Origin of the sequence: Plantactinospora sp. WMMB334 (assembly GCF_049179095.1) — a bacterium.
Taxonomy (GTDB): Bacteria; Actinomycetota; Actinomycetes; order Mycobacteriales; family Micromonosporaceae; genus Plantactinospora.
Window position 1 is genome coordinate 3,852,557 of record NZ_JBMHME010000002.1, and the last position, 230,095, is coordinate 4,082,651.

Consider the following 230,095-nt stretch of genomic DNA (forward strand, 5'->3'; position numbering starts at 1 on the left):
TCCAGCGTGGTCAGCAGCAGCGGCCCGGTTCCCATGCTCCCAGCACAGCAGCGCGCACCCCGGCCGGGTCAGGGTCCGTCGGCCCACCGCCACGGGCCGATGGCCCTGGCTGAGCCGGCCGGCGCAGGGGCAGGGTCGTAGTGCGGGAAGGGAGACCAGATCATGGCTGGTGGGGTCAGAAGAATTCCTCGGCTCTCCGCCGAGGTCGTCGCCGAATGCCTGCGCACGGCGACGGCGGCGCCCTCCATCCACAACACCCAGCCATGGCTCTTCCGGGTACGCGGACGGGAAATCGAGGTATGGGCGGACCGGAGGCGTCAGCTTTCCGTGCTGGACCCGGACGGCCGGCAGATGTTCATCAGCCTGGGAGCCGCGATCTTCAATCTCCGGGTCGCGATGCTCACGCACGGCCGGATTCCGGTCCTGCATCTGCTGCCCGAGCCCGGCTCCCCGGAACTGGCCGCCCGGATCCAGGCCGGCCCCACGACCGCCCCGAGCGCCACGGCCGCAGTGCTGGCGGCGGCGATCCCCCGCCGCCACACCAACCGCCGTCCCTTCCAGGCCGCCGCCGTGCCCTGGCCGGTGCTGGACGACCTGATCAGCGCGGCGGCCGCGGAGGGCAGCCGGCTCACCGTCGCCGACCCGATCGTCCGGGACGCGATCCTCTCGCTCACCTCGGTCGGGGACGAACTGCTCAACCGGAGCCCGGCCTACCACGCCGAGCTGGCCGCGTGGGCCGGTGGCGGTCCGCGGCGCGACGGGATTCCGGCGTACGCGTTCCCGCCGCAGGACACGACCGGGCGGCTGCCGTTGCGCCGCTTCGGCCCGTCGTCCGGCTCGGACGCCTTCGAACGCCCTCCCACGCTCGTCCGGCTGACGACCAGCGGGGACATGCCCTACGACTGGATCCGCGCCGGACAGGCGATACAGCGGGTGCTGCTCACCGCGACCGCCCGGCGGCTGGACGCCTCCCCGATCAACCAGGCGCTGGAGGTGGCGGAGCTGCGACGCCTCGTCGGCGGCCAGGGTCACGCCCAGATGGTGCTCCGGATCGGGTACGGCGAACCGTCTCGCGGCACGCTACGCCGGGCACTCGTCGACGTTCTGGACGACGGCGAGTGGAGCCGGCGAGCCGGTGGTGGCCCCCGACCGCGCGACGAAGGCGGCCGGCGCGGTCGGCGTGGCCGCCCGCGTTCATCCCTGGCCGTGCTGTCGGCCGACGCCGTCGACAACGCTGTCGACTCCGAGTCGCTCCAGACGGGACTCGATCATGGGTCGGTGTCGCGGTGCCACGACGGCGGCCGGATCGCGTAGGACGGCGGCGCGGCGCCGGTTGCCCGGCCAGCCGGCGCAGCAGATCGTGTGTTTGCCGCCGGCGGCAGGGGGTAGTCGCGGGCGGCGCACCGGACGGGCCACCGGACCGGTCGGCCGGCACGACGCGCCCGGTCCCATCCGGGCCGCGTACGGTCCGGCGCCTCGGTCCTCCGGAGCCGCCCGGATCTCGGACCCACGGAGGTGACACGTGTCGGCAGCACGGACGGGGGTGCTGGCCCGAGCCGTCTGGGGCGGGGGCATGCTCCTGGCGCCCCGGCTGATGCTACGGATCCTGCACGGCGGCGTCGACGACCGGTCCGTGGCGATACTGCGTCTCCTCGGCACACGTCACCTGCTCCAGGCGGCCGTGACCGCGTGGTGTCCGACCCGACCGGTGTACGTGGCGGGCGCGGCGGTGGACGCCCTGCACGCGCTGAGCGCGGTGGCGCTGGCCGTGACGGACCGGCGGCAGCGCCCGCCCGCGCTCGCCGAAACCGCCCTGGCCGCCGCATGGATCGTCGTCGCGGTCCGGCCGGGCCGGGTCGCGGGCCCCCGGTGAGGGCGCCCGGCCGTCCCGGACCCTTCTGGCGGCTGGTGGCCGGAGGTTGGGCTTCGCCCGTGTCGGGGTGGCGACGGCAGCTTCGGCGCAGGTGGGGGTGGCGACGCGGGACCGCCTCCGAGCTGCTTCCGGCTCGGGTCGCCGCTTGGAGCAGCGCCGGGCGCAACTGATCGGCGGAGCCGAGGCGGGTCGCCGCGTGCGCCCGCGGCTACGTTCTGCGGCGTATCCGGCGGTACGGCGCCGGCCGGATGTCCGGCGGGTCCGGGCCGGGGATGGTGGCCGGATGAGACTTCCATCGCCCATTCTGCCCGGCACGCTCGCCACGATCTCCATGCTGCTGTCCGGCTCGTTGCTGCTCTCCGGCTCCGTGCCGCCGTCCGGCCCGGCCGCCGCAGGCACCGCCCCGGACGGCGACGCCGTCGTCGCGACGGCGGACGGTCCGGTCCGGGGTACGGTCACCGCCGACCACCGCATGTTCCAGGGCGTTCCCTACGCCGCACCGCCAATCGGTGAGCTGCGGCTGCGGTCACCGGAACCGACCGAACCGTGGACCGGGGTCCGGGACGCCACCCGCCCCGGGCCCATCTGCACCCAGTCGTACTCGTACCCGCCGGGCAGCCCGCCCGTGGTCGCCGGTGCCGAGGACTGCCTGTACCTGAACGTGCACGTCCCGCGTGGCGTCGCCGGGCCGATGCCCGTGCTGGTCTTCCTGCACGGCGGCAACTCCGGGGCCGGCAGCCGCTACGATCCCCGGCCGGTGACCGGGGCCGGCGGGGTCGTCGTCGTGACGGTCAACTACCGGCTGGGCGCCCTGGGCTTCCTCCGGCACGGGTCGCTGGACGACCCGTACGCCGGGAACTTCGCCCTCGCCGACCAGCAGGCGGCACTGCGCTGGGTGCGTACCAACATCGGGGCGTTCGGTGGCGACCCGCGCAACGTGACGCTCTGGGGTGAGTCGTACGGCGGCTTCGGTGTCTGTGCCCAGTTGGCCTCCCCGGCGGCGCGGGGACTCTTCGACAGGGCGATCGTGCAGAGCGCGCCGTGCGGCAACGACCTCGTCACCCGGGCGGAGGCCGACCGGCGCGGAGACCGGGCGGTCGGGGCCCTCGGCTGTGCCGACGCCGCCGACGTGGCGGCCTGCCTGCGACAGGTCCCCGCCGAGCGGGTCGCCACGCTGCCCAACACCCCCACCCACCAGCGGGAGATCGCGGCTTCCATGCCCTGGTTCTACACCGTCGGCACGCCGCCGCTGCCCCGGCAGCCCCTCGACGCCGCCCGCACCGGACGGGTGCACGCCGTGCCGCTGATCCACGGCGGCACCAGGGACGAGATGCGCGGAGTCGTCGCCACCCTGCTGGACATCGCCGAGACGCCGCTGACCGGGCAGCGGTACCGCCGGGTCGTCCACGACCTCTACGGCCGGGAGGCCGGCCGGATCCTCGCCCGGTACCCGGAGCACCGGTACGCCACACCCAGCCTCGCCCTGGCGACCCTGCAGACCGACGAGGGCCGGATGGTCGGCACCTGCGCCCAGCTCTCCTACAGCGAGGCGCACCGCCGGCTCGCTCCGGTCTACGCCTACGAGTTCGCCGAGGACTCCGGGAGGTCCGTCGGCGATCTGCCGCTCGGCGCCTCCCACGGCGACGACATCCCCTACTTCTTCGACAGTTTCCCGCAGCCGCAGTCGGTGCCACAGTCGGCGGCGCAGCCGCGGTCGACGTCGGGAACGGAGTCGCGGCCCGCGCCGGGCCCGGCAGGTCGGGAGGAACTCGCCACGGCCCTGGTCGAGCGGTGGACGGGCTTCGCCCGGACCGGCCGCCCCGCGTCGGACTGGCCGCCGTACCGGGCCGGCACCGCCCTCTCGCTCTCCGGCGGGCGGATCACGCCGGTGGACGTCGACCGCGCACACCGGTGCGGATTCTGGCACACCGTCCCGGCGCGCTGAACCGTGTGCTCCGTGCCAGGTGGGCTCCGCCGCTGGTCGCGGTGGCAGAAACCCGGCGCCGTCGGGCCGCCCGCCGTCAGGGGCGGGCGGCCCGGGTGCGGCAACCGGCCGGCTCAGGTGCGGAACGGTCCGGTGACGCAGTAGGTGATGCCGCCGGAGGAGGAGCCCGAGGTGCCGCGCTGGGACGAGAAGTACAGCCGGTTACCGGCGGGGGTGAAGGCGGGCCCGCAGATCTCCGACGAGCCCTGGCCGGTGATCCGCAGGAACACCGAGATCTTGTCGTCCGGCGTGATCATGCAGATCTCCATGTTTCCGCCGTCCTCGGCGACGTAGAGATCCCCGAAGCTGGAACCGGTGATGTTGTCGACGCCGGTCAGCGGCGCCGAGCCGGTGCTGACCAGGTTGTCGTCGTAGGCCAGCTCGTAGGTGCTGTTGCCGAGGTTGAGCTGCCAGACCCGGTTGTCGCCCTTGGTGGTGAACCACACGGTGTTGTCGGAGTAGTGGCATCCCTCGCCGCCGTTGAACGACTTGGCGCCGGAGACCTGCGACCGGGTCGCGGTCGGCGAGCCGTCCGGGTCGGGCACGGCGGCCCAACTGAACGAGCCGGAGGTACCGCTGCCGGCGACCAGCACCTCCAACCTGCCGCCGGAGAGGTTGCCCCAGGTGTCCGGGATGAACCGGTAGAACTTCCCGTTGCTCTCGTCCTCGGTCAGGTAGATGACCCGGCGGTCCGGGTCGGCGGCGGCGGCCTCGTGCTTGAACCGGCCCATCGCCGGGCGGACCACGGCGGTGCCGCCGAGCGGGTACGTCTCCCACACCCGCCCGCGGCTGACCTCCTCGCAGGAGAGCCAGGTGTTCCACGGCGTCTTGCCGCCCGCACAGTTGTTGTTGGTGCCGGAGAGGATCCGGGACGCGCCGACGACGGCTCCGCTGGAGTTGAAGAGGATCCGGGACGCACCGCCGCCGGAGCCGGCGCTGGTCTCGGAGTTCGACACGTAGATCCAGCCGCTGCCGTTGGCGAACACCGCCCCGCCGTCGGGCGCGTTGTGCCAGGTGTAGGAGGTGCCGGGCACGACCTGACCGGAACGGGCGATGATCTGGCTGGTGAAACCGGCGGGGAGCTGGATGCCGTGGCTGTTGGCCGACTGCAGCGGACCGTACGGGCCGGGCGCCGTCTGCGCCGGCGCGGCGTACGCCGCCGACCAGGTGGTGAACGGCAGCGCCACCGCACCGGCTCCGAGCACCGTGGCGCGGAGCATGTTGCGTCGATCCATTGTGGACCTCTCCTTCTGGGCAGGTCCGACGAACGTAACGACGTGTGCTGTCGCACAACCGGTAGGTAAGTGAACGGCCGCCGTCAAGGGATCGACGTTCTTTGCCGCGAAAAAATCCTCGGCGGGCGTGCATCGTTCGGGCGGGCCCCGACCGTTCCATCCTCGTGGGGAGGAGCGGCCGGTTGAGACCAGATGATGAGGAAGCGTTCCGCGAGTTCGTGGCGTCCCGGATGCCCGCGCTGCGGAAGCTGGCGTTCGTGACCTGCGGCGACTGGCATGCCGCGGAGGATGCCGTGGCGAACGCCCTGGCGAAGCTGTATCCACGCTGGGGACGCCTGGAACGGCCGGAGCTGTACGCCCAGACCATGGTGTTCCGGGCGGCGATCGACGAGACCCGCCGGCCCTGGTGGCGCCGCGAACGGTCCGCCGGCGACCGGATCCCGGAGGTCGCCCAGGCCGATCCCGCCGCCGCCACCGACGAACGCCTGAGGGTGCGGTCGGCGCTACTCGCCGTGCCAAAAGGGCAACGGGCAGTACTGGTGCTGCGGTTCTACCTCGGCATGACCGCCGAGGATGCCGCCGACGTGCTCGGCGTGCGGGCCGCGACGGTCAGGAGCCAGACGGCCAGAGGTCTGGCGAATCTACGGGCGGCGCTGGCCGCCGGAGGTGTGGTTGTCGATGACACGGCAGAACATGGAGGGCGTGCCGATGCGGGTGCGGGAGATGGTGGATCTGGTGGCGTCCGAGTCGCCACCACCGCGCTACACCGTTGACGAGATCGTCGAGTCGGGGCGGCGGGTCCAGCGCCGCCGACGGCAGCGCTGGGCCGCGTCCGGCGCGGCCGCCCTGGCGGTGCTCGGCGTCACGGCCGCGGTCGCCGTACCGTCGCTCGTTGGCGGAGCAGCGTCGCCGACGGTCGCCGCCGGCCAGGAGGACGCCACCGCGCTGACCGGCCAGCAGGCCGGCGCGGCCGGCGCCGCGTACACCTTCCCGGCCGGAGCCCGGCCCTTCACCTTCACCTTCGACGGTTACCAGGTCGGCCGGCTGCGGGTCGGGCAGCCGATCGACGTGTCGACCGCCTACGAACTCGCCCCGGTCTACGCGGACGGCTTCACCACCAACGACCGGGCGGTCGACCCGGATCAGCCGCCCGCCGCCGGGGGACCGACCCTCTACGCCTACCTCGCCGTCTACCGGCCCGGCGCCTACGACCCGGCGAAGCTCGCCGGAGCGCGGCAGGTCACCGTCGCCGGCCGGCCCGGGCTGGAGGCCAGCGGCCCGGGGCTCGGCAACATCGCGGTGACCCGGACCCTCGCCTGGCAGTACGACACCGACGGCTGGGCGGTGATCACCGCCCACTCCGGCGACGCCGACGCCCCGTCGGCGGACGAGTTGCGGCAACTCGCCGCCGGCCTGCGGGCCGGTACGCCGGAGGCGGCGAGGGTTCCGGTCACCCTGGGCTACGTGCCGTCCGGATACCACCTCACCGAGGTCGCGATGCACGCCATGACCGGCCTGAACGGGATCGCGAGCGCCAGGGACGGTGACCACGCCGGCCTGCTCCTCAGCCGGCCCGCCCTGCCGACGACCGGCCTCACCGAGCCGTACGGCGGTGTCGACGGCGCCGAGCCTCCGGGCAGCTTCCTCGTCTTCGTGCTGCCCGCCGCCAACTCCAACCAACCACCACAGTCGGCCGGAATCAGCTGCCGTGACGACTTCTGCAACCGGTGGGTCGAGGACGGCGCCGTGAAGGTGCAGGTGGTGAGCCGTGGCCCCGACGGCCTGCCGCAAGAGGAGATGACGAAGATCCTCGACGGGATCACCCTCGCGAACGTGCGCGACGACAGCACCTGGACCGAGGCGGGCGCCGCGATCTCCTGACGCGTCGCTCCGAGCGGGGGAACCGGCGTGGGACCGGTTCCCCCGCGACCGCCCGCCGCCGTCAGGGCTGCCCCGGGACGGGACACCCGTCAGGCGGTCAGCGCGATGTACTTCTCCTCCAGGAATTCGAGAATCCCCTCGGAACCACCCTCCCGGCCGAGGCCGCTCTGCTTGACCCCGCCGAACGGGGCGGCCGGGTCGCTGACCGCGCCCCGGTTGACCGCGACCATCCCCACCTCCAGGCGGCGGGCGACGGCGACCGCCTCCCGCTCCTCGCCGAAGACGTACGCCATCAGGCCGTAGATGGTGTCGTTCGCCATCCGCACCGCGTCGTCGACGTCGTCGAAGCGGACCACCGCGGTGACCGGCCCGAAGATCTCGGTGGTGGTGATCGTGGCACCGTGCTCGACGCCGGTGAGCAGGGTCGCGTCGTAGAAGGCGCCGTCGGTCGAGGCGTGCCCGCCGCGCCGCAGCGTCGCCCCCTCCGCCAGGGCGGTCCCGACCAGGGCCGCCACCTTGTCGCGCTCCGGCACCGAGACGAGGGCGCCGAGGTCGTTCGCACGGTCCCGCCCGGGGCCGACCGCCAGCGCGGCGAGGGCGGCATCCATCCGCGCGACGAACTCGTCGTGCAGTGAGCTGTGCACGTAGAAGCGGTTGGCGGCGGTGCAGGCCGAGCCGCCGTTACGCATCTTGGCCAGCAGCGCGCCGGCCACCGTGGCGTCCAGGTCCGCGCCGGGCAGCACGATGAGCGGGGCGTTGCCGCCGAGCTCCATGGACGTGCTGACCACGCTCTCGGCGCAGGCGTGCAGGAGTTGCCGGCCGACCTCGGTGGAGCCGGTGAAGGAGAGCTTCCGGACCTCCGGACGGTCGATCATTCGCTGCACCGGCGGGCCGGTCGGCACCGGAGTCACCAGGTTCACCACGCCCCGGGGTACGCCGGCCCGACGCAGCACCTCGACGATGTAGGCGGCGGTGAGCGGGGTCTCCCGGGCGGGCTTGAGGATCGCCGTGCAGCCGGCGGCCAGTGCCGGGGCGAGCTTGCGGGTCGCCATCGCGGCGGGGAAGTTCCAGGGCGTGATGAGCAGCGACACCCCGATCGGCTGCCGGTCGACCAGGATCCGCTTGTCCCCGGCCGGCGAGAGCCGGTACTCCCCCGGCACCCGCACCGCCTCCTCGGCGAACCAGCGGAAGAACTCCTTCGCGTAGTCCGCCTCGGCCACCGCGTCCGGCCAGGCCTTGCCGTTCTCCCGCACCATCAGGTCGGCAAGGGTCTCGACCTCGGCCGTGAGGATCTCGTAGGCGGCGCGGAGCAGTTCGCCGCGTTCGCGCGGGGCGGTGGCCGCCCACCGCGGCTGCGCGGCCGCCGCCGCGTCGACGGCGGCCATGCAGTCGCGCTCCTCCGCGACGGCGAAGCGGGCGATGGTGGAGAGGTCGGCGGGGTCGACGACGTCGAAGCGCCGGTCGTCCGCACCCGGCCGCCACGCGCCGTCGATGAACAGGTCGGTGTGCAGGGTCACGTCAGGCTCCGTTCCGTCAGCATGTGGTCATGGATGCACCGGCGATCCGGGCATGGAGCTCCCTTCCCGGGCACATGCCGCGTTCACCCAGGTGGGCAGGGGTGCGACAGGACCGCGAAGCCGACCAGACGTTTGAGCTGATAGTCATACCATCATACAATCAGTCGAACTCCTAGCCGGACGAGGTGTCGATGACCGATCCGCAACACGAGCTGGCGGCCGCCCAGCCGGACGCGTTCGACCGCCTGCTGCGCGGCGCCGTCGACGTACACGTGCACGGCCAGCCGGACCTGTCGGCGGGGCTGCGGAACCGCGGCGACGACCTCGCGGTGGCCCGGCTGGCGCACGCGTACGGCATGTCGGGGTGGGTCCTCAAGTCCCACCTCTGGGCCACCACCGATCGCGCCCGCTCCCTGCGACAGGCGATGGCCGGGACCGGGTTCACGGTGCACGGCAGCATCACCCTGAACCCGCCGGTCGGTGGCCTGGAGCCCAGCGTCGTCGAACTCGCCGCCGCGCACGGTGCCCGGGTGGTCTTCCTGCCGACCTGGGGCGGTGCCGCCGACCTCGGTCGCGGCGGATACATCAGCACGCTGCTCGGGCGCGTCTCGCCCTCCTTCGCCGAATACCAGGCCCGGACGGCGATCACCCTCCGCGACCCGGGCGGCGCCCTCTCCGGCCGGACGCGGACCGTCGTCGACGCCTGTCACGCGCTCGGCCTCGCCCTGGCCACCGGACACGCCTCGGTCGAGGAGAGCCTCGCGGTCGCCGCGTACTGCGCCGGGGTCGGGCAGCGGCTGCTCGTCACCCACCCGCTGCACTACACGACGGATCCGGCGCTGCTGCGCGAGTTCGCCGCGACCGGCGCGTACCTCGAATTCTGCAACGCCCCGCTGGTGCACCCGGACGGGCACCTGAGCATCCGGGACGTGGACCGGGCGCTGCACGCCGTCGGGCCGGAGCGGGCGATCCTCACCACGGACGTCTTCTCCCGCTGGGTGCCGCCCGAGCCGGAGTGCCTGCGCATGTTCGTCGAACAGTTGGCCTATCTCGGCTGGACCGCCGAGCAGATCGGCACGATGGTGACCACCAATCCCCGCGCGTTCCTGGGAGACGAGGCATGAGAGTCGACGACGTCGATCCGGCGGAGATGGACCCCGCCCAGCTGGCCCTCTACGAGCACTACACCACCGGGCAGCGGGTCGCGCCGGAGAGCCCGTTCTCGCTCGTCGACCCGGACGGTCGGCTCCAGGGCCCACCGGCGGTCTGGATCCTCAGCCCGACCTTCGGGCACGCGCTGCAACAGATCGGCGCCGCCGTCCGGTTCGGTTCCCAGCTGCCCGCCCGGGCCCGGGAGATCGCGATCCTGCTCGTCGGCCACCACCACCGCAGCGCCTTCGAGCTCTACGCGCACAGCCGCGCCGGGCGGGCCGCCGGCCTCACCGAGGCCGACCTCGCGGCCCTGGCCGACGGCCGGGAACCGGCCGGGCTCTCCGAGGTGGAGACCTGCGTCCTCCGGACGACCCGGGCGGTGCTCGACCGGGGCACCCTGGACGAGGAGGAGTTCCGCGACGCGGTCGGCCCGCTCGGCGAGCCGGGGCTGCTCGAACTGGTCACCATCGTCGGCTACTACAACATGGTGGCCTGGCAGCTCGCCGTCTTCGACGTCCGGCCGCCGGGTGCCGGCTCGTGAACTGGTCCATCTGGATCCTCGAGTACGGCTACGTCGCGCGCTTCCCCGCCAGCAACCTCTTCGCCGCCCAGCCGAACGAGGGTCACCGGCGGATGCCGTACTGCTTCGGCCTGCTGCGCTCGGCGGACCGGTGCGTACTGGTGGACACCGGCTTCGCCGACCCGGCGATCCACGACCGGCTCACCGCCAAGTACGGCGAGACCCGCTGGCGCGACCCGGTCGACGTGCTCGCCCGGGTCGGGGGACGGGCCGAGGAGGTCGACACCGTCCTGCTGACCCACAACCACTTCGACCACGCCGGCCGCGTCGACGCGTTCGACGCGGCGCACGTGCACATCCAGCGGCGGGAGATCGAGAGCTACCTCGCCGCCACCGCCCGGCCCGCCCGGTTCGAGTTCCTGACCCGCTCCTGCCAGGCGGACCTGCCGCAGCAACTCGCCACCCGCCCGGCGACGCTCGTCGACGGGGTGGCCGAGGTCGCCGACGGCGTCGAGCTGCGGCCGGCGCACGACACCCACACCGCCGGCTCGCAGCTGGTCGCGGTGACGAACGACGCGGACGGCACCTGGGTCTTCGCCGGGGACAACGTCTACAGCTACGAGAACCTGGAGGGCATCGGAGGCGACGGCGTGCTCGCCCCGATCGCGATGACCACCGGCAGCGCCGCCGCCTGGCTCGACTTCGCCGACGACCTGCTGGCCGGCGTCGGCGGGGAGACCCGGCGGATCCTGCCGTTCCACGAGGCGGCCGTCTGGGACCGCTTCCCGTCGACGGTCTTCGACGACGGCCTGCACGTCGCGGAGGTGTCGCTGGCCGGTGGGCACCCCAGCGTGGTGTCCGCCGGCCGGTGGGCACCCTGACGCGGTGCCCACCGGGCGGGCACTCTAGCGTGGTGTCCGCAGGCCCAGCCGGGCGATGAGCCGGGTGGCGATGGCGTAACTGAGGTGGCCGCCCGGCCACTGCGTCACGTTGTGCCCCGCCGGGTCGTGGTAGTAGTTGTGGCAGCCGGAGTTCATCGCCGAGGCGTGGCTGGACATCCGCCGGTCGATCCAGGCGAGGAAGCGGCGCATCACGTCCGGCGAGGTGTCGACACGGCGCCGCCGGCTGCGCTCCAGCCGCCGCACGGTCCGCACCAGGACCTCGGCCTGCCGTTCGAGCTGGGCGATGATCGAGACCCCGCCGTTGGTGTTCGGGCCGTAGAGGATGAAGAAGTTGGGAAAGCCCGGCACCGTGATGCCCAGGAAGGCGGAGGCGCGCTCCCGCCAGGCGTCGTGGATGCTGCGCCCCTCGCGGCCCTTGACGTCGAGGCTGGCCAGGAACCTCGTCGGCTGGAAGCCGGTGCTGAGGACCAGTACGTCGACGTCCCGGGCGGTGCCGGTGGCGTCGACCACCCCGGTCGGGGTCACCCGGCGCACCGCGTGCGGCACCAGTTCCACGTTGTCGCGGTTGAGCGAGGGATAGAAGGTGGAGGAGATGACCGGCCGCTTGCAGCCCCAGGGATAGTCCGGGGTGACCGCCGCCCGGGTCGCCGGGTCGGCGACGGTGTCGGCGATGAACCGCTCGCAGACCGCCCGCATCCGCCGCTGCCGGCGGGAGCCGACGTCGTAGCCCTTGAACCGCTGGTTTCCCTGGTGGAAGAGCCAGGCCCGGTGCAGCCGCTGGGCCAGCGGCAGGTGGCGATAGACCCACCGCTCGCGCGGGCTGTACTCCCGCTCGTTCTTCGGTTCGATCCAGCCGGGCTCGCGCTGGAAGACGTGGACCTGCCCGGCGGTGGGCGCGATCGCCGGGACGATCTGCACGGCGGTCGAGCCGGTGCCGACCACCGCGACGGACTTGCCGGTGAGGTCGTGCTCCTCCCAGCGCGAGGTGTGGAAGCAGGGGCCGGTGAAGGTCTCCAGCCCCGGCCAGTCGGGATAGCGGGGCACGTTGAGCAGGCCCAGCGCGGAGACGACGACGTCGAACTCCTCGCTCTCGCCATGCTCGGTCCGTAGCCGGTAGGAGTTGGTGGACTCCTCCCAGACCAGGTCGGTGACCCGGGTGTTCAGCCGCAGGTGCGGGGCGAGCCCGAAGCGCTGCACCACGTGCTCGGCGTAGGCGAGCAGTTCCGGCTGGGTGGCGTGGCTGCGCGGCCAGTCGTACTTGAGGAACGAGAAGGAGTACGCGTGCGACGGCACGTCGACCTCGCACCCGGGGTACCGGTTGTCGTACCAGGTGCCGCCGACCCCGGCGGACTGTTCGAAGATGACGACGGTGGCCGAGGTGCGCCTGCGGAGCTTGACCGCGGCGGCGATGCCGCCCAGCCCGGCGCCGATGATGGCCACCCGGATCGGCCCGCGCCCGTCCTTCCTCGGCTCCCCGCCGCTCACCGGCTCTCCGCCCGTCACCGGCTCTCCGGCGCCGGGTAGTCGTCGGCGTTGAAGACCCAGCCCTCCATCGCCGAGAAGTCGGCGCGCGGCGGGCAGAAGACGTCGATCAGATGGTTGGTCTCCGGGTCGACCGCCTCGCTGGTGTGCAGCGAGGGCGGCGGGATCACGGTGACCGCCGGGGCGAGCACCCGCTCGTGTTCGTCCTCGCGCCAGTTGGCCCTGTTGGTGGTCCACGGCCACCTGATGTGGTGCACGTACTCCCCCGCCAGCACGATCGAGCACTGCTCGAAGTCGTCGTGCTTGTGCGGCGAGAGCTTCGACGGGTCGCGCGGCCCCTGCTTCGGGTCGATGAAGTTGACCATGAACGTGGTGCAGCGGTAGAGCCGGAACGGCGGGTTCGCCAGCGGCGGCACGGTCAGGTCGTAGCTGCGGACGCGGTAGCCGCCGACCGGATCGGGCCACGGCCGGAACGGGGGGATGTTCTCGTGCGGCTCGGCGTAGGAGTCGGCGTTGGCGGCGAGCGCGGCGACGTCGTCCGACCGGGTGGTCAGCAGCCGCAGCACCCGGCCCTGCCCGGTGACCGTCACCGAACTGTCACCCGGCGGCACCACCAGCATGGTGCGGCCGGTCACCGAGACCTCCTCGCCGGGTGCCCGGACGGTCGCGCCGAGGCCGTCGTCGGCGAGCAGCACCACGTACTCGTCCGGCTGGGCGGTGCGGGTGAAGGTGGCGGTGCCGTCGAGTTCGGAGTACCCGACGACGAAGTTCTGGCCGCGCGCGTACCAGGTGGAGATCTCGTCGGTCTTCTCCACCGGGGGCAGGTCGCGGAACCTCACGTGCTCGGAGCCGGAGAACCGCTCGGGCGCGGTGGCCGTCGCGGTGCTCGACGGCAGGGTGGAGCGCAGATCGCTGTTGTCGTAGGCCATGGGGCCTCCCTCAGGCGAATCGGCTGCGGAGGTCGGCGACGGCGGACGCCGCGGCACTCCTCAGCAGGCTGGTGTCGTTGCTGACCATCACGTACCGGAAGCCGCGCTCGGCGGCCGCGTGCGCCTGGGCGGCGGTCTGCACGGCGGTGCCGGCCGGCACCCCGCGCTGCCGCGCGGCGGCGAGCAGCCGGTCGACCAGTTTCTGGATCCCGGTGTCCGACTGCGGCAGGCCGGAGGAGAGTTGCAGGTCACCCATGCCGAGGAAGACGCCGTTGAGCCCGACCACGTCGAGAATCTCGTCGACCGCCTCGATCGCGGCCCGCTCCTCGAGCTGGACCGCGCGCATCACCTCCTCGTCGCCGAAGCGCAGGTACTCCTCCCGGGGGGTGCCGCCCCACCGGCCGGCCCGGGAGGTGGTGCCGAGGCCCCGGTCGCCGCCGGGGGCGAAGAGCATCTGCCGGACCGCGGCCCCGGCCTCCGCCACGGAGGTGACCCGGGGCACCAGGATCCCGTCCACCCCGACGTCGAGCAGCCGCTGCAGGTGGCTGCCGCTACGGTCGGGGACGCGGACCAGGACCGACATGCCGGCCCCCTGCGCCACCACCGTCGCCTGGTAGGCGAACTCGAAGGTGAGCGGCGCGTGTTCCTGGTCGATCACGATGAAGTCGAACCCGGCGTCGGCCAGGATCTCCACCGGCTCGAGCGCCGGAATCTTGACCCAGGTGCCGACCAGGCACCGGTCGGCACTGGCCAACCTACGGGCGAAGCCCAACCGCGCCATAACGCTCCTCACAAGGGTTTTTGGGTTTCGAGAATGTAGCATCGTCATACGATCTGAGACAACGGTACGCCGTCGCGGACGCCTCTGCCCCACGGGCCTGCCCCGTGGGTACGATGTCAGGCACGACGTGCCGGACGAGCGTGGCCAGGGAGGGCGACGGTGACCCGAGCCAATACCTTGCGCGTGGAACGCACCCCGGCGCTCATCCGCTCGCAGGTCCTGGAAAACCTGCGCCAGGCGATCCTCGACCGCCGGCTCGCACCGGGCCAGCGCCTGATCGAGCGTGAGCTGGTGGAACTCACCGGCGTCTCCCGCACCAGCGTCCGCGAGGCGCTCCGCGAGCTGGCCGCCGAGGGGCTGGTCACCGCGATCCCCAACAAGGGCACGATCGTCACCAGCGTCAGCGCCGAGGAGGCGCGCCAGCTCTATCAGGTGCGCTCGGTGCTGGAGGCACTGGCCGGCCGGCTCTTCGTCGCGCACGCCAGCGCCGCCCAGCGCCGGGCGCTGGTCCGCGCACTGGACCGGGTCGACCGGCTGGCGGCGTCGGGAGCGCCGATCCTGACCGCGAAGGACGCCTTCTACGACGTGCTCTTCGAGGGCGGCGGCAACCTCGCGCTGCGGTCGGTGGTCGGCAGCCTGCATGCGCGGGTGAGCGTGCTGCGGTCGCTGTCGCTGTCGGTGCCGGGCCGGCTCGAACACAGCGTCGCCGAGCTGCACGCGATCGTCGACGCCGTGGTGGCCGGCGACGCCGACGCCGCCGCGGCGGCCTGCGCCCGGCACGTCGAGGAGGCCGGTCGCGCCGGGCTGGCCGCTCTCTCCGAGCAGGACGGCGGCTGACCGCCACCCCCGGTTTCCCTGGTCGTCGACTTCCACCGCTTCCGCCGACTCCGCAAAATTGTATGATGGTCGTACGCTTCGCCTCCTCATCGACCTCAGACAGGAGCGGTACATGACCTCTGACCAGAGCCGGCTCGAACGCGGCAACCAGGTCCGGCGTGAGGTGCTCGGCGACGCCCACGTGGACCGGTCGCTGAAGCAGGCCACCGACTTCACCCGGCTGGTGCAGGAGTACGTGACGGCGAGCTGCTGGGGCGACGTCTGGTCCCGCCCCGGGCTCGACCGGCGCACCCGCAGCCTGCTCAACCTCGCGATGCTGACCGCGCTGAACCGCCCGCACGAGTTCTCGGTGCACGTCCGGGGCGCGCTCCGCAACGGTTGCACCGAGACGGAGATCCAGGAGGTGCTGCTGCAGACCGCCGCGTACTGCGGCGCACCCGCCGCGCTCGAGTCGTTCCGGCTGGCCGCGCGGGTCCTCGACGAGGTGCGGCAGGAGTCGGCCACCGCCGACGGCGCGCCGGTCGGGATCACGGCCGGGTGACCCGGCGGACCGCCGCCCGGGTCGTCGCCGACATGCTCGACGGCTACGGGGTGACACACGTCTTCTCGGTACCCGCGATCCTCCGCCGCACCATGGCCGAGCTGGAGCTGCACCATCCGCACATCGCCCGGGTGGTGACGCACGGCGAGAAGTCCGCCGCCTACATGGCCGACGGCTACGCCCGGGTCTCGCACCGGCCCGGGATCGTCGCGGCGCAGGTGGTCGGGGCGTTGAACCTCGCCGCCGGCCTGCGCGAGCCCTTCCTGGCCGGCTCCCCGGTGGTCGCCCTGACCGGCGGCCGGTCGCCGGCGACCAAGTTCCGCCGGGTCTACCAGGAGATCGACGACCTGCCCGCGTTCGAGCCGGTCACGAAGTTCAACGGCACGATCGACGACGCCGACCGCTTCCCCGACATGCTCCGGCACGCGTTCCGGGTGGCCACCACCGGCGCGCCCGGCCCGGTCCACCTCCAGGTGCAGGGCAACGAGGGGCAGCTCGACACGGCGGAGACCGACGCCGAGCCGATCGTGGAGCGCCGGTTCGCCCAAGTGCCGCCGGTACGCCCGGCCCCCGACGACGACGCCGTGGCGGCGGTGCTGCGGCTGCTCGCCGAGGCGCGCCGCCCGGTCCTGGTCGCCGGTGGCGGGGTGCGCTCCTCCCGGGCCGGCGCCGAACTGGTGGCGCTGGCCGAGGCGCTGCGCATCCCGGTCGCCACCTCGGCGAACGGCAAGGACACCGTCCCCGGCACCCACCCGCTCTGCGCCGGGGTGGTCGGGACGTACTCGCGGGAGTGCGCCAACCGGGTGGTCGCCCGCGCCGACCTGGTCTGTTTCGTCGGCACCGGGACCGGGAGCATGACCACGCACTTCTGGGCCGTACCCCCGGTCGGCACCGCGGCGGTCCAGATCGACCTGGAGCCGGCGCAGCTCGGGCGCAACTACCCGCTGCGCGCCTGGATCGCCGCCGACGCCCGGGCCGCGCTCGGCCGGATGCTGGCCCTGGCCGCCGGGCAGCCCCAGCCGGACCGCACGGCGTGGCTGACCGAGGTGGACCGGCTGAAGGCGGAGTGGCGGGACCGCTACCGCGAGGTGCTGACCAGCGACGCCGTGCCGGTCCGGCCGGAACGCATCTGCGCCGAGCTGACCGCCGGGCTGCCCGGCGACGCCGTCCTGGTGGTCGACACCGGTCACGCCGGGATGTGGATGGCCCAGTTCCACGACACCACCTCGGCGGAGCAGGGCTACCTGCGCAGCGCCGGCCATCTGGGCTGGGCGTTCTCCGCGGGGGTGGGCGCGAAGTGCGCCGCACCCGACCGGCCGGTGGTGGTCTTCACCGGCGACGCTGGCCTCTACTACCACCTCGGGGAGATCGAGACCGCCGTCCGGCGGGGGGTCAACCTGGTCACCGTGGTCAACAACAACCATGGCGGCAACCAGAGCAGGCGCGGCTTCGACCGGGCCTACGGCGGTCGGGCGACCGAGCAGGCCCGGGAGCTGTGGACCTACCACGACGTCGACTTCGCCCGGATCGCCGAGGAGATGGGTGCGCTCGGCATCCGGGTGGACCGGCCGGGCGACCTGGCGGGCGCCCTCGACCGGGCGCTGCACGCCGGGCGTCCGGTGGTGGTCGATGTGCACACCGACATCGGGGTGGCCGCTCCGCTGCCGGTCGGCTGAGCGGCAGCCGCACCGCCCGGTTGCCCCGAGCCGCGCCGCCGGGCCGAGGAGCGGCCCCGCCGCCCGGTTGAAGAGCGGTCGCGCCGGTCGGCGAGCGTCAGGCGTCGCCGTAGAGCGAGCGGTCGTAGGCGGCGAAGTCCCAGGCGCCCGCGCCGCCGGAGGGCCGGACGGTGCTCACGATGCTCGCGCCGCCGTCGACCGAGACCACTTCGCCGGTCAGGTAGCCGGCGTCGTCGCTGAACAGGAAGGCCACCACCCCGGCGATCTCGTCGCCGGTGCCGGCCCGGCGCAGCGGCGTGCTGCCGGCCCGCCGGGACATGTCGTCCCGGCCGCCGGCCACCTCCGGCGTCGCGGCGAAGAGGTCGGTGGGCACGATGCCCGGCGCGACCGCGTTCACCCGTATCCCGAGCGGGCCGCCGTACATGGCCGCGCCGCGCAGGATGCCGAGCACGGCGTGCTTGGACGTCTGGTACGCCAGCAGGTCCGCGCTGCCCCGCAGGCTGCCGATGGAGCCGGTGAGCACGACGCTCCCGCCCCCGCCCTGCTCGGCGAAGCGGCGGAAGGCCGCCCGGACACCGAGGAAGACGCCGCGGACGTTCACCGCCATGACCCGGTCGAACTCGGCCACGGTCAGCTCGGGCAGCGTGGCGAACGAGCCGGGTATGCCGGCGTTGAGGTGGTGCAGGTCGAGCCGGCCGAACCGGTCGACGGCGGCCCGCACGTACGCCGCCACGCCCTCCTCGGTCGAGACGTCGGCGACCACCCAGCTCCCCTCGGTGGCGAGCGACTCCACGACCTTGCGCGCGCCGGCCTCGTCGGTGTCGACCGCGACGACGTGAGCGCCCTCCTCGGCGAGGCGCCGCGCGGTGGCCGCGCCGATGCCGCCGGCCGCACCGGTGACCACCGCGACCTTCCCGGCAAGTCCGCGCATGTCGACCTCCGATCCATCCCCATGGATTGTCTGGCAATCATACAATCATGCCACGCCGGGGCGCCGTCGCGCATCCCCCCGGATTTAACTTCCGGGAAGTAGGGCGGAAATCTCTCTGGGCCCTTGACATGCGTCGGGAGGGGTCACCAAGATTCGTCGGTACCGGATAGCCGGATGGATGCCCCGCAATGCGGGACAGGCCCGGGCGAGCGAAGGAGGTACGGCATGGAGATTGCCAGCGGAGACCTCCAGGTCGTCGCGCGGGTCGCCCAACTGCTCCGGCTGCTCACGGCCAACGACACCATCGACCTGGTGTCCGCCGCCGAGGAGCTGGGCGTCGGCAAGTCCACCGCCCACCGTTACCTGGCGTCGATGGAGAACCACGGTCTCCTGCAACGCCGCGACCGCAACCGCTACGAGTTCGGCGTCCTCCTCGCCGAGTTGGGCACGATGGCCCTGTCCCGGCTCGGCGTGGTCGACCTGGCCGGTCCGGTGATGGAGGACATCAGCGCGCACGTCCGGCACACGGTCGTGCTCAGCGTCTGGAACGGCACCTGCCCCGTGGTGGCGAAGGTGCGGGAGGACAGCAGCCGTACGGCACACGTCTCGATCGCGGTCGGCAGCCAGCTCGGGCCGAACGCGGCCCAGACCGTGGTCTTCTGGGCCTTCCGGGAGCAGTCGTACTACCGGTTCCGCCGGGGGACACCACCGGTGAACGCGACCGAGGCGGAACTGGCGGAGGTCCGGCGGACCGGCATCGCGGTCCGGAAGAGTCCCCGGGACGGCGTCAGCGCGGTGGCGACCCCGGTCCGTGGTCCGGGCGGCCAGGTCGTGGCGACGCTGGCCGTCGTCGACATCGCGCAGTTCGTGCCCGAGGAGACCGACAGTCCGGTGGCGCGCGCCCTGTTGGCGGGCGCCGTGACGATCAGCCGGCGGATGGTCAATCCGCTCGACGGCGGGGCCGACTGACGCCGGAGCGCACCGGCGGGGGCCGGGGCAGGTAGGCGGGACGGAGCGACCGGGGTCGACGTCCCCGATGGACATCGTTGGGTGGATACAGGACGACGCTTTTAACTAGAAAAGGCGATAAATATGAAGAAATCCCTATTCTTCACTACGATAGCGGTCGGTGCCCTGCTGGTCTCGGGTTGCGGGGTGGGCGGTGGCTCCGGCGACTCGGGCACGAAGAGCCTGACCTGGGCCAGCACCGGCGGCCAGTTCCAGGAGGACGAGAAGAAGGCCCTGCAGGAGCCCTTCACCGCCAAGACCGGCACGACGTTCACCAACGTCAGCCCGGCCGAGCAGGCACAGGTGCGCGCGATGGTGAGCTCCGGCAAGACCATCTGGGATCTGGCGAACATGAGCTGGATCTACGCCGGAGCCTACTGCGGCGAGCTGTTCGAGAAGCTGGACGACCCGGCCCTCGACCGCGGCAAGTTCCCCGAGGGGACCACCGGCGACTGCTTCGTCCCCACCTACCGGTACGCCAACATCTTCAGCTACAACGCCGACATGTACCCAGGTGAGAAGCCGACGAAGATCGAGGACTTCTTCGACGTACAGCGTTTCCCGGGCAAGCGGGTCGTCTACGACTACCCCAAGGCCGGCCTGATGGAGGCCGCGCTGGTCGCCGACGGCGTGCCGGCCGAGCAGGTCTACCCGATCGACGTCGACCGGGCCCTGAAGAAGATCGACACGATCAAGAGCTCGCTGGTCTTCGCCCCCAGCTACGGCGCCATCCAGCAGATGCTGGTGGACAAGCAGGCCAGCATGGTCCTCACGGTGACGGCGCGGACGATCGTCTCGGCGCAGAGCGGCGCCAACCTCGTGCCGGTCTGGGACTTCAACACCACCGACATCGGCGCGCTGGTGATCCCGAAGGGCACCCCGAACAAGCAGCTCGCCCAGGAGATGCTCGCCTTCGTCACCGAGCCCGAGCAGGCCGTCGCGTACGCCAAGCTGACCGGCACCGCGCCCGCCCGGCCCGACGTCGACCTCGACTCGGTCGGCTACACCGAGCAGCAGAAGACGTTCAACGCCTTCCTGCCGGACCGGGGCACCACCGTCGAGCAGGACAAGCAGTGGTGGATCGACAACACCGACGCGCTGGTCAAGCGGTGGACCAGCTGGAAGGTCGGCTGAGCATGTCGGCTCCGACAGCCACGGCCGGGGCGCCCGTCGCGCGCCCCGGCCCGGCGGCCTGGCTCGGCCGGGCGCACGCCACCGGATGGCTGCTGCTCCTGCCGTCGCTGGTCGCGCTGGCGCTCCTCTTCGTGCTGCCCCTGGCGAACGTCGTCCTGGACAGCTTCACCGAGCCGAGCCTCGGGCTGGGCAACTACGCCTCGCTCTTCACCGACGGCTACACCCTGCGGGTGCTCGGCAGGACCCTGCTCGTCGCGCTGGTGGTCGCCGTCGTCGGGGTGCTGCTGGCCTACCCGTACGCGTACGCGATGACCCTGGTCGGACCGACCATGCGGGCCGTACTGGTGACCGTGGTGCTCGTCCCGTTCTGGACGAGCATGCTGGCCCGCAACTTCGCCTGGCTGGTCCTGATGCAGGACGGCGGCGCGATCGCGCAGCTGCTGCGCCCGTTCGGGCTCGGCGACGTTGCCCTGCTCGGCACCTCGCTGGCGGTCGGCATCTCGATGACCCAGGTGCTGCTCCCCTTCCTCGTGCTGCCGATGTACAGCGCGATGGAGCAGATCGACGGGCGGCTGGTGGCGGCCGGGCAGAGCCTCGGCGCGCCCCGGGCCCGCGCCTTCCGCCGGGTCTACCTGCCGCTCTCCACCCCGGGCGTCGTCGCCGGGATGTCCCTGGTCTTCGTGCTGGCGCTGGGCTTCTACGTCACGCCGGCCCTGCTCGGCTCCACCCGCAGCGCGATGATCGCCCAGGTGATCAACGTGCGTACCAAGGAACTGCTCGACTTCGGCGGGGCCGGCGCGATGGGCATCTTCCTGCTCGCCGTCGTGCTCGTCGTGCTCGGGCTCAGTCGCCGGCTGGCCGGGCAGAACGTCGCGACGGTCGCGGGCGTCGGCCACTCGACCCGGCACAGTGCCGGCGGGGAGCGCTCCTCCGAGGTACGCCCCTGGCTCCGGGTGCACACCACGATCGTCGCGATCATCCTGGTGGCGCCGACGCTCGTGGTCATCCCGATGAGCTTCTCCTCGGCGGAGACCTTCCGGTTCCCGCCCGACGGCTGGTCGTGGCGGTGGTACCAGCAGCTCTTCACCTCGCCGGAGTGGAGCGCCGCGATCCTCAACAGCCTCCAGGTCGGCATCTACACCGCGATCTTCGCCACCGTGCTCGGCACCACGGCGGCGTTCGGCCTGACCCGGCTCGGCCCGCGCTGGCGGGGCGTGCTCAACGGCTTCCTGCTCTCGCCGATCATCGTCCCGCACATCCTCGTCGCCCTGGTGGTCTTCTCCGCGTTCCTGCGGCTGGGCCTGAACGGCACGCTCATCGGGATCATCCTGGCGCACACCGCGATGGCGCTGCCCTTCGTGGTGATCGCGGTGACCGCCCGGTTGCAGGGGATGGACCACCGGCTCAGCGGGGTGGCGGCGAGCCTCGGCGCGAACCCGGTCTCGGCGTTCCGGCGGGTGACCTTCCCGCTCGTGCTGCCCGGCATCCTCTCCGGAGCCGTCCTCGCCTTCGTGACGTCGCTGGACGAGGTGGTCATCGCCCTGTTCCTGCAGGCACCCGGGGCGGTCACGCTCCCGGTCCAGATGTTCAACAGCGTCACCGTCCAGATCGACCCGACGATCTCCGCCGCGTCGAGCCTGATGGTCGTCCTGGTCAGTGTCCCCATCCTGCTCGCCCAGATCGTCGGCGTGCGGCGCGGAAGGAAAGGTAACCGGTGAGATCTCCGATCAGGCAGCAGACGTCGGGCCCGCCGACGACCACGACCGCCCCGCCCGCATCGGCGGCACCGTCGAGTGCGGCGACGCCGCCGATCGGCGCCAGCGGCGGCCGGGTCGAACTGGTGGACCTCTGCAAGAGGTACGGGGCCGGGGAGCGGCCCGCCGTGGACCACGTCGACCTCGACATCGAGCCGGGCGAGTTCATCACCCTGCTCGGGCCGAGCGGCTCGGGCAAGACCACCACGCTCAACATGATCGTCGGCTTCACCGAGCCGACCTCGGGTCGCATCCTGCTCAACGGCCGCGACATCACCCGGATGCCGGCGCACCGGCGCAACTTCGGCATGGTCTTCCAGAACTACGCCCTCTTCCCCCACCTCACGGTGGCGCAGAACGTGGCCTTCCCGCTGCGGGAGCGCAAGGTCCCGGCGGCCGAGACGGCCCGGCTGGTCGGCGGGGCGCTGGACCTGGTCGACCTGGCCGGCATGGAGAACCGGCGCCCGCACGAGCTCTCCGGCGGGCAGCAGCAGCGGGTCGCGCTGGCCCGGGCCGTGGTCTTCTCCCCCAGCGTGCTGCTGCTCGACGAGCCGCTCAGCGCGCTGGACCGCAAGCTCCGGCAGTCGCTCCAGCGCGAGATCAAGCGGCTGCACGACGAGTTGGGGCTCACCTTCGTCTTCGTCACCCACGACCAGGACGAGGCGATGACGCTCTCGGACCGGATCGCCATCTTCGACCACGGCCGGATCGTCGCGCTCGGCACGCCGGCCGACCTCTACCACCGGCCCACCACGCAGTTCGTCGCGCGGTTCCTCGGCGAGTCCACCGTCTTCGCCGGCCGCCACCGCTCGGCCGACGTCTACGAGTGGCACGACCGCAAGTGGGCCGTCGAGGAGCAGGTGCCGGGCGGCGAGGAGCGGGCGCTGGTCGTACGCCCGGAACGCATGCGGCTCGCCCCCGACGAGGAGTCGGTGCCGTCCGGCAGCAACGCCGCACCGGCGACCGTCACCGACGTCTCCTTCTACGGCACCTACTACCGGATCGAGCTCGCCTTCGGGGACGGCTCGATCGGCTGTGCGGCGCTTCCCGTCGGCGCGCCGGCGACGGTCGAGCCGGGCGCCGGGGTGGTCGCCCACTGGCGCCCCGAGGACCAGGTGCTGGTCGCCGAGTGAAGCCCGACCGTTCCCCGAGTGAAGTGCGACCGTTCCCCGAGCGAAGTGCGACCGTCGAGTGCACTCCGACCATCGAGTGCGCGCCGACCGTCGATCAGAGTCCGACCGTAAGGAAGCACAGATGATCTCAGTCGACTACCCGTTCGACCCCGACGCCGACGCCGACCGGAAGGTGCCGGACGAGGAGGCGGACGCCCTCCTCGTCGGTGCGGTCGACCTGCACCAGCACCCCGGCCCGAGCCCGTTCCCCCGGCGGATGAGCATCCTCGACGCGGCGCGCGACGCCGCCGGTGCGGGGTTCCGGGCGATCGTCGCCAAGTCGCACCACCACAGCATGGTCACCGACATCCTGGCGCTACGCACGGCGGGGCTCGCGGAGCTGTCGACCGAGGTGTACGGCGGCATCGCGCTCAACCGGACCGTCGGCGGGCTCAACCCGTACGCCGTCGAGCTGGCGCTGCGGATGGGTGGCCGGATGGTGTGGTTCCCCACCCTCTCCTCCGCCGCGCACGTCCGGCACCACGAACACCACGACACCGGATTTCCCACGCCAGAGGTGGAGCTGCGCCCCAACGAGATCATCTCGATCCTCGACGAACGCGGGGCGGTGCTGCCGGAGGTCCGGGACATCCTGTCGGTGATCGCGGCCGAGGACGCCGTGCTGACCTGCGGTCACCTGGGCGTCGAGGAGTCGCAGCGGCTGATCGACGCCGCGCTGGAGGCGGGTGTCCGGCGGATCGTGGTCAACCACCCGTGCTTCGTCGTCGGCGCCTCGGTGGACCAGGCGGTGGCCTGGGCGCGGCAGGGCGTACACATCGAGCACTGCATCGTCATGTACTTCGGCCGGCCGGAACGCCGGCGGGACCTCGACGAACTCCTGACCTTCATCAAGGAGGTGGGTGTCGGGCAGACGGTCCTCTCCTCCGACTCGGGGCAGAAGAACAACCCGCTGCCGGTGACGCTCTACCGCCGGGCCGTCCGTGGCCTGGTGGACGCCGGGGTCGCCGAGTCGGACATCCGGCAGCTGGTCGGCACCAACGCGGGACGGCTGCTGCTGGGCTGAGCCCGGCGGCGCGCACCGTCGGGTGCGCGCCGCCGGAGGTCACTCCCCGGTCGTCCCGATCCGCTCCATCTCCTCGAGCAGGATCGGGGCGGCCGCGGTCACGCCGTGGATGCCGAGCACCGAGGCGATCTCCATGACCTCCAGGATCTCCTGCGGGGTGGCGCCGTAGCCGATCGCGTTCTCGATGTGCAGCTTGAGGCCCTTGACGTAGAGGTGTGTGGCCGCCGTGTCGAAGGCGATGTAGATGAACTCCTTGACCTTCGGCTCCAGGGTGCCGGAGCGCCAGGGCACCGAGGAGAACTCCGTGTACGCGGCGAACATCTCCGGGTCCAGCTCCAGCATCTCGTCCCAGAAGGCGTGCCAGTAGCCGCGCGTCCTGATGAACTCGGCCTTGAGCCGCTCCTGTTCCCCGGTCAGCGGGGCCGGCCCGGTGCGCAGCCCCTTCTCCTGGAGCACCTCCACCAGGATCGGCACCCCGATGTTCATCGCGTGGATGCCGAGCGTCGCGGAGAGTTCGAGCACCTCCATGATCTCCTGCGGGGTGGCGCCGAGCTTGAGGGCGGCCCGGATGTGCTGGCGTACTCCCGGCAGGTACATGTGGGTGGCGTTGGCGTCGATCGCGATGTAGACGAACTCCTTGACCTTGTCGTCGAGGTGGTTCCTGCGCCACGGCACGGCCGAGAAGTCCAGGTACGCCTGAAGGAACTCGGGATCGAGCCGGAGTACGCCCTCCCAGGTGTCGCTCCACGCGCCACGGACCCGGATGAACTCCTGCTTGATCTCTTCCTGCCGTGGGGTCAGGCTCATCGTGCGGGGTCCTTTCGCAACCAGTTGACGATCTCGGTGTGGTCCGCGGTGGCGTCGAGGGCCTCCGCCGCCCGCGCCCAGAGTTCGGCCGCCGCGTGCCCGAGCGGATCGGGGGTGCCCACCTGGTCGGCGAGCCCGGTGGCGATGCGCATGTCCTTGAGCATCAGGCGCAGCCCGAAGCCCGAGTCGTAGCTGCCGGGCAGGATGAAGGTGGGCCACTTGTTCTCGGTCGACCCGCTCCGGCCGCTGGACCGGTTGAAGATCGACAGCATCGTCTCCGGGTCGAGGCCGAACCTCTCCCCCGCGAGGATCGCCTCGCAGGTGACCAGCAGGTGGGTGGCGGAGAGCAGGTTGTTCAGCGCCTTGACCGCGTGCCCGCTGCCGACCGCGCCGGCCCGGGTGGCCGTGCCGAGGTGGGCCAGGATCGGCGCGACCCGATCGAGGTCGGCGGGCTCACCGCCGGTCATGATGGTCAGCTCGCCGCTCCGGGCCCGGGAGACGCCGCCGGAGACCGGGGCGTCCACCAGGGTGACCCCCCGCTCCGCCAGCTCGGCGGCGAGCGCCCGGGTGCGCATCGGTTCCGAGGAGCTCATGTCGACGACGGTCGCCCCGGGCTCCGCCACGAAGCCACCGTCGTGCACGGTGGCTTCGACGACGTCGGAGTTGGGCAGCATCAGCACGATCACGGAGGCTCCCCGGACCGCGCCGGCCAGATCCGGGGCGGCCGTGCCGCCGGCTCCGGCCAGCGCCTGCCGGGCCGGCTCCGCCGGGTCGAAGCCCCGCACCTGGTAGCCGGCCCGGACCAGCCGGGCCGACATCGGGCCGCCCATGTTGCCGAGCCCGACGAACGCGACCGTCTCGGTCATCTCTCCCGTCCTTCCACTCTGCGCCACCCGTACACTGCCCGCCGCCGGTCGATGATCGTCACGCGGCAGGCTCCTCCCCGGTGTGCAGCCGGACACCTCCGGAGAGGTCCCCGATGGCGTCGACCACGGTGTTGCTGATCTCGTCGGCGTATCCCAGCGCGCGGGCCAGGCCGAAGCTCGCGAGCGGACCGGCCGAGTTGGGGCTGACCACGCCGAGCCGGGCGGCGAGCTCGACGTAGAGGTTCACGTCCTTGAGCATCAGGGTGTTGGTGAGCCCACCCCGCAGGTAGTCGCCGTGGATGATCTTCGGGAAGCGGTTCAGGGTGGCGAAGTTGACCCCGGAGCTGGCGTTGAGCACGGCGAGCAACGTCTCCAGGTCGAGACCGGCCTTCCTGCCGGCGACCATCACCTCGGCGGTGGCCGAGAGGGCGATCGCGTTGAGGAAGTTGTTCAGCAGCTTCACCGTGTGCCCGGCTCCGCTGGGCCCGCAGTGGAAGATCTTCGCGGCGAAGAGCTCCAGGACCGGGCGGGCCCGGTCGAGTGGGTCGGGCTCACCGCCGACCATCAGGGTCAGCGTCCCCTGCTCGGCGGCGGCGGCCCCGCCGGAGATGCCGGCGTCGAGGTACGCCGCTCCCCGCTCGGCGAGCAGCCGGTGGATGCGCGCGCTCGAGTCCGGTGCGGCGGTGGAGAGGTCGACCACGATCTGGCCGGGGCGGGCGTGGGCGAGCACACCGCCGTCGCCGAGGACCACCGCCTCGACGACGGTGCTGTCCGGCAGCGACAGCAGCAGGATGTCGCTGCCGTCGGTCAGCTCGGCTACCGATCCCGTGGCCTTCGCCCCGGCCGCGGCGACGTTGTCGGCGCGCACGTCGTAGCCGAGCACCTCCCGGCCGGCGCGCACGATGCAGGCGGACATCCGGCCGCCCATGTTGCCGAGTCCCGCGAAGCCGATCCTCATCACTGCTCTCCATCCCTCACTCGGTGGTCCGCCCGCTGCCCCGTCCGATCCGTCAGCACTCCTCGCCGATCGTGGCCGCGAGACCGGCCAGCGCCCCGGAGACCGGGGTGAACCGGGCGAGCGTCTCCGGGTCGTGGCCGGCGACCAGGTGGCGCACCTCGCCGGTCTCGAGCATCTCCCGGATCCGCTCGAAGCCGGCGTACATGTCGACGAGGCAGGCCACCTGGGAGAACGGCATGGCCCGCTCGTACTCCTCGTAGTAGTGCACCGCGTCGGAGGCGAGCAGCACGGTGCCTTCGGAGGTGTTCACCGTGACGATGCTCTGCCCCGGGGTGTGCCCGCCGACCCGGATCACCCGGACGCCCGGCGCGATCTCGACGTCGTCGGCGAAGGTGCGTACCCGCCCCTCCCGCTCGGCCTGCCGCAGGTGGCCGAGTTCGGCGTCCTCCACCGAGTGGTGCAGCAGGGGCCGGTCCGCGTACGGGCCCGTCCAGAAGGCGTACTCGGCGGCGGCGACGACCAGCGGCGACGCGGGAAAGAGAGCCAGGTTGCCGATGTGGTCGTAGTGCGCGTGTGTGACGACGACCGGCGGCCCGGCGGCCCGGTCCACCCCGAGCGCGTCGAAGGCGCTGCCCGGGGCGATCAGGGTGGTGCGGTCGCGCCGGGCACCGCCGGCCGCGGAGAAGCCGGTGTCCACCACGACGGTGCGGTCCGCGTTGCGGACGAGCCAGAAGAAGTAGTCCATCCCGATCGGGCCGTCCGGCTCGCCGTAGACGTGGTGGTTGAGGTAGACGTCGCTGCGTACGGTCTGCCGGGTGCCGTACTTGACGATGGTCACCTGGTAGCGGTCTGTGCCGGGCATCAGTGCACCGGCTGCACCGGGACGGTCTCGCCGGCCGGCCCCGGCGGAGTGGCTGCTCCGGGCGATGCGGGCCAACCGTGTGACATACCTGCTCCTCGGGGACGGGGACGGGGACGGGGACGGGGATGGGGATGGGGATGGGGCGTCGACGTCGACGTCGACGTCGACGGAACGATCGCCGGTCCGACTATATGATTGTCATACAAAATCTGCAACGACCCTGTGCAGGACGCGTGAGTCGTGACGGAAACAGCAGGCTTGCGGGAACCGGCCGGCCGGGCAAAACTGTATGATCGTCGTACGATGTAACGGAGGGGCGCCATGGATCTGACCGCCGTCGTGACCGGTGCGGCCCGGGGCATCGGCCGCAGCGTCGTGACCAGGCTGCGGGCCGCGGGTTACCGGGTCGTCGCGGTCGACGTCGCGCCGGCAGTGGCCGACCTCGCCGAGGCGGGCCGGGTGGTGCCGATGACCGCCGACGTCACCGCCGAGGCGGCACCGGACGACGTGGTCGGTCGGGCGGCAACCGAGTTCGGTCGGCTGGATCTGCTGGTCAACAACGCCGGACGGTTCCTGCGCCGCCCCATCCTCGACACCACCGACGACGACTTCGACGCCCTCTTCGCGGTGAACGTACGGTCGGCGTTCAGGTTCGCCCGCGCGGCCCTGCCGCACCTGGTCGAGACCGGCGGCTGCATCGTCAACACCGCCTCGATCTCGGGACTGGTCGGCGTGCCGAACCAGAGCGCCTACGCGATGACCAAGGGTGCGATCGTCCAGCTGACCCGGCAACTCGCCATCGAGTGCGCCGGGCGCGGCGTACGGGTCAACGCGGTCGCGCCGGGCGCGGTCGACACCGACTTCACCGCCGAGGCCAGGGCGGCCGACCCGGATCCCGCAGCGAGCCTGGCCGTGACGTTGGGCAACCATCCGATCGGCCGCATGTCGACACCCGACGAGGTGGCCCGAGCCATCGTCTTCCTGGCCTCACCCGAGTCCGCGGGCATCACCGGCACGATCCTCAGCGTGGACGGCGGCTACGTCGCTCGCTGAAGCCGCTCGGCGAGTCCGGCCGAGCCGTCATCGACCCTCAGCGGGAGAAGACGGCACCGGCAGCGGTCAGTGCCTCCCGGTCGATGCAGAGTTGGGAGCGCTCACAGAGGCGATCCGGCCTTGATTGCGCAGGTCGCCACAGTAGGCACAAGGTATTTACATCCATCTCTGGAGATACTACTGTGAGCGCTCCCAGCCCTATCTATGTCATGTCCATCGATCGAAGGGGCACCGGGCCGATCGGCGGACGAGGATCGAGGAGATTGGCAATGACCGTCCACCACCAGTGGAAGCGGCGAATCGCCCTGATGCTGGCGGCCGTGGCCGTGCCCGCGACGCTGCTCACCGTCGCCGCACCCGCCTCCGCCGCCCCCATGACCATGCTGGGCGCCGACGTCTCCACCCTGCAGCGCGCCAATGACGTCGGCGCCAGGTACTACGACGCGAACGGCACCCAACGGGACGCGCTCGACATCCTCCGCGGCGTCGGCGTCAACTACGTCCGGCTACGGATCTGGAACAACCCCCGCAGCGGCTACAACAACAGGGACAAGGTCCTGCAGTACGCCCGGACGGTGAAGGCCAGGGGCCTCAAGCTGATGATCGACTTCCACTACTCGGACAGCTGGGCCGACCCGGGCCAGCAGACCAAGCCGGCGGCCTGGGCCAGCCACGGCATCAACCAGCTCACCACGGACGTCTACAACTACACCTACGACGTCTGCACCAGCCTGCGGGCCCAGGGCACCACGCCGGACAGCGTGCAGATCGGAAACGAGATCAACAGCGGCATGCTGTGGAACGACGGCCGGGTGACCAACAACAACTTCTACAATCTCGGGTTGTTGCTCAAGGCCGGCCACGACGCGACGAAGGCATGCAACAGCGGCACTCAGGTGATCATCCACACGGCACACGCCGACAGCCTGGCCAACGCGCGCTGGTTCTACGACGGAATCCGCGGGCAGGGCGTGCAGTGGGACATCACCGCGCTGTCGTACTACTGCACGTGGCACGGGTCGATGAGCAACCTCTACAACGTGATCACCGACATGCGCAACCGGTACGGCAGGCCGGTCGTCATCGCCGAGACCGCGTACCCGTTCACCTCCGGCAACGCCGACAGCACCAGCAACCACGGCGCCTCCAGCTGCTCCGGCTATCCGCTCACCTGGCAGGGCCAGGCGACCCACTTCACCCACGTGCAGAACACCGCCCGCGACGCGGGCGCGATCGGCGTCTTCTACTGGGAGCCGACCTGGTACGCCGTCCCCGGCAACGGTTGGGACCCGGCCAACATCAGCGGCAGCGGCAACGGCTGGGACCACATGGCCACCTTCGACTGGAACGGCCGGCTCAACCCGAACATCCGATGGACCCCGTGACGGCGCGACCGCCGACGTCCGCACCGGCGAACCGCTCCGGGGTGAGGTGACCGGTGCCGGCCGGGTGGGCATCACGACGATGTCCCGCCCGGCCGGTGCGCCGGTGGCCGGAGGGCGTCGGCGACCCGGCGTACCAGGTGCGCCGCCTGGTCGTGGTTCAGTCGTGGATCGCACGGCGAGGTGTAGCGCGCCGACCCGCTCTCCGCCGTCAGCGACGACGTGTCGTCGACGCACTCGAGGACCCGGTCGGGGGTGAGCTCCAGATGCAGGCCGCCGGGCCAGACGCCGCGGTCGCGCAGCACCGCCACGAACTGCTCCGCCTCGGCCACGACATCGGTGACGACCCTGGTCTTCTCCCCGCCGGGACGGCGCCGTGTGTTGGCGTGCATCGGGTCACACATCCACAGCACGCTCTCCGCATACGATCCGACCGCGTCCACCATCGCGGCGAGCCCGCTGGCGACCCGGTCCACGCCGAGCCGGAAAATCAACACCAGCTCGCCCGGCGAGCGGTCGCGGACCAACCTCTCCACCAGGCACGCCACCTCGTCCGGGGCGGCACCGGGACCGATCTTGACGCCGATCGGGTTGCGGATGCCGCCGGCGAACTCCACGTGCGGCCCGTCCAACTGCCGGGTGCGGTCACCGATCCAGAGCATGTGCGCGGACGCGCTGTAGGTGGAGCCGCTCCGCCGGCGCAGCAGGGCCCGCTCGTACTCCAGCAGCAGCGCCTCGTGGCTGGTGTAGACGGGCGCCAGCTCACCGCCGGACGTGGCCGCACCGGACGGGAGAATCAGCCCGGCGGGCAGCAGCGTCGCCAGCACCCGGGCCGCCGAGTCGTACGCCCGCGCGATCCGGCGGGGATCCGCCCGTCGCGCCGCGGCGGTCGGCTCGGCCGAGTTGACGGCGTCGCCCCGGTAGACCGGAAGCTGGCTGCCGTCCGGTAGGTCTTCGACCGGGCTGGAGCGCGGCTTGGCGTACTGGCCGGCCAGGCGCCCGACGCGCACCACCGGCAGCCCGACGATCCGCTCCATCGCATCGGCCAGCCCGTGCAGTTGGTCGGCCTTGGCCCGTACCCGGTGTGGCGCGGAGTCGACGAAGAGCTCCGCGCAGTCGCCGCCCTGGAGGACGAAGGCCCGTCCCCGGGCCGCCGATCCCAGTTCGGCGGAGAGCGCCGCGCACGCCTCCGGTTCGACGAGCGGCGGGCGGCCGGCGATGTCGCGCAGCACCCGGGCGGCGAGCCCGGGTGGGTCCCACGCCGGTTGTTGGGCGACGAGCGGGGGATCAGCGAGTGCGGTCACCATCGGTTCCTTCCAGGGTCACATCGGCGGGTACGGCGGAGGGCCAACCGAAGCGGCGCTCGACGACCTCGGCCGCCGCCGCCACCTCGGCCGCGAGCGGGCGGTCCCGCAGCAGGCCCGGCACGTTCTGCTCGAACCACTCCCACGGGGCGGCGGGCTCGGGCCGGCGGCTCCCCGCCGGCCCGAGCAGCGAGAGCTGGTGCGCGGCGACGAAGAGCGAGCCCATGATCCACCACGCCCGGTCCAGCATCCCGCGTACCGCGTTGGCGCCGTTCAGGGCCATCGGTACGTGGTCCTGGTTGTCGAGGTTGGCGGGTAACGGCGTCATCGATGCCGGATAGCCCGCCTGCCGGATCGCCGCCAGATGGGAGGTCGCGGCCATCTGGACGCCGGCGAGTCCGCTGCCGCGTCCGGGCCGTGGGGTCAGGAACGGCGGCCGACCTCCGTTGCGTTCCGGGTCGACCACCAGGGCGAGCTGCCGCTCGGCGAGGTAGGCCACCTGGTGTACGCAGACAGCCTGCTGCTCCACCGCGAGCGCCACCGGAGCGGCGTGGAAGTTGCCTCCGTGCAGCACCGCGTCGCCGACCAGCACGGGGTTGTCCGTGCAGCCGCGCGCTTCGGTGGCGAGCACCTCGGCCTGCAGCCGCACCTGGTCGAGGACCGCCCCGAGCACCTGCGGGGCACAGCGCAGCGAATACGGCTCCTGCAGCGGGCGGGCGGGGTCGGCGACCACGTCACCGGCCGCCGACCGGATCCACTCCGAGGCGAGCCGGTGCCCCGGATGGCCACGGACGAGCGCGAGCCGCTCCGCGTACGCCTCGGTGGCGGCGCCGAGCAGCGTCACCAGCCGCCCCGTGACGGCCGCCGACGCTTCGGCCAGGGCCCGGATCCGGTCGTGGTTGTGCAGCGCCATGGCCAGCGACGCACTGGTGCCGTTGACGAAGGCCAGGGCGGACCGGGCGTCCCAACGGACCGGTTCGAGCCCCTGCCGCCGCAGCGCGTCGGCGGCCGGCACCGGAGCACCCGCCGTCGCCCCGAACCCGTTCCACACCTCTCCGTCACCCGCCGCCGCCCTGGCCGCGTGGGCCAGCGGCACCAGGTCACCGCTCGCGCTGAGGCTGCCGTCCTGCGGCACCCTCGGGGTGATCCCGGCGTTCCACTGCGCCGCCAGCGCCGACCAGACCGCCACGTCGACGCCGGAGTGCCCCAACCGCATGCTCTGCAGCCGGAGCCAGACCATCGTCCGGGCCACCTCCGGCGGCAGCGGTGGACCCTGACCGACGCAGAGATGCGCGAGCAGGCCGTCGGCCTGCCGGAACGGATCCGGTTCGGCCCCGTACCGCACCAGCGGCCCGTACCCCCGGGAGACGCCGTAGACCGGCCGGGACGCAACCAGCCGGGCGAGGCGTTCCCGGCCCCGGTGCAGCCTGCCCCGCTCCGCCTCGTCGAGGTCGGTCCTCGCCGTCCAGCCGGTCGCGCGCAGCAGCGGCGTGACCTGGTCGGCCCGACCACCGTCGTCCGGCGGGCCGGACCCCGGGCGGGTGCCCAGGCCCTCCGCACCGCCCGGCACCGCCCCGTGCAGGTCGCCTCCGGCGAGAACCCCGCTCACGGCACCTCACCCCCCGCCGAAGCGCGCACACCGGCGTACAACTGGTCCAGCTTCACCTTTCCGGTGGGGGTCCTGGCTATCCGGACGACCGCGTGGACGGCGCGCGGTACGGCGTCCCCGGCGAGCCCGGCGGAGAGCCGCCGCCAGACCTCCCCGTCGCGCAGGGCACCCGCGCGGCAGTCGTAGAACAGTTCGTAGTGTTCACCGCGGACCGGGTCCCGCAGGGCCAGGCATGCCACGTCGGTGCCGAGGGCCGCACGCGCCGCCTCCTCGATCGCGTCGAGGTTGCAGCGGCGCCCGTTGACCTTGACGAGCCGCGTGGTGCGTCCCAGGTGCGCGAAGTGCCGCTCGTCGACGACCCGCACCACGTCCTGCAACCGGAACGACCGCGGCGCCGACCGGCTGCCGACCCGCCGGGCGAGGCGAGGACTGCGCACGTGCAACAGCTGGGTACTGCCGAGGGGTCCCTCGATCACCAGCTCCACGTCCGGCAGCAGCCGCCACGGCGCCTCGGCGGCGGAGCCGCCGATCTCCCGGTACGCGACTCCCCCGGTTTCCGTGGCGCCGAAGAGCTCCACGGCGCGGAAGTCGGCCCCGGCGAGCTCGGCCACCACCCGTGCCGTCGCCGGGGTGGTCGGTCCCGCCCCGTGCAGCGCGACCACGCCCGGCAACCCGCCGATCCGGTCGACCATCCGGCGCAGCAGCAGCCAGCTCGACGGCAGGCAGACGAAGAGGGTACGCACCCGGTGCGACAGGTCCGGCAGGCGTACGGCGTCGTCGTAGAGCCGCTGCACAGGAATCCCGCGCAACCGCGGCAGCACGTCGCCGAAGAGCCGCCCGTAGAGATGCTCCGGCGGTGCGAACGTCACCACCTGGTCCAGCTCGCCGATGACGTTGCCGGCGATCAGCAGAGCCTCGCTGTGCAACTGGTCCTCCGTGCGCACCCAGCGCTCGGGCGTCCCGGTGTGTCCCGACGTGCGGAACTCGATCTCGCGGTGCTGCGGCGCGGGCCGGGGTGTCACCGCGCCGTCCCGAGCGCGACGCGGTCCTCCAACCGGTCGTGGACGAACTGCACGATCCGCTCGACGGTGGCGAACGCGTACCGCACGTCGTGCTCGACGAAGTCGACCTCCACCTCGAACTCCGCCTCCACCAGCGTTATGCACTCCAGGGCGGCGAGGCTGTCGTACCGCGCGCCCAGCGCCTCCGGCAGGGGCACGTCGTCGGCGACGTCGTCGACGGCCGGGCCGAGCCTTCCGCGCAGCGCGGCCCGGACCCGTGCCCGGAGCTCCTCCCGATCCGGCACCACCAAACTGGTCATGTCGTCTTCCTCCCCGTGGGTTCGGCCGGGGCGTGCTCCGGCCCGTCGGCGCGGCGCAGCACTCCCCGTTTCGCTAGATAGACGTCGGCGGGCGACGTCGGTCGGAATTCGAGATAGAAGAACGGGGTGTCGGGGCCGGCCCCGAGAGCGTCGGCGATCTCGGCCGCCAGGCCGGCCCGGAACCGCTCGTCGCGGTCCGGGCCGACGCAGCAGGTCACCGCCGCGTGCCGGAGGACGCCGGGCCGGTGCGGCAGCGCCTCCAGCGGCAGCCCGCCGGTGAACGTCGTCTGCTCCGGCTGCTCCTCGAACCGCACCACCACGTGCGCCGGTGGCACCCCGTGGTCGGTCAGCCAGCGGGTCAGCCGCACCGCGACGGCCCGCCGCCGGCTCGGCGAGCAGGGAACCGTACGGATGGTTATGGTCGGCATCGTTTCCTCACGAGAGCGCCAGGACCGGAAGGCGGGCCAGTTCGCCGTCCAGTCGTCGGTCCAGCAGCACCCCCAGGCAGTCGGCGAGCGGGCCGCCTCCGCCCGGGGTCAACGGGGTCCAGGCGACGCCGCCCGGTCCGGCGAGCCGCCGGAGCAGCACCCGGATCCGTCCGGTGTCGACCGCGCAACCGTGCCGGTCGGCCGTCGCGACCGCCTCGTAGGTGCTCAGCAGGTCCGGCAGCCGGTTTCCAACGTTCGCGTAGCCGCCGCCGGCCACCCGGTGCCGGTCGAGGAGCGAGGCGAGCGCCGCGGCGTCCGGCCCCTCCAGGGCGGCCCGTACCCGCAACGCCTGGAGACCGGCCCGCACCGTCGGCTCGGTCCCCGGAACGTTGCCGTGGCCGACGGTCCCGTCCGGACCGTGCCGTCGGCAGGAGTCGACGAATGTCGCCAGCCGGGCGGTGTCCAGCACCCGGCCGACCGGCGCGCCCAGCAGCGCGACGCACTCGACCGCCGCGGCCGTCGAGATCATGTCGGAGCCCCGCCCCTCCCAGTAGCCGACGCCACCGTCGGGGTTCTGCAGGCCGCCGAGCCAGGTCAGCGCCCGGGTACGGGCGGCACCGTCGGCGAGCGCGCCGGCGGCGAGTGCCCACAGGGTGCAGCGCACCTCCGCACCCCTGGCCGGCATGTACATCACGCCGCCCTCGTTGGGCATCTGGCACCGGTCCAGCCAGGCCCGCCATCCGGGCACCTCGGGGTCGCCGGGGTCGGCGCGCAGGATCGCCGCCGCGGTGGTGAGGGCGTCGGCCGCCAGCGACGGTTCGCGGTAGGTGTAGCCGCCGGGGACGGCGAGCGCCCGGAGCCGGCCGGCGACCGCGTCGGCCAGCTCCGCCGCGGGCGGGTCTCCGAGCGCGACCAGGGTGCCGACCCCGCAGAAGGAGGCCCAGACGTCCTCGACGTGGTAGCCCGCCCAGCGTACGAAGGCGCCCGAACCACCACGCAGGGACAGCGTCCACGCGGCACAGTCGGACGGTCGCGCCGGCAGGTGGCCGAGCTCCCGCAGCGCGGCGGTGGCCCGGTACGTCGCCCAGAGGCACTCGATCCCGGTGTCCGCGGCGAATCGGAACCCGCCGGAGGGCGCCTGCCGGGCGCGCAGCCAGTCGACGAGCGCGGGGACGTCCCACGGCGGGGCGACCGGGGCGGTGCGGGCCAGGGCACGCCAGGCCAGCACCCCGTAGTGGCAGGCGCGCACGTCGGCCACGCCGCGCCGGGCGTGCGCCGGGCTCCAGGCCAGACCACCGGCCGGGGTCTGCAGCCGGCCCAGCCAGGCCAGCAGCCGGGCCCGGTCCGGCACGTCACCGCCGCACACCCCGGTCGCGGTCCGGCTGGAGTAGTGCGTGGCCCAGACGTCCGGCTCCTGTCCGGGCATCATCGCGTACGCCTCGCCGGACCAGGTGGCCCGCACCCAGTCGCCGGTGCGCTCCGGTACGGGTACCGGCACACCGAGGTCGGTCATGGCCTGCGTGCAGTAGAAGGTCGCCCAGGCGTCGGAGAGCATCCCCCTGGTCCAGGCGTACCCGCCGTCGGAGTTGCGCCGACCGGCCAGGTGGTCGGCGATCCCGCCCGGATCCACCACCCGGTCCGACCGCCCCAGCCAGGCCAGCGTGCGGATCGCCGCGTAGGTGCACCAGAGGTCCGGCTCGCCGGTGGCCAGGGCCGGCTCCGGGGGTGCGGGAAACGGCGCGAGACTCATCCGCCCACCACCGCCGCCAGCGGCCGGACGTTCGACCGCTTCCAGCTCTTCTGCGCCGCCCCCGCCTTGGTGGTGTCGGGCAGCGCATTGACGAAGACGACCTCGTCCCAGGCCAGCCCGAGCCTGTCGCGCGTCGCGGTGCGCAGCCGGGCGGCGACGGCGGGCTCGGTGGACCGGTCCCAGTCCACGTCCCGTTCCAGCAGCAGCCGGGCATAGCCGCCGTCGGCGGCGGTCTCGATGACGTAGCCCGTCGCGGCGGTGGCACCGTACACGATCTCCTCCACGGCACGGACCGAGAGTGGCACGCCACGGACCTCCACCGCGTCGCTGCCGCGACCGCCGACGGTCACCACCGGTGCCCGGTTGCCGCACGGGCAGGACCCGCCGACGGTGACCTCGTCGCCGGTGTCGTACCGCAGCAGCGGCCGGGCGAAGAGGTTCAGCGGCGTGACGACCAGCCGGCCGCTCCCCGACGCCGGCAGTTCGGTGATGCCCTGACCGGTCGCCAGCTCGAAGTAGTTGGCGCCGGGCAGCAGGTGCAGCCGGGCGGCGGGGCAGGTGGCCGCCAGGGTGCCGGTCTCGGTGCTGCCGAAGCTGGCGTCGTGGACCGTCGCCTGCCACCACTGACCGAGGCGGGCCCGGAAGGGCGCCGTGTTGACCTCGCCGAGCAGCATCAGCCGCTCGACCGGCTCCCGCAGCTCCGCCAGCATCCGGCGCCGCTTCAGCAACCGGGTGAACTGTGCCGACACCCCGGGGGCGAGGAACACCGTGCTGGGCCGCAGGCGCTGCCACAGGGCGATGAGCCGGTCCCAGTCGCAGATGCCGGCCGCGAACGGGTACGCACGGGTGTGCGCCACGTCGAGGTACTCGCAGACGCCGACGATGAGGTCACCGACCGGCACGACGTCGCTCGGCAGCAGGATCACCGCGCGGTCGTCCGAGGTCAGCAGGTCCCGCCACGCCTCGGCGACCGACAGCACGTTCCAGACCACGTCGTCGGCGAAACGTGGGGTCGGGGTGACCAGCCCGGTCGTACCCGTCGTCTCGTAGTACTTGACTCCGACGCCCGCCTCCGGGACGGCGAAGTCCCAGGGTGCCGCCTTCACCGCGTCCTTTGTCGTCGCCGGGAGCCGTCGGAAGGCCGAGAGGGAGAAGTCACCCCGGTCACGGTGGGCGGGCGTGCGGCGGGCCCGCTCCCACACCTCACGGAGCCGGCTCTCGTAGAAGGCGGCCTCGGGCATCCGGCCACGGCGTGCGCGGGTCTGCTCCCGGGCGGCGCAGAACCGCTCCCAGCGATCGGGCGTACTGATCAGCACGGCTGTCCGCCGGTGCCGTGCACACGCGCGCCGCAGCGCCGCGCGGTCGCTGCGGTCCGAACCGTCTCTGCCATCGTCAACCCCGTATCAGTCGATCGTCACCGATGGCGGCGGTTGCCCGCCGCCGCTCCCGTACCAATCTGCCGAGCCGGGCTTAGCGGCTGTTAGCCGTTCGCTAAACGGGGTCGCGGCGGCCCGTAGGCTAAGAGAGAGATCGACACTTTTTGGCAGCGGGGGCGGCATGCGGTGGAAGATCCTTGGTCCGGTCGACGTGGAAGAAGGAGGCCGGTCCATTCCGGTTCCGCGACCCCAACAGCAGGCCGTACTGGCGTACCTGGTCCTCAACGCCAACCTCGCCGTGTCGACCGGCCAGCTCATCGACGCGCTCTGGGGCGGCGCCGCCCCGAGCACCGCACGGACCCACGTGCAGGTCCTGATCTCCCGGATCCGGCGGATACTGCGCGGCGCCGACGCCAGGGACATCCTGGTCAGCCAGGCCGGGGGCTACCGGCTCGTCGTCGACGACGGCGACGGGATCGACGAGGTCGACTTCTCCGACCAGCTCACCCGGGCCCGGGCCGCCGTCGCCGCCGGACGGCTGCCGTCCGCGGTCGAGCGGTACGAGGCGGCGCTGGACCTCTGGCGGGGTCCGGCCCTGCACGGTGCCGCCGGTGCCTTCGTGGAGTCCGCCGCCGCCCGGTTGGAGGAGCAGCGGCTGGTCGCCCGCGAGGAGCTGATCGACGTCCGGCTCACGCTCGGCCGGCACGCCGCACTCATCGGTGAACTCCGGGAGCTGCGCGACGTGCACCCGCTGCGTGAGCGCTTCGTCGGCCAGCTCATGCTGGCGCTGTACCGCTGCGGCCGCCGGGCCGAGGCGCTCGGCGTGTTCCGGACGTTCAACACCGCCCTGCGCGACGAACACGGGCTCGAGGCCAGCGTCCGCCTGGCCGAGTTGCACCAGGCGATCCTGCGCGCCGATCCCGCGCCACAGCCCGCGTCCCGGGGCGCCTCCCGGGAGGTTCCTCCCAGCTCCCCCACCCCCGCGCCGCGGGCGGTGGCCGCACCCGCACAACTGCCCGGTGACGTCGCGGGTTTCACCGGGCGCGCCGGACAGCTCCGCCGGCTCGAGGCGTTCCTTCCGCAATGGGACGGCGAGCCGGCCGCCGGGGTCAGCATCGTGGTCCTCACCGGAAGCGCCGGGATCGGCAAGACCGCGATGGCGGTGCACTGGGCCCACCAGGTGCGCCACCGGTTCCCGGACGGGCAGCTCCACGTCAACCTGCGGGGCTATGCGGCGAACGCCCCGCTACGGCCGATCGACGCCCTGGCCCGTTTCCTGCACACCCTCGGCGTTCCTGCCGAGCAGGTCCCGGCCGAGGTCGACGAGGCGGCGGCGATGTACCGGGGGCGGCTCGCGGACCGCCGGATGCTCGTCCTGCTCGACAACGCCAACCACCCGGACCAGGTACGGCCGCTGCTGCCCGGGGGAAGCGGCTGCATGGTGCTCATCACCAGCCGGGACCGGCTGGGCGGCCTGGTCGCCCGGGACGGCGCCCAGCAGGTCGTCCTCGACCTGCTGACCCCGGTCGAGTCGGTCGCCCTGCTCACCCGGGTGCTCGGGACCGAGCGGGTGGCGGCCGAGCCGGATGAGGTCGCCCGGCTGGCCGACCTCTGTGGACACCTGCCGCTGGCGTTGCGGATCGCGGCGGCCCACCTGATCGGCCGGCCCCGCCGACGCGTCGGTGACCTGGTGGCGGAGCTGTGCGCGGGCGACCGTCTGGCCGTGCTGCAGGTCGCCGGGGACGAGCAGGCCGCCGTACGCGCCGCCTTCGACCTCTCCTACGACGCCCTCTCCGTCGACGACCGCCGGACGTTCCGGCTGCTGGGCCTCGTACCGGGGGTCGACTTCACCGCATCCGCCGCCGCGGCCCTCGCCGACGTGGCCGTGGAACGGGCCGACCGGATGCTCGACCGCCTCGCCAACGCTCATCTGGTGGACCAGCACGCCGACGGCAGGTACGCCCTCCACGACCTGCTCCGGATCTACGCCCAGGACCGGGTCCGGAACGAGGAGGTGCCGGTGCGGCGCGAGGCGGCGCGGCAGCGGCTTCTCGACTACTACCTGTACACCGCCCACTCTGCCGCGCAGCTCCTCTATCCGCAGCTTCTCCGGCTGTCCTGCCCGGCAGAGCCTCCCCCGCAGAACGTGCCGCCGCTCACCGGTCAACCGCAGGCGCTGGAGTGGCTCGACGCGGAACGGGCGAACCTCGTCGCCGCGGTCTCGCACGCCGCCGACCAGGGTCCGTACGAGGCGGCCTGGACACTCAGCGACGCGCTCCGCGGCTACTTCTTCTTCCGGATGTACACCGTGGACTGGCTCACCGTCGCCAGCACCGGACTCGCGGCGGCGGAGGCCGGCGGGAACCTCCGGGCCCAGGCCAGCTCACATCTCAGCCTCGGCGGGCTCTTCTGGCGGCAGGGTGACTACACCCGGGCGCTCGACCGGTTCTCCAAGGCGCTCGCGATCGCCGAACGCGACGGCTGGGAGGCCGGCCAGGGATCCGCGCTGACCACCCTGGGCATCAGCTACACCGAGCTGGGACAGACCCGGCAGGCGCTGCGCCATCTGACCAGGGCGGTGGAGCTGGCGCGCCGCTCGAGTTGGCAAGGTGGCCAGCAGGTGGCTCTCATCAACCTCGGTTTCGCCTACCTCAACCTCGGCCAGCTCGACAGGGCGGAGCGACACACCCGGGAGGCGCTCGCGCTCAGCCTGGAGATCGGCTCGCGCGACGGCCGGGCCAACTGCCTGAAGAACCTCGGCCTGCTGCACTACCTGCGGGGCCGGTTCGACGAGGCCATCGAGCACCTGACCCAGGCACTGAGCCTGTACCGCGAGATCGGCAACCGGGGGGCGGAGGCGATCACCCTGCGTTCCATCGCCACGGTGCAGCGCGACAGCGGGCGCCCCGAGGAGGCGATGGAACTCGCCCAGATGGCGCTCTCGCTGGCCCGCAGCATCGGCAGCCGCCGCTACGAGGGGCTGGCTCTCGGCACGGTCGGCACGATCCACCGCCACCTCGGCGGCCTGCCGGAGGCCGTCGACAGCCACCAGCAGGCACTGGAGCTGGCGTTGCTCACCGGCAACCGGGACTCGCAACTGGAGACCCTCGTCGGGCTGGCGGCGACCCTCGCCGAGGCCGGCCGGCACGAGCAGGCGCTCAGTCAGGCGCTTCAGGCGCTCGACCTCGCCCGCAGGATCGGCACCCGCCTGCTCGAGGGCGACGCCCTCGCCGTCCTCGCCGACATCCGGCTGCGGATGGGTGAGCCGGGGGCGGCGCTCGGGCAGGCGCAGGCCGCGGTGGCGATCCACCGCGAGACCGGCTACCGGGTCGGTGACGCACGGGCGCAGATCCTGGTGGCGTACGCGTTGCGGGCGACGAGGAAGCCGCCGTCGGCCGCCGCGCACTGGCGGGAGGCGCACGCCCTGCTCCGGCACGCCGGCGCCGCCGAGCTGGCACCCGCCGCCACCCTCGCGCTGCACCACCGCCGCGCCGCGCCGGTGGCCGTGCCGATCTCGGCCGACCCGGGCCGACCGGGATCGACGGCCCCGGCCCCGGCGGTGCCGGTCGCCCTGCGTCCGGGATCGCCACCCGGTGATCTGCGGTTCTGGACGCTACCGGGCCCGCTCCGCCTCGACGTCGTCCCGCTGCCGACCGCCGACGAACCAGGCCGTGCCGAGGGCGATCAGGACCAGCACCAGCAGCAGCCGCAGGAAGGGCCGGTAGCCGACGAGTGAGCCGCCGAACCCGAGCAGCATGGTCCCGAGCGGGATGCTCGAGAAGACCGTCAGCCGGCGCAGGCTGAAGACCCGTACCCGCACGTCCGCCGGTGTCCGGCGCAGCCAGACGGCACCCCCGAACGCGATCAGGACGACGAACAGGCCGCCGTTGACCGCCATGGTGGCGATCACCGCGGCCGGCCAGGGAACCACCGTGGTCGCGAGCAGGACCAGGCACATCAGCGCGAAGCACGCCGTCGCCAGGGCAAGAGTGCGCCGGACGTTGTCGCGGGGCTTGTGGCGCATCAGCAGCAGGGTGCCGGTGAGCATGCCGAGGCCGTACGCGGTCGCGGCGCGGCTGTACAGGACGGCCTCCGACCGGTCCGGCAGCCCGTACTCACCGATGTAGGCCGGGAGCACCGCGTAGAACGGAAAGACGACAAGGTTGACCAGGATGCCGAACCAGACCAGGAAGACCAGGTCACGATGGCTGCGGATCAGGCGTGCCGACTCGACCGCGTCCCGGAGAGCCCGGCGTACCGGATTCTCGCGGCTCCCGGCCGGGGCCAGCCGGGACGCGACGCGGGCGGTCACCGCGTCCAGGTGCCGCCGGAAGAGCAGCACCAGCCCGGCCACGGCCGCCACGGCGCCGAGCCCGACCAGCGGCACCGCCGGCAGTGCCCCGGCGGCGATCAGGACGCCGGCAACCGCGGGCGCGGCGATCCGCTCGACCTGCGGCTGCATCTGGGTCAGCATCGCGGTACGGCTGCCCGGCCAGCCGCTCGGCGCGAGGTCGACGCCGACGGTCTCCATGGTGGCCAGATACAGCGACTGCACCGTCTGCACCATGACGTAGCAGACGCCGGCCAACAGGACGGTCAGGGCACCCTGGTCGGCACCGAGGACCGCGACGAGCGCGGCCAGCGGCACGGCCACCGCGAGCAGCAGGCGGAGCACGGACCGGCGCCGGTCCGCCCGGTCCAGCAGTCCGGAGAGCGCCGTGACGGAGAGCAGGGAGACCGCGCTGGCGATCCCGACGATCACCCCCAACTGCGCACCGCCGTGCGGCCCCCGGGTCAGCCACCAGTTCAGCCCGAACGTGGCCAGCCCGGTCGCGGTCACCACCAGGAAACTCGGCAGCCAGACGGCGAGGAAGGCGCGCAGCCGCCCGGCGTCGTCACCGTCGGAGGAGTCGCCGGGCAGTCGTGCCTCGGTCTGTGTCATGCCGGCACCCCCGTCCTGCCGAGAATGGTCTCGACCGTGGCGGCGAACCGGATGAGGCGCCACTCGGCGCCCGGCCCGGCGATCGCCTGCAGGGCGATCGGGGCGTTCTCCCGATCGCTCGTCGCGACGGGGAACGTTATCGCCGGCAGGCCGGCGAAGGCCGCGACCGGGGTGTAGCCGATGCGACGCTCGTACTCCGGCTCGCCCGGCGCCGGGATGGCCGACACGGGCGGCGCCGTGGTGTGCCGGTTGCGCGGCATGATGGGCGCCAGCGGCAGGAGCCAGAGGTCCACCCCGGCGGCGGCGAAGCGCCCGGCGTTGCTCCGCCGGTAGCTCTCCAGCCCGGTCCGGATCTCGTCGTAGCGGGCGTCGGGGACGGCCGCACCGGCCTCCAGGGCCAGCCGGGTCGCCTCGTCGAGCCGTTCGTCGGTCCAGCCCCGCCACGCCTGGTGGGCGTCCCAGGCCGCGCGGGTGCAGAGTTCGTAGACGGCCCCCCGCCACCGCCACAGGTCACCGAGCCGGACCGGAACGACCGCGTTCCCGGCGTCCGACAGCGCGGCGCAGGTCTGCTCCAGGGCGCCGAGGATCTCCGGATCGCAGAGGCCGTCGTGCACCTCCGCCACGACGCCGACCCGGAGCGGGCGCCCGGGCTCCGGCTGCCCGGCGGTGCTGCCGGGCAGCCGGTCCAGCCCGTACTGCCGCCAGAAGAAGGCGAGGTCGTCCGCGGTCCGGGAGAGCCAGCCCGGTGCGTCGAGCGGCGGGCAGACCGGGAAGAGCCCCGCCGCGAGCCCGGGGTCCTGCGTCATCCGCAGCCCGACCACGCCGCACCGGGCCGCCGGGAGCCGTACCGACGCGACGGTGTCGGTGCCCAGGCCGATGTCGCAGAGGTCGGCGGCGACGGCGACGGCGCAACCCGTGCTGGAGCCGGCGGGGTCGAGGTGCGGGTACTTCGGGTTCAGGCAGCCGTGCTCCATGCCCACGTTCACCTCCGGTGTCACCAGCTTGGCGATCACCGAACGCGGGTTGACCGTACGCAGGCACGCGGCCGACTCCGCCGGATAGTGCCGGTGCCGGCGGAGTCCGAGCCTGGTCGGAAAACCCGCCACGTCGACCGAGTCCTTGACGCCCACCCGCACCGGACCGCCCTCCGGATGCGTCGGCCGCAGTTCCACGCAGGCCCGGTAGCGGCTGTCGGCGTACCGGCTCCAGCCGTCGGCCTCCCGGCGCCACGCCTCCGCGTCCAGCTCGCCGGCGGCCATCCGCCGGACCCGCTCCCGCAGCGGAAGGGAGAGCCAGCCCGGCGGTTGGGCCGCTCCACCCGCGGTGTCGTCGATCCCCGCGTGCGCCGCGTAGCGCAGCACCGCGGCGGTAGCCTCCCGCACAGCCGGCCTCCCGAAGCTAGTCAAGGTCGAGGATCATCGTGCCCGTGAGCAGGGCGACGGCGGCGTCCTCCCGAGGCGGGCCGGCGGCCGTGGCGTCGGCGACCGGACCGCCCGCGGTCACGGATGCGTTGTGGTGCCGGTCGGTCCGGGACCCGGGCGGGCCGAGGTGCACGCCGATCCGACGGTCGGCCACCCGAGCCGGTACGGAGCGGGAGCCGCAACTCAACGTCAGGTCCCGGTATCCGTACTGCTCGCCGACGAGCCGCGCGGCGCAGCGCAGCCCGTTCCGCGGCGGGACGCGCTCGCCACCGTCCGGCCCGAAGTAGCGCACCCCGAACCGGCGGGCTCCCTCGTGCGAGAGCACCACCACCCCGTCGATCAGTGCCCGGCCGGCGGCGGCGAACGCCCGCCGGGCCAGCCTGCTCCAGTCGGCGCCGCCGAGGTTCTCGGCCGCGTTGGCGACGAGGAAGCACTCCCCGCCGCTGGCGATCAGGCTGACTGTAAACTCCTGCCGTCCGTACCGGCCGCCCCGCCGGGCCGGGTCGGCCGGTGGTGTCCGTGCCCCCGGATCCCCGCCGCGCGGCGGGGTCGGGGCGGTCCGCCGGGCAACCGGGGTCATACCTGTCGCACCGCGGTCTCGATGATGGCCAGTCCCTCGTCGAGGTCGGCCTCCCCGATCGTCAGCGGTGGCATCAGCTTGACCACCTCGTCGTCGCGGCCGCAGAGTTCGACGACCAGTCCGTCGTCGAAGCAGCGCCGCTGGATCCGCTCCGCGTACCCGGGTCTGCCGAGCGGACCCGTGTCGACGCCGAGCAGCATCCCCCGCCCCCGGACAGCCAGGCGGGGCTCGGTCCCGCGCAGGCGCGCGCCGAAGGCGGTCAGCCGGGCCGACGACTCGGCGATCCGCTGCCGGAAGGACGGGTCCTCCCAGGCGGTTAGGGCGGCGGCCCCGGCGACGAAGGCGAGCTGGTTGCCCCGGAAGGTTCCGGTGTGCTCACCCGACCGCCACACGTCGAGTTCCGGACGGATCAGGGTGAGTGCCAGGGGCATCCCGGCGCCGCCGATCGACTTCGACAGCGTCACCAGATCCGGTTGGATGCCGGCGTGCTCGAACCCGAAGAAGCTGCCGGTGCGGCCACAACCGGTCTGGATCTCGTCGCAGACCAGCAGGATGCCGTGCTGCTCGGTGAAGGTCCGCAGGTCCCGCAGCCACTGCGCGGAGGCCGGATAGATGCCACCCTCGACCTGCACGGATTCGACGATGACAGCCGCCGGGAGGTCGACCCCCGCCGACGGGTCGGCGACCAGCCGGGTCAGGTACGAGACGGAGTCGAACGACCCCGCCGGGCCGTCCTCGTAGGGCACGAACAGCACGTCGTGCAGTCCCACCGAGCCGGCGGCGCGGGCCCGCCGGCTCCCCGTCACCGCGAGCGAGCCCCGCGACATCCCGTGGAAGCCCCCGGTGAAGGAGACGACCGTCTGCCGGCCGGTCACCTTCCGGACCAGCTTCAACGCCGCCTCCACCGCGTCGGTGCCGGTCGGCCCGCAGAACTGGAGCTTGTACCGCAGCCCGCGCGGCTCGAGAACGACCCGCCGGAAGGTCTCGATGAACTCGCGCTTGGCCACCGTGTGCATGTCGAGGCCGTGCAGGATGCCGTCACCCTCCAGGTACGCGCGCACCCTGTCGACGACCCACTCCGGGTTGTGGCCGTAGTTGAGGGCACCCGCGCCACAGAAGAAGTCGAGGAACTCCCGGCCGTCCTCGCTGCGGAGGCGGGCTCCCTTCGCCCGGGTGAACACCGCCGGAAAGGTGCGACAGTACATCCGTACCGCCGACTCGAGCTCGTGGAACGTCGACACGTCGGTCGACACGTCCGTCGTGAAAACCGTCATGATCCGCCTCCAGGATGCGGCTGACCGGGGTCCCCACCGCCCGGCCGGGCGGCCTCGTCGATCTCGTACCGCGCGGGCCCGTCGAACTGGCGGATGCTGAGATAGTCGCGCCACACCACCTCGGGCACCTCGTGCCGCAGGAACGCCGCGACCGGATATCCGAAGTCGTCGACGGTCCGCGAGATGGCGTCGCCCGGCCGGACGACGATCCTGACCTCGCGTACGCTCTCCAGCGCCTCCAACGTCTCCAGCCCGCGATAGCGCAGCAGCCTGCCGCTGGCCGGGGCCAGCAGCGCGACCGCCGCGGCGGCACCCGGCAGCCGGTACTCCGCATCGGCACCGGCGGCGAAGCCGGCCGGGTCCGTGACGGCCCGGACCGTCGCGTCCAGTTGGCCTCCGCCCAGCACCGAGCCGGCGAAGTGTGGCAGGTCGGCACCGCAGAGCCGGGCACCCAGTTCGATCAACCGGGGACCGTCCGGCGTCAGCTTCACCTCCGCGTGCACGGGGCCGTGCCGGATCCCGAGGACGTCGAGCACCCGCAGCGTGTAGTCGACCAACTCGTCCTGCGCGGGGCCGCGCCGGGGCATCAGGTGGGTGCTGTCGAGCAGGTCCAGCACCCCGTGTGCGGTGACATGGGTCGTACGCCAGATGTCGCACACCTGGTGCCGCCCGTCCCGGCTCACCGTGTTGACGTAGTACTCGGCCCCGTCGAGATACTCCTGCGCCACCACCGCGTCGTTGTGGCCGGTCAGCGCGTTCTCCCGGCCGACGATGGCGTGGAAGGCGCGGACGACGTCGGCCACGCTGTCGCAGAAGGCGACGCCGTCGCTGCCCGCGCTGCTCGGCGGCTTGACGACGGCCCGCCGGCCGAGCGCCGCGTACCAGGACACCAGTTCGTCGAGGTCCGCGGTGCGGATCTGCTCGGTACCGGCGAGGCCGCTGGCCTTGATGGTCTCGATCATCAGGTACTTGTCACGCCGCGCGGTGCTCAGCGCGGTGCCGTTGGACGGCAGGCCGAGCGCCTCGCTGAGGGCGTCGGCCAGCTCGACCCCGCTCTCCATCCCGGCCAGCACGTACGTCGGGGCGTGCTCCTTCAGCGCCGTCTGCATCTCCGCGAGACTTCCGTCCGGCAGCAGGTTGTCGACGAACTGCGCCGGCTGGAACGAGCCGGTGAACCTGGCCGGAACCTCGCGGGTGCTCTGCACGTGCACGCACTCGTATCCGGCCTCGCGGAACAGCGGCGGAAGACGCTTCGCCGACGAGTACGCGTCCACGATGACGATCCGCTTCCTCTCGGTCATCAGGTCACGCCTCCTCGACCAGCAGCGGTGTCTTGTAGGTACGGGGATTGACCGCGAGCGCCTCCACCACCTGGACGTCGAACGACTCCGGGGCCGACGAGACGGCGTACCCCAGCCGGTAGACGCTGCTCAACACCCGGCGGCGGACCCGGTCGCGTAGTTCGTCGGCGGGTGCGGCGCCAGGGTCGGGGAGCACCCGGACCTGCATCTGCTCGGTCGGGGTGCCGTACCGGAACAGGGCGATCTGGACATCGCGCACGCCCGGCTCGGCAAGCGCGACGCCGGCGATCTCCCCCGGCGTGACCAGTACGCTCACGAACTTCAGCTGTGGGTCGTCCCGGCCGAGGACCCGGAGCGCGTCGCGTTGGCCGCAGGAACAGGTGACGAACTCTCCCCGGTCGCCGACCCGGTAGCGGAGGATCGGATTGAGGCACCGTGGATGGGTGTTGGTCACCAGCACCAGTCCGTCGACGAGTTCGACGTGCTGGTAGGACAGCGGATGGAAGACGTCCCGCTGGCAGGCGGGTCCGTTGTGCCCGATCACCCAGGTCTCCGTGCTGCCGTAGACGCCGTACGTGCCGGCCTCCGGCAGCAGCCGGGCCACCAGGTCCGCCGCACGGGCGGAGAAGGGCTCACCGGTCCAGAGCAGCTTTCCCAACGGCGGCGGCTGCCGCCCGGTCTGCGCGCAGTACTCCAGCAGGTGGGCGATGTGGGTCGGCGTGCCGTCCATCGCCGTGGCCCCGACGCGTTCGGCGAAGTCCAGCCACTCGCCGAGTTGCTCGTGATCGACCGCGCCGAGCGGGATCGTGACGGCTCCGAGATGGTCGGCGAGCGCGTTGAAGAAGTTGTGTGACGACCAGAGCCGGCCCGGGTTGTTCATGTTCACCAGGACGTCGTCGGGGGCGAGCGGACGCCAGTGCCGGACGATGTCGGGCACGAACATGTCGGAGGGAATCAGGCTGAGTTTCGGCGCCGAGGTGGTGCCGCCGCTGCCGTAGACGTAGCTGCCGAAGCTCTGCCGGCGGGCATGCTCCAGGATCCCGTCCAGCGCCGTGTTGAGTTCGTCCTTCGTCAGCGGCGGCAGGTCGGTCAGCGCGGGCACGGCCAGCGCGGCGGCGAGGGCCCGGTACTTCTCGCGCAGCGCCGGCAACGAGGCGGCACGATGCAGGATCGGCTCCAGGACGGCGGGTGCGATCGTCCGGGTGCCCTTCCTGTCCACTTCGGTCGTTCCCGTCATCCGTCCTCCTCGTCGATGGGACCCGTCCACGGCGACGCCGCCGGTCCGGGACCGGCACCGGTGCTGCCCTGGGTGTCCCCATTACGTCATGGCCGCGCCCGTACCGTCCAAGACCAGTTCGTGATTGGATGAGAACTCTGGATGCTCAGCAACGGGGGCGGAAGAATGGAACTGCGGCATCTGGTGTACTTCAGCGTGACGGCGGAGGAGTTGAATTTCCGCCGGGCCGCGGAGCGCCTCATGATCGCCCAATCGGGGCTGTCACAACGCATCAGGACGCTCGAGCGAAGTCTCGGAGTACCACTCTTCGACCGCACCCGGGCCGGCGTCCGCCTGACGGCGGAGGGCGCCGCGCTCCTACCGGTGGTACGCGACGCGCTCGACCGGGCGGACCGGGTCAGGGACCTCGCCAGGAGACTGTCGACCAGTCCACCGACGCGGTTGAGAATCGGCTACACCCGCTCCGCCGGAGCCGGTACTCCGCTGACGATCGTGACCGCCTTCCGGGCCAGGTATCCGTCCACCCGGATCACCACCTCCACCTCCTTCACCGCCCGCAACCTGACGGCGCTGCAGAAGCACGAGATCGACGTCGGCTTCGTCCGGCCACCCCTACCGCCGGACGAGGGCCTCGAATACCTCACGATCGCCCGGGAGACGGTGGTGGTGGCGATGCACCGGGAGCACCATCTCGCCGGCCGACGTCGCGTACGGCGTGCGTCGCTCACCACCGAGCCGCTGGTCTTCTTTCCCGAGGAGACCGCGCCCGGCCTGTGGCGGTCGATGATCGACCAGGTGTACGGCCCCGGGTCGGGCCCGCAGATCGTCCGGGTCGAGCCGAGCGAGGAATTCATGCTCGCCGCCGTCGCGGAGCGGGCGGGTGTCACGCTGCTCACCGAGACGCCGGCCGCGGTGCTGCGCATTCCGCAGGTGGTCGTCCGGCGTTTCAGCCGGCCGGAACCCACCGTGCCGCTCGGCATCGCGTGGCGGCGCGACGACGACAATCCCGCCGTCGCCCAGTTCGTCACATTCGCCGCCGAGGCGTCGACGCCCGGCCAACGCGAGCCGACGCCCGGCTAACGCGAGCCGGCGATATCCTCGGTCGCCCGCAGCACCCGGAGCGCATTGCGCCAGGTGAGCTTCGTCAGGTCGTCGTCGGACCAGCCCCGGGCGGACAACTCGGCGAGCAGTACGGGATATCCGTGCACTCCCTCCAACCCGTCGGGGACCGCAATGGTCCCGTCGAAGTCGCCGCCGAGCCCGATGTGGTCCATCCCGGCCACCTCACGGACGTGCTCGATGTGGTCGGCGACGTCGGGGACCCCGCAGGGTGGACGGGGACTGTCCCGCAGCAGCCGCGCGATCGCCGCCGCCCGTCCCGGATCGCCGTCGGCGAAGGACGCCGCGATCCGGCCCCGCTGCTCGGCGAGCTCGTCGTACCAGTCGCGGCAGCGCACGTTGAGAAAGTTCGCCACGAACGTCACCATCACGATTCCCGCGCTGTCCCGCACCCGCCGCAGCACGTCGTCGGGCACGTTGCGGGGGTGCTCACAGACCGCTCGCGCTCCCGAGTGCGAGAAGAAGGCGGGCGCCACGGAGACGTCGAGTGCGTCCCGCATCGTCGTCGTCGCCACGTGCGACAGGTCCACCAGCATTCCCAGCCGGTTGCACTCGCGTACCACGGCACGACCGAAGTCCGAGAGGCCGCCGACCTGCGGGCGGTCGGTGGCGCTGTCCGCCCAGGGGGTGTTCCGGTTGTGGGTCAACGTGAGATAGCGGACCCCGAGCCGGTACATCATCCGCAGCACACCGAGGGAACCGGCGATGGAGTGACCGCCCTCCATCCCCAGCAGGGACGCGACCCGGCCGGCGGCGACCGCCCGCTCGACCTGCTCCGCCGTCGTCACCATCACCAGGTCGTCGGGATAGCGCCGCACCATCCGGTACGCCGCGTCGATCTGCTCCAGGGTGGCCGTGACCGCGGCGTCGCCGGTGAGCGAGCACGGCACGAAGACCGACCAGAACTGGGCACCGACCCCGCCGGCCCGCAACCGGGGCAGATCCGTGTGCAGCCCGATGCCCGACTGGTCCACCGAGATGTCCAGCGCGTCGAAGTCGTACCGGGCCCGGCGGCGCAGTGTCCACAGCAGGTCGTTGTGGCCGTCGAAGACCGGCGCCGTGGCAAGCAGCGCCCGCACGCGCTCGACACCGGTACGACCCGTCACGGCGCTACCCTACGGCCCCAAGGCCGGTGCCGTCCGACCATGCCGGCATCGTCGCCTCGCCACCAGCACAAGTCAGCCGAGCTCAGGATTCGTACCGGCGGGTCTTGTGGGGATACCTGGGGCGGGCCGCCGCCCAGAGTCGGTTCGCCGCGTACGAGCGGTCCAGTTCGACGAGTTGCACGCCTGGGTCCGCGGCCGCCACGAACCGAACATCGTCAGCGAAGCCGACGACGACGATCTCGTGCCACGTGGCCTCGCCGATCGCGAGGAGCTCCTCGCGACCCTGCTCGACGCGGCCGAAGACCGCCACGTCCACCTCGTGCTGAGTGCGTGCGTCGGTGTCGTTGACGACACCGGCCGCGACCCAGGTCGGAAAGCCGCCGAACAGGTCCGGATCGGCTTCCCGGCGGGCCCAGTTGCGGCAGAACCGCGCCCACCTCGCGACCGTCGCAGGTCTGCCCGGAGATCCGGAGCGTCGCGCGCCTGGCATCTGGCAGCGGTGGCAGCCCTGGTACGCGCGGCGGAGCTGAGCGCTGCCCCGAACGCCCGTGCAAGGCGGCCGGCCGAAGGCCAAGCCGCCGAGCGGCCGGCTCTGCTCGTCGCTCAGCCTCTGCTGTCGTACCGGCTCCGCCTAGCTGGTCGTGCCGCACGCTGGACTGCACGGCGGCCCGTACAGCGCCTCGTTGACCGGGGACGACGAGGCGTAAACTCTTCGGATGGGCAGCCTGCGCCGACCGGAACGTCGGATCCGTTCCGACGGCGCACGCAGCCGACAGGCAATCCTGGAGACGGCGGTCGCCCTGACCACCCTGGTGGGCCTCGACGGGCTCTCCATCGGCCGCCTCGCCGAGGAGGCCGGAATCAGCAAGAGCGGGCTGTTCGCACATTTCGGTTCGAAGGAAGAGCTGCAGCTCGCCACCATCGAGACGGCCACCGGGACCTTTCTGCGCGACATCGTGCGACCCGCTCTGGCCCTGCCCGAGCCCTCGATGCGGCTGAACGCCCTCTGCGCGAACTTCCTGTGCCATCTCGAGGAGCATCCCGGCGGCTGTTTTTTCGTGGCGGTCAACGCCGAGTTCGACACCCGTCCCGGCGTGGTTCGCGATCGTCTCACCCAGTTGCACACGAGCTGGCTGCGAACCCTCGAGGCTCAGTACGCCGCAGCCCGAGCGGCCGGTCTGCTCGGCGGTGACGCCGAGCCCGAGCAAGTGGCCTTCGAGCTCAACGCCTACCTGCACATGGCCAACAACATGTACGTGCTCTATCGCGACAGTGCCTACCTCGAGCTGGCACGCCAGAGTATCGCCAACCGCCTCGGGACACACCCTCACAAGGTGGCCGAGGGATAAGTGCCCATCGCGTCGTCGAGCCGTCGCCCCTTCAGCCGGGCCGCGTCGAACTGACGGCCCAGGATCTCGGCCATGGGGACAGCGGTCCGGGTGACCTCGCGGTCGGCGGTCGCGGCCTCGTCGGCCCAGAGCGCGGGAGAGACCGCGATTCCCTGATCGGCGCGGAGCGCCATGACGTCATGACGCCACGTCGGCCAAAGCCGGCCGTCGTAGAAGTGCGGTAGATCGCCGGACACGCCCCAGGCCAGCCATTCACTGTGAGACAGCTTCATTCGGGCCCAGCTCAACCTCGCCGGGTCGAAGTAGATCACCTCGCCCGGCACGCCAGGCCGGCCGCCCCCCGGCCGCAGGCCGTTGAGAAAGAAGGTGCCGCCCAGCACGTCGTGCGCGACGATCAACCCCTCGGTGGGGGTCCACATCCGGTCGATGTTCACGGGAAAGTCGTTGACCTGACCGATGCTGGGCAGGCTCTCCTCCGGGCACGGCGAGCCGCCAAGGATGCGCAGCCAGCCGTCGTAGAGCAGTATTCCTCCGCTGTTCAGCGCGATGGCGCCAAGCGACGAGCTGGCCGCGACCTGAAGCTGGCACAGGCTGGCAACGGCCTTCTCGTGGTCGGCCGGAAGGATTCGCGGCGCGGCGAAGCTGCGCGACAACACGTCCACCAAGGTGAGCCACGAGGTCTGGTCGTTCTCGACGACGTTCAGCTCACTCGTCATTGGTTCACGCTTGTTCCGGAAGCTGCGGCCAAATACCACGCCTCCGGTCGCCCGGTGAGTACGCGTCGGTGCGAAGTCGGGTGTCCCATACTCGATACGACGAAGCCCAGACCAACAAGTTCAGCGTCCGCCGAGTGCTCGTACGGCTCTCATCCGGTCGAGGCGCGTCAGAAGGCCGGCGCAGTCGACAGGTCTCCACAGAACGGAAGAGGCCAACCGGGCACGAGCCGGTCACCGCGAGGTCCGCCGACGGCAGCCGAGGATCGTGGTCCTGCGTCATGCCCGATTTCCGTGGGGCCTCCGTAATTTCCGGACGGTGTGGTGCGGGAGCCGTTGCGACACGTCCATCCGTTCGATGGGGCTCAGGCGCCGTACGCCGTCAGCGGTCTCCGGCCGCCGCTGCGACGAAGCCAACTTGACAAACATCCACTCTTGTCGTGCCAGCCGATCTGCCATGCGTCGGCCTCACACGATTCGCTGTCTTCGGATTGAGTCGGCCGCACCGGGAATGCCCATGTTTAATTGTTACCGAATCGACTCCACATCGGCGTAACTAACATTCAAGTAAAATTACACAGGCACCTCTTTACACTTTTCCCGAAGCTACCGGAGTGCTACGGGGATGAATTATATGACCACCGCAACAAGCGTTACCGACGCGCAGATGCGGGAGATCCACCAGAACAACGGCGGGGCGTTGCTCTACTTCCTGCGGAGCCTGGTCCCCACCACCGCCTCGCATACCGCCGAGGATCTGGCGCAGGAGACCATGCTCCGCGCCTGGCGGAACCTCGACGCCGTGCCGCTCGAGCCCGAGTCGCAGCGGCGCTGGCTGTTTACCGTGGCCCGCCGGCTGGTCATCGACGCGCACCGCAAGCGGCAGTCGCGACCCGTGGAGGTCAATCTCCTCGGCGTCGAGCCCACCGCGTCCGGATGGGAATCCGCCGAGACGGTCATCGCGAAGCTCACGCTCTGTGATGCCGTCAAGGAACTCAGCACCGCCCACCGCTCGGTCCTCCATGAACTCTACGTCGAGGGTCGCACCTTGAACGAGGCCGCGGCCCGGCTCGGCGTCCCGGTCGGGACCGTCAAGTCACGGACCCACTACGCCATGCGTCAACTCCGAAAAGCCCTGCTGACCGGCTGAGCCTGGCGCTGCGGGCGCCGGCCGACGCGCCCGCGCGAGGAGTTGGCGGAGTCGTCAGCGCGGCAGACGAACCGTTCCGGACGACGAAGCTACGGATGAGACGGCCAGGTGTTCAATCATCGACCGACATTTTCTGTCGAAATAGTCACCAATCCCTCAGTTGCCGTGGCAAAGAGCCCGAGAAAGGCTGTGGGTGGCGCGCCTGACGGAATCGACCCAGGAGGTACAGCATGGGCAAGAGAGTTCGTATCGCCGCGGGCCTGACCGCGGCCGGCGTCGCGGCGCTGGTCGGTCTACAGGCTCAGCCCGCACAGGCCGCCGTCGACGTCCCAACATCGGGGCTGAGCATCTTCGAGGGCACCTTCGCCAAGATCCTTCTCTACGTCCCCGAGCCGGACGGCACCTGCCTGACGATGCCGCCTACCGCGGCCTCGCTCACCGGGGAGCGCATCGTCGAGCAGGTCAGCGCCTTCACCGGCCCCAACTGCACCGGGCTCCAGCAGAATCTCGGCACGTTCCGCACCTTCACCGCCGGCAAGTACCAGTCGTTCCGGGCCTACTCCTTCTAATTACGTAGCCGTCCCCGCCGCCTCGCGTGTAGCAGCGCGCGAGGCGGCGGGCCGACCACGCCCGCCGCCCGGCCGCGTGCCACCGCCCGATACGGGTCGGCCCGACAGCTCAGGCACCGGCGGGCAGCCGGGTGCCGCGCGGGATGCTGCCGAATTGCCCGGCGTGGAAATCGCGGTAGGCCTGCTCGATCTCGTCGCGTGAGTTCATCACGAACGGACCGCTGGCATACACGGTTTCCCCGATGGGCCGCCCGGCAAAGAGCAGTACCGTGGTCTGCTCGTCCCCGTCGCCGGTGGCAAGCGCCAGCGTGGTCGGCTCGCCCGGCCCCGCCGCCGGATCGGACCAGGCGATCTGTCCTGCGCGTACACCGCGGCCACCGACCGTCAGCCGACCGGAGAGCACGTACGCGAACGCGCGCTGGTCGCCGTCGAGCAGTTGCCGGTACTCGATCTTCGGGTCCAGCGTGATCAGCATGCCGAGGATCGGCCACTGGTTGACCGCCGGCCCCCGCACCGCTCGCGTCTCGCCCGAGATCAGCTGAACCAGCACACCGGGCTCGGTGTGGACGGCGTGCATGCCGGCTCGCAGATCCTGATAGCGGGTGGGCACCATCTTCCGATCGGCCGGCAGGTTGACCCACATCTGCAGGATGTGCGCGTGCTCCGACCGGGCGGCGACCTCACGGTGGATGATGCCGCGGCCCGCGGTCATCCACTGCACGTCTCCGGGCCCGAGTACCCCCGCGTTCCCCATGCTGTCACCGTGCTCGAGCGCTCCGTCCAGGATCAGGGTCACGGTCTCCAGGCCGCGGTGCGGATGCCAGTCGAACCCGGGCTGGTTGACCAGTTCCTCCCCCATCACCAGGAAGGGATCGGTCCAGGCGTCCCGGCCCGGCGCGATGATCATCGAGCTGTGGGCCGACATCCGCGTCGGACCCAGCTCCACCCTGCCGAGAACCCGTTGCACTTTCCGGTTCATCACGCCTCTTCTCCTTGACTAGGGGGAAAGCGTCCTGCGGACCGCCACGGTTGACAAACGCCACCAAAGCCGCTTAACTTTGAGAAGTGACTAGCTCGCGCGAGACCCGGGTCGACGAGGAGAGCTGCCTGCGCATCCTGCGTGCGATCGACATCATCGGCACCCGCTGGACCGGGCCGATCCTGCTCGCCGGCGCTCGCGGTGCCCGGCGCTTCAAGGAATACCGGGCCATGGTTCCAGGCATCTCCGACCCGCAGCTGACGCTGCGGCTCAAGCAGTTGCAGGAGCGCCACCTTCTCGAGCGCACCGTCGTTCCCAGCACGCCGGTCCAGATCACCTACACTCTGACCCCCGAGGCCGAAAAGCTAATCGCCTCGTTGCAACCGTTATCGCGGTGGACCGAGCAATATTTCCCGCACGACGATTGATCTCTGCGGTCTGCCATCCGTCGGAAGGATGTGACCGACAATCTCGCGACCCGCCCGTGGCGTTCCGGCGATCTCGACATGCTCCGGACATCCGAGTCGCTCTTCGCACCGCAGACCTACCCTCGATGCTTTGCCGCCGGCTCCCGCCGGTCGCGCCCCTTCCACATGCTGGTGTCGGACCAGATGAACGCGTCCGCTCGTCGCTGGACCGGGCAGGTCGCCGTAACAGGCGACAGCATCGTCGCGCTGGCCGAATGCGCCTGGGATCCGGCCGATCCGGAGTCACCCACCGTACGGGTGAGCGTCGCCGAAGACCGGCAGGGCACCCAGCTCGGTTACCAGGTCCTGCGCGAGCTGGTCGGTCACTGTCTGAGCATCGGCCTGACCACGTTCACCGTCGACTACGCGGCGTCGAACGTCACCGTGGATTCGATGTTGCAGGCGATAGCGGCCGAGACCGGCGACCGGTACGCGCTGAGTGGGTTGACGCGGGGTGGCCTCGGCCACCTGACCGTCCGCGCGGCAGGCTAGAGCGAATCGATGCGCACCGTCAGCACCCGGTTGCTCCTGGCCTGTGCCGCGATGGGCGTCGCCGGCGGCCTCACCGACATCGGGAACGCGTACCTGTTCAATGTGAGGACAGTCGTCGCGCAGCCCTCCTCAGGGCTTTCACCGGGGCCTCTACTTCCTGCCCGGAATCGTGGCCCAGGCCGCGCTGCGCCGCGGCGGCGTGGCTCTGCGTCGATGACGCCGAAGTGCGCCCCGACGTCGCGCACCGTCCGCTCGACGGCCTGCTGGTCGGTGACGTCCAGACGCAGCACCAGGACACGGTCACCGTTGTCCAGCGCGGCCCTGGCGTACGCCATGCCGAACCCGCCGGGGGTGCCGCCAGTGATGAACCAGGTTCTCATGGGCCGGACGATCGACTCTCCCCCGGGAGAGAGTCAGGGATGCCGAGGGTGACGGTGCCCGTGTCGGCCGTGAACCACGTCGCGGAAGCGGCTTGTCTCCCAGCGGTGTGTACGCTAAAGATGGCACGATCGGTCGTTCTGAGTCGGAGGGATTCGACCTCTTGGTCGCTCTGGGTGGTTCCGTGCTCGGTCTACCAGGAACCTGTTGCACATAGGGGGATAGTCCTGTGCCAACGACCAACGGCGACGGGAGACCGTTCTGCTTCGCCGTGCTCGGGCCGGTGCAAGTCTGGCGGCACGGCGTGGAACTGGACCTCGGTGCCCGGCAGCAGCGCCTGATCCTGGCACTGCTGTTGGCCAACGCCGGACAACCGGTCGGTATCGGCGACATCGTCGAGGCGCTCTGGGACCAGCGGCCGCCCGCAAGCGCCGTCAACGTCGTACACCGCTACATCGGCGCGTTACGGCGCCTCTTCGAACCCGGTCTGCCGGCCCGATCGGCCGGACGTTGGCTGCTGGGTGACTCGGCGGGTTATCGCATGCGCGTCGACACGGACAGTCTCGACCTGCTGAAGCTGCGTCAGCTTTCCGCGCAGGCGCGAGCGGACGAGCTCGCCGGGCGGCTTACCGAGGCGATGTCGGCATATGAGGACGCCCTCAGCATGTGGCGTGGACCGACTGGCGGAGCGTCCGGGCTGGCCTCGTACGACCGCCTTGCGTTCAGTGTGGTGGACCACGAGTGCGCGGACCTGGCCCGCGAGGCCACTTGTCTGGCGCTGCGTCTGGACCGGGTCCGATCGGTCCTTCCGGTGTTGTGGCGCCTGGCCGAACACCGCCCGCTGGACGAGGCGTTGCAGGCCCAGTTCCTGCTGGCGCTGGCCGCCGACGGCCAGCAAGCCGAAGCGATCGCGCTGTACCAGAACATCCGCCGCCGGCTCGCCGACGAGCTGGGAGTGGATCCGGGTGACGAGCTCCGTGAGGCATACCACCTCATTCTGCGGCAGAGCGCGGCCGGATCGGGGTCATCCGGAAAGGCCGCGTCGCCGCCCGCCGCGCAACCGGCCCGGACACCAATCGGCCGAGCCTCGGGCCTCACCGCGGTGCTGCCCGCCCAACTGCCGGCAGACCTGCCCTGGTTCACCGGCCGCGACGAGGCCCAGGGCCAGACGCTCGGCCTGGTCAACGGCCACGTAATGGCCCAGGCATCGATGCCGGTGCTCGCCATCGACGGCATTCCCGGCATCGGCAAGACCGCCCTGGCCATTCACCTGGCCCACCAACTGGCCGACAGCTATCCGGACGGGCAGCTCTACGTCGACCTGCAGGGCTTCGACCCCGACCAATCGGTGCTGCACCCCGCGGAGGCCCTCCAAGGCTTCCTCAACGCGCTCGGTGTTCCGGACACCGACATCCCGGCGAGCCATCACGCCCGCAGTGGCCTGTACCGCAGTGTCCTGGCCGGCCGCCGTATCCTCGTCGTGCTCGACAACGCGCACAGCGTCGAGCAGGTCCGTCCGCTGTTGCCGGGCGCGCCCGGCTGCCTCGTGCTGGTCACCAGCCGCAAGCGTCTCACCGGCTTGGCCACCGCGCACGGCGCCCACCTCATGACCCTCGACGTGCTGCCACCCGAGGACGCACGCAACTGCCTGATCCTCCGTATCGGAGCGGACCGGGCCTCCGCCGCCCCGGAGGCGATCGACGAGATCATAACGCGGTGCGGGCGGCTCCCGCTGGCGCTGGCGATGGTCGCCGCCCGTGCCCTGGCCCACCCCGATCACCAGCTGGCCGACATCGCCCGGGAACTGAGGGAGGCGCAGGGCAGCCTGGACGGGTTCTCCATCGACGACATGGCCAACGACATCCGGGCGATCTTCTCCTGGTCGTACCGGATGCTCGGTGCCCGCGCCGCTCGCCTGTTCCGGCTGCTGTCGCTTCATCCCGGCCAGGACATCACGATCGCGGCGATGGCCAGCCTCGTCGGCGTCCCGTTCGGCGAGGCGCGCCTGCTGGCCGGCGAGCTGGTGCGGACCGGCCTGCTCGCCGAGCACACGGTGGGCCGGTTCACCAGCCATGACCTAATCCGGGCGTACGCTCAGGAGTTGGTCCACCTGCACGAGGACGACCAGGCCCGGGAGTGTGCGGCCGAACGGCTCGGCCACCACTACCGGCAGACCGCGTACGAAGCGGATCTGCTGCTGAAACCCACGATGGTGCTGGACCCGCCGGAGACGCTGCAGGGTGTGGTCGTCAACCGCCTGAACGACGCCACCGAGGCGGTCGCCTGGTTCAACGCGGACCGGCACGTCCTCAGGGTCGTGGTGCAGCGACAGCTCGATGACGGCCGGGTCGCTACGGCCTGGCGGCTGGCGATCAGCCTGCAGCGTTTCCACCAGGGCGAGGGCTGGTGGCACGACTGGGCGGCGATGGCGCGCGCCTGTCTGCTCGCGGCCACCTCCGCCCGGGACGACCTCGGCCGGGCCCACCTGTCCCGCAGCTTGGCCGGCGCCGAGCACGTGCTGGGCAACCACGGCGCGGCCGCGCGTCTCCTCCGTCAGTCACTGGACCTGTTCGTCGGGCTCGGGCTTCGCTGGGAACAGGCCCTGGTGTACCGCAACCTCGGCCAGGTGAGCGTCGCGCAGGAGAGTCATCTCGATGCCGTCGCACACTACGAGCGCGCCCTGCGCATCTTCGAGTCGCTGGGCGACCTGTCCGACCAGGTCATCGTCCTGTGCTGTCTGGCCGACGCGCATTCCTGCCTCGGCCGGCCGAACGTCGGCATGGACCTTGTCAACCGAGCGCTGCCGATCGCCAGAGCGATGGGTGACCTCAACGGCCAGGGCCTCTGCTACGAGACGCTGGCCAAGTGCTTCCAGGCCAGGCGAGACCTGACTGCCTCGCTGGCGTCCTGGAGGCGGGCGGCCGACATCTACCAGCAGACCGGGTGGCGGATGAACTCGGTCGAGTGCCTGCTGCCACAGGGCGACACCTCGCTGGCCCTCGGTGACCCGGACGGCGCCCGTGCGGCCTGGCAGCAGGCACTCGAGCTGCTGAGCCACCTGCGGGTGCCCCAGGTGTCCGCGATCAAGGAACGCCTGCGAGGTCTGGAGACAGCAGGAGCCGTACGGGTGCCCGGCGGTCGCCGCTGAGCTCGTCCCTCCGTCGGGTCGGGTAAGGGACACGGGCCTTCCCTGGCGTCTCGCCGCAGCCCTGTGTACGCGCGGTCCCCGGTCCTCTGTGACCGGCCGGGGATCGCGCGGTGGCCACCGTTGCTCGTGGCGTGGTCGTTACTGCGGCAGACCTTGGTAGTCGGCGGGCCCGGCGATCTGCCCGCCGTCACCAGCGACCTCGCTGCCGGTGACGAACCGAGAGTCGTCGCTGGCGAAGAAGAGGACGATCCGGGCGATGTCGTCCGGCTCCCCCACCCGACCGAGCGCGACGTTGCTCGTGTCGAAGGTGACACCATCGGTCATGGGCGTCCGGATCTGACCGGGGTGGACGGCGTTCACCCGGATCCCGTGAACGCCCAGCTCCAGCGCGGAGGTCTTGGTCAGACCGCGTACCCCCCACTTCGACACCACATAGCCGGACATCCGTGGTATGCCCTGGAGAGCGCCGACGGAGCCGATGTTGACGATCGACCCGCCGCCGGACCGCTTCATCGTCGGTACCACAGCCTGGATGCCGTTGAACACACCGATCAGGTTCACGTCCAGCGTGCGCTGGAACCGCGCGGTGTCCCACTGCTCCAACGGAGCCGGGTCGGCGATGCCGGCGTTGTTGACCAGGATGTCGACGGCGCCGAAGCGCTCCTCGGTTCGCCTGACGAGGGCGGACCACTCGTCCACCGACCGGACGTCGAGCTGCTCGGCGATCGCCTGTGGTCCGAGTTCGCGGGCGAGGTCCTCCGCCGCCGTGATGTTCACGTCGGCGATGACCACGTTCGCGCCCTCGGTCACGAACTGGCGGACGGTGGCGGCGCCCATGCCCATCGCGCCGCCGGTGACGACCGCCGTCTTTCCCTGTAGCCGTGTCATGGCACGTTCCCCTCTCCCGCACCAGAGGTGCGGGGATCTCATGCGGCGAAGTCGGTTCCCCGGCTGACGGCTTCCCAGGCGGTCCGCTCGTCCTGGGTCCGCTTCGCAGCGGCGTTGAGGCGGTCGAGGGTTTCGTTGCCCATCGGCAGCCGCAGCGGGGTGTCCTCGGCGGCCAGCGCGGTCAGGATCGCCTTCGCGATCTTCACCGGGTCACCGGCCTCCTTGCCGCCCACCTCGTTGACGTGCTCGCGCAGCTTGCGGACCGTGCCGTCGTACGCCGCGATGTGCGGCGACTCGCTGATCGCGGCACCGGCGAAGTTGGTGCGCATCGGACCGGGCTGCGGGATGAGCACCTTGATGCCGAGCGGGTCGACCTCCTGGGCGAGCGCGACGGAAAAGCCCTCCAGCGCGAACTTGCCCGCCGAGTACGCGGACATACCGGGCACGGACAACTGGCCGCCGAGGCTGCTGACCTGCACGATCGCGCCGCTGCCCTGCTCGCGCATGTGAGGTAGGACCGCCCGGGTGAGGGCCACGGGGCCGAAGAAGATCAGTTCCATGAGGGCCCGGATCTCGTCGTCGGTGGTCTCCTCGACCGCACCGATGTGACCCCGCCCGGCGGCGTTGACGAGTACGTCGATCCGGCCGTACCGGCCGACAACCTCCTTGACGGCCTCGCTGACGCGGGCCTGGTCGGTGACGTCGAGTTCCAGCGTGCGGGAGCGCTCCGGGTAGGCGCTGACGACCTCGTCGGCCCCCGCCGTACGCCGATCGCTCAGCACGACCGTGTCCCCTGCGGCGAGCGCCGCCCGGGCGATCTCCCGACCCAGGCCGGAGCCGGCGCCGGTGACCAACCAGATGCCTTCCATGGCGATTGATCCTTTCTGAAGTCCCGACCGCGCCGTGCGGGCGGGAAGTCTGCTGAACGCCGCTCGATCAGGCGACGCTTCCCACCTTGAGGGCCCCCGCGATGCGCACCACACGCTCGGCCTGGTGCCGCGCCGAGTTGCGGGTGTCGTCGTCGATGGAGCCGAGGTCGGGGCCGAACGCCGCGTGGTGCGAGGTGCCGTACGGGTTGCCGTCGACGAACTTGACCGCGTCGGTGTAGCCGGGCGGCACGATGATGCCGCCGAAGTGGTGGATGCTGTTGTACATGGCGAGCAGGGTCGACTCGTGCCCACCGTGCCGGGTGCCGGTCGAGGTGAAGCCGCTGTAGACCTTGTCGGCCAGCGCGCCCGTCTGCCACAGCGACGACAGGGTGTCGAAGAACTGCTTCAACTGGGCGGCGATGTTGCCGAAGCGGGTCGGCGATCCGAAGATGACCGCGTCCGCCCAGGTGAGGTCCTCGGGGGTCGGGGTTGGCACGTCCGCGGTGGCCGCGTGGTGGGCGGCCCAGACCGGGTTCGCCTCGATCGCGGCCTGCGGCGCCAGCTCGGCGACCTTGCGGACTCGCACCTGCGCGCCGGCGGCCTGTGCCGCGTCCGTCATGGTGTTGGCGATCTCGGTGCCCGTGCCGGTCGACGAGTAGTAGATGACGGCGAGCTTGACGTTGTGGGACATGGTGTCGGTGCTTCTCTCTGCGGGCGGGGGCTGGTGCCTCCCGGCTGTCGGTACGGGGTGCCTTGCCGGGGCCAAACGTAGGGCAACTTTGGTGACTCGTCACCTCGAAGTGACAGATGACACATCACCTTTCCGGGCCGGTGAAGCCGGCTACACCGCAAGCGACTAGCGCGCCGGCTTCTGCCACCAACCAGAAATGACGATCACATTGACCGCTCATGGCGGATGACACATCACCCTGTCGTATCGCCCGGATGCCGCACTCGTAAGATCAGACGGTGATGTGTCACCTAACGCGTACGCCGACCTGCTCAGTCCTCGAAGAGTTCGTCCTCAAGGTTCTCCAGCACGGTCTCCGAAACGACCGCGAGGGTGTCGAGCTGACGAGGGCTGAGCACGTCGAGGAAGATCTGACGCACGTACCGCAGGTGCAGTGGCGTCGCCTTGTCGATCACCGCGCGCCCCTCGTCGGTGAGGGCGATGCGCGTGCCACGTCGGTCCTCGACGCAGGTCTGCCGCTCCAACAACCCTCGTCGGATCATGCGCGAAACCTGGTGGATCACCCGGGTCTTCTCCCACCTGAGGGCGTCCCGCAGCTCGAACACGCGCATCGGGCCGTCCTGAGCCAGGCGAAGGGTGCTCAGCACGGCGAAGTCGGCCAGGGAGATCTCCGCGTCGTGGAGCAACTGACGGTTCAGGTGCCGCCGGAGGTCCTCCTGCATGGTCAGGAACGCGAACCACGCACGACGCTCGCGGTCATTCAGCCGCTCAGACTCGCTCATCCCCCCAACGCTACCGCCCGGCCCGGCACAGACGACCGGGCCGAGCAGGTGGCGCGCCAGGGACGACGGGAGGCGGTGCCGACCGGCGGCGGGCCGAAGTCGGCTGAACCGATCCCGGGTCGGGCCCGTGTGGATGCCGAACGGCTTCCGGACCTGGGAGCCGGACAGGAACTGGGAGATCCCGAGATGATGCGCAAGTACGCAGTGCCCTTCGTCGCACTGATGACTGCCGGCGCGGTGGCGTTGACCGCGTGCGGTTCGACCTCGGAGGCACCCGCGCCGGCGCGGGCGTCCGCCCCGGCCGGCGGCGAGGCCACCGCGCCCACGGGCGGCGCGGCGGGCGGCGACCTCGCGCTGCTCTCGGGCACCGCGAAGTCGAACAAGTCGGAGGCCAACACCGGTGACTGGGCGGTGCCGAACGGCGGCGTCGCGTCCGGGGCGGCCCGTCAGTCGTCGCAGCGGTGGGTCCAGTTGACCGCGAGCCGGGCCGGCGACCTCGACCCCGTGGTCGTCAACGGTGCGGGGCTGACGCTCTACCGCTTCGACCAGGACAGCAACAACCCGCCCACCTCGACCTGCGACGGCGAGTGCGCACAGACCTGGCCGGCGGTCACTGTCGCGCCGCGCGGCAAGATCTTCATCGCGGGCGTCAAGAAGTCGGCGGTCGGCACGGTCAAGCGGACCGACGGCACCCTCCAGGTCACCATCGGCGGCTGGCCGGTGTACCGCTTCGCCAAGGACACCAAGCGGGGTGACACCCTCGGTCAGGGTGTCGGGGGTACGTGGTTCGGGGTGACCCCGACCGGTGGCAGGGCCGGCGCGCCCCAGGGCGGTCAGGACGACAACCCGGACACCGGTGACGCGACCGCGCCGCCCGCCACCAGTGCCGTCTTCTTCGACGAGGCCAACTTCGGCGACAACGGCGGCTCCCAGGGCGTGTCCGGCAGCGGGTGCCAGAACCTGCCCCGCCCGGGTGCCCCCTCCTCGGTCGCCGCCCCTGGCTCGCTGAAGATCTGGGCCGGCCCCAACTGCACCGGCCGGGTGCAGACCATCAACGGTGACGTGGCCGACCTCGGGACGATCGGTTTCGACAACGCCGTCGCCTCGGTCCGCTTCAACTGACCGTCCGACCCCCGACCCACGGGTGTGCAGGTCCGGCTCTCTGCCGAACCGGCACACCCGTCGTCGTATCGGCCGGGCCGCGGCCCGGCACGCCCCCGGGGTTGGCCCACGCCGATCGGGGGTGCCGCCGCCCGCGCCTCGACGCCGTGAAGGTGATGAAGATGAAGATGCACGAGTCGCCGACGGCGCGGAGCGGACGGACGCTGACCCGAGGCATGGCGACCCTCGGGGTGGCGGCGGCACTGCTCGCCGGCTGCGTCCGGCCGGTCGAGGGTGTCGGCACCGCCGAGCGCTGGAGCGCCACCCGGATCGCCGGTCTGGAGATCACCACCGGGGCGAGCGGTCCCCGGCCCGGGGTGGTCGACGCACGCCTGGCCGTTGTCGGCAGCGACGGCGGCGAGGCCGACCGGCTCGCCCGCAACGCCGTCGACGACGTGCAGGCGTACTGGTCGCGGGAGCTGCCGGTCACCTTCGGTCGCCGGTTCGCGCCGGTCGCACGGCTCCTCTCGTACGACTCCACCGGCCCGGGTGGCACCGTCTGCGGCGCCGACACGCAAGGGGCGGTGAACGCCTTCTACTGCCCGTCCGACGACACCGTCGCCTGGGACCGGGGGCAACTGCTCCCCATGCTCGACGACTCGTTCGGCCCGATGGCGGTGGTGGCGGTCCTCGCCCACGAGGTGGGCCACGCCGTGCAGTTCCGCCTGCGCACCGTCGACGGACGCACCAGCTCGATCGTCAAGGAGCAGCAGGCCGACTGCTTCGCGGGCGCGTTCATCCGGTGGGTGGCCGAGGGCAACGCCCCACACTTCCAGCTGTCCACAGGCTCGGGCCTCAACCAGATCCTTGCCACACTGTTCTTCATCCGCGACGGCACGGAGACCGGCTTCGAGGCCGAGGGGGCGCACGGCAGCGCGTTCGACCGGGTGTCCGCGTTCCAGTTCGGCTTCGGTGACGGCCCGACCCGGTGCGCCCGCATCGACGAGGCCGAGGTGCGACGGCGGATCACGCAGCCGGCCGGGGACCGACTGACCACGCCCGGAGAGGCGACCGGCACCGTCCCGGCGATCGACCGGGCTGCCCTGTCCGCGCTCCAGGAGACGTTGCGCGCGGCCTTCGACCGGGACGGCGTCACCGGGCCCACGATCAGCCCGTCCGCGCAGGCCTGTCCGGAGGCGAAGGTCACCACACCCGCCGCCTACTGCCCGACCACCACCACCATCGGGCTCGACCTGGCCGAGCTGGCCCGCCTCGGGACCTCACCGGAGCAGGGACAGGGTGGCATCGGTGACTTCGGCGCCTTCGCGGAGGTCGCCTCCCGGTACGCGCTCGCGATGCAGCACGGGGTCGGGTTTCCACTGACCGGGCTGGCCACGGCACAGCGTACGGCGTGCCTCACCGGGGTCTGGGCGGCGACCGTGCGGGCCGGTCGGGGCACGGCCCTGCGGCTCTCCCCCGGTGATCTGGACGAGGCCGTCGCCGAGATGCTGGCACCGCGCAGCCTCATCGCCGCCGACGTCAACGGCGCCGGTGTCCCCTCCGGGTTCGCCCGCGTCGAGGCGTTCCGGGACGGCTTCACCGCCGACACGGCAGCCCTCTGCCTGAGCAGGTATCGATAGAGCCTCGCCACGGCGACCGCAACGGTCGGTACGGCGGGGCCCGACAACGTCGCCGTGCCCTTACAGCTTCGCGACGACGTACACCTTGCCGTCGGTGTTCTCCACCCGGACCTCGCCGACCTCGGCGGGCTCGATCAGCGCGCTGCCGTCGACCGTGGTGCCGTCGGCCGCCCCGTCCTCGGACACCAGCCAACTGCCAGCCAGGACGGCTTGACCGTCCTGGCCGACGACGAGCAGGTGGCAGCGCTCCCCCCGCGGGATCCCGGACACCGCCGCGTTGACCCGTACCCAGCCCGGTGCCGGAGCCACCGCGACGGTGAGCCGGGCGCCCGTGCCCAGGTCGGTCGTGCTGGCGTAGCGGGTGGCCGGGTCGGTGGCGGCCACCGTGGTGGACGGGGCCGGTAGGGCGGCCGTGTCAGGCGTGTCGCCGGTGGTGCGACCGAGCAGGACGCCGCCGGAGACCGCGGCGGCGAGGGCCACCACCGCGGCGGCGCTCAGCAGCAGCCGACGGCGTTGGCGACGCCCGGAGGACTCGCCGCGGACCTGGCGCAGGGTGCGCTGCAACAGCAGGTCGCCGCCCTCCGGCGGGCCGTCGAGCAACATCGCCTCGGGTACGGCTTCGAGGGCGTTCTTCCACTCCTCGAGCGACTCGACCTCGGTGCGGCACTCGGCACAGTCCGCCAGGTGCTGCTCCACCTGCTCGAGCCGCTCCTGGTCGAGTTCGCCCATCAGGTAGCCGCCGATGTCCACGTGGTCACCGGCCGGCGTCGAGCTGTCCGAATTCATGAGGCAGACCCGTTCCACCCGGTTCAGTGCGCCGCGATGTCGCGTAGCGCCCGGAGTGCGTAGTAGGAGCGTGACTTGACCGTTCCCGGCGGGACACCCAACGCTTTCGCGGCTTCCGCGACTGTACTCCCGAGTAGATAGACCTGCTCAAGGACCTCGCGGTGCTCCTGCGAGAGGCGGTTGAGGGCATCCACCACCACCATCGAGTTGACCACCTGGTCGGCGTGGTCGCGCTCGACCGCGACGTCCGTCGGGCTCTCCGGCACCTCGGGAGGTCGCGCCATGCGTGCGCGCACCGCGTCGGTGATGAGGTTACGGACCACGGTGAGCAGCCACCCCCGTACCGATCCCTTGCCGTTGACCAGGCTGTCGGGGTGGCGCCAGGCGCGCACCAGCGCCTCCTGGACGATGTCCTCGGCAATGGCCCGGTCGCGGGTCAGCTGCGTCGCGTACGCGAGCATCGCGCGGCCGTGTTCCTCGTACAGGGATCGGATCAGGGCCTCGTCCGCTACGTCTCGCCGACGATCGGGCCGCAAACCCGCCATGACCACCATCCTCCGTTGCCCCCGCCCCGGCGGTCGTCACCGGTGCGTCCGGGTAACCAGGATGCCTGTCACACTGCGGAATACCGGCAATGCGGAACGAATGTGTTTGTAGGCTCACGTCGGTGAACTTTCGGGCTTTCGGCCGATCGGCGCGGCGGCCTTGCCCCCGTCCGGAGCGACCACGAACCACTGCCCGTCGGCGCCCTGACCGGCGGCCAGACCGGGCACCCGGTCGTCCACGAAGCGGTAGACCGGCCACCCGCCCACGGTGACCTGCCGGGTTCCGTCGGCGCGGGCCACCGCGCCGAGCCGGGCGGGGTCGAGATCCTTGAACCTGACCCTGTCGTTCACCAACACCGGCAGCCACGCGGCCAGACACTGTCCGGTGCAGTTCGACCGCGACGGCGCGGCGCTGTCCCCGTCGAAGCGGTAGAGCGTGAAGCCCTGTCCGTCGAGCACCACCGGGCCGAGTTCGGGGTGGTCGCCAAGTTGGACCGACGCCGGCCAGTAACCCCCGTCCGGGCTGCGCTGCCCCAGATCGTTGGCCGGGTTGGCGGCGCCCGGCTGTGGCGGGGCACCGGTCGAGGTGGTGGCGGCGTCGGGGGCGGGCAATGCCACCGGGTCGCCCACCGTGGTGGTGCACCCGCTGACGAGCAGCGCCGCGCCCAGCGTCAGGGCGCCGAGCAGTCGATGGGAAACAGGTGCCGTCATCTCCACACCAATCCTTTGCTGGGTTCGGGCAGGAGGGTCAACCGCCGAGGACCGGGAGAAGCCGACCGTGCGGAGTGGGACGGTCCAGGTGCAGGCCGAGCACCCCGATGTCGAGTGCGCCGTTGGCGTCGATCTCGAACCGCCAGACGGTGTTCGGCGCGTCGCCGACGACCACCACGGCCGCGGTGCCGTCGGAGGCCGCCGCCACCGCGCCGAGCCGCTCCACCTCGTCGGGCCGCAGCCCGGTGGTGACCACGACCAGGTGGTTCCGGAGCACTGTGGACCGGTGGGCGTCCCCCGCGTTCTCGTCGGGCAGCGTGAGCACCGTCCGCACGTCGACGGCGACCCGGACCCGCTCCGGGAGCAGCCAGGGTGGGGGTGGTGGGCCTACGACGCTGATCGCCACCGACGCCGAGGCGTGGCGACTGATCTCGTCCAGGAAGGCGCCGGCCATGCGCTGCGCCGCCGTCGTATCCCCGGTGAGCGCGACGATGCCGGGCGCGCGTCCCAGGTTGACGACCGTCAGCTCACCGCCGACGGTGCCGACGGTGGCGAGCAGCGGCAACCCGCCGCCGACGCCGGTGCCGGCCTGCCCGACCTCCCGGCTCGGCGCCTCCCAGATCGCACCCTGCTGCCGCGTCCGCCACGGGGGCGGGGCGTTCGGCAGTGCCGGCGCCAGCCGCAGCGACACCCGGTCCGCGCCGACCATCGCCGCGTACACCTGGGGTGGTGACGCCTGCGCGGCGAGCTGCCGCAGGGCACGGTCCAACACCTGTCGTGAGCCCGGCGCCGGTCGCGCCGGCTCGGCCGGGCGACGGCGCCGGACCAGCCGGATCAGCATCGCTACGACGATCGCCAGCAGTACCGCGCCGACGCCGAGCAGCGCCGCCGTGACCGGTCGGAGCCCGAGCACGCGCAGCTGGCCGTCGTCGGCCAGGGCGGCCGGGGGTGCCGCCGTCGGCGCGCCCGGCCCCGGTCCTTCGGCCGACGGAGCCCCGGGCTGCTGACCCGGGTTCGGCATGGCCGACGGTGGCGGACCGACGCGGATCTCCCCGGAGGTCGCGCCCTCGGGCAGGACGAAGACCCAGCCGGCACGGATCGGCTGCGCCGGGTCCGTCAACGTGCGGCCGTCCGGTTGGGTACGCCCCTGGTTCAGCTCGAAGATCTCCGGCCAGCGCCGGCTGTCGCCGAGCACCCGGTCGGCGACGCCCGGCAGCGTCAGCTCACTCTCCGCGCCAGGTTGGCCGGGCACCACCCAGTACGGCACCGACGGCTCGACGGCGTCCGGCTCGACGGCGTCGGCCCGGCCGGGGGCCGACAGGACCAGAGCGGCCACCACGGCCAGCACCACTCCCGTGGCGGTCTTCCGGCGTCCGGCGTACGCCCTGGTCACGGACATCTCACTCGGCCCCGTCCGCGTCGACCGACTCGCGCAGGACGTCCGCCAGCAGGCGCATGGACCGTGGGCCGCCCGGGTTGACCAGCACGTCGAGGCCGGCCGGGAGCAGCCGCACCAGCTCGGCCAGATCGACCTGCCGCCACTGTGGCGCGTCGACCCGCGCCTGGTCGAGCGCGCCGGAGGCGACCACCACGCAGGCCACCCCGTCCGGGGCGGATGCCACGGCCACGTCGCCCGTCTCGTCGAGCGCGACCATGACCAGGCTGTCGCGCAACGTCCGAAGTACCAGGCCGACGTCGGCCCGGTCGGTGGCGACCAGCTTCACCGCCGCGTCCACCGCGCTGGTGGGTGAGTCGGCGTTACGCGGCTGGTACAGCGGGTTGCTCTCGAACCGCCCGATGGTTCCGTCGTCCTCGACCAGCCAGCCGCCGACGATCGTCTCCACCGCAGGGGCCCGCGTCGGCGCCTCGTCGGGTTCGTCGCTGTCCAGCAGCAGCATCCAGTCGCGCCGCACGTCCGTCTCGTCGGACTCGTTCATCAGGCCCTTCCCCTCGGCGTCGGAGTGATCCTTCGAAATTCGCCCTTGCCGTCGTTCGGGTCGTTCGTGCTCTCCACGGCCAGGGTCGCGATGGTCTCACCGGGGTTGGTGAGCAGGCCGTCGAGATCCTGGCCCTGGGTCGCGTGCACCGTGTTGTTCGCCGCGAAGATCGGTCGCTTGTTGCCGAGGTCGCGCATGACGTCCGCGAACTGCTGGCCGGCGTCGCCCGCACTGTTGCCGAAGTTGCAGGAGATCATGGCGATCGCGGCCTTCGGGTTGGCCTCCGCGAGCGCCCTGAAGTTGGGGTCCTCGTTGAGGATCTTGGCCATGCTGGCGCCCGGGACGTTGACCACCTTGCCGTTCGAGAGGGTCACGGCGGCACTGTCCGGGCTACCGTGGGCGAAGATGAACATCGGGTCGCTCTTCAGCCTGCTCCAGGGAGCCGCCAGGAACTCGTTGCCGACGAGGGTGGGCTCCTTGCCGGGTAGTTGTCGGATGATCTTCAGACCCCCGACGTCCATCGAGCCGCCCAGGTTCTTGCCCGCGGCGAGGTTGGCCTTCTGCGCTCCCCAGTCGGTGAAGTTCGCGACATCGGTCGACCTGCTGGGGAAGATGACCCCGATCTGCTTGCCGTTGCTGTCCTTCAGGGGCACTGACTGGACGTCGTCGATACTGAACGTCTTCAGGCGGCCCTTCTGGGTCATCCCTGCCAGCAGCCGGGGGTCGTTGGCGCGCCTCTCATTGGAGATCCTGAGGTCGCGCGCGAAGCGCAGATCCTCGATCTTGTTGCCGATCGACGTGAACACGCCCTTGATGGTCTTGCCGAGGCCGAGCGTGGTGACGGTGGTGTCGATCCCCGCCCCCGGCGTGGGTGCCTTGCCCGCACTCCGGGCACTGGCACCACCCGGCGGACCGCCGAGCCCCCTGATGCTGTTCCTGATCCCCTCCGAGACGGTACCGGGCAGCTTGTTGCCGACACTGCCGGCGACCTTGACGATGCGACTGACGAGCCGCCCGCCCGGCACCAGACCGAGCACCAGACCTCCGGCGGCCAACCCGATCGCGGCGGGGTCTCCGGAGAGCGCCGCCGCCGCGAGGTCGATCGCACCGGAGAGGAAGCCGATCGCCTGGCCGAGCGGCGGGAAGATGAACGAGGCGATCACCGACAGTGCGTCCAGGATCGCGGTGATCCACTGGACGACCGTGCTGCGAAGGAAATCGATGAACGCCTGGAACGCCTCGACGATCTTCTCCCACAGCGAGCGCTGCGGCGCGTCCTTCGCCAACCCCCGCAGCGTCTGCGCCGCCGTCCGGGCGGCCTGATCACGCAACGCCGTCGCCTGGCCCAGCAACGCCTTTGCCTGGTCGAGCGTCTGCTGGGCGTCTGACGCGCGGCTCTGCGCGGCGGCGTCGTCGTCACTGGCCCTGTCCTTCGCGGCCTGGTCCGCCGCCGGGTCGGCACCCAGCGCGGTGACCGCCGCCTGCGCCAGGGCGAGGGCCGCCTGCGCCGCAGCCTGGTCGCCGGATGCCTGCCGGGCCTGGTCGAGGGCCCGCAGCGACATCGCCTGCGCCTCCTCCAGCGACGGCAGGTACCGCAGGTAGGCGTCAGCCGCCGCGGCGTAGGAGTTGGCCATCCGATCCAGGCGTCCGGGCAACTTGCCGATCAGGTCACGGAACGCCTCCATCGCCCTGCCCTGACCGAGTTGGACCTGACCGCCGGAGGCGAGCAGGTCGTGCGCCTCCCGGGTGGTCCTGGAAAGCTCCTGGTAGGCCCGAGTGATCTCGTCGAAGGACTCCGGATCACCGGGTACCGGGTCGGAGTCCACCTGCAGCACGGACCACTCGGCGTCTCCCGGACGCGTCATGACCAACCTCCCCATCGCACCGACCGCTCCCCGCTCCGGCCAATGCCGAGAGCCGACTCGCACACGTAGCCGGCGCGCGATCGGTTCAGCGGAACTGAACCGATCCGATCGGCCGTCCGTGTACGGCGCGGAGTCATTGGCCGGACCGGGAGGAGAGCGGGGATGGGCAAGCGGGGCAGGCTCGACGCCGGGGTGGCGGCATGAGTGTGATCGACGTACCCGGGGCGGAGCTGGAACGGGTGCATGACCTGTTGCAGCGCACCAAGGAGCTGATGGACAGCTCACCGATCAGGTCGATGGGTCCGGTCGTCGACACGCTGGGGCAGCGCGAGTTGGAGGCCGCCGCACGCGAGTTCGAGAAGCGGTGGGGTGACGGACGGTACGTGGTGGCGAAGGACCTCGAAGGGGTCCGCGACGCGGCGAAGGCGGTGGCCGACGCGTTCCGGGAGACCGACGACCAGACGGCAGCCTCCCTCGAGTCGGACGGAGCGACGAGTTGACCGGCGGAGGAGGTACCGCGGTGGCGGTCCCGATCGGATTCGAGCTGCGGACGCCGCAGGACTGGGTCGACTTCTCGGTCGCCGACGAGGCGAGCGAGAACCGCGTCGCGGACGAGGTGTGGCACCGGGCCCGCGAGGGCGGGTTCACCGAGGAGCAGGCGGGGCAGTACGCCGAGCAGCTCCGCCGGTCGGTGCGGCAGGCCCGCACGACCGGTGCGGTGCATGCCGCCGGCACGTTCCAGGTGTACGAGGACGGCGCGCTCATCGCCACGGTGCTGGTCTCGGTGGTCACCCCGCCCGCCACGGGCGACATCATCGGGGCGTTGACCGCGGTGGCGCAGCCCGCCCACGCCGACGGCACCTGGCGTCGGGTGAGCACCGTCCGGATCCCCGCGATCGGCACGGTCGGCCGGGTGCACGGCATCCAGATCGTCACCCAGGACGGCGCCACCATGCGCCGCGCGGTGATGCACACCGTCGTGCCGCTGCCCGGAACCGTGAACGTGCTGGTGGTCACCGGTTCGAGCCCGAATCTCGCGGAGGCGGAGGAGATCTTCGAACTCTTCGACACGATCACCGCGACCCTGACCTTCACGTATCAGGAGGAGGCCGCCGCGCCCACGCCGCCGACGGCCTCCTCGGGGGGGTCGGCGGCTAGGGGGTAGCTGCCGACCGACGTTGGGGGGACACCTGGGGGGGTGTCCCCCCGACGTCGTTCCGGCACCCGGGCTGACGTCGGCGGGGTGTCACCCGTACCGGCGGGCCCCGGACACGGCCGGGTCCGGCCCCCGAACGGGAGCCGGACCCGCTCGTCCTGGTGGCGTCTACCCGGCGCCGCCGAGCCCGGCCAGCAGCTCCCGCAGGGCGGCCGGCTCGGTCCGGGGCACCTGCACCAGGTGCAGCCGGCCGTCCCCGAGGTGGGCATGCACCCGGCCCGGCCGCCCACCGCCGAGCTGGCTGCGGGACAGCTTCACGCCGATCAGCTCACCGTCGCCGAGGCCCTGCGGGCTGAGCAGCGCGCCCTGCCGGTTGCGACGGGCGTCGACGTGCCAGCCGCCGAAGCCGCCGGAGAGACCGTCGATCGAACCACCCATGATCAACCCGAGGCCCTGCTCCGTCCCGACCCGGGCGATCTCGCCGAGGTCGCTGCCGGCGTCGCACTTGAGCAGTTGCTCGGCGTCGTCCAGCACGACCACGGCCGGTCCGGTGCGCCGGTCGAGGGCCGCCGCGAGCCCGGCGGAGGTGAGGTTCTCGCTCGTCACCAGGTCGAGGACCCCGGGCACCCCGGCCAGCTCCCGCAGCGGGGACCGGCGCGGCGCCGCGATCACCACGGGCGTCCCCCGCTCCAGCAGACCGGCGACCATCGTCAGCAGGGTCGTGCTCCGCCCGGACCGGGGTGGTCCGGCCAGGATGAAGGAGGGGTTGGTGCCGAGGTCCGGGCCGATGGCCGAGAGTTCGTCCCCGCCGACCCCCAGCATCGTCCAGAGCGGACCGCTCGGCCGGGGCAGGGTGCTCGCCTGCGCCAGGGTCAGCTCGTCGGGCAGCACGTCGATCCGGAACGGGCGGCCGGCGACGCCTACCGAGGCGTCCCGAAGCCGGGCCGCCTCGGCGATGGCGGCGAGCGCCCGGGCCTGGCCCTGCCCGGAGCTGTCGTCGGTGAGGAGGGCGATCTGCGCCTCCGCCCCGTCGACCGCCCGGATCGCCCGGCCGGTGCCGATCTCGTCGGGCAGCTGGCGGTAGTTGATGCCGACCAGGCTGTAGTCGCTGCGTTCGGTCAGGCGGAGTACCAGTTTGTCGTCGGTCGTCGACGAGATCCGGGTGGTGAACATGCTCCGGTCGCCGGCCATCACCACGTGGATCCCGGCCCCGGCACCCTCGCGCAGCAGGGTGAGCAGGGCCGCCATGACGCTGCCGTTGTCGTAGTCGGCGAACGTCTTGTCGAAGACCTCGAACCGGTCGAGCAGCACCAGGATGTGCGGCGGGCGGTCGGCCTCGGCCGCCCCGGCCCGGTACTCCACCAGCCCGGCCGAGCCGGTGGAGGCGAGCAGCTGCTGGCGGCGTCCCAGCTCCGCGACGAGGCGGGTGAACAGGCGGCCGAGCCGTTCGGCCTCGGTCCGCTGCACCACCGCGCCGCAGTGCGGCAGTTCGGTGAGGGCGAGCAGGGCCCCGTTGCCGCAGTCGACGCCGTAGAGGTGCAGGTCGCGGGTGGAGTGGGCGCGGGCGACGGTGCCGGCGATCGTCCGCAACGCCTGGGACCGGCCGCTGCGGGACGAGCCGATGACGTGCAGGTGCCCCAGCGTTCCCAGGTCCAGCTCCAACGGCGCCTGCTCCTGCTCGGCCGGCAGGTCGACCAGGCCGTACGCCACCGAGGGCAGGTGGTAGCCGCTGCCGCGCGGCGCGGGAAGCTCGGCCACGGTCAGCGTGTCCGGGATCGCCGGCAGCCACGGGCTGTGCGGCCGCTCGATGGCGAGTTGCTCGCTGGCGCCCTTGATGGCCTCCACCAGCACGGCGAGGTCGGTGAGCTCGGCCGACGGCGCGGCCCTGACCCCGGGTCGGCTGGGGCGTGGCCGACCCAGATCCTTCCAGGAGACGGGGGCGAGCCAGGGGGCCTGCCGGACCTCGGCGCGGGCTCCCGGGCGGAAACCGCCGACCCGCCCGGCCTGGAACGGCACGAGTGAGGACTGGGCGAGGCGGACGAAGGCCCGGCCCGGTGTCGACTTCAGGATGGCGGCGGCGTCCGGGGCGTTGAGCACGTCCTGGCTCTCGCTGGTGTCGGTCACCCGCAGGGCGATGCGCAGGTTGGTGTTCGCCCGGATCTCGGGTGACACCACCCCGCCGGGACGTTGGGTGGCCAGCACCAGGTGGATGCCGAGCGACCGTCCCCGCTGCGCGATGTTCACCAGACCGGTCACGAAGTCCGGCAGGTCGCGGATCATCGACGCGAACTCGTCGATGACGATCAACAGTCGGGGCATCGACGTCCGGGTCGGCTCGCGGCGCAGCAGGTCGACGTAGTCGTCGATGTCCTTCGCCCCCGCCTCGGCGAGGATGTGCTCGCGCCGCTTCAGCTCGGCGGTGAGCGAGGTCAGCGCCCGGCTCACCAGGTGGGTGTCGAGGTCGGTGACCATGCCGACGGTGTGCGGCAGCAGGACGCAGTCCTTGAACGCGCTGCCACCCTTGTAGTCCACCAGCACGAACGTCATCGCGTCCGGCCGGTTGGCGACGGCGAGCGAGGCGACCAGGGTCTGCAACAGCTCCGACTTGCCGGAGCCGGTGGTGCCGGCGACCAGGGCGTGCGGTCCGTCGCGCTTGAGGTCCAGGGCGAACGGCCCGTCCAGCGAGACGCCGAGCACCGCCTCGGTGGTCCGGCCTCCGGTGGCCCACCGGGCGGCCACCGCGTCGGGCTCCGGCGGTTCCATGCCGAGCACGTCGAGCAGCCGACTGGAGTCCGGCAGGGCGCCGCCGTCGTCCGCGCCACCGGTGTCGCGCAACGGCGCGAGGGCGCGGGCCACCGTACGCAGCCACTGCGTCGAGAGCAGGTCCGGATGCACCGCCCGGATCGGCGCGGCGAGCGTCCGGGTCACCAGCAGCGACCCGTCGGCCTGCTCGGCGACGACGGCCTGGCACTCTTCCGGCAGCAGTTTCTCCTCGGCGTCGACACAGATCGCGTACACCCCGACCGCGGGCCCCTCCCGCAGGATCTGCGTCACCCCGGGCAGGGACCGCAGCCGGCGTGCCCCGTCGAGCACCACGAGGATGTCGCGGAACGCCCCGTCGGTCCGCTCGGCGGAGCGGGCCGCGATAACGGCGCTCAGTTCGGCCACGCGCCGGGCCATGGTCTGAGTGTCGGTACCGACGGTGGCGAGGGTGTCCTGGCCGTCGCGCGGCGCCGCGTGCGGCAGCCAGCCGACCCACGACCAGCCCTCCTCGTCGCCGGCACCGGCGAGCAGGTAGATCTGGAGATCCTCGGGGCTGTGCAGGGTGGCGGCCTGGGCGACCATCCAGCGGGCCGTGACCCGGGCGACGGCGGCACCGGCGATGCCGACCACCCCGTGCTTGCGCACCGGCACGGTCGCCGGCACGTCCAGGGCGCTCCACCGGACCTCCCGGCGGTGCTCGTCCTGGCTCGGATCCCGCAGCACCACCTCGGACGGCAGGTCGGCGCTGCCGGCGCGCAGTTCGAGAAAGTCGGGGTCGGTGCGGCGTCGTTCCCAGAGGCGGCGCTCCGGTCCGACAGCTATCAGCCGTACGGCGGCGGGGTCGGGGAAGTTGTCCCGTCGGGCCAGCCGCTCGGCGGTCAGTGCCTCCTGCGCCTCGGCGCTGATCCGCGCCCTCTTCGCCTCGTACTCGGCGAGCCGGGTACGGTGGCTGGCCTTTCCCTGGCGTCGGGCGCTGATCTGACCGGCGATCAGCGCCACGGGCGACAGGATGGCGAAGAGCAGGGTCAGCGGGTTGCCGGTGATGAGGTACGCGGCTCCGGAGACCACCAGCGGGGCCAGTACGGTGATCAGCACGAACGGTCGCCGTTCCGGCGGTGACGGCGGCGAGGGAAGGGTGAACTGGGTCGGGCGGACCTCCGGCAGCAGCCGTGGCGGACGGTTGTAGTCCAGCCCGGTGCGGTCCTCGGAGACCTGTAGCGCCGCCTCGGCCCGGACCGGGATGCGCAGTTCCAGCAGGGAGGAGCCGACCGCGAGTTGTCCGCCGGGGGCCCACGCCTGTTCTCCGTCGAGTTCGACCCGATCGAGCAGGAGGTCGGGCTGCTCCGGCCGTAACCGGCAGGTGCCGTCCGGCAGGACCCGGACCGAGGCCGTCACGGGGGCGAGCGAGGGGTCGGTGAGGCGGACCCGGCTGACGCTTCCGGTACCGATGGTGTGCTCACCGAGGTCGAGCTGGTACGTGGCACCGGCGTCGGTGCCGCTGACGACCCGCACCTGCACCAGTCCCGGCGGCGGTGCCGGCGGCTCCGGCACCGGGCGGTCCAGGCCGAGCACCGTGCCCTGGCGCAACGGGGATTCGGCGAGGGTGAGTCGTGGGTCCAGTGGCGCACCGGCGACGAAGATCGCCGGTGGTGTGCCGGTGGGCTCCGGCCGACGCGCGGCGAGCGCCTCGGCGAGTTCCCCCACGGTGTTCTCGGGGGCCGCCTCGACCTGGTATTCGATGACGGCGGTGGACGGATCCGCAACGGTGAGTTGCAGGCGCACGAGGGTCTCCTGGTCGGATGGTCCGTCGGGAAAGACGGTCGGGGCCGCGTGGTGATTCGCTCACCACGCGGCCCCGGGCCGGTCCGGTCGTTCAGCGGCCGAGGCTGGCCCCGGTCTGGTTGTCCGTCTCGGAGAAGGCGTCGCTGACCTGCGAGAGATACTGGCTGATGCCCTCCATGCCGTTGAGGGTCTGGTCGACGCTGCCCTTGTACTCGTCGAAGTACGGGCCGAACTTCTGCTGGGCGGCCGGGGTGTTGTAGCCACCCTGGATCAGAGTGTCGATCTTGCTCTTGGCCTGGTTCATCCCGTCCAGCAGCGTCTGCATGTTCTGCTTCAGCCAGGTCGCGGACTCCTGCATGTCCTCGCTGACGATGTGGTAGGTGGCCACGTTCCGCTCCTTCGTGTCGTCGGTCCTGCCGGCTCCGGTGGGCGACCTCTCCTGGGTCGCCTTCCGCCGTCGCCGCCGCCACCCACACGGACGGTCGCCGCAAACGGTTCAGCGCAGGATCTGACGTCGTGACGGGCACCTCCGACGTGCTGGTGAACCGGTTCGCCGACCGGACCGTGTGGATGCCGGACCACGCGGATGGGCGCGGTCCTCCCCGACCACGAGGTGGAGCAGAGATGCGTGTGCACAGCCGGGTCGCGCTGACCGCGATCGCACTGGCCAGCCTGGCGGCCCTGGCCGCGTGCGGCAACGAGGTGACCGGGCCGGCGGCGCCCGCCACGGCGGCCGCCCCGACGGTGGCCCCCACGGCCGCGACGCCAAGTCCGACGGCCGACGCCGGCGCCCCACCGGAGGTGATCGAGGAGCCGGCGACGCCGGTGGTCGCGCCGACGGTGGCGAGGACCCAGGGTCGCGTCCGGATCTACAGCGGCCCGTCCGACGTCGAGCTGACGCCCGCGCCGGACACCGGGCGGGGCAGCACCGTCATCCAGCTCAACGGGACCGCGTCCACCGCGATCGGCACGTACGTCGCCGACGGGCAGGGCCGGACGCTGTACCGGTTCGACAAGGACCGGGCCAAGCCGTCGAAGTCGAACTGCAACGGCGACTGCGCCGCCATGTGGCCCCCGCTGCTCGTCAAGTCGCCGGGGCAGATCTACCCGAGCGGGATCAACCCGAAGCTCGTCGGGTACGTGGAGCGGGCCGACGGCACCTGCCAGGTGACCATCGACGGCTGGCCGGTCTACCTGTTCGCCAAGGACACCGCGCCGGGCGACCTCAACGGTCAGGGCGTCGGCGGCGCCTGGTTCGCGATCAGCCCGACCGGTGGGCGCACCCGTCCGCTGGGCGGTACGCCCACCACGGCCACCAGCTGACCCCGGAGGAGACGACGATGACCACCCCGTACGCGGGAGCCGACGGCTCCCCGACTCCCGCCCCCCGGTGGGCGCCGGCACCGCCGGCGCAGTGGGGGCCCGACTCCACCGGGTCGCACCCGCCGGTCGAGCGTCGGCGGCGCTTCTCCCGCAGGCTCCTGATCGCCATCGTCGCCCCGGTGGTGGCCGTGGTGGCGCTGGTGGCGGTGCTCGGACTGGTCTGGCCCGGGTTCTTCGTCACGAGGGTGTTCGACACGGCGGAGGTGCAGCAGGGGGTGCTGTCGGTGCTGCGCGACGACTACCAGCTCGACGCGGACCTGGTGGCCTGCCCGCCGGGCCGGTCGGTGACGGTGGGCAGCCGCTTCTCCTGCTCCGCGCAGGTCGGAGGTGTGCCGAAGACGGTGACCGTGACGGTGGTGTCCTCCGACGGCCGGTTCGAGGTTGGTCGTCCGCAGTGAGCTGCCCCGCCCGGCGTCCAGATCAGTCCCGGCAGGTCCGTCCACTGTTCAGACAGTCGACGACGGTCGCCATCAGCGGCTGCGGCATCAGGTTGACGAAGAACGCGTGATCGGTCAGCGGGCTGTTGCGTTGGCCGTCGAAGGCGTCGATCTGGAACGCGGCGGCCGGTTGGATGTCGTATCCGAGGGTCAGCCGCAGTCGCGGCACCGGGAAGGTGTTGCGCGGGCACGAGCCGTCCGGGGACGGGAAGGCCAGGTGCGCGCGGTGGCTCTTGCTGTCCGCCCGTCGGCCGTCCCAACAGCTCGGGAAGTCGTACACCCGCTGCACCTGCTCGCCGGCCGGGCAGCGGGGGTACGCCGTGGTGCGCCGGTCCGTGGTGCCTGAGCAGGTCCAGGTCGCCGCCGCGTTCCGGCCGCCGTTGGTGACGGCCACGGCGTCCCCGACCGTGCCGGCGAGCAGCGGCGGCATCGGGACGACGTTCCCCCGGGGGTTGCCGGAGAAGACGAGCCTCACCTCGACCGGCACCTGGATCTGGCCGTCGTGGCCGGTGTGGTCGTCGGTGGCGGCGGGGTCGAGGATGCGCAGCACCGGCCAGAAGTACGTCGACAGGTCGCCGTTGCGGCAGGTCGTGCGCGCGTCGGCGAGGGTCTGCGGCGTCGAGCCGACCGCGGTGGAGACGTTGCCGACGTAGTCGTGCACGTGGTGCGGCTGCCCGGGGAAGCCGGGCGCCATCACGATGTTGGCGGTGTTGCGGTGACCGTTCTCGTTACGGCCACAGTCCCAGGTGTAGGTGCCGGTCGCCGCGCCCGGCACGGCCGGGGCGGCCGGCGCCGACGGGGCGGCCGGGGCAAGGTTCAGGTCGACCAGGTTCGTCGCCCTGGGCCGCTCGTCGCCGGCGTCGCTCTGCCACACCAGCGCGCCGGCGAGCACGACGAGCATCAGTTCCAGGGCCAGCGTGAGGGAGAGGGCGCGCCGTCGCGCCGTCCCGCGGTGGCTCGCCGCTGCAACGTCCTGCGGCACGTCTCACACTCCCGTCGCCCACCAGCGTGGGCTGTCGTCAGGTTGGTCGGTCGTCTCGTCCGCCGCCGGGCTCGCGCCCGGTTCAGCGTTCGACACGTTGGCGAGGGGTTCGCCGGTGAGTCGGGACCGGTGACGCCGAGCGCGGCGCGCGGCCGGCCCGACGACAGTTCCCCGAGCAGCGCGGTGGTGTCCACCACCGGACCACGCGCGACGTTCACCAGCAGCGCCCCGTCGGGCAGGACCGCCACTCGGCGGTGGGCGTAGAGGACGTTCGAGTCGCGGGGGATGTCGGCGGTACGAACCAGGTCGATCAGCGCGGCCATCGACTTCCGTCGTAGACCGGGTCGATGATCATGCCTTCGAGTCGGCCGGGGAGTCGGATGGCGTGAACGTGACGCCACGGGTACGCCGTAGCGGTCCGCGCCGGAGGTCGCCGTACGTCTCGGCATAACCCCTCGGCACGGTACGGTCGCGGTTGCACTTCGCGGTCCGGTCGCTGCGCGAAACGGTACTCGACTGAGCGCTCACGAGTTGTCGTCGTTGCGGTAGAGCAGCCGGGCGAGGTGGGCCGGGTGTTCCAGGTGCGGCAGGTGACCCCCGGGCAGCACGGTGACGACCGCGGTCGGCAGGGCCGAGGTCAGCCACTCGACGTATGGAGCGGGCGGCTGCGCGCCGGTCACCCACCGGTAGCCGATGCCCCGCTCACCGATCGCCCACAGGTCCGCCGCACGGTCGGCGGCGAGCTGCGCGTCGTTGTCGCGCAGCAGTTCGTCCCAGTAGCCCAGCAGCAGGTCGCGCTGGGGATCCGTGGCGGTCTCCGCGAGGTGTCGCGCCTCGCCGCGCAACGACTCGATCCCCATACCGGCCACCATGCGCTCCCAGACCGCGCGCCAGCCCGGGCCGCGCAGTTCCGGCTCCGCCGCGCGCACGACGGCGCCGAACGGGCCGGGCAGCAGGAACTGGTCCAGGTTGACGACGGCACTGGTGGGGTAGCGCGCGGCGTAGATGGTGGCGATCACCCCGCCCACCGAGTGACCCACCACTGTCGGCGGCCCGGCCAGGCCCGCCGCGGTGATCTGGCCGTGGATGACCTCGGCGACCTCGCCCAGGTGGTACGAGGCGCGGGGCCGCGCGTCACCGTGACCCGGCAGGTCCAGGGCGAGGACCGTGCGGTTCGGCTCCAGCACCGCGAGTTCGCGTTGCAGGGGTCGCCAGTGGCGTCGGTCGAAGGTGAGTCCGTGCAGCAGGACGATGGGAGACGACATACCCAATGGGCGTAACCGGACACTGAACGACCCGTACGTGGCCCGGGTCACACCTGCCAGCGTGCCGGCCCACCGGCTGCCGGCTGGTAGCGGAAGAAGCCGCCCGTGTGCATCGACGCCCGCAGGTGCGCCGCGACGATGGGAGCGACCGGCTCGAGCCTGGTGAGCACCATCCGCAGGGCGCGCGTCGCGTTGACCCGGGCCCGTTCCGCTTCGGCGCTCTGCGTCCGGACCCGACCGCTGAGGCCGGTGGCCCGGCGTAGCTCGGCCAACAGGGCGCTGCGCTCGGCGGTGAACCTCGCGGCCCGTTCGACGTCGCCCGTGCGGTCCGCCGTGTCCAACTGGTGCGCGAGGTCGTCGAGCCGCCTGCGGTACGCCGCCCGAGCGGCGGTGTCGAGCACCGGTTCGGGCGTGGGCGCCGCCAGGCCGACGCCACCGGCGACGAGATCCAGTGCGGCGATCTCCTGGCCGGGTGCGGCCAGGAGGGTACGCAGGAAGTGCATCCCGCGGACGTCACGGAGGCGGGCGTGCTCCGGGCCGGCGTCGATGATCCAGTCGTCGCCGTCGCGCCCCAGTTTCCACACGTCGGCACCCGGTTCCCGGTGGGCTCCCGGCCGGCCGACCCCCGCTGGCGCGGGCTCGGTCGGCGGCGGCGGTCCGACGGGCACCGGCAGGCCCAGTCCTTCGGCGATCGACGCCGCCTGCGTCCGGTCGCCACGAGCCGCGAGGGTGGCCGCCAGCCACGGCAGGGCGCCGAGCCGCTCCTCCTGGGCGACCGCTCGATCGAAGTGTGCGGACGCCTCGTCGGACCGGCCCAGCCGCCCGGCCAGACGCCCCAGATAGTCGTCGACCGGGCCGGCGATCGTGTTCGCCCCACCCCAGACGACCAGGCGGCCCGCGTACGGGAGCAGAGCGTCGTAGAGGCTCTGCGCGGCATCCGGTGCGGCACCGAACGAGGCGACGAAGGCCAGGTCGGCCACTGCGCCGAGCCAGCGGGGTCCGGCCCCGGCCAGCACCGACGGCAGCAGGCGGTCCACCTCCAGCAGCGCCTCGGTGACCTGACCCGACTCGGCCAACGCCCGGGCCGCGGTCACCTCGAAGAATTGACCGGGCAGCCGCCGGGCGAGCGCGCGCAACGTCTGCACCTCGCCCGCCGCCTCGCCGCGCAGCAGGGCCATCCGCCCGCGCAGTGACGCGGTCAGCCGGGCGGTGTCCGCCAGACCGACCCGGCGTCCGGTCTCCTCCACCTCGGCCGCCAGCGCCTCCGCGAGCCCGAGCCGACCCCGGACCAGCGCCAACACGGCCTGCCGGGAGAGGGCGACGACGGCCGCCTCGGGATCGCTGTCCCGCTCCCCCGCCCGGGCGTACGCCACCAGGGCGGCTTCGGCGGCGTCGAGGTCGCCGAGTTCGGCGAGCGCGGTGAACCGCCAGAAGAGTCCGCGCCGCTCGAGGACGGCGTCCCCGGCCCGACGGGACAGGTCGATGATCTCCGACGCCCCGGTCAGCCGTTCGTCGGCGGCGCCGGGATCCCACACCGCGTGCAGCCGCCCGTCCAGCACCTCGGCGAGCGTGCCCGGATCCCCGGAGTCCCGGGCGAGCCGGACCGCCTCGTCGACGAGGTCCCGTCGCCGGGCCGAGGCGGACGGATCGCCCAACATCTCCGCGGCCAGCCGCCCCAGCACCCGGGCGCGGAGGGCCGGCGGTAGCGCGCGGGACGCGGCGTCCTCCAGCAGGCGGATCAGCCCCATGTCGAGGGCGAGGAACTGACCTCGCGAGGGCGAGGTGAGGGCTGCCTCGACGACGGCGTCCTCCTCGGCCCCGGGCGGGACGCTCGCCGCGAGGTCGAGAGCCGGACCGGGCCACCCGGCGGTGAGCAGCCAGATCGCGTGCACCGCGCCGCTCGGCGTGCCCGGCAGAAGTGCGGCCAGTTCGGCCTCGGTCAGCGGGGTGAGATAGAGGTGCTGGCCGGATTGCCTCGCCTCGACCGTGGTGGCCACGACCGCCGCGCCGCCGCGTACCAACGAGTCGAGGTCCACGGTCGGCGCGGTCCGGTCGAGATCGTCCAGGAGCACCAACTGGGTGCCCGTCCCGTCGGCCATCGCCGTACGGTTCACCGGCAGGCCACGCTGCCGGGCGAGGTCCGCCGCCACGTCGCCGAGCGTGGTCTTCCCCGACCCGGCAGGTCCCACCACGATCAGGCAGCCGCCCACACCGGCGACGGCGCGGTCCAGGAGTCGTTGGACGGCGGCACGCTCACGACGACGTCCGATCATGAGTCGAGCGTAGGCGCTGCCCCGCGCCTGCCCCGTCGAGTCCCGCGCGCACTACGCCACGCAGCCCCCGCGCAACGCGTTGAGCAACGACTGGGCCGGCCCGCCCGCGAGGGCGACGCCACCCTGACGAGCCGGCGGGACGCGCGCAACGATCGGCGACCGGGGCAGACGACCGGTTACCGGGTGCGATTGGGGCCGCGTCCCGTCCGTGACAGCATCCGTAGCAGCGTCGCCGGTCAGGACGCCGCCAGGCGATCGAGTGCACGCCTGGCGAGTTCGGCGAGGACGAACGACGCGTCGGCGAGGACCGAGTCGTGGAAGACGGCGTACGGGCCGTGGTTGGTCGCGGCGGTCGCCGGGTCGTCGGCGGCGCTCGCCCCCAGGTGCAGATAGCAGCCCGGCACCTGGTTGAGCACCCGGGAGAAGTCCTCCGCGGCGGCGATCGGCGTGGCCATCGACTCGAACCGGTCCGGGCCCAGCGCGTCCCGCACCACTGCCGCGGCGAACAGGGCACCCTGGAGGCCGCCGAGCCCGGCGACGAGAAGTTCGATCCACAGCGCCACCCGAACGTCGTGCTGGACATGCGGGTCACGTTCCGGGCGGCTGGGGCCGGGTGGTGGGTGTCAGCGGGCGTTGCCGGCGTTCTGCGCGGCGGTGACGATGACGTCGGCGACGGCGCCGGGCTGCGTCGCGAACAGGGCGTGACTGGCCGAGACGTTGATGATCTTCGCACCGATACGCTCGGCCATGTGCTGCAACATCGCCTGGTCGAAGGCCCTGTCCCCGGTCGCGATAACCGCCCAGCTCGGCCTGTCGCGCCAGGCGGCGTTCTTCACCGGCGTCGAGAACGCCGACATGTTCACCGGTACCTGCGAGTCGCGCAGGAAAGCGGCGTCGGCGTCGCTGGTGTCCGCGGCGAACCCGGCCTTGAAGGTGTCGGGGTTGAGGAAGCCGTACCCGTCCTCGGTGACGTCGATGACGAAGTCGGGTGTGGGGCCGAACCCCTCGTACTGCTGGGCGGTGGTTTCGCCCGCGTCCGGCGCCAGCGCCGACACGTAGACCAGGCCGGTCACGTCCGGGTGCACGCCCGCCTCGGTGATGACGGTGCCGGCCCAGGAGTGGCCGACGAGGATCGTCGGGCCGTCCTGCTTGTCGAGGACCCTCGTGGTCGCCGCGACGTCGTCCTCGAGTGAGGTGAGCGGGATCTGCACGATCTTGACCCGGTAGCCCTGGGTCGTCAGCTTGTCGTACACGCCACGCCAGCCCGAACCGTCGGCGAACGCGCCATGCACGATCACGACATTCTTGATCTCTCGACCGTTGGTGCTCACGGGGCTTCTTCCTTCCGTCGCCGCGCCGGTGACCAGCCACTCGCGGTGGCGGCGCGCAGAGCGCTTAACCGATCGGGCAGCGACTAAACGCGTCGACGAGGTCGCCGGGCCTCAGTTCATCGGCGAGGTCGCCGATGGGGGTGCCGGGTCGGGAAGCGATGTGTTCGCCGATGATCCGTAGGGCGACCGGCAGTCCGCCGGAGAGTTGTGCCAGCCTGTGCACGGCGGCGGGTGTCGCGATCACCGACAGGGTCAGCCGGGACTGAAGTGCGATCGGTGGCTGCCTCGGGTCGGCGTACCCTGGTCGCATGGGTGTGCGCGACGCGGATGCGGTCAGGAACTCCCCCACGGTGGGCATCCCGGGCTCCGACCTGGGCTGGCATCTCGGCGTCATCCTGCGCAGCTGGCACGAGCGGGTCGAGCAGGCCGTCGAGGGTGTGCCGCACGGGACGCGCGGCTATCAGATCCTCTCCGTCGTCGGGCACAACAACCCGCCCACCCAGAGCGGGCTCGCCAAGCATCTGCAGATCGACAAGACCGTCATGCCCTATGTGATCGACGCGCTCGAGGGAGCCGGCCTGGTGGAGCGGCGGACCGACCCGGCCGACCGGCGCGTCCGGCGGATCGCGATCACCCCGAGCGGCGCGGCGAAGCTGACGGAGTTGCAGGCCAGGGTCCGGGCGGCCGAGGACGCGGTGTTCGGCAATGTTCCGGCGCCGCTGCGCCACATGTTCGTCGACAACGCCGCGCAACTCGCCGCCTCCCTGCACAACGATCAGCCCGCCCTGGACCCCTGCCTGGCCGTGATGGACGCGCTAGCCGACCCGGCGCTGGGCTCCGCGCAGCGGTAACAGCCGCTGGCCGGCTACCGCGGCCGGAGGCGCGCCGTGAGCGCCTCGGCGGTGAGGACGTCGCCGAAGATCGGCCCGCCCGGCTCCAGCACCCGCCCGTGGGGCAGGGTGCCGAGAATCACGGGGTCGAATCCCAGGTCGTCCACCAGAGCCGCCACCCGGCTCAGCGCGTCAGCGTCGTCGGAGGCCAGCGCGATAGCGACCCGGTCCGCGGCACCGCGCAGCTTGGGTCGCTCGTCGATATCGTGGTAGCCGAGGTGGTTGAAGCCCTTCACGAGGCGGGCCCCGGGCAACGCGTCCCGGAGGTGCTCGCTGGAGCTTTCCTCCGCGTCGAGCCAGTCGGCACGGGGCCCGTCGGTCTCGAGCCAGTGGTTGACGGCATCGATGACGACCTTCCCCGCGAGCTGTGCGGCGGGCAGCTGCCGGTGGGAGCGCAGCGGGATGGCGAGGATCACGATATCGGCGATCTGGGCGACCTCGTGCGCCCAGCCGGTTTCGACGCCCGGGGTGAGGATTTCCGCAGTGAGCACGATCGCCTCAGGATCGCCGGAACCCGCCGCGAGCACGCGATGACCGGCGTTGCGGGCGAGTCGTGCGAGCACCGTGCCGACCTTGCCGAAACCGATGAGGCCCACGATGGGTCGCTCCGTCTGGACGGGAATCATTCTGCTTCCTCCTGCGCTACCGTTTGTCAGACATACTAATTGTGATGCAAACGAAGCGAGGTGGGCAGGATGGAGATCGGTGTACTCCTCGACGCGGACAGCGCCGGAACAGACGAGTTGGTCACTCTGGCACGGGCCGCCGAGGACAAGGGGATCGGCATCGCCCTGGTGACCGGCAGCCGCAACGCGGACGCGTGGGCGATGGCGACGTGGATCGCCGGTGTGACCGACCGCATCCGGGTGGGGGTTCCGCCGCGCGAGCAGGGCTACGAGCCGACGAACCCCGACTCGGCGGTGCCGTCGGTGCTGGACAAGGCGGCGACGGCGCTCGCCGCGCTGGCCCCGGAGCGGACCCCGCCACCGGGTACCCGCTTCAGGATCGTGGCCGCCGACGCCGATGACGGCGCGATCCGGGACGCCGCTGGCGCCGGCATCCCCGTCGTGCCGGTCCGCAGCGCCGCCGACATGACCCGCCTTGCGGCGCTGGTCGCGGCGCCGGAGCCGGAGGCGCCGGCCGGGCGCCCGCACCGATCCGGGCCGGCTCTCGCGCAACGGGTGCCGGGCATCGGCTACGACGCGGTGCCGGCCAGCCTGGCCGGCCGGGCGATCGAGCCCGGTGACCGGGAACACCGCGCCGTCTCCTCGACCTACCTGCGCGGTGGCAACCCCGGGCTCGTGCTGCGCCCGCGTACGGTCGCCGAGGTGGTGGACGCGATCGCGTTCGCCCGCGACCACCGTGACATCCCGCTGGGGATACGCAGCGCCGGGCACGGCATCAGCGGCCGCTCCACCAACCGGGACGGGCTGGTGATCAGCGTCGGGGCGATGAACTCCCTTGAGGTTCTCGACGCGTCGCGCCGGCTGGTCCGCATCGAGCCGGGCCGCACGTGGAAGCAGGTGGCGCACTCCCTGGTCTCGCACGGGTGGGCGCTCGGCTCCGGCGACTACGGCGGCGTGGGTGTCGGCGGGCTGGCGACCGCGGGCGGCATCGGGCTGATCTCCCGCAGGCACGGCCTCACCGTCGACCATGTGAAGGCGGTGGAACTGGTGCTGGCCGACGGCACGCCGGTCCGCACCTCCGACACGGAGAACCCGGACCTGTTCTGGGCCGTGCGCGGAGCGGGCGCGAACTTCGGGATCGCGACGGCGTTCGAGTTCGAGACCTCCGTGGTCGGCGAGGTCGGGTATGCCAAGCTCACGCTGGTCTCCAGCGACATCGAAGCCTCTCTCTACCGCTATGGGCAGATCGCGAGTCAGGCACCCCGGGACACGACGGTGTTCCTGGTCACCGGCCGGGCCCGGCGGGGCCAGTGGGTCATCTCCCTCTACGCGGTGGTCGACAACCCCGACCCGGACATTGTCGTCGCGCGGCTGACCCCATTCCTGGAACTCGGTCAGCTTGTCCGCCAGCACGCGCTGATGACCGGCTACCCGGGCGTGATGGACAACGCCGTCGATATCGGGCCGTCGGGCCAGCAGGGCTTCGGGGAGCCGGTCTCGCGCTCCGCATTCGTCCCCACGCTCACCCGACAGTTCGCCCGCGAGGCGGCCGAGCTGCTGAGTACCGACCTCGTCTACTTCTTCGAGCTGCGCGCGATGGGCGGGGCGATCTCCGACGTGCCGTCGGATGCGATGGCGTTCAGCCACCGGACCCCGCATTTTCAGCTGACCGCGATGAGCTCGAGCGACGACCGTCTGATGGCCGAGTGGGACAAATTGCGCCCGCACTTCGACGGCCTCTATCTCAGCTTCGAAACCGACCGGCACCCCGAACGTCTCCTCGACGCCTTCCCCGCGCCGGTGCTGGAGCGCCTGCGGCGGCTCAAGGCCGAGTACGACCCGACCAACCTGTTCCGGGACAACTTCAACATCGCGCCGGCCCCGCTGGCGTCCGAGACGAGGGTGGCGGCGTGACTGACTACGGCCATGATCTGCTGTTCGGTAGTTTCGTCAGTCCCGTCGCAGAGCCCGCGCAGCACGCTGTCGACCTCGCTGTCATCTCCGAGCAGGCGGGCCTGGACCTGGTCACCTTCCAGGACCACCCGTACCAGTCCTCCTTCCACGACACCTCGACCCTGCTGACCTACGTCGCCTCGAAGACCCGGAAGATCGCGGTCAGCGGCAACGTGACCAGCCTGCCGCTGCGGCCCCCGCTGGGCCTGGCTCGCACGGCCGCGACCGTCGACCGGCTCTCCGGTGGCCGGTTCCGCCTGGGCATCGGCGCCGGCGCGTTCTGGGACGGCATCGCCCGCATGGGCGGCCGCCGCCTGACCACCGGGCAGGGCATCTCCGCCCTGGAGGAGGCGATCGGCATCATCCGCGACGCGTGGGACCCGGAGCGGCAGGAGCCGCTGAACCACAGGGGGCAGTTCTACCAGGTCGAGGGTGGCGTCCGGGCCCCGTACGCTCATCACCCGATCCCGATCTGGGTCGGCTCCTACAAGCCCCGGATGCTTACCCTCACCGGCGCCGTCGCCGACGGGTGGCTGCCCAGCATCGAATACATCGACGGCGGCCTGCGGGGTCTCGCCGACGCCAACGAACGGGTCGACGACGCGGCGCACCGAGCCGGCCGGGAGCCGGCCGCGGTCCGGCGCCTGATGAACTTCATGCACGCCAGCCTCGAGACGACCGGGCAGGGCTTCCTCGACGGCCCGCGCAAGGTGTGGATCGACAAGCTCACCATGCTCGCCCTCGAGCACGGCGTCAGCGCGTTCATCGTCGGCGGCGACGACCCGCTCACGCTGACCCGCTTCGGCGCCGAGGTCGCCCCCGCCGTACGCGAGAACGTAGCGCAGGCCCGGCGGTGACGCGCGGACGCCACCCGTGCGACATTCATCACGATTGAGAGAAGGCAGTCATGGAGCTGGGCATCGGCGCGTTCGGGGACGCGAACTGGGACCCGGAAACGGGCAAGCGCATCTCGGAGGCGCAGGCGATCCGCAACATCGTGGAGTCCGGGGTGCTCGCCGAGCAGGTGGGCCTGGACTGGTTCGGCGTCGGAGAGCATCACACCCCGGAGTTCCCGGGGTCGGCGGCCGCGCCGATCCTCGGCGCGATCGCGGCGCAGACCAACCGGATCAAGCTGTCCACGGCGGTGACCGTGCTCAGCACCGAAGACCCGGTCCGCGTGTACGAGCAGTACTCGACGGTCGACGCGATCGCGAACGGGCGCGTGGAGCTGATCCCCGGCCGCGGATCGTCGATCGAGTCATTCCCCCTGTTCGGGTACGACCTGCGCGACTACGACGAGCTGTTCGCTGAAAAACTGGAGCTGCTGCTGGAGGTCAACCAGCACGAACGGGTCTACTGGCGCGGCAGGACCCGCCCGGACCTCAACGGCGAGTACATCCCGCCGCGCGCCGAGCGAGGACCGATTCCCATCTGGCTCGGCGTCGGCGGCAACCCCGCCTCCGTCATCCGGGCCGCGCGGCTGGGTCTGCCGATGGCGACCGGCGTCCTGGGCGGCAACGCGATCCGCAACGCGGGCGTCTCCGAACTGTACCGCCGCGCCGCCCAGCAGTTTGGCAACACTCCGCAACAGACCATGCTCATGCTGGGCTCGCCCGGCTTCCTGAACAAGGACGGGAAGAAGGCACGCGAGACGTTCTGGCCGCACTGGCACCAGTTCATGAAGGTCGTCGGCGAGCAGCGCGGCTTCCTGCCACCCACCCGCGACCGCTTCGATCAGGACAGCGGACCGCAGGGCGGGCTGCTGGTCGGCTCCCCCGAGGAGATCATCGAGCGCATCCTGCTCATGCACGAGCACTGGGGTCAGGTGCGCTCCTACATCCACATCGACACCGGCGCCGTGCCGCAGCGCGAGGTCCTCAGGACAATCGAGCTGTACGGAACCGTCGTACGCCCGGCCGTGCAGGCCGAACTCGGCACCGCGACCGTCGACGAACTCATGGGGCGCGCGACGGCGGTGGCCGTCTGATCCGACCGATCGGCGGCATGACCCATGGCGCGTCAAGGCGCGCCATGGGTCGTTTGTTTCTTCGGGCCCCCGCCGCGCCTCGGGCGGAAATGACGCTGACCGCGATACCGATGCTCATGGTGTTGTAGGGGAAGGCGAGATCGGCGCTGGTCAGGTGCAGGTCCGCACGCCTCGAAGGCAACTGTCAGCAGCCGTGAACGCATCGCCCGACCATCGACACCGTCCCGGCGCGCCGCGCACCGCGATCCCGCCGTTGACGTACGGCCGCAACAGTCCTCTGTTCGCTCACACTTCCGCGGTCGCCTTCTGCAGCGGCACGGTGAGTTGGCGCCATCACTGTTCCTGGGAAACTAACTTACTATTTACGAGTAACTTGTGGGGTGTTTGTCGACAGCTCGGCACTGGACGAACATTTCCTCGTGGCCGTCGCTACGGCCACGAGGAACACAAGACGAGAAAGGGCACCCCGATGTCTGAGCTCAACCACTTCAATGCCAAGGACTTCGCTCCCGCCGAGATCCTGGAGTCCACCGACCCGGTCGGCTACTGGGGCAATGCCCGGCTCAAGCCGGGCGTGGACGCCGCCGAGGTCGAGAAGACGATGCGGGTCGTGATGGACACGGCCCGGGAGGAGCCCGGCTACGAGCTGTACGCGATCTACCACAGCCCCGACGAGGTCGGCTCCTACCGCATCAGTGAGCGCTGGGCGACCGGTGAGGACCTACGCAAGCACATCGAGAACCCGGCCCTGTACCCCTACCTCGGCCGCTTCGCCGAGACCCTGGACTTCTCGGACGCCCAGTGGGTGCGGGCGGTGGTTTGAGACTGGCTTTGGCCGGGGCCCCGTCGCCGGGTGGCGACGGGGCCCCGGCCGGCCGCTCGACGTGATGCCGCGGCGTTGCCCGGCCTGTGCACCGGGGCGACGCCCGCGTTCAGCGCCAGGGCGATCCGGCGGGCAAGAACCAACGCCGTTCAGTTAGGGCAGTGGTTGGTTGGTCAAGGGTCGTTGGTGATGACATCGATGCTGGTGGTGGCCTTGTAGGTGCGGCGATCGATGTTCGGTCCGCGGGCTTGGTACTTGGAGTTCGAGCGTTTGATCATGCGGCTCTTGGTGCGGATGCGGCGTTCGGGCAGCAGGTTGGCCAGGACACGTTCGCCGATGGCGCCGACCAGGTCGATGACGGTGTCGGCGATGACGCCGGCGGCGTGGACGACTTGGTCGCGGGCGGCGTTGAGGGCGGTGGTGAAACTGGCCCGGTCCGGGTCGAGGCCGGGCTGGCTGTCGGTGGCGTCGACCATGGCGGTGCGTAGCAGTTGGTAGACGATCAGCAGGGCGTGGATCTCCTGGTCGACGCCGTCGGGGGTGCGGGCGCGTAGGACCCGGCCGCCGAGGATGGTGGATTTGAGTTCCAGGTAGGCGGTCTCGATCTCCCATCGCTGGTGGTAGAGGGTGACGAGGTCGGCGGCGGGGTAGCGGGACGGGTCGAGCAGGGTGGTGATGAGCCGGTAGTCACCGATGTGGCTGCCGGTGGTGGTGGTGATGCTGATTCGGGCCTCGATCACGCGGACGTGTCGGCCGCCGATGACTGATAGCCAGGATCCGTCGCGGTAGCGGTGGATCAGCGGGAGTCTGCGGCCGGTCTTGCAGCGGATCAGCAGGTTCGCTCCGGTCGCGGTGAAGGCGGTGATCAGGTCGGCGGCGCAGTAGTTGCGGTCGGCCAGTAGCAGCATCCCGGCGCGTAGGCTGCGGGCGAGTCGCTCGGCTTGGGCTGTCTCGCCGGTGGTGCTCGGGTCGAACACGGCGTCGATGACCGTACGAGTGCCGCAGGTCAGCAGGGCGCTCAGCCGCAGTGTCGGGTAGCCGGAGCCGCCGTTGTTGCACCGGTGTTTGACGTAGCGGTGCAGGTTGGCCGGCGAGTCCGCGACAGTGATCATGGTGCCGTCGATGACGACCGGCAGCAGGCCCCGCCACCACACGGTGGCGACGGCGCCGGTGGCCGCAGGCCCTCGTAGCAGGTCGAACAAGGCCCGCAACGGGGCCGGGCCGAGTCGTTGCCGGGCTTGGCGTAACGCGCTGCCGCTGGGGTCCGGTACCGGTAGCCCGCGCAGGCCGGCGACGAGTTTCGCCCACACCTGCCGGTAGCCGCAATCGGCGAACAGACAACCGGCCAGCAGCAGATACACCACGACCCGGGCCGGCAACAGGCGGACCCGTCGCTGCGTACGCCGGGTCGTGGCCAGCACATCATCGACCATCTCGAACGGCACGAGGCGGGTCAACTCACCGAGATGACCCGCCGCGAACGGTCCGGCAGCTACCGTGACCGTCCGTGTTATGGCAATCTGATCCACCGAGCGGGGTTCCTGGTTCGGGTTGTCTTGGAGTGACAAACCTTGATACCGGAACCCCGCCTCTCATTCCCTGATCAACACACCCCTTGACCAGCCCCACCCACGCCTAACTGAACGACGTTGGGGCAAGAACGGCGGAAACCTCCGCAACGGTGTGCGAGCCAAGGCGGTGCTGACCGACGTCACGGGTGATACGCCCGAGCTGCGGGGTGTGTACAACTAACGGCGGATCTGCTGATCAAGGGAGATGCGCCAGATGACGACCGAGACCACCATCGAGCAGGAGCCGGCAGGCGGGTCGGTGGATGCGGCCACGGATGAGCAGTTGATCGCGCTGCTGGTGGACCGGGCACGCGGTGAGGGGCTGAAGCTGACCGGTGAGGGCGGCCTGCTGCAGCAGCTGACCAAGCGGGTTCTGGAGTCCGCTCTGGAGGGCGAGATCACCGACCACGTCGGCTACGACAAGCATGATCCGGCGGGCAAGGGCACCGGGAACTCCCGTAACGGCACCCGGGCGAAGACGGTGCTGACCGATGTTGGTCCGGTCGAGGTGCGGGTTCCGCGGGACGTCGCGGGGACGTTCGAGCCGCAGATTGTGCGCAAGCGCCAGCGCAGGTTGTCCGGGGTGGATGAGCTCGTGTTGTCGTTGTCGGCCCGGGGGCTGACGCACGGGGAGATCGCCGCGCACCTGGCCGAGGTGTACGGCGCCGAGGTGTCGAAGCAGACGATCTCGACGATCACGGACAAGGTCGTCGACGGGATGGCCGAGTGGCAGAACAGGCCCCTCGACTCGGTCTACCCGGTCGTGTTCATCGATGCGATCAACGTGAAGATCCGGGATGGGAAGGTTGCGAACCGGCCCGTCTACCTGGCGATGGCGGTCACCGTCGACGGACATCGTGACATCCTCGGCCTGTGGGCCGGCGACGGCGGCGAGGGCGCCAAGCACTGGTTGCACGTGCTCACCGAGCTGAAGAACCGCGGCGTCGCTGATGTGCTCATGCTCGTCTGCGACGGACTCAAGGGCCTACCCGAAGCGGTCGAGGCGGTATGGCCGCGCACCATCGTGCAGACCTGTGTGATCCACCTGCTGCGTAACTCGTTCCGCTACGCGGCCCGACAGGACTGGGAGAAGATCGCCAAAGCGCTCAAGCCGGTCTACACCGCGCCCACGGAGGACGCGGCGACGGAGCGGTTCCTGGAGTTCGCCGAGGCCTGGGGCCGGAAGTACCCGGCGATCGTGAAGCTGTGGGAGAACGCCTGGGCCGAGTTCGTACCGTTCCTCGCCTTCGACGTCGAGATCCGCAAGGTCATCTGCTCCACCAACGCGATCGAGTCCGTCAACGCCCGCATCCGCAAGGCCGTCCGCGCCCGCGGACACTTCCCCAACGAACAGGCCGCGCTCAAGTGTGTGTACATGGCGCTGATGAGCCTCGACCCCACCGGCAACGGCCGCCGCCGGTGGACCATGCGCTGGAAAGCACCTCTCAACGCGTTCCAGATCGCCTTCGAGGGCCGGCTCACCCCGGCCAACCACTGACCATTTCAAAAACCAAGATCAGCCGTTAACTTGACACTCCCAAGCTGCGGCGTATGCGGCTGTGGATGCTGGGTTCGTGGTCGAACGCGGGATGTCGAGGTGCTGGCTGCGGCCGCGACCGACGCCGACCTGGAGATCAGGTCCATGGCGGTCGGCCCGATTCCTGACAGTGATGATGTGGGAGCGGGGCACCCCCCCGGCCTGACTCACCCTCTGACCCAACGCCGTGCAGATAGGGCGTTTGCTGAGGTCAGCGTGGCGAGGTGACGTCGGTTGTGGAGGTCGACACGGTGGCTGGCCGTGACGTCAGCGGTGGTAGGGGCAGCGGAACGGCCGTGGGGTCGGTTGACTGACCATGTCGGGTTGGCTGGCCGAAAAACTCGCGCCAGCACTCATCGCCGTGCCCGGCTGCGGCGCCCTGACCGCCGCGAAGATCCTGGCATCACCCGATTCCGTTCCGCGGCCGCCTACGCACGCCACAACGGCACCGCGCCGCTACCGGTGTGGTCGTCCAATCGGGCCCGCCACCGACTCAGCCGCACCGGCAACCGCCAGCTCAACGCCGCACTGCACCGCATCGCGATGACCCAGGCCCGCTGTCACCAGCCCGCCAAAGACCTCCTCGCCCGCCGCCGAAACGCCGGCGACGGCGGCCTTGAAGCCCTCCGCGTACTGAAACGACGCCTGTCCGACGTCGTCTACCAAGCCCTACACACCGACTGCACACCCAGGGCTTGACAGAGGAGCTATTTACAGTCCCCACAACGATGCACACGGATAACAGACCTGGTTGCCGACACCCATAAACGGGGGGTTTTCGGGGGGAGGTTCAAAACTCCATAGACAAAGGCAAAGCCCTGACCAGCGATTCTGCTGGTCAGGGCTTTCTGTCTGTCGGGACGGCCGGATTCGAACCGACGACCCCTTGACCCCCAGTCAAGTGCGCTACCAAACTGCGCCACGTCCCGCTGCTTCCGCCCGGCTCGCCGTGCGACAGCCGCTACAGCGTAGCGCAGGGCGCCTTCGTCCGCGCATCGCCCTACCGTCCCCTCCCCTGCCGCGCGTGATCGGCCGCTGTCCCCGGCGACCCGGCCCACATCACCAAGCGCGTCCTAGGAAGATAGGTCAGGATACCGGTGCCGCGTGACGTGGACGCCGGGTAGGGACTCCGACGACGGTGGCTGGCTTGCTTCCGGCCGGAGCGGTCAGCCGTGCGGCTTGCCCCGCCCGCCGGCACCGACCTTCTTACGGGGGCGTACCGAGACCTCCACCGGACTGCCGGCGAAGCCGAACTCCTCGCGGAGCTTGCGCTCGACGAAGCGCTGGTAACCGGCGTCCAGCGGACCGGTGGTGAAGAGCACGAAACGGGGCGGGCAGGTGCCCGCCTGGGTGGCGAAGAGCACCCTCGGCGCCCGGCCGCCGCGCACCGGGTGCGGAGTCGCCTGCACCAGGGCGGTCAGCCACTGGTTGAGCTGCCCGGTCGGGATCCGGGTCTCCCAGCTTGCCAGCGCGGTGCGCAGTGCCGGCGCGAGCTTCTCCATCGCCCGTCCGGTCTTCGCCGAGACGTTGAGTCGGATCGCCCACGGGATCCGGCGCAGCTCCCGGTCGATCTCCTTGTCCAGGTAATATCGCCGGTCCGCGTCGACCAGGTCCCACTTGTTGAAGGCGATCACCAGGGCCCGACCGGTCTCGGTGACCGTGGTCAGGATCCGCTGGTCCTGCTCGCTGATCGGCTCACTGGCGTCGAGCAGCACCACCGCCACCTCGGCCGCCTCGATCGCGGCGGCGGTACGCAGGCTGGCGTAGTACTCCGTACCGCTGGCCCTGCCCACCCGCTTGCGCAGCCCGGCGGTGTCGACGAACTGCCAGACCTCCCCACCGACCTCCACCAGGCTGTCGACCGGGTCGACCGTCGTGCCGGCGACCGAGTCGACCACCGCCCGCTCCTCCCGGGCGAGCCGGTTGAGCAGGCTGGACTTGCCGACGTTGGGGCGGCCGACCAGCGCGACCCGGCGCGGCCCCCGCGGACCCGCCTCGGTCACCGGCGGCGCGTCCGGCAGCGCCTCGAGGATCGCGTCGAGCAGGTCGCCGGAGCTGCGGCCGTGCAGCGCCGAGACCGGCCGGGGCTCGCCGAGGCCGAGTGACCAGAGCGAGGTGGCCTCGATCTCCACGGCCGCGTTGTCGGCCTTGTTGGCGACCAGGATGACCGGCTTGGCGCTGCGCCGCAGCATCCGTACCGCGGCCTCGTCGACGTCCGTGGCGCCGACCGTGGCGTCGACCACGAAGAGCACCACGTCGGCGGTGGCGACCGCGTTCTCGGCCTGGGCCGCGATGGCGGCGGCCCGGTCCTTCGCGTCCGGCTCCCATCCGCCGGTGTCGACGACGGTGAACTGCCGCCCCGACCATTGGGCGTCATACGGGACCCGGTCCCGGGTCACCCCCGGTGTGTCCTCCACCACCGCCTGCCGGCGGCCGATGATCCGGTTCACCAGAGTCGACTTGCCCACGTTGGGACGACCGACCACCGCCACCACCGGGACCGGTCCGGTCGTCCCGGCCTCCTCCTCGGCCTCCGGCTCCCGCAGCTCGACCCAACCGTCCCCCGCGTTCACGCCGCCTCCTCGCCCGACCGGGTACGACCCCGGCTCACCAACTCACCGATCCCACCGATCCGCCCGGTCACCGGGCCGGCCGCTCTCCGGTGAGCAGCTCACGCAGCCTGGCGACGACCTCGTCGATGCCGAGCGCGGTGCTGTCCAGCACCACCGCGTCCGGAGCCTGCCGCAGCGGGTCGGCGGCCCGGGTGGAGTCGAGCCGGTCCCGTCGGGCCAGGTCGGCCACTGTCGCACCGAGGTCGGCGGCGTTCTCGGCGCTGCGCCGCCGCGCCCTCGCCTCGGCCGAGGCGGTCAGGAAGACCTTGAGGTCGGCATCCGGCGCCACCACCGGGCCGATGTCCCGGCCCTCCACGACGATCCGCCCGGCCGCGTCGATCATCTCGCGCTGTAGCCCGACGAGCAGTTCCCGGACGGCGGGTACGGCCGACACGGCGGAGACCGCCGCCGTCACCTCCGGGCCCCTGATCTCGCGGTCGACGGCGATCCCGTCGGCGGTCACGCTCGGCGCCTCCGGATCCACCCCGATCTTCAGGTCGGTCTCCCCCGCGACCTTGGCCACCGCCTCGGCGTCCTGCGGATCGACCCCGGAGCGCAGGACCGCCCAGGTGACGGCCCGGTACATCGCCCCGGTGTCGAGGTAGCGGGCGCCGAGCGCGCTCGCCAGCCGCCGGGAGACGGTGGACTTTCCCGAACCGGACGGGCCATCCACGGCGACGACACATCGCCCGGTCCGTACCTTTTCAGCCACCGTTCCTCCTCCACCGATTCCTTCGGGCGATCCGCCCGGCACCGCCGATCTTCCCGGGCGGCCGGCCGTGGCAACGCACCGCCTGTCGCAGTCCATCATGCCCCGTGCGCCGGAACGGCCCGCGCCCGACACCGGCAGCGACGGTCGGTGACGACGCTCCGACGCAACCGCCTCGCGGCGCAGCAGCACCCGCCCCCGGACACAGCAGTGCCCGCCCCCGGACACAGCAGCAACCGCCCCCGGACAGAGCAGTGCCCCACCGCGTTCGCGTCCGGCCCAGCGGTATCCGGCGGACGCCGGCCTCGACCCGGCCCGGAGCGTGCAGCAGGTCGTCAGTCCTCGACCGCCTTGAAGAGCGCGGCGATCTCGGCGTTGGTCAGCCGGCGGTTGCGGCCGGGCCGCAGGTCCCCGAGCCGGATCGGCCCGATGGCGGTACGGATGAGCCGGGAGACCGGATGCCCGACCTCCTCCAGCAGCCGCCGCACGATGTGTTTGCGCCCTTCGTGCAGGGTCAGTTCGACCTGTGCCGTCCGTCCCAACGTGTCCACCAGGCGGAACTCGTCCACCCGGGCCAGGCCGTCCGACAGCTCGACGCCGGCCTTCAACCGCCGTCCGGCGTCGCGACGGAGCGGGCCCGCCACCTCGCAGAGGTAGGTCTTCGACACCCCGTACGACGGGTGCATCAACCGGTGCGCCAGCGTGCCGTCGTTGGTCAGCAGCAGCAGTCCCTCGCTGTCGGCGTCGAGCCGGCCGACGTGGTAGACCCGCTCCTCCACCCGGCCGAGAAAGTCCGCCAGCGCCGTGCGGCCCTTCTCGTCCGCCATCGTCGACACCACGCCGCGCGGCTTGTTCATCGCCAGGTAGACCAGCCGGGTGTCGGTGACCAGCCGCTCACCGTCGACGTAGATGACGGCGGTGGCCGCGTCGACCTTGTCACCGAGCTGGGCGACCCGCCCGTCCACGGTGACCCGGCGCCGAAAGATCAGATCCTCGCAGGCGCGCCGGGAACCGACGCCGGCCGCGGCGAGCACCTTCTGCAGGCGCTCGACGCCGGGGGCACCGGAGCTGTCATCGTGGGGCATCGGCAATCTCTTCCACGTCGTCGGGCAGGAACGGGGCCAGGGACGGGAGCTGGGCGACGGTGTCCAGCCCCAGCTTCTCCAGGAACAGCGTCGTCGTCCGGTAGAGGAAGGCTCCGCTCTCCGGCTCGGTGCCGCACTCCTCGATCAGGCCGCGGGAGACCAGGGTACGGATCACCCCGTCACAGTTGACACCCCGGATCGCCGAGATCCTCGACCGGGTCACCGGCTGCTTGTAGGCGACCACGGCGAGGGTCTCCAGCGCCGCCTGGGTCAGCCGGACAGACTGCCCGTCCAACACGAACCGCTCGACGTACGCCGCGTATTCCGGACGGGTGTAGAGCCGCCAGCCGCCAGCCGCCCTCCGCAGCTCGAAGCCGTGCCCGGCCGAGGTGTAGCCGGCGGCCAGCTCCGCCAGGGCGGCCGCCACCCGCCCGGTCGGCTGCTCCAGCACCTGCGCCAGCACGATCTCGGTGACCGGCTCGTCCACCACCAGCAGGATCGCCTCCAGGGCTCCGCGCAGCTCGGCGTCGTCGACAAGCGCCAGCGCCGTGGCCCGCCGGCCGGCTCCGCCGGGCACCGGCACCGCCGCCGGCTCACCCTCCGGCTCCATACCGGCATCACCGGGTACGTCCACCGCCTCACCCGGCTGGGCACCACGTTCTCCGGCACCGGGCTCCCATCCCGTCCGATCCGCGGCCGGCGCCTCGACCTCAGGAACCTCGACCTCAGAAACCACCTCGACCTCAGGAACCACCTCGAACGGCGCCGACGAATCCTCAACTCCGTCGGAGAAGTCCGCGGGATCGGTCGACGGGTCGGCGGGCTCGGCGGAGGGCTGGGGCAGCCGGGTCGCGGCCGGCCGCTCCCACGGCGGCACCCAGGCCGCCGCCTGCTCGGCCAGGGAGTCGGGCTGCTCTTCGCCGGTCACCGCGTCTCCTCCTGCGTCTCGTCCCGCTCGTCGCCGCTCGCCGTCCCGTCCGGGGCGGTCCCGCCCCCCTCCGCCGTGACCGCCGGCACCGGCGGTTCCGGCGGTTGGTCCTCTCCGGCCGGTCGGTCCGGTGGTGCCGGCGCACCCGCGTACTCGTCGATGTCGAGGTCGGCGCCGCCGTCGTCGGGGCCGGTCCACCGTACGGTCAGTTCGCCGAGCGCCTCCACCTGGGCGAACCCGACCAGACTCTCCCGATACAGCTCCAGCAGGGCCAGGAACCGGGCGACCACTTCGAGCGTGGACTCGCAATCCGCGCAGAGCACTCGGAAGGTGGCGATACCGGCCTGACGGAGCCGGTCCCGCAGCAGCGCGGCGTGTTCCCGGACACTCACCCGGACCATGTGCACGTGGTCGATGGAGACCACCGGCGGCTTCTTCGGGGTCATCGCCTTCACCGCCAGCGCGGCGAGCCGGTCCGGTCCGATCCCGAGCACCAGGTCGGGCAGCGCCTCGGCGTACCGTGGCTCCAGGGTGACCGCCCGGGGATAGCGGCGAGAGCCGACCGACTCCAGCTCGGCGATGTGCGCGGCGGCCTCCTTGAACGCCTTGTACTGCAGCAGCCGCGCGAAGAGCAGGTCCCGGGCCTCCAGCAGGGCCAGGTCCTCCTCGTCCTCGACCTGGGCGGCGGGCAGCAGCCGGGCGGCCTTGAGGTCCAGCAGGGTCGCGGCGACGACGAGGAACTCGCTCGCCTCGTCCAGGTCCCAGTCGTCACCCATCGCGCGGATGTAGGCGATGAACTCGTCGGTGACCCGGTGCAGCGCGACCTCGGTCACGTCGAGTTTGTGCTTGCCGATGAGCTGGAGCAGCAGGTCGAACGGACCGGTGAAGTTCGCCAGCCGTACGGTGAACCCGCCGGCCGCCTCCGCCTCGACGTCGTCGGTCCCGGTTCCGCCGGCCGGCTCACCCGGCGCCGCAGGCCCGTCGTCGCCGTCGACCGGCGCCCCCGGTGACGGCGCGACCGACGGCGGCGCGACCGACGGCGGGTCGGGCGTGGCCGGGGAGGCTGGCGGGGAGGTCACCCGACGACCGTAGTCCACCGGCTCCGGACCGCCAGCCACCAGCGCCGCCCCGGTCCCGTCACTCACCTGTAACCGTCACTCACCTGATGATCCTCGACACGGCGGGCACCGACCGGGGCCCGGCAACCGACCCGGAACACCGGCCGGCGCGGGCCGGCCGGAAACCGCCCACCGGCGCTACCGCTCGGCCTGCGCGGCGATCACTTCCCGGGCCAACTGCCGGTAGTTGCGGGCTCCGGAGGAGGCCGGATCCAGCGTCGTGATCGGCGCGCCCGCGACCGTCGACTCGGGGAACTTCACCGTCTTGGTGATCACCGTCTGGTAGACCTTGTCACCGAATGCCTCGACCACCCGCTGGAGCACCTGCCGGCAGTGCGTGGTGCGGCTGTCGTACATGGTGGCGAGGATGCCTTCCAACTCCAGGTCGAAGTTGAGCCGCTCGCGGACCTTGTCGATGGTGTCCAGCAGCAGGGCCACGCCGCGGAGGCTGAAGAACTCGCACTCCAGCGGGATGAGCACGCCGTCCGCCACGGTGAGGGCGTTGATGGCGAGCAGCCCGAGCGACGGCTGGCAGTCGATCAGCACGAAGTCGTATTCCTTGCGGATCGACTTGAGCACCCGGGCCAGCGCCATCTCCCGGGCGACCTCGTTGACCAGTTGGATCTCGGCGGCCGAGAGGTCGATGTTGGCCGGCAGCAGGTGCAGCCCGGCGACATCCGTCTTGATCAGCACGTCCTCGGCGGTGACGTCGTCCTGCATCAGCAGGTTGTAGACGGAGAGGTCGAGGTTGTGCGGGTTGACGCCGAGGCCGACCGAGAGCGCCCCCTGCGGGTCGAAGTCGACAAGCAGCACGCGCCGGCCGTACTCGGCCAGGGCGGCGCCGAGGTTGATGGTCGTGGTGGTCTTGCCCACCCCGCCCTTCTGGTTGGCCATCGCGATGATCCTGGCCGGGCCGTGCTGGTCGGTCGGCATCGGCTCGGGGATCGGCTTGCGCATCGTGTATGCCGCCGGGTCGGCCGGACCCAGCTCGGCGCCGAGGTCCAGGGCGGACTGCTGCTCGCGCAGGGTCGAGGTCCACGCCTCGGCGCGATCGCCGTTTCCAGCCATGTCCTCGTACGCCCCCTCCCGACGACTGCCCGGCGTCGGAGCCGAACGGTGTCCTGTGCGGCGCCGCCGCGAACCTCGATTGCCGCCTCACGAGGCCGCGCCAGATCCCGACTCTACGCCACGTCGCAGCACCGTAGTGGGCACCGTCTCGGCGTGTCGAACCGGCCGCCGACCGGGCGCCGACACCGCGCGCCGCCGCCACGGACGCGATCGGGATCGGCCCGCCGCCCGACAGTACCCCGCCGATGCCGTCCCGGGGATCGCCCGGTCAGCCCCGCGCCCGGGGATGTGCGGTCGCGTACACCTCGCGGAGCCGTTCCACGGTGACCAACGTGTAGACCTGGGTGGTGGTCACCGAGGCGTGCCCGAGCAGTTCCTGCACCACCCGCACGTCGGCGCCGCCGTCGAGCAGGTGGGTGGCGTACGAGTGGCGCAGGGTGTGTGGGGAGACCGCGCGCGGCCCCGCCACCGGCAGTCCGGCCCGCCCGGCGGCGCGGCGCAGGATGGTCCAGGCGCTCTGCCGGGACAGCACCCCGCCCCGGGCGTTGAGGAAGACCGCCGGCACGCCCCGCCCGGCGGCGGCCAGGGCCGGCCGGCCCCGGACCAGGTAGGCCCGCACCGCCTCGGCGGCGTATCCGCCGACCGGCACCAGCCGGCTCCGGCCGCCCTTGCCGTGCAGCAGCACCGAGCCGTCGACGAGGTCGAGGTCGTCGATCGCGGCGCCGACCGCCTCGGAGATCCGCGCGCCCGTGCCGTACAGGAATTCCAGCAGTGCCCGGTCGCGCAGCGCCAGCGCGGCCCCGGGTCCGGTCGCGCCGGCCGTTCCCGCGGTCTCCAGCAGCCGCTCCACCTCGGAGACGTCGAGGGCCCGGGGCAGCCGGCGGGGCGGGGCCGGTGGGCGTACGTCCCGGCTGGCGTCCTGGCCGACCAGGCCCTCCCGGACGGCGAACCGGTGCAGCCCACGGACGGCACTGGCGGCCCGGGCCGCCGACGCCGCCGCGAGCGGCGGGTGGCCGTCGTGCCCGGCCCGCAGCCGCGCCACGTGGTCGGCGATCTCCGCCGGCCCGACCGCCGTCAGCTCCTCGACGCCGGCCGCCGCGAGCGACCCGAGATACCGCTCCAGATCCCGCCGGTACGACGCGAGCGTGTTGGTCGCCAGCCCGCGCTCGACGGTGAGATGGTCGAGGTAGCCGCGGAGCGCGCGCCGCAGGGCCGGCGACGGTTCGGGCCCGTCACCGGCCGCAGCGGAGCTCATCCGAGGACGTCCGCCAGTGGCCGGGCGGCCATGCCGTGCGCCTCGGCGACCGGGCCGTAGGTGACCTGGCCGGCGTGCGTGTTCAGCCCGAGCGCGAGCGCCGGGTCGCGGCGCAGCGCCTCCCGCCAGCCGTGGTTCGCCAGCTCCAGCGCGTACGGCAGGGTGACGTTGGTCAGCGCATAGGTGCTGGTGTGCGGCACCGCGCCGGGCATGTTCGCCACGCAGTAGAAGAGCGAGTTGTGCACCGGATAGACCGGCTCGTCGTGCGTGGTCGGGCGGGAGTCCTCGAAGCAGCCTCCCTGGTCGATCGAGATGTCCACCAGGACGCTGCCCGGCTTCATCCGGGAGACCAGATCGTTGCTGATCAGCGTCGGCGCCTTGGCGCCGGGCACCAGCACCGCGCCGATCACGAGGTCGGCGTCGACGACGGCACGCTCGATCTCGTAGGTGTTCGACGCCACCGTCTGGATGTGACCCCGGTAGATCGCGTCGGCCTGGCGGAGCTGGCCGACCGCCCGGTCCAGCAGCAGCACCTCGGCCTGGAGGCCGAGCGCGATCGCCGCGGCGTTCCGGCCGGAGACCCCGGCCCCGATCACCACGGTCTTGGCGGCGTACACCCCGGAGACGCCGCCCATCAGCACGCCGCGCCCGCCGCCGGAGCGCATCAGGTGGTACGCGCCCACCTGCGGCGCCAACCGGCCGGCGACCTCGGACATCGGGGCGAGCAGCGGCAGCGACCGGTCGGGCAGCTCGACGGTCTCGTACGCGATCCCGGTCACCTTCCGGTCCAGCAGCGCGTCGGTGCACCCCTTCGAGGCGGCCAGGTGCAGGTAGGTGAAGAGCACCTGCCCTTCGCGCATCCGGTGGTACTCCTCGGCGACCGGCTCCTTGACCTTGAGGACCAGGTCGGCGACGCCCCACACCTCGTCGGCGTCGCCCAGGATCGTGGCCCCGGCGGAGGCGAGCTCGGCGTCGGTGATCGACGACCCCGCCCCGGCCCCGCTCTCCACGAAGACCTCGTGGCCGGCACGGACGAACTCGTGCACCCCGGCCGGGGTGATCGCCACCCGGTACTCGCGGTTCTTGACCTCGCGCGGAATTCCGACCTTCACGATCCAGACACCTCTCTCCGGGTACCGGCCCCGGCCGCGCGACGCGCGACGGCCCCGTTGCCGCCGCGGTCCACCGTCCCGCCCGCGGAAGTCTAGGACCGGGGCGACGCTCCGGCAGCCGCCATTGTGACAACGGGTGGCCGGCAACCTTGACGGTATGTCAGTCATCTCACCGCGATCGAGCACGACCGACCGGCGGGACGTCGGCAGCGGCCGTACGGCGGGACGTCGGCAGCGGCCGTGCGGCGCTCAGGGCAGGGGCGAGTCCGCGGACCGGAGTCCCGCCCAGTCGCGGTCCCTGGCCCGGGCCGCCGCGAGCACCCCGGCGACGCAGGCGACGTTGGTGATCTCGCCGGCCAGCACCATCGACACGGCCTCGTCCAGGTCGACCCGGCCCACCTCCAGGTCGGCCTCCTCGTCACGCCGCTCGTGCCGCTGTTCCGGCGCCACCTCGGAGAGCTCCCGGGCCAGGAAGATCCGGATCAGTTCGTCGGAATAGCCCGGCGAGGTGTGCACGTCCACCAGCAGGTCGAGCCGGCCGGCGGTGAGATCCGCCTCCTCGGCCAGCTCCCGCAGCGCGGCGGCCGGCGGCTCCTCCCCGGCGACGTCGGTCAGCCCGGCGGGCAGTTCCCAGATCACCCGGCGCAGCGGGTGGCGGTACTGCCGGATCAGCACCGCCCGTCCCCGCTCGTCGAGGGCGAGCACGCCGACCGCACCCACGTGCCGGACGTAGTCCCGGGAGACGACCCGGCCGCCCGGCATCGCGACACGGTCGGTGACCACGGAGAAGACCTTGCCCCGGAACTGTTCCCGCCGGTCCCGTACCTCGTAGACGTGCCCGCCCACCCGACCGTTCACGCCGCTCCCACCGCTGCCCCCGCTCCCACCGCTGTCACCACTGCCCCCGCTGCGAGCCGATCGCCGGTCACGAGGAGGAACTCGCCCGTGCCGGCCGGACCTGCCGGTTGTTCCCGGTGACCTCCTCCGAGTCGGTGAACTCCGCCAGCTCGGAGCGTTCGGCCGCCGTCCCGGAGCGCTCCCCGGAGAGCACGGCGGTGGCACCGCCGGCTCCGGAGGCGCCCGCTGCCGGGCCGGCCACCGGGGTCAGCTCCACGGGAAGCTGGTCGGCGGAGGAGTAGGCGACGACGGCGGCGACGAACGCGGCGAAGAGCGGATGCGGCCGGGTCGGCCGGCTCTTCAGCTCCGGATGCGCCTGGGTCGCCACGAAGAACGGATGCAGCGACCGGTCCAGCTCGACGAACTCGACCAGCCGGCCGTCCGGCGAGGTGCCGGAGATGTGCATTCCGGCCTTTGTCAGCGCGTCCCGGTAGGCGTTGTTCACCTCGTACCGGTGCCGGTGCCGCTCGCTGACCTCGGTGTCGCCGTACGCCTGCGCCACCAGCGAGCCCTCCACCAGCCGCGCCGGGTACGCGCCCAGCCGCATGGTGCCGCCCATGTCACCCCGGCCGGCGACGATGTCCTCCTGGTCGGCCATGGTGGCGATCACCGGGTGCCGGGCCTCGGAGTCGAACTCCAGCGAGTTGGCGCCGTCCAGCCCGGCGAGGTGCCGGGCCACCTCGATGGTCATGCACTGCAACCCGAGGCAGAGACCGAGGATCGGGATGGCGTTCTCCCGGGCGTACCGGGCCGCGCCGATCTTGCCCTCGATGCCGCGTACGCCGAACCCGCCGGGGATGACGATCCCGTCGACGCCGGCCAGCGCGGTCGCCGCGCCGGAGGCGGTGACGCACTCGTCGCTCGGCACCCAGTGCAGCTCCACCCGGGCCCGGTGGCCGAAGCCGGCCGCCCGGATCGCCTCGCTCACCGACAGATACGCGTCGGGCAGGTCGACGTACTTGCCGACCAGCGCGACCCGGACGGTGTGGTGCGGGTGGTGGACCCGCTCCAGCAGGTCGTCCCAGCGCTGCCAGTCGACGTCCCGGAACGACAGCCCCAGCCGGCGGACCACGTACGCGTCCAGGCCCTCCCGGTGCAGCACCTTCGGGATGTCGTAGATGCTCGGCGCGTCGGGTGCGGCGATCACCGCCTCCCGGTCGACGTCGCAGTAGAGCGACAACTTGTGCTTGAGCTTGTCCGGGATCTCCCGGTCGGAGCGGCAGACGATGGCGTCCGGCTGGATGCCGATGTTGCGCAGTGCCGCGACCGAGTGCTGGGTGGGCTTGGTCTTCAGCTCGCCGGACGGCGCCAGGTACGGCACCAGCGACACGTGCAGGTAGAAGCAGTTGTCCCGGCCGAGGTCGTGCCGGACCTGCCGGATCGCCTCCAGGAACGGCAGCGACTCGATGTCGCCGACCGTGCCGCCGACCTCGGTGATCACCACGTCCGGGGTGCGGCCGTCCTCGTCGGCGTCGCCCATGGCGAGGATCCGGGCCTTGATCTCGTTCGTTATGTGCGGGATCACCTGCACGGTGTCGCCGAGGTACTCGCCCCGGCGCTCCTTCGCGATCACCTCCGAGTAGATCTGCCCGGTGGTGACGTTCGCCTTGCCGGAGAGGGCACGGTCGAGGAACCGCTCGTAGTGCCCGACGTCCAGGTCGGTCTCGGCCCCGTCGTCGGTGACGAAGACCTCCCCGTGCTGGAACGGGTTCATGGTGCCGGGGTCGACGTTGAGGTAGGGGTCGAGCTTCTGCATCACGACCCGTAGGCCACGCGCGGTGAGGAGGTTTCCGAGGCTGGAGGCGGTCAGGCCCTTGCCGAGCGAGGAGGCGACGCCCCCGGTGACGAAAATATGCCTGGTCGTCCGTACTGAAGGGGCCAAGGCCTGCTCCCGTGGTCGTCTGTCGCGGTCATGCGAACCGGTGTCGGATCAGTCGAGTGATCCACGCGATCCACGGGATTCCACGCTAACACCTACCCTGGCCGGGGCGCCGGGGGCATCCGTTTCCACCGGCGGGCCGGTGCCGGTCAGCCCGCCGCCACCCCGGCCGACGACTGCGCCGGGCCCGCTTGCGCGGCGGTCCCCTCCTCCCCCGTGGCAGGGCGCGACTGCTCGACCCGCGGACCGCCGGGCGGCGCCGTGACGGCACCCGCCGACCGGTCGGGACCCTTCGGCGGCGCCGACGGCTCGTCGGGAGACGTCGCCGGGATGGTCCGGTCGGTGGCGTGGTCGAGCACCCGCAGCGCGGCCAGCGCCGCCATCGGCACGGTCAGCGCCGCCGCCGCACCGGCGACGTTGAGAGCCGTTCCGCCGAGCAGGCCGGCGATCAGTGCGGCCACGACGATGCCGGCCATTCCGGCGCGGATGGCGGGATAGATCCCGAAGAGCCGTTTGAGCCCACCCCAGGGGCGGAGCAGGGCAAACCACACGAGCACCGCACCGACCAGCGCGAGAACGGTGAGCGGGCTTCCGGCCAGGGCGGAGAGGTTGGCGGCGCCGGATCGGTGCACGGTCAGCCCGCTGCTGCCGTCGCCGACGGCGGTCAGGAACCGGCCGACGCTGCCCTGCTGGGCGAGCGGCTGTTGCAGGTCCAGGATGGCGAAGCCGACGGTGACCGCCAGGCCCGCGATGCTGGCCCAGGCGAGCCGGCCGAGGGTGAGCCAGCCGCCGGTGCTGATCACGGCGGCGATGCTCACCCCGGCGGTCAGTGCGACCGCACCGACGGCGTCGGCGCCCAGGTAGGGACTGCCGACCACGATCACTCCGAGCACGCCGACCAGCACCACCACGGCCGGCCGCCAGCTCCGGCGGACCTGCTGCGCCAGCCACCCGGCCGAGAGCAGGATGGCGGCGATGAAGACGCCGAGGCCGACGACACCGAGGCCGGCGTACCGGCCACCCTCCAGGGCCGAATACCCGGTCACCCCGTTGAGCTGCAGGCGCGCCCCGGTGACCACGTCCGCGCCGACGATGACCGCGGCCAGCCCGGCCACGCCGGCCAGCGGCCAGAGGGTGCGCTGGTACGCCGGGGCGAGCCGCACCCCGGCGGTGGCCAGCGCCAGCACCACCGCGGTGACCAGGCCGTAGTAGAACCCGGCGTGCTCGCCCCGCCACCACGGGAAGATGTCCGCCACGAGTGCGGCGGGGATCGCCAGCGCGGCGGCGATGAGCAGTACCTCGACCGTGCCGACCACCCGCCGGGGCACCGGGGCGGGCCCGGACGGGCCGGCGTCGCGGCGCGCCCGGCGCAGCAACGGCAGCACGGCCACCGCGAGCAGGCACTGGAGCCCGGCGAGCAGCAGGAAGAACCAGCCGGCCACCCGCTGCTGGGCCCCGGCCTCCCGGTCGGCGTCGGCGGGCGCCGCGATCGCCGTCGGCAGGTCGGCCGGGCGGTCGCCGACCACCGCCGCCGGCTGCCCGATGAAGAGCCGTTCCGGGGCCGGCCGACCCAGCGCCGCCAGCGCGGTGGGTGCCAGGTCGACGAGCTGCAGGTAACCGTCCCGACCGGTGCTGGGCGAGGTCAGCCAGCCCCGTCCCCAGCCGGGGCCGTCCGCCACCACCACGTGCAGTCGGGACGTCCGGTCGGTGTCGGCGACCCCGGCCACCATCACCAGGGACCGCTCGGGGCGGGCCGCCAGGACCCGGGCCAGGGCCTCGTCGGCCCGGCGCGCGGCGTCGGCCCGGCGGGCGGGATCGTCGCCGCTGACCGTGCCGAGGTCGATGATGCCGAGTACGCAGGTGGCGAGCAGCGCGGTCGGGTCGGGCGGCAGCTCGGCGGCGTACCGGTCGACCCGTCCGAACGGTCGGGCCGCGGCGACCGCCGCACCCGGGCCGACCGCGACGGTGCAGCGGACCGATTCGGCCAGCGCCCCCGGCATGGTGCCCCAGCGCAGCCGTTCCTGGTTGTAGGTCACCGTCGCCCGCTGGTCGGGCAGGTTGGCGCTGATCCCGTCCGGCCGCTCGACGGTGATCTCCGGGGCCGGACAGGTCTCCCCGACGACCGTCTCGTCCCAGGCGGCGAAGTTGCCGGCGCCGAGGGTCTGCCAGCCGTCGACCGGGCAGGTCGGCTGCCGGGCCGACCGGACCGCGAGGGAGCCGATGGCACCCTGCTCGGCCATCCGCCACAGCGTCGGGGTGTTCGCCGGATCGACGTCGTCCCAGCGCAACCCCGGCACGCCCGCCACCAGCACGTAGTCGGCGGTCTGCTCGGGCCCGTCCGAGGTCGGCCGCACGACGAGCGCGGCGATGCCCAGCGCCACCACCGCCGCCGTCAACATGACGGGTACCAACCGGCGCAGCATCAGCCCCGCCCCGCCGACGAGCCGCTCTCCGGGCCCGTGCCGCCGTCCCCGGCGACGTGGCCGGGTGTGCGCCGATCCGGCGGCGGCGATCCGGGTACGCCGAGTTCGGCGTAGACCGCGGCGACGGCGGCGACCGTCTCCTCCTCGGTCGGCCACCGTGCCGCCTGCGCGGTGGCCCGTCCGGCCAGCTCGGCCCGGCGGGCGGGGTCGTCGAGCAGCGCCCGCACCGCCTCGTCCACCGCCGCCACCTCACCCGGCGGCACCAGCACGGCCGCCTCGCCGACCAGTTCGGGCAGGCCGCCGACCGCGGTCGCCACCAGCGGTACGCCGGCCCGCAGCGCCTCCTGCGCGAAGAGCTGCCGCGCCTCCCAGTCGCTGGTGACCACCGCCAGGTCGGCCCCGGCGAGCAGGTCGGCCACGTCGGTGCGGTGCCCGAGCAGGGTCACCGGGGCCCGGGCGGCCGAGATGCGGGCGGCCAGTTGCAGATAGCTCGGCCCGCTGCCGGCGACCACCACCACCGGCACCGGCTTCCGCTCGCGCCACCGGGCCGCGGCGTCCACCAGCACGTCGTACCGCTTCTGCGGGTGCAGCCGGCCGACCGAGACGATGAGTGGCTGCTCCGGTGCGACGGCGAACTCGGCCCGGACCGCCTGCCGGCTCCGACGCGGCGGCGGCAGCTCCGGGGCGGCGACCGGGGCGAGCCGGGCGTCCGGGGAGCCGAGCGCCACGGCCCGCGCGACGAGGTCGGCGGAGGCGCCGAGGACGACCCGGGCCCGCCGGGCCACGATCCGCTCGGCCAGCCGGGAGAGCCGGCCGCGCAGCCCGCCGGCGAGCACCGCGTTGTGCAGGGTCACCACCACCGGTACGGCCGGACGGGCGAGCACCGCCACCAGGCCGGCCCGCAGCCCGTGCGCGTGCACCACGTCGACCGGCCCGGCGGCGAGCGCCCGGCGCAGCCCGGCGACCGCCCGCACGTCGGCCGGGGTGGGACTGGCCGGGATCTCCACCGGGACGAACCGGGCTCCTGTGGAGGTGAAGTCGAACTGCTGCTGCGTGGCGGCGGGACCACAGACGGTGACCGTCAGCCCGGCGCCGACCAGCCCGCGGGCGAGCGAGGTGACGTGCTGACCGACGCCGCCGGTGCTGGAGGCGAGGACCAGGAGCACCGAGCCGGCCCGGTCGGCGGCAGCCCCGGTCACCGGTTCCCCCGTACCCGCTCGCTCACCGCGCCCCCGCTCCTTCCCGTCGTCCTCGCCCGGGGCCCGCGCCAGCAGGCGGCGCAGCCGGGCCCGGGCCGCTGCCAGCAGCGGGCGGACGTCGTGCCGGTCCAGCGGATAGGCGACCGCGACGAAAGCCACGCCCACGGCTACTCCGGACAGCATGCCCTGCACGAGGGCGTCGACTCTCGCCGGGGTACCACTTCCGAGGCCCGGCAACCGGTGCGCCAGCAGCGCACCCACGGCCGCCGCGACCGTGCCGGCGAGCAGCCCTACCAGCGCTGACCTGGGAAAACCGGTCAGCGCGGCCGGTCCGGCACTGCGCCGGACCGCCCGGACCAGCAGGACCCCGAGCACCAGCATCCCGACCGAGTTCGCCAGCCCGACCGCGAAGACCCGGTAGTCGACCGGCAGCGCGGCGGAGAGCGCCACGGCAGCGACCGGCACGACGAGCCAGCCGGCGAGGGTGGCCACCGCCGCGGGCCGGGTGGCGCCGCGCGCGTAGAGGGCCCGGGTGAGCACGGCGAAGAGCCCGTACCCGAGCAGGCCCGGCGCGAAGCCGGCGACGGCGGCGGCGAGCGGCGGGCCGCCGCCCGGCCAGAAGAACCGGGCCACCGGCTCGGCGGTGCCGGCCAGCGCCGCCGCGCCGAGGGCGCTGAAGAGCAGCACCCGGCGGGCGGTCGGCGCCAACGTGCGCCGGTACTCCGGCTCGTCCCCGGCGGCGTGCGCGGCGACCAGCTGCGGGTACGCCGCGATCGCCAGCGGCACGGCGAGCACCGCCCAGGGCAGCAGGTACACCGTCTGGGCGAGGTTGAAGACCACCGGCGCGCCGGTCGGTCCGCCGCTGACCTGGTGCAGGCTGACCACCAGCGCGACCTGCTGGCCCAGCACCGTCACCGCCCCGGCCAGCGCGAGGCCACGGATCCTGCCCCGGGCCCCGGCGGCCAGCGTGTAGCCGGGGCGGAGCCGCAGGCGCAGCCGGCGCACCGGGACGAGCAGCGAGAGCGAGAGCACCACCACACCGAGCGTGGTGCCGGCGGAGAGGATCAGCTCGCCGCCCCGGCCGACCCCGCCGATGCTGGGATGGATCCCTTCGACGGCGGCGAACGCCAGGTAGACCCCGATCACGGTCACGCTGGAGAGCAGCGGCGCCAGCACCGGCCAGGCGAATCTGCGGTACGACTGGAGCACGCCGGTGAGCACGATGCCGATCCCGTAGAGCGGCAGTTGCGGGGCGAAGACCCGGAGCATCCGCGCCCCGGCCTCGATCTCGGTGCCGCCACGCCCCTCCGAGATCAGTCCGACGATCGGTTCGGCGAGCAGCGCCACCGCGACGGCGAGCGGGACGAGCAGGCTGACCGTCCAGGTGAGCAGGGCGCCGGTGGTGGCCGAGACCGTGGCCCGGTCGCCGGCCGCGACCGCGCCGGCCAGCAGCGGTACGACGAGACTGGCCAGCGCCCCTCCGGCGACGATCTCGAAGACGATGTTCGGCACGCTGTTCGCCACCACGTACATGCCGCCGAGGTCGCTGTCCTCTCCCATCACCCAGGTGAAGACGGCGGTACGCCCGAACCCGGCCAGTCGACTGGCCACGGTGAGTACGGCGATCAGCGCCGCGGCGCCCGCGACGCGCCCGGCGCCGGCGAGGGGTGCCGGCCTGCCCACCTCAGGAGTGTCGCCGGCCCAGGGCGTCGAGCTCGCGCAACCCCCTGGTGTTCTGGATCACCTGGGTGAAGCTGACCTTCTCGCTGGCGGCGGTGAGCGCGGCGATCACGGCCAGCGCGCCGGCCCGCCCCACCGGCCCGGTGCGCGCGGCCAGCGCCACCCCGAGCAGCGCACCGAGCGCGTTGGCGCCGCTGTCTCCGAGCATGACCCGCTCGTCGAGGTCGGCCGGGAGCAGTGCGGCGGCGGCCCCGACCGGGCCGGCGGCGAGCCCACCGGTCGGGCCGGGCAGCAGCGGCGCGCCGAGCAGCAGGCCGGCCTTGAGCGCCCGGCCCGGTCGCAGGTCGAGCAGGTTGACCAGGTTGGCGGTGCCGGCGATCACGCCCGCGCCGAGCAGCACGTCGAGGGTTCCGGCGACCGGCCCGGAGCGGGCCTGCCGGCGACCGGCGCGGCGGTACGGCCGACGTCGGCCGGGGTGGGCCCGGACGGTCGGGTCGGCGGCGAGCAGGGCGGCGGCGGCGAGCCCGGCGGCACCGACTCCGGCGATCTTGACGATGCCGCTGGTCACCCGCCCCTGCCGGAGCGCGGCCAGGTGCCCGGCGAAGCCCTTGGCGGTCTTCTGCTCCGGCCGGGCGCCGACGACGTCGTCGTAGAGCCCGACGGCGCCGCAGGAGAGGCCGGCAACCAGCGCGGCGGCTCCGGCGGGCCGGCTCGGTGCGCCGAGCGCCCCGCCGACGGCGGCCCCGGCGGCGAGCGCCGGACCGGCGGCCAGGGTGACGGTGCGGCCCCGGAAGTTGGTACGCCGCAGCCCGGCCGCCCAGGGCGAGGCGAGTACGCCGCGCAGCGCCGCCCCGGCCAGCAGCACGCCGGTGCCGAGTGCCCGGGAACGGCGCCACACCTTCGCCGGGTCGGCCTGTCCCCGGTCGGCGTCGCGGGCGGTCACTCCGGCCGTTCCGGCAGCAGCGAGTCCACGCTGGCACCGACGCCGTAGGCGCCGGCCCGCTTCTGGGTGAGCTGCTGGACCACGGCGAGGGCGGTGACCACCTGCCCGGCCACGGTGTTGGCGTTGTCGACGGTGGAGATCGTCTTGGCCAGTGCGGGATCCCGGCGTACCTCCGCGACCAGGTTTCCGCCGCTGCTGCCGTTGCCGGCCACCACGAGCGCCCCGGCCCGGTCGAACTGCTCGGCGAGCTGGACCACCGACCTGTCCTTCCGGGTCGCGTCCCGGTCGACGTAGGGCGGCCCGCTGACCAGCACCACCGCCTCGGCGGGACCGCTGATCTTGTCGGGGACGGTGAGGTAGCCCTCGTCGCTGTAGTCGTCCAGCACCGACCGGCGGTCCGCGTCGGTCACCGGCGAGCCGCCCTCCGGGCGGTCCAGCAGGGCGCTGGCCAGCAGTGCGCTGGACTTCTCCACGCCCTCGCTGCTGGGCAGCCCGACGTCCGGCACGGTGGGCCGGGCCGCCTTGGCGGCGACGCCGAGCAGCAGGACGCTGTTGTCCGGGTCGATGAACTTCTCCTGTACGTCGATCCGCCCGGTGATCGTGGCCCCGCCCATCCGCAGCATCTCGGCGATCCCGTCGGCGTGCTCCTGGCCGCTCGGCAGGGTGAACAGCAGGACGCGCCGGTCGGCCAGGGTGTCCTTGAGAATGTGCGGCGCGGCCTCGGTGAGGAAGTCCTCCTCGCGCTTGACCTCGGTCTCCAGGTTGTTCACGGCTTCGCGGAGCTGCTCGTTGTGCTTGCTGAGTCCGTTGACCCGGTCCTTGAGCGAGTCGGCGACCGGACCGTTCAACGCCGCGGTGCCCACCACCAGGCCGATGGCCAGGGCGAGGAAGACCGCGGTCAGCGAGACCACGTGGTACCGGAAATTGATCACAACAAGCGCCTCTTGGGAGATCGGGGGCGGAAGGACATCGGCTCGGAGCTAGAAGAGCTGCCCGAGCTGGAATACCACATTGTCCCACCATTCGGAGGCGACCCCGAGGTATGCCTTCCCCACGGTGGAGACGGCGACGGCGGACGCCATCGCGGCGACCGCCGAGAGCACCAGCAGCAGGAGGGACGACCCGGAGATGCTCTGCCGGTAGAGCCGGCTCACCCCCTTGGCGTCGACCAGCTTGCCGCCGACCTTCAGCCGGGTCAGGAAGGTGGAGGCCATGCCGCCGCGCCCCTTGTCGAGGAACTCGACAAGGGTGGCGTGGGTCCCCACCGCGACGATCAGCGAGGCCCCCTTGCCGTCGGCGAGCAGCATCGCCAGGTCCTCGCTGGTGGCGGCGGCCGGAAAGGTCTGCGCGGAGACGCCGAGCCCGTTCACCCGGGCCAGCCCCGGCGCCCGCCCGTCGGGATAGGCGTGCACGATCACCTCGGCGCCGCACCGCAGCACGTCGTCGGTGACCGAGTCCATGTCGCCGATGATCAGATCCGGGGTGTAGCCCGCCTCCACCAGCGCGTCCGCGCCGCCGTCGACGCCGATCAGCACCGGCTTGAACTCCCGGATGTACGGGCGCAGCACGTCGAGGTCGGCCTTGTAGTCGTAGCCCCGGACGACGATCAGGCAGTGCCGGCCCCGGATCGGGGTCTCGACGTCCGGCACGCCGACGCCGTCGAGCAGCAGCTCCCGCTCCTGCTTGAGGTATTCCATGGTGTTGGCGGCGAACGCCTCCAACTGCACCGAGAGCCCTTCGCGGGCGTCGGACATCGCCTTGGCGACCGACTCGGCATCCTGCCGGCTGCCGTGCCCGATCGGCTCGTCGTCCCGCAGCACGGTGTTGCCGTCGATCCGCAGGGTGTCGCCCTCCCGGATCTGCTGGAAGACGCTCTCGCCGAGGTCGTCGAGGAGGGGGATGCCCGCCTTGATCAGCACCTCCGGGCCGAGGTTGGGATAGCGACCGGAGACCGACGGCTTGGCGTTGAGCACCGCGGCCACGCCCACCGCCACCAGCGAGTCCGCCGCCACCCGGTCCAGGTCGACGTGGTCGATCACCGCGATGTCACCCGGCCGCAGCCTGCTGACCAGGCGTTTCGTCCGGCGGTCGAGGCGCGCGGTGCCGACGATCTTGCCCGGTTCCGCGCTCCGGGCCCGGCGCAACATGGGTAAACGCATCCTGACCATCCTGGCACGTGGGGCAGAGCTTTCTATCGCGACATGCCTGAGCAGGGCCGCCACCCCAGGGAATCACATCGACGCCCGACCAGGTGTGGCCGGCGTCACACCGGTCGGTTCGGTACCACGTACCATACCGCCGCGGTCACACCCGGCTCGGCGCCAACCCTCGTCCCCGGCTCCGAACCCGGCGCCGCGCCGGGCTGCACGCCCGATCCGTCGCGCGGCTCCGGCCGTTCATGGGCGCCGCTCCCGGGCCGCCACCGCCAGGAGTTCCTCCGCATGGGCGATACCCAGATCGGAGTCGGGCAAACCAGCGAGCATCCGGGCCAGTTCCCGGGCCCGGTCGGTGTCCTCCACCATCCGCACCCCGCTGGTCGTCACGGCGCCGCCGGTGTCCTTGGCCACCACCAGGTGCCGATCGGCAAAGGCGGCGACCTGCGGCAGGTGGGTCACCACCAGCACCTGGTGACTGCGGGCCAGCCGGGCCAGCCGGCGGCCGATCTCGACGGCGGCCTGCCCGCCCACCCCGGCGTCGACCTCGTCGAAGACCAGGGTCGGCGGCCCGCCCGAGCCGGCGAAGACCACCTCGATCGCGAGCATCACCCGGGACAGCTCACCGCCGGAGGCACCGCGCTGCAACGGCAGCGCCGGGGCACCAGGATGGGCGAGCAGCCGCAGCTCGACCTCGTCGGCGCCGTCCGGACCGACCCCGACCTCCACACCGTCCACGGTCAGCGACGGCTCGGACCGGCCGGCCGGCCGGGGCAGCACCGCCACCTCGATCCGGGCGTGCGGCATCGCCAGCCCGGCCAGCTCCACCGTCACCTGCTCGGCGAAGCGGGTGGCCGCCTCGCGACGCGCCGCCGAGAGCCGGCCGGCCAGCTCGGCCACCTCGCCGGCCAGCCGCTGCCGCTCCCGGTCCAGCTCGTCGAGAAGGTCGTCGGAGCTGTCCAGCTCGGACAGGCGGGTCCGGGCCCGCTCGGCCCAGGCGATCACCCCGTCGACGTCGTCGGCGTACTTGCGGGTGAGTCCGCGCAGCGCGGCCCGGCGCTCGTAGATGACCTGCAGCCGGGCCGGATCGGCGTCCAGCGCGGCGAGGTAGCCGGACAGCTCCGCCGCGACGTCGCCGACCAGCGTGGCGACCTCCTCCAGCCGCACCGACAGGTCGCCGAGGGTCCGGTCCACCCCGGCCTGGGCCTCCAGCGTCCGCCGGGCGTGCCCGAGCAGCGTGGTCACGTCGGCCATCTCGTCGGTCGGCTCGGCGGCACCCGCCACGCAGTGCTGCGCGGTCTGCGCCGCCGTACGCAGCCCCTCGGCGTGCTCCAGCCGCTGCGCCTCGGCCTTGAGCTCCTCGTCCTCGCCCGGCTGTGGGTCGACCCGGGTGATCTCGTCCAGGCCCAGCCGCAGCAGGTCGGCCTCCTGGTTGCGCTCCCGCGCGTTGCGCCGCCGGTCGGCCAGGTCGTCACAGACCCGCCGCCACCCGGTGTACGACTCGCGCAGGCTCTCCAGCAGCTTCTCGTGCTCCGCCCCGCCGAACCGGTCCAGGGCGGCCCGCTGCTCGGCCGGGCGGAGCAGCCGGAGCTGGTCCGACTGGCCGTGCACGGCCAGCACCTGCTCGCCCACCTCGGCCAGCATCGACACCGGCATGCTGCGGCCCGCCACGTGCGCCCGCGACCGCCCCTCCGCGGTGACCGTGCGGCTGAGTAGCACCGACCCGTCGTCGTCCGGCTCGCCGCCGGCGTCCACGATCCGGGCGTGCACCGCCGTCGCGGTGGCGCCGGCCAACCGCAGCCGCCCCTCCACCATGGCCCGGCCCGGATCGGCACGCACCCGGCCGGCGTCGGCCCGCCCGCCGAAGAGCAGGCCGAGACCGGTCACCACCATCGTCTTGCCGGCGCCGGTCTCGCCCGTGATGACGTTCATGCCGCCGGTCAGCGGCAGGGTGGTGTCCTCGATGACGCCCAGTCCGGTGATGCGCAGCTCTTCCAGCACAGCAACCGACAGTAGTAGCGGTCACCGACACTTGACCACCCGGCACGCGCCCCGAGATGAGTGGCCGCCACGCCGCGAGCGGTTCCCACCGGCACGCCGGAGCCGCCGCCTGCGGCCACCTGCCACCTACCGCCCGCGCCCTACCGCCCGAGTCCACCCGCGATCTACCTGCGGCCGCCTCGCCAGCCGTGCACCGGCAGGCCGAACTTGGCCACCAGCCGGTCAGTGAAGTGTCGGGCCCGCAGCCGGACGATCCGCACCGGAAGGGCGCCCCGCTGCACCGTCACCCGGGCCCCGGGCGGCAGGTCGTAGACCCGGCGGCCGTCGCAGCAGAGCACGGCCAGGGTGGTGAACGGGTCCACCGTGATGGTGAAGGTCGCCGTCGGTGCGGTGACGACAGGCCGGCTGAAGAGTGCGTGCGCGCTGATCGGCACCAGCAGCAGCGCCTCCACCTCCGGCCACACCACCGGCCCACCGGCCGAGAAGGCGTACGCGGTGGAGCCGGTCGGTGTCGCGCAGACCACACCGTCGCAGCCGTACCGGGACAGCGGGCGTCCGTCGACGTCGACGAGGAGCTCGAGCATCTGGGCACGCTCGCCCTTCTCCACGCTCGCCTCGTTGAGCGCCCACGACTCGATCACGGGGCCACCCTCGAACTCCGCCCTGACGTCGAGGGTGAGCCGTTCGTCCACTGTGTAGTTGCGGTCAACCACGTCCCGGACCGCCTCGTCCAGGTCGTCGATCTCGGCCTCGGCGAGGAAGCCGACCTTACCGAGGTTGATACCGAGCAGCGGCGCCTTCGCCGGCCTGGCCAGGTCGGCGGCGCGCAGAAAGGTGCCGTCGCCGCCGAGCGCGAAGACGATCTCCGCGCCCTCGGCCGCGTCGAGCAGGCTCACCGGGGTCACCCCGGGCAGATCCAGGTCGTCGGCCTCCTCGGCCACCACCCGGACCTCGAAGCCGGCCTGGATCAGGTCCGCCGCCACCGTACGGGCGTGTTCGGTGCTCCGCCGCCGTCCCGTGTGCGTCACCAGCAGTGCGCTGCGACTCATCGGGCTCCCTCCCGCGCCACGGCCGGCCCCGCCGCCACCACCGCCGCGACCAGCGCCTCGTCCGCGGCCGGAGCGCCGGCGCGCAGCCAGACGAAGAACTCCACGTTTCCGCTCGGCCCGGGGAGCGGGCTGGCCACCACGCCGGCCAGGCCCAGTCCCAGCCCGGCCGCCGCCCCGGTCACCGCGAGCACCGCCTCGGTCCGCAACTGCGGATCGCGTACCACGCCACCGCTGCCCACCCGTTCCTTCCCGACCTCGAACTGCGGCTTGACCATCAACACCAGGTCGCCGTCCGGCGCGGTGCAGCCGGCCAGCGCCGGCAGCACCAGGCGGAGCGAGATGAACGAGAGGTCCGCGACCGTGAGGGTCACCGTGCCGCCGATGGTGTCGGGCGTCAGGGTACGCACATTGGTGCGCTCGAATACCCGTACCCGTGGATCTTCCCGGATCCTCCAGGCCAGCTGCCCGTAGCCGACGTCGACCGCCACCACCTCGGCGGCACCCGCCCGGAGCAGCACGTCGGTGAAACCGCCGGTCGACGCCCCCGCGTCCAGGCAGCGGCGGCCGGCGACGGCGAGCCCGTCGGAGGTGAACGCGGCCAGGGCGCCGGCCAGCTTGTGCCCGCCCCGGGAGACGTACTCCGTGCTCGGGTCCTCGCCGAGCACCCGCACCGGATCGGCCGGGTCCACCATGGCGGCCACCTTGTGCGCGCGCACCCCACGGACCTGGACCCGCCCGGCCTCGACCAGTGTGGCGGCCTGTTCCCGGGACCGGGCCAGACCGCGGCGGACGAGTTCGGCGTCGAGCCGGGTGCGACGTGCCATCGAGGGTTCTCCGGGAGACGGGGCTCAGGTCTGGTCGATGGTGGCGAGCGTTTCCCGCAGCGTCTGGTGCGCCGCCTCGTACTGGGCGATCTGGTCCGCCGGCGGAAGGTCCGCCGCGTTCGCCATCGCCTGCAGTGCCGCGTCGACGGCGGGGTGACCGGAATTACCGGCGTCGGGCGCGCTCCGGTCGCTGAACGCGCTCCGGTCGCCGGGGGTGGCCGGACCGGTGCCGGCCGGGGGGCGCGGGCGGAACGGTCCGGGAGCGGGAACCTGACTCATGCTGCCCCTCCCTGCCGCCCGGTCGCCCTCCGGGCCTGTCCTTCCGCGGCGATCATGCCGCACCGCCACCCGGCGTCGTGGTCCGCTCGGCCACCGTCTTACCCGGTACGGCCTTCTTCGCCACCACCGCCTTGCCGGGCGCAGCCTTCTTCGCGACCGTCTTCTTCGCCAGAGCCTTCTTCGCCACAGCCTTCGTCGCGGGCGCATCCGGTGCGGCCGCCTTCTTGGCCAACGTCTTCTTCGCGACCGTCTTCTTCCCGACGGCCTTCGTGACCGCCGCCTTCCCCGCCCCGTCCGCTTCCGGCTCCAGGCCCGTGCCACCCGGCGCGGTCCGCCTGGCGGCGGCCAGCTCCCGTTCCAGGTTGCCGACCCGTTCGGTGAGCGCCGCGACGTCCTCCCCCGTTGCCAGGCCGAGGGCGCCGAGGGTCCGGTCGATCTCGACCCGGATCATCCGGGTCAGCGCCTCCCGGTTGGCCATTCCGGTGGAGAGCAGTTCCTCGGCCATCGTCTGCAGTTGGGCGGCGGTCGCACCGCTGGAGCCGACCAGCTTCCTGGCTGCGGCCTGCGCGCGCTTCTTCGACGCCTCTGTGAGCCCGAGGGCCAGTTCGAGATAGGCCCGCCATGCATCCTGCATACCCCGGTCCTTCCGCGGGTGCCGACTGTTCAGGTTGTCACGCTACCGGGCGCCCGGCGGCGCCCAGTGCGGTACGGTGCCCGGGGGGACGGGCGTGGCGTGATGCGAGGGGGCACGACGATGGCGACCGTTGAGGAGTGCCGGCAGGCATTGCACGATTTGGCGGCCCGGATGGACGCCAACGCCGAGAAGGTACGCAAGCAGGTCGATCTCGATCGCACCCTGGCCTGCCGGATCACCGACCTGAGCACGGCGTTCCACGGCCGGCTGGCCGGCGGCCGCCTGGTCGACCTGACGGACGGGGACGACCCCAAGGCGAAGGTCGCCCTGAGCATCGCCAGCGACGACCTGATCCGGCTGGTCCGGGGCGAGTTGGACGTCCCGCGAGCGCTCGCCTCCCGGCAGATGTCGATCAATGCCAACCCGCTGGACCTGCTGAAGCTCCGCAAGATGCTCTGACGCCTCGGCCCGACGCCTCGGCTCAGGAGGCCGCTTCGCTCAGCGCAGCAGGCCGAGTTCGTCGAGCGCCTTCCGGGCCGCCTCCGAGCCCGGTTCGACGCCGTCGACCGCAGTTCCTGCCCAACTCGCCGCACAGAGCGCCGCCAGCGCGGCAAGGCTCGACCCGGCCCCGGTGAGCGTTGCCGGGGCGCCGCCGACCACTCGCCAGCCGTCCCCGCCGTCGGAGGTGCCGGCCCCCGGCCCGGTCAGCCGCGCGACCTGGGCCGGGTCGAAGAGCCCACCCAGGTCGTGTGCCACGAACTCCGGGCGGGCCGACGGCGGCGCCCGCAGCAGGTCGACTGCGGCGGCCACGCCGGTGAGAACCAGCAGGCTCGCCATCCCGGCCCGGACCGCACCCTCGATGTCGGTGTCCAGTCGATCGCCGACGGCCAGCGGACGGGCCGCGCCGAACCGTCGGGCGGCAGCGGTGAACAGGGCCGGCTCCGGCTTGCCGACCACCACGTCGGGATCCCGACCCAGTGCGGTACGCACCGCCGCGACCAGGGAGCCGTTCCCGGGCACCGGGCCACGGGCGGTCGGCAGCGTCCGGTCGGTGTTGGTGGCGAACCAGTCGGCCCCGGCCCGGATGGCCAGCGTCGCCTCGGCCAGCTCCGACCAGCCCACCTCCGGCCCGTAGCCCTGGACCACCGCGACCGGCGCGTCCTCGAACCGGGCGACGGGGCGTAGCCCCACGTCACGCACCTCGGCCCGCAGCGCCTCGGCCCCCACCACCAGCACCGGTGAGCCGAGCGGAAACCGGTGCGCCAGCAGTTCCGCCGCCGCAGCCGCCGAGGTGAGCACCTCGTGCGGTTGCACGGCGAGCCCCATTCCGGAGAGCAGGGCGGCAACCTCGGGGGCGCGCCGGGAGGCGTTGTTCGTCGCGTACGCCAGCGGCTTGCCCTCGTCGTGCAGCCGGGCGATCGAGGCGACCGCCGTATCGATCGGCCGGTCGACGAGATAGACCACGCCGTCCAGATCGAGAACCACCAGGTCGTACGCGTCAACCAGCCGGCCGTCCGGCGCGGAACCGCTCACGACTCGGCGGTACGCGTCGGCCGCGCGGGATCGGGCTCGGCCACCCGACCGTTCGCACTCCCGCCGGTGCGCTCGTCCGGGCCCGGGTCCGGTCCCTCGTCCACCTCCGTGTCCTGCTCCCCGTCCCCGATCTCGCCTCCGCCCGGCGCCACCGCCCCGGCCGTCCCCACGCCATCGCCATCGGGGTCAACGCCGCCGCCATCGGGGTCAGCGTTGGCATCGCCACGGGGGTCAACGTCGCCACCGGGGTCAGCGTTGGCATCGAGGTCCGCGTCGCCACCGGGGTCAACGTCGGCATCGGGGGCGGCGTGTGTGTCAGCGTCGGCGTACATGCCAGCGTCCTGCGCCCGGTCGGCTCCGTCTCCGTCGTCTCCGTCGTCGTACCCGTCCTCAGACTCGTCGTCGCCCTCCAGGACCACGCCGTCGAGCTCCAACAGCCGTTCCGCAGCGTCGGTCTCACCGAACTCGTCGACCTCCGCCGCCCGGGAAAACCACTCGCGTGCCTCTTCCCGCCGGCCCGCCGAGAGCAGCGCGTCGGCGTACGCGTACCGCAGCCGGGCCGCCCACGGCTCGGTCGTACCGGCCGTCAGTTCGCGTACCTGGAGCATCGCCACCGCGGCATCGCCCTGGCCGAGGTCGCCACGGGCTCCGGCCGCCACGATCAACAACTCCACGGCCCCCGCAGGGTCGAGCGCCTCGCGGTCCGCGCCCCGATAGAGGTCGATAGCCCGCTCGGGACGCCCGAGCGCCCGCTCACAGTCGGCGAGCACCGCCAGATGCGTCTGCCGCCCGCTCATCCGGTGGTAGGTGCGCAGTTCGGCGAGTGCCGTCTGCCACTCGCCGGCCCGGTACGCCGCCAGCCCGACGGCCTCGCGCACCGGTGCGATCCGTGCCGCGAGCCGGCGCGCGGCGAGCGCGTGCTCCAGAGCGAGGCTCGGATCATCGTCGAGTAGCTGACCCGTCGCGACGAGATGCCGGGCGACGCTCTCCGCGACCGGCTTCGCCAGGGAGAGCAGCTCGGCCCGGACCCCGCTGTCGAGGTCCGTGGCGACGATCTCCGCCGGAAGGGCGGGCCCCGACGCTTCCCGGGCCTGGTCGACCGGCCGGGCGGATCGATCGCCCTGGCCACGCCGATCCGTTCCGGCACGGGAACCTCCGGTCTCTTTCCCGGCGGTTCCGGAGAAGGCTTCGCCGGTGCGCCGGGGTGCTGTCCCGGAACGGCGGTCCTCCTCGGCACCGGCTCCGACCGGACGTCGGGTCCCCTCGCGTCCCCCACCGCTCCGGCCGTCCCGCTCCGTACGGCGGAAGCCGCCACGGTCACCGCCGCGAGTATCGTCCCGGTCCGAGTCTCGGACACCCTCGCGGGTACGCCCGGCGAACCCACGACGACCGTCGTCGCCGAAGCGTCGTCCGCCGTCGCGTCCTACGCCGCGCTGGCCGCCGCCGTCGGACGATCCACCTCGATAACCGCCGCGCCCGGCATCGCCGCCGGAGTCCCGAGCCGCACGATCCCGGTAACCACTGTCGCCGCGAGAGCCGCTGTCGCCGCGACGACCGCTGTCGCGTCCGCCCGCATCACCGCGATATCCGCGCTCGCCGTCCCGGTAACCGCCACCGCGTGGGTCTCGATCACCCCGGCGCTCGTAGCCGGAGCCGGGCCGGGAACCGTCCCGGTAGCCGCCGCGCCGGTCACCACCGGCGTAGTCGCCACGGTAGCCACCGCCGGACCTTTCCTCGCCGCGCCGGGCGTCGTCCCGGTATCCACCACCGCGCGGGTCACGGTCGCCCCGGGTGTCGCGGCCGTAACCGTCACGGGGGCCACGGTCACCCCGGTCGAAGCTGTCCCGCCCACCGGACCGGTAACCGCCGGACCGGTAACCGCCCTCGCGGTCGCCGGCGCTTCGGCCCGAGCCGGCTGCGCGATCCTCCCGGCGTCCGTCCCGGCCCCCGAAAGCGGGGCGACCGGAACCGGATGCCTCTCCCCGACGCCCGTCACCTCGGTAACCGCTTCGCCGGTCGTCACCCCGCCGGTAGTCTCCACCGTCCCGGAAGCCCGCGTCGCGGCCGCGATGGTCCGCCCGATGCCCGGAGTCCCGGTTTCCGCCGCCCACGCCGTCCCGATACGAGCCCCGGTCGCCGCCGGTCCGTCGATCGCCATCCCGGAACCGTCCGCCCCCGGGCCCACGCTCGGCCCGAAAGTCGCGATCCCCCCGGGAGTCCCGGTCACTCCGAGAATCCCGGTCACCGCCGAACCCGCCGCCGCGCCGGTCGCCGCCGAACCCGCCAGCACCACGCCGGTCGTCACGGAACCCACCACCGCGTCGCTCGTAACCACCACCGGGCCGGTAGTCACCCGCGCCGTCCCGGGGAGCTGGCCGATCAAGGCGGTCACCGTCGCGGCCAGCAACGCTCCGGCCGCCGTCTTGATAGCCGCCCCGATCGCCGGAGCTGCCGCCGCGGGAATCCCGATCCCCGCGATAGGGCGGACGTCCGTCCCGACGCGCGGAGCCGTCCCGACCACGGTCGCGGTCCGGACGATCGTCTCGACGGCGCGGGCGATCTCCGCCGTGCGCTCCTGAACTCACGGGTACATCCTTCCTCATGGCGCAGATCGCCAAAACACACAGTGCAGGGCCACCCCGTCCGGGGTGGCCCTGCACACTAAGATGTCCGGCGGTGTCCTACTCTCCCACACCCTCCCGAGTGCAGTACCATCAGCGCTGGAAGGCTTAGCTACCGGGTTCGGAATGTAACCGGGCGTTTCCCTTCCGCCATAACCGCCGTAACCCTATCAACACAACAAACAACACCCCGGCCACACCCGGGACAACACCGTTGTTCGTTTGCTGTGAATCACACAGTGGACGCGTAGCAGCTTTGTAGACAAGTCCTCGGCCTATTAGTACCGGTCAACTGAACCAGTTACCTGGCTTACATCTCCGGCCTATCAACCCAGTCGTCTCACTGGGAGCCTTACCCCCACACGGGGTGGGATACCTCATCTCGAAGCAGGCTTCCCGCTTAGATGCTTTCAGCGGTTATCCCTCCCGAACGTAGCCAACCAGCCGTGCCCCTGGCGGGACAACTGGCACACCAGAGGTTCGTCCGTCCCGGTCCTCTCGTACTAGGGACAGCCCTTCTCAAGTATCCTACGCGCACGGCGGATAGGGACCGAACTGTCTCACGACGTTCTAAACCCAGCTCGCGTACCGCTTTAATGGGCGAACAGCCCAACCCTTGGGACCTGCTACAGCCCCAGGATGCGACGAGCCGACATCGAGGTGCCAAACCATCCCGTCGATATGGACTCTTGGGGAAGATCAGCCTGTTATCCCCGGGGTACCTTTTATCCGTTGAGCGACACCGCTTCCACACGCAAGTGCCGGATCACTAGTCCCGACTTTCGTCCCTGCTCGACCCGTCAGTCTCACAGTCAAGCTCCCTTATACACTTACACTCAACACCTGATTGCCAACCAGGCTGAGGGAACCTTTGGGCGCCTCCGTTACCATTTAGGAGGCAACCGCCCCAGTTAAACTACCCACCAGACACTGTCCCTGAACCCGATAAGGGCCCCAAGTTAGATACCCGAACCAACCAGAGTGGTATTTCAAGACTGCCTCCACCCATACTGGCGTATAGGCTTCACCGGCTCCCACCTATCCTACACAAGCTAATTCAAGCACCAATGTCAAGCTATAGTAAAGGTCCCGGGGTCTTTCCGTCCTGCCGCGCGTAACGAGCATCTTTACTCGTACTGCAATTTCGCCGGGCCTGTGGTTGAGACAGTGGGGAAGTCGTTACGCCATTCGTGCAGGTCGGAACTTACCCGACAAGGAATTTCGCTACCTTAGGATGGTTATAGTTACCACCGCCGTTTACTGGCGCTTAAGTTCTCAGCCTCGCCCCGAAGAGCTAACCGGTCCCCTTAACGTTCCAGCACCGGGCAGGCGTCAGTCCATATACATCGAATTACTTCTTCGCATGGACCTGTGTTTTTAGTAAACAGTCGCTTCCCCCTGCTCTCTGCGGCCATACAACGCTCCACCAGCAAGTGGCTTCACGTCTCCGGCCCCCCTTCTCCCAAAGTTACGGGGGCAATTTGCCGAGTTCCTTAACCACAGTTCACCCGATCGCCTCGGTATTCTCTACCTGACCACCTGTGTCGGTTTAGGGTACGGGCCGCTCGGAACTCGCTAGAGGCTTTTCTCGACAGCATAGGATCACTGACTTCACCTGAATCGGCTCGGCATCACGTCTCAACCACATACACCACGGATTTGCCTATGGTGCGGTCTACACGCTTACCCCGGCACAACCACCGGCCGGGCTCAGCTACCTTCCTGCGTCACCCCATCGCTTGACTACTACCCGCCAGGACCCCACGCAACCCCATCTCGGTCCGAAGACCGCCACAGGATCGGATGGTTAGCACAACGAGGTTCATCACGGGCGCTCCTACACGGGTACGGGAATATCAACCCGTTATCCATCGACTACGCCTCTCGGCCTCGCCTTAGGCCCCGACTCACCCAGGGCGGATTAACCTGGCCCTGGAACCCTTGGTCATCCGGCGGAAGGGTTTCCCACCCTTCTTTCGCTACTCATGCCTGCATTCTCACTCGTGCCGCGTCCACAACTCGATCACTCGGCTGCTTCACCCCCGGCACGACGCTCCCCTACCCACCCACACACCTGCACAACCACCCAAAGATGATCGCGAAGTCAATGTGTGAATGCCACAGCTTCGGCGGTGTACTTGAGCCCCGCTACATTGTCGGCGCGGAACCACTTGACCAGTGAGCTATTACGCACTCTTTAAAGGATGGCTGCTTCTAAGCCAACCTCCTGGTTGTCTATGCGACCCCACATCCTTTTCCACTTAGCACACGCTTAGGGGCCTTAGCTGGCGATCTGGGCTGTTTCCCTCTCGACTACGAAGCTTATCCCCCGCAGTCTCACTGCCGCGCTCTCACTTACCGGCATTCGGAGTTTGGCTGATTTCAGTAACCTTGTAGGGCCCCTAGACCATCCAGTGCTCTACCTCCGGTAAGAAACACACGACGCTGCACCTAAATGCATTTCGGGGAGAACCAGCTATCACGGAGTTTGATTGGCCTTTCACCCCTAACCACAGGTCATCCCCCAACTTTTCAACGTTGGTGGGTTCGGCCCTCCACGCGGTCTTACCCACGCTTCAGCCTGCCCATGGCTAGATCACCCCGCTTCGGGTCTAGAACACGCGACTACACGCCCTATTAAGACTCGCTTTCGCTACGGCTACCCCACACAGGTTAACCTCGCCACATGCCACTAACTCGCAGGCTCATTCTTCAAAAGGCACGCCGTCACCCCACCAGAAAAATCCGGCAAAGCTCCGACGGATTGTAGGCGAACGGTTTCAGGTACTATTTCACTCCCCTCCCGGGGTACTTTTCACCATTCCCTCACGGTACTCGTCCGCTATCGGTCACCAGGAAGTATTTAGGCTTACCAGGTGGTCCTGGCAGATTCACGGCAGATTTCAGGAGTCCGCCGCTACTCGGGAACACCCACAAAGAAGACCAGGCGCTTTCACCTACCGGACTATCACCGCCTACGGTTGGCTTTTCCACACCATTCAGCTAACACCCGGCTTTGTAACTTCTCGGAGAAGTGTCAGCTTCCCCCACGGAGTCCCACAACCCCGACCACGCAACCCCTGACAGGTATCACACGCAACCGGTTTAGCCTCATCCGCTTTCGCTCGCCACTACTCACGGAATCACAATTGTTTTCTCTTCCTACGGGTACTGAGATGTTTCACTTCCCCGCGTTCCCTCCACACACCCTATGAATTCAGGTGCAGGTGACACCACATGACTGGTGCCAGGTTACCCCATTCGGACACCCTGGGATCACAGCTCGGTTGACAGCTCCCCCAGGCCTATCGCGGCCTCCCACGTCCTTCATCGGCTCCTGGTGCCAAGGCATCCACCGTCCGCCCTTGACAACTTGACCACAAAGATGCTCGCGTCCACTGTGCAATTCTCAACAAACGACCAACCCACAACCCACCACCCCACACCAGCCCCCAGGACACACACATCCCAGAACGGTATGCGAGGCCAGGCCGCACCTGGCAGAAGAACCAACCACACACACGCGGTTGTTCCCTCAGGACCCAACAGGATGCCCAACACCCACCACCAGCCGCACCAACCCGACCTTCCACACCACCCCGAAAGATGGCCGTACTCGCCGGACCAGCCGTTGCCAGCCGTGAACTAGCCAGTGTCTCCGCCAACAAGCACCCCAACCCCCACATCCGGAGGGCCCGAGGCTCCTACCCGACCTTCGCCGAGAGGCGCTCCTTAGAAAGGAGGTGATCCAGCCGCACCTTCCGGTACGGCTACCTTGTTACGACTTCGTCCCAATCGCCAGCCCCACCTTCGACCACTCCCTCCCCCGAAGAGGTTAGGCCATGGGCTTCGGGTGTTGCCGACTTTCGTGACGTGACGGGCGGTGTGTACAAGGCCCGGGAACGTATTCACCGCAGCGTTGCTGATCTGCGATTACTAGCGACTCCGACTTCACGGGGTCGAGTTGCAGACCCCGATCCGAACTGAGACCGGCTTTTTGGGATTCGCTCCACCTCACGGTATCGCAGCCCATTGTACCGGCCATTGTAGCATGCGTGAAGCCCTGGACATAAGGGGCATGATGACTTGACGTCATCCCCACCTTCCTCCGAGTTGACCCCGGCAGTCTTCGATGAGTCCCCGCCATAACACGCTGGCAACATCGAACAAGGGTTGCGCTCGTTGCGGGACTTAACCCAACATCTCACGACACGAGCTGACGACAGCCATGCACCACCTGTGACCGCCCCCGAAGGACCCCACATCTCTGCAGGTTTTGCGGCCATGTCAAACCCAGGTAAGGTTCTTCGCGTTGCATCGAATTAATCCGCATGCTCCGCCGCTTGTGCGGGCCCCCGTCAATTCCTTTGAGTTTTAGCCTTGCGGCCGTACTCCCCAGGCGGGGCGCTTAATGCGTTAGCTGCGGCACAGAGAACCGGAGAGGCCCCCCACACCTAGCGCCCAACGTTTACAGCGTGGACTACCAGGGTATCTAATCCTGTTCGCTCCCCACGCTTTCGCTCCTCAGCGTCAGTATCGGCCCAGAGACCCGCCTTCGCCACCGGTGTTCCTCCTGATATCTGCGCATTTCACCGCTACACCAGGAATTCCAGTCTCCCCTACCGAACTCTAGCCTGCCCGTATCGACTGCAAGCCCACAGTTGAGCCATGGGTTTTCACAGTCGACGCGACAAACCGCCTACGAGCTCTTTACGCCCAATAAATCCGGACAACGCTCGCGCCCTACGTCTTACCGCGGCTGCTGGCACGTAGTTGGCCGGCGCTTCTTCTGCAGGTACCGTCACTCCCGCTTCGTCCCTGCTGAAAGAGGTTTACAACCCGAAGGCCGTCATCCCTCACACGGCGTCGCTGCATCAGGCTTCCGCCCATTGTGCAATATTCCCCACTGCTGCCTCCCGTAGGAGTCTGGGCCGTGTCTCAGTCCCAGTGTGGCCGGTCGCCCTCTCAGGCCGGCTACCCGTCGTCGCCTTGGTAGGCCATCACCCCACCAACAAGCTGATAGGCCGCGAGCCCATCCCAAGCCGAAAAACTTTCCACACACCACCATGCGGCAGCATGTCATATCCGGTATTAGCCCCCGTTTCCGAGGGTTATCCCAAAGCCTGAGGCAGGTTACTCACGTGTTACTCACCCGTTCGCCGCTCGAGTACCCCCGAAGAGGCCTTTCCGCTCGACTTGCATGTGTTAAGCACGCCGCCAGCGTTCGTCCTGAGCCAGGATCAAACTCTCCAACAAAAACCAGAGAAATCAAACCCAGCAACAAAAAACACTTGCTGCCAAACAAACAAAACCATTTGGCACTGGCATATCAAGCACCCTGTTGAGTTCTCAAAGAACAAACACACACCAGACAACCAGCCACACAAGCCAGCCACCCAGGGCCATCTCTCCACACCCAGCGTCACCGCCAGGCACTTGTCACACGTTAGCCGACCAATTTCGCACCGTCAAACCGAAGGAAATTCGGCCCGACATCCGCTCCAGTCGATCGAGCTATTCTCGGATCAGGGCGTAACCTATCGGTTGCGCTTGATCGAGGATTTCGACAGTCCGGCCGCTCGTGGAGTCACCCACACGCTCGCCCGGCTCACTGCCGATCATCGACTCTACCCGGTCAGGTCCGCAACTCCAAATCGCCCGGTCCGAGCCTTCGGAGTCGCCCCGCCCGCCAGGCATCGCCGGTGGTCACCCACCCTGCGACGGCCTGGTGTCACACCCGCAGCTCCGGCCTTTGCGCATTTCGCGCCGTTCGTCCGTTCCCCCGCGGGCAGAGAGAAAATTACGCGTGCTCGGGCTGCACCGTCAAATCGGCCGGGAGCATTCTCCGTCACACCAGCGGCTCCGTCACACCGTGGGCGCCGCGACCAGTTCCACCCCGGCGAAGGTGCGCTTCCCGCGCCGTAGCACCAGGAACCGGCCGTGCAGCAGCGCCTCAGCCGGCACCGTCGCCTCGACGTCGGTCACCCGCTCGTTGTTGACGTACGCGCCGCCCTCGGTGATGGCCCGTCGCGCCTCGTTGAGGCTGCCCACCAGGCCCGTCTCGCGGAGCAGCCCGGCCACCGGAGGCAGCGTCTCCAGCCGGACCAGGCCCGCCTCGGCCAACGCGGCGCGCAGCGTCTCCGGCGCCAGATCGTCGAGGGCCCCCCGGCCGAAGAGCGCCTGGCTGGCGGCGACCGCCTGCCGGGCCTCCTCGGCGCCGTGCACGAGCGCGGTCAGCTCCTCGGCGAGCGCCCGCTGGGCGATCCGGGCGGCTGGTCGCTCCGCCGTCGCCTTCTCCAGTTCCTCGATCTCCTCTCGGGAGCGGAAGCTGAAGTAGCGCAGGTACTGGGCGACGTCCCGGTCGTCGGCGTTGACCCAGAACTGGTAGAAGGCGTACGGGCTGGTCATCGTGGGGTCGAGCCAGATCGCCCCACCCTCGGTCTTGCCGAACTTGGTGCCGTCCGCCTTGGTGACCAGCGGGGTGACGAAGGCGTGCACCGGGCCGGCGCCGCGCCGCCGCACGTAGTCCACGCCGGCGGTGATGTTGCCCCACTGGTCCGAGCCGCCGAACTGCAACGTGCAGCCGTACCGCCGATGCAGCTCGAAGAAGTCGTTTGCCTGGAGGAGCTGGTAGCTGAACTCGGTGTAGCTGATCCCGCTCTCCAGCCGGGCCTTGACCACCTCGCGGGCCAGCATCCGGTTGACCGGAAAGTGCTTGCCGACGTCGCGGAGGAATTCCGCGACGGACATCTCGCCGGTCCAGTCCAGGTTGTTGACCGGCCGTGCTGCGTTCCCGCCCTCGTACGACACGAAGGGCGAGAGCTGCTCGCGGATCCGCTCGACCCAGCTCGCCACCACCTCCGGGCTGTTCAGCGTCCGCTCGCCCCGCTCGTTGGGATCCCCGATCAGGCCGGTCGCCCCGCCGACCAGCAGCAGCGGCCGGTGCCCGGCGAGCTGCAGCCGGCGCGCGGTCAGCACCTGCAGCAGGTTGCCGATGTGCAGGCTCGGCGCGGTCGGGTCGAACCCGACATAGAAGATCACCGGACCGGAGCCGAGGTGCTCCCGCAACTCGGCGGGATCGGTCGAGTCGAAGAGAAGACCCCGCCACCGCAGGTCCGCAAGCGGAGATTCCCAGTCGGCGGACGAGGTGGAGGGAGGGCTGCTATCGGTCACGGTGCAGATTGTCCACCATGCCGGCCGCCGGGCCGTACCCGGTTTGCCGGCCCCGGCCACCGCGTCCACCGCCAGGCCCGGCCACCGCCCACCCACCGCCGGGCCGCCGCCCTCCGGCGCGCGCGGTCTCTCCAACGCCGAGATCGCCGGCCCGTCCATCAGCACCACGTCCGGGCGCTCCCGTCCGGTCCCGGGGGTCGGCGGCACCGTCCCGGACCGGCGCAGCCCTGGCATCGTCCTGTCCCGTGCCGGCGAGCTCCGTCGGGGTCGTCCGCCCGACCGGCGGGTACGGGACTCGGACCGTGATCCGGAAGCCGCCGGCCGGCGTCGGTCCGGCCGCGAAGCTGCCACGGTAGAGGTCGACCCGCTCACGCATGCCGATCAGGCCCTGCCCCCTCGGGTCCGCCGGCGCGTGCCGCCGACCCGGCTCGTTGGCCACCTCGATCTGCAACTGGCCGCCGGTCACGGTCACCCCGACAGGGAAGCGGACCGGTCCGGCGTGCTTGACCACGTTGGTCAGGGCCTCCTGGACGATCCGGTACGCCGACCGGCCGACGTCCTCGGGCGGCTCCGCCCCGCCGGCCAGGTCGAGTGCCAGCTCCGCACCCATCCCGGTCGCCACCGCCCGCGCCACCAGGTCGGGCAGGTCGGCTGCCGGGCCGAACTCGACCGGTACGCCCGGAGCACCGGACCGGAGCACACGGAGAGTACGCCGCAGCTCGGCCAGGGCGCTCCGGCTGGTCGCCTCGATGTCCCGCAACGCGGCCCGGACCTCCTGCGGTCGGGCCTGCGCCACATGGTTGGCGATCGCCGGCAGTGTGCCGCCGGCCGGGGTTGACTCCTCAGCCCGTCCAGGTCGACAATCCCTATGGGTTAGGTGGGGAATTGGTGCGGCGGCGCACGCCCCCACCGCCCCGCCCCCTCGGCCACCTTCGGGAAGGAACACCCGTGCGAAAACTCCTGCTTCTCGCCCTGGTCGGGCTCGGCGCCCAACTCGTCGACGGCAGTCTCGGCATGGCCTACGGGGTGACCTCCACCACCCTGCTGCTGGCGATCGGCACCAACCCGGCGGCGGCGTCCGCCACCGTCCACCTGGCCGAGATCGGCACCACCCTCGCCTCCGGCGCCGCGCACTGGCGGTTCGGCAACGTCGACTGGAAGGTGGTCACCAAGATCGGCATACCGGGTGCGATCGGCGCCTTCGCCGGGGCCACCTTCCTCTCCAGCCTCTCCACCGAGGTCGCCGCGCCGATCATGGCCCTGCTGCTGCTCACCCTGGGGATCTACATCCTGGTCCGGTTCACCGCCGCCGGCATCCCCCGCGACCGGCTCGGCCAGCCGCTGCGCAAGCGGTTCCTGGCCCCTCTCGGACTCGTCGCCGGTTTCGTCGACTCGACCGGTGGCGGCGGCTGGGGACCGGTCGGCACCCCGGCGATCCTGGCCAGCGGCCGGATGGCGCCCCGCAAGGTGATCGGCTCGATCGACACCAGCGAGTTCCTGGTCGCGGTGGCCGCGAGCCTCGGCTTCCTGGTCGGCCTCGGCAGCGAGAACGTCAACTTCGGCTGGGTCGTCGCGCTGCTGCTCGGCGGTGTGATCGCCGCGCCGGTCGCCGCCTGGCTGGTCCGGCACATCCCGCCCCGGATCCTCGGCTCGGCGGTCGGCGGTGTGATCGTCCTGACCAACATCCGGACCCTGCTCCGCAGCGACTGGATCGACGCGCCGGACGGCGTCCGGTACTCGGTCTATGCGGTGATCTACCTGGTCTGGGCGCTCGCGCTCGCGTACTCGATCCGGCAGTATCGGGCGCACCGGGACCAGGAGACCGTGGAGGCGGTCGACACCGCCCCGCGCACCGGCGCCGAGTCCCGCGAGGAGAGCGATTCCACGCCCACTCCGGCCTGAACCGGCAGCTCCGGGCTGAACCGGCAGGCTGGGCGAGACTGGGCTGGAGGCTGGGCGGGACGGAGCCGGAGCGTGGGGGTACGGCTGACCGCGCCGGAGCCGGCCGTACCCCGGGACGCACGGCGGCCGCGACCTTCCCGGGTCGCGGCCGCCGTCGTTCGCGCCCCGTGCGCCGGGCGGGACGGACTACTTACTGGACCGCCAGGACGTCCACGACGAACCGGAGCGGACCGCCCGGTTGGCCACCTGTCGGGTTGTCGCCGTAGGCGAGGTCGGACGGGATGTCGAGGCGTACCCGGCTGCCGGCCCTGACCCCCACCAGGCCCTGGTCCCACCCGGGGATGACGGCGCCGGTCCCGATCTCCGTCTGGAACGGCTGACCCCGGTTCCACGAGGCGTCGAACTCCTGGCCCGTCTCGTAGGAGACGCCGACGTAGTTGACCAGGATCTGCTGGCCTGCCCGCACGACCGGCCCGGTCCCCTCGATCAGCGGGGTGACCGTGAGCTTGGTCAGATCGCCGCTGCCGGCCTCGACGGTCGGCCGCTGCGCCAGCCGGGGGTCCAGGTCCGCCGGCGGCCGGGACGCCGCCGGACTCTCCGGCGCCACGGTCGGGGCCGGCGCGGCGGTCGGTGCCTCCCCCGGAGTGGGCGAGGCGGTGGCCGCCGGCGCGGCCGAGGATGTCGGCTCCTCGTCCAGCACATCCGGCAGTACGACGAGGGCGACGACGCCGAGCCCGGCCAGGACGACTCCGATGACGGCGCCGGTCACCCGCTGCCGGCGGGCCCGGGCCGCGGCGGCCTGCGCGGCTGCTGCTGCGGCGGCGGCCCGTCGCTCCTGCTTGCTGGGGCGCTGCGGGCTGGTCGGCCCCGGCTGCCCGGGGCTCTGGACCGGATCACTCATCTGATCGTGCACTCCTCGGTGGAAATGGAGTAGGCGGGACGCCGTCGGCCCGTCGAGGGCTCCGCACACCGTACCCGCGTCGATACCGGAGGGTCGCGCACGCCCCACCGGCTACCCCACCGGCGAACTCTCGGGGCGTTCACCGAGCCGCTGGTGGTCCCGGATGATCTCGGCGTAACGCAGCCCGCTCGCCTTCATCGTGCGCCGCTGCGTCGCGTAGTCGACGTGCACCAGGCCGAACCGCTTGTCGTAGCCGTACGCCCACTCGAAGTTGTCCAGCAGTGACCAGTGGAAGTAGCCCTCGACCGGCACACCCCGGGCGGCAGCCGCCGCGCAGGCCTGGAGGTGCTCCTCCAGGTACGCCATCCGCTCCTTGTCCTCGATCCCACCCTCGGCGGTGACCGTGTCGGGCCAGGCCGAACCACTCTCGGTGACCAGGATCCGGGTCGGGGCGTACCGCTCGGTGACCGAGACCAGCAGCTCCTCCAGGCCGGCCGGGTACGCCTCCCAGCCCATCGCGGTCTGCACCGAACCCGGCACCGGGATCTGCCGGGCGTACGGCACCGGCCCCTCCGGGTCGTCGACGATCACCTGCCGGAAGTAGTAGTTGAGTCCGAGGAAGTCGGTCGGGGTGCCGATGCACTCCAGATCGCCGGGGCGGACCGGCGGCTCGACACCGTAGGTGGCGAGCATGTCGGCCGGGTAGCCGCGCCCGTAGAGCGGGTCCAGCCACCACCGGTTGACGTGCCCGTCGGCGCGTACCGCCGCGGCCACGTCCTCCGGCCGGTCGCTGCCCGGCTCGCAGGGGCTCGGGTTGAGCACGATGCCGACCGAGGCCGGCAGGCTCGCCGCGGCGCGGACCGCCGTGACGCCGAGACCGTGCGCCAGCAGGGTGTGGTGGGAGGCGGCGACCGCCCGGGTCAGGTCCTGCTCGCCGGGGGCCATCCGGCCCTCCAGGTGCCCGATCCAGGAGACGCAGAGCGGTTCGTTCACCGTCACCCAGTCGGTGACCCGGTCGCCGAGCGCCCCGGCCACCACCGAGGCGTAGTCGGCGAATGCCTCGGCGGTGGAACGCTCCGGCCAGCCGCCCCGGTCCTGCAACGCCTGCGGCAGGTCCCAGTGGTAGAGCGTGACCAGCGGCCGGATCCCGGCCGCCAGCAGCGCGTCGACCAGCCGGTCGTAGAAGGCCAGGCCGGCCGGGTTGACCGGGCCGAGCCCATCCGGCATGACCCGGGGCCAGGCCACCGAGAAGCGGTACGCCCCGACGCCGAGCCGGCGCATCAGGGCCAGGTCCTCCGGCCACCGGTGGTAGTGGTCGCACGCCTCGTCGCCGGTGTCGCCGTTGTCGACGTTACCGGGCACCCGGCTCCAGGTGTCCCAGATGGAGGGCTTGCGACCGTCCACCCCCACGGCGCCCTCGATCTGGTACGCCGCCGTGGCGACGCCCCAGGTGAAGTTCGGCGGCAACTTGGCGAGATCCGGCACTTGTCGACTCTCCTCGGGTAGTTCATAACCTGCTGACCGCGCTGGTCACAGCCCAACTGGACGGTGGCGCGACGGACGATGGCTCGACGGACGATAGCTCGACGGACGGCGGTCCGAGCGGCGGCAACCCCACGGACCGGGTTCGGCGCGCGGGGCTCACCTGACCGTTCCGGCCGGTCGCCCTGCGGCTCACTTGACCGCTCCGGCGGTCAAGCCGGCGACGAAGTAGCGCTGCAGGGCGAGGAAGCCGACCACCACCGGGATGCTCACCACCACCGAGGCGGCCATCGCCTGGTTCCAGTAGACGTTGTACTGGGTCGCGTACCCCTGGAGCCCCACGGCGAGGGTGCGGCTGTTCTCGTCGGTCATCACGGAGGCGAAGAGGACCTCACCCCAGGCCGTCATGAAGGCGTACACGGTGACCGCCACGATGCCCGGCACCGCCGTCGGCAGGATGACCTGGAAGAGGGTGCGCAGCGGTCCGGCGCCGTCGACCTGGGCCGCCTCGTCGAGCCCGCGCGGGATCGAGTCGAAGTAGCCGACCAGCATCCAGATGGAGAAGGGCAGCGAGAAGGTGAGGTAGGTGATGGTCAGCCCGAGCCGGCTGGCGTAGAGCTCGATCCCGGTCAGGTTGCCGAGGTTGACGTAGATCAGGAAGAGCGGCAGCAGGAAGAGGATGCCGGGGAACATCTGCGTGGAGAGCACGGTGACCGAGAAGAGCTGCCGGCCCCGGAACCGGTACCGGCTGATCGCGAAGGCGGCGAAGATCGCGATCGCCACCGAGACCACCGCGGCGGCGCTCGCCACCAGCAGGCTGTTCACCAGGTAGCGGCCGAGCGGCACCGTACGCCACATGTCCACGAAGGGCTGCCCGGTGACGCGGCTGGGCAGCCAGGTGAAGGCGCCCTGTACGTCGCGCAGCGGCTTGAGCCCGGAGCTGAGCATCACGTAGAGCGGGGCGACGACGAAGAGGGTCAGCAGGCTGAGCACGACGCGGCGGGCCCAGCGTTCGCCGGTTGACTCACGCATGCTCTCTCCTGCGGTTGGTGACGAGCAGGTACACGGCGGTGACGACGAGCAGGAAGAGCAGCAGTGCCACCGACATCGCGGAGCCGAGGCCGAAGTTCCAGGTGACGAAGGAGCTCTCGTAGATGTGGATGGAGATCAGGTCGGCCTCGCGCGGCGCGGAGCCGCCGAAGAGCACGTACGGGGTGTTGAAGTCGTTGAAGGTCCAGAGGAAGAGGACCAGCAGCAGCACCTGGTTGACCGGCCGGAGCATCGGCAGGGTGACGTCGCGCAGCCGCCGCCAGAAGTTCGCCCCGTCGATCGCCGACGCCTCGTAGAGCTCCGGCGGCACGTTCTGCAGCCCGGCCATCAGGCAGAGGAAGGCGAACGGCCACGACTTCCAGACCGAGACCACGAGCAGGGCGACGAAGCTGTTGTCGCCGATCAGCCAGAAGGGCGGGTTGGCGCCGTCGACCGCGCCGAGCTGGTCGAGGGCATGGTTCACCAGGCCGGTGTCCCGCTGGAACATGAAGGTCCAGGTGATCACGGCGGTGTAGACCGGTAGGGCGTACGGGGTCAGGAAGAGGGTCCGCAGCAGCGCCCGGCCCCGGAACGGCCGTTGCAGGAAGACCGCCGCGACCAGCCCGAGCATCCAGGAGAGCCCGACCGACAGCGTCGTGTAGAGCGCGGTCACCCAGAACGAGTGCAGCAGGTCCCGGCCGGTGGCGGAGTCGAAGTCGAAGGTGACCCGGTAGTTGTCCAGGCCGGCGAAGGGCGCGGTGGACCAGTCCCGGATGTGGAACTGGGTGAGCTCGAGCAGGCTCATCCAGACCCCGACGAGCATCGGGATCACGTGGATGCCGAGTTCGAGCAGGGCGGCGGGGACGAGCAGCAGGTAGGGCAGGTACGACCGGCGCGTCCTACGGCGTCCGCCCCGGCGCGGCGCGCCGCCCTCGGCCGGGCGTCCGGCGGGCCGTACGGGGCCGGGCGGCATGGTGGTGGTGGCCATCGGATCCTCTCAGGGTGGACCGTGGAGGGGGCGGCGGTCCCCCTCCACGGTCAACCGTCGGCGTCGCGGCTCAGCTGCCCATCTTCTGTTGCGCCACGCCGAGCTTCTCCTTGACCGACGCCTCGGTGACCGGCTTGCCACCGGCGGCGTCGGCGAAGAGTTCCTTCATGGCGGTGCCGACCAGGGTCTCGAACTGGCTCTCCTCGGGCACCTGCGGCAGCGGTGCGGCGGTGGTGGCGAGGACCTCGCCGAGCACCTTCTGCTCCGGCGCCTGGAACGCCGGGTCGGCGCTCACCGTCTTGACCGACGGCAGCGAGCCGTAGGTCTTGTTGAGGATGACCTGCTCCTCGTCGCCGGTCATGAACTTGACGAACTGGAGCGCACCGTCGAGGTTCTCGGTGTGCTTGAAGATCGCCATGTTGATGCCGGCGACCATGCTGTTGATCTTCTTGCCGCCGGGCGGGGTGACGGCCGGGAACGGCACCGGGGCGAGACCCCACTCGTCCGGGCTCATCCCCTGTGCCTTGAGGTTCGACCCGGCGGCCTGCCAGAGCAGCATCGCCGCCTTGCGGTTGGCGAAGTCGGCGACGGACTGGTTCTGGGCGTACTCGGCGTTGCTCGGGTTGACGATCTTGTCAACCGCCATCAGGTCGACGTACCGCTTGACCGCGGCGACGTTCTGCGGGGTGTCGAACGTCGGCTTGCCGGCCGGGTCGAACCACTCGCCGCCCCACTGCTGCCCGAAGGCGAAGGCGTGGTGGGCGTTCTCCGAGGGGTTCGCGCCCTCCACGGCCAGGCCCCACTGACCGGACCTGGTCAGCTTCCTGCCGGTCTCGACCAGCTCCTCCCAGGTGCCGGGGGGTGCGGCGATGCCGGCGTCGCTGAACATCTTCTTGTTGTAGTAGAGCGCGTACGCCAGGCTGTAGAGCGGCACCGCGGCCGGCGGCTTGCCGGGCGCGCCGGCGGCGGCGAGCGCGGCCGGCACGAACCGGTCCTTGCCGCCGACCTTGCCCAGGGTCTCGTCGTCGAACGGGACCAGCGCGTTGGTGGCCTGCAACGAGGCCGACCAGGTGTTGCCGATGTTGACCACGTCCGGGCCCTTGCCGGAGGTGGCGGCGGCGAGCAGCCGATTGAGCAGGTCCGACCAGGGCACGACCTCGAGGTTGACCGTGATGCCGGTCTGCTGCGTGAACTTGTCCAGTTCGGGCTGGAGGGTCTGCTTGTCGAACTCGATGCTGGCGCCCTGGTTGCTGGCCCAGTAGGTGAGAGTCTTCGCCGCGCCCTCCGAGGAGCCGCCACCGTCGCCGCAGGCGGCGAGGGAGGCGGTCGTCAGCAGGGCCGCGACGACCATTGCGAGGTGTCGTCTGGACACGACTTGCCCTTCTGCGTCGGCCGGCGGCCCCGCCGGCCCGCCCGGCTGGTGCGCCGGAAACGGGGCCCTCGGGGCGGCCGGGGTGGTGGAGCGGTACGGGCACGAGCACCGTCGGCGGACGTGGAGCGAGCGCCACCGAAGGGGTTCCATCAAGGCTTAATTTACGCGGTTATTAAAGTGTGTACCGGCTCGCCCGTCAAGGACGAGCCGTACAGTGACCCCCGGCGAACCCGGGTTTATCGAGGTGGTGGGTGGACCTGGAACGGACGACCAACCGGTTCGTGCGGCAGCGCAACCGGTCCGCCCTGCTGTCGAAGTTGTTCCTCGAAGGTCCGCTGACCCGGCAGGACCTCGCCCGGTTCACCGGGCTCAGCCAGCCCGCCGTCAGCAACGTGGTCGGCGACCTGATCGGTGCGGGCCTGGTGGTCGAGGCCGGTGCCGTGGAGTCCGACGGTGGCCGCCCCAGCATGATGCTCCGGGTGGCGCCGCGCTACGCCCTGGTCGCCGGGGTCGACGTCGGCGAGACCCGGGTACGGGTCGAACTCTTCGACCTCGCGATGACCATGCTGGCCAGCGCGGACTACCCGCTCGACGCCGCCGGCCCGGAGCCGGCCACCGTGGTCCGGCACATCCTGGCCGGGCTCGACGCGGTGACCGGGAAGGCCGGGGTGCCGCCCACCGACATCCTCGGCATCGGCATCGGCGTCTCCGGGGTGGTGGTGCAGGACGGCGAGGCGGTCGTGCACGCCCAGACGCTCGGCTGGCACGGCGTACCGCTGGAGCGGTTGATCCGGGCCGAGGTCGACCTGCCGGTGCACGTCGACAACGGCGCGAAGACGCTGGGCCAGGCCGAGATGTGGTTCGGGGCCGGGCGGGGCAGCCGGCACGCCGTCTTCGCGCTGGTCGGCTCCGGCGTCGGCGCGGCGGTGGTGACCAACGGGGTGATGTACCGGGGCGTGTCGAGCAGCGCCGGCGAGTGGGGGCACACCACCCTGGTCTACGACGGCCGGCCCTGCCGGTGCGGCGCCCGGGGCTGCCTGGAGGCGTACGTCGGTGCCGAGGGCGTCCTCGACCGCTACCGGGAGGCGCGCCAGGGCCGGCCGGTTCCCGGGGCCGACGAGGAGTCCCGGCTGGGCGCCCTGATCGAGGCGGCGCCCCGCTCCGCGACCGCGCGGCAGGTGCTGGCCGAGACCGCCGGCTACCTCGGCGCGGGCGTGGCGAACCTGATCAACCTGTTCAACCCGGAGCGGGTGGTGCTGGGCGGCTGGGCCGGCATGGCGCTCGGCGCGCACCTACTGCCCGCGATCCGCGAGGCGGCGGCGGGACAGGCGCTGCAGAAGCCGTACGAGCAGGCCACCATCGAGCTGGGTCAGCTCGGCGTCGACGCGGTGGCGCTCGGCGCCGCCACCCTCCCCGTCGCCCGCCTCCTCGCCGCCGGCGGCATTACCGGCTGACGCCGGTAAGGAAGGGCCCCCGCTTATCGCTTTCTGTTGTACAAGGGCCCCTTCCTTGCATCTGTGCATGTTCCGGCATCTGGGATAAATTACGTCGTAATAAATTGATGTCTTGACGGCGACGGAACCCGGGCGCAACACTCGGGCTTCCGCGAGAGCGCTCTCTACCGTCCAGAGCCGACCGGTCGACGGCCACCCCCGACGTCCGTCTTCCCAGGTCGGCGCCGACATTCCGGCTCACCGTCCGTCAACCCCCACCGCAGCACGCCGCCACAGCCGCAGCACGCCGCCACAGCCGCAGCAGCAGCCACACCCCCGGCGGTCGGCACCCATCCGACACCGCCCATCCCGACACCGCTCGGGCCGCCCGCCCCGGTCCTCGGGAGCGGGCGGTGCCGGCCCACCTCCGCACCGACAGGCAGGATCATGATTTTTCATCGTTTTCCATCCCGGGTACCACCGAGTCCGTCCCGGCCGTCCCCGGGACAGTCCCGGCCGTCCCCCGGCCGGCGGCCCGGGACCCGCCGGCTCGCCGGCTCGCTCGCCGCGGCGCTGCTGCTCGCGTTGACCCCGTTCGCCGGTCCCACCCCGGCGGCGAACGCGGCGCCGACGCTGATCTCGCAGGGCAGGCCGGCCACCGCCTCCTCCACCGAGGGTGGCGGCTTCGCCGCCTCGGCCGCCGTCGACGGAAACACCGGCACCCGCTGGTCCAGCGCATTCAGTGATCCACAGTGGCTCCAGGTCGACCTCGGCGCGACCGCCACCATCAGCCAGGTCGTGCTGAACTGGGAGGCCGCGTACGGACGGGCGTTCCAGATCCAGGTCTCCGCGAACGGCAGCAGCTGGACCAACGTCTACAGCACCACCAGCGGCAGCGGCGGCATCCAGACGCTGAACGTCTCCGGTTCCGGCCGGTACGTCCGGATGTACGGCACCACCCGCGCCACCGGCTACGGCTACTCGCTCTGGGAGTTCCAGGTGATCGGCGAGTTCGGCGGCGGTGGCCCCGGCGATCCCCCGGTCGAGCCGACCGACCCGCGCAACCCGAACCTCGGGCCGAACACCTTCGTCTTCGACCCGTCGACACCGACGTCGACCATCCAGAGCCGGCTGAACTCCATCTTCGCCGAGCAGGAGACCGCGCAGTTCGCCCCCCGGCGGTACGCGGTGCTCTTCAAGCCCGGCAGCTACACCGCCGACGTCAACCTCGGCTTCTTCACCCAGGTGGCCGGCCTCGGCATGTCACCGGACGACGTCAACCTCAACGGGCACGTCCGGGCGGAGGCGTTCTGGTTCGGCGGCAACGCCACCCAGAACTTCTGGCGGGCCGCGGAGAACCTCTCGGTGACCCTGCCGGCCGGCACGATCGTGGAACGCTGGGCGGTCTCCCAGGCGGCGCCGTACCGGCGGATGCACCTGCGCGGCACCGGCAACCAGATCCAGCTCTGGAACGGCGGCGACGGCTGGGCCAGCGGCGGCCTGCTCGCCGACACCAAGATCGACGGCCAGGTCGTCTCCGGCTCGCAGCAGCAGTGGTACTCCCGGAACAGCGAGTTCGGCAGCTGGAACGGCTCCGTCTGGAACATGGTCTTCACCGGGGTGACCGGGGCTCCGGCGCCGCACTTCCCCAACCCCTCGCACACCGTGGTCGCGCAGACCCCGGTGGTCCGGGAGAAGCCGTTCCTCTATGTCGACGGCAGCGGCGAGTACCGGGTCTTCGTGCCCGGCATCCGCACCAACAGCCAGGGTACGAGCTGGTACAACAAGACCCCGGTCGGCTCGTCGATCTCGCTGAGCCAGTTCTTCGTCGTCCGGCCCGGCACCACCGCGGCGACCATCAACGCCGCGCTGGCCCAGGGCAGGAACCTGCTCTTCACCCCCGGTCTCTACCGGACCACCGAGACGATCCGGGTGACCCGGCCGGACACGGTGGTGCTCGGCCTCGGCCTGGCCACCATCGAGCCGCAGAACGGCATCACCGCGATGACGGTCGCCGACGTCGACGGGGTGAAGGTCGCCGGCATCATGTTCGAGGCCGGCGCGACCAACTCGTCGGTGCTGATGGAGGTCGGCCCGGCCGGTTCGTCGGCGAGCCACGCCGCCAACCCCACCTCGCTGCACGACGTCTTCTTCCGGATCGGCGGCGCGGTGCCCGGCAAGGCGACCACCAGCCTCCGGATCAACAGCCACAACGTGATCGGTGACCACATGTGGCTGTGGCGGGCCGACCACGGCGACCCGGGCACGTACGGCTGGAACGTCAACACCGCCGACACCGGCCTGGTGGTGAACGGCAACAACGTCACCATGTACGGCCTCTTCGTCGAGCACTTCCAGAAGTACGAGGTGATCTGGAACGGCAACGGCGGGCGGACCTACTTCCTGCAGAACGAGAAGCCGTACGACCCGCCGAACCAGGCGGCCTGGATGAACGGGTCGACCCGGGGCTACGCCGCGTACAAGGTGGCCGACTCGGTGACCAGTCACGAGGCGTGGGGTCTGGGCAGCTACTGCTACTTCAACGTGAACCCGTCGGTGGTGAACGAACGCTCCTTCGAGGTGCCGGTCACCTCGGGCGTCCGGTTCCACAACATGGTGACGGTCTCGCTCGGTGGCGTCGGCACGATCAACCGGATCATCAACAACTCCGGCGGTACCGCCAACACCGCCAACCAGGTGCAGTACCTGAACAACTTCCCGTAGGCCAGCAGCAACTTCCCGTAGGCCAGCACTTCCGACGGCCGGCCGGCAGGGCACCGGCCCCGGTCGTCAACCGTCGGGCCCGCGTCGTGGCGACACCACGGCGCGGGCCCGACGCGCGGGCGCGGCTTCGGTTACCGGGAACGTCCTTCCGCACGCCCCCGGCCGGCCGCGCGGGGCACGTGCCGGCGGTAGGTGCTCACCGTCGGGTCCCCGGCGATCCAGAACCGCCACGGCACGTCGTGCGCCCCGGTGACACCGACCCGCGGCCCGACCGCGACGGCCTCCGGCGGGACCGGTGCGGCCGGCGGGCGGAGCCGGACCGGACCGTCGCCGAGCAGGTACCGGCCGTAGACGGTACGGTCCAGGCCGAGCGCCGCGCAGAGCCGGGCGGGTCCCCGCGCCAGGTCCACGTCGCGGCGTACGGCGGTGCGCCGGCTCCGGGCGATCTCGACGCCCTCGATCACCTCGCCGGCCCGGAGCAGCACGGCGGACGCCGCACCGTCCGGCCCGGTGACCACGTTGACGCACCAGTGCATGCCGTAGGTGAAGTAGGCGTAGGCGTGCCCGGCCGGCCCGAACATCACGGAGTTGCGCGGGGTACGACCCCGGTGCGCGTGCGAGGCCGCGTCGCCACCGCTGCCGGCGTACGCCTCCACCTCGGTGATCCGGACGGTGACGCGGCCCGCCGACAGGGTGGCGCCGAGCAGCCCGCGTGCCGCCGGCACCACCGGACCGGCCAGCAGGGCGGCGAAGTCGTCCACGGACGTCATACGGCACAGGACACCACGGCCGGGTCCGACCCGTCCGGTGGGGCGGTTGACACACGACTCGGATGTCATGAATACTGAGACGTAGTTCGAGGGGGAGTACCCGAAGCTCCACGCACCGCCGTCAATACGGGCCCGACGGATCCGGGCCCCGGTGGTGCGGCCACCGGTGCGGTGGCCCGGGGAGACCGTCGACCACAGCGAGGCCACGCCGCTCGTGGCCGGATGGTCGGAGGTCTCCCCGTTGTCTGTTTCCTGGTGGGCCTGGGTCGCCGTCATGCTGGCCGTGGCGGCGATGCTCGCCGTCGACCTGTTCCTGCACCGCGACAACCACGTGATCGGCTTCCGGGAGGCCGCGGTCTGGTCGGGGGTCTGGATCGCCGCCGGCCTGCTCTTCGGCGTGCTGCTCTGGGCCTGGCAGGGCGGCGATATGGCCGGCACCTACTTCGCCGGTTACCTCATCGAGAAGGCGCTGTCGATCGACAACGTCTTCGTCTTCGCGCTGATCTTCACCTATTTCGCGGTACCCGCCGCCTTCCAGCACAAGGTGTTGTTCTGGGGGGTGCTCGGTGCCCTGGCGTTCCGACTGGCCTTCATCTTCGTCGGCGCGGAGCTGCTGGAGACGTTCTTCTGGACGGCGTACCTGTTCGGTGCGTTCCTCGTCTACACCGGTTACAAGATGGCCTTTCGGCACGGCGAGCAGAGCCCACCGGACCGCAACCCGGTGGTACGGCTGGTCCGCCGGCTCCTTCCCACCGACGCCCGCTACCACGGCGACCGGTTCTTCACGCAGGTCGACGGCAGGCGGGTGGCCACCCTGCTGTTCGTCGTACTCATCGCGGTCGAGGCCAGTGACCTGATCTTCGCGATCGACTCGGTCGCGGCGATCCTGGCCATCACCACCAGCACCTTCATCGTCTGGACCGCGAACGCGTTCGCCATCCTCGGCCTGCGCAGCCTGTACTTCTGCCTGGCCGGCCTGCTGCGCCGCTTCGTGCACCTGCACTACGGCCTGGCCGTGCTGCTCGCCTTCGCCGGTGTGAAGCTGATCCTGTCGGAGACCCCGGTCGGCAAGCTGCCCATCCCGGTGACGCTCGGCGTCATCGTGGTCACCGTCGGCGCCGCGATCCTCTGGAGCCTGGTCTCCACCCGACGCGGTCCCGACGGCCCCGACGAGCCGGCACCCGACCCGGCCGGACCGGCCGGCCCGGAGCACGGGCGTGCGGCGACGACATCCGGGGCGTCCTGAGCAACCGCCACCCCACAGGGCCACGGCACCGCCCCACCATCCCGCCGCACCGCCGTCCGCAGAGACGTTCCGGTATTCGCGAAAGGCATGGCGGCTTTTCTACGATGACCGACGTGCCGGACTGGACCTTCCTGACCAACCACGCCCACGTGCTGCTCTGTATAGCCCGGGATCCCGGCATACGGCTGCGGGACGTGGCCACCCGGGTCGGGATCACCGAACGCGCGGCACAACGCATCGTCGCCGACCTCACCGAGTCCGGCTACCTGACCGCGACCCGGGAGGGCCGCCGCAACCACTACCAGCTCCACCCCACGCTGCCGCTGCGGCACCCACTCGAACGCGACCACCAGATCGGCGAGATCCTCGCGGTCCTCGCCACGCCTCCGGACCGGTAGCCGGCCCCGGCCGCCCGGACCCGTACGAGATCGACTGCTCCCCGCACGACCTGCGGCGATGATTCATGAGACTCAATTGCTCACTCGCTAGGGATCTCGTCTCGCGGTCTTGCCGGCCGCCACGGGCGACGCAAAGGTAACTTTCAGTCGCCGAATTGGAGGGCCCATCATGTATGTCACCGCGGCAGCGATCGCCGGGATGGGACTGGGATTCATCGCCGGCTTGTGCACCTACCGCACATCCCGCCGCTGGTGCGCCGGGTGCGGCAACAGCCTGAGCTGCCCGGCCTGCGCCAGTATCGGCGTACGCCGCAACACCCCGGCCCGGCGGTTCCGATGAGCAGCGAACCGCCCGCGGCCCTCAACGTCCGCCCCGGCACCGTACTCGAGATCGCCAAGGAGGACTGGCGGTACGGCAACCACCCGCTCCGTCTCCTGGTGGAGTTCGTCCGCCTCGACCTCTCGACCTACTACGACAACCAGTGGGTCTGGATCAGCGGCCAGCGACTCGCCCGGGACGGCAGCCCGCTCGGCCACCTCGACGCCCTGGTCCGGGTCTCCGCCCTGCCCTGCCCGGAGCACGACAACGGATCCGGGACGCCCTCCCCCGGCAGCCGCGCCGGCCACCCGAACGGCTCGGCGGGGCGGACCGCACCACGACAACGCACCAGGCAGAACCGAGGTCAGCGCTCCGGCGGCGGCGACCACGGACCGCTCCGCCGGGACGGGTCACGGCAGGAGCCGTCCCGGGATGGCCACGGCGAGGATCCGGGCCGCGGGTAGCCGCGCCGGCTCCCCTCCCCGCACGGCATCCCGCCCTCGGTCACCCCTGCGCGTCCCGCGCGACCGCGTCATGGTGCGCCAGCACACCCCGGGCAGCGGCGAGCGCGGTCGCCGCCTGCGGCGTGCCTCCGCCGGCCAGAGCGACCAGGGTACGAAGGTCCCGGTCCACCGCGTCCGCCAGCCGGCGCCACCGGACGGGGCGTCCCGTCGCCGGATCGAGCACCGAGCCGGAGTCGCGGGATCGCAGCGTCTCGGCGAGCGCCGCGTGCAGGGCGCGTACCGCCCGGTCGAGAGCCTCGGCGGAGCCCTCCGGGGCGGTGTAGCCGGGCGCCTGGTCGAGAACCATCCGGAACACGGTCACCAGGTCGTCGGCGTGCCCCGAGACCCAGCGCCGGACCCGGTGGATCCGGCCGAGTTCGGGCCAGCGTTTCCGGGCCGCCTGTCGACTGCTGCCGGTCGACTCCCCCAGGTCGGCGAGGCTGGCACCGAGCCAGACGGCATCCGCCGCGTCCTCGGCAGCGCACCGAGCCGTCACCTCGGCGAGCAGCGCCTGCGCCGCCCGGCCGGCCCGGACCCGCCGCAGGTACGCCGCGCGGCGTGCCCGCTCGTCGTCGACGTCGCCGGGCTTCGACCCGGCGTCCGGGCCGGCGGACGACGGATGTCCGGCCAGCACCCCGACGATCCGCCGGCTGAACTCGACGACGTCGCCGCGCAGCTCGTCGTGTTCCTCCCCGGGGAGCTGGTCCACCGACGCTGCCGCCCGGCGTGTCTCTACCATTGCCACCACTCCCGACAACCTGAGGTTTACAGTGCTCGACGATAGCACTGTAAACCTCAAGTTCACAGCTGCCCCGGAGGAGAGGGTGGCCTTCGCGCCACCCCGGCCGGCTCGGGGCCCGAGAGGGTGTCGCCGCTACCGTGGGGCCCGAGAGGTGCCGCGGCGCTGCTGCCAGAGCTGGACGATCTCCTCCAACTCCTCGAGAAAACCGCGCTCCCCGGGAAAGGCCCGCTCGTCGAGGAAGAAGAGCGTCCAGCGCCGCCGGTGCTGGTGGTCGTAGACCGCCACCACGAAGCGGGAGGTGACGGCAAAGGGCCCGATCCGGGTGACGCCCCGGTTGTCGTGCAGGTGGAAGTCACGGATCTCCGACCACCCGTACCTCCGGTCGCCGAGGAAGCCCCGCCGGACGATCCCGTCGGCGCCCACCACCGTCCCCATCCGGCCCACCCGCAGGCACACCCCGAGCAGCAGGGCCGGGGTACCGAGCAGGATCACCGCCGAGAGCCAGCCGGGCAGGCCGGTGCCGAGCGCGGCGAAGCCGACGGGCAGCATGACGAAGACGGCCGTGACCACGAAGCCGCCGATCATGTCCTTCGGCAGACGGTAGATCGCCGGCAGCGACCTCAACGCAGCTCACCACCCATCGTCGCCGGGGACGTCCGGAAATGAAGATTATCGACGTCCCGGGCGGTCCGCCATCGGCCGGACGCTCCGTACCCCGCCGACCCGGCCCGGCGGGGCTACGTACGTGGCACGACCCGCTCGGTGGACCACTCCCGCCAGCCGTCGAGCTGGTCGGTGGCGGCGGCGAGCTGGTCGGCGACCGGTCCCGGCCCGGTCGAGCCCGGCGTGGTCCGGGCCGCCAGCGCGGAGCGGACCGAGAGCACGTCCCGGACGCCGGGATCCAGATGCTCGCTGACCAGCCGCAGGTCGTCGTCGGAGACCTCGTCCAGCTCGCATTCGCGGGCGGCGCAGAGCGCCACCAGCCGGCCGGTCACCTCGTGCGCCTCACGGAACGGCACGCCCCTGCGGACCAGCCAGTCGGCGACCTCGGTGGCGAGCGAGAATCCGACCGGGGCGGCGGCGGCGAGCCGGTCGGCCCGGACCGTCATGGTGGAGACCATCCCGGCCAGCGCCGGCAGCACCAGGTCGAGGGTGTCGATCGCGTCGAAGGCCGGCTCCTTGTCCTCCTGCATGTCCCGGTCGTACGCCATCGGCAGCCCCTTGAGCATGGTCAGCACGGCGACCAGCCCGCCGATCAGCCGCCCCGACTTGCCCCGGGCCAGCTCGGCGACGTCCGCGTTCTTCTTCTGGGGCATGATCGACGAACCGGTGGCGAACGAGTCGTCCAGCTCCACCCAGCCGAACTCCTGGGAGGTCCACATCACCACCTCCTCGCCGAGCCGGGACAGGTGCACCCCGAGCAGCGCGGTGACGAAGAGGAACTCGGCCACGAAGTCGCGGTCGGCGACCGCGTCCATGGAGTTGGCGAAGGAGGTCCGGAAGCCCAGCTCCCTGCTGACCGCCACCGGGTCGAGCGGCAGTCCGGAACCGGCCAGCGCGCCCGCGCCGAGCGGGCTCACCGCCGCGCGGTGGTCCCAGTCGCGCAGCCGCTCCAGGTCCCGCAGCAGCGGCTGGACGTGCGCCAGCAGCCAGTGCCCGAAGGTGACCGGCTGGGCGTGCTGCACGTGCGTCATCCCCGGCGCCGGGGTCTCCAGGTTGCGGGCCGCCTGCTCGACCAGCGCGTCGGCGAGCCCGACGATCCGCCCGCCCAGGCCCCGGGCGTGGTCGCGCAGATAGAGCCGCAGGTCGGTGGCGACCTGGTCGTTGCGGGACCGGCCGGCCCGCAGCTTGCCGCCGAGCGTGCCGAGCCGTTCCAGCAGGCCGCGTTCCAGCGCGGTGTGCACGTCCTCGTCCTCGACGGTGGGCCGGAAGGTGCCGGTCAGCACCGCCGCCTCCAGGTCGTCGAGCGCGGCCAGCATCCGGCCCAGCTCGTCCGGGTCGAGCAGGCCGGCGGCGGCCAGCACCCGGGCGTGTGCCCGGGAGCCGGCCAGGTCGTACGGGGCGAGCCGCCAGTCGAACTGGACGCTGACCGACAGCCGGGCCAACGCCTCGGCGGGGCCGCCGGCGAACCGGCCACCCCAGAGGCTCGTACGGTTTGTCCCGGCGCTGTTCTCGGTCAGGCTCTTGTCGTCCACGCCGACCATTTTGAAGGTCACCTGTCGATGCCGCCCAACCGGGCGTCCCTGGCCGCCGCCAGCTTGCTCGGCAGGCCCCAGAGCTGCACGAAACCCTTGGCCAGGGACTGGTCGAAGGTGTCGCCGGTGTCGTAGGTGGCGAGGCCGAAGTCGTAGAGGCTCGCCTCGGAGCGCCGGCCGGTCGCCACCGCGCGACCGCCGTGCAGGACCAGCCGCACCTCGCCGCTGACGTGCCGCTGGGTGTCGTCGACGAACGCGTCGAGGGCGTGCTTGAGCGGCGAGAACCAGAGGCCGTCGTAGACCAGCTCGCCCCAGCGCTGGTCGACGCCCTTCTTGAACCGGGCCAGGTCCCGCTCCATGGTCACGGCCTCCAGCTCCTGGTGGGCGATGATCAGGGCGATCGCGCCCGGCGCCTCGTACACCTCGCGGCTCTTGATCCCGACCAGCCGGTCCTCGACCATGTCGAGCCGGCCCACGCCCTGCGCGCCGGCCCGCCGGTTCAGCTCCAGGACCGCCTGGTACGGGGTGACCGTCTCGCCGTCGACCGCCACCGGCACCCCGGCGTCGAAGGTGACCACCACGGTGTCGGGCTCGCGCGACTGCGCCGGGTCGGCGGTGTACGCGTACAGGTCCTCGATCGGCGGGTTCCAGATGTCCTCCAGGAAGCCGGTCTCCACGGCCCGTCCCCAGAGGTTCTGGTCGATCGAGTACGGCGACTTGCGGGTGACGTCGATCGGCAGCCCCTTCTCCTCGGCGTAGGCGATCGCCTTGTCCCGGGTCCAGGCGAAGTCCCGGGCCGGCGCGATCACCCGGAGGTCGGGGGCGAGAGCGCCGAGGCCGGCCTCGAACCGCACCTGGTCGTTGCCCTTGCCGGTGCAGCCGTGCGACACGATGGTGCCGCCGTAGTACTTCGCCGCCTCCACCAGGTGCTTGACGATCAGCGGCCGGGAGAGCGCCGAGACCAGCGGGTAGCGATCCATGTAGAGCGCGTTGGCCCGCATCGCCGGGATGCAGTAGTCGGCGGCGAACTCCTCACGGGCGTCGATCACCACCGACTCGGCGGCGCCGCAGTCCAGGGCCCGCTGGCGGATCACGGCCAGGTCCTCGCCGCCCTGCCCGACGTCGATCGCCACCGCGACCACCTCGGCACCGGTCTGCTCGGCCAGGTACGGAATGGCGACCGAGGTGTCCAGGCCCCCGGAGTACGCCAGTACGACGCGCTCGCTCATGCCGCCCCTCCGCTGCGCTGCGGGCCGCCATGAGGCACATCCGCACTGAATGTGATGATTCGCTCGCTACGCTCGCTCATGGTGTGGTGCTCCCTTCAACATGTTCTTCCCGGGCCGCCCAGGCGGAGAGCTTCTCCCCCAGCGCCGCGCCACCGGTGGCCTCGCGGGCCACGACGAGAATGGTGTCGTCGCCGGCGATCGTGCCGACGATCTCCGGTAGCCCCGCCCGGTCCAGCGCACTGGCCAGATACTGGGCGGCACCGGGCGGGGTGCGCAGCACGGCGATGTTGCCGCTGGCGTCGACCCCGTTGAGCAGTTCGCGGAGCAGCCGGATCAGCCGGGCGGGCGCCTGCTCGGCGTCGCGCAGCGGCCGCTTGCCGTCCTCCGGGATGAGATAGACGGCCGGCCCGTCGCCGCCGCGCACCTTGACCGCGCCGAGCTCCTCCAGGTCACGGGAGAGGGTGGCCTGGGTGACCTGGACCCCGCCGGCGGCGAGCAGGTCGGCCAGCTCGGTCTGCGAGCGGATCGCGCGGTCCCGGATCAGCGCGACGATGCGGCCGTGCCGCGCGGCCCGGGTCAGCGGCCCGGTCACGCCGGCCTCCCGAGCGGGTGGGCGGAGCCGGTTCATGCCGGCCTCCGGAGCGCACGGGCGGCGAGCGAGCCGGTCATGCCGACTCACCGACCACGGACGCGATGATCGAGGCGGGCGAGGGCTCGTCGCCCGGTCGTGACGACGGTCCGCCGGCCGCACCGGGCCCCCGCTGGGCGGGCCGCTCCAGCAGCCAGGCGAGCAGGGCCTTCTGGGCGTGCAGCCGGTTCTCCGCCTGGTCGAAGACCGCGCTGCGCGGGCCGTCGAGCACCTCGTCGGTGATCTCCTCACCCCGGTGCGCCGGAAGGCAGTGCAGCACCACGGCCTCCGGCCGGGCCGCGGCCAGCAGCGTCTTGTTGACCTGGTACGGCTGGAAGGCGGTGACCCGGTCCCGGCCGTCGCCCTCCTGCCCCATCGAGGTCCAGGTGTCGGTGGCCACCACGTCGGCGCCGGAGACCGCCTCGGCCGGGTCGCGCAGCACGCGTACCGAGCCGCCGGTGCCGGCGGCGATCTCGGCCGCCCGGTCCAGCACGGCCGGGTCGGGGTCGTAACCGGCCGGGCCGGCGACCCGGACGTGCATCCCGGCGGTGGCCCCGCCGAGCAGGTACGAGTGCGCCATGTTGTTGGCGGCGTCGCCCAGGTACGCCAGCGTCCGGCCGGCGGTGCCGCCACAGTGCTCCCGGACGGTGAGCAGGTCGGCCAGGAGCTGGCAGGGGTGGAACCCGTCGGTCAGCCCGTTCACCACCGGCACGTCGGCGCCGACGGCGAGCTGGGCCAGCCGGTCGTCGCCGAAGGTGCGCAGCACGATCGCGGCGACGTAGCGGCTCAGCACCCGGGCGGCGTCCACCACCGACTCGCCCCGGCCGAAGTGCGTGACCTGGGTGTCCACCACGATCGGGTGACCGCCCAGCTCGGCGATGCCGACGTCGAAGGAGAGCCGGGTACGCAGGCTCGGCTTGTCGAAGAGCACCGCCACCGCCCGGGGGCCGGCGAGTGGGCGCAGCGCGTAACGATCCGCCTTCATCCGGGCGGCGAGGTCCAGCACCGCCGACTGCTCGGCCGGGCTGAGGTCGTCGTCGCGCAGGAAGTGCCGGGGCATCAGTCCACCCCTCCGGTCGGGTCGGCGCCGCCCGCCGCCTCCGCCACGGCCGGCGCTTCCAGGGGGCCCGGGGTCGCCGCGTCCAGCGCCGCCGGCAGGGCGGCGAGGAAGGCGTCGGCCTGGTCCATGCCGAGGATCAGCGGCGGGGCCAGTCGGATCGTGCCCGGCTGCACCGGGTTGGTGAGGAAGCCGGCGTCCCGCAGCACTCCGGCGGTCGCGGCGGCGGCCGGCGCCCGCAGCGCGATGCCGAGCAGCAGCCCGCTGCCACGCACCTCGGCGACCAGCGGGTGCTCCAGCGCCTCCACGCCGCGCCGGATCCGCTCGCCGACCCGCTTGACGTGGTCGAGCAGCCCCTCGTTGGCGATCGTGGAGATGACGGCGAGGGCGGCGGCGCAGCTCACCGGGTTGCCGCCGAAGGTGGTGCCGTGGGCGCCCGGCCGGAGCAGCTCGGCCGCCTCGCCGAAGGCCAGGCAGGCGCCGATCGGCAGCCCGCCGCCGAGGCCCTTGGCCAGGGTGATCAGGTCCGGCTCGATGCCGTCGGCCTGGTGCGCGAACCAGTGCCCCGTCCGGCCGATCCCGGTCTGCACCTCGTCGAGCGCGAGCAGGGCGCCGTGCTCGGCGGTGATCCGCCGGGCGGCGGCTAGGTAGCCGGGAGGCGGGACGACCACGCCGCTCTCGCCCTGCATCGGCTCCAGGATCACCATCGCGGTCTCGCCGGTGACCGCCGCGGCCAGCGCCTCCACGTCGCCGTACGGGACGTGGGTCACCGCGCCGGGCAGCGGGCGGAACGGGTCGGCCTTGGCCGGCTGCCCGGTGAGCGCCAGCGCACCCATGGTGCGGCCGTGGAAGCCGCCGTCGGTGGCGACCACCCGGCTCCGCCCGGTGAGCCGGGAGAGCTTGAAGGCGGCCTCGTTGGCCTCGGCACCGGAGTTGGCGAAGAAGACCCGGCCGGCCCGGCCGACCAGGGCCAGCAGCAGCTCGGCGAGGGCCACCGGCGGCTCGGCGACGAAGAGGTTGGAGACGTGCCCGAGGGTGGCGACCTGCCGGGACACCGCCTCGACCACCGCTGGGTGGCCGTGCCCGAGCGTGTTGACCGCGATGCCGCCGACCAGGTCGACGTACTCCCGGCCCGCCTCGTCGGTCACCACCGCGCCGCTGCCCCGGACCAGCGCGAGCTGCGGGGTGCCGTAGTTGTCCATCATGGACTGCGTCCAGCGGTCGACCAGGGTCGAGGTCATGACCGGACCGCCCCCGGCTCGGGAACCACCATGGTGCCGAATCCTTCCGACGTGAAAACTTCCAGCAGGGTCGAGTGCGCCACCCGCCCGTCCACCACGTGCGCCGCCGGCACTCCACCGCTGACCGCCCGCAGGCAGGCCTCCATCTTCGGCACCATGCCCGACTCCAGCTTGGGCAGCAGCTCGGCGAGCTCCCCGATCGTGATCTCCGAGACCAGGCTGTCGGTGTCCGGCCAGTCGGCGTAGAGGCCGGGCACGTCGGTCAGTACGACGAGCTTGCGGGCCTGCAGCGCGACGGCGAGCGCGGCGGCGGCGGTGTCGGAGTTGAGGTTGTGCAGCACCCCGTCGACGTCCGGCGCGACGGTCGAGATCACCGGGATCCGGCCGGCCGAGATCAGGTCGGCGACGGCGGAGACGTGCACCTCTTCCACGTCACCGACCTGGCCGATGTCGACCGGCTCGCCGTCCACGTACGCGGGCCGGCGGACCGCCGTGAAGAGCCGGGCGTCCTCGCCGGAGAGCCCGACCGCGAACGGGCCGTACTCGTTGATCATGCCGACGAGTTCCCGGCCCACCTGGCCGACCAGCACCATCCGGACCACGTCCATCGCCTCGGGCGTGGTCACCCGCAGCCCGCCCTTGAACTCGCTGGCGATGCCGAGCCGGCGCAGCATGGCGGAGATCTGCGGACCGCCGCCGTGCACCACCACCGGCCGCAGCCCGGCGTAGCGCAGGAAGACCATGTCGGCGGCGAACGCCCGCTGCAACTCCGGCTCGATCATGGCGTTGCCGCCGTACTTCACCACCACCGTGGAGCCGGAGAAGCGTTCCAGCCACGGCAGCGCCTCGATGAGGGTGGCCGCCTTCCGCTGCGCCTCGGTCAGGTCGCGGGTCAGCATCATGTGGAGTACGCCGAGTTCTCGTGCACGTACGCGTGCGACAGGTCGTTGGTCCAGACCGTCGCCTCCGCCGGGCCGGCGTGCAGGTCGATCCGGATCGTCACCTGCCGGCCGGAGAGCTCGACCTTGGCCCGGTCCTCGGCGGCGGCCCCGGAGCGGCAGACCCAGACGCCGTTGACCGCCACGTCCAGGGCGTCCGGTTCGAAGGCCGCGCCGGTGGTGCCGACGGCGGCGAGGATCCGGCCCCAGTTCGGGTCGTTGCCGAAGATCGCGGTCTTGACCAGGTTGTTCCGGGCCACCGAGCGGCCGACCTCGACGGCGTCGTCCTCGTCGGCGGCCCCGACCACCTCGATCGCGATCTCCTTGCTGGCACCCTCGGCGTCGGAGACCAGTTGCCGGGCCAGCAGCCGGCACGCCTCGGTGACCGCGTCGGTCAGCTCGGCCTGGCCCGGCGCGATCCCGGAGGCCCCGCTGGCCAGCAGCAGCACCGTGTCGTTGGTGGAGAGGCAGCCGTCCGAGTCGACCCGCTCGAAGCTGACCCGGCAGGCCGCCCGGAGCGCCTCGTCGAGCATGGCCGGCCCGACGACCGCGTCGGTGGTGACCACGCAGAGCATGGTGGCCAGGGCCGGCGCGAGCATCCCGGCGCCCTTGGCCATCCCGCCGACCGTCCAGCCGTCGCCGGCCACCACGACCGTCTTCGAGCGGGTGTCGGTGGTCATGATCGCCTCGGCGGCCGCCGGTCCACCCTCGGCGGAGAGCCCTGCCACCGCCGTGGTCACCCCCGGCAGCAGCCGGTCCATCGGCAACCGCTCCCCGATCAGGCCCGTCGAGCAGATCGCCACCTCGCCGGCGCCGACCTCCGGCCCGCCGCCGGTGGCGGCGGAGAGGGTCACGGCGGCGTGCTCGGCGGTGGCGTGGGTGTCCTGGAAACCCGGCGCACCGGTGCAGGCGTTGGCGCCACCGGAGTTGAGCACCACCGCCCTGACCAGACCGGCCCGGAGCACCTGCTGGCTCCAGAGCACCGGCGCCGCCTTGACCCGGTTGGCCGTGAAGACGCCGGCCGCCGCCGTCTCCGGCCCGTCGTTGACCACCAGCGCGACGTCCGGCGCACCGCCGGACTTGAGCCCGGCGGCCACTCCGGCCGCCCGGAAACCGCGGGGCGCGGTGACGCTCACGCCGTCCCTCCCTGGTCGTCGGCTGTTCCGTTGATCGTGCCCGCGCCTGCCACCCGGGCGGGTCGGGGTGCCCGGCCGGTCACGGTGCGACCCCGTGCACGGAGAGCCCGGTGGTCTCGGGCAACCCGAGCATGAGGTTGGCGCACTGCACCGCCTGGCCGGCCGCGCCCTTACCGAGATTGTCGATGGCGCTGACCACGATCAGGCGACCGGAGTCGACGTCGACGGTGGCCTGGAGGTGGCAGGAGTTTCCGCCCAGCGTGGCGGCGGTGTGCGGCCACCGCCCCTCGGGCAGGACGTGCACGAACGGCGCGTCCGCGTACGCCCGGGTCAGCACCGCGCGCGGGTCGACCGCGGCGCCACCGACCGGCAGTGCGGTGACGGTGGCCAGGATGCCGCGCGGCATCGGAGCCAGCACCGGGGTGAAAGATAGCCCGGTCGCCCCGCTCGCCTGCTTGATCTCCGGCACGTGCTGGTGTGCGCCGACCTTGTAGGGCGAGAGGTCGCCCATCACCTCGCTGCCCAGCAGGTGCGGCTTTGCCGACCGGCCGGCCCCGGAGGTGCCGGAGGCGGCCACCACCACCACGTCGTGCGGGGCGGCCACCCCGGCGGCGAGCAGCGGGGCCAGGGCCAGGATGGTGGTCACCGCGTAGCAGCCGGTGGCGGCGACCCGGGTGGCGGCGGCGATCGCCGCCCGCTGGCCGGGCAGCTCCGGCAGCCCGTAGGTCCAGGCGCCCGCGTGGGCGCCGCCGTAGTAGCGGGTCCAGGCGGCGGCGTCGGTGAGCCGGTGGTCGGCACCCAGGTCGACCAGGCGGAGCCCGTCCGGCAGGGCGGCGGCCAGCGCCGCCGACTCGCCGTGCGGCAGGGCCAGGAAGACCAGGTCCGCGTCGGCGAGCACCGCCGGCTCGGTCCGGCCGAACACCAGGTCGAGGCCGGTGAGCTGCGGGTGTACGGCCGCGACCGGCAGACCGGCCTGGCTGTGTGCGGTTGCGGCGACGAGATCGAGCTCGGGGTGCCCGGCGATCAGCCGGAGCAGCTCGCCGCCCGCGTAGCCACTCGCACCGGCGACCGCAACCCGGATACCCATACTCACCTCCGCATTTCTATGCAGCACACGGTACAGCCGTCCGGCGACGATTGCAAGGCTATGGCACGCGGAATGATCAACCGGCTCCCGGGGCCGTCCTGACCGGCGGCCTGGGCGCCTGGAATCCGGGGCGGGAAGCTGGGCATCCGTCCGCCGGGCGGCGGGAGCCTACGGGCTCCCGCCGCCCGACGCCGACGGCAGTGCCGACGCCCAGGGGCCTCCGCCGCGAGGCGGCCTCCGGCCGACGGCGTCGGCGAACCGCCGGTCGCGCGGTCAGCTCAGCGAGCCGAGGTACTCCGGATTCGCGTCCAGCCACGCGTCGACGGCCTTGGCCTCGTCGTCCTTGTGGACGTTGAACATCAGGTCCTCGAGCGAGCCGAGCTGCTGACTGTCCATCGTGAACTTCTTCAGCATCGCCGTCACCTCGGGGAAGTCCTCACCGAACCCGGCACGGGCCAGCGTGGTGACCTCCTCGGCCTGCCCGAGCGTGCCCTTCGGATCCGCCAGGTCCTTCAACTCGTACTTCGCGTAGGCCCAGTGCGGGTGCCAGAGCGTCACCACGATCGGCTCCTTGCCGGCGATGGCACGGTCGAGGGCGGCCAGCATCGCCGGGGTGGACGACGTCCTGAGGTCCATCACGTCGGTCAGGCCGTACTCGGGAATGACCTTGTCCTGGGTGGCGGCGGTGAGTCCGGCACCCGGCTCGATGCCGATGATCTCGCCGTCGAACGTCTCCGCCTGAGCCGCCAGGTCTTCCAGCGAGTCGACTCCGTCGACGTACTGCGGGACGGCGATGCTCAGGCTGGCGTTGTCGTACCAGACACCGATTTTCTCGAGCTTGTCGCCGTACTGCTCCCAGTAGGCGGCGTGGGTCTGCGGCAGCCAGCCGTCCAGGAACAGGTCGATGTCACCCTTGGCCAGGCCACCGTAGACGAGACCGGCTTCGAGATTCTTGAGCTCGACCTCGAATCCCTTGTCCTCCAGGATCCTCTGCCACAGGTTGGAGGCGGCGATGGCCTCGTCCCATGCCATGTAGCCGATGATGATCTTCTTGGAGTCCCCGGTCGAGCCGGAGTCGTCGGCATCGCTGCCGCAGGCGGCGGCGCCCAACGCCAGTGCGGCCGCGGCCGCCAGCGCGATGCCGCGTCTCAAGGTCTTGCTCCACATGGTGTTTCCTTCCTTGTTACCGAGACACCGGCAGAACTCGCGAACGGCGAGGCAGGGTGCCGGCACCGGACCTCCCTGCGGGTCGGGACGGTGCGCGGGTCCGGAGTGGGGCTCAGGCCCGCTGTGTGGCGCGTTCCGCCCTGGCCAGGGCGGAACGCGCACCGATCGAGTCGGTGAGCCGGTCGAGGAGCACCGCGAGGATCACCACGGCGATGCCCCCCTCGAATCCCTGGCCGACCTGCACCCGGGAAAGCGAAAGCATGATCACGTCACCCAGGCCGCCGGCACCGACCATGCCGGCGATGACCACCATCGACAGCGCCAGCATGATGACCTGGTTGACACCGGTCATGATCGTCGGCAACGCCAGGGGCAACTTCGTCCGCAGCAGGATCATCGACGGCGACGCCCCGAACGCCTCACCTGCCTCCACCACCTCGCGGTCCACCTGGCGCAGGCCCAGTTCGGTGAGGCGGACACCGGGCGGCATGCTGAACACCACCGTGGCCAGCACCCCCGGCACGGTACCGATACCGAAGAAGAAGATGGCCGGAATCAGATAGACGAACGCCGGCAGGGTCTGCATCAGGTCCAGCACCGGCCGGGCCACCGCCGACGCGCGCCGGTTCTCCGCCACGAAGATGCCGGTCGGCACCGCGAACAGCAGCGACAGGGCGCTTGCGACCATGACCTGGGCGAGGGTGTGCATGGTCTCGTCCCAGTAGGGCATCCCCGCCACGAGTCCGAGCCCGACCGCCGTACCGAGCCCGAACTTCCAGCCGCGCAGCCACCAGCCGAGGGCGGCAAAGAGCACCACCACGACGATCGCCGGCGGCGCGGTCAGCAGGTCGACCAGCGGGTCGACCAGCGATTCGACGAAGCTGGCGATGGCGTCGAAGAGCGGTCCCAGCTGTCTGGTGGCCCAGTCGACCACATCTTCGGTCCAGTCCCCCACCGGGACGTAGGGCAGCACGTCGTCCAGGGGAGTGTCGACCACTGTCATACCGGTTCTCCCTTCGGCTCCGTCGCGACGGCTCCGCCGACCTCCTTCGGCAGCCCGGAATCTTCCGGCGGACCGGACTCCGACCCGGCGGAGCTGGCCGCGCCGACACTGCCGAGCGCATTGAGCAGGGTGATCCGGGGAATCACGCCCGCCAGCCGTCCCTCATCGTCGACCACGGCCACCGGATACGTACTCGCCGCGCACGCACCGAAGAGGTCCGCGACCGGAGTGTCGCCCGGCACCGACCGGACGTGCTCCGTCGAGACAACGTCGCCGAGGTCCTTGTGCCCCTCCCGGACCGCTCGATCGACCAGGTCCTCGGTGACCGCACCGAGGAAGCGCTTGGCACGTCCGGTGACGTACACGGCCGAGGTCTGCGTCTCCCGCAGCGCCCGTGCCGCAACCCGAGGGCCGGCGTTCACGTCCACCACGTTCAGCGGTTTCTCCATCACCGACGACGCGGTGAGGATCCGGGTCCGGTCCACGTCCGCCACGAACTGGGCGACGTAGTCGTTGGACGGGTCGGTGAGAATTTCTTCGGCGGTGCCGATCTGGACTATCCGGCCGTCCCGCATGACGGCGATTCGATCGCCTAGCCGCATGGCTTCGTTGAGGTCGTGGGTGATGAAGATGATGGTCTTGCCGAGTGCGGCCTGCAGTTCCAGGAGCTGGTCCTGGACCTCACGACGGATCAGCGGGTCGAGTGCGGAGAATGCCTCGTCCATCAGCATGATGTCGGTGCCCGCGGCGAGGGCGCGGGCGAGACCGACCCGCTGGCGCATGCCGCCGGAGAGTTCCTGCGGAAGTTTGTCCTGCCAGCTCTCCAGCCCGACCATCCGCAGCGCGTCCATCGCCCGTTCACGGCGCTCGGCACGGGGGCGCCCCGCCGCTTCGAGCGCGTAACCCGCGTTTTCCCACACACTCCGGTGTGGCAGGAGCGCGAAGTGCTGGAACACCATGCTGATCTTTTCGCGGCGCAGCTTGCGCAGTGCGGCCGGCTTCAGCCTGGTCAGGTCGACACCGTCGATCTCGACGCTGCCGTGTGTGGGCCGCACCAGCCCGTTGAGCATCCGGATGAGGGTCGACTTTCCCGACCCGGAGAGGCCCATCACGACGAAGATCTCTCCCCGTCGGACCTCGAAATTCGCGTCGATCACCGCAGCGGTCACGGGGAGGTCCGCCAGTACCTCGTCGCGGTGGGCACCGTCGGCGAGGCGCCGGACCGCCGTTTCAGCCCCGTGACCGAAGACCTTGTAGAGGGATTTCACTGCTAACGCGGACACGATCTCCGTTCCGGTGAGCGCGGACGCCGGCGATCCACCGCTGACGCGCCGTCTCGACTCTCATCGCTGGGCATCAGGCCGGTGAGCTGCCATTGCTTGGCAGTCCCCCCGCCCGAATCGGGTCGTCGGCGACCTTACCTGAGAGCCACTTAGCAGGGCCAATTCAAGATCACATCTGGATATCGATACGTGGGCGCCGGCAGGCGGAGTCCGGCGATATCGGGTGGCGGAAGGCGGCAAAAACCGGCCGCCGGGCAGAGAGGATGAAAGACGTAACGGAGAGTGCCTCTCCGGGCAAGCTGCGGACACGACGACAGGAAAAGACCCACACAAGAGTGGTGGCCGCCACACGGGATGTGGCGGCCACCATCCGGACGGGTACGGTCAGGCGCCCCGGAGCACCGCACCGAACCGGCGGGCGGCCTCGGCCACCGCCGCGTCCCGGGCGGCCACCGCCTCCTCACCAGTCAGCGTCCGGTCCGGCGCCCGGAACACCAGCTTGTACGCCAGCGACCGGCGCCCCTCGCCCAACTGCTCCGAGGCGTAGACGTCGAAGAGCCGGACCGACTCCAGCAGCTCACCGGCGCCCTCGGCCAGCGCCCGGCGCACCTCGTCGGCCGGTACGCCGGCATCCAGCACCAGCGCCACGTCGATCAGTGCGGGCGGGTAGTTGGAGATCCGGGGCGCCGGCACGACCGGGGCGGCCGGCAGGGCGTCGAGATCGAGTTCGAGCGCGCTGGTCCGGGACGGCAGCTCCAGGTTGGCCAGTGCCGCCGGGTGCAGTTCACCGGCGTGCCCGACGGCCACGTCGTCGACCCGGAACTCGGCACACCGGCCCGGGTGCCAGGGGGCATGCTCCGCCTGCCGGACCACGATCCGGTCCGCCGGAATTCCGGCGGCGGCCAGGACCATCCGCCCCGCCTGCACGGCGTCCGCCCAGCCGGCCGGGCGGCCCGCCCCCCACCAGCCGGCCGGTTCCACCTCGCCGGAGAGGACGGCGGCGACCCGCCACGGCTGGTGCGGCAGCACCGCGTCGGCGGCCCGGAACTCCTCGTCGCTGGGGCGGTGCTCGACGCCCATCGCCGGCGGTGGGCCGCTCCGGGCCCGGGGCTCGAAGACCATACCGATCTCGTAGAGGGCCAGGTCCCGGTGGCCCCGGCCGAGGTTGCGACGCAGCGTGCCGAGCAGGGTGCCGAGCAGCGTGGTCCGCATCAGCGGCTCCGTCTCGGCCAGCGGGTTCGCCAGCCGTACGGCGATGCGGCGCGGGTCGTCGGCGGGCAGGCCGAGCCGGTCGAAGAGTTCCGCCGCGACGAACGGCGGGGAGAGCACCTCGACGTAGCCGTTCTCGGCCAGCGTCCGGCTCACCGAGCGGCGCCGACGCTGCTCGGGGGTGAGGCCCCGGCCGGGCGGTGCGACCGGTAGCACCGAGGGCACCTTGTCGTAGCCGTCCAGCCGGATCACCTCCTCGACCAGGTCCGCCGGGTCGGTGAGGTCCGGCCGCCAGGTCGGCGGGGTGACCACCAGCGTCTCCGGTCCGCTCGCGTGCCGGCCGCCCGAGCCGTTGCCGCCGCCGGCCCGCCCGCCGCCGGCCCGCCCGTTGCCGGCCGCACCGTGACCGTTGCCGGCGACGCTACGTCCGCCGTCGACCGCGACCGCGCAGCCGACCCGCTCCAGCAGCGCGACCGTCCGCGTCGTCTGGTACGGCACACCGGCGCGCCGGGCCGGCAGGTCCGCGTCGATCACGATCCGGCTCGGCGGGTCGACGTGGTCGATGTCGAGCACCTCGGCACCGGCGGTGCCACCGCCGTACGTCGTCAGCAGCTCGACCGCCCGTGCCAGGGCGACCAGCGGCAGTGCCGGGTCGACACCGCGCTCCCAACGCTTGGCCGCCTCGCTGAAGAGCCGGTGCCGGCGGGCGGTCCGGCCGACCACCACCGGGTCCCAGTGCGCCGCCTCGAAGAGCACGTTGACAGTGCTCTCGGCGACCTCGCTGGTCTCGCCGCCCATCACGGCGGCGAGCGAGATCGGCACCCCGCCGTCCCCGGCGGCCGAGCCGGGCAGTCCGGCGTCGCAGATCACCAGGTCCTCGGGGTCGAGCGCCCGGTCGACGCCGTCCAGGGTGGTCAGCCGCTCTCCCGGCGCCGCCCGGCGCACCACCAGCTCGCCCCGGAGCGCGTCCAGGTCGAAGGCGTGCATCGGCTGGCCCAGCTCCAGCATCAGGTAGTTGGTGATGTCGACCGGCAGCGAGATGGTCCGGATGCCGGCGTGGGTCAGCCGGCGCCGCATCCAGACCGGCGACTCGGCGGCCGGGTCGACTCCCCGGACCACCCGGGCGGCGAACCGGTCACAGCCGACGGTGTCGACGACCCGCACCGGGTACGCCGGCTCCGGCGTCGCCCCGGGCGCGGGCGCCAGACCCGGATCCCGGAACGGCACCTCGAAGGCGTGCGACAGCTCCCGGGCCAGGCCGCGCACGGACATCGCGTACCCCCGGTCCGGGGTGATCTCGACCTCGACGACCACGTCGTCGAGCCCGACCACCGGCCGTGCGTCGTCGCCGGGCTTGGCCGGCACGTCCTCGGGCAGCACCAGGATGCCGGCGTGGTCGTCGCCGATCCCCAGCTCGCGGACCGAGCAGATCATCCCGTTGGAGTTCCGCCCGTACGTCTTCCGGGCGCCGATCGCGAAGCCGCCCGGCAGTACGCCGCCGGGGAGGATCACCACCACCCGGTCACCGACCGCGAAGTTGGTCGCCCCGCAGACGATCTCCTGCGGCTCGCCGCTGCCGTTCGCGGCTCCCACGTCGACCCGGCAGAACCGGATCGGCTTCTTGAAGCCGGTCAGCTCCTCGATCTCGAGCACCTCGCCGACCACCAGCGGACCGCTGACGGTGCCCCGCAGGTCCACGACGGACTCGACCTCGATGCCGAGGTTGACCAGGGCCTGGTCCAGCTCCTCGGTGCTCAGCTCGGCAGGCAGCTCGACGTGCTCGCGCAGCCAGGAAACAGGAATTCGCATGACTCAGACCACCGCATCCGTCGCGTCGTCCAGCAGGACCAGGTCGTTCACCAGGATCACGTCGTTCACCAGGATCACGTCGTTCACCATCCCGCTCACACCTCGACCCCGAACGCGCGGGTGAACCGCACGTCGCCCTCGGCCATGTCGCGCATGTCGCCGATGCCGTGCCGGAACATCAGGGTGCGCTCGATGCCCATCCCGAAGGCGAATCCGGAGTAGACGTCCGGGTCGATCCCGCAGGCGCGCAGCACCCGGGGGTTGACCATGCCGCAGCCGCCCCACTCGACCCAGCGCGGGCCGTCGCGGTGCGCGGCGAACCAGACGTCGAACTCGCCGGACGGCTCGGTGAACGGGAAGTAGTGCGGCCGCCACCGGGTCCGCGCCTCGGCCCCGAACATCGCCTTCGCCAGGTGGTCCAGGGTGCCGCGCAGGTGCGCCATGGTGATCCCCTCGTCCACCACCAGCCCCTCGACCTGGTGGAAGACGGGGCTGTGCGTGGCGTCCAGCTCGTCGGTCCGGTAGACCCGGCCGGGGCAGACGACGTAGATCGGCGGCTTGCGCGCCAGCATCGTCCGGGCCTGCACCGGCGAGGTGTGCGTCCGCAGCACCAGTCCCGGCAGGTCCAGATAGAACGTGTCCATGGTGCCCCGGGCCGGATGGTCCGGCGGAATGTTCAGCGCGTCGAAGTTGGTCCACTCCAACTCGACCTCGGGGCCCTCGGCGATCTCGTAGCCCATCCCGACGAAGAGGTCGCCGATCCGCTCCGCCAGGGTGCTGATCGGGTGCCGGGCGCCGCGCGGCCGCCGGTCGTAGGGGAGGGTGACGTCCACCCGCTCCTCGGCGAGGATCCGCTCCGCCTGCGCGGCCTGCACCACGGCCAACCGCTGCGCGTAGGCGTCCTCGATCGACCGGCGTGCCTCGTTGACCCGCTTGCCGGCGTCGGACTTGGCGGCCGGCGGCAGGGCGCCGATCTCCCGACGGGCCAGCGAGACCGGCGACCGGTCACCGAGGTGCGCCCGGCGCAGCTCGGCGAGGCGCTCCGGCTCGGTCGCGGTGTCGAACGCGGCCGTCGCGTCGGCCACCGCCGCCGCCAGCGCGTCCGGGTCGAGCAGGGCGACCTGTTTCGGGTCGTACGGGTCGTTGCGGTACGTCATGACGTGCGGTTGCTCCCTCTGCGTGGCGGGCGGTGCTCCCCGCTCGGCGTCGAATGTCCCGCCGGGCCGCGCGGGCTGCCCTCCGGCACCGCGCCGGCCGTCCGGGTCGGTGCACCCACGGGTGGCGGGTGCGACCGGGCGTGCGTGGCCGGTGCGCGGCGGGGCGCACCGGCGACGCCGTGGACAGGTCGGTGGGCGGCCCTGCCGGGCGGCTCCCAGAGTCTACGGAGGTGCGGCCGGGCCGAGACGTGCGGCTGGGCCGCAGCCCGCCGGTCGGAGGTGCGCAGGGAGGAGGTCGGAGTCAGCCCTGCCGCCCGCCGCCACCGGCGGGCTGGCTAAACGAGCGGCGTCGCGCGTCGCGGACGCCACACTTCCCGGACTCGGTCATCGGGTCGACAACTCCCTGGTCGGTTCTGCTGCCCCGGGCTCCATCATGCGCTCCGCGCCGCTGGGCGGGCGCCCCCGGGCCGCAGGGCTCTGGCCGAAGCGTACAGGCAGACCGCGGCGGCGGCAGCCAGGTTGAGGCTCTCGGCCCGGCCGTGCAGTGGCACGCGTACCCGGGCGTCGGCGGCCTCGGCCAGCTCCGCCGGCAGGCCGTGCGCCTCGGAACCGAAGAGCCAGGCGGTGGGCCGGGCCAGGCCGCCCGCGTCGGCGAGGTCGTCCAGGTCGGTCTCGCCGTGGCCGGAGGCGGCCAGCACCGTCAGCCCGGCCGTGCGCAGCTCGGCCACGACCGGCGCCGGGTCGGCGGCCCGGACCAGGTCGAGGTGGAAGAGGCTGCCGGCGGTGGCGCGTACGCACTTGCCGTTGTAGGGGTCGACCGCCTCCCCGGCGAAGATCACCGCCCCGGCTCCGGCGGCGTCGGCGGTGCGCAGCACGGTGCCGGCGTTGCCCGGGTCGCGGATCTCGGCGAGCGCGGCGACGAGCCGGGGACGCCGGTCCAGCGCGGTGCGGAGCGGCAGGTCGAACTGGACGCAGAGTGCGACGATGCCCTGCGGCGCCATGGTCTCGGTCACGGCCGCGAGCGCCTCGTCGGTCAGCCGGGAGACCGGCACATTGGCCCGGGCGGCGGTGCCGGCGAGGTCGGCGTACCGGTCGAGGGCCGCCGGGGTGCCGAAGAGCTCGACCACCACGTCGGGCGCGGCCAGCGCCTCGCGGACGGCCTGCGGCCCCTCGGCCAGGAAACGCCGGCTGCCGTCCCGGTCCCGGCGCCGGTGCAGCCGCCGGGCCGCGACGATTCGCGGGGTACGCGGGGTGAAGAGCTGATCCGCGTCCTGGACATGGTCGAGGCGCCCCGCCTGCGGGTTCACCGTCATGCGGGACGCCTCAATCGGATGTCGCGGTGGTCAGGCGGCCTGGGCCGACGCGCCACCGGTGCCCTCGGCCGCCACGGCGGCGCGGGCGACCTCGACGATGGCCGCGAAGGCCGTCGGGTCGTTGACGGCGAGGTCGGCGAGGATCTTGCGGTCGACCTCGACGCCGGCCAGCTTCAGGCCCTGGATGAGCCGGTTGTAGGTCATCCCGTTGGCGCGGGCCGCCGCGTTGATCCGGGTGATCCAGAGCTGCCGGAAGTCGCCCTTGCGGTCGCGCCGGTCCCGGTAGGCGTACTGCATCGAGTGCAGCACCTGCTCCTTGGCCTTGCGGTAGAGCCGGGACCGCTGGCCGCGGTAACCGCTGGCGGTCTCCAGCAGCGTACGGCGCTTCTTCTGGGCGTTAACTGACCGCTTGACGCGTGCCATCTCAACTACTCCTTCAGGTCAAGAGGCGCGCGTCAGCGGCCCAACAGCTTCTTGATTCGCTTCACGTCGGCCTTGGCCACCTCGACCGTGCCGGTGAGCCGGCGGGTAAGGGTGGAGGGCTTCTTCTCCAGGTTGTGCCGGAGGCCGGCCTGCTGGCGGACGATCCTGCCCTTGCCGGTCACTTTGACCCGCTTGCCCATCCCGGTGTGGCTCTTCATCTTCGGCATTGTGGTGCGTCTCTCCCCTGTTACTCGCCGGTGGTTCCGGCGGGTCCGGCCGGGCCGGGTGTCGGTCCGGCAGCCGGCGACGCCTCCGCGGCACCGGCCTCCCGCTCGCGGGGCGAGCCGGCCCGAGCCGCCGTGGCGGCGGCCTTGGTGGCCCGGTGCGGAGCCAGGACCATGATCATGTTACGGCCGTCCTGCTTCGGAGCGGCCTCGACGTACCCCAGTTCCGAGATCTCGGACTCGAGTCGGCGCAGGAGCCGGTAACCCAGCTCCGGTCGGCTCTGCTCGCGACCGCGGAACATGATCGTCACCTTGACCTTGTCCCCGGCCTTGAGGAACCGCACCACGTGACCCTTCTTGGTCTCGTAGTCGTGCGGATCGATCTTCGGCCGGAGCTTCATTTCCTTGATGACGGTCTGTTGCTGGTTACGCCTGGCTTCGCGCGCCTTGAGTGCGGACTCGTACTTGTATTTGCCGAAGTCCATGAGCTTGCACACCGGCGGGCGCGCCATGGGCGCAACCTCGACCAGGTCCAGGTCGACGTCCGCGGCCAGCTGCAGGGCGCGCTCCAGTGGGACGATGCCCACCTGCTCGCCCTCAGGGCCGACCAGTCGGACCTCACGTGCCCGGATCTGCTCGTTCACGCGTGGTTCGACGCTGATGTGGCCTCCTCGTGGTGATCCTCACCGGCCGCGCGTCAGCGGTGGCCGGTCCTGATGTCTTCGACCCAAAGCAGAAGGCCCTGGCGCATGCCAGGGCCCGCTCGACCGGTCAGCGGCGATCGACGATCGCACCCGGCACGGCGAACCGAACCGGTGACCGGACCCGGCCGCCGGATGGGGCGACTCGGGTGGGAGCAGGCGCTCCGCTTCGTGGACTGTCACCGGGCAACGCCCGAGACAGTGGTCGACTACTAAAGATTAGCAGGTCAGCCCGCAGGATGCCAAAACGGGCACGCCGGGGCGGCCCGGCGGTTCCACCCGACGATTCCACCCGGTCAGCCGTCGGCCGGTGGCCGGGCCTCCCCCGGGGCCGATCGTCCGGCTTCCACCTGCGGCGAGAGTCGGCCCGCGCCCTGTCCGGCCGGCTGCGCTGCCGCGTGCAGGGCGCGGAGCGCGCGTACCCCGTCCACCGCCAGCTCCCGGTCCACCACCTGCAGGGCCAGCACCGGCACCAGGTCGTCGTCGTGCAACTCCAGGCTGGCCCAGGCCGAGCCCCGGTCGAAGCGCACCGTCCGGACCACGTTCCAGGGCAGGTCGTACGCGCCGAGCACGTTGCGCACCCGGACCCCGCGCGCGTCGGCCTCCACCCGGGGCCGGGTGAAGAGCAGCACCACGAGCGCACCCAGCACGCCGAGCCCGATCATCGCGAGCCGGTCGCCGCGCTGGAAGGTGGCCGCACCGGTGCCGGTCGAGCCGCTGAGCCCGATGCTGAGCAGGGCGAACATCACCACCAGCGCCGGGGCCAGGATCCAGCAGACCACCCGGATGCGCCGCGGACGCACCCGCACCACGCCCACCTCACGGAGGGCAGCGGAATCACTCACGCCCCCCAGTCTGCCAGACCGTAAGGAAGGGCCCCCGCTTATCGTTTTCTGCATAGGAAGGGCCCCCGGTTAACCATGATCGACCGACGTCAGGTGGCCGCCGGGGTGCCGCGGGTGGCCCGGCCGGAGACGAAGACGGCGAGCAGGGTGAGCACCGCGCCGGCCAGCACCGCCAGGCTCGCGCCGGGTCCACCCGGGCGCAGGTCGAGCAGGAGCGCCCCACCCAACTGCCCGGCGACCAGGGCCAGGCCGGTGCGGAGCAGTCCCATCGACCGGATCCCGATCAGCATCGCGACGGTGATCGACACCCCGAGCGGACCGCCGACGTAGAGGTACCACTCGCCGGGCCAGTCCGCGGCGCCGAGCTGGGCCAGGGCGCCGGTCACCGCCGCCACCGGCAGCATCGCCGCGCTGCTCACCGTGAAGTTGACCGCCGTGGCGGCGGCCGGGTTGGCGACCGTGGAGATCCGCCCGTTCAGCGCCCCCTGGACGGCGACCAGCACGCCGCAGGCGACGCCGAGCAGGACCAGCCCCACCGCCAGCTCCCCGACCGGCCGGCCGAGCTGGGCCAGCGTCACGGCCGCGATCCCGAGCAGCGCACCGGCCAGCCGGGCGCGGGTGAGACCCAGCCGGCCCGCCGGAGCCAGCCGGGTCCGGTCGACCATCAGCCCGCCCCCGCTGTTGCCGGCGACCTGGGCGATGGTGAAGACGGCGACGCCGAGCACCGGCACGACATAGGTCGCCGAGGCGATGAAGAACGCCCCACACAACCCACCCAGGTACGTCCACCAGGGCAGCCTGGTCCGACGCAGCACGCCCAGCCCGGCACGCATCGACGGCAGCGCGACCAGGCCGAGCAGGACCAGCGCCACGCCCCCGGTGTTGTTGACCAGGGCTCCGATGACCGGATGCCCGGTCCGTTCCCCCACCTCGGCATTGGCCAGGCTCTGCGCCGCCGAGCCGACCCCGGCCAGCACGGTCACTCCGATCGCGGCCCAGCCCGGCAGTACCTTCACCGGGACACCCGGCACCCTCCGCACAGCGACACCCCGCCCGAACGCCGGGGCGGACGGGTCGCCGTTCGACCGGCTCCACGCGGCGCCGGTCCAGCTTCACAGTAAGCAGCGCCGGCCGTCAGCGATCGTGACCGAGATCGCTCCGGCCCGCCGAGACCGGCGGAACACGTCGGACGCGCAGCGGACCGCCCCGGACGGACAGCGGACCGCCCCGGAGGCGCCCTCGCCGCCGGCGCTGGCCGGAGATCGGGTACCACCTGTCCCCGCCGCGCGTGCGCGGAGGGCCGCAGCTCGCCACCCGGCTGCGCGCCCTCGACCCCGTCCCCGCCGCGCGTGCGCGGAGGGCCGACGCGGAGAATCGTGGCGTGGCGAGGCGCAGGAATCATGCGGCGGCAGCCGACGGTGCCGCCCGGCGATGCCCGTGTGGCACCGGGGCGGCGTACCCGGATTGCTGCGGCGCGTTGCACGGGGGGCGTACGGTCGCGGCGACCGCCGAGGCGCTGATGCGGAGCCGGTTCAGCGCGTACGCGGTCGGCGACGCCGGCTACCTGCTCCGGACCTGGCACTCGACCACCCGGCCGGCGCGGCTGACCCTCGACCCGGCGCACCGGTGGACCCGGCTCGACATCCTCGACACCGACCGGGGCGGGATCTTCGACACCGCCGGAACCGTCGAGTTCCGGGCCCACTACCGGCGGTCGGGTCTCCCGGGTGAGGTGCACGAACGCAGCCGGTTCGGCCGCGAGGACGGCCAGTGGCGCTATCTGGACGCCGGATAGCGACCCGGCGTCCGCAACAGCGACCCGGCGTTCCGGATCTCGATGGCGACCCACCCTGTGCCCGCCGTACGGTGAGCCGGATGGGGGCGCCGTTCCTGCCCGGACTGCGACTGTGCCGGCTCTTCTACGCCGAGGCGGTACGCCCGCTCCTCGCGCGACGGTATCCCGGCCTTCGCTACGCGGCCGCGCGCATCGGCACCGGCTCGGAGGTGCTCGGCTTCGACACCGAGCGTTCCGTCGACCACGACTGGGGGCCACGACTCACCCTCTTCCTCTCCGCCGACGACCTCGCCCGGTACGCCGGGCCGATCACGGCCATGCTGGCGGAGCGGCTGCCGAAGGAGGTCGGCGGCTGGCCGACCCACTTCGTGCCACCCGCCGGCCGGGTCCGGGTGCCGGCCGCGACCGACGGACCGGTGGCGCACCTGGTGCAGGTCACCGAGCTTGGCCGGTGGTGCGACGCGCGGCTGGGCTTCGATCCCCGGACCGGGGTGGAGACCTTCGATTGGCTGGCCACCCCCGCGCAACTGCTGGCCGAGGCGACCGGTGGTGCGGTGTTCCACGACGGTGTCGGCGAGCTGACCGCGGTCCGGGCCCGGCTCCGGTGGTACCCGGACGACGTCTGGCGCTACCTGCTCGCCTGCCAGTGGGCGCGGATCGGCCAGGAGGAGCCGTTCGTGGGCCGGGCCGCCGAGGCGGGTGCCGAGGCGGGCAGCCGGGTGGTGGCGGCCCGGCTGGTCCGGGACGTGATGCGGCTCTGCCTGCTGCTGGCCCGCCGGTACGCGCCGTACGGCAAGTGGCTGGGGAGCGCGTTCGCCGGCATCGGGGAGGCGGTGACGATCGCCGCCGCGCTGGACGAGGCGTTGACCGGGGACGCCGCGCACCGGCAGGCGGCGCTCTGTACCGCGTACGAGGCGGCCGGCGCCTGGCAGAACCGGCTCGGCCTGGCGGAGCCGGTCGACCCGGGCCGGCGGTGGTTCCACGACCGGCCGTACCCGGTCATCGGCGCCGACCGGTTCGCGACCGCGCTGCTGGCCTCGGTCACCGATCCCGGCGTCGCCGGGCTGCCGCCGGTCGGCGGCATCGACCAGTACGTGGACAGCACGCCCGTGCTCTGCCGGCCGGAGCTGACCAGGGCGCTGATGGCCACCGTGTGGCGGCAGGACGCCTCCTGACCACCTGACCCGCACCGACGGGCAAGGGATCGACTATTGCCGTTGTATATGTTTCGATCTGAACATCGAAATGTTTCATGCCCACCACCGGCGGGCCGTCCCGCCCGCCCGTACCGAGGAGTCTCCATGTCCCATCCACGTCACGTGCCGCGACGCCGTCTCGGCGTCGCGCTGGCGGCCTCCGCCCTGGCCGTCGCCGCCGGCGCCGTGGGCGTCACGGTCGCCGCTCCACCGGTCGCCGCCGCACCCTGCAACGGGTACGTGGCACTGACCTACGACGACGGGCCGAACGCCGGCACCACCAACGCGCTGCTCAACGCGCTCACCTCGGCCGGTGCCCGGGCCACCTTCTTCAACATCGGGCAACGCGTGCAGCAGAACCCCGCCCTCGCCCGGGCGCAGGTGACGGCCGGGATGTGGGTCGAGAACCACAGCTGGACCCACCCGCACATGACCCAGATGAGCGCCGCCCAGATGACCTCGGAGATCCAGCAGACCCAGCAGGCCATCCAGCAGGCGACCGGCCGGACACCCCGGCTCTTCCGGCCGCCGTACGGCGAGACGAACGCGACGCTCCGGTCGGTCGAGGCCCAGTTCGGCCTCACCGAGGTGCTGTGGAACGTGGACTCCCAGGACTGGAACGGCGCGAGCACCAGCCAGATCGTGCAGGCCGCCTCGACCCTGCAGGACGGCGGCGTCATCCTGATGCACGACGGCTACCAGACGACCATCAACGCCGTACCGCAGATCGTCGCCAACCTCGACGGCCGCGGCCTCTGCCCCGGGATGATCTCGCCGACCACCGGCCGGGCCGTGGCGCCGGACGGCACCCCGCCGACGAACCCACCCACCAACCCGCCGACGAACCCGCCCACCAACCCGCCGACGAACCCGCCCACCAACCCGCCGACGCAGGGTCCGGGTGGCTGCTCCGCCACGGTCTCGCTGAACCAGTGGAACGGCGGCTTCGTCGCCACGGTGCGGGTGACCGCCGGCTCGTCGGGCACCAACGGCTGGTCGGTGAGCATGACCCTGCCGTCCGGCGCCAGTGTGACGAATGCCTGGAACGCAAGCCGCAGCGGCAACAGTGGCGCGGTGACCTTCACCAACGTCAGCTACAACGGCCGGATTCCCGCCGGAGGCTCGACCGAGTTCGGCTTCCAGGGCACCGGCAGCGGCTCGGGCCTGACGCCCTCCTGCAGCGCCAGCTGACCCACGTCGCCGGCACCGGCAAAGGCAGCACCGGCAAAGGCAGCCCGGTGCGGAGGACGCCCGTCCTCCGCACCGGCGCGCGGCGACCGCCGGTGCCCAGGCCACCAGGTTGGCGACCCGGAACTCGCCCCGCGGGGTCGTCGATACGACGGGCTCTGGCGTAGGGAAACCGGATCCCGTCTCCCCCGTTGAACGACGACACCTCCCTACGCTCGCGCGCCCCGGCACGATCCTCCGGTCATGCCCACCCGAGCGTCCGCAGCGATGATACGCACACCGGACGTGAGGACGTCAACATCTGTGTACAGAGGTATGGCATGCTGTAAACGACTGGATTCGTCCGAGGGGAGGCCAGAGGGCTTCCGAGAGGAGGCCAGATGGCTGAGGTAGCGGGCGACGCCTGCGGCCCGGGTACGCTGGCCGGCCGCCTCGACCGGCTCTTCGACCGGATCCGCAAGCCCGACGGCACCCCGTACAGCCTGCGCGAGGTGGCGGACGCGATCACGGCACAGGGCGAGTCGATCTCCCACACCTACATCGGACAGTTGCGTACCGGTAGGAAGAGCGATCCGAACCTCAGCCACCTCCGGGCGCTGGCGAAGTTCTTCGGCGTACCCGTGGAGTATTTCACCAGTGACCGGCTGGCCGCCGACGTCGACCGGGAACTCGACCTCGCCGCCGCGTTGCAGCAGGTACGCGCCCGCACGGTCGCCCTGCGCAACTCCGTGATCCCGGAGGCGCAGTCGGCGATCGACGCCCTCACCGAGTTGCTCGGGGTGATCCGCGTCCTTGAACAGGGCAAGGCGGACGCGGATGATGGCCCGTGAATGCGTGTCGCGGTCTGGCGACAGCACGCCGCGCAGAGGGACGGTGCGCCCATGACGCTACGGCAGATCCGCCGGCGCTGTGAGCAACTCGTGCGCGGCATCCGCGTACCGGATCCGTTCGATCTCGACACCTTCATCCGCGACGTCGGCGCGGACCGGGGCCGCCCGGTCCACCTGATCGCGTTCGACCTGCCGCCCGGCGCGCCGTGCGGGCTCTGCGTCTCGACCGACGTCGCCGACTACCTCGTGGTGACCGCCGCCGCGACCGGGGTGCAGCGGGTCCACATCGCCCTGCACGAGCTGGCGCACCTACTGCTGGAACACCGGCTGCACCTGATGGACGAGGCGCAGGGCAGCCGGCAGCTCTTCCGGCACCTCGACCCGGGGGTGGTCCGGGCGATGTTCGCCCGGACCAACTACACCAGCCGGGAGGAACAGGAGGCGGAGACCCTGGCCTCACTGCTCGGGCAGCGGACCGGGCTGTGGCGGCCGCCGGCCCCACGGGCGCCGAGCGACCCGGGCGACCCACTGGTCGAGCGGCTCGGCCACTCGCTGGAGCACTAGGCTCCGGAGCACTAGGCTCGGCCCGGATGGACGGCAAGAGCGGCATCTTCCTGGTCTGCGCGACGGTCGCGTGGGTGGCGGTGGCATACAAGGTGGCGGCGCTGGCCCGCAACCCCCGCAACCTCAACCTCTGGGCGCTGACCCTCTGCATCGCCCTACCGGCGGCCGGCTTCACCATGGCCGTCCCGGCCGTCTACTCGGCGGTGAGCCGCCTCTTCGGCGTACCGAACCTGGCCTCGCTGCTGGTCTACAGTTGCATCGTCGGATACAGCTTCACCGCACTCATCATGCTCATGCTCTGGCACATGCCGGCGGCCGAGGCACTGCCCCGGGCGAAGGTGCTGGTGTTCTGCTACGGACTGGTGCTGGTCGCGATGGCGGTGCTCTTCGCCGCGAGCGGTGCCACCGTCGACGAGCCGAGCGACTTCGACGACGTCTACGGTCCCCGGCCGGTCGGCGGGACGTTCCTGCTCGTCTACGTGACCGCCTTCGCCTTCGGGCTCGGCGTGGCCGCCTGGCGCAGCCTCCAGTTCGCCGCCCGGGTCGCCCGGAGCGACGGCCGGCCCTGGCTGCGCCGGGGCCTGCGGCTGGTCGCGGTCGGCTCGATCGTCGCGCTCGGCTACTGCCTCGGCAAGGGTGGCTACGTCATCGCCGCCTGGCTCGGCACGAGGCTGCCGGCGCTGAGCGACGCCGGCACGCTCTGCGCCTGCCTCGGGGCGCTGGTGATCACCACCGGTTTCACGGTCCCGTCCTGGGGACCGCGCCTCTCCGCCGGTGTGGAGAAGATCGGCCGGGCCCGCAGCTATCTCCGGCTCTATCCCCTGTGGCACGCCATGTACGAGGCGATGCCAGAGATCGCCCTCGACCCTCCCGCGTCGCGCCGAGCCGACCTGCGGATGCTGCGCGACCTCGACTTCGCGCTCTACCGGCGGGTCATCGAGATCCGCGACGCCCGGCTGGCGCTCGCACCGTACCTGGCGCCGGTCGACGAGGCCGCCGTGCCGGCCGGTCGCGGCGACCGGCGAGACGCCGCGACCCGCGAGGCGGTCCGGCTCCGGGACGCCCTCGCCCGACTACGGGCGGCCGGCCCCGGGCCGCGACCCGCGCCGCCGACCGCCGTGGCAGGCGCCACACCTCCGGCACGGCCGCACGACGACGCCGACCTCGCCACCGATCTGGGATTCCTGGGTCGGGTCTCCTCGGCGCTGCGCCGGCTGCCGCCGGCCACGACCACCGTCGACGTCTCTTCCGGTACGCCGGTGGGAGGCTGAGCGCGGAGATGCTGCACCGGCGCGGCCGGTTCGACCGGCTACGGGAGATCCGCGAGCTCGACCCGGCCCGGGACGCCCACCGGATCTACCGGACAACCGCCCTCTGGGAGTTCCCGTTCGACGTGCGGATGGGGCTGCTGCTCGCCTTCTGGCGTACCTTCGCGGTGCCGTCGATCGCCGAGCTGCTCGCCGCGACCGGTGAGACGACGACCCGGACCGAGCGGCGCGCCGACGACACCGGCATCCTGATGTACACCCTGATCGAGCACGGCCTGGACCACCCGCTGGGCCGCGCGGCCACCCGCCGGCTCAACCACCTGCACCGCCGGTACGCCATCGACAACGACGACTACCGCTACGTACTCGGCACCTTCGTCCTCGTCGGCACCCGGTGGATCGACCGGCACGGCTGGCGCCCCCTCTGCTGCCACGAGCGGGCCGCGATCTACCACTTCTACGCCGAACTCGGCCGGCGGCTGCGGATCGCCGACATCCCACCGGACCTGGCGAGCTACGCCATCTGGTACGACGCGTTCGAGGCGGAACGGTTCGCGCCCACGGCGGCCGCCCGGCAGCTCATCACGGCCACCAAGGGACTCCTCGCCGACCTGCCCGGGCCGCTGAGACCGGTCGGTGAGCGGGTCGCCGACGCGCTGCTCGACCGCCCGGTGCGGGAGGCGGTCGGGGTGCCGCCGCCACCGTGGTGGGCCCGCGCGCTGTTGACCGCCGGGCTCGGCGCGCGTGCCGGTTACCTACGGCACGGGGCGACGCCGCGCAGGCGGCAGTACCTGGAGGGCGGGCTGCGGGCGAAGACCTACCCCGACGGGTACGACGTCGCCACGGTCGGCCCGGCGCGTCCGTACCGGGTGAACGGTCGGTGAACCGGCACACCAACGCGGCCGGTCCACTTGTACCGCCCTCGACATTGAGATATGCCTCTATGGACATGTCTCACTTGTTAGGGGATCTGCGATGAGCAATTCTCGACGGACCGCCGCAGCGGCCGGGTTCGCCCTGGCCTGCGTGGTGGCCCTCGTACCGGTGGTACACGCCCCACCGGCAAGCGCCCAGGACGGCTCGCAGTGGGCGATGGGCGGACACGACATCAGGAACACCCGGTCGAACCCGGACGAGCAGCTGCTGTCCCCGTCGACGGTGGACGACCTGGAGGTCGCCTGGACGGTCACCACCGACGGCGACGTCTCGGCCACCCCCGCCGTGGTGGACGGCGCCGTCTACTTCCCGGACTGGGGCGGGACCTTCTGGAAGGTCGACGCCGCGACCGGCGACGTGATCTGGTCCCGCTCGGTCGCCCAGCTCTCCGGAGTCGCCGACACCTTCTCCCGGACCGCTCCGGTGGTCGTCGGTGACACCGTCTACCTCGGCACCCAGGCCGGCGCCCGGCTGCTGGCCCTAAACACCGCGACCGGCGCGGTGCGCTGGAACACCCCGATGGAGACCCATCCGGACGCCATCCTCACCTCGTCGCCGGCCATCCACGACGGCATCCTCTACCAGGGCGTCTCCTCGCTGGAGTTCCTCAACGCCGGCGACCCGGCGTACGACTGCTGCACGTTCCGGGGCAGCCTGGTCGCGGTCGACGCGGCAACCGGCGAGGTGCGGTGGCAGAGTCACACCCTGCCGGACCAGGGCCCGGGTGGCGACGTCTTCAGCGGCGCCTCGGTCTGGGGCAGCACCCCGACCATCGACCCGGAGAGCAACACCGCCTACGTCGGCACCGGGCAGAACTACTCCATCCCGGCGAGCGCGCAACAGTGCCAGGCGAACGGCGGCACCCCGCAGGAGTGCCTGCCGCCGTGGAACGCCAAGGACGCCATCGTGGCGATGGACCTGACCACGGGTGAGATCAAGTGGTCGACCGGGCCGGCCCGGTTCGACGCCTGGAACCTCGCCTGCGTACCCGGCTTCCCGCCGAACAACTGCCCGAACCCGGGGCCGGACCACGACACCAGCGACGGCACCCACCTCTTCACCATCCCCGGCCCGGACGGGCAGCCCCGGAAGGCGGTCGGCGCCGGCCAGAAGAGCGGCGAGTTCTGGATGCTGGACGCGGCGACCGGAGAGATCATCTGGAGCGCGTCGGTCGGGCCGGGCTCGGTGATCGGCGGCATCGAGTGGGGCACCGCGAACGACGGCGAGCGGATCTTCTTCGCCGAGACCAACTACGACCAGGAGCCGTACCAGCTGCCGAACGGCCAGACGATCGACTACAGCTCCTTCGGCGCGCTCGACGCGGCGACCGGTGAGATCATCTGGCAGGTGCCCGAACCGCACGGCGGCCTGGCGGTCGGCCCGGCCACCACGGCGAACGGCGTCGTCTACTACGGCTCGCTCAACAACTACATGTACGCACTGGACGCCAACAACGGCAGGGTCCTCTGGGAGTACCGGGGGCAGGGCGCCTCGAACGCCGGCCCGGCCATCGTCGACGGCAGGCTCTACTGGGGCAACGGGTACGAGCGCCTCGGTCCGGTCAGCACCACGTTCTACTCCTTCGGCCTGCCGGGCGGCCCGACCACCCCGCCGACCACGCCACCCACCACTCCGCCGACGACGCCGCCCACGACGCCACCGACGACTCCGCCCACCACCCCACCGACGACGCCACCCACGACGCCGCCGACCACGGCTCCGGCCACGGCGTGCAGCGTCACCTACCGCATCGTCAGTCAGTGGCAGGGTGGCTTCCAGGGTGAGGTGACGGTCCGCGCCGGCTCCACCGCGATCAACGGCTGGACGGTCCGGTGGGCCTTCCCCAACGGGCAGCAGATCAGCCAGCTCTGGAACGGCTCCGTCACCAGCAGCGGCGCGAACGTGACAGTCCGGAACGCCAGCTACAACGGATCGCTTCCCGCGAACGGCACCACCTCGTTCGGGTTCCTCGCCAGCTGGACCGGCAGCAACTCGCCACCGGCCTCGTTCACCTGCACCAGTCCGTGAGTTGACGAGTGGGTGGGCGGGGGATCTCCCGTCCACCCACTCGACGGGTGCGCCGCGCCCCCGACCGGTGCGGCGAGTGCGCTACCGGGGCTGTCCCTGACCGTCGGAGTCCCGGTCTCCCGCGGGCGGGGCGGCGAGCAGGGTGCGGACCTCGTCGGCGTCGGGGACGCCGAGCGCCTCGAAGAGGGCAAGCGCACGTTGCCAGTACGCCCGCGCCGCCTCGGGGTCACCCAGCTCGTACCGGGTGATGCCGAGCTCGCGCAGGCTGGCCGCGACGCTGCGCCGCTCGTCGACCCGCTCGGCGACGGCCAGCGCCTCGGCCAGCCGGTCCAGCGCGTCGGCGTGCCGGCCGAGCAGTCGCAGCACCCGGCCGGTGGCCGCGAGTACCGTCGCCTGGCCGAGCGAGACGCCGAGCTGGCGGAAGAGCGCGTAGCTCCGCTCGTAGCAGGAGAGCGCCTCCGGGTACGCACCCCGGCAGTCGAAGACCTCGCCCAGGTTGTTGAGCGCGGCGGCCTGGCTGCGCAGGTTGCCGGTGCCCCGGAAGATGGCCAGGGCGGTGCGGAGGCTTCCGGCGGCCCGGTCGTACTCGCGGCGCCGCCGGTAGACCTCGCCGAGGTTGTTCAGGCTGATGCCGACGCTGTGCCGGTCACCCAGCGCCTCGCTGATCTCGATGCTGCGTTCCAGGCACTCCGCCGCCTCGTCGAGCCGGCCCAGGCTGTCGTAGACCGCGCCGAGGCCGTTCAGGCAGGCCGCCTCGCCGTCCCGGTCGCCGGCTGCCGCGTACCGGTTGAGGGCGTCGCGGAGGCAGTCCAGGGCCGCGCCGTACTCGCCGCGCACCTCGAACGCCGCGCCGAGATCCCGGCAGACGTGTGCCTCGGCGACCAGGTCGCCGGAACGGCGCGCGACCGTCCGTGCGGTGAGGTTCACCTCGACCCACTCGTTGAGATAGCCACGGACGTGGAAGAACGCGAAGAGGGCCCGGGCCAGGCTGACGGCGGCGGCCCCGGGCAGCTCCGGCGTCCGGGCCACCTGGTGTACGGCGGCGAGCAGGTGTGGCCGTTCCATCTCCAACCAGGCGAGGGCGGCGTCGACGTCGGGAAACTCCGTACCGCCGGATGCCCACTCCCCCGCGCTCGCCGGCCGGGGATCCGTCGGCCGCAGCAGCCGGAACGCCTGCCAGGTGGTTGCCGCGTACCAGCGCAGCAGGCGGCACAGCGGCGCCGGGTCCGGCGAGCCGGCGAGGGATCGGCCGAAGAGCCGCAGCAGGTCGTGCAGTCGGTACCGGCCGACCGCCGGGCTGGCCAGCAGCTGCGCGTCGACCAGCCGGTCCAGCAGCGGCTCGGCGTCCGGCTCGGGCAGGTCCAGCAGGGCCGCCACCGCCGGCAGGCCCAGCTCGGCCGCGTCGGCGCCGGCGAGCACCGGAAAGGCCAGCGCGGCGTCCCGGTCACCGGGGTCGGGGCTGTCGCGCAGGAGTTCGTACCCGATCTGGAAGCTCGACCGCACGCCCAGCTCGGCGATCCGCAGCTCGTCCAGGCGACGGCGGGCGTCGGAGAGCCGGTCGGCCAGCTCGCGCATCGGCCAGCTCGGCCGGGCGGCCAGCCGGGCGCCCGCGATGCGCAGCGCCAGCGGCAGGAAGCCGCAGGCCACGCTCACCCGCGCGGCGGCCGCCGGATCGGCGGCGACCCGGTCGGCACCGGCGAGCCGGCTGAGCAACCGGACCGCCTCGGCCGGGGCGAGGACGTCCAGCCGGAGGTGCTCGGCGCCGTCGAGGGTGGCCAGCACCCGGCGACCGGTGACGAGTACGGCGGTGTGCGGGCCGGCGGGCAGCAGCGGGCGGACCTGGCCGGCGTCGAGGGCGTTGTCCAGCACCAGCAGCAGGTGCCGCTCCGCCGTGGCCGCCCGGAAGGCGGTGCTCGCCTCGTCCACGGTGGTCAGGTCGGTGTCCCGGACGTTCAGCGCGCGCAGGAACCGGCCCAGCACCTCCAGCGGAGGCAGTGGCCGCAGCCCCGCCGTGGCGCCCCGCAGGTCGACGTAGAGCTGCCCGGCCGGGAACCGGTGCGCCAGGCGGTGTCCGAGATGGACGGCGAGCGCCGACTTGCCGACGCCGCCGGCCCCGCTGATCGCGACCACCGGGGGCGGGCGCAGCGGTGACCCGGCGGAGAGCCGGGCGTGTGCGGCGGCGACCTCCCGGTGCCGGCCGGTGAACGCCGCGATGTCCGGCGGCAGCTGCCGGGGTGCTGGCGGCGTCTCCCGAGGCGCGGGGGTCGGTTGCCGCGATGCCGGCGGCAGCGGTCGGGGTGCCGGAGGCGGTTGCCGGGGCGCCTGGGACGGCTGCCGGGGTGCGTGGGACGGTTGCCGGAGCGCCGGCGCCGTGCCGGCCACGGCCGGTGGGAGATCGTCCGGCGGTGGTGGGTCCAACGCCGGGTGGGCGGAGAGGATCTGCCGTTGCAGGCGTTGCAGCGGTGGGCCGGGCTCGACGCCCAGCTCCGTGACGAGGCGCCGGCGCAGCCGCCGGAACGTCTCCAGCGCGTCGGCCTGCCGGCCGGACCGGTAGAGCGCGAGCATCATCAGCTCGGGCAACCGCTCGCGCAGCGGCTGCTCCGCCGTTGCCGCCGCCAGGGCGGGGATCACCTCGGTGTGCTCGCCGAGCGTCAGCCGGGCCCGCGCCCACTGTTCGAGCAGCATGAAGCGCCGCTCGGTCAGGTCGGCCAGGGTCGATTCGACGGCGGTGACGTCGAGGCCGTCGAGCGGCCGGCCCCGCCAGAGCCCCAACGCCTGCTCCCACAGGTCGGCGGCGTGCGACAGCTCCCCACCGGCGGCTGCCCGCCGCCCCCGCTCCGCGAGCCGGTCGAAGAGAAGCATGTCGAGATCGTCGGCCGGTACGTCGAGCTGGTAGCCGGGTGGCCGCGCTCGCAGCCCGGTGAGCCGCAGCGAGGTGCGGAGCGTGGAGACGTGCGTACGCAGGGCGCCGGCGGCGGTCCGGGGCGGCCTGCCCGACCAGAGCGCGTCGACAAGCGTGGGGACCCCGACCGGCCGGTTGGCGTGCAGCAGCAGCACCCCGAGCAGGAGCCGTGGCTTCGCCGCGCCGAGCAGGACCGGCCGGCCGTCCACGGCGTCGACCTCGAGCGGGCCGAGAATGCGGAACCTGGCCATCGTCCCCTCCGCCGGATGCCACGCAGGGACCGGCGGAGGGGTTCACCGGTGACGGTGATCTGTCACGGGCTGGTGAGGTCGAAGGAGATGGTGGCGGTGCTGCTGCCCGGGTTCGTGACGCAGACCTGGAATATCTCGTCGGCGCCCGGTGTGAGCAGCCGGTCGATCCCGGTGCTGGTGCCGTACTGTTCGGTGCGGAGGAAGTCGGCGTTGAAGTTGCCGACCTCCGCCGTCCAGCGCACCGGCACCGTCGACGTGCCGGTCAGCCGCGCCGGCACGCTCGTCTCCAGGCCGCAGTAGCTGCCGGCCGGGCCGAGCACGGCGGTCGCCGGGCCGAAGCCGCCGACCCCGCCGCTGCCCTGAGCGAAGAAGGTGAACCGCAGCGATCCGGTCACGGTGACGCTGTTGGTGACGCAGAGCCGGTAATAGAACGTGCCCGGCCAGCTCAGGTAGGTGGTGCTCGGCTCCCGGGACGGCAGCGTCAGCAGGGTGGTCTCCGGGCCGTCGGCGGTGGCGCTGGCGTGGACGGTCCAGGTGGCGGTCACCCCGCTGACGGGTGCCTGGAGGGAGCCGTAGAAGGCGACCCCCTGGGCGGAACGGGTGCGTTCGGTGCAGACAGTGGAGCCGGCGGGCAGGCTGCCGCCGACCGCCGCCTGTGCCGCCGTCGCTCCGCTCAGGGCCAGCCCGGCGCCGAGCAGGACCGCGCCGGCGATCGCCGTCTTGCGCATTCGTGCGGTGAACACGGTCCCTCCGCTAGATCGGGTCCAGCTCGAGCTGGACGCTGGTGGTCAGTGGGCCGGTGTTCCGCAGGCAGCCCCGGAAGAACCAGGTGCCCGGAGCGGGCGGGACGACGGTGCTGGGCGGCAGCGTCCGGGCCGGGGTCCGGAGCACCTCGCTCTCCGGGCCAGTGGCCGAGCCGGCCACCTTTATGCTCCAGAGTGGACCGGAACCGCTGTTGACGGTGCTGCTGCCGCTGAGGACCACACCGGCGTCCGCCCGGATCAGGCTGGTGCAGACGGTGCCGTCCGGCGGCACCTGGCTCGGGCCGGTCGCCCCGGCCTGGCCGGCGCCGAGCAGTCCGGCCGCGCTGGCGGCGACCACGGCACCGACCGCGACGGCGAGCCGTCGTGAACGTCGAGTCATCGTGACACTCCTTTCTGTCGACCACGGTGCCGCAGCGGCGTCAAGGATCTGTCAAGCCGTGGCAGGCCGGTGGAAGGCCCGGAGGTCGGTGGACAACCCGGGGGTTGGTCAGCGGAGTCTGCGTTCGTAGCAGACCGAGAGGGTCGAGCCGACGTAGTGGCCGAAGAGCGGGATCTCGCGGTAGCCCTCGCGGCGGTAGAAGCGCTGCGCGTCCGGCTGGGCGGTCCCCGTCTCCAGCCGGAGCGTCGTCCAGCCGCGATCGATCGCGGCCGACTCCAGGGCCGAGAGCAGGCCGGTGGCCACGCCGCTGCCCCGGGCGTGCGGCTCCACGTACATCCGCTTGATCTCGGCGGTGGTGGCGTCCAGTCGACGCAGGGCGCCGCACCCGACGGCCTCCGTGGTGACCGGATCGACCGCGACGAGGAAGATGTCGATGTCGGACTCCGAGGGCAGTGTGCCGGGTTCGTGGTTGTCGCTGCCGTACCGGGCGTCGAGTTCGGCCCGTTGACGCATCCGGAGTGCGGCGCCGGCCGGGTCGTGCCACGGCCGTACCTCGATCGTCCAGCGTTCGGAATCCGGCATGGTGTTTCTCCGTCCTGGGTTGGCCCACGCTCTCGCCAATCAGTAACGTCTGTTACGGTAACGGACGTTACCGGTGCTGTGGAGCGATGCGGGATGGGATCCATGTCACGGAGGGTGGACCGGCCGGCCCAGGAGGCACAGTTGTCCCGTGGCGCGTGGGAGGTGCTGGCCCGGCACGGGATCGAGCGGCTGACGATCCGCGCGGTCGCCGCTGCGGCGGGCTGCACGACCGGGCTGGTCATGCACCGGTTTCCGAACCGCCGTGCCCTGCTGCTGCACGCCCGCCACCTGCTGCACGAGCGGACCCGCGCCCGGGTGGAGGCGCTGGAGGCGGATGCGGCGGATCCGGCCGCCGCACTACGTGCCGTACTCGCCCAGGGGCTCGCGCTGGACGAAGAGACCGCGACCGAGAGCGTCGTCTGGGTCGGCTTCCTGGCCGCAGCCGTCGGCGACGACGAGTTGACCGCCCAGCACCGCGCCAACAACCGGGCGTGGCGGGACCGGGTGTCCCGACTCGTCTCCGCCGTCGCGCCGGGGTGGCCGGAGGCGCGGGTGGCGACGGCCACGTTCGCCCTGATCGCCATGGTGGAGGGGGCCGCCGCCCTCGCCTCCGCCGACCCGGACGGTTATCCGCCGGCCGCCCAGATCGCGGCGCTCGACGCCACGCTTACCGCTCTCGAACTGACCTGAAGCGCGGTCTCACCACGGCCCCCGATTGGGCGCGGGTGCGCACAGGTTGAAGATCGAATTAGCGGCCCAGCCGGCGCCGCACCATTCCCACCACCGCCGTTACCTCACGCACCCGCAGCGTCCAGGCCAGCGCCAGGTATCCGCCGACGATCACCACGCCGCCGACGGACAGCTGCGCCACCGCCTGCCCGAACGATGGCGTCCCGGCACCTGGCAACAGCCGCAGCACGAGCCAACCCAGCGCGGCGGCGCCCGTCACCGCGACCGCCACCTTCGCGCCGCTGGCCGCGATGGCCGGCAACCCCAGCCGGCCGATCCGGCGGCGCAGCACCGTCAGCGAGATCGCTGCCGCCCCGACGTACGACACCGCGTTGCCCAGCATCAGTCCCGCCGCCGTCAGCGACTCCGCCAACAGAATCGTCAGCAGGATCTGCACGACCACCCGCATCGACATCCCGACCATATTGATCAGCGCGACGGTCTTGTTGCCCCGCATCGAATAGAACGTGAAGTTGCACAGGTAACTGACCGACAGCGGTATCACCGCGCACGCACCCACCACCAACACCGTGGCGGTGGCCTGGGCCTCGTCCGTGCCGAACGCGCCCCATTGGAACAGCACCACGGCGATCGGGCTGGCCAGCACCGCATACAACGCCACGACCGGCGCCAGCGCGGCCATCACCGTACGCAGACCGCGAGACAGGTCGGCGGAGACCTCACCGAGCTGGTTCCGCGCGGCCGCGTCACTCATCCGTGGCAACAGCGCCGTCATCACCGACACACCGACGACGCCGTGCGCCATCATCACCAACAGGTAGACGTTGTTGTAAACCAGCAGGCCCGCGCCCGCGTCCGCCCGGCTGAACAGCTGCACCACCACGAAGAGGCCGACCTGGTTGGTCGCCACGAAGCAGAGCATCCAGCCGGCGAGGCGGGCCAGCTCGGCCAGCCCCAGCGACCGCGGATTCCATCGCAACCGCCATCGGAAACCCACCTTGTGCAATGCCGGTAGCAACGCGAGCGTCTGCGCGACCATGCCCAGCAACGTGCCGCCGCCGATCACCGCGATCTCGCCCGGCGTCATCTGCGCGGGGGTGATTTCGCGGGCGGTGAACAGGGCGATGTAGCCACCGCACACCCCGATCATCACGACGTTGTTCAGGATCGGTACCCACATCGGTGCGGCGAAGTGGCCGCGTACGTTGAGCACCGTGCCGATCACGACCGACAGGCCGATGAAGAAGATCATCGGCAGCAGTAGATATGACAACACGGTGACCAGGTCGCGGTAGTCCGCCGGCCGGGAACCCGCATAGATCGCCGCGAACAACGGGGCCGCGACGACCGCCAGCACGGTGGTGACCCCCAGGGCCAGCAGCGCCAGCGTCAACAACGTCTGGGTGTACGCCTGACCGCCGTCCGCATCCAGCCGACGGCGCCGCACCAGCACCGGCACCAGCACGCTCGCCCCCACCGCGCCGAGCACCAGCTCGTAGATCTGACTCGGCAGCATCTGGGCGGTCGTGTACGCGTCCCCGACACCGCCGACAGTCGCGCCGAGTGCGGCACCGATGAGCACCGTGCGCAGAAAACCGGTGAGCCTGCTGACGAGGCTGCCCACCGCCATGATCACGCCATTCGACGCGGTGCCGGCGTCCGGCGCCGGTGTGACGTCCGCCTCAGCCGTCGCTCTCGGTGTGGCGTCCGCCTCAGCCGCCGGTGGACCAATCCGGTTGGTGGTTGCACCGTGGTGCTGGCCGGAGATCATCGGGTCTCCTGTCGAGATTGCCAGTCGATCGCATTCGGAATCGGCGCTGTACGGCTGCCGTCTCTTCGCCGCGGTCACCCTAGAGGTCATTGGCGTTTCCTGACGCGACGGCCCTCGCCGTGAGCCTGAGGTCCGGCACGCCTGTCGCACGGCCTCACCGCAGTCGGTTCACCTTGACGTACGCGAAGTAGGCGGACCGGTACACCGAGTACCAACCGCTGCACGGCACCTCCCAGGTGCCCAGGTAGTGCCGGTAGGTGCCGCCGAACGACTTCTTGAACTTGGTCATGCCTGCCCAGGCGTGGTCGGGTTCGTCCGGCGGGGCGACACCGAGCGAGTCGAACGTGCGCTGCCCGCGCTCCTTGGCGTCGAGGATCATCGTGGCGCGCATCAGGACGCCGGGATTGAGCCGGCGGGCGCTGTGCAGGCCGCCCGAATGGCCGACGTGCCGTGTCGTCGGACTGTCAAAGACGATCGCGGCGGAGACCGCGTCGCCCTCGTGCCGCACGATGTAGAGGGTGGCGGCGTCGCGTTCCAGCAGGACGTCCGCGAGGTGCCGGTAGTGCTCGTCGGGGTGCGGCACGATCTGGTTGCGGACGGCCACCTCGTGCACCATCTGAAGCAGGTACCGGACATCGGCGCTGTTCTTGCTCGCCTCAATCTGTAGGCCCTTTTTGCGGGCGTTGCGGAATCGTTGACGGTTGTTGAGGGAGAACTCGCTGAGCAACTGCTCCTTGGATTTGCGCAGGTCCTGTTCGAGCACGACAGACGGCTCGATCTCGGTGAGAGCGGGCTTGTGACCGAGTCTGACGAGGTCAGCCTTTTCCAGGGGAACCAGCGGTTCCACCCGGATGAAGGTGGCACCTTCGCGCTGCCCGAGAGTCTGTAGCCACTGGATCGCGGCGAGGTAGCTCTGCTCGTCACGTGATGTGGGGCCGCGCGGGCAGTAGAGGCGGGTGACCCGATTCGAGCGTTCCAGGATCGCCAGGCACTGCCAGCCGTCGCCCTGACCGAAGAACACCCGGCGGCCGAGGCTCAGATGAACGGCACCCCAGTGAGTGCTCTGCAGGAAATGCCCGCCCCGCACGAACAACTCCTGGTCCCAGGAGTCGTCGGGAAGCTTGTTCTCCCATGCCGTGTGTGCGTGCAGAACCATGAATTAAGGGGCCTTTCCGGAGCGTTCATTCACTGCGCGCAGGATGAGGTCGTAGTACCGTGGTGCGCCCTCACCGTGCTGCCGACCCACTGCTTGACGGACGCGTCGAAGCTCGGAGCAACTCTCACGCCGTCCAGGACGGCGCAAAGTTGAGCGGCCGTTGCAAAGTGCGGTGATCGTCACAAGCCAGCCAACGACCAGAGCCCGACGCGGACGGCAGGTGCCCCGTCCGCGGCGACCCGGCGAACTGCTGGGCACGCATCAACTGATTCGGCGTGACGCCCGCGCGCTCGCGGTACGCGCCCGCCTGGACAGGCTGCTGACTGAGTTCAAGGGGTGAGCTGAGGCGGTCTCACCACGGACCCCGGTTGGGCGTACGGGGCTGGGCGCGCTGATGCGGGTCGACAAACCAGCAGCGGGCGTGTCGGGAGCGCCACTCCCCCAGCGCCTGGCGGAGCCGTTCCGCCTCGATCCGGGCGGCCGACTCGGCCTGGCAGGCGCGGTCCAGTTCGTCGGCGAGGGCGCGCAGGTAGGCGTACACCTCGACGGGGTCGAGGCCGCGCCACCGCGATCGAACTGGATGAGCTGGTCGGACGTACGGGCATCGGTGTCTTCGTCGCCGATGACGATCAGCGGCCATCGTAAGAGGTTGCGGTGACGCTTCGGCTGCTGGCGAGCCACGAAGTACAGGACATACTCGGCGTGTCCCGTACCCGCGCCCACCAGATCACCAACTCGAAGTCCTTCCCGGACCGGGCGACCGATCTGTACTACCGGGCGCCGAGTCGCGCTTCACGGGCGGAGGCGGAACTCGGCGCTCGATACCACTGTGACCGGTCGATCAGAGGTCGAACTGATCGATAATTGACTTTGGCAGCTTGGTGACCTCGGAGGCGGCTGGACGCTCGGCGTCTACGCCGTCCATCCTGCTGAACTCGTAGCTGATCGTGCTGTAACTCGGCAGCACGCTTGGTACGTCGATGGTGAACTCGAAGAAGTTGCCGTCGGGACTCGTGAGAGCACTGAACGGCACGGCCTTTCCCTTGGCACCGAGCTCGGTGAGCAGCACTCGATCGATCTTGCGGGAACGGGTGAGGTCCAGCGTGCCGGCAAACTCGCGCCCGCCCTTTCGCTCGGCGGTGACGACGCAGTTGACGAGATCGGCGGCGCCGCTGTGGTCGCTCTCGGGCAGCACGCGAAGCGGGCTGCCCGCCGGAATGGCCGAGATGACGCTGTGCATCCACTTTTTCGAAGCCCCGGGCAGGTCAGGCGCCCGCATATACAGGTCGGCGTCGATCTGAATCAGGTCGACGCGGAGGGTCTCGCTCCCGTCGTCCACAACGACCTTCATCGTGGCCTTCTTCGCATCCGGGTCCAGCCTGGCCTCGGTCGTCGCCCCGGGCCCCCGCACAACGACGGTGATGGGTTTCTGATTGGTCTTCGCGGCCGCGTCCGCCAGCTTTTCCACCGGGCTGAGCTCAGTCGGCGTGGGCGTGTTTCCGGGCTGCGCGGATGTCTCGGAGGCTTCCTCGCCGTTGCCGCAGCCCGCCATGGCGAGGCCCAGCGCCACGACGAGGACAAGGCCGGAAGCCGCCGACCGTAGAGAACGCACCTGCACTGTTCCTTCCCTCGACAAAGTTGGCGGGGATGTTAGCCGATCTGGACGACAACCGGTTTCGATTACTGCCGTCCGTGGGAGGCGTGACGCGGTTGACATTGTCGCATCCTATGGCCCAAGCTGATGAGACAAGGCTTGCGACGTACGGAGGTTGGGCATGCGACCGCCAGCTCAGACGGATCCGAAGCGGTGGCTGGCCGGGGTGTGGTTGGAGCGGCACGGCCTGGCCGACGTCGAGCCGACCCCGCTGCTCGCGGCGCGGCTGACGGCGCGGCGACGGGCCAGGATCGTCGACAGCCTGCTGCTGGCCGCGTTCATCATCGGCGCCGCACTCACCCACGTGTCGGCGCTGCCCCACGACGTCACCTCCTCCTGGTGGCCGATGCTGGTGCTTGTGGCGTTGGTGGTCGGGCTGCTGGTGGCGCAGTGGCTGCTCGGCTGGTGGGTGCGGCACGCCGACCGGCGGGCCGGTGCGCGACTGTCCCGGCGGGTCGCCCACCCGGTCCAGCTCGGCTGGTCGGCGGTGCTCGGCCGGCCGTACGCCGTCTTCACGGTCGCCAGCTTCACCGCCGCCCTGCTGCTCGCGGTGAGCGTGCTCGCGGTTCCCGATCCCGGCCTGCGGCGCGGGGCGACCGTCGTCCTGATCGGCCTCACCGGCGCCACCGTCGGCATCGTGCTGCAACTGCGCAATGTGCTGGCGAGCCCGGCCGTGGCCGACGACGAGGCGTCGCTCACCGCCGACGTCATCATGCGGATCGAGGACGCCCGCGCCCTCGTCACCCCCGGCCTGGTCTGGACGCTGCCGGCAATTTTCCTGTACGGCGAATCGTTCGGCTGGTGGAACGTCGCCTCGATCGGACTCGTCGTGGTGGGCGCCATCGCGTACTGCCTGATCCACTTCCGGGGTACCCGTGTCGGGACGGCGGCCCGGCGTGCCATGGTCACCGGATGATCGTCATCGACGCGGGCTCGCCGACTCCGCCGTACGAGCAGCTCCGGGCCCAGCTCGCGAGACAGATCCAGGATCGCACCCTCGCCGTCGGTACGAGACTGCCGACGATCCGGCGGCTCGCGGCCGACCTCGGCCTCGCCGTGAACACCGTCGGGCGGGCATACCGGGAGTTGGAGGAGGCCGGGCTGATCGAGACCCGTGGCCGGGCTGGTTCGTTCGTCTCGGCCGCCGGCGAGCAGGCCCTCGAACAGGCCCGCCGCGCCGCCCACGACTACGCGGCGGTCGTCACCAGCGTCGGCATCGACCCCGCCGAGGCGATCCGGATCGTCGCGGCGGCACTCGGCCGTCCCGCGACGCCCTGAGTCAGTCGAGCCGCTCTCCGCTCCGGCCGGGCGAGCCGGCTCACGCCGGCCGGGGCGCCGACCCCGGTGCGGAGGGGGCGTCCTTCCCTCCGCACCGGGTCCCGCCCCCGTCAGCTCGCGGCGCCGGTGGGCCGCCGCCGTTGACTGGCAGCGCGGATGGCACTTCTCCCGGGACCAGATCCGGCGCCGTGGAGACCGGATCCGGTTCGACGGCCCGGCAACGCGCCAGCCGGGTGGTTGAGGTCCAACCGCTCCCGGATGGTCGTCGGATCGGCGGCGGACCGCCGATCAAGACAGTTGCCGAAAACTTTCGGTAATCCGGCTCCGTCTATGTGCCGTACCACTATTAATACCCATCGAACCCGCGAGACACAAGACCTGCATGCCGTAGGCATCGAGACGATGCCAGCTCCCGGAACATCGCCGTAACTTCCGGAACGTCTGCCCGTCCCGTGACTCGTGAGCACCGTTGCCACCATCCGTCGACTGTGGTAAATGTGATCAGCAATTCAAGGCAAGTGGGCGTCGATGTCCATTCTGGTCGGCCATCCGGTCGATGCCGGCGCTCACGCCCCGGGGCGGTCGCTGCCCCGGGGTGATCACGGGGAGGATTGCAGTGGGTTCGAGAAAACACGTCTTCAGGAGGCTGGCCGTCGCGGTGTCGTGCGGCGTGCTCGCCGCCGCCGGCGGCGTCGCCGGCACCGGCCCGGTCGCGGCGGCACCGGCACCCGCGGACCAGTCCGCACAGCTGGAGCTGATGACCCGGCTCCACACACTCACCGCCGCCGAGGGCCTGCGCGGCTTCGCCGGCTCGGCGTTCGACCCGGACGGCCGGACGGTCCGGGTGTACTGGGCCGGCGACCAGCCGTCCACGCTGCGGACGTTCGCGTCCCGGCTCCGCAGCGGGGTCACGCTGTCGGTCGTCAGCGTCCCCTACAACCAGGAGCAGATCGTCGCTCGCGCCCGAGCGCTGATCAAGACGGCCAAGCTGCGGGGCATCCCGATCGGGGCGGTCTCCAGCACCTCGGACCTGCGTGGCCTGCACGCCGACGTGGAACCGTCGGCGACCGCGGAACAACGGGCGGAACTGCGCCGGCTCGGGGCCACCGAGATCACCGAGGCGGGTGCGATGGTGCCGCTGGCGAGATACTCCGACAGCGCGCCGTTCTGGGGCGGGGCGGTGATCGAACGTCCGGGTCCCGTCTCCGGGAGTTTCGCGCACTGCTCCACCGGCTTCGCCGCCCGCACCTCCTCCGGCACGGTCGGCATGCTGACCGCCGAACACTGCGGCGCGAACCGTGACTGGACGACGCCCACCGTGCTCGGGCTCTCCTCGGTGCCGGTCGGGCGCTCCAACGCCGGACACGCCACCACCGACTCGATGCTCATCACCAACCGCAGCTACTCCGCGTTCCTGTACCGGGGCGACTGGTCGTCCGGGACCGGCCGGCAGATCACGAGTCGCTCGGGCCCGTCGATCGACCAGAAGGTGTGCGCCGGTGGCGGGATGTCCGGTGAGGTGTGCAACGCGACGGTGCACCGGATCAACGTGGTCGGCCCGAACGGCGCCGGACCGGGTTACTTCGCGCGTACGTCGTCGTCGAGCGTGCCGCTCGCCGGCCAGGGCGACAGCGGAGGTCCCGGGTTCGCCGTCGCGGTCTCGAACGGCAACATCACCGCACTCGGCATCGTCAGCTCGGCGTACCTGACGGACCGGGCCACGAGCTGCACCGGCGGCACCTCCAACCCGTGGAACAACTCCGTACCGGCGCGCGAGTGCTTCTACAACGTCCACTTCATCAACGTGACCGCGATCGAGGCCGCGCTGGGCGTGTCGGTGATGACCATCTCGTGACCGCCGGGGCGTTCGTCGTCGTACTGGACCAGCCGCGCGACCGGCGGTGGATGCGGCTGATCGACGAACCGTACGTCGACAGTGTCGCCGAGGGCCTCTCCATGCCACCACGGGTCGTGGTGCGGCTCACGGCCGATGTCTCGGTCGAGCGGGCCGACGAGATCGCCGACGCGTTCCGGGCCCAGCTCGACGGCGAGCCGGTCACCGTCGAGTTCCGGCCCACCTGAAGAAGCCGCCCGGGCAACCGCGACCTGCGGGTGCCCGGGCGGATCAGGTGAACGGAACGCGTCCCGGTCAGGGGAACCCGTCCCGGTCAGTCGGTCGGGGTCAGCAGGAAGCCGCGCCGCATCTCGGCACCGCCGAGGTCGCACGGGATCGGGCAGGCGAACCCGACGATCACGCCCGAATCATTGATGTCCTGCGCCGACTGGAGCGTGACGGACGTCGGCAGCTCCGGTACGCGGTCGTTCAGGTCGAGCATCGTGCCGTCCTGCCAGAGGAACGCGTGGTCGTTGCGGAAGTCCTTCGCCGACTGGACGGTCCCGACGACCTGTCCCGCCCCGTTCACCCCGTACGCCACCGAGAGGTCCCGGCCCAGCGCGCCCAGGTCACGCATGTCGCCGTCCCGCCACAGGAAGGCGCGCATCGACCCGTCGGCGGTCGGCGACGTCCCGACCACCTCTCCCCGGTCGTTGACGTCGTGCGCGACGGTCGACGCACCGTTGCCGCCGAGGGTGCCGACGTCGCGCAGGACGCCGTCCTGCCAGACGAAGCCGTGCAGCGGTCCGTCCGGAGTCGCCGCCGCACCCACCACCTGCCCGTGGTCGTTCACGGCGTTCGCGACGCTGAGCGTGCCCCACGGGCCGGCGGTGCCGCCGAACGAGCCGATCTCCACGATCTCGCCGTCGCGCCAGACCGCCCCGCGGTAGGGGGCGCCCTGTGCCTCGTACCGCCAGCCGACGACGACGCCGGCCTCGTTGATCCCCTGGGCCACGCTCCCGCTGCCCGGACCGTAGCCGGTGCCGAGGTCGGACAGCACACCGTCGCGGTGCACGAACGCGTGCATCGGGTCGGTGCCGTTGACGTGGCTGGCGCCGACGACGACACCGAGGTCGTTGAGGTCCGTCGCCTGACTCGACGAGTACGCCGTCGTGGAGATCGCGCCGAGGTCCCGGACCACGCCGCCGCTCCAGGTGGTGGCGCGCAGGCTGTAGCCGCGCAGCGACGTCGTCGCCAGGCCGGCGGCGGTCCCGGCGGCGTTCACCGCGGCGGCCTCGCTGAACGCCCTGCCACCCGGGGTCGTGCCGAGCGGCCCGAGGTCGAGGTAGGTGTAGGTCGGCAGGTCCGTCGGTGCGGCGGCCCGGGCCTCACCCGGCTGCAGCGCCAGCACCGTGGCGAGCCCCAGCGTGCCCGCGAAGAGGCGACGAGACAGTGTACGTTTCGGCATCCGAATTCCCCCGTGGCGATGTGACCATGATCGATATCTGATTATGGCCCGCACCGGTGCCGGAGATTCTTACCGAACACTTACACCGGCAGAGCTGGCCGCAGCCGGCCGGCTCCGGAAAGCGGGCGGCCCGGCCCACGGTTCTCTGCCGCCGACAAGTGGCGTCGGCCTGTCGACCGGTCTCCCGACCGGTCGACAGGCCGCGCGGACTACAACCGGCAGGCGTGGATGTCGGTGACGAGGATCGCCCGGGCGCCGACGTCGTAGAGCTCGTCCATGATCCGGTGCAGGTCCTGACGCAGCACCATCGCCTGCACCGCCACCCAGCCCTCGCGGTGCAACGGCGAGATGGTCGGGGACTCGATCCCCGGGGTGAGCGCGGAGGCCTTCTCCAGCAGGTCGGCCCGGACGTCGTAGGTGAGCATCACATACCGGCGGGCGACCAGCACCCCCTGGAGGCGCCGGACGAGCTGGTCCACCTGCCCGTTGGCCGGCGCGCCGACCCGGCGGACCAGCACGGCCGACGAGCGCAGGATCGGCTCACCGACGATCTCCAGTCCGGCCTGCCGGAGCGTGGCGCCGGTGGAGACGACGTCCGCGACGACGTCGGCCACGCCGAGGCGTACGGCGTTCTCGACCGCGCCGTCGAGCCGGATCACCGTCGCGGCGAGCTGGTGTTCGGTCAGATAGCCCTGCACCACCCCGGGATAGGCGGTGGCGATCCGGCGGCCGGCGATCTGGTCGACCGCCGCGACGGTCTCCGGCCGGGCGGCGAACCGGAACGTGGCCGCGCCGAAGTCGAGATCGACGATCTCCTCGGCCGGGCTGGCCGAGTCGACCAGCAGATCCCGGCCGGTGATGCCGAGGTCGAGGTCGCCGGAGCCGACGTAGGTGGCGATGTCCTTGGGGCGCAGGTAGAAGAACTCGACGTCGTTGGGGTCGTCCCGGCAGATCAGGTCGCGGTCGTCACCACGCTGGCGGTAGCCCGCCTCGCGCAGCATCTGCGCGGCCGGTCCGGAGAGGGTGCCCTTGTTGGGTACGGCGATGCGCAGCATCGGAGGTGCTCCTCGCGGTCAGGGATCGGAATCGGACTGACGGACGCGTCCCACAGCGGTAACCGGGTGGCGGGACGCGGGCGGGGCACTCACAGATGTCGGTAGACGTCCTTGAGCTCCAGGCCGGTGGCGAGCATCAACACCTGCGCCTGGTAGAGCAACTGCGAGATCTCCTCGGCGGCGCGTTCCGGCCCCTCGTGCTCGGCGGCCATCCACGACTCGGCCGCCTCCTCGACGACCTTCTTGCCGATCGCGTGCACACCGCGCTCCAGCGCGGCCACCGTCGCCGAGCCGGGGGTGCCGGCGGCGGCCTTGGCCTGCAGCTCGGCGAACAGCTCCTCGAACGTCTTCACCCCGCGATTCTCGCAGCCGTCCCGTGCCGCCCCGGCCCCCGGGTGCCGTCGCAGCCCACCATGTGAACCGCCGAGCGGGTAAGGAAGGGCCCCCTATTATCGTTTTCTGTTGTACAGGGGGCCCTTCCTAACACCTCAGGCGCAGCGGTCAGCGGACCGTGACGGTGTGGTCGTCGAGGTGCTGTTCGCTGCCGTCGGCGAGGGAGATCGCGTACGCGGTGACGGTGTACCTGCCCGGCGGCAGGGTGACGGTGACCGTCCGCTCGCCCTGGGCCGGGCCGGCGATCGAAAGGGTGACCACCTGCTCGCGTACGACCCGGCCGTCCCGCCGGATCCGGAGCTGGGCGGTCGCCTCGGGCAGGATCCCCGCGACGTGCACCGGGAAGGTGCGCCCGACCGCGTCGCCGTGCTGCGGCGAGATGAGCCAGACCGGGGCGAGCGCCTCCACCGCCGAGGCGCGGCGCAGCACACCGGCGGTGTCGACCCGGTCCCAGAGCCGGTCGACCGGCGCCCCGTCGAGCCGCAGCCGCAGCCCGGAGACGCCCGGCACCGCCGTGACGGTCCAGACCAGTTGCTGCACGGCGAGCCGGGCCGTCGCCGCGCCGACGTCGTGGCGGGCCGCGCCGGCCAGGTCGACGGTGGCGATCTCACCGTCGACCGTCACGCCACGCAGGTCGGTCCCCTCCGGCCAGGCGTTGCGGTAGTCGGGGTCCATCCCGACCGGGCTGTCCAGCAGGTTGCGTACCGCGGCCGTGATCCGGTCCCGGGCCGAGCCGTCGCGCAGCCAGAGCCGGTGGAACTCGCGGTAGAGCCGGGGCCGGTCCGGGTCACCGCCGAGGTAGTAGACGGCCAGGCTGTCGGTGGGCGCGCCGGGTGCGGCTGCCGGCGTACCGGCGGAGGTGCCGGGCGAGGGGGCGAGGGCACCGCCGGACGGGGTCGGGCCGGGGCGGACGTCGCCGGTCGGGGTTGTCGGAGTCGCGGAGCCGTCCGTGCCGACGGCGCCGGGTGGCGGCTCGGCCGCCCGGTCGGAGGGGGTCGGCACGACGGTGCCGGCCAGGCCGGCGGCGACCGCCACCAGGCTCAGCGTGGCCACGGTCACCGCGCCGGCCGCAAGCGGCGACCAGCGGCCCCACCGGCGTCGGGTCATCTCCGGTAGGGACCAGCCGGGCCTGCCGCCCCACCAGCGGCGACCGGTGATGTCCCACCAGCGGCGCCCGGCGGCGCCCCGGTCGCCGGCCGCGATCCGCCGCTGGACGGCGGGCAGGGCGCCCGGTCCGGGCTCGATCCGGTCGGCCTCGGCCGCGAGTATCCGACGCAGCACTTCCTCGTCGCCCGGCACCGGCTCCGCCGGGCCGCGCCACCGTCCGTCGTTCATCGTTCCGCTCCCAGGCTCTGCTTCAGCGCGGTCAGCCCACGGAAGGTGTGGCTCTTCACCGCGCCCCGGCTGACGCCCATCAGGTCGGCGGTCTCGGCCTCGGAGAGGTCGAGGTAGTAACGGAGCACCAGCGCCTCACGCTGCCGGGGCGGCAGGGTACGCAGCGCGGCGATCACCGTGTCGTGCCGGAGCAGGTCGAGCGCTCCGGCCTCCGCGCTCGGCGCGTCCGCCGCCGGCCGGGCCCCCGCGAGGTGTGCGGTCACCACCCGCCGGTGCCGCAGCGCCGATCGGCAGCGGTTGACCACGCTGGTCCGCAGGTAGCCGAGGGCCCGGTCGGCGTCCCGCAGCCGGGACCAGTGCCCGTGCAGGGCGACGTAGCCGTCCTGCACGATCTCCTCCGCCGCGCCCCGGTCGTGCAGGAGCAGCGTGGCGAGCCGGACCAGCGGGCGGTAGTGGGCGGCGAAGAGGCTGGCGATCGCCTCGTCCGCCGTCCACCGCGGTGGCTCCGGTCGTGTCATGGTCCTCCCGCCGGGCGGGTCGGAGACCAGATGGGTCGTCACGGCAGGTTGACGCGCGACCCGCCGTTCCGGTTTACCGCCCGGGGCGGGTCGACACCACTCGACACCCCGATATCCCGCCCGACCTGCCGAAATCCGACCGACATCCGCATCGGATCGAGAACGACGTCTATGGGTACGCGTCGACGTGTGCCTATGCTGTCGGCCATGGCTCGCCGATCACTGCCGGTCGCGCTCACGACCGCCACCATTGTTCTCGCGGCCCTCGCCGGCTGCGCGCCCCAGAACCAACCCGCACCTGGTCCGCCGCAGAGCGCCTGCACCAAGGCGGAGCTGAAGACCCGTACGCCGGGCACGTTGACCGTCGCCACCGACGAACCGGCGTACGCGCCGTGGTTCAGCGACAACCTGCCGGCCAACGGCAAGGGCTTCGAGTCGGCCGTCGCGTACGAGGTGGCCCAGCAGCTCGGCTTCGCCCGGATCGACGTGCAGTGGGTCCGGGTCAGGTTCGACGCCGCCATCGCCCCCGGGCCGAAAGAGTTCGACTTCGACATCAACCAGTTCTCCATCACGGAGGAGCGCAAGCAGGCGGTCGACTTCACCTCGCCGTACTACCTGGTCCGGCAGGCCGTCGTCGCCGGCAAGGGCTCCAAGATCGCGGGGAAGACGAAGCTGGCCGACCTGCGGGGCGCCAAGCTCGGGGCGCAGGTGGGCACCACCAGCTACCAGGCGATCACCGATGTGATCGAGCCGACCGTCAAGCCGCAGGTCTACAACTCCAACGACGACGCGAAGAAGGCTCTGCAGAACGGCCAGCTCGACGGCATCGTGGTGGACCTGCCCACCGCCTTCTACATCACCTCGGCGGAGATCAAGGACGCCACCGTCGTCGGGCAGCTGCCCCAGGTCGGGGTTCCGGAGACCTTCGGCCTGCTGCTCGACAAGGACTCACCGCTGACCGGCTGCGTCAACGGCGCGGTCGACGCGCTACGGGCGAACGGCACGCTGGCCGACCTGGAGAAGACCTGGCTCTCCGAGGTGACCGGCGTCGCCGACCTGACGTGACCCTGGCCGACCACCACCCCCGATCACCGGAACACCACCCGGCCGCGGCGCACCACCCGTCCCCGATCGCCCGCGAGCGGGCCGCCTACCGGAAACGGCAGACGGTCCGCTCCGTGCTCGTCGCCGCCGCCTCGACCGGCGTACTCGGCGTACTGCTGGTGCTGGCGGTGACCGGGTCGCCCGGCTGGGAGCGGGTCCGGCAGTCCTTCCTCGACCCGGAGATCGGCCGGGCCGCCCTGCCGGAGATCCTCACCGGGCTCTGGCTCAACGTGCGACTACTCGTCTTCTGCGCGCTCGGTGCGCTCGCCCTCGGCCTGGTGGTGGCGGTGCTCCGTACCCTGCGCGGGCCGGTCTTCTTCCCGGTCCGGGCACTGGCCGCCGGCTACACCTACACGTTCCGCGGGCTGCCGCTGATCATCGTGCTCTACGTGCTCACCCTGGGCGTGCCGGGCCTGCGGCTACAGGGGACGCCGCCGGTGCTGGTGCTCGGCGGGCTGGCGCTGGTGCTCACCTACGGCGGCTACCTGGCCGAGGTCTTCCGGGCCGGCATCGAGTCGGTCCATCCCAGCCAGCTCGCCGCCGCCCGGTCGCTCGGCCTCACCCACCGGCAGACGATGCGGCACGTGGTGCTGCCGCAGGCCGTCCGCCGGGTCGCCCCGCCGCTGCTGAACGACGTGGTCGGGCTGCAGAAGGACGTCGGGCTGGTCTCGCTCGCCGGCCCGATCGACGCGGTACGGGCGGCGCAGATCGCCACCGCCGAGACCTTCAACTACACGCCGTACATTGTCGCGGGGGTGCTCTTCGTGCTGCTCGCCATCCCGCTGATCGCGGTCACCGACTGGGTGACCCTGCGGGCCGCCCGCCGGCAGGCCGCCCGATGAGTGACGCGCCCGCGCCGGTGCTGCGCTGTCGAGGGGTGCGCAAGGTCTACGGCGGGCACGTCGTGCTCGACGATCTGGACCTGGCGGTGGCCGAACACGAGGTGGTGGCGCTGATCGGCGCCTCCGGCTCCGGCAAGTCCACCCTGCTGCGCTGCGTCAACCTGCTGGAGGAGATCGAGGACGGCACCATCCACCTGGACGGCGAGCACATCACCGATCCGCGCGTCGACCCCGATCTGGTCCGCCGCCGGATCGGGATCGTCTTCCAGGCGTACAACCTCTTCCCGCACCTGCGGGTGCTGGAGAACATCACGTTGGCGCCGGTCCGGGTGCACCGGCGCCCCCGGGCCGAGGCCGAGGCGCAGGCGCGCGACCTGCTCGCCCGGGTCGGGCTGGCGGAGAAGGCCGGCGACTATCCGGACCGGCTCTCCGGCGGCCAGCAGCAGCGGGTGGCGATCGTCCGGGCGCTGGTCAACTCGCCCCGGCTGCTGCTGCTCGACGAGGTCACCTCGGCGCTCGACCCGGAACTCGTCGGCGAGGTGCTGACGATGATCCGGGACCTGAAGGCGGACGGGATGACGATGGTGCTGGCCACCCACGAGATGGGCTTCGCCCGCGAGGTCGCCGACCGGATCTGCTTCCTCGACGGCGGGCGGGTGATCGAGGAGGGGCCGCCCGCGCAGGTGCTCGGCGAGCCGACCCAGCCGCGTACCCGGCAGTTTCTCCACCGGATCATCGAGGCCGGCCGGCTCCCGCTCCGATGAGGCCCGTCGTCCCGGTGCCACCGACCCGCCCGTCGTCCCGGTACCACCAGCGACCCGGCTACGGCCGGGCGGCGATGTCCCGGATCGCCACGGCGGCCTCCAGCGCCGCCGTGGTGGCCGCCCAGCCCTTGTCCTCGGCCGAGCCGGGCAGCCCGGCCCGGTCCCGGGCCTGCTCCAGGTCGTTCACCGTCAGCACGCCGTGCGCGACCGGCGTGCCGCTGTCCAGCGCGACCCGGGTCAGCCCCTCGGTCACCGACTGGCAGACGTAGTCGAAGTGCGCGGTGGCACCCCTGATCACCACGCCGAGCGCCACCACGGCGCCGCAGCGCCGGGCCAGCGCCTGTGCCACCACCGGCAGCTCCACCGAACCGGCGACCCGGACCACCAGTACGTCGTCCACGCCGCACGCCTTCGCCGCCGTCACCGCCCGGTCGACCATGTGGTCGGTGAGCTCGCCGTGCCAGCGCGCCGCCACCACCCCCACGGTCAGCCCGGAGGCGTCCACCGTCGACTGCCCCGGCTCCCCGAACCCCGCCATCGTCACGCCAGCCTTTCCGTCATCGTCGGGAACTCCGCCGTCTTCGGGAGCTCCGTCAGCTCCGCGAGCTCCGTCAGCTCCCCGGCGTCGGCCGGGGTCTCCAGATCGTCCAGCAGGTGTCCCATCCGGTCCCGCTTGGTCCGCAGGTAGCGGACGTTCTCCGGTGTCGGACGGACCGGCATCGACTCCCGGCCGACCACGGTCAGACCGTAGCCCTCCAGCCCGGCCCGCTTGGCCGGGTTGTTGGTCAGCAGCCGCATCGAGCGCACCCCGAGGTCGTGGAGGATCTGCGCGCCGGTGCCGTAGTCCCGGGCGTCGGCGGGCAGGCCGAGCTCCAGGTTCGCGTCCACGGTGTCCCGGCCGCGGTCCTGCAACTGGTACGCCTGGAGCTTGTGCAGCAGCCCGATGCCGCGCCCCTCGTGGCCGCGCATGTAGAGGACCACTCCGCGCCCCTCGGCCGCGACCCGGGCCAGCGCGGCGTCGAGCTGCGGGCCGCAGTCGCAGCGCAGCGAGCCGAAGACGTCCCCGGTCAGGCACTCGGAGTGCACCCGTACCAGCACGTCCTGCCCGTCGCCGAGATCGCCGTAGACCAGGGCGATGTGCTCGGCACCGTCGTGGTGCACCCGGTAGCCGAGCGCCCGGAACGGCCCGTACGGCAGCGGCAGCCGGGCCTCAGCGACCTGCTCGACCTGCCGGTCGGTACGCCGCCGGTAGGCGATCAGGTCGGCGATGGTGATCAGCGTGATGCCGTGCTCGGCGGCGAACGTCGCCAGGTCGGGCAGGCGCATCATGCTGCCGTCGTCGTTGACCAGCTCGCAGAGCACCCCGGCCGGCCGGAGCCCGGCGAGCCGGGCCAGGTCCACGGCCGCCTCGGTGTGCCCGGGGCGGCGCAGCACCCCGCCGGCCCTGGCCCGCAGTGGCACGACGTGACCCGGCCGGCTCAGGTCGGTGGCATCGGTGCCCGGGTCGGCGAGCAGCCGGATGGTGTGTGCCCGGTCCGCGGCGGAGATGCCGGTGCTGATCCCCTCCCGGGCGTCCACCGTCACCGTGTACGCGGTGCCGCGCCGATCCTGGTTGGTGTGGTACATCGGCGGCAGTTCGAGCCGGTCGCACTCCTGCTCGGTCAGCGGCACGCAGATGTAGCCCGAGGTGTGCCGGACCATGAACGCGACCAGCTCGGGGGTGGCCCGCTCGGCGGCGAAGATCAGGTCGCCCTCGTTCTCCCGGTCCTCGTCGTCGACCACCACCACCGGGCGCCCGGCGGCGATGTCGGCCAGCGCCTGCTCGATGGTGCCGAATTCGCTACTCATGCCACGGCCTCCAGTCCGTCCACCGGCAGTCGCCCGCCGGTGCTCAGCAGTCGTTCGACGTACTTGGCGAGGACGTCAACCTCGAGGTTGACCGGGTCCCCGACGCTCTTGCGGCCGAGTGTGGTCGCGGCCAGCGTGGTCGGGATCAGCCCGACCGAGAAGGTCTGCGGGGTCAGCGCGGCGACGGTCAGCGACACCCCGTCGACGGTGATCGAACCCTTCTCCACGACATAGCGGGCGAGGTCCGCGGGAAGGCCGAAGGTGACCGTCTCCCACTGCTCGGCCGGCTCCCGGGCGACGACCTCGGCCACCCCGTCGACGTGCCCCTGCACCAGGTGCCCGCCGAGCCGGCTGCCCAGCGTGGCGGCCCGCTCCAGGTTGACCGGGTCGCCCGGGCGGAGCGCCCCCAGTGCCGTACGCCGGAACGTCTCGCCCATCACGTCGGCGGTGAAGGTGTCGCCGTCGGTCGCCACCACGGTCAGGCAGACCCCGTTGACGGAGATCGAGTCGCCGTGCCGGGCGTCCGAGGTGACGACCGGGCCGCGGACCGCGACCAGGGCGGAGTCACCGCCGGTGTCGTCCCGCCGGACCAGCTCGCCCAACTCCTCCACGATTCCGGTGAACACTGCTTCAGCCCTCCGTCTTCCGGGGATACGCGGTGACCCGCAGGTCGGGTCCGACCGGTGTGATGTCGGTGAACTCCAGGTCGATGACCTCGGAGATGGTGCGCGGGCCGGCGTCGGCCAGCGCCGGCGGGCCGGCGCCGAGCAGTTTCGGGGCCAGGTAGCCGACCACCCGGTCGACCAGGCCGGCGGCGAGGAAGGCGCCGGCCAGGGTGGGGCCGCCCTCCAGCAGCGCCGCCCGGACCCCGCGCCGGTAGAGCTCGGCGAGCAGCTCGATCAGCTCGACCCGGCCCTCCGGGCCGGCGCCGACCTCCTTGGCGGTCGCCACCCAGGTGGGTGCGGCGCCGTCCCGGACCCGGGCGTCCAGCGGGGTACGGCCGGCGCTGTCCACCACGACCCGCAGCGGCTGCCGGATGGCGAGGGTGCCGTCGCGCAGGTTCCGCACGGTGAGTCTCGGGTCGTCGGCGAGGACGGTGCCGACCCCGGCGATCACCGCGTCGACGGTGCCGCGCAGCGCGTGCACGTCGATCCGGGCCGCCTCGGAGGTGATCCACATGCTGGTGCCGTCGGCCGCCGCGATCCGGCCGTCCAGGGTGGCGGCGTACTTCCAGGTCAGGTAGGGCCGGCCCCGCCGTACCGCGGTGAGCCAGGCCAGGTTGCCGGCCTCCGCCTCGGCGGCCCGGATCCCGACCTCGACCTCGACGCCGGCCGCGCGCAGCCGCTCGATCCCGCCGGTGGCGACCGGGTTCGGGTCGGTGACCGCCACCACCACGCGGCGGACCCCTGCCGAGATCAGCGCCTCGCTGCACGGCCCGGTACGGCCCGTGTGGTCGCAGGGCTCCAGGGTGACCACGGCGGTGCCGCCCCGGGCCCGCTCGCCGGCCTGGGCCAGCGCGACGATCTCGGCATGCGGCCCGCCGGCGTAGGCGTGGAAGCCCTCGCCGACGACGTGGCCGCGCGGGTCGACCAGGACGCAGCCGACCAGCGGGTTGGGGCTGGTCGTGCCGAGGCCGCGGGCGGCCAGTGCGATAGCGCGGCGCATCGCCTCGTCGGCGGAGACGCCCCCCATGCCGTTCCCTTCCCTCGCCCGTCGTCGTGTCGCGCGGGCGGGGTGTGGGAGGCGTGGCCGGTCGGATGACCGGGCGTGCGGCGGGGAACGTGGGGGACGGCACGGCCGACCCCGAAGGGAACCCGGTGCGGCGCACGCCGCCCGGTGGACCCGTCCGTCCCGCGCGCTGTCTCCCATCCGGACTGTCTGGGTGCGGAAACTGCCCGCCCCCAACCGTCGGCCCCGGATTCTCACCAGGTCCACCGGGCGGCCGAGGCCGACCGGGTCGCGGGCTTACCGGGCCTGGGCCCGGATCACCGCCGGTTCGGAATTACACCGAGTCCCGCCAGCGCGTGGTGGGTACCAGTCGAGTCTTACACGGAACCGGGCCGCGCGGGCCCGCGAGGCGACCGACCTCACAGCGACGTGACGGCTGTCACTTCGCTCCGCGCCGCCGCTCCCCCGCCTCCGCCGCCGGCACCCCGGGGGTGCGCCGACGGTCCATCGCCACGTACGACCCGGGCTGGCTCTTCGCCACCGTCTTCATCTCGGAGGCGGCCGCGATCACCTCGAGCGGATCGGTGAAGCGCCGCTCCGACACCGAGAGCGAGACCCCGATCGAGAGGGTGACCAGGTGGGCCCGCTGGATGTTGCCGCGCCGGTCCTTCAGCTCGACGTAGCCGCGCTTGGCGTCCTCCGGGTCGTAGAGCTCGTCGGCGGTCTTCTCGAAGTCGACCACGGCCCGCTCGGTGAGCGGCCGGACCTGCTCGGGGGCGCAGACGATCACGAAGTCGTCGCCGCCGATGTGCCCGAGGAAGGCCGGGGGCAGCCCGACCGAGACCACCGCCCGGTGCAGGCTGCGGGCCAGGGCGCTGATGAACTCGTCGCCCCGGACGAAGCCGTACCGGTCGTTGACGCTCTTGAACCGGTCGATGTCGATGTAGCCGACCGCGTAGTCGACGCCGCTGCGGACCCGGTCGCCGATCTCGCGGCGGACCCGGGTGTTGCCGGGCAGCCCGGTCAGCGGGGAGACCTCGCGGAACTCCTTGTTGCGGCGCAGGGTGGAGCTGATCCGGGCGATCAGCTCGGCGTTGTCGAAGGGCTTGACCAGATAGTCGTCGGCGCCGGCGGTGAGGCCGTGCACCTTGTCCACGGTGAGTCCCTTGGCGGTGAGCATGATCACCGGCAGTGCCGAGGTCATCGGGTTGGCCCGCAGCCGGCGGGTCAGCTCCAGCCCGTCGATCCGGGGCATCCGCAGGTCGACCACGACCAGGTCGGGGCGACGCTGCTCGATCACCTCCAGCGCCTCCTGGCCGTCGCTGGCCTGCGCCACGTCGAAGCCGTGCAGCCGGAGGTTGAACGAGACGAACCGGACGATGTCCTCGTCGTCGTCGACCACCAGGATCAGGTCGGGCCGCTCCTCGGCGACCCCGTCGACGCTCATGCCCCTGGCAGGGCGCGCTCGGCGAGCCGCCGCAGCCGGGTCACCGCCGCGGCCGGGTCCGCCGCGCCGTAGACGGCGGTACCGGCGACGAACGCGTCCGCGCCGGCCGCCGCCGCCTGCTCGATGGTGTCGGCCGCGATCCCCCCGTCGACCTCGATCCGCAGTTCGAGGTGGCCGGCGGAGGCGTGCCGGCGGGCGGTGCGGACCTTGTCGAGCATCTCGGGGATGAACCGCTGCCCCCCGAAGCCCGCCTTGATAGTCATGATCAGCAATGTATCGAAGCTGGGCAGGAGGTCAAGGTACGGTTCGATCGGGGTGTCCCGGTCGATCGCCAGCCCCGCCTTCGCCCCGGCCGAACGGAGATCCTTGGCCAGCGGGACCGGGTTGTCGCATGCCTCGACGTGGAAGGTCACGTTGTAGGCGCCCGCGTCGGCGTAGCTCGGCGCCCAGCGCCGCGGATCGTCGATCATCAGGTGCACGTCGAACGGCAGCGAGGTCGCCGCCAGCAGGCTCTGCACCACCGGCAGCCCGATGGTCAGGTTGGGCACGAAGTGGTTGTCCATCACGTCCACGTGCAGCCAGTCCGCCGCGGACTCCACCGCCGCGACCTCGTCGGCGAGCCGGGCGAAGTCGGCGGCGAGGATGCTGGGCGCGACGATCGGCGCTGGTACGGTCACCGCGCCAGTGTACGAACGCCCGCCACGGTCCCGAAGAACCGGTCCGGGGTGATCGGCAGGTCCCGGACGCGTACCCCGGTGGCGTGGTGGACGGCGTTGGCGATCGCCGCGGCGGTGCCGACGATGCCCAGCTCACCGATGCCCTTCGAACCCATCGGGTTGACGTGCGGGTCCTCCTCGTGCAGCGTGTGCACCTCGACGCAGCCGACGTCGGCGTTGGTGGCGATGTGGTACCCGGCGAGATCGTGGTTGACCACGTGCCCGAAGCGGGGGTCGAGCACGCACCGCTCGTGCAGCGCCATCGAGATCCCCATGCTCATCCCGCCGAGCAACTGGGAGCGGCCCGTCTTCGGGTTGATGATCCGCCCGGCGGCGAAGACGCCGACCAGCCGGGGCACCCGGACCTCCCCGGTCGCCTCGTGCACCCGGACCTCGGCGAACTGGGCGCCGAAGGCGTACATCGAGAGGCGCTCCATCTCGGGATTGTCCGGCATCTCGGCGCTCGCCTCGATGCCCTGCGGCGGTACCGCGCCGACGTGTTCGGCGGCCGCCCGGGCCCGCAGCCGCCGGGCCGCCTCGACCACCGCGCTGCCCCACGAGGTCATCCCGGACGAGCCGCCGGCCGCGATCGCCGGTGGCAGCTCCGTGTCGCCGATCCGCAGGTCGATCCGGCCGACCGGCGCCGCCAGCGCGTCGGCCGCGATCTGTGCCAGCGTCGTCCAGGTGCCGGTGCCGAGGTCGGCGGCGCCGATCGAGACCGTGTACCGGCCGTCCGGCTCCAGCCGGATCGTCGCCGTCGAGCCGGGCATCCGGTAGACCGGGTACATCGACGCGGCGACCCCGGTGCCGACCAGCCAGCCGCCGGCCGCCCGGCGTACCCCGGGAGCCGGGTCCCGCCCGGCCCAGCCGAAGCGGCGGGCGCCGTCGCGCAGGCAGGCCACCAGGTTGCGGCTGGAGAACGGCCGGCCCAGCTCGGGATCGACCGGCGGCTCGTTGGCGATCCGGAACTCGACGGGATCCTGCCCGCAGGCGATCGCCATCTCGTCCATCGCCGACTCCAGTGCGTACATCCCGGGGGTCTTGCCCGGGGCGCGCATGATCGTCGGCACCGGCACGTCGAGCGGGACCATCCGGTGCGTGGTGCTACGGTGCGGCGCCGCGTACATCACCCGGGTCGGCGTGACGCTCTGCTCGGCGAACTCCTTGATCCGGGCCGTCTGCTGCACCGTCTCGTGGCCGACCGCGACCAGCCGGCCGTCCGGCCCGGCACCGAGCCGGACCCGCTGGATCGTCGGGGTGCGGTAGCCGACCTCGGCGAACATCTGCTGCCGGGTGAGCGCGAGCTTCACCGGCCGGCCGGGCACGGCGAACGCGGCCAGCACCGCGAGTACGACGTCCGGATGGGTGTGCAGCTTGCCGCCGAACGCGCCGCCGACGAACGGCGAGCTGATCCGGATCCGCTCCGGTTCGAGCCCGAAGAGCGCGGCCAGCGACTCCCGCAACCGGTGCACCCCCTGGCTGGCGACGTGCAGGACGAGCCGGTCGTCGACCCAGATCGCGATCGTGGCGTGCGGCTCGATCTGGGCGTGCTGCTGCCACGGGGTGGTGTACGTGGCGTCGTGGCGTACCGCCGCGCCGGCCAGTGCCGCCTCGGCGTCGCCGTGGATGCTGTCGGTGGCGAAGCCGCCGTTCATGACCTCCGGGACGTACCGGTCCGGGTGGTCGGCCCGCAGCAGCACGTCGTGCGGCTCCGCCCGGTAGTCGAACCGGACCAGGCCGGCGGCCCGGCGCGCCACCTCGGAACTCTCCGCCACGACGCCGCCGACGATCCGCCCCCGGTACGGCACCTCCGGCGTCTGCAGGATCGCCACCTCCGGATCGTCGAGGGAGGCGAGCCGGCGTGCGTTCTCGTGCGTCAGCACGGTCAGCACGCCCGGATCGGCCAGCGCGGCCTCGGTGTGCACACCGACGATCCGCCCGACGGCGACGGTGGCCTGCACCGGATGGAGATAGACCGGCCGGTCGACGGGGTGTTCGTAGGCGTACCGGGCGGTGCCGGTGACCTTCGCCGGTCCGTCGGACCGGTCCAGTGGGGTGCCGATGGCCCGGCCCGGCAGGGTGATCCCGTCCACACCAGCAATGTAGGGACGCGAACGGCCCCGCCGGCCGGGTTCCGCCGAATTCGTCCGGCCGCGGGTGGCTCTTCGGCCGCCGAGCGGTGGCTCGGCCTCGGGGCGCCGGCCCGGTCAGCCCCGGCGGAGCACGGCCAGGAACATCGCGTCCGTGCCGTGCCGGTGCGGCCAGAGCTGCACGGTCGGGCCGTCGCCGAGGCCGGGCATGCCGGCCGGCAGCAGCGGGCGGGCGTCGACGAAGTCGACAGGCACCCCGGAGCGCCGGGCTCCCTCGGTGACCGAGACGTGCGTCTCCACCACGTGCGGCGAGCAGGTCACGTATCCCACCACCCCGCCCGGGCGGACCGCCCGGAGCGCGGCACCGAGCAGCTCCCGCTGCAACCGGGTCAGCGCCGGCAGGTCGGAGGGCTGGCGGCGCCAGCGCGACTCGGGGCGCCGCCGGAGCGAGCCGAGGCCGGTGCAGGGCGCGTCGACGAGCACCCGGTCGAAGCCCTGCTCCGGCAGGTCGCCGTCCCGCCCGACGGCGCGCCCGTCGGTGGTCAGCACGGTCACCGGCAGCCCGCGTACCGCCTGGGAGACCAGCCGGGCCCGGTGCTCGGCCACCTCGACAGCGGTCAGCCGGGCACCCCGCTGCGCGGCCAGCGCGCCGAGCAGGCCGGCCTTGCCGCCCGGCCCGGCGCAGAGGTCGAGCCAGCGCTCGTCGGTGCCGTCCAGGTCGGCGGCGGCGAGCGCGGCGGCCACCAGCTGGGAGCCCTCGTCCTGGACGTGCGCCCGGCCGTCGGTGACGGCGGACAGCTCGCCCGGGGCACCGCCGGGCAGGTAGACGGCGTACGGCGAGAAGGCGCCCGGCGCGCCGCCCACCTCGTCGGCGAGCGCGACCGCGTCCGCCCGGCCGGGACGGGCGCAGAGGTGCACCGGCGGGCGCTGGTTGTCCTCGATCAGCAGCCGGGTCGTCTCGCCGACGTCGCCGCCGAGCGCCTCGGAGAACGCGCGCACGATCCACGGCGGATGGGCGTAGGTGAGGGCCAGGTGGCCGACCGGGTCGGTCTCGGCCGGCGGGGCCAGCTCGGCCAGCCAGGTGTCGGCGTCCTTGCCGGCGACCTCCCGCAGCACCGCGTTGGCGAAGCCGGCCGCGCCCGGGGCGAGCGAGCGCACCAGGTCGACGGTTGACGAGACGGCGGCGTGCGGCGGGACCCGGGTGTGGAGGAGCTGGTAGGCGCCGAGCCGCAGCGCGTCCCGGGGCTGCGGGTCGATCCGGGCGACGTCCCGGCCGGCGGCGGCGGTCAGGATCGCGTCCAGGGTGCCCCGGAGCCGCAGCGTGCCGTAGGTCAGTTCGGTGGCGAAGGCGGCGTCCCGGCCGTGCAGCCGCCGGTCGCGCAGCATGGCGGGGAGGACGAGGTTCGCGTACGCGTCGTCCCGGTGCACCGCCTCGATCGCCTCGTACGCCACCTGCCGGGGCAGGTCCACCGCCGGGCGCCCGGGACGGGACCGCCCGTCCCGGTCCCGCTGGCCGCGTCCCCGGTCGCCCCGGTCACGGTCGCCGCGTCCCCGGTCGCCCCGGTCACGGTCGTCGCGTCGCCGGTCGGCGCCGCCCCGCGCGCGGTCGCGGTCGTCGCGGCGGCGGTCGGCGCCCGTCCGTGGGCGATCGTCGCGGCCCTGGGCGGCGCCGGCGTGCCCGGTGCTCCCCGCCCGGTCGATACGCTCGCTCATCCGACATGCTCCCCGCCGGCCACCCGCACGCCCCGGGCCCAGTCCGGCGCCGCCATGGCCCGCTTGCCGGCCGCACGGACCTCGCCCAGCTCCACGGGTGTGGTGGCGGTGCCGGCCAGCACCCGGCCGCGCTCGACCAGCAGCTCACCGGGCTTGAGCTCCGGCCCGTTGCCGACCGGCCGCACCGGGCCGAGCTTGACCCGGTCGCCCCGGAACACGGTCCAGGCACCGGGCGCCGGGGTGGCGGCGCGGACCCGCCGGTCCACCGCGAAGGACGGCTCCGACCAGCGGACCTCGCCGTCCGCCACGGTCAGCTTCGGTGCCAGCGACACCCCGTCGGCCGGTTGCGGCACCGCCCGCGCGGTGCCCTGCCCGATCGCGTCGAGGACGGCGACCAGCAGCCCGGACCCGCTGGCCGCCAGCCGCTCCAGCAGGTCGCCGGAGGTGTCGGTGGGCCGGATCTCCTCGGTCACGGTGCCGAAGACCGGCCCGGTGTCCAGCCCGGCCTCCAGTTGGAAGACGCTGGCGCCGGTGACCTGGTCGCCGTGCAGCACGGCGTGCTGCACGGGCGCGGCGCCGCGCCAGGCGGGCAGCAGCGAGAAGTGCAGGTTGACCCAGCCGTGCGCGGGGATCTCCAGCGCCTCCGGCGGCACCAGCGCGCCGTACGCGACCACCGGTACGCAGTCCGGGGCGAGCCGGCGGAGCCGGTCGAGAAACTCGGGCTCCCGGGGGCGGGCCGGGGTCAGCACCTCGACGCCCCGCTCGTCGGCCCAGGCGCCGACGGGTGAGCGGGCCAGCCCCCGGCCCCGGCCGGCGGGGGCGTCGGGCCGGGTCAGCACGGCGATCAGCTCGTGCCCGGAGGCGTCGATGGCGTCCAGGGCGGGCAGGGCGACGGCCGGCGTACCGGCGAAGATCAGGCGCACGTCCGCGTCACCGGCCCAGGCCGAACGGGCTCGCCGGGTGCTCCGCGCCGCCGAGCCCCAGCCTGGCGGCGAGGCCCTGGCGGCGGTCGGCCGGGGTGTCGTGCGGGCTGACCTTGACCACGGGCGGGGCGTCCCGGTCGTACCAGTCGGCCTGCCGGATCGCCTTCATCGCCTCCTTGCGCCCCTCGGCGTCGAGGCGGTCGAGGAAGAGCACCCCGTCGAGGTGGTCGGTCTCGTGCTGCACGCAGCGGGCCATCAGCCCGGTGCCGACGATCTGCACCGGGTCGCCGTATCCGTTGAAGCCCTTGGCCACGACGTTGAGCCGGCGCCTGGTGTCGAAGTAGAGCCCGGGGATGGAGAGGCAGCCCTCCGGGCCGTCCTGCTCATCCTCGTCGGGGAAGTCCAGCACCGGGTTGACCAGGTGCCCGAGCACGTCGTCGACGTCGAAGGCGAACACCCGCAGGCCCACGCCGAGCTGCGGCGCGGCGAGGCCGGCGCCGTTCTGCTCGCGCATCGTGTCGGTCAGGTCGGCGACCAGTTTGCGCAGCTCGGCGTCGAAGTCGACGACCGGTTCGGCCGGGGTGCGCAGCACCGGGTCCCCGAAGAGACGGATGGGCTGGACGGTCACGCGGGACGGCTCCTTCATGGCTGGGATCGGTGGTGCCCCGCCCAGTCTACGGGCGCACCGGACGAACGACCGGTACGCCGGCACGCCCCGGCCGGCGACGGGGACGGGTGGCAGCCGCCGGAGGAACCGGGGAGTGATCTGCCCCGGTCAGCCCTGGTTGCCGGGCTCACCGGCGAGGACGGCGTCGGTGCGCTCCAGGACGTGGTCGGGGAGCGGAAGCTGGGTGCCGTGCGCCGCGTCCCAGTCGTAGATCACACTGACCCCGACCTCGGCCCGGAAGTATTCGACGGCGCTCAGCCCGCCGACCACCGGCTCGTCGCACTCGGCCACGAGCTGCCCCGGCACCACCCGGAAGCCGTTGCGCAGCGCCGCGCTGAGTCGCCGGTGGCCGTCGACCACGAAGAACTTCTCGCCGGTGTAGCCGATCCGCAGCGGCTCCAGCGCCTCCTCGCCGGCCTGCCCGATCTGTGCCACGTCGTCCGACTCCCAGAGGCCGCGCAGCCCCTGGATCTCCTGGGTCGGATAGATCCGGGAGGGGTCGAGCAGCAGCAGCGGCGGTGAGTCGCGCAGGATCTGCTGGCCGAAGGAGCCCTCGTAGGCGGCGATGATGTGCTGCACCACCTCGTCCGCGGACGCCCTGGTGCTGTCGCAGATCAGGTCGTAGTTGCGCAGTTTCGCCTTGTCGACGCCGTACCGGACGAGGAAGCGGCTCCGCTCGCTCTCGCTGCGCTCGTGGAGCTTGGCCCGCGCCTCCTCGATCGAGGTGTAGCTCTCCGCCGGCCCGGACGGGCGGGCGAGCACCCGGCGCGCCGCCTCGGTGGGCTCGGTGATCATGTGAATCTTGAGGGCGTCCTTGAAGAAGTGCCAGGCGAGCCGGCTGTCGACGATCAACTGATCGCCCGAGGCGGCGATGTCCTGCTGTAGCTGGTCGACGTAGCCGTCCACCGCCTGGTCCAGCTCGGCGTGCAGGTTGAGCTGGAGCGCCGTCATCTTCCGCTGCTGGGCCATCTCCCGGTAGAGGTCCCCCACGCTGACCCGGCGCAGGCCGAGCCGCCTGGCCAGCTCGATGGAGACGGTGCTCTTGCCGCTGCCAAGATCCCCGTTCAGGACGATCGACTGATGACCGGTCACGGCCTACCCACCCCTGATCCCAGGCTATTCAAGATCAATAGTATGTACGCCGAACCGGCGCGGTCACTCTCCGTCACGCCTTCCACTGGAGCATGAGCGGCGATGGTATCACCCGAAACCTGGCCCACCGGTCGGACTCCCGGTCCGTCCACCGTGCTGGGTACCCGTTGGCGACCGTAGCCGAAACAACCCTCCGTGGCGGGTTCTCGGTCAGCATCCGGTCAGAATCAGGGACACCGCCCCTCAGAAGATGTCGTGCGGGTCGACCTGGATCCGTACCGGCTGGCCGGCCTTGCGGGCCGTCCGCACCGCCGCCGCCTCGTGCAGGGCCGCCGCCAGCGCCGCCGCCTGGGCGCGGGGCACCCGGACCAGCATCCGCTCCTGCCCCTCCGGGGCGGGCACCGGGCCGAGCAGCTCGGCGGCGGGCGGCAGCCGGGCCGCCTCGACCAGGTCCGCCACCGCCACCGCCACCCCGGTCAGGCTGGCCATCCGGGCCGCCGGCGGAAACCCCAGCTCCCGCCGCTCGGCCAGCTCACGGCCGGCGAACCAGCCCGGGTCCCAGCGCAGCAGCGCCTGCACCGGCGCCAGCGCCCCGTCGGCGACCACCACCACCCGGCCACCGGCGGCACCGGGGCGGGCCAGCGCCGCCGCCGCCAGCCAGCGGCGCAGCGCCTCCTCCCCGGCCCGCAGGTCGGCCCGGGTCAGCAGCGCCCAGGAGTCGAGCAGCAGCACCGCGCCGTAGCCGCCCTCGGCGACCGGCTCCGCACCGGGGGTCGCGATCACCAGCCCCCCCTCGCCGGGAACGGTCGCCAGCACCTCCTCCCGGCCCGAGGTCCGCACCGGCACGTCGGGAAACGCCCGACCGAGTTCCTCGGCCGTCCGCCGGGCACCCACCACCGCGGCCCGGAACCGCCGCCCACCGCACTCCGGACACGCGTAGCCGGCGGCGACCCGGGCACACCACCGGCAGGTCGGAGCGGCGCCGGCCGACCGCAGGGCGAGCGGACCGGCGCAGTGCGGGCACCGGGCCGGGGTCCGGCACTCCGCACAGGCCACCGCCGGCAGGTAACCGCGCCGGGGCACCTGGACCAGCACCGGCGCGCCGGCCTGGAGCGCCGCCCGGGCCGCCTCCCAGGCCAGGCTCGGCAGCCGGGCCGAGGCCGCGGCCGGATCCCGGGCCAGTTGCGGGTCGTCGCCGGTCGGCGTGATCCTCGGGGTACGCGACCGCAGCGTCGACCGGTCCGCCACGATCTCCCGCGCCCAGCCGGTCTCGACCAGCAGGCGCGACTCTGCGGTGCGGGCGTACCCGCCCACCAGCACGGCGGCGTTACCGAGCTGGGCGCGGGTGAGCAGCACCTCCCGGGCGTGCGGGTACGGTGCCCGGGGTTCGGCGTGCAGGTCGTCCCCGTCGTCCCAGATCGCCACCAGCCCGAGCTCGGCGACCGGGGCGAACATCGCCGCCCGGGTGCCGATCACCACCGGGACCCGGCCCCGGGAGGCGGCGAGAAAGGCCCGGTAGCGCCGGGCCGGCCCGAGCGCGGCGGAGAGCGCCACGTGCCGCCCGGCGCCGAGCAGCCCGGTCAGGGCGGCGTCGAGCCGGTCGAGGTCACGGGCGTCGGCGACCACCGCCACCGCGCCCCGGCCGCCGCGTACGGTCGCCCCGACCGCCTCCGCGAACCGGGCCGCCCAGTCCTCGCCGGGCAGCGCCGACCAGACCGCCCGGGGCGCCCGGCCCCCGGCCAGGGCCCGCAGGTAACCCGGCCCGGCCGGATAGCTCCACCAGCCCGTCCCGGCCCCCTCCTCCACCGGTCGGGGCGGCGTTCCGGCCGGACCGACCGCCGGCTCGGGCGGCGCCTCGGCGGGACCGGCCGGCGGGGGTGGTGCGGCGGGCTCGCGTTCGACCCGGGCGTGCCGGGGCGGGATCGCCAGCCGCAGCACGTCGGAGAGGTTGCCGGCGTAGCGGTCGGCCACCGCCCGGGCCAGCCGGGCGATCTCCGGGCTCAGCACCGGCTCCGCCGAGACCAGCCGCTCCAGATAGCTGAGCCGGCCGTCGTGCGCGGAGAGCCCGGCCCGCTCCAGGATCCAGCCGTCGACGAGCTGGCCGGCGAAGCGCACCCGGACCCGGGTGCCCGGTCCGGCCTGCTCGGACAGCTCGGCCGGGACCAGATAGTCGAAGGCCCGGTCCAGGTGGGCCAGGGGCACGTCCACGCAGACGCGAGCGACCGGCAGCCCTTCGGCGGGCTGCCGGTCGCTGCGCTTGCCGGTGGTCAGGCTCCCGCGGCCGACTTGAGGTCGGCGGCGCGGTCGGTGCTCTCCCAGGTCAGGTCGGGCAGCTCGCGCCCGAAGTGGCCGTAGGCGGCGGTCTGCCGGTAGATCGGGCGGAGCAGGTGCAGGTCCCGGATGATCGCCGCCGGGCGGAGGTCGAAGACCTCGGTGACCGCCCGCTCGATCCGGTCCACCGGCACGTTCTCGGTGCCGAACGTCTCGATGAAGGTGCTCACCGGGTGCGCCTTGCCGATCGCGTACGCGACCTGGACCTCGCAGCGCTCGGCCAGCCCGGCGGCGACCACGTTCTTCGCCACCCAGCGGGTCGCGTACGCCGCCGAACGGTCGACCTTGGACGGATCCTTGCCGGAGAAGGCCCCGCCGCCGTGCCGGGCGTACCCGCCGTAGGTGTCCACAATGATCTTGCGGCCGGTCAGCCCCGCGTCGCCCATCGGGCCGCCGATCTCGAACCGGCCGGTCGGGTTGACCAGCAGGCGGTAGCCGTCGATGTCGAGGCCCAACTCCTCCAGCTCGGGGGCGATGACGTGCTCACGGATGTCGGGGGTCAGCAGCGACTCCAGCGAGATGTCGGCGGCGTGCTGGCTGGAGACCACGACCGTGTCGAGCCGGACCGGGCGCAGCCCGTCGTATTCGATCGTGACCTGGGTCTTGCCGTCCGGCCGCAGGTAGGGGATCGTGCCGTCCTTGCGGGTCGCCGAGAGCCGGCGGGCGAGCCGGTGTGCCAGGGCGATCGGCAGCGGCATCAGCTCCGGCGTCTCCGAGCAGGCGAAGCCGAACATCATCCCCTGGTCACCGGCGCCCTGGGCGTCCAGCGCGCTCTCCGACTCCCCGGCGCGCAACTCGATGGCGCTGTCCACGCCCTGCGCGATGTCCGGCGACTGGGAACCGATCGAGACGCTGACCCCGCAGGAGGCGCCGTCGAAACCCTTCTTCGACGAGTCATAGCCGATGCCGAGGATCGTCTCGCGGACGATCGCCGGAATGTCGGCGTACGCCTTCGTGGTCACCTCGCCAGCGACGTGCACCTGACCGGTCGTGATGAGAGTTTCGACCGCGACCCGGCTACGCGGATCCTGGTCCAGCAGCGCGTCGAGGATGCCGTCGCTGATCTGGTCAGCGATCTTGTCCGGGTGGCCTTCCGTGACCGACTCCGAGGTGAACAAGCGACGTACCACGGTGCTCCTAAAGATCTCGAATGCGGTTTGCGCGGCAGTGTAGTTCCCGCCGCCTGGTCGCTGACCTGTGCCGGCAGGTCAGCCCGGTCATGACGAGCCGGTTAAGCGCGTTACTACCAGATCCCAGACGCCGTCGGCGAGATCTTCCTTGGATTGCTCAGGAAACGCCGTCTTCGAACCGTCGGCGCCGAGGACGACGGCAGCGTTGTCGTCGGCACCGAACACCCTGTCGGGGCCCACCTCGTTGACCACGATGAGGTCGGCGCGTTTGCGGGCCAGCTTCGCCCGGGCGTTCGCCTCGGCGTCGCTGGTCTCGGCGGCGAAGGCGACCAGCACCTGCTCCGGTCGCCGCCGCTCGCCCAGCTCGGCCGCGATGTCGGGGTTGGCCACCAGCTCGACGGTGAGCGTGCCACCCCGGCCCGCCTTCTTGATCTTGTCTGGAGCGTAGGTCGCCGGCCGGAAGTCGGCGGGCGCCGCCGCCATCACCACCACGTCCGCCCTCCCGGCCGCCTCCAGAGTGGCCTTCCGCAACTCCTCGGTGGTCGAGACCCGGACCACCTCCGCGCCGGCCGGGTCGGGCAGCGCCACGTTCGCGGCGACCACCGTCACCCGGGCCCCCCGGGCGAGGGCCGTGCGGGCGAACGCGTAGCCCTGCTTCCCCGACGACCGGTTGCCGAGGAAGCGCACCGGATCGAGCGGCTCCCGGGTCCCGCCCGCGGTGACCACCACCCGGCGACCGGCGAGGTCGCGGGGCTCGTCGACGCCGCGGGTGAGCACCCGGCGGGCCACCGCGAAGATCTCGGCCGGGTCGGGCAGCCGGCCCCTGCCGGTGTCGACGCCGGTCAGCCGGCCGCTCGCCGGCTCCAGCACCAGGACGCCCCGGCGGCGCAGCGTGGCCACGTTCTCCACCGTCGCCGGGTGCTCCCACATCTCGGTGTGCATCGCCGGGGCGAGCAGCACCGGGCAGCGGGCGGTCAGCAGGGTGTTGGTCAGCAGGTCGTCGGCGAGCCCGTGCGCGGCCCTGCCCAGCAGGTCTGCCGTTGCCGGGGCGACGACCACCAGGTCGGCGCCCTGGCCGAGGCGCACGTGCGGCACCTCGTGCACGTCGGCCCAGACCTCGTCGGCGACCGGTTGGCCGCTCAGCGCCGCCCAGGTCGGCGCGCCGACGAAGCGCAGCGCGGCAGCGGTCGGCACGACCCGGACGCGGTGCCCCGACTCGGTGAAGAGCCGGAGCAGCTCGCACGCCTTGTAGGCGGCGATGCCGCCGCCCACCCCGAGTACGACAGCGGTCATCGGCGACGCCCGAGGGCCCCTACGGCTGGTCGGTCGGCTCGGCGGTGAGCAGACCCGCGTTGATCTCCCGCATCGCGATCGAGAGCGGCTTCTCCTGCGGCGTGGTCTCCACCAGCGGGCCGACATACTCCAGCAGGCCCTCGCCGAGCTGGCTGTAGTAGGCGTTCACCTGGCGGGCACGCTTGGCGGCGAAAATCACCAGAGCGTACTTGGAGGTGGTCTTCTCGAGCAGCTCGTCGATCGGCGGGTTGGTGATGCCTTCGGGACTGGCGATGGATCCCACGGGGACAAACCTCGGTGTCTCTCGACCGCTGCGGCGGTCGGGTCGGAGCCGAATCAGGTCGGCGTCAGAAAGGACGAACCGAGCAAGCCTACCAGTTCGTCGGCGGCCCGCCCGAGGACGTCGTTCACGACCGTCGCGTCGAATTCCCGACCGGCGGCACCGGCCTCCGCCCGGCTCGGGGCGAGGTAGACCAGCCGCGCGGACGGCATCGCCGCCCGGATCTGGCGGGCACCCCCCAGGTCGATCGGGAGCAGCACCGGCCGGCCGGCCGAGAGCCGGATCAGCACCGGCTCACGTGGTGTCCCGTACCGGTGGGCGCCAATGTCCGACCACTCCAGCAGCTCTCCGCCGTCGCACAGTCGGGCGAATTCGCCCCGGTCCACGAAGCGATAGTGCATGCCGTCGATCTCGTACCGGCGGCGGGGGCGGGTGGTTACCGCGACCGGCGACCACACACGTGGAAAACGGCCCCGGACGAGCCGGGTCACGCTGTCCTTGCCGGCCCCGGAGGGACCGGCAAGGACCGTGAGACGAGCCGCTGGGCGGACATCGTCATGCGTACCCACTGCTTGTTTCTACACGGCGAGTGGAACTAGTTCGCCGAGAATTCCCCAAGCAGTGCCTTCCGCTGCTGCTCGCCGAGGCCACGGAGGCGACGGCTGTCGGCGATCTTGAGCTTCTCCATGATCTGGGTGGCTCGGATCTTGCCGATTCCCGGCATGGCCTGAAGTACGGCCGACACCTTCAGCTTGCCGACGACGTCGTCCGACTCCGCACGGTCGAGGACGGCGGCGAGGTTGGTCTTGCCCTGCTTGAGCTCTTCCTTGAGCTTCGCCCGGGCCTTGCGGATCTCCGCGGCCTTCTCCAGCGCGGCTGCGCGCTGTTCGGGGCTCAGTTGGGGGAGCGGCACCAGTTCTCCTCAGGTCCCTATCGCGACGGGCTGGACGCGCCGTCGCATCTGTGAAACGTGGTGTGCCTGGAAACCAAAGGGGTATGTGGTTCCCAGCGCGGGGAAAACTAGCGGCCAACGGAGGTTTCGGCAACGTGGGCGCGCCATGATCATGTCAGCGTAATCACGAGATCACTGACCGGCAACGGTCAGCGCGGCCCGGCAGTCGGCCAGCGCACGCTCCGCCGCGGCCCGCAGCGCCGCCGGCTCCGGGCCCGCGCCGAGCACCTCCCGGGAGTACGACGGGAGCACCCGGCGCAGCTCGCCGCCGAAGACCGTACGCAGGTCCCCGGCGCGTCCGCCCTGCGCCCCGAGGCCCGGAGCGAGCAGCGGGCCGCCGACTCCGGAGAGGTCGTGCCCGGTCCCGCCGACGGTGGCGCCGACCACCAGCCCGAAGCTGCCGAGCGGCTCGGCACCCGCGTTGAGCTGCGAAATCTCTTCAATGATCGTCTGCGCGACGGTGCGACCGTCCGGCCCGACCGCGCGCTGCACGCCGGCACCCTCGGGGTTCGAGGTGAGCGCCAGCACGAAGACGCCGCCACCGTGCTTGCGCGCCGTGTCGAACATCGGAGCGAGCGAACCGACCCCCAGGAAGGGGCTCGCGGTGATCGCGTCGACATACATCGGGCTGGATGGATCGAGGTAGGCGTCGGCGTACGCGGCGACCGTCGAGCCGATGTCGCCGCGCTTGACGTCAAGCAGAACGAGCGCGCCCGCGCCCCGCAACTGTCGGATAATTGACTCAAGTACGTCGACCCCGCGCGCGCCGAACCGCTCGAAAAAGGCCGACTGCGGCTTGACCACCGCCACCCGGTCGCCGAGCGCCTCGACCACGGTCCGGCTGAACCGGGCCAGCCCGGCGACGTCGTCGGGCAGGCCCCACCGGGCCAGGAGCGCGGGGTGCGGGTCGATGCCCACGCAGAGCGGTCCGCGCTCCGCCATCGCCCGGTGCAGCCGGCTGCCGAAGGTCTCCATCTCGCCTCTCTCCTCTCCGCCCGCCCGGCGCACCGGAACGGGTCCGTCAGCCGGCGCGGGCGGCCGCGCCGATCGCCGTGCAGATCCGGGCGACGTCGGCCTCGCTGGTCACGTACGGCGGCATCGTGTAGATCAGGTCCCGGAACGGGCGCAGCCAGACCCCGTGCGCGGCGGCGGCCCCGGTCGCGGCCGCCACGTCGACCCCGTGGTCGAGCTGCACCACCCCGATCGCGCCGAGCACCCGGACGTCGACCACCCCGGCCGCGCCCCGCAGCGGCCCCAGGCCGGCCGAGAGCCCCGTGGAGATCCTCGCCACCTCCGCCGCCCAGTTTCCGGCCCGCAGCAGCCCGATGGAGGCGTTTGCGACCGCACAGGAAACCGGATTCCCCATGAAGGTCGGGCCGTGCGCCAGCACACCGGTCGCGGAGATACCCTCGGCGATCTCCGGGGTGCAGATCGTAGCGGCCAGGCTCAGGTAACCGCCGGTGAGCGCCTTGCCGAGGCACATCACGTCCGGGGTCACCCCGGCGTGCTCCGCCGCGAAGAGCGCGCCGGTCCGGCCGAAGCCGGTGGCGATCTCGTCGAAGACGAGCACGAGATCGAGCTCGGTGGCGAGCTCGCGGAGCAGCCGCAGGTAGTGCGGATTGTGGAAACGCATCCCGCCGGCGCCCTGCACCACCGGCTCCACGATCACCGCGGCGAGTTCACCCGCGTGCCGGTGCAGCGCGTCGGCGAGCGCGGTCGCGTACCCGGGGTCGACCGGGGCGTCGACGCCGGGCGGGGGCGGGCCGGCGAAGAGCTGCCGGGGCAGCACCCCGGTCCAGAGCGAGTGCATCCCGCCGTCCGGGTCGCAGACGCTCATCGGATGGAAGGTGTCGCCGTGGTAGCCGCCCCGCCAGGTGGCCAGCCGGTGCCGCTCCGGGTGGCCCCGGCCGCGCTGGTACTGCAGCGCCATCTTCACCGCCACCTCGACCGAGACCGAGCCGGAGTCGCAGAGGAAGACGTGCTCCAGGCCGGGCGGGGTGATCTCGACCAGGGTGCCGGCCAGCCGGACGGCGGGCTCGTGGGTGAGGCCGCCGAACATCACGTGGCTCATCCGGCCGAGCTGGTCGGTGACGGCGGCGTCCAGCACCGGATGCCGGTAGCCGTGGATCGCCGCCCACCACGACGACATGCCGTCGACGAGTTCCCGGCCGTCGGCCAGGCGCAGCCGCACCCCCTCGGCACTCTCCACCACGTACGGGTCGGTACGCGCCGGCATCGGCGCGTACGGGTGCCAGACGTGCGCCCGGTCGGCCGCGACGACCTGCTCCGGGGTCATCGACCGCCCCGGCACCACCGGCCGGCTCCTCCGGCCCGGGACGCCCGGCGGCCGCCCCGGGGTCACGGCCGGGTCGCCCGGGCCACCGCGCGGACCAGCCCCGGACCGCCGTAGACGAAACCGGTGTAGAGCTGCACCAGGCTCGCCCCGGCGTCGAACAGGGCGGTGGCGTCGGCCGGGTCGAGGATGCCGCCCACCCCGACCACCGGCAGGGCGCCACCGGTCTCGCGGTGCACGAAGGCGACCACCGCGCGGGCCCGCGCGGTCAGTGGCCGCCCGGAGAGCCCGCCCGCCTCGCCGGCCCGGTGCCGGTCGGCCGGGGCGATCCCGTCCCGGCCCAGCGTGGTGTTGGTGGCGATCACCCCGGCGGCACCCCGGTCCAGGCAGACCTGGAGCAGCTCGGCGATGGCCGGCTCGGTCAGGTCCGGGGCGATCTTGACCAGGATCGGCTTCTCCCCCACCAGGGCGGTCAGCAGCCCGTCCAGGTGCGCCCGGTCCTGCAGCGAGCGCAGGCCGGGCGTGTTCGGCGAGGAGACGTTGACCGCGAAGTAGTCCCCGTACGGCGCCAGCGCGCGATAGGAGGCCAGATAGTCGGCGACCGCGTCGTCCAGCGCGGTCACCCTGGACTTGCCGAGCGAGATGCCGAGCGGCACACCCAGCGGCCGGCGCAACCCGGCCAGCCGCCGGGCCAGCGCCTCGGCGCCGGAGTTGTTGAAGCCCATCCGGTTGATCACCGCCGCGCTGCCCGGCAGCCGGAAGAGCCTCGGCCGGGGGTTGCCGGGCTGCGGGTGCGCGGTGACCGTGCCGACCTCGACGAAGCCGAAGCCCAGCGCCGGCCAGGCGGGCAGCGCCACCCCGTCCTTGTCCATCCCGGCGGCCAGCCCGACCGGGTTGGGAAAGTCGAGCCCGAAGACGCGGCGCGGGGCGGAAACGGCGTACCGGGCGCGCAGCAGGGCCAGCGCGGCCGGGCTGCGGGAGAGCCCGGCGAGCCGGCGCAGCGTCCACTCGTGTGCGGTCTCGGCGTCACCGCCGCCGAGCCGGAACAGCGCCGGCCGGACCATCCGCGCGAAGGGACCGCCGTCCGGCCGGCCGGACGCCGCCCGCCCGGCGCCGGCAGCCGCCGCGCCGTCGTCCGGCCCGGTGGTCTCCGTCGGCACGCTCACTCGCCGGCCCGCAGCGCCGCGTGCAGCTCCTGCAACGGCCGGACCGCCATGTCGCCCCGGATCAGCGCCTCGATCCCCATCACCGCCGCCGCCGCGCCCGGCACGGTGGTGATGCACGGGATGTCCGCGCCGACCGCCGCGCTGCGGATCTCGTACCCGTCGGACCGGGCGCTCGCCCCCGAACCCTGCGGGGTGTTGATCACCAGGGCGACCTCGCCGGCCGCGATCAGCGACACCGCGTCCGGCGAGTCGGCGCCCTCCTCGTAGTGCTTGCGGATCAGCGTGCAGGAGATGCCGTGCCGGCGCAGCACCTCGCCGGTGCCGGTGGTGGCGACGATCTCGAAGCCGAGGTCGGCGAGGCGCTTGACCGGGAAGATCATGCCGCGCTTGTCCCGGTTGGCCACGGAGACGAAGATCCTGCCCCGGACCGGCAGCGAGCCGTACGCCGCCGCCTGCGACTTGGCGAAGGCGTGCCCGAAGGCGGTGTCGATGCCCATCACCTCGCCGGTGGACTTCATCTCCGGCCCGAGCAGCGAGTCGATGCCCATGCCGGCCGGGGTGCGGAACCGCTTGAACGGCAGCACCGCCTCCTTCACCGCGACCGGGGCGTCGGGCGGCAGCGCCGCGCCGTCACCGGCCGGCGGGAGCAGCCGCTCGGCGCGCAGCTCGGCGATGGTGGAACCGAGCATGATCCGGGCCGCCGCCTTGGCCAGCGGCACCGCGGTCGCCTTGGAGACGAACGGCACCGTCCGGGAGGCCCGGGGGTTCGCCTCCAGCACGTAGAGGACGTCGTCCTTGAGCGCGTACTGCACGTTGAGCAGGCCGCGCACCCCGATCCCCCGGGCGATCTGCACGGTGTAGCGGCGTACCGCCTCCAGGTGCGAGCTGGCCAGGGTGATCGGCGGCAGCGCGCAGGACGAGTCGCCGGAGTGGATGCCGGCCTCCTCGATGTGCTCCATCACCCCGCCGACGTAGACCTCGCCGTCGGCGTCGCAGAGCGCGTCCACGTCGATCTCGATCGCGTCGTCGAGGAAGCGGTCGACCAGCACCGGATGGTCCGGCGAGATGTCGGTGGCCCGGGCGATGTAGCCGCGCAGCGTCTCGTCGTCGTAGACGATCTCCATGCCACGCCCGCCGAGCACGTACGACGGCCGGACCAGCACCGGATAGCCGATCTCGGCGGCGATGCCCTGTGCCTCACCGAAGGAGGTGGCGGTGCCGTGCGCCGGGGAGCGCAGCCCGGCCCGGTCCAGCAGCGCGCCGAACGCACCCCGCTCCTCGGCCAGGTGGATCGACTCCGGGCTGGTGCCGACGATCGGCACACCGGCGTCCTTGAGCCGCTGCGCCAGGCCGAGCGGGGTCTGCCCGCCGAGCTGCACGATCACCCCGACCACGCCCGGCCCGCCGGCCGCCTTACCCGAGCTGTCCTCGGCGTGCCAGACCTCCAGCACGTCCTCGAAGGTCAGCGGCTCGAAGTAGAGCCGGTCGGCGGTGTCGTAGTCGGTGGAGACGGTCTCCGGGTTGCAGTTGACCATCACCGTCTCGTAGCCGGCGCCTTCGGCGCCGGAACCGGAGGCAGCGGCTGGACCCAGCGGCGCGCTGCGCAGCGCCTGTACGGCGTGCACGCAGGAGTAGTCGAACTCGATGCCCTGGCCGATCCGGTTCGGTCCGGAGCCGAGGATCAGCACCTTCGGCCGGTCCGAGCCGGTCACCTCGGACTCCTCGTCGTAGCTGCTGTAGTGGTACGGCGTACCGGCGGCGAACTCGGCGGCGCAGGTGTCGACGGTCTTGTAGACCGGGCGTACCCCGAGCCGGTGCCGGAGCGTCCGCACCCCGTCCTCGCCGGCCAGCTCCGGGCGGAGCGCGGCGAGCTGCCGGTCGGAGATCCCGGCCCGCTTGGCCCGGCGCAGCAGCTCCTCGTCGAGTACGGCCGCACCCGCGATCTCGACCCGCAGCTCGACCAGCCCGGCGATCTGGTCCAGGAACCACGGGTCGATCCCGCCGGACGCCTCCGACACCTGGGCCACCGAGGCGCCGAGCCGCAGCGCCCGCTCGACGCTGTAGAGCCGGCCGTCGTGCGGGACACGCAGCGCGGCGAGAGTGCCCTCCAGCGTGGCGCCCGCCGGATCCGGCACGGTCCAGAAGCCGCCCGCCCTCGTCTCCATCGAGCGCATCGCCTTGTTCAGCGCCTCGGGGAAGTTCCGGCCCAGGCTCATCGCCTCGCCGACCGACTTCATCGTGGTGGTGAGTTCCCTGTCGGCGGCCGGGAACTTCTCGAAGGCGAACCGGGGGATCTTCACCACCACGTAGTCGAGGGTCGGCTCGAAGGCGGCCGGCGTCTTCAGGGTGATGTCGTTGGGGATCTCGTCCAGGGTGTAGCCGATGGCGAGCTTCGCGGCGATCTTGGCGATCGGGAAGCCGGTCGCCTTGGAGGCCAGCGCCGAGGAGCGGGAGACCCGGGGGTTCATCTCGATCACGACCAGCCGGCCGTCGCGGGGGTTGACCGCGAACTGGATGTTGCAGCCCCCGGTCTCCACCCCGACCTCGCGGAGCACCGCGATGCCGAGGTCGCGCAGCCGCTGGTACTCCCGGTCGGTCAGGGTCATCGCCGGTGCGACGGTGACGCTGTCCCCGGTGTGCACACCCATCGGGTCGACGTTCTCGATCGAGCAGACCACCACGACGTTGTCGTGCCGGTCCCGCATCAGTTCGAGCTCGTACTCCTTCCAGCCGAGCACGCTCTCCTCGATCAGCACCTCGTGCACCGGGCTGGCCGAAAGCCCCGCCCCGGCGATCCGCTCCAGTTCCTCGTCGGTGTGCGCCATCCCGGAGCCGAGCCCGCCCATCGTGAACGACGGCCGGATCACCACCGGCAGGCCGAGCTCGGCGACGGTGGCCCGGACCTCGTCCATGGAGTGGCAGACCCGGCTGCGCGGGGTCTCGCCGCCGGCCCTGGCGACGATCTCCTTGAAGAGCTGCCGGTCCTCGCCGCGCCGGATCGGGTCGATGTCGGCGCCGATCAGCTCGACGCCGTACTTGGCGAGCACGCCTGACTCGTGCAGCGCCACCGCGGTGTTCAGCGCGGTCTGGCCGCCGAGGGTCGGGAGCAGGGCGTCCGGCCGCTCTTTGGCGATGACCAGCTCGACGAACTCCGGGGTGATCGGCTCGACGTAGGTGGCGTCGGCGAACTCCGGGTCGGTCATGATGGTCGCCGGGTTGGAGTTGACCAGGCTGACCCGCAGCCCCTCGGCGCGCAGCACCCGGCATGCCTGGGTGCCGGAGTAGTCGAACTCGCAGGCCTGCCCGATCACGATCGGCCCCGAGCCGATCACCAGTACGTGCTTGAGGTCTGTCCGCCTAGGCATGCTTGCCGCCTTCGATGAGTTCGGCGAAGCGGTCGAAGAGGTAGTCCGCGTCGTGCGGGCCGGCCGCCGCCTCCGGGTGGTACTGCACGGTGAACGCCGGTACGTCCCTGGCCCGCAGCCCCTCGACCACCTTGTCGTTGAGGCAGACGTGGCTCACCTCGACCCCGCCGAAGTCGGTGTCGATCACCTGGTTGAGCGGCGCGTCGACCGCGAAGCCGTGGTTGTGGCTGGTCACCTCGACCTTGCCGGTGGCCTGGTCCAGCACCGGCTGGTTGATGCCGCGATGGCCGTACCCCAGCTTGTAGGTGCCGAAGCCGAGCGCCCGGCCGAGGATCTGGCTGCCGAAGCAGATCCCGAAGAGGGGGAGCTGCCGGCGCATCACCTCGCGGGCCAGCCCGGCCGGATGGTCGGCGGTGGCCGGGTCACCCGGGCCGGGCGAGAAGAAGACCGCGTCGGCGCCGGTGGCGAGCAGGTCGTCGATGGTGGAGGAGGCCGGCAGCACGTGCGTGGTGACGCCGCGCGCGGCGAGCCGGCGCGGCACGTTCCGCTTGATCCCCAGGTCGAGCGCGGCGACGGTGAACCGGTGCTCCCCCTCGGCCCGCACCACGTAGGGCTGTGCGGTGGTCACCTCGGCGGAGAGGTCCGCCCCCTCCATCCTCGGTGCCTCCCGCACCCGGGCCAGCAGCTCCTGCGGGTCGTCGGTGAGGCTGGAGACGCCGACCCGCATCGCGCCGCGCTCCCGCAGGTGCCGGGTGAGCGCCCGGGTGTCGACCCCGGCGATCCCGACCACGCCCTCGGTGGCGAGCCGGTCCTCCAGGCCACCGGTGGCCCGCCAGTTCGAGCCGATCCGGGCCGGGTCCCGGACGACGTACCCGGCGACCCAGATCCGGCCCGACTCGTCGTCCTCGGTGTTCACCCCGGTGTTGCCGATGTGCGGCGCGGTCTGCACCACCACCTGGCGGTGGTACGACGGGTCGGTCAGCGTCTCCTGGTAGCCGGTCATCCCGGTGTTGAAGACGGCCTCGCCGAAGGTCTCCCCCACGCTGCCGTACGCCTCGCCCCGGAACGTCCGGCCGTCCTCGAGCACCAGGATCGCGGGTCGTCTCCGGTTCACTTCACGGCCTTTCCGTCCAGCACCGTCGGCTCGCCGCGCAGGAAGGTCGCGACGATCCGGCCCGGCAGGGTGAGCCCGGCGTACGGGGTGTTGCGGCTGTGGCTGGCCAGCTCGCCCGGCTCGATGGTGCGGCGGGCCGCCGGATCCACCAGGGTCAGGTTCGCCGGCACCCCGGGTGCCGGGTTCCGCCCGTGCTCGGCCAGCCCGGCGATCCGGGCCGGTGTCCGGGACATCCGCTCGGCGATCAGGTCCCACCGTTCGCCGAGTACGGCGAGGAGCACCGGGAGCGCCGTCTCCAGCCCGAGCATGCCCGGCCGGGCATAGCCCCATTCGCACTCCTTGTCCTCCAGCGCGTGCGGGGCGTGGTCGGTGGCGACGATGTCGATGGTCCCCTCGACCAGCGCGTCGCGCAGCGCGGCGACGTCGGCGCCGGTCCGCAGCGGCGGGTTGACCTTGAACACCGGGTCGTAGCTCGCCGCGCGTTCGTCGGTGAGCAGCAGGTGGTGCGGGGTGACCTCGGCGGTGACCCGCACCCCGCGCGCCTTGGCGTGCCGGAGCACCTCGACGCTGCCGGCGGTGGAGAGGTGGCAGACGTGCAGCCGGCTCCCGACGTGCTCGGCCAGGAGCACGTCCCGAGCGATGATCGCCTCCTCGGCGACCGCCGGCCAACCGGTCAGGCCGAGCCTCGTGGAGACCTCGCCCTCGTGCATCTGGGCACCCTCGGTCAGCCGGGGCTCCTCGGCGTGCTGGGCGATCACCCCGTCGAACGCCTTCACATACTCCAGGGCCCGGCGCATCAGCCGGGGGTCGGCCACGCAGTGCCCGTCGTCGGAGAAGATTCGCACCCGCGCCGCGGACTCGGCCATCGCACCCAGCTCGGCCAGGTGCTCGCCGGCGAGCCCGACGGTGACGGCGCCGATCGGCTGCACGTCGACCAGCCCGGCCTCCCGGCCGAGCCGCCAGACCTGCTCGACCACGCCGGCCGTGTCGGCGACCGGCGAGGTGTTGGCCATCGCGCAGACGGCGGTGTAGCCGCCCAGCGCGGCGGCCCGCGAGCCGGATTCCACGGTCTCGGCGTCCTCCCGGCCAGGCTCCCTCAGGTGGGTGTGCAGGTCGACCAGGCCGGGCAGCGCGACCAGCCCGTCGGCGTCGACCACCCGGGCGCCCCGGGCGTCCAGGCCGGGGCCGGCCTCGACCACCACGCCGTCCGAGATCAGCAGGTCGGTCGGGTCGCCGCCGAGCACCCGGGCGCCCCGGATCAGGTACCCGGGGCCGGTGTCACCTCCGGCGGTGGCGTCGGTCATCAGTTCATTCCCCCCAACAGCAGGTACAGGACGGCCATCCGGACGGAGACGCCGTTGGCGACCTGTTCGACGATCGTGGAGCGGGGCGAGTCGGCCACCTCGGGCGCGATCTCCATCCCGCGGTTCATCGGACCCGGGTGCATCACGATGGCGTGGTCGGGCAGCCGGGCCATCCGGGGCCCGTCCAGCCCGTAGCGCCGCGCGTACTCCCGGGCGGACGGGAAGTAGGAGTCGGCCATCCGCTCGCGCTGCACCCGGAGCATCATCACCACGTCCGAGGTGGGCAGCACCGCGTCGAGGTCGTAGGAGACCTCGGTGCCCGGCGCCAGCGCCGCGCCGATGTCGACCGGGATCAGCGTCGGCGGGCCGACCAGGGTCACCTTGGCGCCCAGGGTGGCCAGCAGCAGCACGTTGGAGCGGGCGACCCGGCTGTGCAGCACGTCGCCGACGACCGCGACCGAGAGCCCGGCGATCCGGCCGAGCCGGGACCGCATCGTGTACGCGTCGAGCAGCGCCTGGGTCGGATGCTCGTGGGTGCCGTCCCCGGCGTTGAGCACGGAGCCGTCGACCCAGTTCGCCAGCCGGTGCGGCGCACCGGAGGCGGGGTGCCGGATCACCACGGCGTCGGCACCCATCGCCTGCAGCGTCAGTGCGGTGTCCTTGAGGCTTTCGCCCTTGGAGACGCTGGAGCCCTTGGCCGAGAAGTTGATCACATCGGCGGAGAGCCGCTTGGCGGCCGCCTCGAAGGAGATGCGGGTCCGGGTGGAGTCCTCGTAGAAGAGGTTCACCACCGTCCGGCCGCGCAGCGCGGGCAGCTTCTTGACCTCGCGGCCGGCCACGGTCGCCATCTCGGCGGCGGTGTCCAGGATCAGCGTGGCGGTGGGCGCGTCCAGGTCGGCCCCGGAAAGCAGGTGCCTGATCACTACGCCGCCCCTCCGATCAGCCTGACCTCGTCGGTGCCGTCAGTCTCGGCGAGGGTCACCTTGACGCTCTCGGCGAGGGCCGTCGGGATGTTCTTCCCCACGTAGTCGGCCCGGATCGGCAGCTCCCGGTGGCCGCGGTCGACAAGCACGGCGAGCTGGACCGAGCTCGGCCGGCCGAGGTCCTTGAGGGCGTCCAGCGCGGCCCGGACGGTCCGGCCGGAGAAGAGGACGTCGTCGACCAGGATCACCCGCCTGCCGTCGATCCCCTCCGGCGGCACCTGGGTCGGTCCGATCGCCCGGACCGCCTGGCGCCGGAGATCGTCGCGGTAGAGAGTGATATCGAGCACACCCACCGGTACGGCGATGCCCTCGAAGGCGTTGATCCGGGCGGCCAGCCGGCGGGCCAGCGGGGCACCCCGGGTGGGGATGCCGAGCAGCACGGTGCCGGCCGCGCCCTGGGTCTTCTCCAGGATCTGGTGTGCGATCCGGTCCACCACCCGGGCCAGTTCGGCACTGGTCAGGATGACCTTCACGGACGGTGGTGGGGCCGGCTGCGGCTGAGCAGCCTGCGGGTACGCCACGGCGGACCCCCTTCCCCGCCTCACGGGACGGGTCGTTAAAGGACGTCGGATTCCGGCGCTGGGCAGCAGCGGCCCGGGCCGGGGCGTTAGCCACGTTACCACTGGCCACATGGCAGACCCCGACGGGCCACTGACCCCGGAATCAGGCGAGCCGAAACCGCCCGGTCGGACACGATCTTTGTAATAGGTAGGTAACTAGCACTTGACCACGTGTCGCAATCCCCGTACCGTCACGCTCCGTAGCGATCGCTGGGGAGATCCCCGACCAGCACTGGGAGTGCCGAATGCCCTCTGAATACGCCAAGTCGTTGGGCGCGCGCCTGCGCTCTATCCGTCAGCAGCAGGGGTTGTCCCTGCAGGGGGTGGAGGAGAAGTCAAACGGGCGGTGGAAAGCCGTCGTCGTCGGCTCGTACGAGCGGGGCGACCGGGCGGTGACGGTCTCGCGTCTCGCCGAGCTCGCGGACTTCTACCGGGTGCCCGTCTCGGAGCTGCTGCCCGACGGCAGTGGTGTCCGTCACGAGCCGACGAACAAGATCGTGCTCGACCTGGAGCGGCTGTACGACGAGGCCTCCGAGGACCTCGCCTACGTCGCCCGCTATGCCCGAGCCATCCAGCAGCAGCGGGGTGACTACAACGGGCGGGTGCTGTCGATTCGCGCGGACGACCTTCGGGCGCTCGCGATCGTCTACGACTCCTCCCCCTCCGGGCTGATCGAGCGGCTCACCGAACACGGCGTACTCGTCGCCGATCCCCGGGCGCTCTTCGCGTCCTGATCCGCCCGACTCGCGGGGTCCGGGCCCACCCCGGCACCGGCCCCGCGAGACGTTCGTTTCGCCGTCCCCGGCCCGCCATCTCTGCGCACGGATGGATGGCGGCGACACGTCTCCGCACGACGCTGTCGAGCTGCCCCGGATGTGCGCCCACCGAGCACGGCCGGCGCACGCTCCGCACAGTCGGTCGAGAGCTTCGCGGGACGTTCGGTCGGCCCCAGGTCAGGGCGACGACCTACCCCGGCGGTCGCGCCAGGGGCCGCCCGCAACCGGGAAACCCGCACGCACCACCGGGAAACCCCACTTGCCACCGGGGAACCCGCACGCACCACCGGGGAACCCCCGGGTGCACAGACGGGGCAGCTCGACAGCGTCGCGCAGAGACGTCAGCCGCAACCGGGGAACCCGCACGCACCACCGGGGAACCCCCGGGTGCACAGACGGGGCAGCTCGACAGTGCCGCGCAGAGACGTCAGCCGGCGCGAGACCCGGCGACGACGCCGGGCTCCGCCGCGATCAACGGGTGGCGTACTCGGCGATCCGGCCCAGGATGCCGTTGAGGAACCGGGGAGAGTCGTCGGTCGACATCTGCCGGGCCAGCTCCACCGCCTCGCTGATCGCCACCGCGTCGTCGATCTCGTCGACGTGCAGCAGCTCGTAGATGGCGATCCGGGCGAGGTTGCGGTCGACCACCGGCATCCGGTCCAGGGTCCAGCCCTCGGCGTAGCTCGCGATCAGCTCGTCGATCCGGGCCTGGTGCTCGGCCACACCCTCGATCAGGCCGACGGCGTAGCCGAGATGGTCCGGACGCGGCTGCGCCAGCCGCTCGATGTAGCCGGCCAGCACCTCGGGAACGGGCCGGGCCCGCATGTCGGCCTCGTAGAGGACGTCCAGGGCCCGCTTACGCGCCTTGCGGCGGGCCGGCATCTGCTGTTTTGGGCCCTCCGCCATCAGGCTCGGCCGAGATAGCGGCCGTCGCGGGTGTCGACCTTGATCTTTTCGCCGGTGGTGATGAAGAGCGGCACCTGGACGGTGGCACCGGTCTCGACCGTCGCCGGCTTGTTGCCGCCGGTGGAGCGGTCACCCTGCAGGCCGGGCTCGGTGTAGGTGATCTCCAGCACGACGCTGGTGGGCAGCTCGACGTAGAGCGGGACGCCCTCGTGGGTGGCGACGATCGCCTCCGCCTCGGGGAGCAGGTAGTTGGCCGCCTCGCCGACCGTGCCACCGGGCACCGGGATCTGGTCGTACGTCTCCAGGTCCATGAAGACGTAGTCCTCGCCGTCGGCGTAGAGGTACTGCATGGTGCGCTTGTCGACGGTGGCCGTGTCGACCTTGGTCCCCGCGTTGAACGTCTTGTCGACGACCTTGCCGGACAACACGTTCTTCAGCGTGGTGCGCACGAAGGCG

At 72.0% G+C, this 230,095-nt stretch carries 202 protein-coding genes, 1 tRNA gene, 3 rRNA genes, 4 pseudogenes and 1 riboswitch (2 of these 211 cut by a window edge); of the genes and pseudogenes, 63 read left to right on the plus strand and 147 right to left on the minus strand.

Annotated elements, in window-relative coordinates:
* Positions 1-35: the beginning of a 4Fe-4S dicluster domain-containing protein gene (locus tag ACN27G_RS16410; protein WP_421493687.1), read on the minus strand. 1,096 nt of this gene lie to the left of the window's left edge; 35 of the gene's 1,131 nt are visible here — the first part of the coding sequence; its start codon is at positions 33-35; the stop codon falls past the left edge of the window.
* A 127-nt stretch (positions 36-162) separates the two neighbouring features.
* Between ACN27G_RS16410 and ACN27G_RS16415 the strand changes: the two genes are divergently transcribed.
* From ACN27G_RS16415 to ACN27G_RS16425, 3 genes are all read left to right on the plus strand, one after another.
* Positions 163-1,314, plus strand: a complete 1,152-nt coding sequence (locus ACN27G_RS16415) for an Acg family FMN-binding oxidoreductase (protein ID WP_421493688.1) — start codon at positions 163-165, stop codon at positions 1,312-1,314.
* A 208-nt stretch (positions 1,315-1,522) separates the two neighbouring features.
* Positions 1,523-1,873 carry a hypothetical protein gene (locus tag ACN27G_RS16420; protein WP_421493689.1) on the plus strand — a complete coding sequence of 117 codons (351 nt, stop codon included), beginning with the start codon at positions 1,523-1,525 and terminating at the stop codon, positions 1,871-1,873.
* Positions 1,874-2,156: 283 nt separating this feature from the next.
* On the plus strand, positions 2,157-3,818 hold the full coding sequence (locus tag ACN27G_RS16425) for a carboxylesterase/lipase family protein (RefSeq protein ID WP_421493690.1): 1,662 nt from the start codon (positions 2,157-2,159) through the stop codon (positions 3,816-3,818).
* 113 nt (positions 3,819-3,931) lie between these two features.
* Here the strand turns inward: ACN27G_RS16425 and ACN27G_RS16430 are convergent, their stop codons facing one another.
* Positions 3,932-5,092 carry an alkaline phosphatase PhoX gene (locus tag ACN27G_RS16430; RefSeq protein WP_421493691.1) on the minus strand — a complete coding sequence of 387 codons (1,161 nt, stop codon included), beginning with the start codon at positions 5,090-5,092 and terminating at the stop codon, positions 3,932-3,934.
* Between the two features lie 182 nt (positions 5,093-5,274).
* On the opposite strand from ACN27G_RS16430, the gene ACN27G_RS16435 reads away from it, so the two are divergent.
* On the plus strand, positions 5,275-5,865 hold the full coding sequence (locus tag ACN27G_RS16435; RefSeq protein ID WP_421493692.1) for a sigma-70 family RNA polymerase sigma factor: 591 nt from the start codon (positions 5,275-5,277) through the stop codon (positions 5,863-5,865).
* Positions 5,771-6,973 (plus strand): hypothetical protein, encoded by a 1,203-nt coding sequence (locus ACN27G_RS16440; protein WP_421493693.1) that lies wholly within the window; start codon positions 5,771-5,773, stop codon positions 6,971-6,973. Before ACN27G_RS16435 ends, ACN27G_RS16440 begins: the two co-directional genes overlap by 95 nt.
* Positions 6,974-7,062: 89 nt before the next feature.
* Here the strand turns inward: ACN27G_RS16440 and ACN27G_RS16445 are convergent, their stop codons facing one another.
* Positions 7,063-8,490: an NAD-dependent succinate-semialdehyde dehydrogenase gene (locus ACN27G_RS16445; protein WP_421493694.1), complete on the minus strand. Its 1,428-nt coding sequence runs from the start codon at positions 8,488-8,490 to the stop codon at positions 7,063-7,065.
* Between the two features lie 191 nt (positions 8,491-8,681).
* On the opposite strand from ACN27G_RS16445, the gene ACN27G_RS16450 reads away from it, so the two are divergent.
* The 3 genes from ACN27G_RS16450 to ACN27G_RS16460 are packed head-to-tail and all read left to right on the plus strand — an operon-like array spanning position 8,682 to position 11,043.
* Entirely contained in the window at positions 8,682-9,614 is a 933-nt protein-coding gene (locus tag ACN27G_RS16450) for a DUF6282 family protein (RefSeq protein WP_421493695.1), read from the plus strand.
* Entirely contained in the window at positions 9,611-10,183 is a 573-nt protein-coding gene (locus ACN27G_RS16455; protein ID WP_421493696.1) for a carboxymuconolactone decarboxylase family protein, read from the plus strand. Before ACN27G_RS16450 ends, ACN27G_RS16455 begins: the two co-directional genes overlap by 4 nt.
* Positions 10,180-11,043, plus strand: coding sequence for an N-acyl homoserine lactonase family protein (locus ACN27G_RS16460; RefSeq protein ID WP_421493697.1), 864 nt, complete (start codon positions 10,180-10,182; stop codon positions 11,041-11,043). Before ACN27G_RS16455 ends, ACN27G_RS16460 begins: the two co-directional genes overlap by 4 nt.
* A 24-nt stretch (positions 11,044-11,067) precedes the next feature.
* Here the strand turns inward: ACN27G_RS16460 and ACN27G_RS16465 are convergent, their stop codons facing one another.
* Genes ACN27G_RS16465 through ACN27G_RS16475 form a run of 3 tightly spaced genes read right to left on the minus strand, consistent with a single transcriptional unit; the run spans position 11,068 to position 14,256 of the window.
* The gene (locus tag ACN27G_RS16465) at positions 11,068-12,567 is read right to left on the minus strand and encodes a flavin-containing monooxygenase (RefSeq protein ID WP_421493698.1); all 1,500 of its coding nucleotides are present in this window, start codon (positions 12,565-12,567) and stop codon (positions 11,068-11,070) included.
* Positions 12,564-13,475, minus strand: a complete 912-nt coding sequence (locus ACN27G_RS16470; RefSeq protein WP_421493699.1) for a hypothetical protein — start codon at positions 13,473-13,475, stop codon at positions 12,564-12,566. The genes ACN27G_RS16465 and ACN27G_RS16470 overlap by 4 nt, the downstream gene beginning before the upstream one ends.
* A gap of 10 nt (positions 13,476-13,485) precedes the next feature.
* Positions 13,486-14,256, minus strand: coding sequence for an HpcH/HpaI aldolase family protein (locus tag ACN27G_RS16475; protein ID WP_421493700.1), 771 nt, complete (start codon positions 14,254-14,256; stop codon positions 13,486-13,488).
* A gap of 159 nt (positions 14,257-14,415) precedes the next feature.
* Between ACN27G_RS16475 and ACN27G_RS16480 the strand changes: the two genes are divergently transcribed.
* From ACN27G_RS16480 to ACN27G_RS16490, 3 genes are all read left to right on the plus strand, one after another.
* Entirely contained in the window at positions 14,416-15,093 is a 678-nt protein-coding gene (locus ACN27G_RS16480) for a GntR family transcriptional regulator (RefSeq protein ID WP_421493701.1), read from the plus strand.
* Positions 15,094-15,205: 112 nt separating this feature from the next.
* Positions 15,206-15,634 (plus strand): carboxymuconolactone decarboxylase family protein, encoded by a 429-nt coding sequence (locus ACN27G_RS16485; protein ID WP_421493702.1) that lies wholly within the window; start codon positions 15,206-15,208, stop codon positions 15,632-15,634.
* On the plus strand, positions 15,631-17,310 hold the full coding sequence (locus ACN27G_RS16490; protein WP_421493703.1) for a thiamine pyrophosphate-binding protein: 1,680 nt from the start codon (positions 15,631-15,633) through the stop codon (positions 17,308-17,310). Before ACN27G_RS16485 ends, ACN27G_RS16490 begins: the two co-directional genes overlap by 4 nt.
* Positions 17,311-17,407: 97 nt before the next feature.
* On the opposite strand, the gene ACN27G_RS16495 is transcribed toward ACN27G_RS16490, so the two are convergent.
* Positions 17,408-18,241: an SDR family NAD(P)-dependent oxidoreductase gene (locus ACN27G_RS16495; RefSeq protein WP_421493704.1), complete on the minus strand. Its 834-nt coding sequence runs from the start codon at positions 18,239-18,241 to the stop codon at positions 17,408-17,410.
* 225 nt (positions 18,242-18,466) lie between these two features.
* Here ACN27G_RS16495 and ACN27G_RS16500 point away from each other — a divergent pair, with 225 nt between their 5' ends.
* From ACN27G_RS16500 to ACN27G_RS16520, 5 genes are all read left to right on the plus strand, one after another.
* A complete protein-coding gene (locus ACN27G_RS16500; RefSeq protein WP_421493705.1) occupies positions 18,467-19,210 on the plus strand; it encodes an IclR family transcriptional regulator in 744 nt (247 codons plus the stop codon).
* Between the two features lie 123 nt (positions 19,211-19,333).
* The gene (locus ACN27G_RS16505; RefSeq protein ID WP_421493706.1) at positions 19,334-20,383 is read left to right on the plus strand and encodes an extracellular solute-binding protein; all 1,050 of its coding nucleotides are present in this window, start codon (positions 19,334-19,336) and stop codon (positions 20,381-20,383) included.
* 2 nt (positions 20,384-20,385) lie between these two features.
* Positions 20,386-22,101 (plus strand): ABC transporter permease subunit, encoded by a 1,716-nt coding sequence (locus tag ACN27G_RS16510; protein ID WP_421493707.1) that lies wholly within the window; start codon positions 20,386-20,388, stop codon positions 22,099-22,101.
* A complete protein-coding gene (locus ACN27G_RS16515) occupies positions 22,098-23,270 on the plus strand; it encodes an ABC transporter ATP-binding protein (protein ID WP_421493708.1) in 1,173 nt (390 codons plus the stop codon). The genes ACN27G_RS16510 and ACN27G_RS16515 overlap by 4 nt, the downstream gene beginning before the upstream one ends.
* Before the next feature lie 121 nt (positions 23,271-23,391).
* Positions 23,392-24,333, plus strand: a complete 942-nt coding sequence (locus tag ACN27G_RS16520; protein ID WP_421493709.1) for a DUF6282 family protein — start codon at positions 23,392-23,394, stop codon at positions 24,331-24,333.
* A 39-nt stretch (positions 24,334-24,372) separates the two neighbouring features.
* On the opposite strand, the gene ACN27G_RS16525 is transcribed toward ACN27G_RS16520, so the two are convergent.
* From ACN27G_RS16525 to ACN27G_RS16540, 4 genes are read right to left on the minus strand one after another with little or no spacing between them, the layout of a single operon-like run.
* Positions 24,373-25,140: a carboxymuconolactone decarboxylase family protein gene (locus ACN27G_RS16525; RefSeq protein WP_421493710.1), complete on the minus strand. Its 768-nt coding sequence runs from the start codon at positions 25,138-25,140 to the stop codon at positions 24,373-24,375.
* Entirely contained in the window at positions 25,137-26,006 is an 870-nt protein-coding gene (locus ACN27G_RS16530) for an NAD(P)-dependent oxidoreductase (RefSeq protein ID WP_421493711.1), read from the minus strand. Before ACN27G_RS16530 ends, ACN27G_RS16525 begins: the two co-directional genes overlap by 4 nt.
* A 58-nt stretch (positions 26,007-26,064) precedes the next feature.
* On the minus strand, positions 26,065-26,964 hold the full coding sequence (locus tag ACN27G_RS16535) for an NAD(P)-dependent oxidoreductase (RefSeq protein ID WP_421493712.1): 900 nt from the start codon (positions 26,962-26,964) through the stop codon (positions 26,065-26,067).
* A 52-nt stretch (positions 26,965-27,016) separates the two neighbouring features.
* Complete coding sequence (locus ACN27G_RS16540) at positions 27,017-27,826, minus strand: N-acyl homoserine lactonase family protein (protein WP_421493713.1); 810 nt, start codon at positions 27,824-27,826, stop codon at positions 27,017-27,019.
* Positions 27,827-28,147: 321 nt separating this feature from the next.
* On the opposite strand from ACN27G_RS16540, the gene ACN27G_RS16545 reads away from it, so the two are divergent.
* Positions 28,148-28,879: an SDR family NAD(P)-dependent oxidoreductase gene (locus ACN27G_RS16545; protein WP_421493714.1), complete on the plus strand. Its 732-nt coding sequence runs from the start codon at positions 28,148-28,150 to the stop codon at positions 28,877-28,879.
* Between the two features lie 269 nt (positions 28,880-29,148).
* Entirely contained in the window at positions 29,149-30,264 is a 1,116-nt protein-coding gene (locus ACN27G_RS16550) for a glycoside hydrolase family 53 protein (RefSeq protein ID WP_421493715.1), read from the plus strand.
* 71 nt (positions 30,265-30,335) lie between these two features.
* On the opposite strand, the gene ACN27G_RS16555 is transcribed toward ACN27G_RS16550, so the two are convergent.
* From ACN27G_RS16555 to ACN27G_RS16585, 7 genes are read right to left on the minus strand one after another with little or no spacing between them, the layout of a single operon-like run.
* The gene (locus ACN27G_RS16555) at positions 30,336-31,565 is read right to left on the minus strand and encodes a 3-deoxy-7-phosphoheptulonate synthase (RefSeq protein WP_421493716.1); all 1,230 of its coding nucleotides are present in this window, start codon (positions 31,563-31,565) and stop codon (positions 30,336-30,338) included.
* The gene (locus ACN27G_RS16560; protein ID WP_421493717.1) at positions 31,549-33,174 is read right to left on the minus strand and encodes an aromatic amino acid ammonia-lyase; all 1,626 of its coding nucleotides are present in this window, start codon (positions 33,172-33,174) and stop codon (positions 31,549-31,551) included. The genes ACN27G_RS16555 and ACN27G_RS16560 overlap by 17 nt, the downstream gene beginning before the upstream one ends.
* Complete coding sequence (locus ACN27G_RS16565) at positions 33,171-34,196, minus strand: hypothetical protein (protein WP_421493718.1); 1,026 nt, start codon at positions 34,194-34,196, stop codon at positions 33,171-33,173. The genes ACN27G_RS16560 and ACN27G_RS16565 overlap by 4 nt, the downstream gene beginning before the upstream one ends.
* Positions 34,193-34,495 carry an acyl carrier protein gene (locus ACN27G_RS16570; RefSeq protein WP_421493719.1) on the minus strand — a complete coding sequence of 101 codons (303 nt, stop codon included), beginning with the start codon at positions 34,493-34,495 and terminating at the stop codon, positions 34,193-34,195. Before ACN27G_RS16570 ends, ACN27G_RS16565 begins: the two co-directional genes overlap by 4 nt.
* Positions 34,492-34,923, minus strand: a complete 432-nt coding sequence (locus ACN27G_RS16575; protein ID WP_421493720.1) for a hypothetical protein — start codon at positions 34,921-34,923, stop codon at positions 34,492-34,494. The genes ACN27G_RS16570 and ACN27G_RS16575 overlap by 4 nt, the downstream gene beginning before the upstream one ends.
* A gap of 7 nt (positions 34,924-34,930) precedes the next feature.
* Positions 34,931-36,673, minus strand: coding sequence for a prenyltransferase/squalene oxidase repeat-containing protein (locus ACN27G_RS16580; protein WP_421493721.1), 1,743 nt, complete (start codon positions 36,671-36,673; stop codon positions 34,931-34,933).
* Positions 36,670-37,989, minus strand: coding sequence for a phenylacetate--CoA ligase family protein (locus ACN27G_RS16585; protein WP_421493722.1), 1,320 nt, complete (start codon positions 37,987-37,989; stop codon positions 36,670-36,672). Before ACN27G_RS16585 ends, ACN27G_RS16580 begins: the two co-directional genes overlap by 4 nt.
* 241 nt (positions 37,990-38,230) lie before the next feature.
* Here ACN27G_RS16585 and ACN27G_RS16590 point away from each other — a divergent pair, with 241 nt between their 5' ends.
* A complete protein-coding gene (locus ACN27G_RS16590) occupies positions 38,231-41,785 on the plus strand; it encodes an AfsR/SARP family transcriptional regulator (protein ID WP_421493723.1) in 3,555 nt (1,184 codons plus the stop codon).
* 1,202 nt (positions 41,786-42,987) lie between these two features.
* On the opposite strand, the gene ACN27G_RS16595 is transcribed toward ACN27G_RS16590, so the two are convergent.
* Genes ACN27G_RS16595 through ACN27G_RS16615 form a run of 5 tightly spaced genes read right to left on the minus strand, consistent with a single transcriptional unit; the run spans position 42,988 to position 48,804 of the window.
* The gene (locus ACN27G_RS16595; protein WP_421493724.1) at positions 42,988-44,373 is read right to left on the minus strand and encodes an amidase family protein; all 1,386 of its coding nucleotides are present in this window, start codon (positions 44,371-44,373) and stop codon (positions 42,988-42,990) included.
* Positions 44,374-44,389: 16 nt separating this feature from the next.
* Complete coding sequence (locus ACN27G_RS16600) at positions 44,390-44,992, minus strand: hypothetical protein (RefSeq protein WP_421493725.1); 603 nt, start codon at positions 44,990-44,992, stop codon at positions 44,390-44,392.
* Positions 44,989-46,266: a diaminobutyrate--2-oxoglutarate transaminase gene (gene ectB / locus ACN27G_RS16605; RefSeq protein WP_421493726.1), complete on the minus strand. Its 1,278-nt coding sequence runs from the start codon at positions 46,264-46,266 to the stop codon at positions 44,989-44,991. Before ectB ends, ACN27G_RS16600 begins: the two co-directional genes overlap by 4 nt.
* On the minus strand, positions 46,263-47,567 hold the full coding sequence (locus ACN27G_RS16610) for an ATP-grasp domain-containing protein (protein WP_421493727.1): 1,305 nt from the start codon (positions 47,565-47,567) through the stop codon (positions 46,263-46,265). The genes ectB and ACN27G_RS16610 overlap by 4 nt, the downstream gene beginning before the upstream one ends.
* 4 nt (positions 47,568-47,571) lie before the next feature.
* Positions 47,572-48,804 (minus strand): AMP-binding protein, encoded by a 1,233-nt coding sequence (locus ACN27G_RS16615; RefSeq protein WP_421493728.1) that lies wholly within the window; start codon positions 48,802-48,804, stop codon positions 47,572-47,574.
* Between the two features lie 165 nt (positions 48,805-48,969).
* Between ACN27G_RS16615 and ACN27G_RS16620 the strand changes: the two genes are divergently transcribed.
* Positions 48,970-49,884, plus strand: coding sequence for a LysR family transcriptional regulator (locus tag ACN27G_RS16620; protein WP_421493729.1), 915 nt, complete (start codon positions 48,970-48,972; stop codon positions 49,882-49,884).
* Here the strand turns inward: ACN27G_RS16620 and ACN27G_RS16625 are convergent.
* Positions 49,881-51,029: a dipeptidase gene (locus ACN27G_RS16625; RefSeq protein ID WP_421493730.1), complete on the minus strand. Its 1,149-nt coding sequence runs from the start codon at positions 51,027-51,029 to the stop codon at positions 49,881-49,883. The genes ACN27G_RS16620 and ACN27G_RS16625 overlap by 4 nt on opposite strands.
* 82 nt (positions 51,030-51,111) lie before the next feature.
* On the minus strand, positions 51,112-51,519 hold the full coding sequence (locus tag ACN27G_RS16630; RefSeq protein WP_421493731.1) for a hypothetical protein: 408 nt from the start codon (positions 51,517-51,519) through the stop codon (positions 51,112-51,114).
* 226 nt (positions 51,520-51,745) lie between these two features.
* Here ACN27G_RS16630 and ACN27G_RS16635 point away from each other — a divergent pair, with 226 nt between their 5' ends.
* The gene (locus ACN27G_RS16635) at positions 51,746-52,378 is read left to right on the plus strand and encodes a TetR/AcrR family transcriptional regulator (protein WP_421493732.1); all 633 of its coding nucleotides are present in this window, start codon (positions 51,746-51,748) and stop codon (positions 52,376-52,378) included.
* Here ACN27G_RS16635 and ACN27G_RS16640 read toward each other — a convergent pair.
* Positions 52,357-53,094 (minus strand): DUF2625 family protein, encoded by a 738-nt coding sequence (locus ACN27G_RS16640; RefSeq protein ID WP_421493733.1) that lies wholly within the window; start codon positions 53,092-53,094, stop codon positions 52,357-52,359. The two genes, ACN27G_RS16635 and ACN27G_RS16640, sit on opposite strands and share 22 nt — an antisense overlap.
* 631 nt (positions 53,095-53,725) lie before the next feature.
* Here ACN27G_RS16640 and ACN27G_RS16645 point away from each other — a divergent pair.
* Positions 53,726-54,241 carry a sigma-70 family RNA polymerase sigma factor gene (locus ACN27G_RS16645; RefSeq protein WP_421493734.1) on the plus strand — a complete coding sequence of 172 codons (516 nt, stop codon included), beginning with the start codon at positions 53,726-53,728 and terminating at the stop codon, positions 54,239-54,241.
* A 230-nt stretch (positions 54,242-54,471) separates the two neighbouring features.
* Positions 54,472-54,810, plus strand: coding sequence for a hypothetical protein (locus tag ACN27G_RS16650; RefSeq protein WP_421493735.1), 339 nt, complete (start codon positions 54,472-54,474; stop codon positions 54,808-54,810).
* A gap of 109 nt (positions 54,811-54,919) precedes the next feature.
* On the opposite strand, the gene ACN27G_RS16655 is transcribed toward ACN27G_RS16650, so the two are convergent.
* Positions 54,920-55,756 (minus strand): pirin family protein, encoded by an 837-nt coding sequence (locus tag ACN27G_RS16655; protein WP_421493736.1) that lies wholly within the window; start codon positions 55,754-55,756, stop codon positions 54,920-54,922.
* Between the two features lie 119 nt (positions 55,757-55,875).
* Here ACN27G_RS16655 and ACN27G_RS16660 point away from each other — a divergent pair, with 119 nt between their 5' ends.
* Positions 55,876-56,217 (plus strand): winged helix-turn-helix transcriptional regulator, encoded by a 342-nt coding sequence (locus ACN27G_RS16660; RefSeq protein ID WP_421493737.1) that lies wholly within the window; start codon positions 55,876-55,878, stop codon positions 56,215-56,217.
* A 30-nt stretch (positions 56,218-56,247) separates the two neighbouring features.
* The gene (locus tag ACN27G_RS16665) at positions 56,248-56,748 is read left to right on the plus strand and encodes a hypothetical protein (protein WP_421493738.1); all 501 of its coding nucleotides are present in this window, start codon (positions 56,248-56,250) and stop codon (positions 56,746-56,748) included.
* Here ACN27G_RS16665 and ACN27G_RS16670 read toward each other — a convergent pair.
* On the minus strand, positions 56,745-57,128 hold the full coding sequence (locus ACN27G_RS16670; protein WP_421493739.1) for a hypothetical protein: 384 nt from the start codon (positions 57,126-57,128) through the stop codon (positions 56,745-56,747). The genes ACN27G_RS16665 and ACN27G_RS16670 overlap by 4 nt on opposite strands.
* Before the next feature lie 227 nt (positions 57,129-57,355).
* Between ACN27G_RS16670 and ACN27G_RS16675 the strand changes: the two genes are divergently transcribed.
* Complete coding sequence (locus ACN27G_RS16675) at positions 57,356-60,274, plus strand: AfsR/SARP family transcriptional regulator (protein ID WP_421493740.1); 2,919 nt, start codon at positions 57,356-57,358, stop codon at positions 60,272-60,274.
* A 138-nt stretch (positions 60,275-60,412) separates the two neighbouring features.
* On the opposite strand, the gene ACN27G_RS16680 is transcribed toward ACN27G_RS16675, so the two are convergent.
* From ACN27G_RS16680 to ACN27G_RS16695, 4 genes are all read right to left on the minus strand, one after another.
* Entirely contained in the window at positions 60,413-61,162 is a 750-nt protein-coding gene (locus tag ACN27G_RS16680) for an SDR family NAD(P)-dependent oxidoreductase (protein ID WP_421493741.1), read from the minus strand.
* Between the two features lie 38 nt (positions 61,163-61,200).
* Positions 61,201-62,031 (minus strand): SDR family NAD(P)-dependent oxidoreductase, encoded by an 831-nt coding sequence (locus tag ACN27G_RS16685; protein WP_421493742.1) that lies wholly within the window; start codon positions 62,029-62,031, stop codon positions 61,201-61,203.
* 67 nt (positions 62,032-62,098) lie between these two features.
* Positions 62,099-62,722: an NAD(P)H:quinone oxidoreductase gene (gene wrbA / locus ACN27G_RS16690; protein ID WP_421493743.1), complete on the minus strand. Its 624-nt coding sequence runs from the start codon at positions 62,720-62,722 to the stop codon at positions 62,099-62,101.
* A gap of 311 nt (positions 62,723-63,033) precedes the next feature.
* The gene (locus tag ACN27G_RS16695; RefSeq protein ID WP_421493744.1) at positions 63,034-63,504 is read right to left on the minus strand and encodes a MarR family winged helix-turn-helix transcriptional regulator; all 471 of its coding nucleotides are present in this window, start codon (positions 63,502-63,504) and stop codon (positions 63,034-63,036) included.
* Between the two features lie 189 nt (positions 63,505-63,693).
* Between ACN27G_RS16695 and ACN27G_RS16700 the strand changes: the two genes are divergently transcribed.
* A complete protein-coding gene (locus ACN27G_RS16700; protein WP_421493745.1) occupies positions 63,694-64,626 on the plus strand; it encodes a hypothetical protein in 933 nt (310 codons plus the stop codon).
* Between the two features lie 161 nt (positions 64,627-64,787).
* Entirely contained in the window at positions 64,788-66,245 is a 1,458-nt protein-coding gene (locus ACN27G_RS16705; RefSeq protein ID WP_421493746.1) for a neutral zinc metallopeptidase, read from the plus strand.
* A 60-nt stretch (positions 66,246-66,305) separates the two neighbouring features.
* Here the strand turns inward: ACN27G_RS16705 and ACN27G_RS16710 are convergent, their stop codons facing one another.
* The 6 genes from ACN27G_RS16710 to ACN27G_RS16735 form a co-directional block, all read right to left on the minus strand.
* The gene (locus tag ACN27G_RS16710; RefSeq protein WP_421493747.1) at positions 66,306-67,031 is read right to left on the minus strand and encodes an anti-sigma factor family protein; all 726 of its coding nucleotides are present in this window, start codon (positions 67,029-67,031) and stop codon (positions 66,306-66,308) included.
* Positions 67,032-67,054: 23 nt separating this feature from the next.
* A complete protein-coding gene (locus tag ACN27G_RS16715; RefSeq protein ID WP_421493748.1) occupies positions 67,055-67,576 on the minus strand; it encodes a sigma-70 family RNA polymerase sigma factor in 522 nt (173 codons plus the stop codon).
* Positions 67,577-67,690: 114 nt separating this feature from the next.
* Positions 67,691-68,287, minus strand: coding sequence for a hypothetical protein (locus ACN27G_RS16720; protein WP_421493749.1), 597 nt, complete (start codon positions 68,285-68,287; stop codon positions 67,691-67,693).
* A 37-nt stretch (positions 68,288-68,324) separates the two neighbouring features.
* Positions 68,325-69,686 (minus strand): hypothetical protein, encoded by a 1,362-nt coding sequence (locus tag ACN27G_RS16725; RefSeq protein WP_421493750.1) that lies wholly within the window; start codon positions 69,684-69,686, stop codon positions 68,325-68,327.
* 1 nt (position 69,687) lies between these two features.
* Entirely contained in the window at positions 69,688-70,224 is a 537-nt protein-coding gene (locus ACN27G_RS16730; RefSeq protein ID WP_421493751.1) for a type VII secretion system-associated protein, read from the minus strand.
* Positions 70,224-72,089, minus strand: coding sequence for a hypothetical protein (locus tag ACN27G_RS16735; RefSeq protein ID WP_421493752.1), 1,866 nt, complete (start codon positions 72,087-72,089; stop codon positions 70,224-70,226). The genes ACN27G_RS16730 and ACN27G_RS16735 overlap by 1 nt, the downstream gene beginning before the upstream one ends.
* 200 nt (positions 72,090-72,289) lie before the next feature.
* Here ACN27G_RS16735 and ACN27G_RS16740 point away from each other — a divergent pair, with 200 nt between their 5' ends.
* Together ACN27G_RS16740 and ACN27G_RS16745 are read left to right on the plus strand one after the other, a co-directional pair.
* Entirely contained in the window at positions 72,290-72,589 is a 300-nt protein-coding gene (locus ACN27G_RS16740) for a hypothetical protein (RefSeq protein ID WP_421493753.1), read from the plus strand.
* Positions 72,590-72,609: 20 nt separating this feature from the next.
* Complete coding sequence (locus ACN27G_RS16745; protein WP_421493754.1) at positions 72,610-73,254, plus strand: hypothetical protein; 645 nt, start codon at positions 72,610-72,612, stop codon at positions 73,252-73,254.
* Positions 73,255-73,413: 159 nt separating this feature from the next.
* On the opposite strand, the gene ACN27G_RS16750 is transcribed toward ACN27G_RS16745, so the two are convergent.
* Positions 73,414-77,790 carry an FtsK/SpoIIIE domain-containing protein gene (locus ACN27G_RS16750; protein ID WP_421493755.1) on the minus strand — a complete coding sequence of 1,459 codons (4,377 nt, stop codon included), beginning with the start codon at positions 77,788-77,790 and terminating at the stop codon, positions 73,414-73,416.
* Between the two features lie 91 nt (positions 77,791-77,881).
* Positions 77,882-78,178 (minus strand): WXG100 family type VII secretion target, encoded by a 297-nt coding sequence (locus tag ACN27G_RS16755; protein WP_281580755.1) that lies wholly within the window; start codon positions 78,176-78,178, stop codon positions 77,882-77,884.
* Between the two features lie 236 nt (positions 78,179-78,414).
* Between ACN27G_RS16755 and ACN27G_RS16760 the strand changes: the two genes are divergently transcribed.
* Both ACN27G_RS16760 and ACN27G_RS16765 read left to right on the plus strand, forming a co-directional pair.
* Entirely contained in the window at positions 78,415-79,113 is a 699-nt protein-coding gene (locus ACN27G_RS16760) for a hypothetical protein (protein WP_421493756.1), read from the plus strand.
* A 17-nt stretch (positions 79,114-79,130) separates the two neighbouring features.
* Positions 79,131-79,571, plus strand: coding sequence for a DUF4333 domain-containing protein (locus tag ACN27G_RS16765; protein WP_421493757.1), 441 nt, complete (start codon positions 79,131-79,133; stop codon positions 79,569-79,571).
* Between the two features lie 22 nt (positions 79,572-79,593).
* Here ACN27G_RS16765 and ACN27G_RS16770 read toward each other — a convergent pair whose 3' ends face one another.
* From ACN27G_RS16770 to ACN27G_RS16800, 7 genes are all read right to left on the minus strand, one after another.
* Positions 79,594-80,592, minus strand: a complete 999-nt coding sequence (locus ACN27G_RS16770) for a DUF1996 domain-containing protein (RefSeq protein WP_421493758.1) — start codon at positions 80,590-80,592, stop codon at positions 79,594-79,596.
* Entirely contained in the window at positions 80,511-81,041 is a 531-nt protein-coding gene (locus ACN27G_RS16775) for an NAD(P)-dependent oxidoreductase (RefSeq protein ID WP_421493759.1), read from the minus strand. Before ACN27G_RS16775 ends, ACN27G_RS16770 begins: the two co-directional genes overlap by 82 nt.
* Before the next feature lie 75 nt (positions 81,042-81,116).
* Complete coding sequence (locus ACN27G_RS16780; protein WP_421493760.1) at positions 81,117-81,857, minus strand: alpha/beta fold hydrolase; 741 nt, start codon at positions 81,855-81,857, stop codon at positions 81,117-81,119.
* A 47-nt stretch (positions 81,858-81,904) separates the two neighbouring features.
* Entirely contained in the window at positions 81,905-84,130 is a 2,226-nt protein-coding gene (locus tag ACN27G_RS16785; protein WP_421493761.1) for an AAA family ATPase, read from the minus strand.
* A gap of 236 nt (positions 84,131-84,366) precedes the next feature.
* Complete coding sequence (locus ACN27G_RS16790; protein WP_421493762.1) at positions 84,367-84,693, minus strand: hypothetical protein; 327 nt, start codon at positions 84,691-84,693, stop codon at positions 84,367-84,369.
* Between the two features lie 60 nt (positions 84,694-84,753).
* On the minus strand, positions 84,754-85,461 hold the full coding sequence (locus tag ACN27G_RS16795) for an alpha/beta fold hydrolase (RefSeq protein WP_421493763.1): 708 nt from the start codon (positions 85,459-85,461) through the stop codon (positions 84,754-84,756).
* A gap of 64 nt (positions 85,462-85,525) precedes the next feature.
* Complete coding sequence (locus ACN27G_RS16800) at positions 85,526-85,771, minus strand: hypothetical protein (protein WP_421493764.1); 246 nt, start codon at positions 85,769-85,771, stop codon at positions 85,526-85,528.
* On the opposite strand from ACN27G_RS16800, the gene ACN27G_RS16805 reads away from it, so the two are divergent.
* Entirely contained in the window at positions 85,770-86,312 is a 543-nt protein-coding gene (locus ACN27G_RS16805; RefSeq protein ID WP_421493765.1) for a MarR family winged helix-turn-helix transcriptional regulator, read from the plus strand. The genes ACN27G_RS16800 and ACN27G_RS16805 overlap by 2 nt on opposite strands.
* A 14-nt stretch (positions 86,313-86,326) precedes the next feature.
* On the opposite strand, the gene ACN27G_RS16810 is transcribed toward ACN27G_RS16805, so the two are convergent.
* On the minus strand, positions 86,327-86,977 hold the full coding sequence (locus ACN27G_RS16810) for an NADPH-dependent F420 reductase (RefSeq protein WP_421493766.1): 651 nt from the start codon (positions 86,975-86,977) through the stop codon (positions 86,327-86,329).
* Positions 86,978-87,046: 69 nt separating this feature from the next.
* Here ACN27G_RS16810 and ACN27G_RS16815 point away from each other — a divergent pair, with 69 nt between their 5' ends.
* The 4 genes from ACN27G_RS16815 to ACN27G_RS16830 all read left to right on the plus strand — a co-directional run bounded on the left by ACN27G_RS16815 (position 87,047) and on the right by ACN27G_RS16830 (position 91,740).
* The gene (locus ACN27G_RS16815) at positions 87,047-88,891 is read left to right on the plus strand and encodes an LLM class flavin-dependent oxidoreductase (RefSeq protein ID WP_421493767.1); all 1,845 of its coding nucleotides are present in this window, start codon (positions 87,047-87,049) and stop codon (positions 88,889-88,891) included.
* The gene (locus ACN27G_RS16820) at positions 88,888-89,787 is read left to right on the plus strand and encodes an LLM class flavin-dependent oxidoreductase (RefSeq protein WP_421493768.1); all 900 of its coding nucleotides are present in this window, start codon (positions 88,888-88,890) and stop codon (positions 89,785-89,787) included. Before ACN27G_RS16815 ends, ACN27G_RS16820 begins: the two co-directional genes overlap by 4 nt.
* Positions 89,788-89,837: 50 nt before the next feature.
* Positions 89,838-90,917 (plus strand): LLM class flavin-dependent oxidoreductase, encoded by a 1,080-nt coding sequence (locus ACN27G_RS16825; protein WP_421493769.1) that lies wholly within the window; start codon positions 89,838-89,840, stop codon positions 90,915-90,917.
* Between the two features lie 469 nt (positions 90,918-91,386).
* The gene (locus ACN27G_RS16830) at positions 91,387-91,740 is read left to right on the plus strand and encodes a putative quinol monooxygenase (RefSeq protein ID WP_421493770.1); all 354 of its coding nucleotides are present in this window, start codon (positions 91,387-91,389) and stop codon (positions 91,738-91,740) included.
* A 173-nt stretch (positions 91,741-91,913) separates the two neighbouring features.
* Here the strand turns inward: ACN27G_RS16830 and ACN27G_RS16835 are convergent, their stop codons facing one another.
* Entirely contained in the window at positions 91,914-93,269 is a 1,356-nt protein-coding gene (locus tag ACN27G_RS16835; protein ID WP_421491116.1) for an IS4 family transposase, read from the minus strand.
* Positions 93,270-93,525: 256 nt separating this feature from the next.
* Between ACN27G_RS16835 and ACN27G_RS16840 the strand changes: the two genes are divergently transcribed.
* Both ACN27G_RS16840 and ACN27G_RS16845 read left to right on the plus strand, forming a co-directional pair.
* Entirely contained in the window at positions 93,526-94,809 is a 1,284-nt protein-coding gene (locus ACN27G_RS16840; RefSeq protein WP_421490881.1) for an IS256 family transposase, read from the plus strand.
* Between the two features lie 312 nt (positions 94,810-95,121).
* Complete coding sequence (locus ACN27G_RS16845) at positions 95,122-95,547, plus strand: transposase (RefSeq protein ID WP_421497339.1); 426 nt, start codon at positions 95,122-95,124, stop codon at positions 95,545-95,547.
* A gap of 156 nt (positions 95,548-95,703) precedes the next feature.
* Here ACN27G_RS16845 and ACN27G_RS16850 read toward each other — a convergent pair.
* The 22 genes and pseudogenes from ACN27G_RS16850 to ACN27G_RS16955 all read right to left on the minus strand — a co-directional run bounded on the left by ACN27G_RS16850 (position 95,704) and on the right by ACN27G_RS16955 (position 120,696).
* Positions 95,704-95,777 (minus strand) — tRNA-Pro (locus ACN27G_RS16850).
* Between the two features lie 237 nt (positions 95,778-96,014).
* Positions 96,015-97,421 carry a ribosome biogenesis GTPase Der gene (der, locus tag ACN27G_RS16855; protein WP_421493771.1) on the minus strand — a complete coding sequence of 469 codons (1,407 nt, stop codon included), beginning with the start codon at positions 97,419-97,421 and terminating at the stop codon, positions 96,015-96,017.
* Between the two features lie 67 nt (positions 97,422-97,488).
* Positions 97,489-98,172: a (d)CMP kinase gene (gene cmk, locus ACN27G_RS16860; protein WP_421493772.1), complete on the minus strand. Its 684-nt coding sequence runs from the start codon at positions 98,170-98,172 to the stop codon at positions 97,489-97,491.
* A gap of 332 nt (positions 98,173-98,504) precedes the next feature.
* Positions 98,505-99,254 carry a pseudouridine synthase gene (locus tag ACN27G_RS16865; RefSeq protein WP_421493773.1) on the minus strand — a complete coding sequence of 250 codons (750 nt, stop codon included), beginning with the start codon at positions 99,252-99,254 and terminating at the stop codon, positions 98,505-98,507.
* Entirely contained in the window at positions 99,241-100,182 is a 942-nt protein-coding gene (scpB, locus tag ACN27G_RS16870) for an SMC-Scp complex subunit ScpB (RefSeq protein ID WP_421493774.1), read from the minus strand. The genes ACN27G_RS16865 and scpB overlap by 14 nt, the downstream gene beginning before the upstream one ends.
* Positions 100,179-101,261 (minus strand): segregation/condensation protein A, encoded by a 1,083-nt coding sequence (locus ACN27G_RS16875; protein WP_421493775.1) that lies wholly within the window; start codon positions 101,259-101,261, stop codon positions 100,179-100,181. Before ACN27G_RS16875 ends, scpB begins: the two co-directional genes overlap by 4 nt.
* Positions 101,262-101,438: 177 nt before the next feature.
* Complete coding sequence (locus ACN27G_RS16880; RefSeq protein WP_421493776.1) at positions 101,439-102,368, minus strand: ParA family protein; 930 nt, start codon at positions 102,366-102,368, stop codon at positions 101,439-101,441.
* Positions 102,369-102,636: 268 nt separating this feature from the next.
* Positions 102,637-103,623 (minus strand): site-specific tyrosine recombinase XerD, encoded by a 987-nt coding sequence (locus ACN27G_RS16885; RefSeq protein ID WP_421493777.1) that lies wholly within the window; start codon positions 103,621-103,623, stop codon positions 102,637-102,639.
* A complete protein-coding gene (ald, locus tag ACN27G_RS16890; RefSeq protein ID WP_421493778.1) occupies positions 103,620-104,735 on the minus strand; it encodes an alanine dehydrogenase in 1,116 nt (371 codons plus the stop codon). The genes ACN27G_RS16885 and ald overlap by 4 nt, the downstream gene beginning before the upstream one ends.
* Before the next feature lie 249 nt (positions 104,736-104,984).
* Positions 104,985-105,593 (minus strand): NUDIX domain-containing protein, encoded by a 609-nt coding sequence (locus tag ACN27G_RS16895; protein ID WP_421493779.1) that lies wholly within the window; start codon positions 105,591-105,593, stop codon positions 104,985-104,987.
* Positions 105,594-105,801: 208 nt separating this feature from the next.
* Positions 105,802-107,514, minus strand: a pseudogene (locus ACN27G_RS16900) (CTP synthase); the annotation flags it as partial.
* Positions 107,515-107,660: 146 nt separating this feature from the next.
* A complete protein-coding gene (locus tag ACN27G_RS16905; RefSeq protein WP_421493780.1) occupies positions 107,661-109,934 on the minus strand; it encodes a hypothetical protein in 2,274 nt (757 codons plus the stop codon).
* Positions 109,934-111,133: a glycosyltransferase family 4 protein gene (locus tag ACN27G_RS16910; RefSeq protein ID WP_421497340.1), complete on the minus strand. Its 1,200-nt coding sequence runs from the start codon at positions 111,131-111,133 to the stop codon at positions 109,934-109,936. The genes ACN27G_RS16905 and ACN27G_RS16910 overlap by 1 nt, the downstream gene beginning before the upstream one ends.
* Positions 111,125-112,816 (minus strand): annotated as a pseudogene (gene murJ, locus ACN27G_RS16915) (murein biosynthesis integral membrane protein MurJ); the annotation flags it as partial. The pseudogene murJ (ACN27G_RS16915) and the gene ACN27G_RS16910, both read right to left, overlap by 9 nt.
* A gap of 1 nt (position 112,817) precedes the next feature.
* The gene (locus ACN27G_RS16920) at positions 112,818-113,711 is read right to left on the minus strand and encodes a hypothetical protein (protein WP_421497341.1); all 894 of its coding nucleotides are present in this window, start codon (positions 113,709-113,711) and stop codon (positions 112,818-112,820) included.
* Between the two features lie 41 nt (positions 113,712-113,752).
* A complete protein-coding gene (locus ACN27G_RS16925) occupies positions 113,753-114,688 on the minus strand; it encodes a copper transporter (RefSeq protein ID WP_421493781.1) in 936 nt (311 codons plus the stop codon).
* Positions 114,689-114,736: 48 nt separating this feature from the next.
* A complete protein-coding gene (steA, locus tag ACN27G_RS16930; protein WP_421493782.1) occupies positions 114,737-115,915 on the minus strand; it encodes a putative cytokinetic ring protein SteA in 1,179 nt (392 codons plus the stop codon).
* Positions 115,916-116,152: 237 nt separating this feature from the next.
* Positions 116,153-117,910 (minus strand): DNA repair protein RecN, encoded by a 1,758-nt coding sequence (recN, locus tag ACN27G_RS16935; protein WP_421493783.1) that lies wholly within the window; start codon positions 117,908-117,910, stop codon positions 116,153-116,155.
* A gap of 164 nt (positions 117,911-118,074) precedes the next feature.
* Complete coding sequence (locus ACN27G_RS16940; RefSeq protein WP_421493784.1) at positions 118,075-118,959, minus strand: NAD kinase; 885 nt, start codon at positions 118,957-118,959, stop codon at positions 118,075-118,077.
* On the minus strand, positions 118,956-119,783 hold the full coding sequence (locus ACN27G_RS16945; RefSeq protein WP_421493785.1) for a TlyA family RNA methyltransferase: 828 nt from the start codon (positions 119,781-119,783) through the stop codon (positions 118,956-118,958). Before ACN27G_RS16945 ends, ACN27G_RS16940 begins: the two co-directional genes overlap by 4 nt.
* 24 nt (positions 119,784-119,807) lie before the next feature.
* Positions 119,808-120,062 (minus strand): hypothetical protein, encoded by a 255-nt coding sequence (locus tag ACN27G_RS16950; RefSeq protein ID WP_421493786.1) that lies wholly within the window; start codon positions 120,060-120,062, stop codon positions 119,808-119,810.
* 52 nt (positions 120,063-120,114) lie between these two features.
* Positions 120,115-120,696, minus strand: a complete 582-nt coding sequence (locus ACN27G_RS16955; protein WP_421493787.1) for a phasin family protein — start codon at positions 120,694-120,696, stop codon at positions 120,115-120,117.
* 120 nt (positions 120,697-120,816) lie between these two features.
* Here ACN27G_RS16955 and ACN27G_RS16960 point away from each other — a divergent pair, with 120 nt between their 5' ends.
* On the plus strand, positions 120,817-121,155 hold the full coding sequence (locus ACN27G_RS16960) for an alkyl sulfatase C-terminal domain-containing protein (RefSeq protein ID WP_421493788.1): 339 nt from the start codon (positions 120,817-120,819) through the stop codon (positions 121,153-121,155).
* Between the two features lie 39 nt (positions 121,156-121,194).
* Here the strand turns inward: ACN27G_RS16960 and ACN27G_RS16965 are convergent, their stop codons facing one another.
* From ACN27G_RS16965 to ACN27G_RS17000, 8 genes are all read right to left on the minus strand, one after another.
* On the minus strand, positions 121,195-122,229 hold the full coding sequence (locus tag ACN27G_RS16965; RefSeq protein ID WP_421493789.1) for an HAD-IIA family hydrolase: 1,035 nt from the start codon (positions 122,227-122,229) through the stop codon (positions 121,195-121,197).
* Positions 122,226-123,245: a Replicase polyprotein 1ab gene (locus ACN27G_RS16970; RefSeq protein WP_421497342.1), complete on the minus strand. Its 1,020-nt coding sequence runs from the start codon at positions 123,243-123,245 to the stop codon at positions 122,226-122,228. Before ACN27G_RS16970 ends, ACN27G_RS16965 begins: the two co-directional genes overlap by 4 nt.
* A 407-nt stretch (positions 123,246-123,652) precedes the next feature.
* The gene (locus ACN27G_RS16975; RefSeq protein WP_421497623.1) at positions 123,653-124,636 is read right to left on the minus strand and encodes a hypothetical protein; all 984 of its coding nucleotides are present in this window, start codon (positions 124,634-124,636) and stop codon (positions 123,653-123,655) included.
* Between the two features lie 261 nt (positions 124,637-124,897).
* Positions 124,898-125,014: ribosomal RNA gene (gene rrf, locus ACN27G_RS16980) — 5S ribosomal RNA — on the minus strand.
* 94 nt (positions 125,015-125,108) lie between these two features.
* A 23S ribosomal RNA gene (locus ACN27G_RS16985) occupies positions 125,109-128,229 on the minus strand.
* Positions 128,230-128,586: 357 nt separating this feature from the next.
* Positions 128,587-130,106 (minus strand): 16S ribosomal RNA (locus tag ACN27G_RS16990).
* The 16S, 23S and 5S rRNA genes sit together here, the layout of an rRNA operon.
* Before the next feature lie 609 nt (positions 130,107-130,715).
* Complete coding sequence (gene tyrS, locus ACN27G_RS16995) at positions 130,716-132,023, minus strand: tyrosine--tRNA ligase (protein WP_421493790.1); 1,308 nt, start codon at positions 132,021-132,023, stop codon at positions 130,716-130,718.
* Positions 132,013-132,819 carry a sensor histidine kinase gene (locus tag ACN27G_RS17000; RefSeq protein WP_421493791.1) on the minus strand — a complete coding sequence of 269 codons (807 nt, stop codon included), beginning with the start codon at positions 132,817-132,819 and terminating at the stop codon, positions 132,013-132,015. Before ACN27G_RS17000 ends, tyrS begins: the two co-directional genes overlap by 11 nt.
* A gap of 152 nt (positions 132,820-132,971) precedes the next feature.
* Here ACN27G_RS17000 and ACN27G_RS17005 point away from each other — a divergent pair, with 152 nt between their 5' ends.
* Positions 132,972-133,925 carry a sulfite exporter TauE/SafE family protein gene (locus tag ACN27G_RS17005; RefSeq protein WP_421493792.1) on the plus strand — a complete coding sequence of 318 codons (954 nt, stop codon included), beginning with the start codon at positions 132,972-132,974 and terminating at the stop codon, positions 133,923-133,925.
* Between the two features lie 190 nt (positions 133,926-134,115).
* Here ACN27G_RS17005 and ACN27G_RS17010 read toward each other — a convergent pair whose 3' ends face one another.
* The 5 genes from ACN27G_RS17010 to ACN27G_RS17030 all read right to left on the minus strand — a co-directional run bounded on the left by ACN27G_RS17010 (position 134,116) and on the right by ACN27G_RS17030 (position 139,697).
* A complete protein-coding gene (locus tag ACN27G_RS17010; RefSeq protein WP_421493793.1) occupies positions 134,116-134,826 on the minus strand; it encodes an FKBP-type peptidyl-prolyl cis-trans isomerase in 711 nt (236 codons plus the stop codon).
* 111 nt (positions 134,827-134,937) lie between these two features.
* Positions 134,938-136,311, minus strand: coding sequence for a GH1 family beta-glucosidase (locus ACN27G_RS17015; protein WP_421493794.1), 1,374 nt, complete (start codon positions 136,309-136,311; stop codon positions 134,938-134,940).
* Between the two features lie 189 nt (positions 136,312-136,500).
* The gene (locus ACN27G_RS17020) at positions 136,501-137,340 is read right to left on the minus strand and encodes a carbohydrate ABC transporter permease (protein ID WP_421493795.1); all 840 of its coding nucleotides are present in this window, start codon (positions 137,338-137,340) and stop codon (positions 136,501-136,503) included.
* A complete protein-coding gene (locus tag ACN27G_RS17025; RefSeq protein WP_421493796.1) occupies positions 137,333-138,325 on the minus strand; it encodes a carbohydrate ABC transporter permease in 993 nt (330 codons plus the stop codon). The genes ACN27G_RS17020 and ACN27G_RS17025 overlap by 8 nt, the downstream gene beginning before the upstream one ends.
* Before the next feature lie 70 nt (positions 138,326-138,395).
* Positions 138,396-139,697: an ABC transporter substrate-binding protein gene (locus tag ACN27G_RS17030; RefSeq protein WP_421493797.1), complete on the minus strand. Its 1,302-nt coding sequence runs from the start codon at positions 139,695-139,697 to the stop codon at positions 138,396-138,398.
* 251 nt (positions 139,698-139,948) lie between these two features.
* Here ACN27G_RS17030 and ACN27G_RS17035 point away from each other — a divergent pair, with 251 nt between their 5' ends.
* Positions 139,949-141,151, plus strand: a complete 1,203-nt coding sequence (locus tag ACN27G_RS17035) for an ROK family transcriptional regulator (RefSeq protein ID WP_421493798.1) — start codon at positions 139,949-139,951, stop codon at positions 141,149-141,151.
* A 426-nt stretch (positions 141,152-141,577) separates the two neighbouring features.
* Positions 141,578-143,854, plus strand: coding sequence for a discoidin domain-containing protein (locus ACN27G_RS17040; protein ID WP_421493799.1), 2,277 nt, complete (start codon positions 141,578-141,580; stop codon positions 143,852-143,854).
* Positions 143,855-143,985: 131 nt separating this feature from the next.
* On the opposite strand, the gene ACN27G_RS17045 is transcribed toward ACN27G_RS17040, so the two are convergent.
* On the minus strand, positions 143,986-144,624 hold the full coding sequence (locus ACN27G_RS17045; RefSeq protein WP_421493800.1) for a DNA-3-methyladenine glycosylase: 639 nt from the start codon (positions 144,622-144,624) through the stop codon (positions 143,986-143,988).
* A 241-nt stretch (positions 144,625-144,865) separates the two neighbouring features.
* On the opposite strand from ACN27G_RS17045, the gene ACN27G_RS17050 reads away from it, so the two are divergent.
* The 3 genes from ACN27G_RS17050 (at position 144,866) to ACN27G_RS17060 (ending at position 147,051) form a co-directional block, all read left to right on the plus strand.
* Entirely contained in the window at positions 144,866-145,870 is a 1,005-nt protein-coding gene (locus ACN27G_RS17050) for a TerC family protein (RefSeq protein WP_421497343.1), read from the plus strand.
* Between the two features lie 113 nt (positions 145,871-145,983).
* Positions 145,984-146,268 (plus strand): helix-turn-helix transcriptional regulator, encoded by a 285-nt coding sequence (locus tag ACN27G_RS17055; RefSeq protein WP_421493801.1) that lies wholly within the window; start codon positions 145,984-145,986, stop codon positions 146,266-146,268.
* 261 nt (positions 146,269-146,529) lie between these two features.
* Positions 146,530-147,051, plus strand: coding sequence for a hypothetical protein (locus tag ACN27G_RS17060; RefSeq protein WP_421493802.1), 522 nt, complete (start codon positions 146,530-146,532; stop codon positions 147,049-147,051).
* A gap of 40 nt (positions 147,052-147,091) precedes the next feature.
* Here ACN27G_RS17060 and ACN27G_RS17065 read toward each other — a convergent pair whose 3' ends face one another.
* The 22 genes and pseudogenes from ACN27G_RS17065 to ACN27G_RS17170 all read right to left on the minus strand — a co-directional run bounded on the left by ACN27G_RS17065 (position 147,092) and on the right by ACN27G_RS17170 (position 169,493).
* Positions 147,092-147,829, minus strand: coding sequence for a hypothetical protein (locus ACN27G_RS17065; protein WP_421493803.1), 738 nt, complete (start codon positions 147,827-147,829; stop codon positions 147,092-147,094).
* A gap of 135 nt (positions 147,830-147,964) precedes the next feature.
* Positions 147,965-148,456: a PH domain-containing protein gene (locus ACN27G_RS17070; protein WP_421493804.1), complete on the minus strand. Its 492-nt coding sequence runs from the start codon at positions 148,454-148,456 to the stop codon at positions 147,965-147,967.
* 113 nt (positions 148,457-148,569) lie between these two features.
* Positions 148,570-150,036: an argininosuccinate lyase gene (argH, locus tag ACN27G_RS17075; protein WP_421497344.1), complete on the minus strand. Its 1,467-nt coding sequence runs from the start codon at positions 150,034-150,036 to the stop codon at positions 148,570-148,572.
* An 8-nt stretch (positions 150,037-150,044) separates the two neighbouring features.
* A complete protein-coding gene (locus tag ACN27G_RS17080; RefSeq protein WP_421493805.1) occupies positions 150,045-151,256 on the minus strand; it encodes an argininosuccinate synthase in 1,212 nt (403 codons plus the stop codon).
* Positions 151,257-151,332: 76 nt separating this feature from the next.
* Entirely contained in the window at positions 151,333-151,848 is a 516-nt protein-coding gene (locus ACN27G_RS17085) for an arginine repressor (protein ID WP_421497345.1), read from the minus strand.
* A 73-nt stretch (positions 151,849-151,921) separates the two neighbouring features.
* Positions 151,922-152,944: an ornithine carbamoyltransferase gene (gene argF / locus ACN27G_RS17090; protein WP_421493806.1), complete on the minus strand. Its 1,023-nt coding sequence runs from the start codon at positions 152,942-152,944 to the stop codon at positions 151,922-151,924.
* A complete protein-coding gene (locus ACN27G_RS17095) occupies positions 152,944-154,182 on the minus strand; it encodes an acetylornithine transaminase (protein ID WP_421493807.1) in 1,239 nt (412 codons plus the stop codon). Before ACN27G_RS17095 ends, argF begins: the two co-directional genes overlap by 1 nt.
* Positions 154,179-155,084 carry an acetylglutamate kinase gene (argB, locus tag ACN27G_RS17100; RefSeq protein ID WP_421493808.1) on the minus strand — a complete coding sequence of 302 codons (906 nt, stop codon included), beginning with the start codon at positions 155,082-155,084 and terminating at the stop codon, positions 154,179-154,181. The genes ACN27G_RS17095 and argB overlap by 4 nt, the downstream gene beginning before the upstream one ends.
* Positions 155,081-156,256, minus strand: a complete 1,176-nt coding sequence (argJ, locus tag ACN27G_RS17105) for a bifunctional glutamate N-acetyltransferase/amino-acid acetyltransferase ArgJ (RefSeq protein WP_421493809.1) — start codon at positions 156,254-156,256, stop codon at positions 155,081-155,083. Before argJ ends, argB begins: the two co-directional genes overlap by 4 nt.
* Positions 156,257-156,335: 79 nt before the next feature.
* Positions 156,336-157,343 (minus strand): N-acetyl-gamma-glutamyl-phosphate reductase, encoded by a 1,008-nt coding sequence (gene argC / locus ACN27G_RS17110; RefSeq protein WP_421497346.1) that lies wholly within the window; start codon positions 157,341-157,343, stop codon positions 156,336-156,338.
* 273 nt (positions 157,344-157,616) lie between these two features.
* Positions 157,617-158,510 (minus strand): glycine betaine ABC transporter substrate-binding protein, encoded by an 894-nt coding sequence (locus ACN27G_RS17115; protein WP_421493810.1) that lies wholly within the window; start codon positions 158,508-158,510, stop codon positions 157,617-157,619.
* A 112-nt stretch (positions 158,511-158,622) separates the two neighbouring features.
* On the minus strand, positions 158,623-159,513 hold the full coding sequence (locus ACN27G_RS17120; RefSeq protein ID WP_421493811.1) for an ABC transporter permease: 891 nt from the start codon (positions 159,511-159,513) through the stop codon (positions 158,623-158,625).
* The gene (locus ACN27G_RS17125) at positions 159,510-160,799 is read right to left on the minus strand and encodes a quaternary amine ABC transporter ATP-binding protein (protein ID WP_421497347.1); all 1,290 of its coding nucleotides are present in this window, start codon (positions 160,797-160,799) and stop codon (positions 159,510-159,512) included. Before ACN27G_RS17125 ends, ACN27G_RS17120 begins: the two co-directional genes overlap by 4 nt.
* Before the next feature lie 381 nt (positions 160,800-161,180).
* Positions 161,181-162,332, minus strand: a pseudogene (locus tag ACN27G_RS17130) (phenylalanine--tRNA ligase subunit beta); the annotation flags it as partial.
* A 113-nt stretch (positions 162,333-162,445) separates the two neighbouring features.
* Positions 162,446-163,814 (minus strand): annotated as a pseudogene (locus ACN27G_RS17135) (phenylalanine--tRNA ligase subunit beta); the annotation flags it as partial.
* A gap of 95 nt (positions 163,815-163,909) precedes the next feature.
* Positions 163,910-164,971, minus strand: coding sequence for a phenylalanine--tRNA ligase subunit alpha (gene pheS, locus ACN27G_RS17140; RefSeq protein ID WP_421493812.1), 1,062 nt, complete (start codon positions 164,969-164,971; stop codon positions 163,910-163,912).
* A gap of 431 nt (positions 164,972-165,402) precedes the next feature.
* Positions 165,403-166,284 carry a TrmH family RNA methyltransferase gene (locus ACN27G_RS17145; protein WP_421493813.1) on the minus strand — a complete coding sequence of 294 codons (882 nt, stop codon included), beginning with the start codon at positions 166,282-166,284 and terminating at the stop codon, positions 165,403-165,405.
* Positions 166,285-166,314: 30 nt separating this feature from the next.
* Entirely contained in the window at positions 166,315-166,707 is a 393-nt protein-coding gene (rplT, locus tag ACN27G_RS17150) for a 50S ribosomal protein L20 (protein ID WP_101366673.1), read from the minus strand.
* 32 nt (positions 166,708-166,739) lie between these two features.
* Entirely contained in the window at positions 166,740-166,934 is a 195-nt protein-coding gene (gene rpmI / locus ACN27G_RS17155) for a 50S ribosomal protein L35 (RefSeq protein ID WP_421493814.1), read from the minus strand.
* Positions 166,935-166,954: 20 nt separating this feature from the next.
* Positions 166,955-167,575: a translation initiation factor IF-3 gene (gene infC, locus ACN27G_RS17160; RefSeq protein ID WP_421493815.1), complete on the minus strand. Its 621-nt coding sequence runs from the start codon at positions 167,573-167,575 to the stop codon at positions 166,955-166,957.
* Between the two features lie 353 nt (positions 167,576-167,928).
* A complete protein-coding gene (locus tag ACN27G_RS17165; protein WP_421493816.1) occupies positions 167,929-168,477 on the minus strand; it encodes a PH domain-containing protein in 549 nt (182 codons plus the stop codon).
* A gap of 89 nt (positions 168,478-168,566) precedes the next feature.
* Entirely contained in the window at positions 168,567-169,493 is a 927-nt protein-coding gene (locus tag ACN27G_RS17170) for a DMT family transporter (RefSeq protein ID WP_421493817.1), read from the minus strand.
* 365 nt (positions 169,494-169,858) lie between these two features.
* Here ACN27G_RS17170 and ACN27G_RS17175 point away from each other — a divergent pair, with 365 nt between their 5' ends.
* The 8 genes from ACN27G_RS17175 (at position 169,859) to ACN27G_RS17210 (ending at position 178,282) form a co-directional block, all read left to right on the plus strand.
* Positions 169,859-170,272, plus strand: a complete 414-nt coding sequence (locus ACN27G_RS17175) for a YchJ family protein (protein ID WP_421493818.1) — start codon at positions 169,859-169,861, stop codon at positions 170,270-170,272.
* Positions 170,273-170,352: 80 nt separating this feature from the next.
* Positions 170,353-171,447 carry a DUF4037 domain-containing protein gene (locus tag ACN27G_RS17180; RefSeq protein WP_421493819.1) on the plus strand — a complete coding sequence of 365 codons (1,095 nt, stop codon included), beginning with the start codon at positions 170,353-170,355 and terminating at the stop codon, positions 171,445-171,447.
* A gap of 126 nt (positions 171,448-171,573) precedes the next feature.
* Positions 171,574-172,659 (plus strand): polysaccharide deacetylase family protein, encoded by a 1,086-nt coding sequence (locus ACN27G_RS17185; protein WP_421493820.1) that lies wholly within the window; start codon positions 171,574-171,576, stop codon positions 172,657-172,659.
* Positions 172,660-173,036: 377 nt separating this feature from the next.
* Positions 173,037-173,486, plus strand: a complete 450-nt coding sequence (locus ACN27G_RS17190) for a helix-turn-helix domain-containing protein (protein ID WP_421493821.1) — start codon at positions 173,037-173,039, stop codon at positions 173,484-173,486.
* Between the two features lie 51 nt (positions 173,487-173,537).
* Positions 173,538-174,050, plus strand: a complete 513-nt coding sequence (locus ACN27G_RS17195; RefSeq protein ID WP_421493822.1) for a hypothetical protein — start codon at positions 173,538-173,540, stop codon at positions 174,048-174,050.
* Between the two features lie 26 nt (positions 174,051-174,076).
* Positions 174,077-175,321 (plus strand): MAB_1171c family putative transporter, encoded by a 1,245-nt coding sequence (locus tag ACN27G_RS17200; protein WP_421493823.1) that lies wholly within the window; start codon positions 174,077-174,079, stop codon positions 175,319-175,321.
* Between the two features lie 8 nt (positions 175,322-175,329).
* Positions 175,330-176,202, plus strand: a complete 873-nt coding sequence (locus ACN27G_RS17205; RefSeq protein ID WP_421493824.1) for an oxygenase MpaB family protein — start codon at positions 175,330-175,332, stop codon at positions 176,200-176,202.
* Between the two features lie 91 nt (positions 176,203-176,293).
* Positions 176,294-178,282 carry a PQQ-binding-like beta-propeller repeat protein gene (locus tag ACN27G_RS17210; protein WP_421493825.1) on the plus strand — a complete coding sequence of 663 codons (1,989 nt, stop codon included), beginning with the start codon at positions 176,294-176,296 and terminating at the stop codon, positions 178,280-178,282.
* A gap of 81 nt (positions 178,283-178,363) precedes the next feature.
* Here the strand turns inward: ACN27G_RS17210 and ACN27G_RS17215 are convergent, their stop codons facing one another.
* The 4 genes from ACN27G_RS17215 to ACN27G_RS17230 all read right to left on the minus strand — a co-directional run bounded on the left by ACN27G_RS17215 (position 178,364) and on the right by ACN27G_RS17230 (position 183,160).
* A complete protein-coding gene (locus tag ACN27G_RS17215; protein ID WP_421493826.1) occupies positions 178,364-181,435 on the minus strand; it encodes an AfsR/SARP family transcriptional regulator in 3,072 nt (1,023 codons plus the stop codon).
* A 62-nt stretch (positions 181,436-181,497) separates the two neighbouring features.
* Complete coding sequence (locus ACN27G_RS17220) at positions 181,498-182,178, minus strand: hypothetical protein (RefSeq protein ID WP_421493827.1); 681 nt, start codon at positions 182,176-182,178, stop codon at positions 181,498-181,500.
* A 10-nt stretch (positions 182,179-182,188) separates the two neighbouring features.
* Entirely contained in the window at positions 182,189-182,578 is a 390-nt protein-coding gene (locus tag ACN27G_RS17225; protein WP_421493828.1) for a hypothetical protein, read from the minus strand.
* 108 nt (positions 182,579-182,686) lie between these two features.
* Positions 182,687-183,160 carry a GNAT family N-acetyltransferase gene (locus ACN27G_RS17230; protein ID WP_421493829.1) on the minus strand — a complete coding sequence of 158 codons (474 nt, stop codon included), beginning with the start codon at positions 183,158-183,160 and terminating at the stop codon, positions 182,687-182,689.
* 102 nt (positions 183,161-183,262) lie between these two features.
* Here ACN27G_RS17230 and ACN27G_RS17235 point away from each other — a divergent pair, with 102 nt between their 5' ends.
* A complete protein-coding gene (locus ACN27G_RS17235; protein ID WP_421493830.1) occupies positions 183,263-183,850 on the plus strand; it encodes a TetR/AcrR family transcriptional regulator in 588 nt (195 codons plus the stop codon).
* Between the two features lie 58 nt (positions 183,851-183,908).
* On the opposite strand, the gene murJ (ACN27G_RS17240) is transcribed toward ACN27G_RS17235, so the two are convergent.
* The 4 genes from murJ (ACN27G_RS17240) to ACN27G_RS17255 form a co-directional block, all read right to left on the minus strand.
* Entirely contained in the window at positions 183,909-185,621 is a 1,713-nt protein-coding gene (gene murJ / locus ACN27G_RS17240) for a murein biosynthesis integral membrane protein MurJ (protein WP_421493831.1), read from the minus strand.
* A gap of 154 nt (positions 185,622-185,775) precedes the next feature.
* Complete coding sequence (locus ACN27G_RS17245; protein ID WP_421493832.1) at positions 185,776-186,777, minus strand: lipid II:glycine glycyltransferase FemX; 1,002 nt, start codon at positions 186,775-186,777, stop codon at positions 185,776-185,778.
* A 352-nt stretch (positions 186,778-187,129) separates the two neighbouring features.
* Positions 187,130-187,318 (minus strand): hypothetical protein, encoded by a 189-nt coding sequence (locus ACN27G_RS17250; RefSeq protein WP_421493833.1) that lies wholly within the window; start codon positions 187,316-187,318, stop codon positions 187,130-187,132.
* Positions 187,319-187,618: 300 nt separating this feature from the next.
* Positions 187,619-188,389, minus strand: a complete 771-nt coding sequence (locus ACN27G_RS17255; protein WP_421493834.1) for a hypothetical protein — start codon at positions 188,387-188,389, stop codon at positions 187,619-187,621.
* Positions 188,390-188,552: 163 nt separating this feature from the next.
* Here ACN27G_RS17255 and ACN27G_RS17260 point away from each other — a divergent pair, with 163 nt between their 5' ends.
* The 4 genes from ACN27G_RS17260 (at position 188,553) to ACN27G_RS17275 (ending at position 191,791) form a co-directional block, all read left to right on the plus strand.
* Positions 188,553-189,347 (plus strand): hypothetical protein, encoded by a 795-nt coding sequence (locus tag ACN27G_RS17260; RefSeq protein WP_421493835.1) that lies wholly within the window; start codon positions 188,553-188,555, stop codon positions 189,345-189,347.
* Positions 189,344-189,709, plus strand: coding sequence for a GntR family transcriptional regulator (locus tag ACN27G_RS17265; protein ID WP_421493836.1), 366 nt, complete (start codon positions 189,344-189,346; stop codon positions 189,707-189,709). The genes ACN27G_RS17260 and ACN27G_RS17265 overlap by 4 nt, the downstream gene beginning before the upstream one ends.
* A gap of 616 nt (positions 189,710-190,325) precedes the next feature.
* Positions 190,326-191,564: a hypothetical protein gene (locus tag ACN27G_RS17270; protein ID WP_421493837.1), complete on the plus strand. Its 1,239-nt coding sequence runs from the start codon at positions 190,326-190,328 to the stop codon at positions 191,562-191,564.
* Positions 191,561-191,791, plus strand: coding sequence for a hypothetical protein (locus ACN27G_RS17275; RefSeq protein ID WP_421493838.1), 231 nt, complete (start codon positions 191,561-191,563; stop codon positions 191,789-191,791). Before ACN27G_RS17270 ends, ACN27G_RS17275 begins: the two co-directional genes overlap by 4 nt.
* Positions 191,792-191,877: 86 nt before the next feature.
* Here the strand turns inward: ACN27G_RS17275 and ACN27G_RS17280 are convergent, their stop codons facing one another.
* The 5 genes from ACN27G_RS17280 to ACN27G_RS17300 all read right to left on the minus strand — a co-directional run bounded on the left by ACN27G_RS17280 (position 191,878) and on the right by ACN27G_RS17300 (position 196,312).
* Positions 191,878-193,011, minus strand: a complete 1,134-nt coding sequence (locus ACN27G_RS17280) for a hypothetical protein (RefSeq protein WP_421493839.1) — start codon at positions 193,009-193,011, stop codon at positions 191,878-191,880.
* Positions 193,012-193,220: 209 nt separating this feature from the next.
* The gene (gene hisG / locus ACN27G_RS17285; RefSeq protein WP_421493840.1) at positions 193,221-194,066 is read right to left on the minus strand and encodes an ATP phosphoribosyltransferase; all 846 of its coding nucleotides are present in this window, start codon (positions 194,064-194,066) and stop codon (positions 193,221-193,223) included.
* Between the two features lie 89 nt (positions 194,067-194,155).
* Positions 194,156-194,419 (minus strand): phosphoribosyl-ATP diphosphatase, encoded by a 264-nt coding sequence (locus ACN27G_RS17290; protein WP_121159833.1) that lies wholly within the window; start codon positions 194,417-194,419, stop codon positions 194,156-194,158.
* A 148-nt stretch (positions 194,420-194,567) separates the two neighbouring features.
* Complete coding sequence (locus ACN27G_RS17295) at positions 194,568-195,794, minus strand: GerMN domain-containing protein (protein ID WP_421493841.1); 1,227 nt, start codon at positions 195,792-195,794, stop codon at positions 194,568-194,570.
* Entirely contained in the window at positions 195,791-196,312 is a 522-nt protein-coding gene (locus ACN27G_RS17300) for a SigE family RNA polymerase sigma factor (protein WP_421493842.1), read from the minus strand. The genes ACN27G_RS17295 and ACN27G_RS17300 overlap by 4 nt, the downstream gene beginning before the upstream one ends.
* A 207-nt stretch (positions 196,313-196,519) precedes the next feature.
* On the opposite strand from ACN27G_RS17300, the gene ACN27G_RS17305 reads away from it, so the two are divergent.
* From ACN27G_RS17305 to ACN27G_RS17315, 3 genes are all read left to right on the plus strand, one after another.
* Positions 196,520-197,377 (plus strand): ABC transporter substrate-binding protein, encoded by an 858-nt coding sequence (locus tag ACN27G_RS17305; protein ID WP_421493843.1) that lies wholly within the window; start codon positions 196,520-196,522, stop codon positions 197,375-197,377.
* Between the two features lie 65 nt (positions 197,378-197,442).
* The gene (locus ACN27G_RS17310; RefSeq protein WP_421497348.1) at positions 197,443-198,258 is read left to right on the plus strand and encodes an amino acid ABC transporter permease; all 816 of its coding nucleotides are present in this window, start codon (positions 197,443-197,445) and stop codon (positions 198,256-198,258) included.
* Positions 198,255-199,022: an amino acid ABC transporter ATP-binding protein gene (locus ACN27G_RS17315; protein ID WP_421493844.1), complete on the plus strand. Its 768-nt coding sequence runs from the start codon at positions 198,255-198,257 to the stop codon at positions 199,020-199,022. Before ACN27G_RS17310 ends, ACN27G_RS17315 begins: the two co-directional genes overlap by 4 nt.
* Before the next feature lie 58 nt (positions 199,023-199,080).
* Here the strand turns inward: ACN27G_RS17315 and ribH are convergent, their stop codons facing one another.
* The 25 genes from ribH to pyrR all read right to left on the minus strand — a co-directional run bounded on the left by ribH (position 199,081) and on the right by pyrR (position 227,918).
* Positions 199,081-199,560, minus strand: a complete 480-nt coding sequence (gene ribH / locus ACN27G_RS17320) for a 6,7-dimethyl-8-ribityllumazine synthase (protein WP_421497349.1) — start codon at positions 199,558-199,560, stop codon at positions 199,081-199,083.
* A 2-nt stretch (positions 199,561-199,562) separates the two neighbouring features.
* On the minus strand, positions 199,563-200,870 hold the full coding sequence (locus ACN27G_RS17325; RefSeq protein WP_421493845.1) for a bifunctional 3,4-dihydroxy-2-butanone-4-phosphate synthase/GTP cyclohydrolase II: 1,308 nt from the start codon (positions 200,868-200,870) through the stop codon (positions 199,563-199,565).
* A complete protein-coding gene (locus ACN27G_RS17330) occupies positions 200,867-201,496 on the minus strand; it encodes a riboflavin synthase (protein WP_421493846.1) in 630 nt (209 codons plus the stop codon). The genes ACN27G_RS17325 and ACN27G_RS17330 overlap by 4 nt, the downstream gene beginning before the upstream one ends.
* Before the next feature lie 4 nt (positions 201,497-201,500).
* Positions 201,501-202,562, minus strand: a complete 1,062-nt coding sequence (gene ribD / locus ACN27G_RS17335; RefSeq protein WP_421493847.1) for a bifunctional diaminohydroxyphosphoribosylaminopyrimidine deaminase/5-amino-6-(5-phosphoribosylamino)uracil reductase RibD — start codon at positions 202,560-202,562, stop codon at positions 201,501-201,503.
* A 161-nt stretch (positions 202,563-202,723) separates the two neighbouring features.
* Positions 202,724-202,896, minus strand: a riboswitch (FMN riboswitch).
* An 81-nt stretch (positions 202,897-202,977) separates the two neighbouring features.
* Positions 202,978-203,985, minus strand: coding sequence for a GGDEF domain-containing response regulator (locus tag ACN27G_RS17340; RefSeq protein ID WP_421493848.1), 1,008 nt, complete (start codon positions 203,983-203,985; stop codon positions 202,978-202,980).
* Positions 203,982-204,662, minus strand: coding sequence for a ribulose-phosphate 3-epimerase (gene rpe, locus ACN27G_RS17345; protein WP_421493849.1), 681 nt, complete (start codon positions 204,660-204,662; stop codon positions 203,982-203,984). Before rpe ends, ACN27G_RS17340 begins: the two co-directional genes overlap by 4 nt.
* Positions 204,659-206,794: a xanthine dehydrogenase family protein molybdopterin-binding subunit gene (locus ACN27G_RS17350; protein WP_421493850.1), complete on the minus strand. Its 2,136-nt coding sequence runs from the start codon at positions 206,792-206,794 to the stop codon at positions 204,659-204,661. The genes rpe and ACN27G_RS17350 overlap by 4 nt, the downstream gene beginning before the upstream one ends.
* 114 nt (positions 206,795-206,908) lie before the next feature.
* Complete coding sequence (locus tag ACN27G_RS17355; RefSeq protein ID WP_421493851.1) at positions 206,909-208,504, minus strand: RsmB/NOP family class I SAM-dependent RNA methyltransferase; 1,596 nt, start codon at positions 208,502-208,504, stop codon at positions 206,909-206,911.
* Positions 208,501-209,427 (minus strand): methionyl-tRNA formyltransferase, encoded by a 927-nt coding sequence (fmt, locus tag ACN27G_RS17360; RefSeq protein WP_421493852.1) that lies wholly within the window; start codon positions 209,425-209,427, stop codon positions 208,501-208,503. Before fmt ends, ACN27G_RS17355 begins: the two co-directional genes overlap by 4 nt.
* Positions 209,428-209,434: 7 nt before the next feature.
* A complete protein-coding gene (gene def / locus ACN27G_RS17365; RefSeq protein WP_421493853.1) occupies positions 209,435-210,055 on the minus strand; it encodes a peptide deformylase in 621 nt (206 codons plus the stop codon).
* Between the two features lie 147 nt (positions 210,056-210,202).
* Entirely contained in the window at positions 210,203-211,186 is a 984-nt protein-coding gene (locus tag ACN27G_RS17370) for an AAA family ATPase (protein ID WP_421493854.1), read from the minus strand.
* A gap of 243 nt (positions 211,187-211,429) precedes the next feature.
* Positions 211,430-213,394, minus strand: a complete 1,965-nt coding sequence (locus ACN27G_RS17375) for a primosomal protein N' (protein ID WP_421493855.1) — start codon at positions 213,392-213,394, stop codon at positions 211,430-211,432.
* 59 nt (positions 213,395-213,453) lie between these two features.
* A complete protein-coding gene (gene metK, locus ACN27G_RS17380; protein WP_421493856.1) occupies positions 213,454-214,647 on the minus strand; it encodes a methionine adenosyltransferase in 1,194 nt (397 codons plus the stop codon).
* 87 nt (positions 214,648-214,734) lie between these two features.
* Entirely contained in the window at positions 214,735-215,940 is a 1,206-nt protein-coding gene (coaBC, locus tag ACN27G_RS17385) for a bifunctional phosphopantothenoylcysteine decarboxylase/phosphopantothenate--cysteine ligase CoaBC (RefSeq protein ID WP_421493857.1), read from the minus strand.
* Positions 215,941-215,959: 19 nt separating this feature from the next.
* Positions 215,960-216,223 carry a DNA-directed RNA polymerase subunit omega gene (rpoZ, locus tag ACN27G_RS17390; RefSeq protein WP_101366725.1) on the minus strand — a complete coding sequence of 88 codons (264 nt, stop codon included), beginning with the start codon at positions 216,221-216,223 and terminating at the stop codon, positions 215,960-215,962.
* A 53-nt stretch (positions 216,224-216,276) separates the two neighbouring features.
* Positions 216,277-216,789 carry a guanylate kinase gene (locus ACN27G_RS17395; protein WP_421493858.1) on the minus strand — a complete coding sequence of 171 codons (513 nt, stop codon included), beginning with the start codon at positions 216,787-216,789 and terminating at the stop codon, positions 216,277-216,279.
* A gap of 26 nt (positions 216,790-216,815) precedes the next feature.
* On the minus strand, positions 216,816-217,133 hold the full coding sequence (gene mihF / locus ACN27G_RS17400; RefSeq protein ID WP_101366727.1) for an integration host factor, actinobacterial type: 318 nt from the start codon (positions 217,131-217,133) through the stop codon (positions 216,816-216,818).
* Between the two features lie 171 nt (positions 217,134-217,304).
* A complete protein-coding gene (pyrF, locus tag ACN27G_RS17405; RefSeq protein WP_421493859.1) occupies positions 217,305-218,147 on the minus strand; it encodes an orotidine-5'-phosphate decarboxylase in 843 nt (280 codons plus the stop codon).
* 46 nt (positions 218,148-218,193) lie between these two features.
* Positions 218,194-219,468, minus strand: a complete 1,275-nt coding sequence (locus tag ACN27G_RS17410; RefSeq protein ID WP_421497350.1) for an adenosylmethionine--8-amino-7-oxononanoate transaminase — start codon at positions 219,466-219,468, stop codon at positions 218,194-218,196.
* 62 nt (positions 219,469-219,530) lie between these two features.
* Positions 219,531-220,529 (minus strand): quinone-dependent dihydroorotate dehydrogenase, encoded by a 999-nt coding sequence (locus tag ACN27G_RS17415; RefSeq protein ID WP_421497351.1) that lies wholly within the window; start codon positions 220,527-220,529, stop codon positions 219,531-219,533.
* Between the two features lie 98 nt (positions 220,530-220,627).
* Entirely contained in the window at positions 220,628-223,996 is a 3,369-nt protein-coding gene (carB, locus tag ACN27G_RS17420; protein WP_421493860.1) for a carbamoyl-phosphate synthase large subunit, read from the minus strand.
* Positions 223,989-225,110, minus strand: a complete 1,122-nt coding sequence (gene carA, locus ACN27G_RS17425) for a glutamine-hydrolyzing carbamoyl-phosphate synthase small subunit (RefSeq protein ID WP_421493861.1) — start codon at positions 225,108-225,110, stop codon at positions 223,989-223,991. Before carA ends, carB begins: the two co-directional genes overlap by 8 nt.
* Positions 225,107-226,414, minus strand: a complete 1,308-nt coding sequence (locus ACN27G_RS17430; RefSeq protein WP_421493862.1) for a dihydroorotase — start codon at positions 226,412-226,414, stop codon at positions 225,107-225,109. The genes carA and ACN27G_RS17430 overlap by 4 nt, the downstream gene beginning before the upstream one ends.
* Positions 226,414-227,337 (minus strand): aspartate carbamoyltransferase catalytic subunit, encoded by a 924-nt coding sequence (locus ACN27G_RS17435; RefSeq protein ID WP_421493863.1) that lies wholly within the window; start codon positions 227,335-227,337, stop codon positions 226,414-226,416. Before ACN27G_RS17435 ends, ACN27G_RS17430 begins: the two co-directional genes overlap by 1 nt.
* Complete coding sequence (pyrR, locus tag ACN27G_RS17440; protein WP_421493864.1) at positions 227,337-227,918, minus strand: bifunctional pyr operon transcriptional regulator/uracil phosphoribosyltransferase PyrR; 582 nt, start codon at positions 227,916-227,918, stop codon at positions 227,337-227,339. The genes ACN27G_RS17435 and pyrR overlap by 1 nt, the downstream gene beginning before the upstream one ends.
* Positions 227,919-228,202: 284 nt before the next feature.
* Here pyrR and ACN27G_RS17445 point away from each other — a divergent pair, with 284 nt between their 5' ends.
* Positions 228,203-228,691 (plus strand): transcriptional regulator, encoded by a 489-nt coding sequence (locus ACN27G_RS17445; RefSeq protein ID WP_101366736.1) that lies wholly within the window; start codon positions 228,203-228,205, stop codon positions 228,689-228,691.
* Between the two features lie 513 nt (positions 228,692-229,204).
* On the opposite strand, the gene nusB is transcribed toward ACN27G_RS17445, so the two are convergent.
* Together nusB and efp are read right to left on the minus strand one after the other, a co-directional pair.
* Positions 229,205-229,615 carry a transcription antitermination factor NusB gene (nusB, locus tag ACN27G_RS17450; RefSeq protein WP_421497352.1) on the minus strand — a complete coding sequence of 137 codons (411 nt, stop codon included), beginning with the start codon at positions 229,613-229,615 and terminating at the stop codon, positions 229,205-229,207.
* A 23-nt stretch (positions 229,616-229,638) separates the two neighbouring features.
* Positions 229,639-230,095 carry the 3' portion of an elongation factor P gene (gene efp, locus ACN27G_RS17455; RefSeq protein ID WP_107262813.1) on the minus strand. The gene runs 101 nt beyond the window's last position, so 457 of the gene's 558 nt are visible here — the last part of the coding sequence; its start codon lies beyond the right edge, outside the window; its stop codon occupies positions 229,639-229,641.

Bases quoted from the DNA above. Each gene is read 5' to 3' on its own strand.
- ACN27G_RS16415 (WP_421493688.1), top strand. From the start codon at position 163: ATGGCTGGTGGGGTCAGAAGAATTCCTCGGCTCTCCGCCGAGGTCGTC.
- ACN27G_RS16425 (WP_421493690.1), top strand. From the start codon at position 2,157: ATGAGACTTCCATCGCCCATTCTGCCCGGCACGCTCGCCACGATCTCC.
- ACN27G_RS16430 (WP_421493691.1), bottom strand. From the start codon at position 5,092: ATGGATCGACGCAACATGCTCCGCGCCACGGTGCTCGGAGCCGGTGCG.
- ACN27G_RS16440 (WP_421493693.1), top strand. From the start codon at position 5,771: ATGACACGGCAGAACATGGAGGGCGTGCCGATGCGGGTGCGGGAGATG.
- ACN27G_RS16450 (WP_421493695.1), top strand. From the start codon at position 8,682: ATGACCGATCCGCAACACGAGCTGGCGGCCGCCCAGCCGGACGCGTTC.
- ACN27G_RS16455 (WP_421493696.1), top strand. From the start codon at position 9,611: ATGAGAGTCGACGACGTCGATCCGGCGGAGATGGACCCCGCCCAGCTG.
- ACN27G_RS16470 (WP_421493699.1), bottom strand. From the start codon at position 13,475: ATGGCCTACGACAACAGCGATCTGCGCTCCACCCTGCCGTCGAGCACC.
- ACN27G_RS16475 (WP_421493700.1), bottom strand. From the start codon at position 14,256: ATGGCGCGGTTGGGCTTCGCCCGTAGGTTGGCCAGTGCCGACCGGTGC.
- ACN27G_RS16485 (WP_421493702.1), top strand. From the start codon at position 15,206: ATGACCTCTGACCAGAGCCGGCTCGAACGCGGCAACCAGGTCCGGCGT.
- ACN27G_RS16495 (WP_421493704.1), bottom strand. From the start codon at position 18,241: ATGCGCGGACTTGCCGGGAAGGTCGCGGTGGTCACCGGTGCGGCCGGC.
- ACN27G_RS16500 (WP_421493705.1), top strand. From the start codon at position 18,467: ATGGAGATTGCCAGCGGAGACCTCCAGGTCGTCGCGCGGGTCGCCCAA.
- ACN27G_RS16505 (WP_421493706.1), top strand. From the start codon at position 19,334: ATGAAGAAATCCCTATTCTTCACTACGATAGCGGTCGGTGCCCTGCTG.
- ACN27G_RS16510 (WP_421493707.1), top strand. From the start codon at position 20,386: ATGTCGGCTCCGACAGCCACGGCCGGGGCGCCCGTCGCGCGCCCCGGC.
- ACN27G_RS16520 (WP_421493709.1), top strand. From the start codon at position 23,392: ATGATCTCAGTCGACTACCCGTTCGACCCCGACGCCGACGCCGACCGG.
- ACN27G_RS16525 (WP_421493710.1), bottom strand. From the start codon at position 25,140: ATGAGCCTGACCCCACGGCAGGAAGAGATCAAGCAGGAGTTCATCCGG.
- ACN27G_RS16530 (WP_421493711.1), bottom strand. From the start codon at position 26,006: ATGACCGAGACGGTCGCGTTCGTCGGGCTCGGCAACATGGGCGGCCCG.
- ACN27G_RS16535 (WP_421493712.1), bottom strand. From the start codon at position 26,964: ATGAGGATCGGCTTCGCGGGACTCGGCAACATGGGCGGCCGGATGTCC.
- ACN27G_RS16540 (WP_421493713.1), bottom strand. From the start codon at position 27,826: ATGCCCGGCACAGACCGCTACCAGGTGACCATCGTCAAGTACGGCACC.
- ACN27G_RS16545 (WP_421493714.1), top strand. From the start codon at position 28,148: ATGGATCTGACCGCCGTCGTGACCGGTGCGGCCCGGGGCATCGGCCGC.
- ACN27G_RS16550 (WP_421493715.1), top strand. From the start codon at position 29,149: ATGACCGTCCACCACCAGTGGAAGCGGCGAATCGCCCTGATGCTGGCG.
- ACN27G_RS16570 (WP_421493719.1), bottom strand. From the start codon at position 34,495: ATGACCAGTTTGGTGGTGCCGGATCGGGAGGAGCTCCGGGCACGGGTC.
- ACN27G_RS16575 (WP_421493720.1), bottom strand. From the start codon at position 34,923: ATGCCGACCATAACCATCCGTACGGTTCCCTGCTCGCCGAGCCGGCGG.
- ACN27G_RS16580 (WP_421493721.1), bottom strand. From the start codon at position 36,673: ATGAGTCTCGCGCCGTTTCCCGCACCCCCGGAGCCGGCCCTGGCCACC.
- ACN27G_RS16590 (WP_421493723.1), top strand. From the start codon at position 38,231: ATGCGGTGGAAGATCCTTGGTCCGGTCGACGTGGAAGAAGGAGGCCGG.
- ACN27G_RS16600 (WP_421493725.1), bottom strand. From the start codon at position 44,992: ATGACCCCGGTTGCCCGGCGGACCGCCCCGACCCCGCCGCGCGGCGGG.
- ectB (WP_421493726.1), bottom strand. From the start codon at position 46,266: ATGACGGTTTTCACGACGGACGTGTCGACCGACGTGTCGACGTTCCAC.
- ACN27G_RS16610 (WP_421493727.1), bottom strand. From the start codon at position 47,567: ATGACCGAGAGGAAGCGGATCGTCATCGTGGACGCGTACTCGTCGGCG.
- ACN27G_RS16615 (WP_421493728.1), bottom strand. From the start codon at position 48,804: ATGACGGGAACGACCGAAGTGGACAGGAAGGGCACCCGGACGATCGCA.
- ACN27G_RS16620 (WP_421493729.1), top strand. From the start codon at position 48,970: ATGGAACTGCGGCATCTGGTGTACTTCAGCGTGACGGCGGAGGAGTTG.
- ACN27G_RS16630 (WP_421493731.1), bottom strand. From the start codon at position 51,519: ATGCCAGGCGCGCGACGCTCCGGATCTCCGGGCAGACCTGCGACGGTC.
- ACN27G_RS16635 (WP_421493732.1), top strand. From the start codon at position 51,746: ATGGGCAGCCTGCGCCGACCGGAACGTCGGATCCGTTCCGACGGCGCA.
- ACN27G_RS16640 (WP_421493733.1), bottom strand. From the start codon at position 53,094: ATGACGAGTGAGCTGAACGTCGTCGAGAACGACCAGACCTCGTGGCTC.
- ACN27G_RS16645 (WP_421493734.1), top strand. From the start codon at position 53,726: ATGACCACCGCAACAAGCGTTACCGACGCGCAGATGCGGGAGATCCAC.
- ACN27G_RS16650 (WP_421493735.1), top strand. From the start codon at position 54,472: ATGGGCAAGAGAGTTCGTATCGCCGCGGGCCTGACCGCGGCCGGCGTC.
- ACN27G_RS16670 (WP_421493739.1), bottom strand. From the start codon at position 57,128: ATGAGAACCTGGTTCATCACTGGCGGCACCCCCGGCGGGTTCGGCATG.
- ACN27G_RS16680 (WP_421493741.1), bottom strand. From the start codon at position 61,162: ATGACACGGCTACAGGGAAAGACGGCGGTCGTCACCGGCGGCGCGATG.
- ACN27G_RS16685 (WP_421493742.1), bottom strand. From the start codon at position 62,031: ATGGAAGGCATCTGGTTGGTCACCGGCGCCGGCTCCGGCCTGGGTCGG.
- wrbA (WP_421493743.1), bottom strand. From the start codon at position 62,722: ATGTCCCACAACGTCAAGCTCGCCGTCATCTACTACTCGTCGACCGGC.
- ACN27G_RS16695 (WP_421493744.1), bottom strand. From the start codon at position 63,504: ATGAGCGAGTCTGAGCGGCTGAATGACCGCGAGCGTCGTGCGTGGTTC.
- ACN27G_RS16700 (WP_421493745.1), top strand. From the start codon at position 63,694: ATGCGCAAGTACGCAGTGCCCTTCGTCGCACTGATGACTGCCGGCGCG.
- ACN27G_RS16705 (WP_421493746.1), top strand. From the start codon at position 64,788: ATGAAGATGCACGAGTCGCCGACGGCGCGGAGCGGACGGACGCTGACC.
- ACN27G_RS16710 (WP_421493747.1), bottom strand. From the start codon at position 67,031: ATGAATTCGGACAGCTCGACGCCGGCCGGTGACCACGTGGACATCGGC.
- ACN27G_RS16715 (WP_421493748.1), bottom strand. From the start codon at position 67,576: ATGGCGGGTTTGCGGCCCGATCGTCGGCGAGACGTAGCGGACGAGGCC.
- ACN27G_RS16720 (WP_421493749.1), bottom strand. From the start codon at position 68,287: ATGACGGCACCTGTTTCCCATCGACTGCTCGGCGCCCTGACGCTGGGC.
- ACN27G_RS16725 (WP_421493750.1), bottom strand. From the start codon at position 69,686: ATGTCCGTGACCAGGGCGTACGCCGGACGCCGGAAGACCGCCACGGGA.
- ACN27G_RS16730 (WP_421493751.1), bottom strand. From the start codon at position 70,224: ATGAACGAGTCCGACGAGACGGACGTGCGGCGCGACTGGATGCTGCTG.
- ACN27G_RS16735 (WP_421493752.1), bottom strand. From the start codon at position 72,089: ATGACGCGTCCGGGAGACGCCGAGTGGTCCGTGCTGCAGGTGGACTCC.
- ACN27G_RS16740 (WP_421493753.1), top strand. From the start codon at position 72,290: ATGAGTGTGATCGACGTACCCGGGGCGGAGCTGGAACGGGTGCATGAC.
- ACN27G_RS16760 (WP_421493756.1), top strand. From the start codon at position 78,415: ATGCGTGTGCACAGCCGGGTCGCGCTGACCGCGATCGCACTGGCCAGC.
- ACN27G_RS16765 (WP_421493757.1), top strand. From the start codon at position 79,131: ATGACCACCCCGTACGCGGGAGCCGACGGCTCCCCGACTCCCGCCCCC.
- ACN27G_RS16775 (WP_421493759.1), bottom strand. From the start codon at position 81,041: ATGCCGAGACGTACGGCGACCTCCGGCGCGGACCGCTACGGCGTACCC.
- ACN27G_RS16780 (WP_421493760.1), bottom strand. From the start codon at position 81,857: ATGTCGTCTCCCATCGTCCTGCTGCACGGACTCACCTTCGACCGACGC.
- ACN27G_RS16785 (WP_421493761.1), bottom strand. From the start codon at position 84,130: ATGATCGGACGTCGTCGTGAGCGTGCCGCCGTCCAACGACTCCTGGAC.
- ACN27G_RS16805 (WP_421493765.1), top strand. From the start codon at position 85,770: ATGGGTGTGCGCGACGCGGATGCGGTCAGGAACTCCCCCACGGTGGGC.
- ACN27G_RS16800 (WP_421493764.1), bottom strand. From the start codon at position 85,771: ATGCGACCAGGGTACGCCGACCCGAGGCAGCCACCGATCGCACTTCAG.
- ACN27G_RS16810 (WP_421493766.1), bottom strand. From the start codon at position 86,977: ATGATTCCCGTCCAGACGGAGCGACCCATCGTGGGCCTCATCGGTTTC.
- ACN27G_RS16815 (WP_421493767.1), top strand. From the start codon at position 87,047: ATGGAGATCGGTGTACTCCTCGACGCGGACAGCGCCGGAACAGACGAG.
- ACN27G_RS16825 (WP_421493769.1), top strand. From the start codon at position 89,838: ATGGAGCTGGGCATCGGCGCGTTCGGGGACGCGAACTGGGACCCGGAA.
- ACN27G_RS16830 (WP_421493770.1), top strand. From the start codon at position 91,387: ATGTCTGAGCTCAACCACTTCAATGCCAAGGACTTCGCTCCCGCCGAG.
- ACN27G_RS16840 (WP_421490881.1), top strand. From the start codon at position 93,526: ATGACGACCGAGACCACCATCGAGCAGGAGCCGGCAGGCGGGTCGGTG.
- ACN27G_RS16865 (WP_421493773.1), bottom strand. From the start codon at position 99,254: ATGCCCCACGATGACAGCTCCGGTGCCCCCGGCGTCGAGCGCCTGCAG.
- ACN27G_RS16880 (WP_421493776.1), bottom strand. From the start codon at position 102,368: ATGGCTGGAAACGGCGATCGCGCCGAGGCGTGGACCTCGACCCTGCGC.
- ACN27G_RS16885 (WP_421493777.1), bottom strand. From the start codon at position 103,623: ATGAGCTCCGCTGCGGCCGGTGACGGGCCCGAACCGTCGCCGGCCCTG.
- ACN27G_RS16905 (WP_421493780.1), bottom strand. From the start codon at position 109,934: ATGCTGCGCCGGTTGGTACCCGTCATGTTGACGGCGGCGGTGGTGGCG.
- steA (WP_421493782.1), bottom strand. From the start codon at position 115,915: ATGCGTTTACCCATGTTGCGCCGGGCCCGGAGCGCGGAACCGGGCAAG.
- ACN27G_RS16940 (WP_421493784.1), bottom strand. From the start codon at position 118,959: ATGAGTCGCAGCGCACTGCTGGTGACGCACACGGGACGGCGGCGGAGC.
- ACN27G_RS16945 (WP_421493785.1), bottom strand. From the start codon at position 119,783: ATGGCACGTCGCACCCGGCTCGACGCCGAACTCGTCCGCCGCGGTCTG.
- ACN27G_RS16950 (WP_421493786.1), bottom strand. From the start codon at position 120,062: ATGAGTCAGGTTCCCGCTCCCGGACCGTTCCGCCCGCGCCCCCCGGCC.
- ACN27G_RS16955 (WP_421493787.1), bottom strand. From the start codon at position 120,696: ATGCAGGATGCATGGCGGGCCTATCTCGAACTGGCCCTCGGGCTCACA.
- ACN27G_RS16960 (WP_421493788.1), top strand. From the start codon at position 120,817: ATGGCGACCGTTGAGGAGTGCCGGCAGGCATTGCACGATTTGGCGGCC.
- ACN27G_RS17010 (WP_421493793.1), bottom strand. From the start codon at position 134,826: ATGAGTGATCCGGTCCAGAGCCCCGGGCAGCCGGGGCCGACCAGCCCG.
- ACN27G_RS17020 (WP_421493795.1), bottom strand. From the start codon at position 137,340: ATGCGTGAGTCAACCGGCGAACGCTGGGCCCGCCGCGTCGTGCTCAGC.
- ACN27G_RS17025 (WP_421493796.1), bottom strand. From the start codon at position 138,325: ATGGCCACCACCACCATGCCGCCCGGCCCCGTACGGCCCGCCGGACGC.
- ACN27G_RS17040 (WP_421493799.1), top strand. From the start codon at position 141,578: ATGATTTTTCATCGTTTTCCATCCCGGGTACCACCGAGTCCGTCCCGG.
- ACN27G_RS17045 (WP_421493800.1), bottom strand. From the start codon at position 144,624: ATGACGTCCGTGGACGACTTCGCCGCCCTGCTGGCCGGTCCGGTGGTG.
- ACN27G_RS17065 (WP_421493803.1), bottom strand. From the start codon at position 147,829: ATGGTAGAGACACGCCGGGCGGCAGCGTCGGTGGACCAGCTCCCCGGG.
- argH (WP_421497344.1), bottom strand. From the start codon at position 150,036: ATGGTCGGCGTGGACGACAAGAGCCTGACCGAGAACAGCGCCGGGACA.
- ACN27G_RS17080 (WP_421493805.1), bottom strand. From the start codon at position 151,256: ATGAGCGAGCGCGTCGTACTGGCGTACTCCGGGGGCCTGGACACCTCG.
- argF (WP_421493806.1), bottom strand. From the start codon at position 152,944: ATGCCCCGGCACTTCCTGCGCGACGACGACCTCAGCCCGGCCGAGCAG.
- ACN27G_RS17095 (WP_421493807.1), bottom strand. From the start codon at position 154,182: ATGACCTCGACCCTGGTCGACCGCTGGACGCAGTCCATGATGGACAAC.
- argB (WP_421493808.1), bottom strand. From the start codon at position 155,084: ATGATGCTGACCCGCGACCTGACCGAGGCGCAGCGGAAGGCGGCCACC.
- argC (WP_421497346.1), bottom strand. From the start codon at position 157,343: ATGGGTATCCGGGTTGCGGTCGCCGGTGCGAGTGGCTACGCGGGCGGC.
- ACN27G_RS17115 (WP_421493810.1), bottom strand. From the start codon at position 158,510: ATGTGGAGCAAGACCTTGAGACGCGGCATCGCGCTGGCGGCCGCGGCC.
- ACN27G_RS17120 (WP_421493811.1), bottom strand. From the start codon at position 159,513: ATGACAGTGGTCGACACTCCCCTGGACGACGTGCTGCCCTACGTCCCG.
- pheS (WP_421493812.1), bottom strand. From the start codon at position 164,971: ATGACGTACCGCAACGACCCGTACGACCCGAAACAGGTCGCCCTGCTC.
- ACN27G_RS17145 (WP_421493813.1), bottom strand. From the start codon at position 166,284: ATGACGGTGAACCCGCAGGCGGGGCGCCTCGACCATGTCCAGGACGCG.
- rplT (WP_101366673.1), bottom strand. From the start codon at position 166,707: ATGGCACGCGTCAAGCGGTCAGTTAACGCCCAGAAGAAGCGCCGTACG.
- rpmI (WP_421493814.1), bottom strand. From the start codon at position 166,934: ATGCCGAAGATGAAGAGCCACACCGGGATGGGCAAGCGGGTCAAAGTG.
- ACN27G_RS17180 (WP_421493819.1), top strand. From the start codon at position 170,353: ATGGGGGCGCCGTTCCTGCCCGGACTGCGACTGTGCCGGCTCTTCTAC.
- ACN27G_RS17185 (WP_421493820.1), top strand. From the start codon at position 171,574: ATGTCCCATCCACGTCACGTGCCGCGACGCCGTCTCGGCGTCGCGCTG.
- ACN27G_RS17190 (WP_421493821.1), top strand. From the start codon at position 173,037: ATGGCTGAGGTAGCGGGCGACGCCTGCGGCCCGGGTACGCTGGCCGGC.
- ACN27G_RS17195 (WP_421493822.1), top strand. From the start codon at position 173,538: ATGACGCTACGGCAGATCCGCCGGCGCTGTGAGCAACTCGTGCGCGGC.
- ACN27G_RS17200 (WP_421493823.1), top strand. From the start codon at position 174,077: ATGGACGGCAAGAGCGGCATCTTCCTGGTCTGCGCGACGGTCGCGTGG.
- ACN27G_RS17205 (WP_421493824.1), top strand. From the start codon at position 175,330: ATGCTGCACCGGCGCGGCCGGTTCGACCGGCTACGGGAGATCCGCGAG.
- ACN27G_RS17210 (WP_421493825.1), top strand. From the start codon at position 176,294: ATGAGCAATTCTCGACGGACCGCCGCAGCGGCCGGGTTCGCCCTGGCC.
- ACN27G_RS17215 (WP_421493826.1), bottom strand. From the start codon at position 181,435: ATGGCCAGGTTCCGCATTCTCGGCCCGCTCGAGGTCGACGCCGTGGAC.
- ACN27G_RS17225 (WP_421493828.1), bottom strand. From the start codon at position 182,578: ATGACTCGACGTTCACGACGGCTCGCCGTCGCGGTCGGTGCCGTGGTC.
- ACN27G_RS17230 (WP_421493829.1), bottom strand. From the start codon at position 183,160: ATGCCGGATTCCGAACGCTGGACGATCGAGGTACGGCCGTGGCACGAC.
- ACN27G_RS17235 (WP_421493830.1), top strand. From the start codon at position 183,263: ATGTCACGGAGGGTGGACCGGCCGGCCCAGGAGGCACAGTTGTCCCGT.
- murJ (WP_421493831.1), bottom strand. From the start codon at position 185,621: ATGATCTCCGGCCAGCACCACGGTGCAACCACCAACCGGATTGGTCCA.
- ACN27G_RS17245 (WP_421493832.1), bottom strand. From the start codon at position 186,777: ATGGTTCTGCACGCACACACGGCATGGGAGAACAAGCTTCCCGACGAC.
- ACN27G_RS17260 (WP_421493835.1), top strand. From the start codon at position 188,553: ATGCGACCGCCAGCTCAGACGGATCCGAAGCGGTGGCTGGCCGGGGTG.
- ACN27G_RS17265 (WP_421493836.1), top strand. From the start codon at position 189,344: ATGATCGTCATCGACGCGGGCTCGCCGACTCCGCCGTACGAGCAGCTC.
- ACN27G_RS17280 (WP_421493839.1), bottom strand. From the start codon at position 193,011: ATGCCGAAACGTACACTGTCTCGTCGCCTCTTCGCGGGCACGCTGGGG.
- hisG (WP_421493840.1), bottom strand. From the start codon at position 194,066: ATGCTGCGCATCGCCGTACCCAACAAGGGCACCCTCTCCGGACCGGCC.
- ACN27G_RS17295 (WP_421493841.1), bottom strand. From the start codon at position 195,794: ATGAACGACGGACGGTGGCGCGGCCCGGCGGAGCCGGTGCCGGGCGAC.
- ACN27G_RS17300 (WP_421493842.1), bottom strand. From the start codon at position 196,312: ATGACACGACCGGAGCCACCGCGGTGGACGGCGGACGAGGCGATCGCC.
- ACN27G_RS17305 (WP_421493843.1), top strand. From the start codon at position 196,520: ATGGCTCGCCGATCACTGCCGGTCGCGCTCACGACCGCCACCATTGTT.
- ACN27G_RS17315 (WP_421493844.1), top strand. From the start codon at position 198,255: ATGAGTGACGCGCCCGCGCCGGTGCTGCGCTGTCGAGGGGTGCGCAAG.
- ribH (WP_421497349.1), bottom strand. From the start codon at position 199,560: ATGGCGGGGTTCGGGGAGCCGGGGCAGTCGACGGTGGACGCCTCCGGG.
- ACN27G_RS17325 (WP_421493845.1), bottom strand. From the start codon at position 200,870: ATGAGTAGCGAATTCGGCACCATCGAGCAGGCGCTGGCCGACATCGCC.
- ribD (WP_421493847.1), bottom strand. From the start codon at position 202,562: ATGGGGGGCGTCTCCGCCGACGAGGCGATGCGCCGCGCTATCGCACTG.
- ACN27G_RS17340 (WP_421493848.1), bottom strand. From the start codon at position 203,985: ATGAGCGTCGACGGGGTCGCCGAGGAGCGGCCCGACCTGATCCTGGTG.
- ACN27G_RS17355 (WP_421493851.1), bottom strand. From the start codon at position 208,504: ATGAGCGAGCGTATCGACCGGGCGGGGAGCACCGGGCACGCCGGCGCC.
- coaBC (WP_421493857.1), bottom strand. From the start codon at position 215,940: ATGACCGCTGTCGTACTCGGGGTGGGCGGCGGCATCGCCGCCTACAAG.
- pyrF (WP_421493859.1), bottom strand. From the start codon at position 218,147: ATGGAGACCTTCGGCAGCCGGCTGCACCGGGCGATGGCGGAGCGCGGA.
- ACN27G_RS17410 (WP_421497350.1), bottom strand. From the start codon at position 219,468: ATGACCCCGGAGCAGGTCGTCGCGGCCGACCGGGCGCACGTCTGGCAC.
- ACN27G_RS17415 (WP_421497351.1), bottom strand. From the start codon at position 220,529: ATGGTCCGGCCGGCGCTGTTCCGGCTCGGCGGCGGTGACGCCGAGACC.
- carB (WP_421493860.1), bottom strand. From the start codon at position 223,996: ATGCCTAGGCGGACAGACCTCAAGCACGTACTGGTGATCGGCTCGGGG.
- ACN27G_RS17430 (WP_421493862.1), bottom strand. From the start codon at position 226,414: ATGACCGACGCCACCGCCGGAGGTGACACCGGCCCCGGGTACCTGATC.
- ACN27G_RS17445 (WP_101366736.1), top strand. From the start codon at position 228,203: ATGCCCTCTGAATACGCCAAGTCGTTGGGCGCGCGCCTGCGCTCTATC.
- nusB (WP_421497352.1), bottom strand. From the start codon at position 229,615: ATGCCGGCCCGCCGCAAGGCGCGTAAGCGGGCCCTGGACGTCCTCTAC.